Source organism: Variovorax sp. F042 (genome assembly GCF_057814215.1).
Map to the genome: position 1 here is coordinate 388,024 of NZ_JBVASX010000001.1, position 223,013 is coordinate 611,036.

General features: G+C 66.2%; 213 protein-coding genes and 1 pseudogene (2 of these 214 only partly in view). 115 read left to right on the forward strand and 99 right to left on the reverse strand.

Features of this window, described 5'->3' with window-relative positions; translation table 11 throughout:
- On the reverse strand, positions 1–5,933 hold the 5' portion of the coding sequence (locus ACZYSP_RS01865; RefSeq protein ID WP_489012864.1) for a hybrid non-ribosomal peptide synthetase/type I polyketide synthase. The gene continues 1,384 nt to the left of window position 1, outside the view; only the first 5,933 of its 7,317 coding nucleotides appear in the window; the start codon lies at positions 5,931–5,933; its stop codon lies beyond the left edge, outside the window.
- A gap of 630 nt (positions 5,934–6,563) precedes the next feature.
- Here ACZYSP_RS01865 and ACZYSP_RS01870 point away from each other — a divergent pair.
- The 24 genes from ACZYSP_RS01870 (at position 6,564) to ACZYSP_RS01985 (ending at position 27,590) form a co-directional block, all read left to right on the forward strand.
- Positions 6,564–7,361 carry a class I SAM-dependent methyltransferase gene (locus tag ACZYSP_RS01870; RefSeq protein ID WP_489012865.1) on the forward strand — a complete coding sequence of 266 codons (798 nt, stop codon included), beginning with the start codon at positions 6,564–6,566 and terminating at the stop codon, positions 7,359–7,361.
- A 96-nt stretch (positions 7,362–7,457) separates the two neighbouring features.
- Positions 7,458–8,192, forward strand: coding sequence for a peptidoglycan DD-metalloendopeptidase family protein (locus ACZYSP_RS01875; RefSeq protein ID WP_489012866.1), 735 nt, complete (start codon positions 7,458–7,460; stop codon positions 8,190–8,192).
- A gap of 105 nt (positions 8,193–8,297) precedes the next feature.
- On the forward strand, positions 8,298–8,480 hold the full coding sequence (locus ACZYSP_RS01880; RefSeq protein ID WP_093058360.1) for a hypothetical protein: 183 nt from the start codon (positions 8,298–8,300) through the stop codon (positions 8,478–8,480).
- Between the two features lie 99 nt (positions 8,481–8,579).
- Positions 8,580–9,692, forward strand: coding sequence for a metallophosphoesterase family protein (locus ACZYSP_RS01885; protein ID WP_489012867.1), 1,113 nt, complete (start codon positions 8,580–8,582; stop codon positions 9,690–9,692).
- On the forward strand, positions 9,689–12,316 hold the full coding sequence (locus ACZYSP_RS01890) for an AAA family ATPase (RefSeq protein ID WP_489012868.1): 2,628 nt from the start codon (positions 9,689–9,691) through the stop codon (positions 12,314–12,316). The genes ACZYSP_RS01885 and ACZYSP_RS01890 overlap by 4 nt, the downstream gene beginning before the upstream one ends.
- 133 nt (positions 12,317–12,449) lie before the next feature.
- Positions 12,450–12,728 carry a hypothetical protein gene (locus ACZYSP_RS01895; RefSeq protein WP_489012869.1) on the forward strand — a complete coding sequence of 93 codons (279 nt, stop codon included), beginning with the start codon at positions 12,450–12,452 and terminating at the stop codon, positions 12,726–12,728.
- Between the two features lie 77 nt (positions 12,729–12,805).
- On the forward strand, positions 12,806–13,471 hold the full coding sequence (locus ACZYSP_RS01900; RefSeq protein ID WP_256329597.1) for an aspartyl/asparaginyl beta-hydroxylase domain-containing protein: 666 nt from the start codon (positions 12,806–12,808) through the stop codon (positions 13,469–13,471).
- A 6-nt stretch (positions 13,472–13,477) separates the two neighbouring features.
- Positions 13,478–14,503 carry a hypothetical protein gene (locus tag ACZYSP_RS01905; RefSeq protein WP_489012870.1) on the forward strand — a complete coding sequence of 342 codons (1,026 nt, stop codon included), beginning with the start codon at positions 13,478–13,480 and terminating at the stop codon, positions 14,501–14,503.
- Positions 14,500–16,248, forward strand: coding sequence for an AGE family epimerase/isomerase (locus ACZYSP_RS01910; protein WP_489012871.1), 1,749 nt, complete (start codon positions 14,500–14,502; stop codon positions 16,246–16,248). The genes ACZYSP_RS01905 and ACZYSP_RS01910 overlap by 4 nt, the downstream gene beginning before the upstream one ends.
- Positions 16,249–16,457: 209 nt before the next feature.
- Positions 16,458–16,604, forward strand: a complete 147-nt coding sequence (locus ACZYSP_RS01915; RefSeq protein WP_176928961.1) for a hypothetical protein — start codon at positions 16,458–16,460, stop codon at positions 16,602–16,604.
- Between the two features lie 15 nt (positions 16,605–16,619).
- Positions 16,620–17,204 carry an A24 family peptidase gene (locus ACZYSP_RS01920; protein WP_489012872.1) on the forward strand — a complete coding sequence of 195 codons (585 nt, stop codon included), beginning with the start codon at positions 16,620–16,622 and terminating at the stop codon, positions 17,202–17,204.
- Between the two features lie 33 nt (positions 17,205–17,237).
- The gene (gene cpaB / locus ACZYSP_RS01925) at positions 17,238–18,080 is read left to right on the forward strand and encodes a Flp pilus assembly protein CpaB (protein WP_489012873.1); all 843 of its coding nucleotides are present in this window, start codon (positions 17,238–17,240) and stop codon (positions 18,078–18,080) included.
- A gap of 24 nt (positions 18,081–18,104) precedes the next feature.
- The gene (locus ACZYSP_RS01930) at positions 18,105–19,640 is read left to right on the forward strand and encodes a type II and III secretion system protein family protein (protein ID WP_426393107.1); all 1,536 of its coding nucleotides are present in this window, start codon (positions 18,105–18,107) and stop codon (positions 19,638–19,640) included.
- An 11-nt stretch (positions 19,641–19,651) separates the two neighbouring features.
- On the forward strand, positions 19,652–19,945 hold the full coding sequence (locus tag ACZYSP_RS01935) for a hypothetical protein (RefSeq protein ID WP_426393108.1): 294 nt from the start codon (positions 19,652–19,654) through the stop codon (positions 19,943–19,945).
- A gap of 145 nt (positions 19,946–20,090) precedes the next feature.
- Positions 20,091–20,300 carry a Flp family type IVb pilin gene (locus tag ACZYSP_RS01940; RefSeq protein WP_278879879.1) on the forward strand — a complete coding sequence of 70 codons (210 nt, stop codon included), beginning with the start codon at positions 20,091–20,093 and terminating at the stop codon, positions 20,298–20,300.
- Positions 20,301–20,407: 107 nt separating this feature from the next.
- Complete coding sequence (locus ACZYSP_RS01945) at positions 20,408–20,587, forward strand: Flp family type IVb pilin (protein ID WP_426393109.1); 180 nt, start codon at positions 20,408–20,410, stop codon at positions 20,585–20,587.
- A 105-nt stretch (positions 20,588–20,692) separates the two neighbouring features.
- Positions 20,693–20,869 (forward strand): Flp family type IVb pilin, encoded by a 177-nt coding sequence (locus tag ACZYSP_RS01950; RefSeq protein WP_426393110.1) that lies wholly within the window; start codon positions 20,693–20,695, stop codon positions 20,867–20,869.
- Positions 20,870–20,911: 42 nt separating this feature from the next.
- Positions 20,912–22,183, forward strand: coding sequence for a pilus assembly protein TadG-related protein (locus ACZYSP_RS01955; protein WP_426393111.1), 1,272 nt, complete (start codon positions 20,912–20,914; stop codon positions 22,181–22,183).
- Positions 22,184–22,193: 10 nt separating this feature from the next.
- Positions 22,194–22,655, forward strand: a complete 462-nt coding sequence (locus tag ACZYSP_RS01960; protein WP_489012874.1) for a TadE/TadG family type IV pilus assembly protein — start codon at positions 22,194–22,196, stop codon at positions 22,653–22,655.
- Positions 22,652–23,080 carry a TadE family protein gene (locus ACZYSP_RS01965; RefSeq protein ID WP_489012875.1) on the forward strand — a complete coding sequence of 143 codons (429 nt, stop codon included), beginning with the start codon at positions 22,652–22,654 and terminating at the stop codon, positions 23,078–23,080. The genes ACZYSP_RS01960 and ACZYSP_RS01965 overlap by 4 nt, the downstream gene beginning before the upstream one ends.
- A 19-nt stretch (positions 23,081–23,099) precedes the next feature.
- Positions 23,100–24,251 carry a CpaE/TadZ family protein gene (locus tag ACZYSP_RS01970; RefSeq protein WP_489012876.1) on the forward strand — a complete coding sequence of 384 codons (1,152 nt, stop codon included), beginning with the start codon at positions 23,100–23,102 and terminating at the stop codon, positions 24,249–24,251.
- Positions 24,252–24,293: 42 nt separating this feature from the next.
- Positions 24,294–25,664 (forward strand): TadA family conjugal transfer-associated ATPase, encoded by a 1,371-nt coding sequence (locus ACZYSP_RS01975; RefSeq protein ID WP_489012877.1) that lies wholly within the window; start codon positions 24,294–24,296, stop codon positions 25,662–25,664.
- A gap of 9 nt (positions 25,665–25,673) precedes the next feature.
- Positions 25,674–26,666 (forward strand): type II secretion system F family protein, encoded by a 993-nt coding sequence (locus ACZYSP_RS01980; RefSeq protein WP_426393116.1) that lies wholly within the window; start codon positions 25,674–25,676, stop codon positions 26,664–26,666.
- 12 nt (positions 26,667–26,678) lie between these two features.
- Entirely contained in the window at positions 26,679–27,590 is a 912-nt protein-coding gene (locus tag ACZYSP_RS01985; RefSeq protein WP_489012878.1) for a type II secretion system F family protein, read from the forward strand.
- Positions 27,591–27,636: 46 nt separating this feature from the next.
- On the opposite strand, the gene ACZYSP_RS01990 is transcribed toward ACZYSP_RS01985, so the two are convergent.
- The 11 genes from ACZYSP_RS01990 to ACZYSP_RS02040 all read right to left on the reverse strand — a co-directional run bounded on the left by ACZYSP_RS01990 (position 27,637) and on the right by ACZYSP_RS02040 (position 39,644).
- Positions 27,637–28,326, reverse strand: a complete 690-nt coding sequence (locus ACZYSP_RS01990; RefSeq protein WP_093173670.1) for a response regulator — start codon at positions 28,324–28,326, stop codon at positions 27,637–27,639.
- A 28-nt stretch (positions 28,327–28,354) separates the two neighbouring features.
- Positions 28,355–30,034 (reverse strand): sensor histidine kinase, encoded by a 1,680-nt coding sequence (locus ACZYSP_RS01995; protein ID WP_489012879.1) that lies wholly within the window; start codon positions 30,032–30,034, stop codon positions 28,355–28,357.
- Positions 30,035–30,365: 331 nt separating this feature from the next.
- Positions 30,366–30,845, reverse strand: a complete 480-nt coding sequence (locus tag ACZYSP_RS02000; RefSeq protein WP_093173666.1) for a hypothetical protein — start codon at positions 30,843–30,845, stop codon at positions 30,366–30,368.
- Positions 30,846–31,069: 224 nt separating this feature from the next.
- A complete protein-coding gene (locus tag ACZYSP_RS02005; protein WP_489012880.1) occupies positions 31,070–32,425 on the reverse strand; it encodes a DUF5666 domain-containing protein in 1,356 nt (451 codons plus the stop codon).
- A 5-nt stretch (positions 32,426–32,430) separates the two neighbouring features.
- Positions 32,431–33,264, reverse strand: a complete 834-nt coding sequence (locus tag ACZYSP_RS02010) for a DUF6502 family protein (protein ID WP_489012881.1) — start codon at positions 33,262–33,264, stop codon at positions 32,431–32,433.
- 130 nt (positions 33,265–33,394) lie between these two features.
- Entirely contained in the window at positions 33,395–33,913 is a 519-nt protein-coding gene (locus tag ACZYSP_RS02015; protein WP_426393120.1) for a GspH/FimT family pseudopilin, read from the reverse strand.
- Between the two features lie 8 nt (positions 33,914–33,921).
- The gene (locus tag ACZYSP_RS02020; RefSeq protein WP_489012882.1) at positions 33,922–36,993 is read right to left on the reverse strand and encodes a pilus assembly protein; all 3,072 of its coding nucleotides are present in this window, start codon (positions 36,991–36,993) and stop codon (positions 33,922–33,924) included.
- Positions 36,993–37,565 carry a hypothetical protein gene (locus tag ACZYSP_RS02025; RefSeq protein ID WP_093058386.1) on the reverse strand — a complete coding sequence of 191 codons (573 nt, stop codon included), beginning with the start codon at positions 37,563–37,565 and terminating at the stop codon, positions 36,993–36,995. Before ACZYSP_RS02025 ends, ACZYSP_RS02020 begins: the two co-directional genes overlap by 1 nt.
- Positions 37,562–38,689 carry a PilW family protein gene (locus tag ACZYSP_RS02030; RefSeq protein WP_489012883.1) on the reverse strand — a complete coding sequence of 376 codons (1,128 nt, stop codon included), beginning with the start codon at positions 38,687–38,689 and terminating at the stop codon, positions 37,562–37,564. The genes ACZYSP_RS02025 and ACZYSP_RS02030 overlap by 4 nt, the downstream gene beginning before the upstream one ends.
- A complete protein-coding gene (locus ACZYSP_RS02035; RefSeq protein WP_093173658.1) occupies positions 38,686–39,246 on the reverse strand; it encodes a type IV pilus modification PilV family protein in 561 nt (186 codons plus the stop codon). Before ACZYSP_RS02035 ends, ACZYSP_RS02030 begins: the two co-directional genes overlap by 4 nt.
- Positions 39,240–39,644, reverse strand: coding sequence for a type IV pilin protein (locus tag ACZYSP_RS02040; protein ID WP_489012884.1), 405 nt, complete (start codon positions 39,642–39,644; stop codon positions 39,240–39,242). Before ACZYSP_RS02040 ends, ACZYSP_RS02035 begins: the two co-directional genes overlap by 7 nt.
- 175 nt (positions 39,645–39,819) lie before the next feature.
- On the opposite strand from ACZYSP_RS02040, the gene ACZYSP_RS02045 reads away from it, so the two are divergent.
- A complete protein-coding gene (locus tag ACZYSP_RS02045) occupies positions 39,820–40,383 on the forward strand; it encodes a hypothetical protein (protein ID WP_218137497.1) in 564 nt (187 codons plus the stop codon).
- Between the two features lie 28 nt (positions 40,384–40,411).
- On the opposite strand, the gene ACZYSP_RS02050 is transcribed toward ACZYSP_RS02045, so the two are convergent.
- The 3 genes from ACZYSP_RS02050 to ACZYSP_RS02060 form a co-directional block, all read right to left on the reverse strand.
- Positions 40,412–41,128, reverse strand: a complete 717-nt coding sequence (locus tag ACZYSP_RS02050) for an alpha/beta hydrolase (protein WP_489012885.1) — start codon at positions 41,126–41,128, stop codon at positions 40,412–40,414.
- Positions 41,125–42,798, reverse strand: coding sequence for an AAA family ATPase (locus tag ACZYSP_RS02055; RefSeq protein ID WP_489012886.1), 1,674 nt, complete (start codon positions 42,796–42,798; stop codon positions 41,125–41,127). The genes ACZYSP_RS02050 and ACZYSP_RS02055 overlap by 4 nt, the downstream gene beginning before the upstream one ends.
- A gap of 81 nt (positions 42,799–42,879) precedes the next feature.
- Positions 42,880–43,776 carry a LysR substrate-binding domain-containing protein gene (locus ACZYSP_RS02060; RefSeq protein ID WP_489012887.1) on the reverse strand — a complete coding sequence of 299 codons (897 nt, stop codon included), beginning with the start codon at positions 43,774–43,776 and terminating at the stop codon, positions 42,880–42,882.
- A 163-nt stretch (positions 43,777–43,939) separates the two neighbouring features.
- Here ACZYSP_RS02060 and ACZYSP_RS02065 point away from each other — a divergent pair, with 163 nt between their 5' ends.
- The 4 genes from ACZYSP_RS02065 (at position 43,940) to ACZYSP_RS02080 (ending at position 48,053) form a co-directional block, all read left to right on the forward strand.
- Positions 43,940–44,911 carry a Bug family tripartite tricarboxylate transporter substrate binding protein gene (locus ACZYSP_RS02065; RefSeq protein ID WP_489012888.1) on the forward strand — a complete coding sequence of 324 codons (972 nt, stop codon included), beginning with the start codon at positions 43,940–43,942 and terminating at the stop codon, positions 44,909–44,911.
- A 13-nt stretch (positions 44,912–44,924) separates the two neighbouring features.
- Positions 44,925–46,040: a DSD1 family PLP-dependent enzyme gene (locus ACZYSP_RS02070; RefSeq protein WP_489012889.1), complete on the forward strand. Its 1,116-nt coding sequence runs from the start codon at positions 44,925–44,927 to the stop codon at positions 46,038–46,040.
- Between the two features lie 23 nt (positions 46,041–46,063).
- Positions 46,064–47,530, forward strand: coding sequence for an N-acyl-D-amino-acid deacylase family protein (locus ACZYSP_RS02075; protein ID WP_489012890.1), 1,467 nt, complete (start codon positions 46,064–46,066; stop codon positions 47,528–47,530).
- A gap of 88 nt (positions 47,531–47,618) precedes the next feature.
- Complete coding sequence (locus ACZYSP_RS02080; protein ID WP_489012891.1) at positions 47,619–48,053, forward strand: hypothetical protein; 435 nt, start codon at positions 47,619–47,621, stop codon at positions 48,051–48,053.
- On the opposite strand, the gene ACZYSP_RS02085 is transcribed toward ACZYSP_RS02080, so the two are convergent.
- Both ACZYSP_RS02085 and ACZYSP_RS02090 read right to left on the reverse strand, forming a co-directional pair.
- Positions 48,022–49,155, reverse strand: coding sequence for a sigma-54 interaction domain-containing protein (locus tag ACZYSP_RS02085; protein WP_489012892.1), 1,134 nt, complete (start codon positions 49,153–49,155; stop codon positions 48,022–48,024). The genes ACZYSP_RS02080 and ACZYSP_RS02085 overlap by 32 nt on opposite strands.
- Positions 49,152–50,339, reverse strand: a complete 1,188-nt coding sequence (locus tag ACZYSP_RS02090; protein WP_371127408.1) for an acyl-CoA dehydrogenase family protein — start codon at positions 50,337–50,339, stop codon at positions 49,152–49,154. Before ACZYSP_RS02090 ends, ACZYSP_RS02085 begins: the two co-directional genes overlap by 4 nt.
- Positions 50,340–50,595: 256 nt before the next feature.
- On the opposite strand from ACZYSP_RS02090, the gene ssuD reads away from it, so the two are divergent.
- The 10 genes from ssuD to ACZYSP_RS02140 all read left to right on the forward strand — a co-directional run bounded on the left by ssuD (position 50,596) and on the right by ACZYSP_RS02140 (position 61,336).
- Complete coding sequence (gene ssuD / locus ACZYSP_RS02095; RefSeq protein ID WP_093058399.1) at positions 50,596–51,780, forward strand: FMNH2-dependent alkanesulfonate monooxygenase; 1,185 nt, start codon at positions 50,596–50,598, stop codon at positions 51,778–51,780.
- Complete coding sequence (locus tag ACZYSP_RS02100) at positions 51,777–52,967, forward strand: acyl-CoA dehydrogenase family protein (protein WP_440531530.1); 1,191 nt, start codon at positions 51,777–51,779, stop codon at positions 52,965–52,967. Before ssuD ends, ACZYSP_RS02100 begins: the two co-directional genes overlap by 4 nt.
- 341 nt (positions 52,968–53,308) lie before the next feature.
- Positions 53,309–53,911, forward strand: coding sequence for an FMN reductase (msuE, locus tag ACZYSP_RS02105; RefSeq protein WP_489012893.1), 603 nt, complete (start codon positions 53,309–53,311; stop codon positions 53,909–53,911).
- A 37-nt stretch (positions 53,912–53,948) separates the two neighbouring features.
- Complete coding sequence (gene sfnG, locus ACZYSP_RS02110; protein WP_489012894.1) at positions 53,949–55,085, forward strand: dimethylsulfone monooxygenase SfnG; 1,137 nt, start codon at positions 53,949–53,951, stop codon at positions 55,083–55,085.
- Between the two features lie 59 nt (positions 55,086–55,144).
- Positions 55,145–55,984: an ABC transporter ATP-binding protein gene (locus ACZYSP_RS02115; protein WP_489013661.1), complete on the forward strand. Its 840-nt coding sequence runs from the start codon at positions 55,145–55,147 to the stop codon at positions 55,982–55,984.
- Positions 55,984–56,880, forward strand: a complete 897-nt coding sequence (locus ACZYSP_RS02120; protein WP_489012895.1) for a branched-chain amino acid ABC transporter permease — start codon at positions 55,984–55,986, stop codon at positions 56,878–56,880. Before ACZYSP_RS02115 ends, ACZYSP_RS02120 begins: the two co-directional genes overlap by 1 nt.
- A 3-nt stretch (positions 56,881–56,883) precedes the next feature.
- Positions 56,884–57,888 (forward strand): branched-chain amino acid ABC transporter permease, encoded by a 1,005-nt coding sequence (locus tag ACZYSP_RS02125; protein WP_093173633.1) that lies wholly within the window; start codon positions 56,884–56,886, stop codon positions 57,886–57,888.
- 51 nt (positions 57,889–57,939) lie between these two features.
- On the forward strand, positions 57,940–59,262 hold the full coding sequence (locus ACZYSP_RS02130) for an ABC transporter substrate-binding protein (RefSeq protein ID WP_093174150.1): 1,323 nt from the start codon (positions 57,940–57,942) through the stop codon (positions 59,260–59,262).
- Between the two features lie 51 nt (positions 59,263–59,313).
- Positions 59,314–60,573 (forward strand): SfnB family sulfur acquisition oxidoreductase, encoded by a 1,260-nt coding sequence (locus ACZYSP_RS02135; RefSeq protein WP_489012896.1) that lies wholly within the window; start codon positions 59,314–59,316, stop codon positions 60,571–60,573.
- A 1-nt stretch (position 60,574) separates the two neighbouring features.
- Positions 60,575–61,336, forward strand: coding sequence for an ABC transporter ATP-binding protein (locus tag ACZYSP_RS02140; RefSeq protein ID WP_489012897.1), 762 nt, complete (start codon positions 60,575–60,577; stop codon positions 61,334–61,336).
- Positions 61,337–61,345: 9 nt separating this feature from the next.
- On the opposite strand, the gene ACZYSP_RS02145 is transcribed toward ACZYSP_RS02140, so the two are convergent.
- The 4 genes from ACZYSP_RS02145 to ACZYSP_RS02160 form a co-directional block, all read right to left on the reverse strand.
- The gene (locus ACZYSP_RS02145) at positions 61,346–62,425 is read right to left on the reverse strand and encodes a hypothetical protein (protein WP_489012898.1); all 1,080 of its coding nucleotides are present in this window, start codon (positions 62,423–62,425) and stop codon (positions 61,346–61,348) included.
- A gap of 88 nt (positions 62,426–62,513) precedes the next feature.
- A complete protein-coding gene (gene adeC, locus ACZYSP_RS02150; RefSeq protein ID WP_489012899.1) occupies positions 62,514–63,944 on the reverse strand; it encodes an AdeC/AdeK/OprM family multidrug efflux complex outer membrane factor in 1,431 nt (476 codons plus the stop codon).
- 10 nt (positions 63,945–63,954) lie between these two features.
- Positions 63,955–67,122: an efflux RND transporter permease subunit gene (locus ACZYSP_RS02155; RefSeq protein WP_489012900.1), complete on the reverse strand. Its 3,168-nt coding sequence runs from the start codon at positions 67,120–67,122 to the stop codon at positions 63,955–63,957.
- Between the two features lie 15 nt (positions 67,123–67,137).
- Entirely contained in the window at positions 67,138–68,349 is a 1,212-nt protein-coding gene (locus ACZYSP_RS02160; protein WP_489012901.1) for an efflux RND transporter periplasmic adaptor subunit, read from the reverse strand.
- 142 nt (positions 68,350–68,491) lie between these two features.
- On the opposite strand from ACZYSP_RS02160, the gene ACZYSP_RS02165 reads away from it, so the two are divergent.
- Together ACZYSP_RS02165 and fusA are read left to right on the forward strand one after the other, a co-directional pair.
- Complete coding sequence (locus ACZYSP_RS02165) at positions 68,492–69,115, forward strand: TetR/AcrR family transcriptional regulator (RefSeq protein WP_093058410.1); 624 nt, start codon at positions 68,492–68,494, stop codon at positions 69,113–69,115.
- Positions 69,116–69,252: 137 nt separating this feature from the next.
- Entirely contained in the window at positions 69,253–71,313 is a 2,061-nt protein-coding gene (gene fusA / locus ACZYSP_RS02170; RefSeq protein ID WP_489012902.1) for an elongation factor G, read from the forward strand.
- A gap of 36 nt (positions 71,314–71,349) precedes the next feature.
- Here the strand turns inward: fusA and ACZYSP_RS02175 are convergent, their stop codons facing one another.
- Positions 71,350–71,793: a universal stress protein gene (locus ACZYSP_RS02175; RefSeq protein ID WP_093074311.1), complete on the reverse strand. Its 444-nt coding sequence runs from the start codon at positions 71,791–71,793 to the stop codon at positions 71,350–71,352.
- A 105-nt stretch (positions 71,794–71,898) separates the two neighbouring features.
- Between ACZYSP_RS02175 and ACZYSP_RS02180 the strand changes: the two genes are divergently transcribed.
- From ACZYSP_RS02180 to ACZYSP_RS02230, 11 genes are all read left to right on the forward strand, one after another.
- Positions 71,899–74,235, forward strand: coding sequence for a heavy metal translocating P-type ATPase (locus ACZYSP_RS02180; protein WP_489012903.1), 2,337 nt, complete (start codon positions 71,899–71,901; stop codon positions 74,233–74,235).
- Positions 74,235–74,372 carry a cbb3-type cytochrome oxidase assembly protein CcoS gene (gene ccoS / locus ACZYSP_RS02185; protein ID WP_093058414.1) on the forward strand — a complete coding sequence of 46 codons (138 nt, stop codon included), beginning with the start codon at positions 74,235–74,237 and terminating at the stop codon, positions 74,370–74,372. Before ACZYSP_RS02180 ends, ccoS begins: the two co-directional genes overlap by 1 nt.
- A 65-nt stretch (positions 74,373–74,437) precedes the next feature.
- Positions 74,438–75,877 carry a cytochrome-c oxidase, cbb3-type subunit I gene (gene ccoN / locus ACZYSP_RS02190; RefSeq protein WP_093058415.1) on the forward strand — a complete coding sequence of 480 codons (1,440 nt, stop codon included), beginning with the start codon at positions 74,438–74,440 and terminating at the stop codon, positions 75,875–75,877.
- A 9-nt stretch (positions 75,878–75,886) separates the two neighbouring features.
- Positions 75,887–76,516, forward strand: a complete 630-nt coding sequence (gene ccoO, locus ACZYSP_RS02195) for a cytochrome-c oxidase, cbb3-type subunit II (RefSeq protein WP_093074307.1) — start codon at positions 75,887–75,889, stop codon at positions 76,514–76,516.
- A 24-nt stretch (positions 76,517–76,540) separates the two neighbouring features.
- The gene (locus tag ACZYSP_RS02200) at positions 76,541–76,681 is read left to right on the forward strand and encodes a cbb3-type cytochrome oxidase subunit 3 (RefSeq protein ID WP_093074305.1); all 141 of its coding nucleotides are present in this window, start codon (positions 76,541–76,543) and stop codon (positions 76,679–76,681) included.
- Positions 76,682–76,694: 13 nt separating this feature from the next.
- Positions 76,695–77,618: a cytochrome-c oxidase, cbb3-type subunit III gene (gene ccoP, locus ACZYSP_RS02205; RefSeq protein ID WP_489012904.1), complete on the forward strand. Its 924-nt coding sequence runs from the start codon at positions 76,695–76,697 to the stop codon at positions 77,616–77,618.
- A 22-nt stretch (positions 77,619–77,640) separates the two neighbouring features.
- On the forward strand, positions 77,641–79,053 hold the full coding sequence (gene ccoG, locus ACZYSP_RS02210; RefSeq protein ID WP_426388609.1) for a cytochrome c oxidase accessory protein CcoG: 1,413 nt from the start codon (positions 77,641–77,643) through the stop codon (positions 79,051–79,053).
- A 9-nt stretch (positions 79,054–79,062) separates the two neighbouring features.
- Positions 79,063–79,359 carry a FixH family protein gene (locus tag ACZYSP_RS02215; RefSeq protein WP_426388611.1) on the forward strand — a complete coding sequence of 99 codons (297 nt, stop codon included), beginning with the start codon at positions 79,063–79,065 and terminating at the stop codon, positions 79,357–79,359.
- Positions 79,356–79,622 (forward strand): hypothetical protein, encoded by a 267-nt coding sequence (locus ACZYSP_RS02220; RefSeq protein WP_093058420.1) that lies wholly within the window; start codon positions 79,356–79,358, stop codon positions 79,620–79,622. The genes ACZYSP_RS02215 and ACZYSP_RS02220 overlap by 4 nt, the downstream gene beginning before the upstream one ends.
- Complete coding sequence (gene hemN, locus ACZYSP_RS02225; RefSeq protein WP_489012905.1) at positions 79,619–81,025, forward strand: oxygen-independent coproporphyrinogen III oxidase; 1,407 nt, start codon at positions 79,619–79,621, stop codon at positions 81,023–81,025. The genes ACZYSP_RS02220 and hemN overlap by 4 nt, the downstream gene beginning before the upstream one ends.
- A gap of 2 nt (positions 81,026–81,027) precedes the next feature.
- Positions 81,028–81,729: a sulfite exporter TauE/SafE family protein gene (locus ACZYSP_RS02230; protein ID WP_489012906.1), complete on the forward strand. Its 702-nt coding sequence runs from the start codon at positions 81,028–81,030 to the stop codon at positions 81,727–81,729.
- 25 nt (positions 81,730–81,754) lie between these two features.
- On the opposite strand, the gene ACZYSP_RS02235 is transcribed toward ACZYSP_RS02230, so the two are convergent.
- Together ACZYSP_RS02235 and ACZYSP_RS02240 are read right to left on the reverse strand one after the other, a co-directional pair.
- Entirely contained in the window at positions 81,755–81,982 is a 228-nt protein-coding gene (locus ACZYSP_RS02235; protein ID WP_489012907.1) for a hypothetical protein, read from the reverse strand.
- 125 nt (positions 81,983–82,107) lie between these two features.
- A complete protein-coding gene (locus ACZYSP_RS02240) occupies positions 82,108–82,725 on the reverse strand; it encodes a LexA family protein (RefSeq protein WP_256330720.1) in 618 nt (205 codons plus the stop codon).
- A gap of 215 nt (positions 82,726–82,940) precedes the next feature.
- Between ACZYSP_RS02240 and ACZYSP_RS02245 the strand changes: the two genes are divergently transcribed.
- The 3 genes from ACZYSP_RS02245 to ACZYSP_RS02255 all read left to right on the forward strand — a co-directional run bounded on the left by ACZYSP_RS02245 (position 82,941) and on the right by ACZYSP_RS02255 (position 84,063).
- Entirely contained in the window at positions 82,941–83,273 is a 333-nt protein-coding gene (locus tag ACZYSP_RS02245) for a hypothetical protein (RefSeq protein WP_143042647.1), read from the forward strand.
- Positions 83,274–83,278: 5 nt separating this feature from the next.
- The gene (locus tag ACZYSP_RS02250) at positions 83,279–83,806 is read left to right on the forward strand and encodes a hypothetical protein (RefSeq protein WP_307614225.1); all 528 of its coding nucleotides are present in this window, start codon (positions 83,279–83,281) and stop codon (positions 83,804–83,806) included.
- 83 nt (positions 83,807–83,889) lie between these two features.
- Positions 83,890–84,063, forward strand: a complete 174-nt coding sequence (locus ACZYSP_RS02255; RefSeq protein WP_256216638.1) for a hypothetical protein — start codon at positions 83,890–83,892, stop codon at positions 84,061–84,063.
- Positions 84,064–84,069: 6 nt separating this feature from the next.
- Here ACZYSP_RS02255 and ACZYSP_RS02260 read toward each other — a convergent pair whose 3' ends face one another.
- Together ACZYSP_RS02260 and ACZYSP_RS02265 are read right to left on the reverse strand one after the other, a co-directional pair.
- Positions 84,070–84,321 carry a hypothetical protein gene (locus ACZYSP_RS02260; RefSeq protein ID WP_093058428.1) on the reverse strand — a complete coding sequence of 84 codons (252 nt, stop codon included), beginning with the start codon at positions 84,319–84,321 and terminating at the stop codon, positions 84,070–84,072.
- 159 nt (positions 84,322–84,480) lie between these two features.
- The gene (locus ACZYSP_RS02265) at positions 84,481–86,061 is read right to left on the reverse strand and encodes an oleate hydratase (RefSeq protein ID WP_489012908.1); all 1,581 of its coding nucleotides are present in this window, start codon (positions 86,059–86,061) and stop codon (positions 84,481–84,483) included.
- Positions 86,062–86,247: 186 nt separating this feature from the next.
- Here ACZYSP_RS02265 and ACZYSP_RS02270 point away from each other — a divergent pair, with 186 nt between their 5' ends.
- Positions 86,248–87,072: a universal stress protein gene (locus ACZYSP_RS02270; protein ID WP_093074284.1), complete on the forward strand. Its 825-nt coding sequence runs from the start codon at positions 86,248–86,250 to the stop codon at positions 87,070–87,072.
- A 193-nt stretch (positions 87,073–87,265) separates the two neighbouring features.
- On the opposite strand, the gene ACZYSP_RS02275 is transcribed toward ACZYSP_RS02270, so the two are convergent.
- Positions 87,266–87,919 carry a BON domain-containing protein gene (locus tag ACZYSP_RS02275; RefSeq protein ID WP_093173597.1) on the reverse strand — a complete coding sequence of 218 codons (654 nt, stop codon included), beginning with the start codon at positions 87,917–87,919 and terminating at the stop codon, positions 87,266–87,268.
- A gap of 53 nt (positions 87,920–87,972) precedes the next feature.
- A complete protein-coding gene (locus tag ACZYSP_RS02280) occupies positions 87,973–88,476 on the reverse strand; it encodes a Rossmann-fold NAD(P)-binding domain-containing protein (RefSeq protein WP_489012909.1) in 504 nt (167 codons plus the stop codon).
- Between the two features lie 236 nt (positions 88,477–88,712).
- Here ACZYSP_RS02280 and ACZYSP_RS02285 point away from each other — a divergent pair, with 236 nt between their 5' ends.
- Entirely contained in the window at positions 88,713–89,465 is a 753-nt protein-coding gene (locus tag ACZYSP_RS02285) for a Crp/Fnr family transcriptional regulator (protein WP_093074280.1), read from the forward strand.
- Between the two features lie 17 nt (positions 89,466–89,482).
- Here the strand turns inward: ACZYSP_RS02285 and ACZYSP_RS02290 are convergent, their stop codons facing one another.
- Positions 89,483–91,597 carry a PAS domain S-box protein gene (locus tag ACZYSP_RS02290; protein WP_489012910.1) on the reverse strand — a complete coding sequence of 705 codons (2,115 nt, stop codon included), beginning with the start codon at positions 91,595–91,597 and terminating at the stop codon, positions 89,483–89,485.
- Entirely contained in the window at positions 91,590–92,318 is a 729-nt protein-coding gene (locus ACZYSP_RS02295) for a winged helix-turn-helix domain-containing protein (RefSeq protein ID WP_093074276.1), read from the reverse strand. Before ACZYSP_RS02295 ends, ACZYSP_RS02290 begins: the two co-directional genes overlap by 8 nt.
- Before the next feature lie 224 nt (positions 92,319–92,542).
- Here ACZYSP_RS02295 and ACZYSP_RS02300 point away from each other — a divergent pair, with 224 nt between their 5' ends.
- The gene (locus ACZYSP_RS02300; protein WP_489012911.1) at positions 92,543–92,917 is read left to right on the forward strand and encodes a hypothetical protein; all 375 of its coding nucleotides are present in this window, start codon (positions 92,543–92,545) and stop codon (positions 92,915–92,917) included.
- Positions 92,914–93,072 carry a hypothetical protein gene (locus ACZYSP_RS02305; RefSeq protein WP_489012912.1) on the forward strand — a complete coding sequence of 53 codons (159 nt, stop codon included), beginning with the start codon at positions 92,914–92,916 and terminating at the stop codon, positions 93,070–93,072. The genes ACZYSP_RS02300 and ACZYSP_RS02305 overlap by 4 nt, the downstream gene beginning before the upstream one ends.
- Before the next feature lie 9 nt (positions 93,073–93,081).
- Here the strand turns inward: ACZYSP_RS02305 and ACZYSP_RS02310 are convergent, their stop codons facing one another.
- The 5 genes from ACZYSP_RS02310 to ACZYSP_RS02330 all read right to left on the reverse strand — a co-directional run bounded on the left by ACZYSP_RS02310 (position 93,082) and on the right by ACZYSP_RS02330 (position 95,699).
- Positions 93,082–93,873, reverse strand: a complete 792-nt coding sequence (locus ACZYSP_RS02310) for a response regulator (protein ID WP_489012913.1) — start codon at positions 93,871–93,873, stop codon at positions 93,082–93,084.
- 54 nt (positions 93,874–93,927) lie between these two features.
- Positions 93,928–94,377 (reverse strand): host attachment protein, encoded by a 450-nt coding sequence (locus ACZYSP_RS02315; RefSeq protein ID WP_093074270.1) that lies wholly within the window; start codon positions 94,375–94,377, stop codon positions 93,928–93,930.
- Positions 94,378–94,515: 138 nt separating this feature from the next.
- A complete protein-coding gene (locus ACZYSP_RS02320; RefSeq protein WP_426388624.1) occupies positions 94,516–94,932 on the reverse strand; it encodes a DUF6691 family protein in 417 nt (138 codons plus the stop codon).
- 9 nt (positions 94,933–94,941) lie between these two features.
- Positions 94,942–95,376, reverse strand: a complete 435-nt coding sequence (locus tag ACZYSP_RS02325) for a YeeE/YedE family protein (RefSeq protein WP_489012914.1) — start codon at positions 95,374–95,376, stop codon at positions 94,942–94,944.
- Entirely contained in the window at positions 95,376–95,699 is a 324-nt protein-coding gene (locus ACZYSP_RS02330) for an ArsR/SmtB family transcription factor (RefSeq protein ID WP_093060072.1), read from the reverse strand. The genes ACZYSP_RS02325 and ACZYSP_RS02330 overlap by 1 nt, the downstream gene beginning before the upstream one ends.
- Before the next feature lie 88 nt (positions 95,700–95,787).
- Between ACZYSP_RS02330 and ACZYSP_RS02335 the strand changes: the two genes are divergently transcribed.
- Entirely contained in the window at positions 95,788–96,681 is an 894-nt protein-coding gene (locus ACZYSP_RS02335) for an MBL fold metallo-hydrolase (protein ID WP_489012915.1), read from the forward strand.
- Positions 96,682–96,696: 15 nt separating this feature from the next.
- Here the strand turns inward: ACZYSP_RS02335 and acs are convergent, their stop codons facing one another.
- Positions 96,697–98,673, reverse strand: a complete 1,977-nt coding sequence (acs, locus tag ACZYSP_RS02340) for an acetate--CoA ligase (RefSeq protein ID WP_489012916.1) — start codon at positions 98,671–98,673, stop codon at positions 96,697–96,699.
- Between the two features lie 126 nt (positions 98,674–98,799).
- Between acs and ACZYSP_RS02345 the strand changes: the two genes are divergently transcribed.
- Both ACZYSP_RS02345 and ACZYSP_RS02350 read left to right on the forward strand, forming a co-directional pair.
- Entirely contained in the window at positions 98,800–99,120 is a 321-nt protein-coding gene (locus tag ACZYSP_RS02345) for a DUF485 domain-containing protein (protein WP_093060066.1), read from the forward strand.
- Positions 99,117–100,844 (forward strand): cation acetate symporter, encoded by a 1,728-nt coding sequence (locus ACZYSP_RS02350; RefSeq protein WP_489012917.1) that lies wholly within the window; start codon positions 99,117–99,119, stop codon positions 100,842–100,844. The genes ACZYSP_RS02345 and ACZYSP_RS02350 overlap by 4 nt, the downstream gene beginning before the upstream one ends.
- A gap of 36 nt (positions 100,845–100,880) precedes the next feature.
- Here ACZYSP_RS02350 and ACZYSP_RS02355 read toward each other — a convergent pair whose 3' ends face one another.
- Positions 100,881–101,807, reverse strand: coding sequence for a histone deacetylase family protein (locus ACZYSP_RS02355; protein WP_489012918.1), 927 nt, complete (start codon positions 101,805–101,807; stop codon positions 100,881–100,883).
- Between the two features lie 244 nt (positions 101,808–102,051).
- Here ACZYSP_RS02355 and ACZYSP_RS02360 point away from each other — a divergent pair, with 244 nt between their 5' ends.
- The 5 genes from ACZYSP_RS02360 (at position 102,052) to ACZYSP_RS02380 (ending at position 107,860) form a co-directional block, all read left to right on the forward strand.
- Positions 102,052–103,236: a DesA family fatty acid desaturase gene (locus ACZYSP_RS02360; RefSeq protein WP_489012919.1), complete on the forward strand. Its 1,185-nt coding sequence runs from the start codon at positions 102,052–102,054 to the stop codon at positions 103,234–103,236.
- Positions 103,237–103,275: 39 nt separating this feature from the next.
- Complete coding sequence (locus tag ACZYSP_RS02365; protein ID WP_489012920.1) at positions 103,276–104,232, forward strand: hypothetical protein; 957 nt, start codon at positions 103,276–103,278, stop codon at positions 104,230–104,232.
- A gap of 81 nt (positions 104,233–104,313) precedes the next feature.
- Positions 104,314–105,351 carry a zinc-dependent alcohol dehydrogenase family protein gene (locus tag ACZYSP_RS02370; RefSeq protein WP_489012921.1) on the forward strand — a complete coding sequence of 346 codons (1,038 nt, stop codon included), beginning with the start codon at positions 104,314–104,316 and terminating at the stop codon, positions 105,349–105,351.
- A 63-nt stretch (positions 105,352–105,414) separates the two neighbouring features.
- A complete protein-coding gene (locus tag ACZYSP_RS02375; protein WP_489012922.1) occupies positions 105,415–106,257 on the forward strand; it encodes a universal stress protein in 843 nt (280 codons plus the stop codon).
- Between the two features lie 64 nt (positions 106,258–106,321).
- Positions 106,322–107,860 (forward strand): bifunctional aminoglycoside phosphotransferase/ATP-binding protein, encoded by a 1,539-nt coding sequence (locus ACZYSP_RS02380; protein ID WP_489012923.1) that lies wholly within the window; start codon positions 106,322–106,324, stop codon positions 107,858–107,860.
- A gap of 4 nt (positions 107,861–107,864) precedes the next feature.
- Here ACZYSP_RS02380 and ACZYSP_RS02385 read toward each other — a convergent pair whose 3' ends face one another.
- The gene (locus ACZYSP_RS02385) at positions 107,865–108,371 is read right to left on the reverse strand and encodes a universal stress protein (RefSeq protein WP_093060133.1); all 507 of its coding nucleotides are present in this window, start codon (positions 108,369–108,371) and stop codon (positions 107,865–107,867) included.
- Positions 108,372–108,536: 165 nt separating this feature from the next.
- On the opposite strand from ACZYSP_RS02385, the gene ACZYSP_RS02390 reads away from it, so the two are divergent.
- Positions 108,537–109,121 (forward strand): hemerythrin domain-containing protein, encoded by a 585-nt coding sequence (locus tag ACZYSP_RS02390; protein WP_093060135.1) that lies wholly within the window; start codon positions 108,537–108,539, stop codon positions 109,119–109,121.
- Positions 109,122–109,179: 58 nt separating this feature from the next.
- Here ACZYSP_RS02390 and ACZYSP_RS02395 read toward each other — a convergent pair whose 3' ends face one another.
- Together ACZYSP_RS02395 and ACZYSP_RS02400 are read right to left on the reverse strand one after the other, a co-directional pair.
- Positions 109,180–109,467, reverse strand: coding sequence for a hypothetical protein (locus tag ACZYSP_RS02395; RefSeq protein ID WP_489012924.1), 288 nt, complete (start codon positions 109,465–109,467; stop codon positions 109,180–109,182).
- A 69-nt stretch (positions 109,468–109,536) separates the two neighbouring features.
- The gene (locus ACZYSP_RS02400; protein WP_489012925.1) at positions 109,537–109,707 is read right to left on the reverse strand and encodes a hypothetical protein; all 171 of its coding nucleotides are present in this window, start codon (positions 109,705–109,707) and stop codon (positions 109,537–109,539) included.
- A gap of 136 nt (positions 109,708–109,843) precedes the next feature.
- Here ACZYSP_RS02400 and ACZYSP_RS02405 point away from each other — a divergent pair, with 136 nt between their 5' ends.
- From ACZYSP_RS02405 to ACZYSP_RS02420, 4 genes are all read left to right on the forward strand, one after another.
- Entirely contained in the window at positions 109,844–110,266 is a 423-nt protein-coding gene (locus ACZYSP_RS02405) for a universal stress protein (protein ID WP_093074244.1), read from the forward strand.
- On the forward strand, positions 110,267–111,709 hold the full coding sequence (locus ACZYSP_RS02410; RefSeq protein WP_489012926.1) for a trypsin-like peptidase domain-containing protein: 1,443 nt from the start codon (positions 110,267–110,269) through the stop codon (positions 111,707–111,709).
- 84 nt (positions 111,710–111,793) lie between these two features.
- Positions 111,794–111,952 (forward strand): hypothetical protein, encoded by a 159-nt coding sequence (locus ACZYSP_RS02415; RefSeq protein WP_489012927.1) that lies wholly within the window; start codon positions 111,794–111,796, stop codon positions 111,950–111,952.
- Positions 111,949–112,254: a high-potential iron-sulfur protein gene (locus ACZYSP_RS02420; protein ID WP_093074240.1), complete on the forward strand. Its 306-nt coding sequence runs from the start codon at positions 111,949–111,951 to the stop codon at positions 112,252–112,254. Before ACZYSP_RS02415 ends, ACZYSP_RS02420 begins: the two co-directional genes overlap by 4 nt.
- A 138-nt stretch (positions 112,255–112,392) precedes the next feature.
- On the opposite strand, the gene ACZYSP_RS02425 is transcribed toward ACZYSP_RS02420, so the two are convergent.
- Positions 112,393–113,976, reverse strand: a complete 1,584-nt coding sequence (locus ACZYSP_RS02425; protein WP_177142284.1) for a tannase/feruloyl esterase family alpha/beta hydrolase — start codon at positions 113,974–113,976, stop codon at positions 112,393–112,395.
- 101 nt (positions 113,977–114,077) lie between these two features.
- Between ACZYSP_RS02425 and ACZYSP_RS02430 the strand changes: the two genes are divergently transcribed.
- Positions 114,078–114,773, forward strand: coding sequence for a Crp/Fnr family transcriptional regulator (locus ACZYSP_RS02430; RefSeq protein WP_093074236.1), 696 nt, complete (start codon positions 114,078–114,080; stop codon positions 114,771–114,773).
- 46 nt (positions 114,774–114,819) lie between these two features.
- Here ACZYSP_RS02430 and ACZYSP_RS02435 read toward each other — a convergent pair whose 3' ends face one another.
- Positions 114,820–115,050, reverse strand: a complete 231-nt coding sequence (locus ACZYSP_RS02435; RefSeq protein ID WP_307614247.1) for a Med9 domain-containing protein — start codon at positions 115,048–115,050, stop codon at positions 114,820–114,822.
- A gap of 50 nt (positions 115,051–115,100) precedes the next feature.
- Positions 115,101–116,558, reverse strand: a complete 1,458-nt coding sequence (locus ACZYSP_RS02440; protein ID WP_489012928.1) for an efflux transporter outer membrane subunit — start codon at positions 116,556–116,558, stop codon at positions 115,101–115,103.
- A 107-nt stretch (positions 116,559–116,665) separates the two neighbouring features.
- Between ACZYSP_RS02440 and ACZYSP_RS02445 the strand changes: the two genes are divergently transcribed.
- The 6 genes from ACZYSP_RS02445 to ACZYSP_RS02470 all read left to right on the forward strand — a co-directional run bounded on the left by ACZYSP_RS02445 (position 116,666) and on the right by ACZYSP_RS02470 (position 123,881).
- Positions 116,666–117,283: a TetR/AcrR family transcriptional regulator gene (locus ACZYSP_RS02445; protein WP_093074232.1), complete on the forward strand. Its 618-nt coding sequence runs from the start codon at positions 116,666–116,668 to the stop codon at positions 117,281–117,283.
- 82 nt (positions 117,284–117,365) lie between these two features.
- Positions 117,366–118,475: an efflux RND transporter periplasmic adaptor subunit gene (locus ACZYSP_RS02450; RefSeq protein ID WP_489012929.1), complete on the forward strand. Its 1,110-nt coding sequence runs from the start codon at positions 117,366–117,368 to the stop codon at positions 118,473–118,475.
- Positions 118,472–121,549 (forward strand): efflux RND transporter permease subunit, encoded by a 3,078-nt coding sequence (locus ACZYSP_RS02455; protein ID WP_489012930.1) that lies wholly within the window; start codon positions 118,472–118,474, stop codon positions 121,547–121,549. Before ACZYSP_RS02450 ends, ACZYSP_RS02455 begins: the two co-directional genes overlap by 4 nt.
- A gap of 40 nt (positions 121,550–121,589) precedes the next feature.
- Positions 121,590–122,396, forward strand: a complete 807-nt coding sequence (locus ACZYSP_RS02460; protein WP_489012931.1) for an oxidoreductase — start codon at positions 121,590–121,592, stop codon at positions 122,394–122,396.
- 38 nt (positions 122,397–122,434) lie between these two features.
- Positions 122,435–123,340: a LysR family transcriptional regulator gene (locus ACZYSP_RS02465; protein WP_489012932.1), complete on the forward strand. Its 906-nt coding sequence runs from the start codon at positions 122,435–122,437 to the stop codon at positions 123,338–123,340.
- Positions 123,341–123,533: 193 nt separating this feature from the next.
- A complete protein-coding gene (locus tag ACZYSP_RS02470; protein ID WP_489012933.1) occupies positions 123,534–123,881 on the forward strand; it encodes a hypothetical protein in 348 nt (115 codons plus the stop codon).
- A 131-nt stretch (positions 123,882–124,012) separates the two neighbouring features.
- On the opposite strand, the gene ACZYSP_RS02475 is transcribed toward ACZYSP_RS02470, so the two are convergent.
- The 3 genes from ACZYSP_RS02475 to ACZYSP_RS02485 all read right to left on the reverse strand — a co-directional run bounded on the left by ACZYSP_RS02475 (position 124,013) and on the right by ACZYSP_RS02485 (position 126,618).
- Positions 124,013–125,152, reverse strand: coding sequence for a hypothetical protein (locus ACZYSP_RS02475; RefSeq protein ID WP_489012934.1), 1,140 nt, complete (start codon positions 125,150–125,152; stop codon positions 124,013–124,015).
- Positions 125,153–125,442: 290 nt separating this feature from the next.
- Complete coding sequence (locus ACZYSP_RS02480; RefSeq protein ID WP_489012935.1) at positions 125,443–125,862, reverse strand: DUF1330 domain-containing protein; 420 nt, start codon at positions 125,860–125,862, stop codon at positions 125,443–125,445.
- A gap of 24 nt (positions 125,863–125,886) precedes the next feature.
- Positions 125,887–126,618, reverse strand: coding sequence for a putative quinol monooxygenase (locus tag ACZYSP_RS02485; RefSeq protein ID WP_489012936.1), 732 nt, complete (start codon positions 126,616–126,618; stop codon positions 125,887–125,889).
- A gap of 113 nt (positions 126,619–126,731) precedes the next feature.
- Between ACZYSP_RS02485 and ACZYSP_RS02490 the strand changes: the two genes are divergently transcribed.
- Entirely contained in the window at positions 126,732–127,712 is a 981-nt protein-coding gene (locus ACZYSP_RS02490) for an AraC family transcriptional regulator (protein ID WP_489012937.1), read from the forward strand.
- Positions 127,666–128,004, forward strand: coding sequence for a zinc-binding dehydrogenase (locus tag ACZYSP_RS02495; RefSeq protein ID WP_489012938.1), 339 nt, complete (start codon positions 127,666–127,668; stop codon positions 128,002–128,004). The genes ACZYSP_RS02490 and ACZYSP_RS02495 overlap by 47 nt, the downstream gene beginning before the upstream one ends.
- 95 nt (positions 128,005–128,099) lie before the next feature.
- Here the strand turns inward: ACZYSP_RS02495 and ACZYSP_RS02500 are convergent.
- The 12 genes and pseudogenes from ACZYSP_RS02500 to mltG form a co-directional block, all read right to left on the reverse strand.
- Positions 128,100–128,384, reverse strand: a pseudogene (locus ACZYSP_RS02500) (LysR substrate-binding domain-containing protein); the annotation flags it as partial.
- 160 nt (positions 128,385–128,544) lie between these two features.
- Entirely contained in the window at positions 128,545–129,093 is a 549-nt protein-coding gene (locus ACZYSP_RS02505) for a hypothetical protein (protein ID WP_489012939.1), read from the reverse strand.
- Between the two features lie 412 nt (positions 129,094–129,505).
- Positions 129,506–130,489, reverse strand: a complete 984-nt coding sequence (locus ACZYSP_RS02510) for a hypothetical protein (protein ID WP_489012940.1) — start codon at positions 130,487–130,489, stop codon at positions 129,506–129,508.
- 369 nt (positions 130,490–130,858) lie between these two features.
- Entirely contained in the window at positions 130,859–131,512 is a 654-nt protein-coding gene (locus tag ACZYSP_RS02515) for a hypothetical protein (RefSeq protein WP_489012941.1), read from the reverse strand.
- Positions 131,513–132,046: 534 nt separating this feature from the next.
- Positions 132,047–133,099: a TOPRIM nucleotidyl transferase/hydrolase domain-containing protein gene (locus ACZYSP_RS02520; RefSeq protein ID WP_489012942.1), complete on the reverse strand. Its 1,053-nt coding sequence runs from the start codon at positions 133,097–133,099 to the stop codon at positions 132,047–132,049.
- Between the two features lie 1,023 nt (positions 133,100–134,122).
- Positions 134,123–134,338 (reverse strand): DUF4124 domain-containing protein, encoded by a 216-nt coding sequence (locus tag ACZYSP_RS02525; RefSeq protein WP_489012943.1) that lies wholly within the window; start codon positions 134,336–134,338, stop codon positions 134,123–134,125.
- Complete coding sequence (locus ACZYSP_RS02530; protein ID WP_093074184.1) at positions 134,332–135,012, reverse strand: ankyrin repeat domain-containing protein; 681 nt, start codon at positions 135,010–135,012, stop codon at positions 134,332–134,334. Before ACZYSP_RS02530 ends, ACZYSP_RS02525 begins: the two co-directional genes overlap by 7 nt.
- Positions 135,009–135,815 (reverse strand): TatD family hydrolase, encoded by an 807-nt coding sequence (locus ACZYSP_RS02535; protein WP_093075199.1) that lies wholly within the window; start codon positions 135,813–135,815, stop codon positions 135,009–135,011. The genes ACZYSP_RS02530 and ACZYSP_RS02535 overlap by 4 nt, the downstream gene beginning before the upstream one ends.
- 73 nt (positions 135,816–135,888) lie before the next feature.
- Positions 135,889–136,266: a PilZ domain-containing protein gene (locus ACZYSP_RS02540; protein WP_093056792.1), complete on the reverse strand. Its 378-nt coding sequence runs from the start codon at positions 136,264–136,266 to the stop codon at positions 135,889–135,891.
- Entirely contained in the window at positions 136,263–137,276 is a 1,014-nt protein-coding gene (locus tag ACZYSP_RS02545; protein ID WP_093074182.1) for a hypothetical protein, read from the reverse strand. The genes ACZYSP_RS02540 and ACZYSP_RS02545 overlap by 4 nt, the downstream gene beginning before the upstream one ends.
- Positions 137,273–137,929, reverse strand: a complete 657-nt coding sequence (gene tmk / locus ACZYSP_RS02550; RefSeq protein WP_093074180.1) for a dTMP kinase — start codon at positions 137,927–137,929, stop codon at positions 137,273–137,275. The genes ACZYSP_RS02545 and tmk overlap by 4 nt, the downstream gene beginning before the upstream one ends.
- A complete protein-coding gene (gene mltG, locus ACZYSP_RS02555; RefSeq protein ID WP_093056795.1) occupies positions 137,926–138,948 on the reverse strand; it encodes an endolytic transglycosylase MltG in 1,023 nt (340 codons plus the stop codon). The genes tmk and mltG overlap by 4 nt, the downstream gene beginning before the upstream one ends.
- Positions 138,949–139,073: 125 nt before the next feature.
- Here mltG and ygfZ point away from each other — a divergent pair, with 125 nt between their 5' ends.
- Both ygfZ and ACZYSP_RS02565 read left to right on the forward strand, forming a co-directional pair.
- Positions 139,074–140,000, forward strand: coding sequence for a CAF17-like 4Fe-4S cluster assembly/insertion protein YgfZ (ygfZ, locus tag ACZYSP_RS02560; protein ID WP_354336226.1), 927 nt, complete (start codon positions 139,074–139,076; stop codon positions 139,998–140,000).
- A 148-nt stretch (positions 140,001–140,148) separates the two neighbouring features.
- Positions 140,149–141,066, forward strand: coding sequence for a hypothetical protein (locus tag ACZYSP_RS02565; RefSeq protein WP_093056797.1), 918 nt, complete (start codon positions 140,149–140,151; stop codon positions 141,064–141,066).
- 2 nt (positions 141,067–141,068) lie between these two features.
- On the opposite strand, the gene ACZYSP_RS02570 is transcribed toward ACZYSP_RS02565, so the two are convergent.
- From ACZYSP_RS02570 to ACZYSP_RS02585, 4 genes are read right to left on the reverse strand one after another with little or no spacing between them, the layout of a single operon-like run.
- On the reverse strand, positions 141,069–141,941 hold the full coding sequence (locus ACZYSP_RS02570; protein WP_093074177.1) for a YbgC/FadM family acyl-CoA thioesterase: 873 nt from the start codon (positions 141,939–141,941) through the stop codon (positions 141,069–141,071).
- A 45-nt stretch (positions 141,942–141,986) separates the two neighbouring features.
- Positions 141,987–144,764 carry a DUF6493 family protein gene (locus ACZYSP_RS02575; protein WP_093074175.1) on the reverse strand — a complete coding sequence of 926 codons (2,778 nt, stop codon included), beginning with the start codon at positions 144,762–144,764 and terminating at the stop codon, positions 141,987–141,989.
- Positions 144,761–146,140, reverse strand: coding sequence for an SWIM zinc finger family protein (locus ACZYSP_RS02580; protein WP_093074173.1), 1,380 nt, complete (start codon positions 146,138–146,140; stop codon positions 144,761–144,763). Before ACZYSP_RS02580 ends, ACZYSP_RS02575 begins: the two co-directional genes overlap by 4 nt.
- Positions 146,137–147,051 carry an alpha/beta hydrolase gene (locus ACZYSP_RS02585; protein WP_256216634.1) on the reverse strand — a complete coding sequence of 305 codons (915 nt, stop codon included), beginning with the start codon at positions 147,049–147,051 and terminating at the stop codon, positions 146,137–146,139. The genes ACZYSP_RS02580 and ACZYSP_RS02585 overlap by 4 nt, the downstream gene beginning before the upstream one ends.
- A gap of 141 nt (positions 147,052–147,192) precedes the next feature.
- Between ACZYSP_RS02585 and ACZYSP_RS02590 the strand changes: the two genes are divergently transcribed.
- The 7 genes from ACZYSP_RS02590 (at position 147,193) to ACZYSP_RS02620 (ending at position 156,045) form a co-directional block, all read left to right on the forward strand.
- Entirely contained in the window at positions 147,193–148,329 is a 1,137-nt protein-coding gene (locus ACZYSP_RS02590) for an iron-containing alcohol dehydrogenase (protein WP_093074169.1), read from the forward strand.
- Between the two features lie 138 nt (positions 148,330–148,467).
- The gene (locus tag ACZYSP_RS02595) at positions 148,468–150,804 is read left to right on the forward strand and encodes a type VI secretion system Vgr family protein (RefSeq protein ID WP_093074167.1); all 2,337 of its coding nucleotides are present in this window, start codon (positions 148,468–148,470) and stop codon (positions 150,802–150,804) included.
- Between the two features lie 5 nt (positions 150,805–150,809).
- Positions 150,810–151,199 (forward strand): hypothetical protein, encoded by a 390-nt coding sequence (locus ACZYSP_RS02600; protein WP_093074165.1) that lies wholly within the window; start codon positions 150,810–150,812, stop codon positions 151,197–151,199.
- Positions 151,200–151,221: 22 nt separating this feature from the next.
- Positions 151,222–153,885: a DUF2169 family type VI secretion system accessory protein gene (locus tag ACZYSP_RS02605; protein ID WP_093074163.1), complete on the forward strand. Its 2,664-nt coding sequence runs from the start codon at positions 151,222–151,224 to the stop codon at positions 153,883–153,885.
- A gap of 80 nt (positions 153,886–153,965) precedes the next feature.
- Positions 153,966–154,967: a pentapeptide repeat-containing protein gene (locus ACZYSP_RS02610; RefSeq protein ID WP_177192713.1), complete on the forward strand. Its 1,002-nt coding sequence runs from the start codon at positions 153,966–153,968 to the stop codon at positions 154,965–154,967.
- Entirely contained in the window at positions 154,964–155,632 is a 669-nt protein-coding gene (locus ACZYSP_RS02615) for a DUF3540 domain-containing protein (RefSeq protein WP_093074159.1), read from the forward strand. Before ACZYSP_RS02610 ends, ACZYSP_RS02615 begins: the two co-directional genes overlap by 4 nt.
- 26 nt (positions 155,633–155,658) lie before the next feature.
- The gene (locus tag ACZYSP_RS02620; protein ID WP_093056806.1) at positions 155,659–156,045 is read left to right on the forward strand and encodes a DUF4150 domain-containing protein; all 387 of its coding nucleotides are present in this window, start codon (positions 155,659–155,661) and stop codon (positions 156,043–156,045) included.
- A gap of 9 nt (positions 156,046–156,054) precedes the next feature.
- Here ACZYSP_RS02620 and ACZYSP_RS02625 read toward each other — a convergent pair whose 3' ends face one another.
- The 3 genes from ACZYSP_RS02625 to ACZYSP_RS02635 form a co-directional block, all read right to left on the reverse strand.
- Positions 156,055–157,038, reverse strand: coding sequence for a tripartite tricarboxylate transporter substrate binding protein (locus ACZYSP_RS02625; RefSeq protein ID WP_093074157.1), 984 nt, complete (start codon positions 157,036–157,038; stop codon positions 156,055–156,057).
- Positions 157,039–157,127: 89 nt separating this feature from the next.
- Complete coding sequence (locus ACZYSP_RS02630) at positions 157,128–158,543, reverse strand: sensor histidine kinase (RefSeq protein ID WP_093074155.1); 1,416 nt, start codon at positions 158,541–158,543, stop codon at positions 157,128–157,130.
- Positions 158,536–159,231 (reverse strand): response regulator transcription factor, encoded by a 696-nt coding sequence (locus ACZYSP_RS02635; protein ID WP_093075196.1) that lies wholly within the window; start codon positions 159,229–159,231, stop codon positions 158,536–158,538. Before ACZYSP_RS02635 ends, ACZYSP_RS02630 begins: the two co-directional genes overlap by 8 nt.
- Before the next feature lie 208 nt (positions 159,232–159,439).
- Between ACZYSP_RS02635 and ACZYSP_RS02640 the strand changes: the two genes are divergently transcribed.
- From ACZYSP_RS02640 to ACZYSP_RS02660, 5 genes are read left to right on the forward strand one after another with little or no spacing between them, the layout of a single operon-like run.
- Positions 159,440–160,594, forward strand: coding sequence for an efflux RND transporter periplasmic adaptor subunit (locus ACZYSP_RS02640; protein WP_093075193.1), 1,155 nt, complete (start codon positions 159,440–159,442; stop codon positions 160,592–160,594).
- A complete protein-coding gene (locus tag ACZYSP_RS02645) occupies positions 160,587–163,682 on the forward strand; it encodes an efflux RND transporter permease subunit (protein ID WP_093074153.1) in 3,096 nt (1,031 codons plus the stop codon). The genes ACZYSP_RS02640 and ACZYSP_RS02645 overlap by 8 nt, the downstream gene beginning before the upstream one ends.
- 20 nt (positions 163,683–163,702) lie before the next feature.
- Positions 163,703–165,211 carry an efflux transporter outer membrane subunit gene (locus ACZYSP_RS02650; RefSeq protein WP_093074151.1) on the forward strand — a complete coding sequence of 503 codons (1,509 nt, stop codon included), beginning with the start codon at positions 163,703–163,705 and terminating at the stop codon, positions 165,209–165,211.
- Entirely contained in the window at positions 165,208–165,579 is a 372-nt protein-coding gene (locus tag ACZYSP_RS02655) for a RidA family protein (RefSeq protein WP_093074149.1), read from the forward strand. The genes ACZYSP_RS02650 and ACZYSP_RS02655 overlap by 4 nt, the downstream gene beginning before the upstream one ends.
- Positions 165,580–165,593: 14 nt before the next feature.
- Positions 165,594–165,944: a hypothetical protein gene (locus ACZYSP_RS02660; RefSeq protein ID WP_256216633.1), complete on the forward strand. Its 351-nt coding sequence runs from the start codon at positions 165,594–165,596 to the stop codon at positions 165,942–165,944.
- Here ACZYSP_RS02660 and ACZYSP_RS02665 read toward each other — a convergent pair.
- From ACZYSP_RS02665 to ACZYSP_RS02690, 6 genes are all read right to left on the reverse strand, one after another.
- Positions 165,908–166,981 (reverse strand): patatin-like phospholipase domain-containing protein, encoded by a 1,074-nt coding sequence (locus ACZYSP_RS02665; protein ID WP_093074145.1) that lies wholly within the window; start codon positions 166,979–166,981, stop codon positions 165,908–165,910. The two genes, ACZYSP_RS02660 and ACZYSP_RS02665, sit on opposite strands and share 37 nt — an antisense overlap.
- Positions 166,978–167,391 (reverse strand): type II toxin-antitoxin system VapC family toxin, encoded by a 414-nt coding sequence (locus ACZYSP_RS02670; protein ID WP_093074143.1) that lies wholly within the window; start codon positions 167,389–167,391, stop codon positions 166,978–166,980. Before ACZYSP_RS02670 ends, ACZYSP_RS02665 begins: the two co-directional genes overlap by 4 nt.
- A gap of 7 nt (positions 167,392–167,398) precedes the next feature.
- Positions 167,399–167,656: a type II toxin-antitoxin system Phd/YefM family antitoxin gene (locus ACZYSP_RS02675; protein ID WP_093056816.1), complete on the reverse strand. Its 258-nt coding sequence runs from the start codon at positions 167,654–167,656 to the stop codon at positions 167,399–167,401.
- Between the two features lie 54 nt (positions 167,657–167,710).
- Complete coding sequence (locus ACZYSP_RS02680) at positions 167,711–170,086, reverse strand: Tex family protein (protein ID WP_093056817.1); 2,376 nt, start codon at positions 170,084–170,086, stop codon at positions 167,711–167,713.
- Positions 170,087–170,166: 80 nt separating this feature from the next.
- Positions 170,167–171,141 (reverse strand): sensor histidine kinase, encoded by a 975-nt coding sequence (locus ACZYSP_RS02685; protein ID WP_093074141.1) that lies wholly within the window; start codon positions 171,139–171,141, stop codon positions 170,167–170,169.
- A gap of 8 nt (positions 171,142–171,149) precedes the next feature.
- Positions 171,150–171,944, reverse strand: a complete 795-nt coding sequence (locus tag ACZYSP_RS02690; RefSeq protein ID WP_093074139.1) for a LuxR C-terminal-related transcriptional regulator — start codon at positions 171,942–171,944, stop codon at positions 171,150–171,152.
- A gap of 381 nt (positions 171,945–172,325) precedes the next feature.
- Here ACZYSP_RS02690 and ACZYSP_RS02695 point away from each other — a divergent pair, with 381 nt between their 5' ends.
- The 7 genes from ACZYSP_RS02695 (at position 172,326) to ACZYSP_RS02725 (ending at position 177,365) form a co-directional block, all read left to right on the forward strand.
- Positions 172,326–173,015, forward strand: coding sequence for a hypothetical protein (locus tag ACZYSP_RS02695; RefSeq protein ID WP_093074137.1), 690 nt, complete (start codon positions 172,326–172,328; stop codon positions 173,013–173,015).
- A 77-nt stretch (positions 173,016–173,092) separates the two neighbouring features.
- Complete coding sequence (locus ACZYSP_RS02700) at positions 173,093–173,914, forward strand: hypothetical protein (RefSeq protein WP_093074135.1); 822 nt, start codon at positions 173,093–173,095, stop codon at positions 173,912–173,914.
- 16 nt (positions 173,915–173,930) lie between these two features.
- Entirely contained in the window at positions 173,931–174,260 is a 330-nt protein-coding gene (locus ACZYSP_RS02705) for a hypothetical protein (RefSeq protein ID WP_093056822.1), read from the forward strand.
- Between the two features lie 58 nt (positions 174,261–174,318).
- Entirely contained in the window at positions 174,319–174,843 is a 525-nt protein-coding gene (locus tag ACZYSP_RS02710) for a hypothetical protein (protein WP_093074133.1), read from the forward strand.
- A 61-nt stretch (positions 174,844–174,904) separates the two neighbouring features.
- Positions 174,905–175,267 carry a GIY-YIG nuclease family protein gene (locus tag ACZYSP_RS02715; protein WP_093074131.1) on the forward strand — a complete coding sequence of 121 codons (363 nt, stop codon included), beginning with the start codon at positions 174,905–174,907 and terminating at the stop codon, positions 175,265–175,267.
- Between the two features lie 104 nt (positions 175,268–175,371).
- Positions 175,372–175,941 carry a DUF2239 family protein gene (locus ACZYSP_RS02720; protein WP_093056825.1) on the forward strand — a complete coding sequence of 190 codons (570 nt, stop codon included), beginning with the start codon at positions 175,372–175,374 and terminating at the stop codon, positions 175,939–175,941.
- A complete protein-coding gene (locus ACZYSP_RS02725) occupies positions 175,938–177,365 on the forward strand; it encodes an MATE family efflux transporter (RefSeq protein WP_093056826.1) in 1,428 nt (475 codons plus the stop codon). The genes ACZYSP_RS02720 and ACZYSP_RS02725 overlap by 4 nt, the downstream gene beginning before the upstream one ends.
- A gap of 30 nt (positions 177,366–177,395) precedes the next feature.
- On the opposite strand, the gene ACZYSP_RS02730 is transcribed toward ACZYSP_RS02725, so the two are convergent.
- Together ACZYSP_RS02730 and ACZYSP_RS02735 are read right to left on the reverse strand one after the other, a co-directional pair.
- A complete protein-coding gene (locus ACZYSP_RS02730; protein ID WP_093056827.1) occupies positions 177,396–177,872 on the reverse strand; it encodes a VOC family protein in 477 nt (158 codons plus the stop codon).
- 118 nt (positions 177,873–177,990) lie between these two features.
- Positions 177,991–178,329 carry an antibiotic biosynthesis monooxygenase family protein gene (locus tag ACZYSP_RS02735; protein ID WP_093074129.1) on the reverse strand — a complete coding sequence of 113 codons (339 nt, stop codon included), beginning with the start codon at positions 178,327–178,329 and terminating at the stop codon, positions 177,991–177,993.
- A gap of 99 nt (positions 178,330–178,428) precedes the next feature.
- On the opposite strand from ACZYSP_RS02735, the gene soxR reads away from it, so the two are divergent.
- Positions 178,429–178,902, forward strand: a complete 474-nt coding sequence (gene soxR, locus ACZYSP_RS02740) for a redox-sensitive transcriptional activator SoxR (RefSeq protein ID WP_093074127.1) — start codon at positions 178,429–178,431, stop codon at positions 178,900–178,902.
- Here the strand turns inward: soxR and ACZYSP_RS02745 are convergent.
- Genes ACZYSP_RS02745 through ACZYSP_RS02765 form a run of 5 tightly spaced genes read right to left on the reverse strand, consistent with a single transcriptional unit; the run spans position 178,899 to position 184,806 of the window.
- Positions 178,899–179,720 (reverse strand): amidohydrolase family protein, encoded by an 822-nt coding sequence (locus ACZYSP_RS02745; RefSeq protein ID WP_093074125.1) that lies wholly within the window; start codon positions 179,718–179,720, stop codon positions 178,899–178,901. The genes soxR and ACZYSP_RS02745 overlap by 4 nt on opposite strands.
- 34 nt (positions 179,721–179,754) lie before the next feature.
- Entirely contained in the window at positions 179,755–180,756 is a 1,002-nt protein-coding gene (locus tag ACZYSP_RS02750; protein WP_093074123.1) for an NAD(P)-dependent oxidoreductase, read from the reverse strand.
- Between the two features lie 33 nt (positions 180,757–180,789).
- Complete coding sequence (locus tag ACZYSP_RS02755; protein ID WP_093074121.1) at positions 180,790–181,839, reverse strand: LacI family DNA-binding transcriptional regulator; 1,050 nt, start codon at positions 181,837–181,839, stop codon at positions 180,790–180,792.
- Between the two features lie 45 nt (positions 181,840–181,884).
- A complete protein-coding gene (locus ACZYSP_RS02760; RefSeq protein WP_371258769.1) occupies positions 181,885–183,756 on the reverse strand; it encodes a TRAP transporter large permease in 1,872 nt (623 codons plus the stop codon).
- Positions 183,757–183,771: 15 nt separating this feature from the next.
- The gene (locus tag ACZYSP_RS02765; RefSeq protein WP_093056834.1) at positions 183,772–184,806 is read right to left on the reverse strand and encodes a TRAP transporter substrate-binding protein; all 1,035 of its coding nucleotides are present in this window, start codon (positions 184,804–184,806) and stop codon (positions 183,772–183,774) included.
- Positions 184,807–184,971: 165 nt separating this feature from the next.
- On the opposite strand from ACZYSP_RS02765, the gene ACZYSP_RS02770 reads away from it, so the two are divergent.
- The gene (locus ACZYSP_RS02770) at positions 184,972–185,493 is read left to right on the forward strand and encodes an HD domain-containing protein (protein ID WP_093074117.1); all 522 of its coding nucleotides are present in this window, start codon (positions 184,972–184,974) and stop codon (positions 185,491–185,493) included.
- Between the two features lie 33 nt (positions 185,494–185,526).
- Here ACZYSP_RS02770 and ACZYSP_RS02775 read toward each other — a convergent pair whose 3' ends face one another.
- The 11 genes from ACZYSP_RS02775 to ACZYSP_RS02825 all read right to left on the reverse strand — a co-directional run bounded on the left by ACZYSP_RS02775 (position 185,527) and on the right by ACZYSP_RS02825 (position 197,678).
- The gene (locus ACZYSP_RS02775) at positions 185,527–186,276 is read right to left on the reverse strand and encodes a hypothetical protein (RefSeq protein WP_143062554.1); all 750 of its coding nucleotides are present in this window, start codon (positions 186,274–186,276) and stop codon (positions 185,527–185,529) included.
- Between the two features lie 91 nt (positions 186,277–186,367).
- Positions 186,368–187,852: a flavin-containing monooxygenase gene (locus tag ACZYSP_RS02780; protein WP_093074113.1), complete on the reverse strand. Its 1,485-nt coding sequence runs from the start codon at positions 187,850–187,852 to the stop codon at positions 186,368–186,370.
- A gap of 12 nt (positions 187,853–187,864) precedes the next feature.
- On the reverse strand, positions 187,865–189,469 hold the full coding sequence (locus ACZYSP_RS02785) for an MFS transporter (protein ID WP_093074111.1): 1,605 nt from the start codon (positions 189,467–189,469) through the stop codon (positions 187,865–187,867).
- 57 nt (positions 189,470–189,526) lie between these two features.
- On the reverse strand, positions 189,527–190,162 hold the full coding sequence (locus tag ACZYSP_RS02790) for a PqiC family protein (protein WP_093074109.1): 636 nt from the start codon (positions 190,160–190,162) through the stop codon (positions 189,527–189,529).
- A complete protein-coding gene (locus ACZYSP_RS02795; RefSeq protein WP_489012944.1) occupies positions 190,159–191,808 on the reverse strand; it encodes a PqiB family protein in 1,650 nt (549 codons plus the stop codon). The genes ACZYSP_RS02790 and ACZYSP_RS02795 overlap by 4 nt, the downstream gene beginning before the upstream one ends.
- Positions 191,805–192,527, reverse strand: a complete 723-nt coding sequence (locus ACZYSP_RS02800; RefSeq protein ID WP_093074105.1) for a paraquat-inducible protein A — start codon at positions 192,525–192,527, stop codon at positions 191,805–191,807. Before ACZYSP_RS02800 ends, ACZYSP_RS02795 begins: the two co-directional genes overlap by 4 nt.
- A complete protein-coding gene (locus tag ACZYSP_RS02805; protein WP_093074103.1) occupies positions 192,524–193,168 on the reverse strand; it encodes a paraquat-inducible protein A in 645 nt (214 codons plus the stop codon). The genes ACZYSP_RS02800 and ACZYSP_RS02805 overlap by 4 nt, the downstream gene beginning before the upstream one ends.
- Before the next feature lie 20 nt (positions 193,169–193,188).
- Positions 193,189–194,655, reverse strand: a complete 1,467-nt coding sequence (locus tag ACZYSP_RS02810; protein WP_093074101.1) for an MFS transporter — start codon at positions 194,653–194,655, stop codon at positions 193,189–193,191.
- Positions 194,655–195,878, reverse strand: a complete 1,224-nt coding sequence (locus ACZYSP_RS02815; protein ID WP_177192712.1) for a multidrug effflux MFS transporter — start codon at positions 195,876–195,878, stop codon at positions 194,655–194,657. Before ACZYSP_RS02815 ends, ACZYSP_RS02810 begins: the two co-directional genes overlap by 1 nt.
- A gap of 128 nt (positions 195,879–196,006) precedes the next feature.
- On the reverse strand, positions 196,007–196,867 hold the full coding sequence (locus ACZYSP_RS02820; protein WP_093074099.1) for a CmcJ/NvfI family oxidoreductase: 861 nt from the start codon (positions 196,865–196,867) through the stop codon (positions 196,007–196,009).
- A 13-nt stretch (positions 196,868–196,880) separates the two neighbouring features.
- The gene (locus tag ACZYSP_RS02825) at positions 196,881–197,678 is read right to left on the reverse strand and encodes an SDR family NAD(P)-dependent oxidoreductase (protein WP_093074097.1); all 798 of its coding nucleotides are present in this window, start codon (positions 197,676–197,678) and stop codon (positions 196,881–196,883) included.
- 197 nt (positions 197,679–197,875) lie between these two features.
- Here ACZYSP_RS02825 and ACZYSP_RS02830 point away from each other — a divergent pair, with 197 nt between their 5' ends.
- From ACZYSP_RS02830 to ACZYSP_RS02840, 3 genes are all read left to right on the forward strand, one after another.
- Positions 197,876–199,738, forward strand: a complete 1,863-nt coding sequence (locus ACZYSP_RS02830) for a M48 family metallopeptidase (protein WP_489012945.1) — start codon at positions 197,876–197,878, stop codon at positions 199,736–199,738.
- A gap of 75 nt (positions 199,739–199,813) precedes the next feature.
- Positions 199,814–201,109, forward strand: coding sequence for an MFS transporter (locus ACZYSP_RS02835; RefSeq protein WP_093074093.1), 1,296 nt, complete (start codon positions 199,814–199,816; stop codon positions 201,107–201,109).
- 159 nt (positions 201,110–201,268) lie between these two features.
- A complete protein-coding gene (locus tag ACZYSP_RS02840) occupies positions 201,269–201,430 on the forward strand; it encodes an HHHH-motif protein (RefSeq protein ID WP_165403270.1) in 162 nt (53 codons plus the stop codon).
- Positions 201,431–201,506: 76 nt separating this feature from the next.
- Here the strand turns inward: ACZYSP_RS02840 and ACZYSP_RS02845 are convergent, their stop codons facing one another.
- Positions 201,507–202,130 (reverse strand): pyridoxamine 5'-phosphate oxidase family protein, encoded by a 624-nt coding sequence (locus ACZYSP_RS02845; RefSeq protein ID WP_093074091.1) that lies wholly within the window; start codon positions 202,128–202,130, stop codon positions 201,507–201,509.
- A 32-nt stretch (positions 202,131–202,162) separates the two neighbouring features.
- Positions 202,163–203,329, reverse strand: a complete 1,167-nt coding sequence (locus ACZYSP_RS02850) for an MFS transporter (protein ID WP_093074089.1) — start codon at positions 203,327–203,329, stop codon at positions 202,163–202,165.
- 78 nt (positions 203,330–203,407) lie between these two features.
- On the opposite strand from ACZYSP_RS02850, the gene ACZYSP_RS02855 reads away from it, so the two are divergent.
- A complete protein-coding gene (locus ACZYSP_RS02855; RefSeq protein WP_093074087.1) occupies positions 203,408–204,295 on the forward strand; it encodes a LysR substrate-binding domain-containing protein in 888 nt (295 codons plus the stop codon).
- 271 nt (positions 204,296–204,566) lie between these two features.
- Here ACZYSP_RS02855 and ACZYSP_RS02860 read toward each other — a convergent pair whose 3' ends face one another.
- Positions 204,567–205,424, reverse strand: a complete 858-nt coding sequence (locus tag ACZYSP_RS02860; protein ID WP_354336238.1) for an NmrA family NAD(P)-binding protein — start codon at positions 205,422–205,424, stop codon at positions 204,567–204,569.
- Positions 205,425–205,536: 112 nt separating this feature from the next.
- On the opposite strand from ACZYSP_RS02860, the gene ACZYSP_RS02865 reads away from it, so the two are divergent.
- A complete protein-coding gene (locus ACZYSP_RS02865) occupies positions 205,537–206,475 on the forward strand; it encodes a LysR family transcriptional regulator (protein WP_093074085.1) in 939 nt (312 codons plus the stop codon).
- A gap of 57 nt (positions 206,476–206,532) precedes the next feature.
- Complete coding sequence (locus tag ACZYSP_RS02870; RefSeq protein WP_093074083.1) at positions 206,533–207,768, forward strand: MFS transporter; 1,236 nt, start codon at positions 206,533–206,535, stop codon at positions 207,766–207,768.
- 7 nt (positions 207,769–207,775) lie between these two features.
- Here ACZYSP_RS02870 and ACZYSP_RS02875 read toward each other — a convergent pair whose 3' ends face one another.
- From ACZYSP_RS02875 to ACZYSP_RS02895, 5 genes are all read right to left on the reverse strand, one after another.
- Positions 207,776–209,998: a DNA/RNA non-specific endonuclease gene (locus ACZYSP_RS02875; protein WP_093074081.1), complete on the reverse strand. Its 2,223-nt coding sequence runs from the start codon at positions 209,996–209,998 to the stop codon at positions 207,776–207,778.
- 86 nt (positions 209,999–210,084) lie between these two features.
- Complete coding sequence (locus tag ACZYSP_RS02880) at positions 210,085–210,621, reverse strand: methylated-DNA--[protein]-cysteine S-methyltransferase (RefSeq protein ID WP_093074079.1); 537 nt, start codon at positions 210,619–210,621, stop codon at positions 210,085–210,087.
- Positions 210,618–211,844 (reverse strand): YbfB/YjiJ family MFS transporter, encoded by a 1,227-nt coding sequence (locus ACZYSP_RS02885; protein ID WP_489012946.1) that lies wholly within the window; start codon positions 211,842–211,844, stop codon positions 210,618–210,620. The genes ACZYSP_RS02880 and ACZYSP_RS02885 overlap by 4 nt, the downstream gene beginning before the upstream one ends.
- Positions 211,845–211,902: 58 nt before the next feature.
- On the reverse strand, positions 211,903–214,980 hold the full coding sequence (locus ACZYSP_RS02890) for an FAD-binding and (Fe-S)-binding domain-containing protein (protein WP_093074075.1): 3,078 nt from the start codon (positions 214,978–214,980) through the stop codon (positions 211,903–211,905).
- 32 nt (positions 214,981–215,012) lie between these two features.
- Positions 215,013–215,705 carry a GntR family transcriptional regulator gene (locus ACZYSP_RS02895; RefSeq protein ID WP_093056858.1) on the reverse strand — a complete coding sequence of 231 codons (693 nt, stop codon included), beginning with the start codon at positions 215,703–215,705 and terminating at the stop codon, positions 215,013–215,015.
- Positions 215,706–215,826: 121 nt separating this feature from the next.
- Between ACZYSP_RS02895 and ACZYSP_RS02900 the strand changes: the two genes are divergently transcribed.
- The 3 genes from ACZYSP_RS02900 to ACZYSP_RS02910 all read left to right on the forward strand — a co-directional run bounded on the left by ACZYSP_RS02900 (position 215,827) and on the right by ACZYSP_RS02910 (position 219,028).
- The gene (locus ACZYSP_RS02900; RefSeq protein WP_354336239.1) at positions 215,827–217,068 is read left to right on the forward strand and encodes a pyridoxal-phosphate-dependent aminotransferase family protein; all 1,242 of its coding nucleotides are present in this window, start codon (positions 215,827–215,829) and stop codon (positions 217,066–217,068) included.
- Between the two features lie 60 nt (positions 217,069–217,128).
- Positions 217,129–218,106, forward strand: a complete 978-nt coding sequence (locus ACZYSP_RS02905; protein WP_093074071.1) for a Bug family tripartite tricarboxylate transporter substrate binding protein — start codon at positions 217,129–217,131, stop codon at positions 218,104–218,106.
- 151 nt (positions 218,107–218,257) lie between these two features.
- Positions 218,258–219,028: a fumarylacetoacetate hydrolase family protein gene (locus ACZYSP_RS02910; RefSeq protein ID WP_093074069.1), complete on the forward strand. Its 771-nt coding sequence runs from the start codon at positions 218,258–218,260 to the stop codon at positions 219,026–219,028.
- On the opposite strand, the gene ACZYSP_RS02915 is transcribed toward ACZYSP_RS02910, so the two are convergent.
- A complete protein-coding gene (locus tag ACZYSP_RS02915) occupies positions 218,977–219,939 on the reverse strand; it encodes a LysR family transcriptional regulator (protein WP_093056862.1) in 963 nt (320 codons plus the stop codon). The two genes, ACZYSP_RS02910 and ACZYSP_RS02915, sit on opposite strands and share 52 nt — an antisense overlap.
- A 94-nt stretch (positions 219,940–220,033) precedes the next feature.
- Between ACZYSP_RS02915 and ACZYSP_RS02920 the strand changes: the two genes are divergently transcribed.
- Complete coding sequence (locus tag ACZYSP_RS02920; RefSeq protein ID WP_093056863.1) at positions 220,034–221,224, forward strand: MFS transporter; 1,191 nt, start codon at positions 220,034–220,036, stop codon at positions 221,222–221,224.
- A 44-nt stretch (positions 221,225–221,268) separates the two neighbouring features.
- Entirely contained in the window at positions 221,269–221,790 is a 522-nt protein-coding gene (locus tag ACZYSP_RS02925) for a GNAT family N-acetyltransferase (RefSeq protein ID WP_256216632.1), read from the forward strand.
- 16 nt (positions 221,791–221,806) lie between these two features.
- Here the strand turns inward: ACZYSP_RS02925 and ACZYSP_RS02930 are convergent, their stop codons facing one another.
- A protein-coding gene (locus ACZYSP_RS02930; protein WP_093056864.1) for a sensor domain-containing diguanylate cyclase crosses the window boundary here: on the reverse strand, positions 221,807–223,013 show its end. Its footprint extends 1,571 nt past the window's final position; only the last 1,207 of its 2,778 coding nucleotides appear in the window; its start codon lies off the right edge, out of view — the gene reads right to left on this strand; its stop codon occupies positions 221,807–221,809.

Here is a 223,013-nt window from a genome sequence, read left to right on the forward strand (position 1 = left end):
GGGTCGGCCATGTGGGCGCGGTTGGCCTCGGTGAACTGCTTGCTCTTCTGCGTGCGTTCCACATAGCGCCGGATGAAGGCGGCGAGCCGGGCCTTCTGCCGGCCGCTTGGCTCGGCGTTGCGCTGCGTATGGATGCGGGCGATGGCGCCGAAGGCCTTGTTCACGTCGTAGCGCACGGGTTGCGCGGGGTCTTCAGCGGGGGCCGCGGCGGCAGGTGTGGCAGGCGCGGGGGCGGCCTGGGCTGGCATGGCCTGCAGCGTGACGATTGGTGCGGACGGAACGGCGCCCGACAGCAGTGCGAGCTGCTGGCGCATCAATTCCATTTGCTGCGAAATCAGCTGCGACAACTGGGCGTCGCCCACATTGCTGCCCTGCATCGGCATGTAGACCGGCATCTGTTGGCGCAGCGCGGCCTGCGGTACAGAGACTGCGTTTTCGACTGGCGCGGCCACAACGGCAGGTGCAGGTACCGATGCAGGCGCTGCCTCGGGCGGCAGGCTTTCGCGCAGGAAGGTCGAGAGCGCGTCGAAGCTGCGGTAGCTTTCCATCAGCTGGCGGAAGCTGAGGTTGACCTTGAAGTGCTTCTTGATCTGCGTGGCGGCCTGGGTCAGCGTGAGCGAGTCCAGGCCCAGTTCGCCGAAGGGCGCGTGCCCCTCCGCCTGCGCCATGTCTAGGCCGGAGATGTCCTCGAACAGGCTGCGCAGGCGCGCATCCACGTTCGAAGCGGGAGGATGAAGAGGCGAGGGCGTTGCTGCTGTCACGATCGACTCCAGAGCGGTAGGTGAAACAAGAGGGACGAAGGAAGGAGCCGGGGCGGCGGCGGGCGCGGCCACGGTGGCGATGGGCGGGACGGCGGCGATGTCGACCCAGAAGCGCTTGCGCTCGAACGGCGTGGTGGGCAGGCGCACGCGTTGCGCGCCGATGCGTGAGACGAGGCGCGACAGCTCGACATCGGCGCCGCAGGTCCAGAGGCGGCCCAGCGCCAGGTGCAGGGTGCGGGCCTCGTCGGCCGGCTCGCCCTGCAGCAGCGACACGACGCCGTTCGCGCCGTGCTGGCGCACCAGCGTGGCGAGCACGTTTCGCGGGCCTGATTCGACGAACAGCGGGTTGGTCACCTGCTCCATCGCGCAGCGCACGGCCGGCGAGAAGCGCACGGTGCCGCGCAGATGCCGGGCCCAGTAGGCGGGGCTGGTGGCTTCGGCGTCTTCGAGCGGCTGGCCGGTCAGCGTCGAGTAGATCGGCGTCTGCGGTGCGCGCAGCGTCACCTTGCCGACCAGCGCCTCGAAGGGCGCGACGGCCGCGTCCATCATGGCGGAATGGAACGCGTGCGAGGTCTGCAGCGGGCGGCTCGGAATGCCGTCTGCTTCCAGCGCCGCCTGCAGGGCCGCAATGGCGTCGAAGGGGCCGGCGGCGACGCAGGCCGTGGGGCCGTTCTCGGCGGCGAGCGAAATCTGCGGGCCGAGCCTGTCGAGCAACTCGGCCGCACCCATGCGCACCGACAGCATCGCGCCGGCCGGCTGGGCCTGCATGAGAGCGCCACGGCGGGCGACGAGCTTGGCGGCGTCTTCGAGTCGCATCACGCCTGCGAGCACGGCCGCGACGAATTCGCCGACGCTGTGGCCGATCAGTGCATGCGGCCGTGCGCCGAGCGCCAGCAGCCGCCGCGCGAGGGCGTATTCGAGCGTGAAGATCGCGGGCTGCGTGGCGGCCGTGGGCGCCAGCGATTGCGGGTCGTCCGAGAACATGCGCTCGCGCAGGTCGAAATCGGTCGAGCCTTCGAAGGCGGCCATGCAGTCGTCGAACGCTGCCGCGAACACCGGGTCGTTCGCACGGAGGTTCTTGCCCATGCCGGCGTACTGCGCGCCTTGCCCGGGGAACATCAGCACGAGCTGCGGTGCGCGCGAGGCGATGCGCCCGCTGACGCGGCGGGGCGAGTCGGCATTGCGCAGGGCGGCGATGGCCTCGGCGGTGTTGCCGGCCACGACAGCGCGGCGGAAGGCGTGGGCCTTGCGGCCGACCGCGAGGGTGTGGGCCACGTCGGCCAGCGGCAGTTCGGCGTGGGCTTCGAGATGCGCCGCGAGCTGCTCGGTGGCCAGCGCGAGCGCGGCCTCGGAGCGTGCCGACAGCGACAGCAGCTGGTCGCCCACCACCAGTGGCGAGGCCGGCCGCGGCGGCGCCTCTTCGACGATGACGTGCGCATTGGTGCCGCCGACGCCGAAGGAGCTGACGCCCGCGCGGCGCGGCAGGTCGGCGCGGGGCCAAGGCTGCAGGCTGGCGGTAACGTGGAAGGGCGTGCGCGCGAAGTCGATCGACGGGTTCGGCGCGCTGAAATGCGCGGTCGGCGGAATCTGTTCGTGGTGCAGTGCCAGCGCTGTCTTGATGAGACCGGCCGCGCCCGCCGCCGTGACCATGTGGCCCACGTTGCTCTTGAGCGAGCCGAGCGTGCAGTAGCCGAGCGCATCGGTGTGCTCGGCGTAGGCCACGGCCAGCGCCTCGACTTCGATCGGGTCGCCCATCGGCGTGGCGGTGCCGTGCGCCTCGACGTACGAGATGCTGCCCGCATCGACATCGGCCGCAGCCAGCGCGGCGCGGATCACCGCGGCCTGGCCGTCGACGCTGGGCGCCGTGAAGCTGGCCTTGGAGCCGCCGTCGTTGTTCACGCAGGCGCTGCGCAGCACGGCGTAGATGGTGTCGCCGTCGGCCTGTGCATCGGCCAGCCGCTTGAGCAGCACCACGGCCGCGCCGTCGCTGAAGACGGTGCCCTGGGCCTTTGCATCGAAGCTGCGCGTACGGCCGTCGGGCGAGAGCATCGAGCCCTCGTTGTAGAGATAGCCGCTGCGCGGCGGGCAGGTGACCGAGGCGCCGCCCGCGAGCGCCATGTAGCACTGGCCCGTACGCAGCGCATGGAAGGCCTGGACCACGGCCACCAGCGAGGTCGAGCAGGCGGTGTGCACGCTGACGGCCGGGCCGGTGAGGTTGAGCCGGTTCGCCACCCGCGTGGTGATGTAGTCCTTCTCGTTGGCCAGCATCACCTGGAACTCGCCGACCGGCTCCACCAGGTCGGGCCGGGTGCTCACGTGGCGCTGGAAGTAGGTGGCGTTGTACATGCCGGCGTACACGCCGACCGGGCCCGGCGCTTCGTCGGGCACGTAGCCGGCGCGTTCCAGGCATTCCCAGCAGATTTCGAGGAACACGCGCTGCTGCGGGTCCATGAGCTGCGCTTCTTTCGGGCCGATGCCGAAGAAGGCGGCGTCGAAGTCTTCGATGCCATCGATCACGCCGCGTGCGCGCACGTAGGCCGGGTCGCTGCGCAGGGCTTGGCTGACCCCGGCGTCGAGCGTGGCGTCGTCGAAGAAGCTGATGGTGTCGCGGCCTGCGACGAGGTTGTCCCAGAACTGCTCCACGTCGGCTGCGCCGGGGAAGCGGCCTGCGGTGCCGACCAGGGCAACGGCGTCATCGATGCCGCTGCCTGGCCGTGCCGAAAAGGTGGCCGCTGCGGTCGGTCGATCCTTGGAACCGGCCGCAGCGGCCATGGCGGGCTGATCGCCCGCCGGCTGCATCCGCTCGCCCATTGCTTTTGGCGTGGGATTGCGGAAGAAAAGATTGGTCGACAGCGGCAGTTCGGTGCCGCGCTGCAGGTCGGCGAGCACCTGCAGCACCAGCAGCGAATCGCCGCCGAGGTCGAAGAAGTTGTCGTTGCGCCCGACCTTCGAAATGCGCAGCGCGCGGGCGAAGGCGTCGCACACCTGCTGTTCGACGACGTCGTGTGCTTCTTCGAAGGGCTGAGCGAGTTCGGGACGCTCGCCGGCTGGCTCGGGCAGCGCCTTGCGGTCGAGCTTGCCGTTGGGCGTGACGGGGAGTTGTGCGAGCCACACCTGCGCGGTAGGAATCAGCGCAGCGGGCAGGCGGGCGCCGAGGTGGGCGCGCAGGGCATCCCACGAGATCTTTTCCGAGCGTGCGACCAGATAGGCCACCAGGCGCAGCTGCCCGCTTTCGTCGGGCCGCGCGACCACTGCGCAGGACTGCACGGCGGGGTGCGCGAGGATGGCCGCCTCGACCTCGCCGGTCTCGATGCGGTGGCCGTGGATCTTCACCTGCCCGTCGCGGCGGCCGATGAATTCGACGGTGCCGTCGGGCAGCCAGCGTGCGAGGTCGCCGGTGCGGTAGAGCCGGTCATCGGGGCCGCCGAAGGGATCGGGCACGAAGCGCTCGGCGCTGAGCGCGGGCTGCCGCAGATAGCCGCGGGCCAGCCCGTGGCCGCCGATGCAGAGCTCGCCCACGAAGCCGGTCGGCAGCAGTGCCATCGAGGGGCTCAGCACGCGCAGCACGGTGTCCTTGATGGGGCGCCCGAGGGGGACGGAACGCAGGTCTTCGGGCAACGGTGACTCGATGCGATGCGTGGCCGCGAAGGTCGTGCACTCGGTCGGGCCGTAGCCGTTGCTCAGCGTGAGGCCAGGCAGGGCGGCCAGCGCACGCCGCACATGCGGCACCGACAGCGCTTCGCCGCCGGTGAAGAGATGCCGCAGGCCCGAGAGGTGGGCGGGGTCGTCGTCGACCACGGCGTTGAAGAGCGCGGCGGTGAGCCATGCCGTGTGCACGTGGTGGCGCGCGATGGTGTGCGCCAGGCCGGTGCCGGTCGGCACGCGCTCTTCATGGATGACGCAGCAGCCGCCGTTGAGCAGCGGGCCCCAGATTTCGAGCGTGGCCGCGTCGAAGCCGAGCGGCGCCGCATGCAGCATGGCGAGGCCGGGAGCGAGCTCGACGTAGTCCACACCCACCACGAGCCGCAGGATCGAGCGATGGCAGATCTCTATGCCCTTTGGCGTGCCCGTCGAGCCCGAGGTGTACATGACATAGGCCACCGATTCGGCATCGAGAGCCGGAAGATTCCATGCAGTGCGATTTGTGTTGTCTTCGTATTCGTCGAGCAACAAAACGCCGTGATGGGGGGGGATGAGGTACTGGTGCTCCTGCGTCGTGAGCACGTGGTGCGCGCCGGCCTCGCCGAGCATGTAGGCGACGCGCTCGGGCGGGAAATCCGTAGGCACCGGCACATAGGCGCCGCCGGCCTTGAGGATGCCGAGTTGGGCGACGATGGCCGCCATCGAGCGGTCGAGCAGCAGGCCGACGCCGTCGCCGCTGCGAACGCCCAGGCCCTGAAGGCGCTTCGCGAGTTCGTCGGAGCGCTGGTCGAGTTCGCTGTAGCTCATCTGCGCGTCGCCTTGCGCGAGGGCGATGGCGTCGGGGGTGGCCATCGCCTGGCGGGCGAACATGGCGGGCACCGTGAGGGCAGGGTTCACCGGGGCGAGGGCGGTGTTCCATTCGGCGAGCTGAGCGGCCTGGTCGGCGCGCGGCAGCGTGTGGATGTCGTTCAGGGCCGCATCGGGGTGCTGCAGCAGGTCTTCGGCGGTGTCGACGAGGGCGGCGAGCAGCTGTTCGATCGCGGCGGCATCCATCAGGCTTGCGGCTGCATCTATATAGAGGGACGCCGAAGCAGCGTCGAAGCGCAGCCGCAGCGGAGCATCGGCGGCAACTTCTTCGCGCAGCCAGAGGGAGGTGGGCTGTGCCGTTGCTTGCGATGCCGAACGGCGACCGAGGTCCAGCTCGGCCAGCCAGGCGCCAGCGGCCTTGGTGGCGTCGAAGGCGACGGTGGTCGAGCAGCGCATCGGCGCTGCGCCTGCCTCATGCAGCACGGGCCAGAGGCCTCCGAGCCAGCGCGACTGCAGCAGCAGCCACGCGCCCGCGAAGAGGGTGTCCGGCAGCTGGCCGGTGGTGGTGAACCACCGGGTCCAACGCTGGGCGAAGCGGAGTTCGAGTGCCACCGCAGCGCTGCGACGGCCGGCCGATCCCTCCGAATTGGATCGCGGCACGAACAGGTCTTCCAGAGCGAGGTCCGGAGCACCGAGTGCTTGCGAAACAGTTTGAATTTCCATGTAAATATCCCAAAAGAAATACAATGGAAGCAATTGGGTGAATGGAAATTCCATTCACCCAATTAAGGAGGAGGAAGCTGACTTGCGTTCTTTTCGTGTCTTCATCCTAGGAGGTTTCCCTTGGCCAATGTGTGCACTTTAGGCCTCGGTTACAACTGGATAAGGTTATTTCGAAAACGTACTACCCGAATCGTCCCGTTCGAGGTAACTGATGCGTGATTTGGAGGAAAAAGCCCGCCGCGCGGGCCTTCCAAGCGCCCGAAAGGGCCTGCTGAAGCGGGGTACTCCTGGGGAGAAACAGGCGGCGCACAGGGGGAAATTCGCTGTCGACCGCTTTCTGGGCACGACCACCTCGGATCGCGCGCTACGCCGGGGAGTCATGCGGAAAACGCACTGGCATCACTGTCGAAAAGTGAAACATCCTTCCGGGCGCGACTGTTATGAATTGGATTAGTCTGTAACCGTATAAAAAATAACTGTACAAAACCTGAAAATCGCAAAGACTGAAAGAGTTATCGGCTTCAAATCTTCCGAGGGTAAAAAATGCTCCGCGACATCCTATTACCCGATGTAGTTCTCACGCGCTGTGATTACTATTTGGAATCGATTCTTCCGAACAATTCAGATGCATTGACAGCCAACGCTACATACTTCGGCAATGCGACGTGGGCCAAGGAATATCTGGACTACTGCCACCGCGATGCGCATTTCCGCAGCCGCTGGCTCGCCGCCGGGGGCGACTGGACGGACAAGGTCGTTATCGACCTGGGCTGCGGGCCGGGTAACCTCTTCGCCACGCTGGGCGGCAGGCCCAGATTGCTGATCGGCGTCGACGTGGCCGGAGGCTCGCTGGAGCTGGCGGCTGGCCTGGGCTACACGGCAGTGCTGGCGGATGCGGCGCACACGCCGTTCCGCTCGCATGTGGCGGACATCGTGGCAATCAATGCATCGCTGCACCACTGCGACGACATGAAAGCGGTGCTGCAGGAAGGCGCTCGCCTCGTTAAGCCCAATGGCTTACTTATTACCGACCACGATCCGCAACTCACAGCTTGGGACTACAAGGGCCTGGCCAGGCTGATGTGGGATGCGCGGCTGTGGGTCTACCGCGCGACGGGGCACGGTTTTCACAAGACGGACAGTCAGCAGTTGTGGGGGCTGAGAACCGAAGTGCATCACCGGCCCGGCGACGGCGTGACGAAGGAGCTCTTCGAATCCACGCTGGAGCCGCTGGGCTTCGAGGTTCGCGTGCACCCGCACAACCACCAGATAGGAGCGCAGGCGCTGGCCGGCGACGTTGGGCCGGCGCAATGGAAATACCGCATGGGCAATGTGCTCTCGGGCCGCGACCCGAAGGCACCCGCGAGCGCGCTGTCGCTGATGTGCGTTGCAAGGCGCATGACCGCAGAAAAACTGCAGGCCAACTGAACGCCAGGCGACTGCTGGTAGCCTTCCCGGATTCTTCGAGCGCGGCCCCGGGCATCCGGGAGCGCGAGATTCAGTTATCCAGGAAGGAATCCGGTAGTGGTTGTGACAGGAAGGAACTGGCGCGCGGGCATTGCGCTGACCGCGGCATTGATGGTGGCAGCGTGCTCCACCTCCCCCAAGGCGCCAGTGGCAGGGCCGGGAGAGTACGTCGTCCAGCCGGGCGACACGCTCTATCGCATCGCGTCGAAGACCGGGCGTTCGCCGGGCGACATTGCCCGCTGGAGCAATCTGCAGGACCCCGACAAGCTCGAAGCAGGGCAGGTGCTGCGCGTGGTGCCGCCCGGTGGCGGCGCATCGTCCGAGCCGCCTCCTCCCAGGAGCTCAGGTACCGAGCGTCCGGAACGCCCCGAGCGTTCGAGGCCGCCCCGGGCCGCGGCGCCCGAGCCCGTCGCACCGCCGGCCTCGCGGCGCAGCGACTGGGCCTGGCCCGCGCAGGGCCAGGTCATCGCGGGCTTCAACGGCACCAGCAACAAGGGCGTCGACATCGGCGGCAGCGTCGGTGAGCCGGTGATGTCCATCGGCGCCGGCAAGGTGGCCGTGACGGAAACGCTGCGCGGCTACGGCAGCGTGCTGATGGTCGACCACGGCGGCTCTTATATGTCGGTCTACACCAATGTGCGTACGGTGCTCGTGAAACAGGGCCAGCAGGTGAAGCAGGGCCAGAAGATCGCCGAGATCGGCGGCGCGGACGGTGGGCGCGCCAGCCTCCACTTCGAGATCCGCTACCGCGGCAATGCGGTCGACCCGCGCCAGTACCTGCCTGCGAGGTGACCGGACGGGGCGGCCTCTGGCGAAAGGCATCCCCCAAATTGGCGATATCGCGGTCCCCGTGAAATGCGCAGACTCTCGCCCTTGGTCTGAAAAAAAGGGGCGGTAATGGAACTCGTGCATTGGCTGTTCATCATTTTTGGCATCGCGTTGGCGCTCACCACGCAGTGGTGCCTTCTTGCACCGTTCAGCCTCGAGTGGAAGCCGCTGCGCGACCAGATTACTGAACAGGTCACCCAATCGGCCGCGCTGCTCGAAGAGTGCGCTTCAGGGATCGACGCCAAGGCCTAGCCTCCCGGCCGGTTCGGCCCGCCTGCAGCCCCAGGCCCTCTAAGATGCTCGCTCTTTCTGGATGACGTGAAGACGCGAGAGGCAAAGGGAGGGCCACGCATGATTTCTTTGCTCCACACCGCGGACTGGCAGATAGGCCGCGTGTTCTCGCAGTTCGAGCCCGACGACGCTGCGGCACTGTTCGAGGCGCGTTTCAAGGTGGTCGAGCGGCTGGCCGCCATTGCGGCCGAACGCAAGGTCGATGCCGTACTGGTCGCGGGCGACGTGTTCGACCTGCAGACCGTGTCGGACAAGACCATCCGGCGCATGTTCAACGCCATGCAGGGCTTTTCCGGCCCCTGGCTGATGATTCCGGGCAACCACGACTCGGCGCTGAGCGAATCGGTCTGGAGCCGCGCGCAGCGGCTGGGCGCCATTGCACCGAACATCGTCTGCTGCCTGGAGCCGAAGCCCCACACGGTGGCGGGCAAGTTCACGCTGCTGCCCGCACCGCTCACGCAGCGCCATACCTACGGCGACCTCACCGACTGGTTTGCCACAGCGCCAAGCGAAGAGGGGCTGCCCCGCATCGGACTGGCGCACGGCTGCGTGCAGGGCATCCTGTCCGAAGACATCGACTCGGCCAATCCCATCGCGACCGGGCGCGCGGCGCAAGCCGGGCTCGACTACCTTGCGCTGGGTGACTGGCACGGCACGCGGCAGATCGACGACCGCACCTGGTACGCGGGCACGCCCGAGACCGATCGTTTCAGAGCCAACGATTCGGGGCAGGCGCTGCTGGTCGGCGTCTCAGGTGCCGGGGCGGAGCCGACGGTCGAAGCGCTTCGCACAGGCCAGTTCGATTGGCAGCAATGGGAGCCGCGCCTTGCGGTGCCCTCCGACATCGACGAACTGGTCGAAAAGCTGGAGCAGGTGAGCAGCAGCGACGTGCTGCAACTTCGCGCGCAGGGCACCTGCGACCTCAACGGCCATAGCAGACTGAGCACCGCGCTCGACGCCGCCCGCGCTCGCGCCCGTGCGCTGGTGTGGGACGGCGAAGCGCTGCGGCTGGAGCCCACGGAAGACGACATCCAGGCGCTGCACGCCGACGGCTTTGTCGGCGAGGCGCTTCAGGAGTTGCGCGCGCAGCAGGGCGATGCCGATGCTGAACTCGCCCGCGACGCGCTGCTCACGCTCGCCCGCATCCTCGACGCGCAGGGAGCCGCCGCATGAAGTTGCAGCGTCTTCGCATCGAGAACTTCAAGCTGTTCCGCGCACCGCTCGAAATAGACGGCTTCACCGACGGACTGAATCTCTTCGCGGCGCCCAACGAATCGGGCAAGTCCACCGTCGCCGAGGCCATTCGCGCGGCCTTCTTCGAGCGGCATCGCTCCAGCGCGGTCGAGCACCTGCGGCCATGGGGAGAAAGCTCGGCAACGCCCACCGTCGAGGTCGACTTCGAACTCGACGGCAAGCCATGCCGGCTCACCAAGGCCTTCCTCGGCAAGAAGCGCTGCGAGCTGGTCATCGACGGCAAGTCCATGGACGGTGCGGTGGCCGAAGACCACCTGGCGGCACTGCTGGGCTTTCGCTTTCCGGGCAAGGGTGCCAGCACGCCGGAGCACATGGGCATTCCGGGGTTGCTGTGGATCAAACAGGGCACTTCGCACGACATTGCCAGCGCCGTGGGCTTTGCCAGCGATCACCTGCGCAACGCACTGGGCGAATCGCTGGGCGAGCTGGCCTCCAGCAATGGCGATGCGGTGCTGAAGGCGGTGGAGAGCGAGCGCAACGAACTGCTCACGCCCGCCGCCGGAACACCGCGTGGCGCCTTCGCGGATGCCATCAGGCTGCGCACGGAGCTCGAAGCCGACATCGAACGGCTGCGTGCCGACATCGAGTCCTATCAGTCGGGCGTGGACCGCCTCTCAGGCCTGCGCCGCGATCACCAACGAGACGAAGCCGCACGGCCCTGGACGGCATTACGGGAGCAGCTTGCTATCGCACGGCAACGGTTGGACGAAGCCAAGGGGTTGAACGACAGGAAGACCGCGCAGGACGCCGCGCTCAGGCAGGTCACCGCGCAGGTGAATTCCTGGCGCACCCAACTCCAGGCGATGGAGCGCGAGGAAGCCACGGTCGTCCTGCGAGAGAAGAATCTGCAGGCGGCACAAGAAGGCTTGGCCAAGGCGCTAGGTGAACTGCAGGCGTGGGAACCCCGCCACGCGGCTGCGGCGAAGGCCGATGCCGGCGCGCGCGACAACCTCCGCCTCGCGCGGCAGGCGGCCTCCCGCATCGCGCAGGAGAAAACCGTCGAAAGCCTGGCCGAGCAGCTTGAGGCACTCGCGCAGAGCCATGAGAAGGCAAAGGGCGAGCAGGACAAGGTCACTCGCCTGCAGGCCGAGGCACAGGCTCTCGCGGTGCCGGAAGGCGAGCTGAAGCGGCTTCAGCGCTGCGCCGACGTGCATCGCACGGCGCAAGCCCGGCTCGATGCGGTGGCGACGGCCCTGGAGTTCGAGCTGCAGCCTGCTGCGAAGGTCCGGGTCGCCGGAGCCGAGCTTTCCGGCTCGAAGCGCCAGACCGTCATCGCGCGGACCGACATCGAGATCGAAGGCATAGGCCGCATCACCGTGCTGCCGGGCGGGGCCGACCTGGAAAGCCTTGCCATCGAACGCGACCGCGCACGCGACGAACTCGCCGGGCTGTTGCAGGCCCTGCGCGCGGAGAGCGTGGCCGCCGTCGAAGAGCGCATGCGGCTGCAGGCGTTGCGCAAGGGGGAAGCCGGTGCGGCGGTGGCCGTGCTGGCTGCGCTGGCACCGAAGGGGCTGAGCGCGCTTGCCGCGGACATCGCCACGCGCGAGGCCCGGCTGGCTGAAGCAAGGCAGGTCCTGCAGGGCATGCCGCCGGCCGACGCGGCGATGCCATCGAGCGCGCAGGCCGAATCGGAGGAGGGCGCCGCGCGCGCGGCGCTGGAGACAGCGTCCGCGGCGCTCAACGACGCCAAGGTCGCCGCCGGCAATGCGCGCGAGCAGGTCAAGGCCGCCGAAGACGAACTCGCGGCGGTCAAAGCCACGCTGAACGACCCGATGCGCGCCAGCCGCAAGACGGAAGCCGGCGCCGCATTGACGGATGCGCTGGCACAGCAGTCGGCCCTGCAAGCCAAGGTGGCCGAACTGGCGCAGCAGTTGCAATCTGCCAACCTGCCTGTGCTCGCGCAGGACGTTGAACGGCTGGAGCAAAGCGTCAAGCAGGCCGAGGCCACGCACAGCCAGCGGGCCAACGAGATCACCCGGCTGGAAGCCGAACTCGAAGCAAGGGGCGCGCTGGGCCAGGAAGAAGCTGCGTCGGAAAAACAGCGCGAACTCGAGCACGCAACGCGCCGTTGCGCCGAACTCGAACGCCGGGCGAAGGCGCTCGACCACCTGCTCAAGCTGCTGCGCGAAAAGCGCTCGGCCCTGGCACGACGCCTGCGCGCACCGCTGCAGAAGCACCTCGACCACTACCTGCAGATTCTTTTCCCCGGTGCGCAGGTCGAAGTCGGCGACGATCTTTCGCCGGGCCGCATCACGCGGCAAGGCCTGCGAGGCGCCCAGAGCGGCGCGTTCGAAGAGCTCAGCGTGGGCGCGCGGGAACAGATGGGCGTCGTTGCCCGGCTGGCCTATGCGGACCTGTTGAAGGAAGCGCGCAAGCCGACCTTGCTCATCCTCGACGACGCGCTGGTGAACACCGACGAAGAGCGCCTGCGGCAGATGAAGCGGGTGCTGTACGACGCGGCAACGCGACACCAGATATTGATCTTCAGTTGCCATCCGGAGGCCTGGCGCGATCTCGGGGTCGTGGCGCGCAGCATCCCGTGACGTCTTGGGGCCGCGACGCCCATCGGCAATCACACTATCCAGAATATCCGGCCGGTCGCTAAACTGCGCCGTCATGCGTCGCTGGCTTTGTACGTCCGCAGTTATCGCTTTTCTGTGCTGTCAGGGGTTGGCCGTGCTTGCCCAGAACATGGCGGGCTTCGGGCAGCATCAGGCCAACGTCGCGCAGGTGCATCAGTCAAGCGCCTGCGAGCCTCATCAGGGCCACGCCGGCGCTTCGGTCCTGGATAACGGCATCGACTCCGACGAGGTGGACCTTGCCGCCGGAAGGCGCGAGATTTCACTGCCGGTCCTTAGACCGGAAGCCCCCTTGGAATTTGCCGTGACGGTCTTGCCGTCCGCGCCTCTCGAACGGCCCATGCGGCCGCCACAACTCCTCTCCTTCTTCGAATAGGTCGTCCAGTTTCGACCTGGGGCCTGCGGGCCCTGCTCATTGCGTGTGCTCGCGCCGTCGGCATTGACGGCCGTCCGATGCACATCGCCATCAAGAGGACGAAGAAGAGGAGAAAAGCCATGGAGCAATCGAGTGACGTGATGTTTGCCAGGCTGGCCGATTTCAGGATCGACGCCGAATTGCTGAGGCAGCATTTCCTGGCACACGTGAAGCCGCTGCCGTCGACGCCATATCGCGACAACCGCGTGGACTACATCGGTTGGGCAGTCACAAGCCGCGACGGCACGCTGGAAGACGGCATCCGGCGGATTCCCGCAAAGAATGCGCGTGGCGTCACGCCGACAGACGCCTGCAGCGGCTACCTGGCCCGGGTGATGAATGCGCTGCGCAGCCATGGCCTGACGCCCTTCAGGGCCCGGATCATGCAGCTCGAAAGCGAAGGCGAGGAGATGCCGCTGCACAACGATGCGGCCAAGGAAACCTGGCGCCTGCACATCCCCATCATCACCAACCCCAATTGCTTCTTCGAATGGCAGCGCGCCGACGGCAGCATCGAGAGCGTTCACCTGCCCGCCGACGGCTCGGCCTGGCTGGTGCGGGTGGATGTGAACCACAGGGCGGTCAATCGAAGCCAGCAGCCGTCCAACCGGGTTCATCTGCTGATGGGACTGGATGCCAATCCATCCTTCGAGATGCTGACCGAGCCCTGGTTGCCTGTGCTCCAGCAGCAGTTGGTGGCTTGAGCGCGTATGAAAAATGCCCGGTGGCTGGTGTGCCTGGTGGCAGCCGTGCTGCCCGTCGCTGCGCAGGAAGTCGAGGCCGGCCGTTGCCGGGTGGAGCGCAACGCAACGCTCTCCCAGTTCGACCGCGTCTATGTGCGTGACGAGTTCCGCATCCGCTACACGCTGGAGGGTGCCCACGCGCTGCCGGACATTCGCGACCTCGACCGCAACGGCATACCCGACAAGGTGCAGGACGTGGCAACGCAACTGGTCGTGGGGCGCAGGCTGTTCACTGATGTGATGGGGCTGACGCACCCCATGCGCCAGCCACGCTATGCACGCGCCACCTCGATCGACGTATTCCTGCTGAAGATGGAGAAGGGCAACGGGATGTCCTACGACGAGGTGATGAACTACCGCCTGGGCTCCGACAAAGCGGCCGGCGGCTGTGCTCTTCGCATCGATCTGCTCAACCGCCACGCGAACCAGAACGTGACGCCGATCCACGAGCTTTTTCACCAGTACCAGTACGGCTACACCATGTTCAAGGCGCGCTGGTTCCTGGAAGGCACCGCGCGCTGGTCGGAGTACGCGCTGCGCCCCGGAAGCGGGCCGCAGCAGCCGTTGCCGGCCACACTGCCGGCACTGCGCGAGCAGGTGTTCTCGCAGACCTACGGGGCGAGCGGCATGTGGAACCGTCTGGCAAGCATGCTCGACCCCGACGGCCGGCTCAGGCTGCCGTCCGGCCTGGCGCAGACCACTTATGTCGATGGCAGCCTGGTCATCCAGGACGATCAATTGCACGGCGCGGCCTTCATCAAGGCGCTGCTGGAGGCGCTAGGCCCGCTCGACCGGCAGGTCGCGGAGCGAAATGGCTGGCCGGTATTCGGCTGGAAGGAGGAGGATCAGCGCTCTTCCGCGTACGACACTGAGATATTCAAGGGCGTGCTCCAGGCGACGCGGAGTGAAGCGGCGCGCTCGAAGGCCCGTAGATCGGCCGAACTGGAAGAGTTTCTTGCGCTGGAGGCGCTTGTGAAAAAGGATGTGCCATGAGTCTGGGTGAACTGCTGGCGTCGGCCAGGCCCGCGATTGCAACCTTGTGGGATGAATGCACGAGCGCCAGCGCCAGCGCCGGCATCGACGTAGAGGCCGCGGGCGTGCTCTTCATGTCGGTCTGCAACGGGAAGGAGCGGGCCCATGTCGTGACCATCCGTGGAAAGAACTTCGAGCAGGCATGGGTCAGGGGTGCGCAGTTGCTGAATGCCTGGCTGCGCAAGCAGAAGGGCGCCGCGCCAATCTGGCTGCGGGTGGACGTGGTGCACACCGTGCACGCCATGTCCTGGCAGGAACTGAAGCAGGGCCTTTCGACGACCAAGCGCAACTACTTTCGCCATGGCATCGCGTTCAAGCCCGATTTTTCCGTGGCCATTCTCGAGCCTGAGATTGGTGCGCACGCCGTGCTGTACGACGGCGCACTCGAAGAGGCGACACCCAATGCGGCCAATCTCAAGCTCTACGGCAAGTACCGCTATGGGCTGGAGCTGGAGTGGCCGACCCAGGCGCAGCAGCCGATCTGGGTCTTCGACACGCGGGCAGTGTTCACCGACGGCAAGCAGCTTCACACCATCGAGCATCAGGGGCGGGGCAAGGGCCATCGCGTCATGCCGAACTGGGATGCGAGCCAGGTGCACGACATCGTCGCGACCAGCACCGCCTACCTCGCAAGGCAGGTCAAGCCGACCGGCCACTACCACTACGGCTGGTTTCCCTGCTTCGACCGCCCCATTCCCACCTACAACGCGCTGCGGCACGCCAGCTCCACCTACGCGCTGCTCGAAGGCTGGGAGCTGACGCAGCGCCCCGAGCACAAGGCCGCCATTGACCGGGCGCTGGCCTACCTCACGCAGACGTTGATCCAGCGCGCCGCGCTGCCGGGCGGGGAGCAGGGCGCTTTTCTCGTGGACGTCGACAACGGCAACGAGATCAAGCTGGGCGGCAATGCCGTGTGCCTGCTGGCGATGGTCAAGTACACCGAACTCACCGGCGACCGGCAATACCTGCCGCTGATGGAGCAGCTGGCCCTGGGCATCGTGCACATGCAGGACCCGAACTCGGGCCGCTTCGTGCATGTGCTGAACCACCCCGACCTCAGCGTGAAAGAAGAGAACCGGATCATCTACTACGACGGCGAGGCCGCCTTCGGCCTCATGCGCCTGTACGGGCTGACCAATGATCCACGCTGGCTGCAGACCGTGGAGAAAGCATTCGGGCATTTCATCGAAGCCAGACACTGGCAGGCCCACGACCATTGGCTGAGCTACTGCGTCAACGAACTCACGCTCTACAGATCGGACGAGCGCTACTACCGCTTCGGCCTGGACAACGTGCGCGACCATCTGGACTTCGTGCTCGAGCGCATCACCACCTTTCCGACGCTGCTGGAACTGATGATGGCAGCGCAGAAGATGATCGCGCGCATGCAGGCCGACCCGCAGCACGAGCACCTGCTGCGCGGCTTCGACATCGACAAGTTCTACCGGGCCCTGGAGCAGCGTGCCCGCTACCTGCTGACGGGCCACTTCTGGCCCGAGATCGCCATGTTCTTCAAGAACCCGGGGCGCATCGTGGGCAGCTTCTTCATCCGCCATCACAGCTACCGCGTGCGCATAGACGATGTGGAGCACTACCTGTCGGGCTATGTCGCGTACTGGAAGTACCTGCAGGGCGGCGGGCGGCCTTTCCTGACGCAACAGGAAGAGGCAAGGCAAGCGGCACCGACCGCCTTCGCGCAGACGTAGCGGTGTTTCCTGCCGCCCGGAAACGCTCCGGGTAGGCGGTTTGTCATGTCCCATGCCCACGCGGGCAGGGCGCTTGACTCCCCCGCAAAGGGGCGCTTCGCTCATGTGCGAAGACAGCGCGATTCCTAAAGTCATCCCCAGGCCGAACGCTTCTGCCCATGCCGGGCAAACAGGCGATTCGGGCCGGTCACGACAAACGGGGAACACGCATGGAACTGCTCGCACCACTGCCAAGAACCTTCATGAACCTGCTGCGGGAAGACGCAGGCATGTCGTTCATGGAGGTCGCGCTGATCGGCGCTCTGGTGATGGTCGTGTGCCTGCTCCTGTTGCTCGCCATCCGGCGCAGCGCCTGACCCACGGAGCCAACCATGCAAGACCTCGACGCTGTTCTCGAACTGCTGGCAATGCTGGCTACAGACGTTCGAATGCTCGCGCTCGTCGCACTGCTCGCAGTGGCTGCCGTCAGCGATTGGCGCTCCTACCGCATTCCCAACTGGCTGACCTTCGGCGGGGCGCTCTTCGCGCTCATCTACGGGACGCTTGCCGCCCGCACGCCGACTGCAGGCGCAATGAGCGCTTTCGGTGGCCTGGGCGTGGGCTTCGCCGCGATGCTGCCGTTCTATGTCTTGGGATTGATGGGAGCGGGCGACGTGAAGCTCATGGCCATGGCCGGGGCCTTCATCGGCCCGCAGCAGACGCTGATGGCGGTGCTCTTCACCTTCATTGCCGGAGGCGTGGCGGCACTGGTGTTCGCCATCCACCGCCGTCGCCTGGCGCACATGCTGGCCAACGTCAAGACGGCGGCGCAAGGCATGGCGATCTCGAGCATGGCGGGCATCCGCCCTACGGGGCACGTTCACATGAGCCAGTCCGTGGGAAAGCTGCCCTACGGCATCTGCATCGCGGCGGGCACGGTGGTCGAAGTGCTCGCGCATCAACTGGGCTATGTCTAGCCCTCCCATCTTTTACCTGCGACGGAGGTTCGTATGAAGAACATCAAGGCAATCGGGCTGATCCTTCTGGCCCTTCTGACGGGGCTGGCGGCCGCGGTCTACGCGGCCGGGTGGATCTCCCGGCAAAGCGGCATCGCGTCCAACAAGGTCGTGGTGGCTGCCGTCGACATCGAACTGGGCAGCCGCGTCAACGCGCAGATGCTGTCCACGGTCGATTGGCCCAGCGACTCCGTGCCCGCAGGCTCATTCAGCGACATCAAGCTGCTGGATGAACGCGTGGTGAAGGTCGGCGTGCTGCGCGGCGAAGCCATCATGGAAGGCAAGCTGGCGCCGGTGGGCACCCAGGGCGGGTTGTCGGCGGTGATCGCCAGTGGCAAGCGAGCCATGACGGTGCGCGTAAACGACGTGGTCGGCGTCGCCGGCTTCGCGCTGCCGGGCAACTACGTCGACGTGATGGTCAACGCCCAGCAGGACAAGGGGCGCGGCGAGGAAGCGTCGCAGATCAGCAAGACCGTGCTCGAGAAAGTGCTGGTGCTGGCGGTGGCACAGGAGGCCAACCGCGACGACACCAAGCCCAAGGTCGTGAGCGCCGTGACGCTCGAACTGTCGCTCGAGGATTCGGAAAAGCTCGACCTGGCACGCAGCGTGGGAACGCTGTCCCTGGTGCTTCGCAACCAGATGGACAAGACCACGGTTGCCACCGGCGGCATCACCAAGGGCCAGCTGTTCGGCGAGAAGGCCATCGTGCAGGTCTCCACCGCTGCTGCGCCGGCCCCAGCCCGCCCGCGTATTCATCGTGCAGGCCCCGCCGCGCAGCCGGCTTCCCAGTGCGTGGAAGTCATCCAGCACGCGGGCAGCTCGCTGACCTGTTTCTGATCCGGTCACCAGGAGGAACACCAAGTGCGCCATCTCTCAACAACACTCGCCAGTCTGCTGGCGACCCTCGCGACAGTGGCGGCTCCCGCCATGGGCGCGGAGGTCGCGGCAACCGCCTCGGCCACGGCCGCCATGCCGGCCGCAGCACTTGCAACGCCTCCGGCGGCGGCGGGCAACGCCGCCAACGCCCGACGCTGCACCGCCATCATTCCGGACGACCAGCCAACCCAGGCCGTGCTGGGCAAGTCAGTGGTCATTCCGCTGAAGGCGCGTGTGGTGCGCATCGTGGTCAGCGGCCAGCCGTCGGCAAGGGCACCCGCTGCCGCTGCCGCCGCCGTGCCGGCAGGCATGCAGCCCGCGCCGGCCATGGCCGCCAATGCGAACACCGGCGATGGCGTTGCCGATGTCGACGTGACGTTGCTGAGCCCGACCGACCTGTTCTTCCGCGGCCGCCAGGCAGGCTCGATGAACGTCGTGCTGCAGAGCGCCGACGGCACCTGCTATATCAAGGACGTGATCGTCACCATCGATCCGATGGCGCTGCAGGCCAAGCTGGCGGAGCTGATGCCCGAAGAGCGCCGCATCCGTGTGCGCAGTGCAGAAAAATCCATCGTACTCACCGGCGAGATCAGCGACGCGCTCAAGCTCGACGACGTGATGAGCCTGGCATCGGCCTACGGCGCGGACGGCAAGAAGGTGGTGAACCTGCTGCGCATCGCGACACCGCAGCAGGTGATGCTTGAGGTGAAGATCGCCGAGGTCAGCAAGACCCTGCTCGACCGGCTGGGCGCAAGTGTTGGCATCGCGCGTTCGGGCAATGGCGGGCTGAACAATTACTCGCTGATTTCCAATTTCCTGAGCACGGGCGCGGGTCTGGTCCAGGCGCTGCGCATCGGCCGCACCTCGCTGACCATCGACGGGCAGAAGGACGATGGGCTGGTGCGCATTCTTGCGGAGCCCAACATCATGGCCATCAGCGGCCAGCAAGCCAGCTTCCTGTCGGGCGGCAAGATCTTCATTCCGGTTTCACAGAGCGCTGCTGGCGGTAGCGGGACGAACATCACGCTGGAAGAAAAAGAATTCGGCATCGGTGTCAAGTTCACCCCGACGGTGCTCAACGGCGACCGGATCAACCTCAAGATGGTGTCCGAGGTGTCGGACCTGTCGCAGACGGGTTCGCCGTTCACAACGGTCGGAGGTGTCACCGCCGTGCTGCCTTCGCTGACGGTGCGGCGCGCAGACACCACCGTGCAGCTCAACGACGGGCAGAGCTTCGTCATCGCCGGGCTCATCAAGAGCAACGTGACGGAGAGCGTCAAGCGGTATCCAGGCCTGGGCGAAGTGCCGGTGATGGGTGCACTGTTTCGCAGCACTGAGTTCCAGAACGAACAGACCGAGCTGATGTTCGTCATCACGCCGCGCCTGGTTCGCCCGTTGGCCCAGTCGCCACGGGTCCCGACGGACAACCACGTCGTTCCCAGCCGCGCCGAGATCTACCTCAACGGCGCCCTCGAAAGCGCCACCCCGGCACCGGCCGCCCCGGCCAGCGAAACCCCGTGAGGAGCACCGTCATGTTCATCAGATCGACCGCCATTGCGCTCGCATGCCTTTTTGCCACCGGCTGCTCGCATGTCACGCCCAACTACGACGCGCGCTTCGGCGACGCGGTGCGCGACGCAAAGAAAAAGATGACGCTGAACCCCGACGCCGGCAAGAACGGCGACCCGGTCGCGGGCATGGACGGCCGCTCGGCACGCGAGTCGATGAATCAGTACCACGAGTCCTACAAGTCGCCCCCGCCGGCGGTCAACGTCATCAACATCGGCGGCGGCATCGGTAGCCAGGGCGGCGGCTCGGGCAAGTAACGGGCTGCATTTTTCTCCCGAATTCGTTCCTCGAAGTCTTTTCATGGAAAGGAGAGCGCCACGAACTGCAACGAACTTTTTTCCCCACCACACCATTGTTTTCAAACCTGATTTCCAACTGTTCAAACCTTGAAAGGAAAGAACCATGAAGAACTTTCTCCAGGCCATCGGCCAATCGACTCGCGGCTTCATGCTCGAGGAAGAGGGCGCACAGGTCGTCGAGTACGCGCTGATCATCGCGGTCGTCTCCATCGCGTTGGTCATTGCGTTGAGGGCGCTCACCACCGGTGCCACCTTCACGAACTTCATCAGTCGCGTCAACGTGTGCCTGAACGGGCCGGGCCCCTGCGTCTAAGTGGCGTTCGGGGGAGGGGAGCGGGTCCGGTCTTCCGGCCTGCTTCGCTCCACCCGTTCATCCACTTCCACCTGACTTTTTTTCCACAACGAATCGAGGTCATCACCATGTTCAAGAAATTCCTGAAAGACGAAAGCGGTGCTCAGGTCGTGGAGTACGCGCTGATCATCGCTGTCGTTTCCATTGCACTGGTTGTTGCGCTGCAGTTGCTTGCCAGCGGGGCGCCCTTCACAAACTTCATCAGTCGCGTAAGCGTGTGCCTGAACGGGCCGGGCCCCTGCGTCTAAGTGGCGTTCGGGGAGGGGAGCGGGTCGGGCCCTCCGGCCCGCTTCGCTCCACCCCTTCATCCGCTTCCACGTGACTGTTTCTCCACAAAAGTCGAGGTCATCACCATGCTCAAGAAATTCCTGAAAGACGAAAGCGGTGCCCAGGTCGTGGAGTACGCGCTGATCATCGCCGTCGTTTCCATTGCGCTCGTGGTTGCACTGCAGCCGCTGTCGATCGCGGCAAGCTTCGGATCCCTCGTGGCGCGGATCGCCGTTTGCCTGGGCGTGTCCGGCTGCGTGTGAAGCGGACCAAATCTTCTCCACCGCTCAGCAGGAAGGCCGATCATGAAAACCAACCACTCCCATCGCCGCCAGGGTGGTGCGATGATTGTCACTGCCGCGTTGGTCATGCTGTTCCTGTTGGGCTTCATGGGTATCGCGCTCGATTTCGGGCACCTGTTCGTCATCAGGACCGAACTGCAGACGGCGGTGGACAGTTGCGCCTTGGCCGCTGCGCGTGAGCTCGACGGGCAGGGCACGGCCCTCACGCGGGCCGCGAGCGCAGGCCAGACCGCGGGCAACGCCAACCGGGTGAACATGCAATCAGCTACCTGGGGTGGGCAGGGCCAGATCGTCGCTGCCGACATCGTGTTCCGCGACTCGGCCTACGCCATCACGACCGCGCCCTCCGTGGCTCGCTATGCGCAGTGCATGCACACCCAGCCCAACGTCAACATCTGGCTCATGAAGGCCATGGGCGCCTTCTCGGGCGATACCGCCAACAATCCCGCGACGCGCAGTGTCACGGCAAGCGCGGTCGCCACGCGCGCCAGTGCACAGACAACGTGCCCGATTCCCGTCGCCATGAAACCCAAGCCGGGCGGCACTGCACCGAACTACGGTTTTGTCGTCGGCGAATGGGTGACGCTCATCCAGGCGCAGAACGCGGCCGCTGGCGGCCAGATCGGCTGGGCCAATCTCGATGGCAGCAACAGTGCTTCGGAAACCGAAGCAGAGCTCAACGGCCGTTGCGGCACCAGGGTGGGCGACACGCTCGGCACGCCCGGCGTGCAGACCTCGGTGGCCGACGTCTGGAACCAGCGCTTCGGCATCTACAAGAACACCGGCGATCCGAGCGTGAATCGGCCCGACTACACCGGCTATGCCTACACATCATCCAACTGGCCCACGCAGTTCAATGCCTACAACGGCGCGCCGGGTGCAGGAGCCGATGCGACCGCCCAGAACTTCGTGACCAAGCGGGCCGCCTTTGCGTCCTGCGCCGACACCGGCACCAAAGTGAAGGGCGCGAACAGTTGCGAATCGATCACGGGGCTGTCGCTCAACAGCTTCCAGAAGCTGGCCAACCCGGGCAACGTTGCCGGAGGCCACATGCAGTACGGCTTCGACCGCCGCATCGTCACGGTGCCGGTCATTGACGGCAGCAACCACGTGATCGACTACGCCTGCATGCTGATGCTGCAGCCGCTGAGCATTCCGATGACCGACACGGTGCTGGAATTCCGCGGCAACGCGGGCGCCGCGGGCAGCCCTTGCACCACCAGCGGGCTGGCTGGCGGATCGGCGGGCCCGCTGGTTCCGGTCCTGGTGAGATGAGGCAAGCGCCATGAAAAGAACATCCCATCGCACGCAGCACGGTGCGGCTCTGGTCGAGCTGGCGCTGATCACGCCGCTGCTTCTGCTGCTGACTTTCATCACCACCGAGTTCGGCCGTGCGATGTACGAGTACAACGCGGTCGTCAAGTCGACCCGCGACGCGGTGCGCTACCTGTCCGTACAGACGCCCGGCACGCACGTCACCGAGGCCCGCAACCTGATCGTGTACGGCAACACGGCCGGCACCGGGACGCCGCTGGTGCGCGGGCTGAGCCTGTCGAACGTGCCGTCCGGCAGCTGCTGCACCTGGCAATCGGCCGGGGCGAACCCGATCATTACCACGGTCACGGTGCGCGTCAGCAGCTACACCTTCCATTCGTTGTTCCCGTCGGTGATCGGCGTCGTCTTCACCGATGCGAACGGCAACATCGTGTTCAGCGACATCACCGCAACCATGAGGGCGCCATCATGAGAAACCGCGTCACCGGAGCGACCACGGTCGAGTTCGCACTGGGCCTGATCGTCTTCCTCATGCTCGTTCTGGGCATCGTCGACTTCTCGCGCATGCTGTTCATGTGGAACGCGGCCCAGGAGGCAACGCGCGCAGGGGCCAGGTATGCGGTGGTGTGCGACGACACCGGCCAGCAGGCCCTCGTACTCGCCCGCATGAAGGCGCTGCTGCCGCAGATAAGCACCGTGTCGGTGGTTTGGGCGCCTTCGGGCTGCACGGCCGCAACCTGCCAGGGCGTCACCGTGAGCATTACCGGGCTCAACTACCAGTGGATTTCTCCCATAGCGGGTGGTATCGGGCCGCTGATCCAGATGCCTGGTTTTTCCACCTACCTGCCGCGCGAGGTGATGCGCAAAGACCCGAACAGCGCGGCCATCTGTTCCTAGCAACGCACCGGACACGACCATGAAGATCGCCATCATCTCCCCCAATCCGAACCATCTCCAGGACATGCGCAAGGTCCTCGAGGCGCGCTCGCATCACGTGTCGCTTTTCGAAGGCGGCAAGAGCCGGATGCAGTGGGTCGTCGAGAAGGCGGCTCCAGAACTCCTGCTGGTCGACGGCATGTGCTGCGATCTCCAGGAGCTCGTGCTGGTGGAGAAGCTCACGATGCAGCACCCGGCAATCGCGGTGGTGCTGCTGTGCGCCATGCAGACGCCGGAGTTCCTGATCCACGCGATGCGTGCTGGTGTGCGCGAGGTGCTGCCGTCGCCCTCTGACACCGTCGCGCTCGAAGCCGCCGTCGAGCGCATCGGGCTCAAGATGGCCGGCACCCAGGCGCGCGGCCCTGGCCAGGTCGTGGCGTTCATGCCCTGCAAGGGCGGCAGCGGATCGACCTTTCTCGCGACCAACATCGCGCACCAGCTCTCGCGGGAGCGCTCGGTGCTGCTGATCGACCTGAACCTGCAGTTCGGCGATGCGCTCTCGTACGTGAGCGACTTGCGGCCTACCTCCACGATGGCGGACGTAGCGCGCGACATCGGCCGCCTTGACGCGTCGCTGCTCGCGGCCAGCGTGGTGCGTGTGGCGCCGGGCTTCAGCATCCTGCCCGCACCCGACGATCTTTCGCGCGCGCTGGAGGTGAAGGCCGAACACATCGACGCGATCCTGCAGGTTGCGCTGCCGATGTACGACTTCGTGCTGTTCGACCTCGGCACGCGCATCGACACGCTCTCGATCAAGGTGCTGGACCGCGCCGACCGCATCTTTCCCGTGCTCCAGCCGAGCCTGCCGCACATCCGCAACGTGACGCGCCTGATGCAGGTGTTCAAGTCGCTCGGCTATGCCCCCGGCAAGGTCGAGCTGCTCGTGAACCGCAGCGCCGGCGGCGGGGAGATCGGGTTGTCGGACATGCGCCGCTCGCTGGTTGGCGCGACGCTCACGATCGTGCCGGACGGTGGCAAGGACGTGGATGCGTCCATCAACCGGGGCGTGCCGCTGGCGGAGATGTCGCGCGGCAGCACGCTCGCCAAGCGGCTCGCCGAGATCGCTCACTCGCTCAGTCCGCGGCAGGAGGCGACGCCCGGCTTCATCGGACGGCTCTTCCGCCGTGCCTGAGCACCACCGGATCATTCTTCTTCAACAGCAAGGCAGGTTCCCATGTCATTCAGAGAACAGCTCAATGCGATCGACGCCGATCCCACTGCGCGGCCCGAAGGGCACGCAGCCGACCTGACTGCGTCGCCCTTTGCGTCGGATGCCTACAAGTTGCTGAAGGAGCGCATGCACCTGAAGCTGCTGGAGCGCTTCGACCTGGCGGCGCTGGAAACCCTGAAGCCCGAAGTGCTGCGCCAGGAAATCTCGACCATGGTCACGCGGCTGCTGCAGGAGGAGCCCGAGGCGCTCAACGACATCGAGCGGCGCACGCTGATTCGCGACATCCAGCACGAGATGCTCGGCTTCGGGCCGATCGAGCTGTTGATGGCGGACCCGTCCGTCTCGGACATCCTGATCAATTCGCACGAGAAGATCTACGTCGAGCGCCGGGGCCGGCTGGAGCTGACCAACGTCAGCTTCACCGACGAGAAGCACCTGCTGCGCATCATCGACAAGATCGTCTCGCTGGTGGGGCGGCGCATCGACGAGTCCAGCCCCATGGTCGACGCGCGGCTGCCCGACGGCTCGCGCGTCAATGCGGTCATCGCGCCGGTGGCGCTCGACGGGCCGATGATGTCGATCCGCCGTTTCGCGAAGATCCCGCTGCGCATGGAGAACCTCGTGAACGAGCTCAAGACGCTGACGCCGCCGATGGCGCAGATGCTCGAGGGGCTGGCCCAGGCGAAGGTCAACATGCTCATCTCCGGCGGCACGGGCGCGGGGAAAACCACGCTGCTGAACATCCTGTCGGGCTTCATTCCGCCGACCGAACGCATCATCACGATCGAGGATGCGGCGGAACTCCAGCTGCAGCAGCCGCACGTGGCGCGCATGGAGACGCGGCCGATGAACATCGAGGGCAAGGGAGAGATCACGCAGCGCGCGCTGGTGCGCAATGCACTGCGCATGCGGCCCGACCGCATCGTCATTGGCGAGGTGCGCGGCGCCGAGGCGGTCGACATGCTGCAGGCGATGAACACAGGCCACGAAGGCTCGCTCACCACCATCCACGCCAACACGCCGCGCGATGCGCTGGCGCGGCTGGAAAACATGATCGGCATGGCGAACCTGAACCTGCCGCACCGCACCGTGCGCCAGCAGATTGCGTCGGCCATCACGGTGGTCGTGCAGGTGCTGCGGCTGGTCGACGGGCGGCGCAAGGTCACCAGCATCCAGGAGATCACCGGCATGGAAGGCGAGGTGGTCACCATGCAGGAGATCTTCACTTTCCACCAGACTGGCATGGGGCCCGACGGCCTGGTGCGTGGCCATTTCCACGCGACGGGTGTCAGGCCGAAATTCGCGGATCGGCTGCATGCCTACGGCGTGGATCTGCCCGACACCATGTTCGAGCCGACCAAGCACTACGAATAGGAGACCGCCATGTTCAGCAATCTTGGAGGCAATGCGCTCATCACCGTCACAGTGCTGGTTTTCGTGACCGTGCTGTTGATGATCGAGGGCCTGTATCTGCTGTGGCGTTCCTATAAGGGGCCGGAGGCGCGCAAGATCGAGAAGCGGCTGCAGGCGTTTTCTGCCGCGGTCGATCGCACGCCGCAGGCCCACTTGGTCAAGGAGCGCATGCTCAGCGAGGTGCCATGGATGCAGCGCGTGCTGCTGACACTGCCGCGGGCGCACCGGCTGGACCGCTTCATCCTGCAGGCGGGGCTGGACTGGACGGTTTCCAGCTTCGTGCTGGTGTGCGGGGCGCTCGGCGTGTTCGCGTTGTTCGTGACGGCGTGGGTGGGCCGCCAGCCGATGCTGCTGGCGCTCGCCGCCGGGATCGGCGGGGCGATGCTGCCTGTGCTCTACCTGCAGCGCCAGCGCAGCCGCCGGCTGGCCCGCATGGAGCGGCAGCTTCCGGACGCGCTGGATCTGGTGACGCGCGCCCTGCGCGCAGGGCACTCGTTCGCGAGTGGCGTGCAGATGATCGGCGAGGAAATGGCCGACCCGATCGCCACCGAGTTCCGCATGGTTGCCGACGAGGTGAATTTCGGCGTCTCGCTGCAGCAGGCCCTGACCAACCTCAGCGAGCGCGTGCCGCTCACCGACCTGCGCTACTTCGTGGTGGCGGTGCTGATCCAGCGCGACTCCGGCGGCAACCTGACGGAGGTGCTGAGCAACCTGAGCAAGCTCATTCGCGACCGGCTCAAGCTGCTCGCGCGGGTGCGGGTGCTGTCGTCAGAAGGGCGGCTGTCGGCCTGGATCCTGGGGCTCATGCCGTTCGCCCTGGCGGCGCTGATGAACATCTTCAACCCCGAATTCATGGCGCCGCTATGGACGGACCCGATCGGGCAGATGGTGATCAAGTACATGCTGGGGCTGATGCTGATAGGCATCGTGCTGCTGCGCAAGATCGCGAAGATTCGCGTCTGAAGGAGAAGAACCATGACCATGCTGTTTCCCATCCTCGTTTTCCTGGCCGTGTCGCTGGCGATCGGCGGCCTGGCGGTCTGGATGTCTCCGACCCGCACCGAGCAGCGCCTGCAGGCGGTGGCGCCGTCTGCAGGCAAGTCGGCCTGGACCGAAACCGCCGTCAGGATCGTCGGTCCCTTCGCGCAGCTGTCGTCGCCTACCGGTGAGGCGGCCCTGTCGCCTCTGCGGGTGCGGTTCCTGAATGCGGGTATTCGCTACCCGGACGCCTACCTCGTCTACTTCGGCATGAAGACGCTGCTGCCACTGGGCTTTGCCGCGCTCGCGTTCCTGGCGATGCGGGCCACTGGCGCGGCGGACGGCACTGAGATGCTGCTGTACCTTGCGGTGGCAGCGCTGGCCGGCTGCTACCTGCCCAACATCGTGCTGCGCCTGCTCATTCGTGCGCGTCGCCGCGAGATATTCGAGAACTTCCCCGATGCGGCCGACCTGATGCTCGTGTGCGTCGAAGCGGGGCTGGGGCTGGACGCCGGCCTGGCCAAGGTCACCGACGAAATCCAGGTCAAGAGCGTGGCGCTGGCGCAGGAGCTGCATTGGAGCAACCTGGAAATGCGCGCCGGCGGCACGCGCGAGAAGTCGCTGCGCAACCTGGCGCTGCGTACGGGCGTGGAAGAGATCGGCACCTTCGCAACCATGCTGACCCAGTCGGACCGGTTCGGCACCAGCATCGGCGAATCGCTGCGCGTGTTCTCGGAAGATCTGCGCCACAAGAGGCAGGTTCGCGCGGAAGAACTGGCGGCCAAGGTGCCGACCAAGATGCTGCTGCCGCTGGTGCTTTGCATCTTTCCGTGCATCTCGCTGGTCATCCTCACGCCGGCGGTGATCCGGATCATCCGGATGGTCGCGCCGATGTTGAGCGGGTCTTGAATCGATTTGCCGCCGCGCTGGGGGCAACCCGGTGCGGCGCGCTGTTTCAGTGCGCCGGCGCCGTATCGAGCTGGTGCTTCACCGCGTAGATGTACAGCTCGAGGCGGTTCGTCACGCCGAGCTTCTGGTAGATCGACGTGAGGTGGTTGCGCAGCGTGTGCTCGGTGACGAAGAGCTTCTCGGCCAGTGCCTTGTTCGAGGCGCCGCTGCCGGCCACGACGATGCGGACGATCTCCCGTTCTTTCTGCGTCAGGCTCGCCAGCCTGGTGGCTTCGGGGTCGGCCTTCGGGGGCTTCTTCACCGAAGTCAGCTGAGAGAAGACGCGGCCCATGGTTTGCGCATCGACGCAAAGCTCGCCTTTGTAGACGCGCTCGATGGCCTCGAGTACCTGCTGGGCAGGGGCGTCCTTGCGCATCACGCCGCGCGCGCCGTGCAGCACGGCGAGGTCGAGGGTGCGCTGCTCACGCTCTGCGGTGAGCACGACGACGCGCGACACCTCGTTCGACAAAAGCCTGGGCAGGATGTCGATGGCGCACCGGCCGTCGAGGTCGAGGTCGAGCACGATGACGTCGGGGGCGAGATCGTCCGAGGTTGCCACTGCGTCTTCGCAACAGCTGGCCGTGCCGACGACCCGCATGCGCGGCTGCTCGCCGTCGATCAGCCTTGACAGGCCCCACAGCATGGTCTGGTGGTCGTCCACGAGCAGGACACCGATGGAATGGGCAACTGGTTGCATGACTGATTCCTTCCTTGGCTTGTCTTTTTTAGATGGGAATTTCCACCAGCACCGCGGTGCCGCCACTCGCGCACTGGCGCACCTGCGCCCGCCCGCCGAGGGCCGCAGCGCGCTCGGTGATGGAGCGTGGGAGGAACTTCGTGAAGCTCTCTTCGCAGGCTTCGTTCTCGATGCGCAGCTGTAACTGCCCGTTCTTGCAGCCGAGGCGGATGCTGCCGTGACGCGCCTGGGTGTGCTTGCAGATGTTGTTCAATCCCTCGCCCACCAGCTGCAGGACTTCCGCGGTCATCCGGTCGTCCAGTTGGACCTGGCCGTCGACGGTGATGGCGATCTCGATGCCGTAGAGCCCCTTGATCCGCTCCGCCTGGCGATGCAGATGGGGCAGTACAAGCCCGCAGGGGCTGTTCGCGCTGTGCTTGACCGCACCAGCGTAGCGGCGCAGGTCGGCGATCACGCCGTCGGCCACGCTCGCGAGCTTGTCGAGGTCTTCGCGCAGCGGGTTGTCGGCGGTCGCCTTCTTGCGCAGCGCGCACAGGCCCATCCGCAGGCCGATGTACGGCTGCACGGCCGTGTCGTGCAGGTCCAGCGCGAATTTCAGGCGCTCTGTAGCGGCGGCCTCTGAGGCCATCCGGTCGAGCACCTCGATGGTCTCGATGACCGGGAAGATCTGTTCCATGAGGTGCGCCAGGAACAGCGCGTCGGACTTGTTGAACAGTCCGTCACGGGACGACACGAAGACCCGGCCCTCGCCCAGCCGCATCGGCAGCGGGGCGCTGATGAAGGCGCGGGCCTCCAGCATGGCGATCACTGCGGCGCAGCGCTGCGCGCCTTCGTCGTCCTCTATGCGCCAGCCGCTTGCGCCGGCTTCGAAGACGTGGCTTTGCGCGCACAGCCAGTTCATGGGCCAGGGCAGGCGGTTGCAGAGCACGGTGTGGTCCGGCGCCAGCGCCATGAGAGGCGATTCGGCGATGCGGCCGATCGTCTCGACGCTGATGTGTTCGCAGGCGTCGTTCTTGCGCAGCGTGCGCAGGATCCAGTCGCCGGTGGATGTGTCCCGCGTCAGGAGGATGCAGTGGCTTGCCCTGAAGAAGGCCAGTGTCTTTTCCATCGTGCGGGCGACGGTGCGGCCGGCCCCGAAGCGGGGGTTCGAAAGCTGGCAGACATCGCCCAGGAGAGCGAGGCGCCGCTGCAGGCCCAGCTTCGAGCCGCCCCAATGCACGATCATGTGCCCCAGCGCCAGCAGGAAAGTGGTGCGCATCAGCAGCTGCGGCGAGTCGCCGCCCGTGCTGGTGGCCAGGCCGCAGGCGGCGAACGACGCGACCGACGCGACCGTCACGCGGGCGCCTTCCTCGAAACCCCAGCGGAAGGAGGAGGTGAGGATCGCGAAGAAGTAGAAGAGGAAGAAAAGACTCTGGACGCCGTCGGTCACGAAGATGATCAGCGTGAACCACAGCACGTCGGACCAGTGGATGGCCTTGCCCTGGAAATACGGGCGGCCCATTCGCGTGCACGCATACACCAGCAGGCTGTGCAGGATGTATCCGGAGAAAGCCAGCCAGACGGGAACCTGCAGCCGGTTGTCACCGGCATCGACCGCGACAGCCAGCAGCGCGGAGACCGAGAGCACCATCCGCATGCGGGCCACCATGAGGGCATCCGCGGCGACGCTTGCGTCGACGTCGGGAGCAGCAGTGGTGCGGGCCAGCATGGCGAAGGATCCTTGGCACCAGGCGCATCACGCCAGGCAGGCCATTCCGGAGCGGGTGGCGAAGCTCGGTGGTGTCATTTTGGAATTCATTCTTCGCACCTGAAAGCGATGTATGTGAAGGTTTCACATTACTACTTTCGTAGTCGAAGACAATTGGGGGTCGATGAGCCCGGCTGATTTGTGACGTCTGTTGCATTAAGAAACATTCATCCAGATCACAGGCTTTTTCGAATGCCTGTCGAGGGGGACGGCCCCCTCGATGGCGAGAAGTACGTTATTTACAGGTACCCGTTCGATGCGTTGCGGCGAGCCGCCCGCCGCCCCTCCAAGTTCACATCCGCCGTGCAACCAGGGCCGTGCGCCCCAGGGGAGTGACCCGCAGGACTACCGCCTGCTTGAACTTCTGCTGGTTCTGCCGGGCGCGGCAGGTCGGGGGAAGCGTGGCTTCCACCATGCCCGCCGCATTCAACACGGCCACCGAGTTGATCCCTGCTGGATCGTCGATGCGCAGGGGGAAGATCGAATTGCCGATCTTGCGCAGGTAGTCGAGTGGCATGACAGGCCATTCCTGGCCCTCGGCAGTCGTTGCAACATTGCCGGTCTGCAGGCTGGCGATCTCCGCGTGTCCCGCGTCCGTGATGGCGAACACCACGGCGCTCTCGTACTGTTGATAGCCGAAGTGATCGAGATGAAATTCGGCCTCGATGAGTCCGGTCGCCAGCAGGACCGATGCGTTCCTGATGTCCGGGTCAGCCGTGAGCGTCGCCGGAAACTTCTCGTGCAGAAGTCGAAGGAGGAGGGTAAGCGGCATACATGCTCCTATCTGGACCTTCCGTGCGTATCGAGCGGTTCGTCACGAGGTCCGAGGGTCGTTCGGGTTTAAATGTGATTTTTTCACTTTAGTTATTTTGTTTTACATCAACCGCCCGGCCTTGTCGATAGGAGGCACTCCACGACCATGAGGCCGTGGATGAAATCTGCTGTGGATTGCGAAAGAAGAGGGCGCCCAGGCAATGCGGGCGCCCCCTGGCAGCCTCAAGGCGTGGTGAATGTCACCCGCTGCGCGATCAGCACGCCGTCGACCACCCGGTCTCCGACAACGGTCACGCGCTGGCCGTTGCCCAGGTTCGCGACGGTGCCGTTCTCGAAGACGACACCGCTGCCGCTGGCATCCACGGGCTGGCCGCGGACCCTGAAACTGGCAGGCGACTGGTACGCGCCGATGGCGCCGATCAGCGTGAACGAAGCCGGACCGCCGGTGCCCGGCGTGTTGCGGATGCGCAGCTTCTTCACCACCAGCACACCGCCCGACATGAAGCCGTCGACCTCGACTTTCACGCCATTGCCGAGCGATCCCACAGGGCCGCCGGTGATCTGCCCATTGGTCGCATCGACCGGCGTGCCCAACACCTTGAACGAACTGCGCGAGGCGAAGTCGGTGATGACGCCCGCCAGCTGCACAGCGATGCCGTCGCTCACTGGGATGGCATACCAGCCCTGCACTGTCGTGGCCGTGAGCACGCTCGCGATCGGCGGGGCGGTGCTCCGGGCGCGAACGATGATGCCGTTGGCGAGCGACGATGCGTTCATGCCCGTGAAGGCAGCCGAGCTGAAGTTGATCGTCAGCTGGCCGAGCGTGAATGTCTTGCCCACGGTGTCCAGGTTCTGCACGGTTCCTGTGACCAGCGGATCGGTCAGCGTGGGGGCGATCTGGATGCGCGTGGCGCGCAGGGCGCCCGGTGCGCTCGGCAGGCCCCACACCTGGACGATGCTGTTCAGGCTGATGTCCGCCAGTCCGTTCGCGTCGGCCCAGACGGTGGCCGAGTCGATGCTCACGACGGTGCCCATCACGACGAAGCTGCCGGCCGAGGTGTCGATGCCCGATGCCGCGCCGCGCAGTTCGGCAGCCGACTGGACCTGGGTGGCGACGCCGCTGGTGAAGTTGGCGTCGACCTTGCCGGCGACGCGCGCGCTCATGCCGATCTGCAGCTCGGTGGCGTCTTCAATGGTGAAGGTGGCGGTGTCGGTGTCGTAGCGCAGCCCATTGAGGATGATGCTGCCCAGGCCGTCCGCAGCACCGATGCCGGCGGCGTCGGCGGTCACGCCGGTGCCGCCCGAACCTACGCCGGAGCCGTCGGTGTTGCTGTTGCCGGCGGTTGTATCGCCGCCCGTGCCGCCTGAGCCGCCCGTGCCCGTGGAACCTGTTCCAGTTCCTGTCCCCGCTCCTGTAGAGGTATCCCCTCCGGTGCCTGTCTGCGTGGCGCCACCCGTGCCGAGGCCCAGGCCGCCCACGGAGCCACTGCCGCTACCTCCACCCCCGCCGCAGGACAGCAGCAGGGCCATGAGGCCGACGGACAAAAGGCCGAGCATGAGCCGGCGGGGTGTCTTCATCGTGTTCATGGCTTGGGCTCGCTTTCAGAGGGGCGGGGCGGCACAGGCGCGCTCTCGTCTTCGTAATAGGTGTAGATGCCGACCCTGATGCGCCCCTTTGCTCCGGCAGGGGCGCGGTCGACTGCCTGTGTCATTTCCTGCGTCAGCTCGTGGTGCAGGGTTGCCCAGCGTTCCCGGACGAGGCGCTGGATCTGCTCGCATTCCTGCAACGTGAGCCCGCGCGCGTACACCGCCCGCTCGAGCATTCTGGGCTCCTCGCCCAGGGTGTTGGAGACGGCCGCCAGCAGGTGGTCACGGCCGTTGTCGCCCAGGAAGGCGAGCATGGACTGGAGATCCTGCACCGGCACGAAGCCGTCGGCCGTGAGTTCGACCACTCCTGCGTCCTCGGTCACCATTTGCAGGCGCACCAGCTCGTCGAGGATGGTGCGATGGTGCACGTCGCCGCGGCTGCTCATTCGCGCCACGGCCTCGAAAGAAGGCGCGGCATTGCCTGCCGTGATGGGCAGGCGCCTGAAAGTGTCATCCTGAGTAAGCATCTGCAACCACAACGTGAAAGTCTTGGCTGCTGCCGACAGCTCGGTGTGGGGCAGGGGGTCGACGGTGGAGCGGACCTTGGCGGTCACCGCCTTGCGGTTCAGGCCGGTCGTGATGGACAACTGGCTCAGATTGGGCTTGGGCACGCCCTGGTTGCGCCAGCTTCGCTGGGCCTCTTCGAGCAACAGGTCGCGCAGCAATTCCTCGAGGTGGGGGTGCTTGACCCCCATCGCGAGGGCGAGCCTTACCACCGGTCGAAGAATGCGAGCGCAGGCGGCGAGGGCCCAGTCCAGCCGATGTTCCATGGAGGCGAGCGTTATTCCTGAAGGTGCGGTTCAAAAGAGAATCAGCGGCACAAGCCGCCGATCACGGCCCACTATTGTCATGTGCAATAGTCACATGTGAAAGCTTTGGACCACTGTTTGCAGTTCGCCTTTACCCGGCGCAGGTTCCATCGGCCACACGCTTGACGCTGGTCCGGCCCGTGGCGCTGATGTTGACCAGGCGGGTCTGGCCGGCGCTGGGCGAGGCCCGGCAGATCGTGATGCTGGCCGGGCTGGCGCCGACGCCGGTGGCCTGGAAGGTGAGGGCGCTCGCCCCTCCTGTGTCACGCAACTGGTAACCGCCGGCTGCGGCCGGCTGCTGCAGCAGCACTTTTGTGCCGCTCACCACGATCCAGCCGGTTTCCCATTGGCCCGAAGTGCTGCAACTGGCGCCGTCGGCCGAAACGCACAGGGTGACGGGAGCATTGCGCTTGATGGCCTCGCTGCGCGCAAGCTGGCCGCCGGCAACCAGTGCCGTGGCGTAGGAATTCAGCCGTGTCGACAGGCGCACGCCGTCGAACGAGGGCACGGCAATGGTGATCAGCACCACCAGCACCGTCAGCGTGACCATGAGCTCGATCAGCGTGAAGCCGCCATGACGGCCTCGTGTGCTCTTGCTTTTGCGATTCACGGACCCGCCTATTTCTGGATGAACCAGTAGACCCGCCCCTTGGGCTGCTTGAACGCCGACTTGGGGGTGGCGCCCTTGGGGCTCAGGAAGGAGTCGGGCCTGGCGCCGATCACCACGTCGCGAATGCTGCCGTCGTCCAGCTGGACCCGGCCCACCACGGGCGAGGGTGCCAGGCCGCCGCCCACCACGTTCTGGAACCGCCCGTTGCTGTCCTGGGGCGCAGCGTTGGCATACGACACGTTGTAGACGTTGGCGGTGCCCAGGTCGGCGCGGCACGACTGCTGCACGCTTGGGTTGGTAGGCGTGTGCGTGTTGAAGGTGGTGATGCCGTAGGCCGTCACCGAAGCGGTCACAACCTGCTCGCCCGGGGCCAGGGCCAGATACCAGCCCTTCTTGCTCGCAAGGTCGGTGGCCGTGGGGGTCGCCGTGGTGGTGATGGCCTGCAGGGAGGCATGGCACAGCACGGGGGTACTGCTGCAATGATCCGACTCGGAGCTCAGCCAGGCGGTGTCGGTGGGCTTGTCAACCAGCATGTAGAAGCGGTTGGCCACGCTGAGCGCGGAGTTGTAGTAGCGCAACGGCTTCTCGCGATCGCCGGAGCCCAGCAGGATCACGTACACGCCGTTGTCCATGACCACGTCCGGCCCGAACATGAACTTGCGGTTGGGCGTGCAGGTGCTCACCGTATCGCAGCCGAGCGAGGCGATCTTCGTCATGCTCCAGCTGCCCGGCGTCGCGTCGCCGATGGTGATCCGGTAGACGTTGCCGCCCAGGTCGGCCGCGTAGGCGATCTGTGCCAGGCCGAGGCTGTCGCTGACGATGGTGACTTCGCCCGCCACCGCGCGGTCGGTGACGAAGCTGTTGAGCTGCGCGCCGGTGGCCGCATCGAGCACGTAGATGCGGTTGCCCTTGGTGCCCGTGCCGCAAGCCTGGGCGGCCGAGTTGGTGTCGACGTCTTCGCACTTGTCGTAGCCGCCGCCGAACACCAGCATCGGACTGTTGCCGGCGCCATAGCCGGTCGACTTGACAACCTTGGGCGCCGACCAGGTCTGTCCGATGCCGTCCATGCCGGTGTCGCAGCCGGTGTCGTTGTCCTGGTTCGGGCAGCCCTTGCGCCACTTGAGAGTGGGCGCCGCGGGATCGGACACGTCGAAGGCGTAGATCAACCGGCCGCCGCGGCGCATGCTCGCGAACAGCCAGGCGGTGGTGGTGCCCTGCCGGTAGGCAGCTACCGCGCCGTCCATGCCGTAGGGCTTGGGCGCCACGCTGCCGGTGGTAACCAGCAGGCCGGGGAAATTGATGCGCGTGCTGTTGTCGTACAGCCGCTTGAGACTGCCGTAGAACTCGGGCGGCACGAAAGACCATAGCTCATCGCCCGCCGCAGCCGAGCCGATGGCCGTGCTGCGGTTGCCGTTGACGGCGCGCAGCACGCCGTCGTTGCCGCCGTAGAAAACCACCACCTGGGGCACGGCATCGGTGCCGTAGTTGATGGCCACGGGGCGCGAGTGCACCACGTCGCCGTGCACCGAGGCACGCATGCTGGTGGAGGTAAGGGGGTTGCCGCTGGCGTCGGTGCGCTCGTCGCCCTTGTTGTCGGCGCCGCGGACCCAGTTGATCAGGTTGGTGCGGTCGGTGGCGCTCGCCACACCCAAAGCCGCCTGCGTGATGCTGCCGTTGCCGTCGGCGAAGCTGGTGAGCGCAGAGCAGGCGCCGGGTGCACAGGTCTTCATGTTGCGGCTGGCCACCGCGAGGCGGCGCAGCATGTAGCCCTGCGCGCCTTTCTCGACCACGTTGCCGTCCGGGCTGTCGGCCGCCTCCTTGCCGAGGCAGTCGCCGGAGGGGCGAAAGCTCCAGTATGCGTCGGTGTCGCTCGGCAGCGGCGTCCAGTAGCTGCGCGCGCAGGGCGCAACGAAGCCGGTCTGGTTGTTCACCGCGTTGGCGCCGGCAGCGTCCTGCAGGACGAGCTGGCTGCTGCTGTCCAGGCCCAGCTTGTATTGCTTGAGGTTGCCGTTCCAGCGCGGCAGTGCGTCCTGGTCGGGGCGGAACATGCCGACGAACACCTGGTTCAGGTAGGTGCCCTGCGTATTCACGCTCACCGGCAGGCTCACCGAAGAAAACACGCTGTTGACCGACTGGATCTTGCTGAAGATGTCATCGAGCGCCGCACCCAGCGAAGCGCCCAGGTCGGGATCGGACGAAATGTCGTAGTACTCCCCCTTGCTCTGGGTGGCCATGCTCTTGAGCAGTGCGCTCCAGCCTGGGCCCTGGCCGCCGGTGGCCTTGGCAGCCTCGACCGCGTAGACCTTGACGCCCATGCTGGTCTGCAGGAACCGCGCCCATTCGTCGGCTGTGTTGTCCTGCGAGCCGCTGGGGCTCAGCACGATAGAAGTGGTGCTGCCGCCTGCGGCGAGCAGGGCGTCCGCGGAGGTCTTGCTGTCGCTGGTGTTGTCCTGCGCGGCGCCGTTGCTGATGTAGATGACGTACGTGCCAATGCAGTTTTCGGTGCTGGGGCCCACGTAGGTGGTGCTGTTCACCGCGTTCAGCGCGTTGCGCGGCAGCGCGTACACGGCCTTCGACGCGGCGGTGCCGTAGACGCTGCCGCTGTAGTCGGCCTTCAGCTTGTTGTTGCCGGCGATCGGGGTGCTACTGGCCAGGTAGCGGTAGACCTCGGCCATGGTCTTGCCGGCCTTGCCGCCATTGGACTTGTCGTCGAGCTTGTTCAGGCTGCGGATGAGCGCGCCGTACTTGACCTTGGTGCCGTCGTCCAGTGTGCGCACCGCAGCGCGCACATAGCCTCCATCGGAGTTGGAGTTGCCGCCACCGGTCTCGGTGAACATCATCAGGCCGACCTTGAATTTGTTGGACGGCAGGCTTTCGAAGGCTTTCGCCAGCGCGGTGATCTCGGCGGTGAACGGCTGGTTCCAGTTGGCCGTGTTGTCCAGCACGAACAGCACATTGGGCGCCTGGGTGGCGGCCTGGTTGTAGCCCACGAAAAGGTCGATGTCCTCGGCTCGCGCCTGGCTCAACGGCAAGGCAAGCAGGGCGGCGGCGCACAGTGGTGCGAAGAATTTCTTTGTCATCATGGTGTCGGCCCGGTCGTATTGCACAGCGCTTCGAACTGCGCCTTGTTGAGCAGCGCTCGCACCCCCTGGCGCACGGCGGTGGTGGTGCCGCTGGTGGCATCGGTCACGGTGGTGCTGATGTCCCAGACCGAGTTGTATTGATCGGGCAGAGTGGACAGCCCCGAGCCGCTGCTGGAGGCCCCGCCGGTGATGCCGCTCGGTCCGGTCACGGTGCCACCGCCCGTGTCGACGGCCTTGGTTGCACGTACGCACACCGGCGCAGCGACCACGACCGTGTAGTCGGTGGTGCCGTCGTTGTTGATGTCGACCAGGCTCACGGTGGCCTGGGGCGGCGTCAGCGACGGGGTGCCGTCGGAGTCCGGCGCCAGCAGGCTGCTGGCAACTTCCTCGATGGCGCGGTTGGCCGCGGCAACGGCTTCGTTGCGAGTCTGCAGGTTGCCTACCGATTTGAGATTGGAGCTGCTGAGATTGAACGCCGCGGTGACCGTGAGGGTGATCAGCAGCAGCATGATCATCCCGATGAGCAGCGCAGCACCCTGCTGGCGGCGCATGGCCGGTGTATGAGTCATGGCGTCTCCCTCCGCCCGGTCACGTTGGTCAGGCGCACGGTGGTGGAAAACGCGTGGCGCTTGTAGTGATCGTTGAACGGGCCCAGGGTGGCGGAGCCCAGGTTGTAGGTGCGCGTGTCGGTGTGGCCCGGCGAAACCTCGGTGCTGCGCGCGAGCACATGGAGCTTGACCGCCACCACGTTCACCAGCTGGTCGGCAGTGCAGGGCGCGGCGACGCTGCAGTGCACGAAGCTGCCGTCGGGGCTGCCGTCGCCGCGGTTGGCGGGAGTCAGCCTGACCGCCGGATCGGCCCAGTCGATGGCCGCGGCGTAGTTCACGGCGGCGCTGGTCTTGCCGATCGTGTCCAGCCCGAGCTCGACCCTGAACCCCTCGACGCCCTCGATCAGCGGTACCGGGGGCTGCTGCGCCAGGGCGCCGCCCACGAAGTCGAAGCGCGAGCGCGCCAGCGTGGGCACGCCGTCACCCACGGTGTCGGCGTAGTCGCGCACGTAGTAGATGTCGGCAACGAGCTTGCGCTTGGGCGAAGGCGTCGTGCAGTCCTTCTTCAGCATGTTGCCGAATCCGGCGGTGGACAGGTCGAAAGACGAAGGCTTCTGCGTGCCGCACAACGAAGACTGGAAGTACAGGTTGCCGGCGATGTCCGCCTCGCAGTTGGGTGCGCCGGGCAGGCAGGTCTCGGCGTGCCGCACCACGAGGACGTCGGTGTTGGCCTTCTTGTTCTTTAGCAGGTCGGTGCAGCTGGCGGGCACGGTCTCGTAGCTCTGCACCGGCAAGTCGAGCAGCTCGCGCTTGTAGTCGTCGGTCCAGTTGACCAGGGAGTAGGGCAGGCAGGGGTCGGGCGGCGTGCCGGTTGGCACGTGCTCCGGCACACCGTTGACCGTCAGGTCGTCGAACTGGGGCATGTAGTTTTCCCAGAACCCGGCGTGGGTGAGCTCGTTCTCCAGCACGAAGACACTGAGGCGCCCACTTTCGATCTGGCGGTTCACGCGTTCCATTTCGCGCTGGGTGTTGCTCACGTTCAGGAACAGCGCGAGCAGGGCCGCCACCACGATGAGCATGATGGTGACCGCCACCATCAGCTCGATCAGCGTCAGTCCGCGCTGCCGGTTGCGCGACGGGCTCATGAAAGGGCTCCGATGCGCACGAGCGTGGTGACCGCTCGGCGGCACATATCGCTCACGCAGCGCGTGCCAGCGGTGTCATACAGGTCCTTGCCGCAGGCCACGCCGGCGGGGGGAGCGCTGATCGGCACCAGGCCCTGCCAGGCGATGGTGACGAGGTATTCGTTGTTGCCCATGTCCTGCACGCAGCCGCGCCCGCCGATCACTGTGCCGAGCCTGCTGCTGCCCGAGGTTTCTGCGGCGCCCTGCAGCGCGTTGCACCACTCGGCGCTGTCCACCTGCTGGCGCGTGCCGGTGGCAGTGGGACACGTGTTGCCGCTGCCCAGCGGGGCGCTGGTGACGTAGCTCGAGGCCATCCGGCGATTGATCGCGATACGGCTGGCCATGTCGTTCAGCATGATCAGCGCCTGCGACCGCTGGTACGACTCCATCTCCGACGCCTGCAAGCGCGCCTGCAGGCCCACCAGGCCGAACAGTCCGAAGGCCACCACGACCAGGGTGACGAGCACTTCCAGCAGGCTGACGCCGCGCTGGGCGCTTCTCACCGCGCTTCTCACCATTTCTCCGCCGGCGTCTTCACGCCGTCGCTGTTGAGGGTGAGCGCGCCGTCGCCAGTCTGGCCGCCGATCGGGGTCAGGGTCAGCGTGTAACCGGGGACGCCGGTCGTCGTCAGGACGATGTCGTAGCTGTAGTTGCTGTTGACTTCCGCCGGCAGCGCATAGCCGCTGGCCGTCAGCGCGGTTTTGTCGGCGTAGCTGCGGTTTGCAAGGAGGAACTGCTGCTGCCGGTTGGCAATGTCCATCATCTGCGCCTGCGCCGCCGACCGTTTGGATCGGACGACGTACTGCTGGTAGCTGGGTAACGCGACAGCCGCCAGGATGGCCACGATGGCCACCGTGATCATCAGTTCGATCAGCGTGAAGCCACCGGTTCTGCGCTTGTGCGAGGGCTCGTTCATCCGTGATCCGTCAGAAATGTTTCACATTGTTATAAATGTGAATTTATCACATTAAGTCCTGGCACAAACCTTTTTCTAGCTTTCGCGGCATGGACGCAACGCGTCGCAGTAGGTGGTTCGAGGGGTGTTTTGTCGAGGCCAAAGCAGGCCGGAGGGCCTGCCAAGAACAGGACAAATGCCCCTTTCAGTTCCCGCGCGAGGTGCGCAAACTGAAGCAATGGACCCGAACCCGACCAGAAATTTCGAAAGCTTGCGTGCCGGCCTGCATGTCCTCAGAGCGGACATCGGCCCGGGCGCAACCTTGACCAAGTTGTGCACTCAACGGCACGGAACAGGCGTGCTGATCCCGGACCCATTGGCCGGAATCTGTCGAACGGTCAGGAAGACATGCGACGCGTATCTGGAATTCGAGCCGACTCAGCTGAAAGGCGCGGCGCGCCTAGTGCGTGCGCCCGCGGAAACCGCGACTCGCTTCTTCTGGCCGGAAGTCCCCGGCTCGAGCGTTCTTTTCCCCGTGAACGGGTTCATTGCCGGCTTCCTTTCCAGCAATGAGTTCATCGTGGACGACCAGATCACGTACTCCGTCTACTCGCTGAAGCCCGCAAATTCAGCGCCCATGGAGAAGATCGTGATCCGGTGCCACTGCTGCCAGCAGCGGATGCGAGTCCGGCCGGGCCGGAATCTGGTAGTCACGTGCCCGTCTTGCGGAGCCGACACAGATCTGGATCCGTTCTGCTGAAGCCGCCAGGCATTGACGCATCTCTAGTTCAGGCTGGCGCCGCCGCCTGAGGCCCGAGGAAGAACTCGACCGCCCGCGCGACCACCCACGGCACGATGACGTGATCGCCGTCGAAGGGCTGCAGCGTCAGGTCGTGCCCGCTCTCCAGCAGCCGTCGCGCATGCGGGTGGGCGCTGGTCTCGATCGGCAACTGGCTGTCCGAGCGCCCGTGCGCCAGGAACATGCGCGGCTTCCCCGTCTGCGTGAACGCATTCATGAAGCCCGCCGACAGCCCGATCACGTGGCTGGCCACATCGCCATTGGTCAGGCCGAGCGACAGGGCGTAGCTGCCGCCGTCGGAGAAACCGGCGAACGCCAGGCGCTCGGGGTCGATGCGGAAATGCGCGGCTACCGTCGACAACGCGCCATCGAGCCGTTCCAGATCGGGGCCATGTCCGCCGACCACGATGTCCCACGTCGGGTACATCGACTGCGGGGCCAGCAGAAGAAAGCGCCGCGCACGCGCATGGGACACGAGATGCGGCAGCACCCGGTTGGCCTCGCCGCCCGCGCCGTGGAACATCACCAGCAGCGGCAACGGTGCATTGGTGGGCAGCCCCTCGGGTACCACCAGCACCGCTTCGCGCCCTTCGGCGAACGAGAGGCCGTGGCGTCCGGGTGGCAGCGGGGCGGCCACGGGCGCGGCGCCTGGGCGGAAGCTCATGCGGCCGGTCAGCGCGCCGCCCAGCAGGCTGGCGTCGATCATTCGATCGCTCCCACCTGTGACGACACCTGTGAAGAGGCACAGGCAATGCCGCGAAACACCGCGCACTGCGCGAAAGACTGCGCCGACAGCGGCAGCTCCTTGCGGCGGCAGTACTTGCTGGTGAGCTTGAGCAGTTCCTTGATGTCGCGGCCGCTGGCGCCGGCATATTCGACCACCAGCCTGTCGATTACCGCACCCGGAAGCTCCACGCCCAGCTGGGTCGACAGCGTGGACCAGAGCCGGCGCGCGTCGTCGGGTCCTGGCGGCTGGTAGTCGATCACCGCGATGCAGCGCGACAGGATGGCCTCGTCGATATCGCCGACCCGGTTGGTGGTCATGAACAGCAGGCCGCTGAAATACTCCAGCGTGCGCAGGAACTCAGCCACGATGGCGTTGTGCTGCAGGTCGTTGTCGCGTCGTCGGATGTACACGTCGGCCTCGTCCAGCAGCAGCACGCAGTCCCAGCGCGCGGCGCGCTGAAGGATCTTCGTCAGGCTGACCTCCACCGAGTCGGCCGTCACGCCGAGCTGGCCCGAATGCACGCGGTACAGCGGCTTGCCGACCACTTCCGCATAGACCTCGGCGGTAAGGGTCTTGCCCAGGCCCGGCGCACCCTTGCACAGGATGGTGGTGCCGCCTGACTTGCCCGGCACCACGTCTTCCACGAGGAAGCAGCGGTCGGCCGTGAGGATGTCGATCAGGTCGCGGTGCGCCTGCGGCAGCACCAGCCGCTCGCGCAGGCCGGGCTGGTACTTGTATTCCTGCACGTGCTGCGCGTGGACCCAGATATTGCGATGCCAGTCGAGGTGGAACAGGTGCAAGTAGCAGTGCTGGGGAATGCGGTCGAAGCCGCTGTCGACACCACTCTCGCGCCAGTAGTGCGGATCGGCGGCCAGGTCGAAGCGGCGCTGCAGCAGTTCCTCGTCGTTCACGCAGCGAGCCACCGCGCCTTCGGGCAGCCGGTGGCACGCCATGCCTGCCCGGGGGCCTTCACCGGCCGTCCAGGCGCTGCCGTCGATGGTGAACTGGGCACCGAACTGCGGCTGCAGCTTCGTGAAGCACGCCACCTGCTTGTCGTACTCGCGCCTGAACTCGGCGCACTCCTTGTGGAAGCCGTGGTCGGCAAATAGGCCGGCCAGCGTGCGGCCGGGCAGGTCTTCCGCGTAGAAGCTCAGGCCCCAGGTCATGCCCGCGAAACGCAAGCGCGGTTCGGAGGGCGGCTCGCGGCCAGCGGCCTGCAGCGTGTTGGCCAGCAGGCCCACCAGCACGTAAGCCTCGTTGTCCGCCGGTTGCACAAGGCGCACTGCATGGACCAGCCAGGGCAGCAGTACGCCGTCCTTGCCGCGCTGGTAGAGCCAGCCATCGATCAGGTCACGCGAGAGCCACTCGGTCAACGCCGGGACCATCGACTCCAGGCTGGAGATGGGCTTAGCGGGCGGTTCGCCGTTGAGGTTGTCCAGCGCGAGCAGCTGGAACACCAGGTCGCGTGAGCCGGCAGCCAGGCCCAGCTGGAAGAGCAGGTTGAGCGAGTGGCCGTCGAAATGGCAACTGGACACGACGCGCACACCGCTGCCGGCGCCAAGCCCACCCAGTTGAAGGCCAAGCGGCGTTTGCGCGCCGACCTGACCCTGCAGCGCAGCGGCCAGCATCTCCGGTATCTCGAGTTCCACGGTGTCTCCTCGTGTCGCCTTCGATGCTAGCCACGAGGTAGGGCCTGGCGCTTGACCTGGGTCAAGACCGGCGGCAGGACGCTAGGAGTCGTTCACCTGCGCCAGCAGCCATTGCCTGAAGACCTGCAGCGACTGCATCTGCGCCGACTCTTCCGGATACACGAGGTAGTAGCCCTTGGCATAGCGCCATTTGCGGCGCGACAGCCGCCGCAGGCGCCCCGACGCCACCGACTCGTCGCTCATGTAGGGCGGCAGCAGCGCCACGCCCATGCCGGCCAGCGAGGCGTTGAGGGCCATCGACATGATGTCGTAGCGCGGCCCTTCGCGTCCTGCCTCGCCCACGATGCCTTCGCGTGCGAACCATTCGTCCCACGCGCCGGGCAGGGTCTGGTGGTGGATCAGCGCCGAGCGCGGCGTGTTCGCATCGACCGCCTTGCCGTGCTCGGCGATCCAGGCCGGCGCCGCGTAGGGCGAGAGGTCCAGCGGCAGCACGAACTCGCTGCGCAGGTCCGGCCGCTGGCCGTCGCCGAATTCCAGCGACGCATCGACCGGCGTGGCGCTGAAGTCCACCGGCCCCACGCGCGTGCCCAGGTTGAGCGTGATCTCGCCATGGTCGCGCGTGAACCCGGGCAGGCGCGGAATCAGCCAGTAGCTGCCGACCGAGGCGCCAACCGACAGCGACAGCTCGCCGCCCCGGCCCTTGAGCGCCATCACATTGGCGGTGGCGCGCTCCAGCCGCTGCAGCAGCGGCCCGATTTCGCCCAGGTAGTAGCGGCCCGCGTCCGTCAGGGCCAGGGCCTCGCGCCGGCGCGTGAAGAGCTTTACGCCGAGCCGGTCTTCCAGTGTCTGCACCTGCCGGCTCACAGCGCCTTGCGTGAGGCGGAGCTCCTGCGCGGCGGCAGTGAAGGAGCGCAGCCGCGCGCTGGCCTCCAGGCACATCAGGGACATCGTCGAGGGAGCGCGAACGTGATGGTTCATGAGAAAAGAGCAAGTCTGGTGCATGCAACCGATGGAGCTGCCTATACGCACCGGCCTCGTGCATGAGGAAAGCTCATGCTAAACCCAGGAAACATGGCTTGTCCAACCCGGTTCGCGGGCAGATCATCCGCTCACCGATCCTTCATTGCCGGAGTTCTCTGCCATGCGTCTACGTGCCTTGCTGTGTACTCTCGTCCTCGCCGCGCTGTCGGCGGTTTCGATGCCGGGCCTCGCGGCCTATCCCGACAAGCCGATCCGCCTGATCGTGCCCTCGGCCCCGGGCGGCGCACCCGACGCGTTGATGCGCGCGCTGGGCGCTCAGTTGTCGCAGCAGATGGGCGTGCCTATCGTGGTCGACAACAAGCCCGGCGGCTCCTACACGATCGGCACCATGGACCTGGTGCATTCCGCGCCCGACGGCTACACGCTGGCCTACGGCAACATCGTCTCGCTGGCCACCAACCGGTCGCTGCTGCCCAGCGTACCGTATGACGTCGAGAAAGACCTGACGCTGGTCGCCAACACGCTGCGCCTGTCCAACCTGCTGATCGTCAATAACGACCTGCCGGTCAAGACGGTGCCCGAGCTCGTTGCCTACGCGAAGAAGAACCCCGGCAAGCTGGCCTTCGCGTCCGACGGCAACGGCACCACCGCGCACCTGGGCGTCGAGCTCTTCAAGGCCATGACCGGCACCGACATGCTGCACGTGCCCTACAAGGCCGCAACGGCGGCCATTACCGACCTGATCGGCGGAGGCGTGCAGCTCATGATGGTCAACACGCCGGTGTCCGGCCCGCAGGCCCAGGCGGGCAAGGTGAGGGCGCTGGGCATCTCGTCGCGACAGCGCTCGCCCACCTATCCGGACATTCCCACCATCGCCGAGGCCGGCGTGCCGGGCTTCGAGGTGGAAGCCTGGGGCGGCATCATCGGGCCGGCCCGCATGCCCAAGGACGTGGTGGCGCGCCTCAATGCCGAGATCCGCACCGCGCTGGCCAACCCGGCATTGCGCGAGCGCTTCAGGCTGCTGGGCGCCGAGACCGATTTCGCCACGTCGGAGCAGTTCCTCGAGTTGTCGCGCCGCGAGACGCTCAAGTGGGCCAAGATCATCAAGGACTCGGGCGCGAAGATCGACTGAAGGCCAACTCACCATGACTCCCTGGAAAGCCGCAAGGCCCGGCGATCGCCTCGACGCCATCGACACACCCGCGCTCGTGCTCGACCTCGATGCCTTCGAGCGCAACCTCGCGCGCATGGCCGAGGCACTGCGCGGCAGCGGCGTGCGCCTGCGCGCCCATGCCAAGTGCCACAAGACCCCGGAAATCGCCCTGCGCCAGATCGCCCTGGGCGCGGCCGGCATCTGCTGCCAGAAAATCAGCGAGGCGGCGGTGTTCGTCGACGCCGGCATCTCCGACGTGCTGGTCACCAACCAGGTGATGGGCGAAACCAAGCTGCGCCACCTGGCCGCGCTGGCCCGCCGCGCACGCATGGGCGTGCTGGTCGATCACCCGCAACAGGTGCAGGCGCTGGTTGCCGTAGCGCAGGCTGAGGACGTGACGCTGGATGTGTATGTCGAGGTCAACGTCGGGGCCAACCGATGTGGCGTTGCCCCCGGCGAAGAGGCGGTGCGGCTTGCGCAGCAGATCGCGGCCAGTGCACCGCTGCGCTTCATGGGCCTGCACTGCTATCACGGGCCGGCCCAGCACTTGCGAGCGCCGCAAGACCGCGCCGCGGCCATTGCCGCCGCCGCGGAGGCCGCGCGCATGACCCGCGCCGCCATCGAGGCCTGCGGCATCGCCGTCGAGCGCGTAACGGGGGCGGGCACCGGCAGCTTCCTGCACGAGCGCGACTCCGGCGTCTTCAACGAAATTCAGGCCGGCTCCTACGTCTTCATGGATCGCGACTACGGCGACAACCAGCGTGGCGAGCACGACATCGCGTTCGAGCACGCCCTGTTCGTGCGCACCACCGTCATGAGCCGCGCCACGCCCGAGCGTGCCATCGTCGACGCGGGCCTCAAGGCCTCCAGCGTGGACTCGGGCATGCCCACCGTGTGGCAGCGCCCCGACCTGCGCTACGTGAAAGCCGCCGACGAGCACGGTGCGCTGGCCACGCCCGATGCCGCCGCGCTTTCTCTGGGTGACCAGCTGATGCTGGTGCCCGGCCATTGCGACCCGACCGTCAATCTCTACGACGACCTGGTCTGCGTGCGCGACGAGCGGGTGGAGGCCCTGTGGCCTATCGCCGCACGCGGCGCGCTGCTTTAACTCCTTTCAATCCAAGGCAATCGATGCAGGAAAAATTCGACCTTCTGATCCGCAACGCAAGCATCGTCGACGGCACCGGCGCGCCCCGCTTCACGGGCGACATCGGCATTCGCGGCGACCGCATCGCCCGCATCGGCGATCTGTCCGCAGCGCACGGCGAGGTGGAGATCGACCGGGCAGGGCGCGTCGCGGCGCCCGGCTTCATCGACGCCCACACCCACGACGACCGCCTCATGCTGTCCAACCCCGACATGGCGCCCAAGGTCAGCCAGGGCATCACAACGGTGATCGCGGGCAACTGCGGCATTTCGCTGGCGCCGATGCCGGGCGGCATCACGCAACCGGTCACGCCACCGCTGAACTTGCTCGACGAGCAGGGCGACTGGTTCTCCTTTCCCACCTTCGCCTCGTACATCGAGGAACTGCGCGCCAAGCCAGCCGCGACCAACTGCGCCTTGCTGGTGGGCCACACCACCTTGCGGGTTGCGACGCTGGACGACCTCGGACTGCCGGCGACGCAGGAACAGATCGCCCGCATGCGCGAACTGGTGCAGGAGGCGCTGCAGGCCGGCGCCATCGGCGTGTCCACCGGCCTGTTCTACGAACCGTCGATTGCCGCGCCCACCGAGGAGGTGATCGAAACCTGCCGTCCGCTGAAGGAATTCAACGGCGTGTATTGCACCCACATGCGCAACGAGGCTGACCAGGTGATCGACTCGCTCGAAGAAACCTTTCGCGTCGGCCGCGAGGTCGGGGTGCAGGTCGTGATCTCGCACATGAAGGTGGTGGGGCCGGCGAACCATGGCCGGTCGGAAGAGGCGCTGTCCTTCATCGAAAAGAACATGGCCAAGCAGCCGATCTGCCTGGACTGCTACCCCTACACGGCAGGCTCCACCATCCTGTCGGCAGACCGGGCGGCAAGCTCTTCGCGCGTGATCGTGAGCTGGTCGAAATCGCTGCCCGAACATGCCGGCCGCGACCTGGACGTCATCGCAAAGGAAATGGGCGTTACCGAAGAAGAGGCAATCCGGCGCCTCAGTCCCGCCGGCGGTATCTATTTCAGGCTGGACGAGGCCGACGTTCAGCGCATCCTGAAGTTCGACCAGACCATGATCGGCTCCGACGGCCTGCCGCACGATGCCGCGCCGCATCCGCGGCTGTGGGGCAGCTTTCCGCGCGTGCTGGGCCACTACGGGCGCCTGCTCGGACTGTTCCCGCTGGAAACCGCGATCTACAAGATGTCTGGACTGACCGCGAAGAACTTCGGCCTGAAGGACCGCGGCGTGCTGAAGGAAGGCGCATATGCCGACCTGGCCCTGTTCGACGCGGACACCGTGGGCGAAGCCGCCACGTACGAAGCGCCCATTGCACCGGCCCATGGCATCGAGGCGGTGATCGTCAATGGCGCGATCGTGTGGCGCGATGGCGGGTCGACGGGAGCGCGGCCGGGGCGGGTGCTGGCGCGCGAAGTGCCGCAGACGGCGGGCTGAGCAGCGCGCGCACCGAGCCTTTCTTCCGCAAGCGGGCTGGCACACCTGACAATCCGATGCCAACACATCAGAAAAGAATGGTGGCTCGATGGCAACCTCGATCAACGTTGAATTTTCGACTGAGCACGGCGGCACGGGCCTGATCGCGACCGTTTCGATCGGGCGCCTCTTCTGGCCCAAGACCACGACCCGATACATCTGCCACCACATTGACCCACAGACAGGGGGCGCCTGGATCAACGAAGCCACCGGGCGCTCGCCGTCGCAAAGCCTGACCTCGAAGATCAACGTTGCAGCACTCTCGGCCGCGCGACTTGCAGCGCCGCCACCCGGCGGGTCATTGAACCATCTGGACGCACTGGTCGCATCGGCTCCACGGTCCTTCACCTCCAGGCTGCTGCGCGGGCGACCGCCTTCAATGCACGGCCCTGAGCATCGACAACGGCAACGCGATGACCGCAATGCTGCGAAAAACCGAACCGGTCCGGGGACTACTTCAGCGCGGAAATCTCCCGACTCTTGATGAGCCTGGAGCGCAGGATGTTGCGGCTGATCCCAAGCAGCCTGGCCGCCTGCACTTGATTGCGGTGGCAGAACTCGAAGGCGGTGCGCATCACGGTGTCCTCGATCAGTTCGAACATCTGTTCGTGAGGCTCGTTGAACAGCTCGCGCAGCACCGTCTCCAGCGCTTGCTGCGGCGTGGCGTGCGCGGAGACCTCGCTCTCGGCTGGACGCCTCTGGATGTTCAACGAGGACAGATGCAGATGCTCCGCGCCCAGCACGCCGTGCGGGCAGATCAGCAGCGCGTGGTGAATCACGTTCTCCAGCTCGCGGATGTTGCCGGGCCAGGCGTGCTCGGAGAGCTTCTGTTCGGCGCTCGCATCGAGCCGCACCGCGCCGTAGCCCAGCCGCTGGCGGTACTCCTCGATGAAATGCCGCGCCAGCGGAAGAATGTCGCCGGGCCGCTCGCGCAGCGTCGGCAGCGCAAGGTGCACCACGTGCAGCCGGTAGAACAGGTCTTCGCGGAAGTTGCCGGCGGCCACCGCGTCCTGCAGCCGCACATTGGTCGCGGCCACCACGCGCACGTCGATGGGCACGCTCTTGCGCGAGCCCAGCCGCACCACCTCGCGCTCCTGCAGCACGCGCAGCAGCTTGACCTGGATCGACAGTGGCAGGTCGCCGATCTCGTCGAGGAACAGCGTGCCGCCGTTGGCCGCCTCGAACCAGCCCGACTTGGCCGAGAACGCGCCGGTGAAGGCGCCTTTCTCGTGGCCGAAGAGCTCGCTCTCGACCAGGCTCTCGGAGAAGGCACCGCAGTTCACAGCCACGAAAGGCCGGCTGCTGCGGCGGCTCAGGTCGTGTACGTGGCGCGCGATCAGCTCCTTGCCGGTGCCGGTCTCTCCGATGATGAGCACGTTGGCATCGCTGGGCGCCACCATGCGCACGCGTTCGAGCAGCGCAGCCGAGCGCGGATCCTGGAACACCTGGGCCGTGGCGCGGATCGAGGTGGTGAGCTTGCGCGGGTTGGGCAGCGTCAGCAGGGTGGGGGCATCCCAGTCCTCGTCCGATGCGGGGGAGGCGTCGGCCGGCGGCAGCACAGCGAGAGGGCGGGTGAAGGCGGTCATGAGTAGAAGGTCGGTACGGGGTATTGCTGCTTGAGGGCCCATTCGCCGAGCTCGCGCAGTTTGTAGGCCACGGGGTCATGCAGGGTCTGGGTGCGCAGGTTGCGCCAGTGGCGGTCCAGGCGCAGGCCGCCATGCGTGGCGCGCGCGCCGGCCACGTCGAACATGCGCGTACAGATGTCCAGCCCCGTGTTCGTCGCCGCGACCTTCGCGGTGGCCACGGCCACCGCGACGTCGCCGCGCTCGGCCTCGGTCAACGCAGGGCCGAGCCGCCATGCCGCGTCGAGCCGGTCGGCCGCGCGGTCGGCCAGCACGCGCACGCTCTCCAGGCCGACCCAGAAGTCGCCGTAGTGGCCGAGCACATAGGGGTCCTCGTGCATCTGCGACACATGGGCCGTATGCCACGGGCGCGACTCGTGCAGCGTGTAATGCCTTGCATCGTTGAAGGCCGCCTCCGCAATGCCGAGGTAGATGTTGGCCAGCACGAGTTGCGACACCAGCGGCCGCAGGCAGGCGAAGGGCGTCGAGAGCGGGCCCGGATCGGCCAGCACCTCGTGCTGCTCGACGCGCACCTTCTCGAAGGTCACGCTGCCGCTGTCGGTCTGGCGCTGGCCGATGTTGTTCCAGTCGGGCGCGACGAAGATGCCCGAGCGGCCGGTGGGTACCGCCGCGACGATGAAGGCGCCACTGCCTTCCTCGCGCGCCGAGGCGATCAGCATTTCGGAATCGAGCGCGCCCGAGCAGAAGCTCTTCTGCCCGGTGAACTCGCGCCAGCCCTCGTGCGCGCTGGACACCGTGCGGTCGTCCAGCGGGTTGAGGGCGTTGCCCCAGAACCACCGGCGGCGCGCGGTCTGCTCGAACCATGGCTGCCATTGCACGGGCCGCGCGAAGAGGCGCACCGTGGCGAGCATCAGATGATGAAAGCCGAACACATGCGCAAGCGAACTATCGGCCTGCGCGAGCAGGCGCACGACGTCGAGCGTCTCGCGCCAGTCAGCACCGCCGCCGCCAAATTCGGACGGGATGCTCAAGGCGAGCAGGCCGCTTTCACGCAGGGCATCGCGCTCGGCCTTCGGCGTGCCACCGCGCTCGTCGCGCTCCACCGCGGTGGCCGCGAAGCGCTGCATCAGCTCGCGGGCGATGTCGCGCGGGGATTCGGAAGCAGGAATGGAAAGAACGGAACTCACTGAACTCACACAAGGCCTCGGTATGTGCAGGCAGCACGGTTGCTGCGCCAGCAGCATGTTGGCGGCGCGCAAGCGCCCGGCCAACGATGCGATGCGTATATCGATCCTTGTTTTGCTTCCATGGCAGCAGTGCGGGCGGGCAATGTGCCGCGCGCAGCAGATGTGGTGTTCCGCTGCTGCTGGAGCAGCACAAATTGCGCGTTTCGGCGCGTTCCCACAGGCAGCTCGACTGGCACGCTAACTGCTGAACCGCCTCATGCAACTTTTCTGGTTTCTTCCCACGCACGGCGACAGCCGCTACCTCGGCACTTCCCGCGGCGCACGCACCGTGAGCCATCGATACCTGCGGCAAGTGGCACAGGCCGCCGACGAACTGGGCTACGAAGGCGTGCTGATTCCCACGGGGCGTTCCTGCGAAGACTCGTGGGTGGTCGCCTCGTCGCTCGCGGCGCAGACCGAGCGGCTCAAATTCCTGGTGGCGATCCGTCCCGGCATCATTTCGCCGACGGTCTCCGCGCGCCAGGCCGCGACGCTCGACCGCTTTTCCGATGGCCGTCTGCTCATCAACGTGGTGACCGGCGGCGACCCCGATGAACAACATGGCGACGGCAGCTTCCTGACGCATGCCGAGCGCTACGAGGTCACCGATGAATTCCTGCGCATCTGGCGCGGCGTTGCGGCCGGCGAGACCGTCAACTTCTCGGGCAAGCACCTGCGCGTGGAGAACGCCAAGACGCTCTATCCGCCTGTGCAGAAGCCCTATCCGCCCCTGTGGTTCGGCGGCTCGTCGGACGCAGCAATCGCACTCGCAGGCGAGCAGGTCGACGTGTACCTCACCTGGGGCGAGCCGCCGGCCGATGTGGCCGACAAGATCGCGAAGGCCCGCGCCGCGGCGGCAAAGCACGGCCGCACGCTGCGCTTCGGCATCCGCCTGCATGTGATCGTGCGCGAGACCAGCGAGGCGGCCTGGCGCGCTGCAGACGAACTCATTTCCTACGTGACCGACGACACCATCGCCGCCGCTCAGAAGGCTTTCTCGCGCTTCGACTCGGTGGGCCAGCAGCGCATGGCCGCATTGCACGGCGGACGGCGCGACAGGCTGGAGGTGTCGCCCAACCTGTGGGCCGGCGTGGGCCTGGTGCGCGGCGGCGCGGGCACGGCGCTGGTGGGCAGCCCCGAAGAGGTGGCGGCACGCATCAAGGAATACGCGGCACTCGGCGTGGAGACTTTCATCTTCTCGGGCTACCCGCATCTTGAGGAGGCCTATCGCGTGGCCGAGCTGCTGTTTCCGCTGCTGCCGCTCGACCATGCGCGCCCGGCGGGGCAAGCCAACATCACCGGCCCTTTCGGTGAGGTCATTGCCAACGACATCGTGCCGCCGCCTTCGCAGGCTCTGCAGGCGCCCCTGTCTGTGCCCGTGCCTGAGAAGGCCGCCGCATGAAGCATTTCTCCGCGGAGGCCGGCGACGAAGTCGTGCCGTGGCATGCGACCGCGCAGCGCGTCGCGCAGACATTGGCGCAGACCGCCGTCGAGCGCGACCAGCGCGGCGGCACGCCCAAGGCCGAACGCGACCTGCTGCGGGGCAGCGGCCTGCTGATGCTCAGCGTGCCGACCGAACTCGGCGGCCTGGGCGCGAGTTGGCAGCAGACGCTCGACGTGGTGCGCGGCTTTGCGCGTGTCGACAGCTCGGTGGCGCACCTGTTCGCCTTTCATCATCTGCTGCTCGCGACCACGCAGCTCTTCGCGCAACGCGGGCAGTGGCAGCCGTGGATCGAACAGACCCGCGCGCAGCGCTGGTTCTGGGGCAATGCGTTGAACCCGCTCGACAAGTCCACGCGCGCGCAAGCCGTCGACGGGGGCTATGTGTTCTCGGGCCGCAAGAGCTTCTGCTCCGGTGCCAGCGACTCCGACATGCTGCTCGCCTCGGCCCTCGACGCGAACGATCGCCTGCTGATTGGCGTCGTGCCCACGGGGCGCGCCGGCATTGCGGTGCAGGGCGATTGGGACAATATGGGCCAGCGCCAGACCGACAGCGGCAGCGTGGTGTTCGATGGCGTGCGCGTCGAGACGAATGAACTGCTGCTCGACCCCGGCCCGCTTTCGACGCCGTTCGCCTGCCTGCGCCCGCTGCTTGCGCAACTGATCCTCGCGAACATCTACCTCGGCCTGGGGGAGGGCGCGCTCGAAGAGGCGAGGTCGTTCACGCTGCAGCAAGGCCGGCCCTGGCTGTTCTCGACAGCTTCGGCGGCAAACGAAGATCCTTACGTGCTCACGCACTACGGCGATTTCTGGCTCGCGCTGCAAGGCGCCCGCATGCTGCTGGACCATGCGGCCGCGGCCTTCGATCAGGCGTGGCTGCGTGGCACTTCGCTCGATGAGCACGAGCGCGGGCAGGTGGCTGTTGCTGTTGCCGCAGCCAAGGTCGCGAGCACACGCGCGAGCCTCGAGGTGGCGCACCGCATGTTCGAGGTGACGGGCGCGCGCGCCACCACCGCCGCGCTGCGCCTGGACCGCTACTGGCGCAACCTGCGCGTGCACACGCTGCACGATCCGGTCGACTACAAGCTGCGCGAACTCGGCGACTGGGCGCTCAATGCGCGCGTGCCGCAACCCAGCTTCTATTCCTGAACTTCGGCATTGCCTTGCAACGGGCCTGCGGCTTCGCGTCGCAGGCCCGTTGTGCTTTCCAACGCGCACATCACCCTGCTGCAGGGGAAGCAGATTTTTCATCGGATTGCTGCCTGGCGTTCATGCGACGGCCGCATACCGATCTACCCCAAACAACTATCGCTGCGGAACTGCTGACCCATCAGCAACCTACCCGCAGCCTGCTGCCGATCCAGCATGAGCGCAGATAGCCATTTCGCCCTAACTCGTTGATTCATAAGGAAAAAGGAAGTGGCACGCCATTCGCTTATATCGAGTGCACCGCGAATCGATCGCAGCTTCCAAACAGAGGTCATATCAACATGAGTCGAAAACTGAAAGTCGTTGCCGTCTCCGGCAGCCTGCAACGTCCCTCACGCACCCTGGTGCTGGTCGATCAACTGCTGACCGCGCTCGGCAACGAGATCGCCATCGATGCGCACGTGCTCTCGCTCGGCGAGATCGGCCCGCAGTTTGCCGGCGTGCTCTACCGCAACCAGTTGCCTGCCGCCGTCGAAGAGAGCATTGCCGCCATCGAGTCCGCCGACCTGCTGCTGGTGGCGAGCCCGGTCTATCGCGGCTCGTACACCGGCCTCTTCAAGCACCTGTTCGACTTCGTTCACCACGAGGCACTGACCGACAAGCCCGTGCTGCTCGCGGCCACCGGTGGAAGCGACCGCCACGCACTGGTCATCGACCACCAGTTGCGCCCGCTCTTCAGCTTCTTCCAGGCCCGCACGCTGCCCATCGGCGTCTACGCGGTCGAGAAGGACTTCGAGGGCTACGAGATCGCCAACCCCGCGCTGCGCGAACGCATCGCGCTGGCCGTGGCGCGCGCCGTGCCGCAACTGCGCGATGCCTCGCCGGCCACCACGTCCGCCACGCCCGCCATCCGCAAGCCCGCGCCCGTTGCGCTGGCCGCCTGAAGCCCTCCCACCGACCGTTCACAGAGAGAAACCTGCCATGAGCCAACCGTCTTCCACCGCCGCCCCCGTCAAGTTCGCCTACTGGGTGCCCAACGTCAGCGGCGGCCTCGTGGTCAGCACCATCGAGCAGCGCACCGACTGGAGCCTCGAATACAACCAGCGCCTCGCACTCGCGGCCGAGAAGGCCGGCTTCGAATACGCGCTGAGCCAGATCCGCTTCACCGCTGGCTACGGTGCCGAGTACCAGCACGAGTCGGTGTCCTTCAGCCAGGCGCTGCTGCATGCGACCACCAAGCTCAAGGTGTTGGCTGCGATCCTGCCAGGGCCGTGGAACCCCGCCGTGGTCGCCAAGCAGATCGCCACCATCGACCACATCTCCAATGGCCGCATCGCCATCAACGTGGTGAGCGGCTGGTTCAAGGGTGAGTTCCAGGCCATTGGCGAGCCGTGGCTCGAGCATGACGAGCGCTATCGCCGCTCGAACGAATTCATCCGTGCGCTCAAGGGCATCTGGACGCAGGACAACTTCACTTTCAAGGGCGACTTCTATCGCTTCAGCGACTACACGCTGAGCCCGAAGCCGGTGCAAAAGCCCCACCCCGAGATCTTCCAGGGCGGCAGCTCGCGCGCCGCGCGCGACAACGCCGCCAGCGTGTCGGACTGGTACTTCACCAACGGCAACACGCCCGAGGGCCTGAAGGCGCAGATCGACGACATCCAGGCCAAGGCCGCGCAGAACGGCCACACGGTGCGCATCGGCGTCAACGCCTTCGTCATCGCCCGCGACACCGAGGAAGAAGCCAAGGCGGTGCTGGCCGACATCATCAAGCACGCGCACGTCGAGGCGGTGCATGCCTTCGGCGATGCGGTGAAGCAGGCCGGCAAGGCATCGCCCGAGGGGGAGGGCAACTGGGCCAAGTCGACCTTCGAAGACCTCGTGCAGTACAACGACGGCTTCCGCACCAACCTTATCGGCACGCCGCAACAGATTGCCGAGCGCATCGTGGCGCTCAAGGCCATCGGCGTCAACCTCGTCCTGACGGGCTTCCTGCACTTCATCGAAGAGGTGGAGTACTTCGGTCAGAAGGTGCTGCCGCTGGTGCGCAAGCTCGAAGCGGAGCAGGCCGCTCGCGGAGAAAAGCCGAGCAAGGCAGCGCTGGAAGCCGTGGCGTGAGCCTGGTGACGCCCGATCTGTTCTTCGAGGCGGGGCCCGTCTCGCTGGGTGTCGATCCGGTGGCCTTCGTGCCGGCGGGGCGTGCGGCTGCGGCAGGGGACGACGCCACGATCTCGGCCGTGCTGCGGCTGGAGGGCATCGACCTGTCCTTCGGCGGCGTCACCGCGCTGTCGGGCGTGGACCTGTCGATAGCGAAGGGGGAGATCCGCGCCGTCATCGGCCCCAACGGCGCCGGCAAGAGTTCGCTGGTCAACGTCATCAGCGGGCTGTACCGGCCCGATCGTGGGCGCGTGTGGATCGGCGGACGCGGCTTCGCCCATGTGCCGACGGCGCGGCTGGCACGGCTGGGCGTTGCGCGCACTTTCCAGAATCTCGCGCTGTTCAAGGGCCTGAGCGTGCGCGACAACATCGTGCTCGGTCGCGTCGATGCGGCGCGCTCCACTTTCATCGAACAACTGGTCGGGCTGGGCCGCGCACGTCGTGAGCGCGAGGATGCGCGCGCACGGGCCGAAGCGATCATCGGCTTTCTCGGGCTGGGCACCGTGAGCGAGCGGCTGGCCGGCACGCTGGCCTATGGCCTGCAGAAGCGCGTGGAGCTGGCGCGTGCGCTGGTTGCATTGCCTCGACTGTTGCTGCTCGACGAGCCGATGGCCGGCATGACCGTCACCGAGAAAAGCGAGATGGCGCATTTCGTGCGCGCCGCGCGCGACGAATTCGGCACCACCATCCTGCTGATCGAGCACGACATCGGCGTGGTGCTGGGCCTGTCGGACCGCGTGGCCGTGCTCGACTACGGCCGCAAGATCGCGGACGGCACGCCGGCCGAGGTGCGCAGCGACCCGGCCGTGATCGATGCCTACCTGGGCGTGGCGCATGACGACGCGGAGGGGCAGGCCTGATGGACGGCGCTGACTTCAGCTTCTTCGCCGAGGTGCTCATCGGCGGCCTGCTTTCGGGCGTGATGTATTCACTGGTGGCCATCGGCTTCGTGCTGATCTACAAGACTTCAGGCGTGCTCAACTTCGCACAGGGCGCGCAGCTGCTGTTTGCTGCGCTCACCTTCGTGAGCCTGGTCGAGCGCGGCGTGCCCTTTGCGCTTGCGCTCGCGCTGACCTTCGCCCTCATGGTGCTGCTGGGCCTGACCATCGAGCGCACCGTGCTTCGCCCGCTGGTGAACCAGCCGCCGATCACGCTGTTCATGGCAACGCTGGGCCTGTCGTACGTGATCGAGGGCGTGGCCCAACTGGTGTGGGGCACGCAGGTGCATGCGCTGGAGCTTGGCATCGCAGACGAGCCGCTGCAGTTCTTCGGCATCATGGTCTCGACCTTCGACCTGTTCGCCGCCGCGACGGCCGGCGTGATGGTGGCGGCGCTTTCGGCCTTCTTCCGCTACACCCGCGTGGGCCTGGCGTTCCGCGCGGTGGCGGACGACACCTATGCGGCCATCGCGGTGGGCCTGCGCCTGCCGCGCATCTGGGCCACGGTGTGGGCGACGGCCGGCGTCATCGCGCTGGTGGCCGGGCTGTTGTGGGGCGCGCGGCTGGGTGTGCAGTTCTCGCTCTCGCTCGTGGTGCTGAAGGCACTTCCTGTGCTGGTGCTGGGTGGATTCGACTCCATTCCTGGCGCGATCGTCGGCGGGCTGGTGATCGGCGCACTGGAGAAGCTGGCCGAGGTGTACATCGGGCCTTTCGTAGGCGGTGGCATCGAGAGCTGGTTCGCTTACGTCGCAGCGCTGGCCTTCCTGCTGATCCGGCCAAGCGGGCTGTTCGGACAGAAACTGGTGGAGCGCGCCTGAGCCATGCGTACCACTTCTGTGCATCCATTGACCTGGCCGCTGGCCGTGCTGGCCGTCGCCTTCGGCGTCGTGCCTTTCGTCGCGTCCGGCTATGTGTTCGACGCGCTGCTGATCCCGTTCCTTGCGCTGTCGCTCGCGGCTGTCGGGCTGAACCTGCTGACCGGCTACGCAGGCCAGCTGTCGCTGGGTACCGCGGCCTTCATGGCGGTCGGCGCCTTCGCGGCCTACAACTTCAACCTGCGCGTGGAAGGACTGCCGCTGCTCGTGAGCATCGGCCTCGCTGGCCTTGCCGCCACGGCCGTCGGCCTGGTGTTCGGGCTGCCGAGCCTGCGGCTGCGCGGCTTCTACCTTGCGGTGTCGACGCTGGCCGCGCAGTTCTTCGTGCAATGGGCGCTGACCAAGTTCGGCTGGTTCAGCAACGACAACGCCTCTGGCGTGATCGACGCGCCAGCGCTCGAAGTGGCGGGCATCGTGTTCGACACGCCGGTGGGACGCTACATCTTCTCGCTGACCGTCGTCACGGTGTTGACGCTGCTGGCATGGCGCCTCGTGCGCACGCAGACGGGCCACCACTTCATCGCCGTGCGCGACAACGAACTGGCGGCGCGCGTCATCGGCGTGCCGGTGCTGCGCACCAAGCTGCTGGCGTTCGCGGTGTCGTCGTTCATCGTCGGCGTGGCGGGCGTGCTGTGGGGTTTCGTGTACCTGCGCACCGTGGAGCCGGCGGGCTTCAACCTCGACCGCTCGTTCCAGATCCTGTTCATCGTGATCATCGGCGGGCTCGCGACGATCCGCGGAGCCTTCTTCGGCGCGGCGCTCATCGTGGTGTTTCCGCTGCTGCTGTCGCGCGTGGGCAGCTTCTTCTTCGGCGGCTGGTTCGATTCGGGCGTGCTCGACATGAGCCAGCGCATCGTGCTGGGCGCGCTGATCATTTTCTTTCTTGCCGTGGAGCCACGAGGGTTGGTCGCCCTCTGGGATCGCGCGCGCAAGCGGCTCTCACCGGCCTGAGTGCAGATTTCTCTGGTTTTTTTCTTCGCATCCCAGGATGCCTTCATCACCATGTCCTTCATCAAGCACCTGAAAACCGCGGCCGTGGCCGTCACCCTGGCCGCGAGCGGCCTGCAGCTCGCGCATGCCGACGGCAACGAACAGTTCTTCCCGCTGCAGAGCTATCGCGTCGGTCCTTATGCGGCTGGCGGCACGGGCTTCTTCGGCGGCTTCATCGACTACCTCAACCTGGTGAACACGCGCGACGGCGGCGTGGGCGGCGTCAAGCTGACCTGGGAGGAGGGCGAGACGCAGTACGAAGTGGAGCGCGGCGTGGAGGTGTACGAGCGCCTCAAGCAGCGCCCCGGCATCGCGACCTGGAACCCGCTGTCGGTCGGCATCGCCTATGCGCTGATCGACCGCGTGACGGCCGACAAGGTGCCGCTGCTCACCATCAACCACGGCCGCACCGACACCACCGACGGCCGCGTGTTCAAGTACATCTTTCCGCTGTTGCTCAACCCGTACAGCGAAACCTCCGGCATCGTGAACTACATCGCGGGCAAGGAGGGCGGCACCGACAAGCTCAAGGGCAAGAAGATCGTGGTGCTGTACCACGGCTCGCCCTACGGCAAGGAGACCATCCCGATCTATGAGCTGCTCGCGAAGAAGTACGGCTTCACGCTGCAGCAGATCGAGGTACCGCACCCGGGCAACGAACAGCAATCGCAGTGGCTCACCATCCGCCGCGTGAAGCCCGACTACGTGGTGCTGCGCGGCTGGGGCGTGATGAATCCGGTGGCGCTCAAGACAGCGCAGAAGACGGGCTTTCCGGTCGACCACATCGTGGGCAACGTCTGGTCCAACTCCGAGGAAGACGTGATCCCCGCCGGCGATGCGGCCAAGGGCTACGTGGCCATTACCACCGTGGCCGCGGGCGCGCAGTACCCGGTGCTGCAGGAGATCACCAAGACCGTCTACGGCGCGGGCAAGGGCAACCTGCAGGACCCCAAGCGCATCGGCAGCGTCTATCACAACCTCGGCGTGCTCAACGGCATCCTGAACGTGGAGGCCATCCGCATCGCGCAGGCGAAGTTCGGCAAGCGCACGCTCACCGGCGACGAGATCCGCTGGGGTCTGGAGAACCTGAAGATCGACGAGGCACGCGCCGCGGCGCTCGGCGCCAAGGGCCTGTTCCATTCGATCAACGTGACCTGGGACAACCACGAAGGCGATGGCCGCGTGGCCTTCCAGCAGTGGGACGGCAGCAAGTGGAACGTGGTGTCCGACTGGATCGCGCCCGACTGGAAGCTGCTGCGGCCGATCATCGAGAAGTCTTCGCTGGCTTACGCCAAGGAAAAGAACGTCAAGGTGCGCAAGAGCATCGACGACTGAGCCCCACGCACGTCCTCATTCGAAATCACTCGCAAGTCGAAAGGCCATCAGATGTCCGCTGTTCTCCAACCCTCCGCATCCGCACCGGCCGCAGCCAACGATGCAGTGCCCGGCCTGCCGCTGCCTGACACGTCGGCGCACGTGATCCGCGACGACGCCGAGGCAATCGCCGTGGCGCATGCCCTGGCCGCGAAGCTGATCGTCGGCGCCTCCGAGCGCGACCGCCTGCGCCGCTGGCCTGTCGAAGAGATCGACGCCTACTCGCAAAGCGGCCTCTGGGCCATCAACGTGCCCAAGGCCTTCGGCGGTGCAGAGGTGTCGTATGCCACGCTGGCCGAGGTGATCTCGATCATCTCGGCGGCCGATCCCTCGCTCGGGCAGATCACGCAGAACCACCTGGGCTTCGTCGCCGCGGTGCGCACGGTGTCCGACGCGGCGCAGCAGAAGCTGTTCTTCGCTGACTTCCTGCGCGGCGTGCGCTGGGGCAATGCGTTCTCGGAATCGGGCTCCAAGCGCGCGGCCGATTTCGAGACGCGCTTCACCGATGCCGGCGACCACGTGGTGGTGACCGGCAAGAAGTTCTATTCGACTGGCGCGCTGCTCGCGCACTACGTGCCCATCGTGGCCAACGACGAGCAGGGCAACACCTGGTACGTGGTGGCCGAGCGCAATGCGCCGGGCCTCACGGTGATCGACGACTGGTCGGCCTTCGGCCAGCGCACCACGCTTAGCGGCACGGTGGTCATCGACCACGTGAAGGTGCCGAAGACGCACCTGATCCCGGCCTTCAAGGGCTACGACACGCCCTCGGCCGACGGCGCCATCTTCCAGCTCATCCAGGCGGCGGTCGACGTGGGCATTGCGCGCGGCACCATCGCGGAGACGGTCGATTTCATCCGCACCAAGACGCGCCCGTGGATCGACAGCCAGCGCGACCATGCATGGGAAGACCCGTACTCGATCCAGGCGGTGGGCGACCTGCAGATCCGGCTGCATGCGAGCGAGGCCCTGCTGGAGCGTGCGGGCCGTGCGATCGACCGCGCGGTGGCCGCGCCAGATGCCGACAGCGTGGCTGCGGCGCAGATCGCGACGGCGGAGGCCAAGGTGCTGTCTACGGAGATCGCGATTCTTGCGACCAACAAGCTGTTCGAACTGGCGGGCACGCGCTCGACGCTGGGGCAGTACAACCTCGACCGCCATTGGCGCAATGCACGCACGCACACGCTGCATGACCCGGTGCGCTGGAAGTACGCCATCGTGGGCAACTATTTCCTCAATGGCGTGAAGCCGCCATTCCATGCATGGAGCTGAGGTGACGGCCCCCTTGTTGCGCATCGAAGCCATCGAGGCCGCGTACCAGCGCTCCATCGTCGCGCTGCACGGTGTGAGCCTGGACGTGCGCGCCGGCGAAATCCACGCGCTGCTCGGCGCCAACGGTGCAGGCAAGTCGACCACGCTCAAGGCGGTGTCAAACCTGTTGCCGGCCGAGCGCGGGCAGGTGACGGCCGGACGCATCGTCTTCGACGGGCACGACACGGGCCGCACCAGCCCGGCAGATCTCGTCAGGCTTGGCCTGGTTCAGGTGCTGGAGGGCCGCCACTGCTTTCGCACGCTGACAGTGGAAGAAAACCTGCTGACCGGCGGGCTCGGCCGCAGCGCGCGGCGCTCGGAAGTCGCCGAAGACCTCGCGCGGGTCTACGCGATATTTCCCAAGCTGAAGGAAAGGCGACGCACGCTCGCCGGCCTCAGCTCAGGCGGCGAACAGCAGATGACGGCTATCGGCCGCGGGCTGATGTCGCGGCCCCGGCTGCTGGTGCTCGACGAGCCGTCGATGGGGCTGGCGCCGCTGGTGGTGCGCGACATCTTCGAGCAGCTGAGGCGGCTCAACCGCGAGCAGGGCCTGTCGATCCTCGTTGCCGAGCAGAACTCCACCGTCGCGCTTCAGTACGCCGACCGCGCAACGGTGCTCGATGCGGGAGTCGCGGTACTTGGCGGCGATGCACAGGCCCTACGCCAGCGTGCCGACATCCAGTCTTTCTATTTCGGCGAAGGCGTTGCCGAAGCCGTGGCCTGAAGACCGAACCTAGCGCCCGGCAACGTCGGCCAGCAGTGCCTGGCTGCTCATTTTCGGCGACGGGGGAAGGGCCTCCGGCGCGCCGGTCGTGCGGATCACTCGGTTGCTGCTCAATACCCGGTTGCGGACCTGCTGCGCCCCTGCCGTGAGGTTGTAGTCGATGCGGTAGTCCCATGCCGCGACCGGCACCTTGCGATCACCTAGGCGCTCGATGCGCACTTCCGCCGCGCTGCGCCCGCCCGACCTGATCTCGCTGGCCTGCGAGAAGCCCCGCCCGAAGCCGATGACCGTTCCGGCACTGTCGTACAGCGTGACCAGCACCTCGATGCCGACCAGTGCCATTTCGTCCTTGCGCGCATTGACGAGGCGGCCGAACAGCCATGTCTCGCCATCCTGCTGCACCAGTCGCACGCGCGTGAACTGCAGCGGCGGACCCTCGATCTTCCAGTAAGGTGCCGATAGCGCATCCACCTGCAATTCCTGCCGCGTGAGGGTTCCGTCGCCCGGCAGCTTGACCAGCACCGGCACCATTTCGCCGGGCATCAGCGTGCCGATGGGGACCGATTCGCTGTTCTCGCCGATGCGGCTGTCGCGGTCGAAGAAGATCGCCTTGACGTTCGGCCGCTCGAGGGCTGTGCCGGTTTCGTTGCGCGCAATCACCAGCAGTTGGGGTTTGGCCGAGCTTCCGTTGCCCACCAGCACCTGGCGCGCCTCGAGCTTGAGGCCTTCGCTCGGAATGGTGCGCTGCGCCGTCGAGGCCCCACCGGGCCTGTACGTTCCTGGCGGCTGGTTGCGGTCGATGACGTGGGCCATGACACCGAAAAAGCCCGTGACCAGCACCACCACCGCCGCCGCGCCCAGGGCGATCATCCGGGCCATGCTCTTGCTGCGTGCCGACTGCTCGATCGCCAACCGTCGGCCGGCTTCGTTCTTGACCTGCTCGAGCACCCGCTCCAGCCGGTCGGAGACGTCGTCCTCGACGACCGACATCGACCCGCAATGCGCGCAGGTGTACTGGTTGAGGCCGGCGCGTTGAAGCACGCTGCTGCCGCATTCACCGCACTTCAGCGTCTGCAGGTCGATGGTCAAAGGTGCTCCCTCGTGGCGATTGCGCCGCGGCGGCAATGCCGGGCGTTACCGTGCGCATCTTAGCGAGGAGCCTGATTGCCAACGGCGCTCAGATCGGCGTGCCGGTGTTCTCCGTCCATCCACCGCCCAGCGTCTTGTAGAAGGTCACGAGGTTCGTCAGGCGCGACAGGCGCGTGGTGATGAGGTTCTGCTGCGCCGTGTAAAGCGAGCGCTGCGAATCGAGCACGCTGAGGTAGCTGTCGACGCCACGGCGGAATCGCGCGTCCGAAAGGCGGTAGCTCTCCGCCGTTGCGTTCACCAGCGACTGTTGTGCATCGAGCTGGCGGCCCAGCGTGTTGCGTTGCGCCAGCGCATCCGAAACCTCGCGGAACGCCGTCTGGATTGCCTTCTCGTACTGCGCCACCGAGATGTCGCGGCTCACTGTCGCTATCTTGAGGTTGGCGCGGTTGGCGCCACCGTCGAAGATCGGCAGCGAGATCTGCGGTGCGAAGCTCCAGCTGCCCGAGCCGCCCTTGAACAGGCCCGAGAGCTGGCTGCTCGACGTGCCGGCCGACGCGGTGAGGCTGATGCTCGGATAGAAAGCCGCACGCGCCGCGCCGATGTAGGCATTGGCGGCTTTCAGGTCGCGCTCGGCCTGCAGGATGTCGGGTCGCCGTTGCAACAGCTCCGAGGGCAGCCCGGGCGGAATGGTGGCCAGCGGGCTCGCTGCGGCTGCCGTGCCATCGGGCAGCGACAGCGGCAGCAGTTCGTCCGGCACGTCTGCGCCCACGAGCAGCACCAGCGCATTGCGGTCTTGCGCTACCTGGGAGGTGTAGCGCTCGACGTCGACGCGCGCGGTGTCGACGCTGGTCTGCGCCTGGCTCAGCGTGAGCGCCGACGCCACGCCCAGTTCGAAGCTTCGCTGGTTGAGGCTGTAGGAGTCGCTCTGGCTGCGCAGGGTGTCGCGCGCGAGCTTCAGCTGGTCCTGGTCGGCCGCGAGCGTGAGGTAGCTCGTCGCCACCTCGGCCACCAGCGTGATCTGCGTGCTGCGGCGTGCCTCGGCCGTGGAGAAGAACTGCTCCAGCGCCTGCGCGCTCAGGCTTCGCACGCGACCGAACAGGTCGATTTCGTAGGAGCTGAACCCGACCGAAGCGCTGTACTGCCGCGCCGTGAGGGCTTCGCCGGTCGACGACAGGTCGGCCGGCGTGCGGCTGCCGCTGCCGCCGGCACTGGCGTTGACGGTGGGGAAGAGCGCTGCATCCTGCACCCGGTACTGGGCGCGGGCCTTCTCGATGTTCAGCACCGCGACGCGCAGGTCGCGGTTGTTGGCGAGGCTCATCTCGATCACGCGCTGCAGCGACGGATCGGTGAAGACATCGCGCCAGCCGAGGTCGGCGACCGGCGTGGAGGCCGGGGCGTTGCCTGTGTCGCCGGCGAACTTGCCGGCCACTGGCGCCGCGGGTTGCTGGTAGGTGGGAATCAGGCTGCAGCCGGCCATCAGGGCGGCGAGCGCGAGCGGAGCAAGGCGGAATGGTTTCATGGCAGACACCTCAGGAAGCGGCCGCGGCCGGTTGTGCATGCGAGTCCGGCAAGGCGGGCAAAGCAGGCGAGGGCGACCGTCCCTTGAAGAGACCGCGCACCAGCACGAAGAAAAGAGGCACGAAGAAGATCGCGAGCAGCGTGCCCGACAGCATGCCGCCGATGACGGCCGTGCCCAGCGCATGCTGCGCGCCGGCCCCCGCACCGGTGCCCAGCACCATCGGCAACACGCCGAGCACGAAGGCCAGCGAGGTCATGAGAATGGGCCGCAGCCGCATGCGAGCAGCCTCCATCGCCGACTCGACCAGGCTCTTGCCGTGCGCGTGCAGGTCCTTCGCGAACTCGACGATCAGGATGGCATTCTTCGACGCCAGCCCGATGGTCGTGAGCAGGCCGACCTGGAAGTACACGTCGTTCATCTTCCACGTCAGGATCGCGCCGATCAGCGCGCCCAGCACGCCGAGTGGCACCACCAGGATCACCGAGAACGGAATCGCCCAGCTCTCGTACAGCGCCGCAAGGCACAGGAACACGATCAGGATCGACAGCCCATAGAGCAGCCCGGTCTGCCCGCTCGATGCCTTCTCCTGGCGCGACAGGCCGGTCCATTCGTAGCCGATGCCCGGCGGCAGTTTGGCGACTGCGGCTTCGACGATGGCGAGCGCGTCGCCGCTCGATGCGGCTCCCGGCATCGCCATGCCCAGGATTTCCACCGAGGGCACCCCGTTGTAGCGCTCCAGGCGGGGCGAGCCCGAACTCCAGCCAGCCTTGGCGAACGAGGTGAAGGGCACCATCGTTCCGGCGCTGTTGCGCACGTACCAGCGGTCGATGTCCTCCGGCAGCATCCGGTACTGAGCATCGGCCTGCAGCATCACCTTCTTCACGCGCCCCTTGTCGATGAAGTCGTTGACGTAGCTGCTGCCCCAGGCGGTGGAGAAGGTGTCGTTGATGTCGGACATCGAAAGGCCCTGGGCCTGTGCCTTGTGCGGATCGATCTCGAGCCTGAATTCGGGTGTGTCTTCCATCCCGTTGGGGCGCACGGCCACCAGGCGCTTGTCCTTGGCCAGCGTGCCGAGCAGCTGGTTGCGCGCCTGCATCAGGGCCTCGTGCCCGAGGTTGGCGCGATCCTGCAGCATCAGGTCGAAGCCGGTCGCGTTGCCGAGCTCTGCCACGGCGGGCGGTGCGAAGGCAAACACCTTTGCGTCCCTGATTGTGTTGAAGAAGGCGCCGGCCTTTGCGGCCACTCCCGTCACGCTCAGTGCCTCGCCCTCGCGTTCATTCCAGGGCTTGAGCTTGATGAAGGCAAAGCCCGTGTTCTGCCCGCTGCCCGCGAAGCTGAAACCCGCCACCGTGAAGATGCCCGAGACCGCGTCTTTCTGATCGACCAGGAAGTGATGTTCCACCTGGCGGATGACTTCTTCCGTGCGCGTGTTCGTCGCGCCTGGCGGCAGCTGCACCAGCGCAAACATCGTGCCCTGGTCTTCGTCGGGCAGAAACCCGATGGGCAGCTTCATGAAGCCGAACACCACCACGGCAAACAAGACCGCGTACAGGGCCATGTAGCGCCAGCCCTTGCCCACCATGTGCCGCACGATGCCCTGGTAGCGGCGGTTGCCGCGATCGAAGCTGCGGTTGAACCAGCCGAAGAAGCCGGTGGTGGCCATTGCATGATCCTTGTCGACCGGCTTGAGCAGCGTCGCGCAAAGGGCCGGCGTGAGCACCAGCGCCACGAGCACCGACAGCGTCATGGCCGAGACGATGGTGATGGAGAACTGCCGGTAGATCACGCCCGTGGAACCGCCGAAGAAAGCCATCGGCACGAACACCGCCGCCAGCACCAGGGCCACGCCGACCAGCGCGCCGGTGATCTGGCCCATGGACTTGCGCGTGGCCTCCTTGGGCGGGAGGCCTTCATCGGCCATCACGCGCTCGACGTTCTCGACCACCACGATTGCATCGTCCACCAGCAGCCCGATGGCGAGCACCATCGCGAACATCGTCAGTGTGTTGATGGTGAAGCCGAAGGCCGCGAGCACGCCGAAGGTGCCCAGCAGCACCACGGGAACCGCAATGGTCGGAATCAGCGTGGCGCGGAAGTTCTGCAGAAAGAGATACATCACCAGGAACACCAGCACCACGGCCTCGACGAGCGTCTTGATGACCTCCTCGATGGAGATCCGCACGAAGGGCGTGGTGTCGTAGGGCTTCTGCACCTTCATGCCCTGCGGAAAGAACTTCTCGAGCTCGGCGACGCGCGCATCGACGGCCTTGACCGTGTCGAGCGCATTGGCGCCGGTGGCCAGCTTGATGGCCAGGCCCGCGGCCGGCTTGCCGTTGTAGCGACCGACCGTGTTGTACGACTCGCTGCCGAGCTCGATGCGGGCTACGTCGCGCAGGCGGACCTGCGAGCCGTCGGTCTGCGTGCGCAGCAGGATGTCCTCGAACTCCTGCGCGGTCTTCAGGCGCGTCTGCGAGGTGATGGTGGCGTTGAGCTGCTGGTTGCTTGCCGCAGGCATGCCGCCGAGCTGGCCGGCCGAAACCTGCGCGTTCTGCGCCGTGATCGCGTTCTTCACATCCAGCGGCGTGAGGCTGAAGCTGGAGAGCTTGTTCGGGTCGAGCCATACGCGCATGGCGTACTGCGAGCCGAAGAGCGTGGTGTCGCCCACGCCCTCGACGCGGCTGATTGCGTCCTGGACGTTGGCCGCGACGTAGTCGGACAGGTCCGACCCGTTCATGCTGCCGTCTTCGGAGGTGAAGGCCAACACGTTCAGAAAGTTGGTGGCCGACTTCGTGACGGTGACACCCTGTTGCTGCACCTCTTGCGGCAGCAGCGGCGTGGCAAGCGAGAGCTTGTTCTGCACCTGCACCTGAGCGGTGTCGGGGTCGGTTCCGTTCTCGAAGGTGAGCGTGATGGTGACCGAGCCCGACGACTCGCTGGTCGAGGCCATGTAGCTCAGCCGGTCCAGCCCCTTCATCTTCTGCTCGATGACCTGGGTGACGGTGTCTTCGAGCGTCTTGGCGGAAGCACCGGGGTAGTTGGCGGTGATTGCGACGGCGGGCGGCGCGATGCTCGGGTACTGCGCGATCGGCAGCGTGGCGATGGACATGACGCCGCCCAGCATCACGATGATGGCGAGGACCCACGCGAAGATGGGGCGGTCGATGAAGAAGCGTGCCATGGTGGTCTTCCTGGATCAGTCCGCCGTGGCGCCGGGCGAGGGGAGGGCCGCCTTGGCAGTCGTTTCAGTGCCGGGCTTGGACTTGGGGTTCCACTGCACCGTCTTCACCTCGACGCCCGGCGCCGCGCGCTGCAGGCCGTCCACCACGAGCTGGTCGCCGGCCTGCAGGCCGCTGCGCACCAGCCATTGGTCGCCGATGGCGCGTTCCGTTTCGAGCACGCGCCGCTGCAGCTTGTGCTGGGCATCCACCACGTAGGCCGTCGGCTTGCCGGTGCTGTCGCGCGACACAGCCTGCTGCGGCACCATGAGCGCCTGTTCCTTCACGCCTTCCTGCAGCACGGCGCGCACGTACATGCCGGGCAGCAGGTCCGCCTTGGGGTTGGGGAACACCGCGCGCAGCGTGATGGCGCCGGTGTTCTGGTCTACGGTGACGTCAGAGAACTCGAGCTTGCCTTCGAGCGGATAGGCGCTCCCGTCTTCGAGCAGCAGCCGCACCTTCGCGGCGTTGGCGCCGCTCTTTTGCAGATCGCCGCGGGCCATGGCCTGCTTCAACTGAAGCATCGCGGCGCTGGATTGCGTCACGTCGACATAGATCGGATCGAGCTGCTGGATGGTGGCCAGCGCGGTCGACTGGCTCGCCGTGACCAGTGCGCCGGGCGTGACCGTCGACTTGCCGATGCGGCCGGAGATCGGTGCGTCGATGCGTGCATAGGCAAGGTTGATGCGGCTCGTCTCAACATTGGCCCGTGCCGAGGCAACGTCGGCCTCGCCTTGGCCCAGCGAGGCGGCGGCGTCGTCGTAGTCCTGCTGGCTCACGGCCTTGATGGCGACCAGTTCCTTGTAGCGCTCGGCCTTCAGCCGCGTGGTCGTGAGGCTGGCCTGCGCCTTGGCGAGCGCGGCGACGTTGCTGTCGTAGGTCGCCTTGTAGGTGGCGGGATCGATCTGGTAGAGCGTTTCGCCAGCCTTCACGTCGCTGCCTTCGCGGAACTGGCGGGCCTTCACGATGCCGCCGACCTGGGGCCGTACGTCGGCGATGAGAAAGGGCGTCGTGCGCCCGGGCAGCTCGGCCGTGATGGCCACGCGCTGCGGCTGCACAGACACTACCCCCACCTCGGGCATGCCCTGCGCTGCGGGCGGTCCGCCCGGTGGCTTGCCGCAGGCGACAAGCATGAAGGTAGAAGCGAGGGCTGCCGTGAAGGTCAGGCCATAGGTGAAAGGTGGACGCATGGCGAATCTCCTGAAGAGCGACGGATCGGTGATGGGGTCGGCCTGCTGTTAAACAGACAGTAGTGTCCAGTAATGTATTTTGACTTCCAGGGGCTGTCAATTAATAATGGACACTATTGTCCAGAAATGAGGAGACATTTAGATGCGAGTCAAAACAGAGGCCAAGCGCGACGCCATCGTTCAGGTGGCCGCCGAGGTCTTCCGGGAGCTGGGGTTCGAAGGGGCCTCCATGGTGGAGATCGCTGCGCGCGTGGGCGGCTCGAGGGCCACGCTGTATGGCTACTTCAGCTCCAAGGAGGAGTTGTTCGTTGCCGTGACCCACGGCACGGCCAAGGTCCATTTCGCGCCAATTTTTGAGGCGCTCGGGCAGGAGAGCGACGACGACCTCGAACAGGTGCTGCAACGCTTCGGCGAAAAAATCCTGGCAGTGGTGTGTTCGCAGGAGGCCATCCAGGCGCGCAGGGCCGTGATCGCGGAGTCCGGCCGCAGCGACATCGGGCGGTTGTTCTACGAAGGTGGGCCCAAGAAGGGGCTGACCGAGCTGGCGGGGTTCCTGGAACTGCAGATGCAAAAGGGCCGGCTGCGCAAGGCCGATCCGCAGGTAGCGGCACGCCACCTGACGGCATTGCTGGATTCGGAGACCGTCATGCCGGCTCTTATCGGTATCGATGGACCGTTGTCCCGAAAGGATTTGCGGGAAGCGACGCGACGGGCTCTGCAGACCTTTCTCGGAGGCTATGCGCCCGAAGGAAAGAAGGCCAAGTGAGCTTGCGGCATGCGCGACACGCGCACCCAGCTTGCGTTGGCACGGTCAATCCCGTACGCTGACCCGGCGTCTTTGCGCACCGCCCGAGCCCTTGCGGGCCGCCGGGCCAGCTTTGCGGACGCCAAGGAGTCCATGCCATGCCAAGCCGATCGAACGGCCTCGCGGCCGAAGTGGAAGCAGTGCGAACGCTGGCGCTCGTCGGCGCCGCGGCCGCCGGCAAGACCTCTCTTGCCGAGGCTTTGTTGTACAAGGCGGGTGCTATCGGGGCCTGCGGGAGCATCGAACGCGGCAGCACCGTCAGCGACCACGACCCGCTCGAGCGCCGCATGCAGCACTCGCTCAATGCATCGGTGATGCACCTCACGCATGCCGGCACGCGCATCCACTTCATCGACACGCCCGGCGGCCCCGACTTCCTTGGCCAGAGCCTGCCGGCGCTGGAGGCGGTCGAAACGGCGGCGGTGGTCATCAATGCCGCGACCGGCATCGAGCCGATGGCGGTGCGCATGATGGAGTACGCGGCCTCGCGCCACCTCGCCCGCATGATCATCGTCACCAAGATCGACTCGCAGGGCGTCTCGCTCGCGGGCCTGCTGGCCGACATCCAGGCCACCTTCGGCCGCGAATGCCTGCCGCTGAACCTGCCCGACGGGGTCGGCAGGCAGGTGGTGGACTGTTTTTTCAACCGCTTCGGGAGGTCCGACTTCGGCCCTGTAGAAGCGGCGCACCGCGCGCTGGTGGAGCAGGTGGTCGAGGTCGACGCGGCCTTCGTCGACCGCTACCTCGAGGAAGGCGACGTGGATCCGGCCGAGCTGCATGCGCCGCTCGAGCAGGCGCTGCGCGAGGGCCACCTGATCCCGGTGTGCTTCGTCTCGTCGCGCAGCGGCGCCGGCGTGGCCGAGCTGTTGGACGTGATCGTCAAGCTCCTGCCAGACCCGACCGAGGCCAACCCGCCGGACTTCATCGTCGGCGAGGGCGCGCAGGCCAAGCCCATGGAGGCCAGGCCCGACCCGTCGCTGCACGTGCTGGCGCACGTGTTCAAGGTCACGATCGACCCCTATGTCGGCAAGATGGGCATCTTCCGTGTGCACCAGGGCACGCTCACGCGCGACAGCCAGCTCTACATCGGCGACGGCCGCAAGCCCTTCAAGGTGGGGCACCTGTTCATGCTCCAGGGCAAGGACCATGTCGAGGTGTCGCACGCGGTGCCTGGCGACATCGTGGCGGTGGCCAAGGTCGAGGAGATCCATTTCGACGCCGTGCTGCACGATGTGGCCGAAGACAGCCACGTGCATCTCGCGCCTCTGGCGTTCCCGGTGCCGGTGTACGGCCTGGCCGTGGAGCCCAAGCGCCATGGCGACGAGCAGCGCGCCTGGGAGATCCTCGGCAAGCTCACGGCCGAGGATCCGTGCCTGCGCATCGAGCATGTGGCCGCGACCAACGAGACGGTCCTCTACGGGCTCGGCGAACTGCACCTGCGCATCGTGCTCGAACGCCTGCGCGAGGTGTATCGCTTCGAGGTCCAGACGCGGCCGCCCCGCATTGCCTACCGCGAGAGCGTGACCGTGCCGGCCGAGGGCCACCACCGGCACAAGAAACAGACCGGCGGCGCTGGCCAGTTCGGCGAAGTCTTCCTGCGCATCGAGCCGCTGGCGCGCGGTGCTGGCTTCCAGTTCGCCGACGAGGTCAGGGGCGGGGCGATTCCGGGCCAGTTCATCCCCGCAGTCGAGAAGGGCGTGCGCGAGGTGCTGGTGTGCGGCGCGATCGCCGGCTACCCGGTGGTCGATGTGCGCGTTGTTGTGCACGATGGCAAGCACCACAGCGTCGACAGCAAGGACATCGCCTTTGCGACTGCCGGTCGCAAGGCCTTCATGGCTGCCATCCGCGAGGCCCGGCCGGTCGTGCTCGAGCCGATCGTCCAGATCGAGATCGACGTGCCGGAGCATTCCGTCGGCGATGTCACGAGCGACCTGTCGTCGCGGCGCGGCCTGGTCACCGGAACGTCGGCCCTGGGGGGCGGCATTGTGGCCGTCGGCGGGCAAGTGCCCATGGCCGAACTGGCCAACTACCAGTCGCGGCTCAATGCAATGACCAGCGGCCAAGGCCGATACACCATCGCGTTGTCACACTACGAAGCCGTGCCGCCGGCCGTCCAGCAGACGCTGACGGACCAGTACCGGGTGCATGAAGAGGACTAGGGGAATTGTGTTTGCGAGATATCGCAATGAGCCCGGCTACCGAAGCACCAGCACAGGCAGCGCCGAATGCGCCAGCACGTGCTGCGTCTCGCTGCCAAGCAGCAGCCGCTTGATGCCCTTGCGGCCGTGCGAGGCCATCACGATCAGGTCGCTCTTGTGCTTTTTCGCCGCGGCGATGATCGACTCCGCCACCAGGTCCGAGTTGGCCGTTGCTGTCTTGACACGCACGCCGCTTTCCTTGGCGCGTGCGCTCACGGTGTCGAGCATTGCCTGTGCCTTCTCGGCCCATTGCTTCTCGACGCGGCCGATGTCCTCTGGCGAAAAGGTCATGGAGCCCTCGAAGTAGCTTCGGGGGTAGCGCGGAACCACGTTGATCGCCACCAGGTCGGCATCGTTCTGTGCGGCGAGAGCGATCGCGCTCGCGACAGCCTTCTTCGAGAGTGTGGAGCCGTCGGTGGCGACGAGGATGCGCTTGAACATGTGGGGTCTCCAGGGAAAGGTATGCCGCGAGCTTAGGCAGGCCGGGGCCCCGAGCGTTGATACAGATCAAAGAGCGTGGTGCGGCCCGCCATTAGCCTCGCTCCGATGCAAGCTGCGCTCGCCCCGTTCTCTACGCATCCGTCGGCCGCTGCGGCCACCGCCGACACCTGGCAGGTGCTCGACGACCTGGCCGAATGGCCGGCGTTCGGCCAGCTGGAGGAGGGCGATGCAGCCACCGGCCAGTGGGCATCGCAGGTCGCGGTCGAGGGCATGCACTGCACCGCTTGCGCTTTCACCGTCGAGGCTGCGCTGCTGAAGGTGCCCGGAGTGCGCGAGGCACAGGTCAATGGGGCCAGCCGGCGGGCGCGCGTGGTGTGGTCGGCCGCGGTCACCCGGCCTTCACGCTGGTTCGAGGCTTCGGCCGCTGCCGGATACCCGCTGGTTCCCGCCGGCAGCCAGTTGGCAAGCGCGGGGCGCGCGCGCGAACTGCGCATGGCGCTGTGGCGCTGGCTGGTCTCGGGCTTCTGCATGATGCAGGTGATGATGTATGCCTACCCGGCTTACATCGCCAGGCCGGGCGACATGACGGACGACGCCGCGCAGTTGCTGCGCTGGGCCTCCTGGGTGCTCACGCTGCCCGTCGTGTTGTTCTCCTGCGGTCCCTTCTTCCGCAGCGCCTGGCGCGACCTGCGCGCGGGCCGTATCGGCATGGATCTTCCGGTGGCGTTCGGCGTGCTCGCGACCTTCGCGGTCAGCAGCGCCGCCACCTTCGACGCCGGCGGGCCGCTGGGCCACGAGGTCTACTTCGACTCGCTGACGATGTTCGTCTTCTTCCTGCTGACCGGCCGCTGGCTCGAGGCACGCCTGCGAGACCGTACCGCCGGCTCGCTCGAGGCCCTGATGAACCGCCTGCCCGACAGCATCGATCGACTCGCTCCAGATGGCAGCTGGACCCGCGTGGCCGTGCGCAGGCTCGCAGCCGCAGACGTGGTGCGCGTGCGCCCCGGCGAGGCGTTTCCGGCCGACGGCGTGGTGATCGAAGGCGACACCAGCGCCGACGAGGCCCTGCTGACAGGCGAATCCCGCCCCGTGCCGCGCCCCCGCGGCGACCGCGTGCTGGCCGGCAGCCACAACCTCTCTGCGGTGGTCAGTGTGCGGATCGAATCAGTGGGCGAGGGCACGCGCTTCGCCCAGATCGTGCGGCTGATGGAAAGCGCCGCCTCGCGCAAGCCGCGCCTGGCGCTGCTGGCGGACCGGGTGGCGCGGCCTTTCCTCGTCGCGGTGCTCGCATCGGCGGCGATGGCGGCAGTGTTCTGGTGGCACACGGACCCGGGCAAGGCGCTGATGGTGGCGGTCGCGGTGCTCATCGTGACTTGCCCCTGTGCGCTCTCGCTCGCGACCCCGGCTGCCATGCTCGCGAGCGCCGGCGCCCTGGCGCGCGGCGGCGCCCTGGCGCGCGGCGGCGTGCTGACTTCCAACCTGCAGGCGCTGGAGGCACTGGCATCGGTCGATACGGTCGTGTTCGACAAGACGGGCACGTTGACTGGCGACATCCCGCGGCTGGAGCGCATCTATTGCCGGCAGGGCCTGCGGCCCGGCGACGCACTTGAAATGGCGGCGGCGCTCGCTGCGCAGTCGCTGCATCCCGTTGCGCAGGCGCTGGTGAATGCGTGGAATGCTCAGTTCCGCTCGCCACCGGGCTGGACCGTGGAACAGGCCACCGAAGCGGCAGGGCTCGGGCTCGAAGGCCTGCTGCGCAGAGCGCATGCGCGCACCGGAACAGGCCAGCGTGCGCGTCTTGGCTCGTCGAGCTTCTGCAGCGTGAATGCGCTGGAGGTTGACGCTGCGCAGGTCCACCTGGCCGACGAGCAGGGGTGGGTCGCCAGCTTCGTGCTGGCCGAAGAGCTTCGCGCCGATGCCGCCGTTGCGGTGGCTGCGCTGCGCGCGCAGGGCCTGACGGTGCGGCTGCTCTCGGGCGATCGCGACAGCGCCGCGAAGGAGATCGCCGCGCGCTGCGGCATCGACTTCGCGCAGGGTGGCTGCACGCCGGAGGACAAGCTCGACGTGCTCTGGCGGCTGCAGGCCGAGGGACGGCAGATTGCGATGGTGGGCGACGGCCTGAACGACGGTCCCTCGCTGGCGCGTGCGAACGCCTCGTTCGCCTTCGGCCGCAGCGTGCCGCTGTCGCGCGCGCACGCCGATTTCGTCGTGCTGGGCGACAGGCTCGCCACCATTCCAGATGCCATCGCACAAGCCCGCAAGACGCTGCACGTGGTGCGCCAGAACCTCTGGTGGGCCGCAGGCTACAACGCGCTGTGCGTGCCGCTCGCCGTGGCGGGCTGGTTGCCGGCGTGGCTCGCGGGCCTGGGCATGGCCGCGAGCTCCCTCGCGGTGGTCCTCAATGCGGCACGGCTCGCGGCCGCCGGCAAGGCAAGCCGCTGATGGACATCCTCTTCCTGCTCATCCCGCTGTCCGTGGTGCTGGTTCTCGCGATCCTCGGTGGGCTCTGGTGGGCGATCGAGCGCGGCCAGTTCGACGACGTCGAGACCGAAGGCGACCGCATCCTGCACGGCGATTGATTTGCATCAAGCCCGCGAGGCAGACGCCCACGGAAACTGCCCACAACTCATTCAAGGGCACGACGATGCAACAACCGAACCCACCCGCCGCGGTATACGACGACACCGTCGTGCGGCAGTTCGCGCTCATGTCCGTGGTCTGGGGCGTGGTCGGCATGCTGGTCGGCGTGATCATCGCCTCCCAGCTGACCTGGCCCGAGCTCAACCTCGGCATTCCATGGCTCAGCTACGGGCGACTGCGGCCGCTGCACACCAACGCGGTCATCTTCGCGTTCGGCGGCTGCGCGCTGATGGCCACGAGCTTCCACGTGGTTCAGCGCACCTGCCAGGTGGGCCTTTTCGCGCCGAAGCTCGCGTCCTTCGTGTTCTGGGGCTGGCAGGCCGTGATCGTCGCGGCCGCCATCAGCCTGCCGATGGGCTACACCAGCGGCAAGGAATACGCCGAGCTGGAGTGGCCCATCGACCTGCTGATCGCGGTGGTCTGGGTGGCCTACGCCATCGTGTTCTTCGGCACCATCGGCATGCGCCGCGTGCGCCACATCTACGTGGCGAACTGGTTCTTCGGAGCCTTCATCATCGCGGTGGCGCTGCTGCACATCGTCAACAGCGCAGAGGTTCCGGCGGGCTGGATGAAAAGCTACTCGGCCTATGCCGGCGTGCAGGACGCGATGGTGCAGTGGTGGTACGGCCACAACGCCGTGGGCTTCTTCCTCACCGCGGGCTTCCTCGGGATGATGTATTACTACATCCCCAAGCAGGCCGGCCGGCCGGTGTATTCGTATCGGCTGTCCATCGTCCACTTCTGGGCGCTGATCTTCACCTACATGTGGGCCGGCCCGCACCACCTGCACTACACGGCGCTGCCGGACTGGACGCAATCGCTGGGCATGGTGTTCTCGCTGATCCTGCTGGCGCCGAGCTGGGGCGGCATGATCAACGGCGTGATGACGCTCTCGGGCGCCTGGCACAAGCTGCGCACCGACCCGATCCTGCGCTTCCTGATCGTCGCACTGTCGTTCTACGGCATGTCGACCTTCGAGGGTCCGATGATGTCCATCAAGACCGTCAACGCCCTGAGCCACTACACCGACTGGACCATCGGCCACGTGCACTCCGGCGCGCTCGGCTGGGTGGGGTTCATCACCATGGGCTCGCTCTACTACCTGATCCCGCGCATGTATGGCCGCACCACCATGTACAGCGTGAAGGCCATCGAGGCGCACTTCTGGATCGCCACCATCGGCATCGTCCTGTACATCGCCGCCATGTGGATCGCCGGCGTGATGCAAGGGCTGATGTGGCGCGCCATCAACCCCGACGGCACGCTCACCTACACCTTCGTGGAGAGCGTGAAGGCCACTTTCCCGTTCTACGTGGTGCGCCTGATCGGCGGACTGCTCTATCTGTCCGGGATGCTGGTGATGGCCTGGAACGTCTGGATGACCGTCATCTCGGGCCGCTCGGTGCGCGTCGAGATCCCGCCCCCCGTCATGGCCCACGCCTGAGGACGCACGATGAACCCGAACACTCCCAAGTCCAGCGGCTTTACCCACGAGAAGATCGAGACCAACAACCTGCTGATGATCGTGCTGATCCTCGTGGTCGTGGCCGTCGGCGGCCTTGTCGAGATCGTGCCGCTCTTCTTCCAGAAGTCGACCACCGAGGCGGTGCAGGGCGTCAAGCCGCTCACGCCGCTGCAGCTCGCAGGCCGCGACGTCTACCTGCGCGAGGGTTGCTACAACTGCCACTCGCAGATGATCCGGCCCTTCCGCTCGGAGACGCTGCGCTACGGCCACTACTCGGTGGCTGGGGAGTTTGTCTACGACCACCCGTTCCAGTGGGGCAGCAAGCGCACCGGCCCCGACCTGCACCGCGTGGGCGGCAAGTACAGCGACGAGTGGCACCGCATCCACCTGAACAATCCGCGCGACCTGGTTCCCGAATCGAACATGCCGGCCTATTCATGGCTGGAAAAGGCCCTCGTCGACGCCGAAGCCTTGCCAACCCACATGCGCGCGCTGCGCCGTGTCGGCGTGCCCTACACCGACGAGGAAATCGCCAAGGCCACGGAAGAGGTCACAGGCAAGACCGAGATGGAGGCCACGGTGGCCTATCTGCAATCGCTGGGCCTGGCTCTCAAGTAAGCACAGCGGCAAAGGACCGAAACCATGATCGACGTCACCACCTTGCGCGTTGCAGCCACCGTCGTGTGCTTCGCGCTTTTCATCGGCATCGTGATCTGGGCGTATTCGCGTCGCAACGCGCGCGACTTCCAGGAAGCGGCCCGCTTGCCGTTCGAGCAGGACTGAAGGGAGAACCACGATGAGCGATTTCATCAGCCATTTCTGGTCGAACTACGTGGCCGCGGCCTCGCTGCTGAGCATCCTCGGCTGCGTGCTGCTGCTGTGGTTCACAGCCCGCAAGCGGGTTGCGCCGAACGCCGACAACACCACGGGCCACGTCTGGGACGAGGACCTGCGCGAAGCCAACAACCCGTTGCCCATGTGGTGGATCGGCCTGTTCGTGCTGACCATCGTCTTCGGGCTGGGCTACCTGGCGATCTTTCCGGGCCTGGGGAGTTTTCGCGGCCAGTCCGACTGGAGTTCGCGCGGCGAATACGAGGCGGACGTCGCCAAGGCCACACAAGAGCTGGCACCCGTCTACGCGAAATACGCCGCCATGCCGGTCGAGGAGGTTGCAAGGGACCCGCAGGCCAGGGCCATCGGGGAGCGTCTTTTCATGAACAACTGCGCCCAGTGCCATGGTTCCGACGCGCGCGGCAGCAAGGGCTTTCCCAACCTGACCGACAAGGACTGGCTGCACGGCGGCACGCCCGAGAAGATCGTCGAGAGCATCACCAAGGGCCGTGTCGGCGTGATGCCGCCGATGGCTGCGGCCGTCGGCACACCGGATGACGTGAAGAACGTTGCCAACTACGTGCTGAGCCTGGCGGGCGAGCCGCACGATTCGTTGCGTGCCGGCCTCGGAAAGTCGAAGTTCACGGTCTGCGCGGCCTGCCACGGCATCGGGGGCGTGGGCAACCAGGCCATCGGTGCGCCCAACCTGAGCGACAGGATCTGGCTCCACGGCTACGGCGAGGCCGCCATCGTCCAGATGATCAACGCGGGCAAGCACAACGAGATGCCCGCGCAGGAAGGCCGTCTTACCGAGGCGCAGATCCGGATGCTCGCGTCGTATGTCTGGGGGTTCTCCAACAACACCAACACGGCTGCGGCCACGCCGTGAAACCCGAGATCGGCGCAACGCCATGACCCGGAAGATCATTCCCATCGTCAGCGCGGGCAGCGAGGAGGTCGGCCTTTACGAAGCCACGAAGAAGATCTATCCCCGCACGGTGCGCGGCATGTTCGCGCGCTGGCGCTGGGCCATGGTCTTTCTTACGCAGCTGGTGTTCTACGGCCTGCCGTGGGTGGAGTGGGGCGAGCGGCAGATGGTGCTGTTCGACCTGGCCGCGCGCCGCTTCTACATCTTCGGGCTGGTGCTGTATCCGCAGGACCTGATCTATCTCTCGGGCCTGCTGGTCATCAGTGCGCTGTCGCTCTTTCTCTTCACCGCGGTGGCGGGGCGGCTGTGGTGCGGCTACGCCTGCCCGCAGACGGTCTACACCGAGATCTTCATGTGGGTGGAGCACAAGATCGAAGGCAACCGCACCGCGCGCATGCGGCTGGACGCCGAGCCGATGTCGCTCGAGAAGCTGGTGAAGAAATGGTTCAAGCACATCGTCTGGATCGGCATCGCGCTGTGGACCGGCTTCACCTTCGTGGGCTACTTCACGCCCATCCGCGAACTGGGCATGGCCTTCCTGCAAACCCAGATGGGCTCGTGGGAGGTGTTCTGGGTTTTCTTCTACGGCTTTGCCACCTACGGCAATGCCGGCTTCATGCGCGAGCAGGTCTGCAAGTACATGTGCCCCTACGCGCGCTTCCAGAGCGCCATGTTCGACCGCGACACGCTCATCGTCACCTACGACCCGCAGCGCGGCGAACCTCGCGCGCCGCGCCGCAAGGGCCCCGACCCGCGCACGCTGGCGCTGGGCGACTGCATCGACTGCGGCCTGTGCGTGCAGGTGTGCCCGACGGGCATCGACATTCGCCAGGGCCTTCAGTACGAGTGCATCGGCTGCGGCCTTTGCGTGGATGCCTGCGACACCGTCATGCAGAAGATGGCCTACCCGCCGCGGCTGATCCGCTACGACACGCAAAACGGCATGGAAGCCGGCTGGTCGCGCCGCGAACTGCTGCGGCGCGTGCTGCGGCCGCGCGTGCTGCTCTACACGACGATCCTGGCGCTGCTGGTGACCGGACTGCTGGCCAGCCTGATCGTGCGCACGCCGTTCAAGGTCGATGTGGTGCGCGACCGCGCCTCGCTGGCCCGCATTGCCGAGGGCGGGCGGCTGGAGAACGTCTATCGACTCCAGATCATGAACGCCACTGAAAAACCGCAGCAGTACCGCATCGTCGCCGACGGACTGGAAGGCCTCAGCGTCTCGCCCGACGAGCCGGTGACGGTCGACGCCGCCCAGTCACGCTGGGTCGCGGTGCGTCTGCAGGTGCCTTATGGGGTCGTGCCTGCCGGATCGCACACGGTGCACTTCGGCATCCGCGAGGAGGGCGGCGGCGCCCAGGTTTCGGAAAAAGCGGCCTTCCTTGTGCCGCGCTGAAAGGTCGAGATGAGCGCAACAACAATGGCGACAACGAACGAACCGGCGGCCCAGGCCTGGTGGCGCTATCCGCTGCTCTGGATGGTGATCGGCGGTCCGGCGGTCGTGGTGGTCGCGAGCTTCGTGACCTTCTGGCTGGCCTGGCGCAGCCCCGATGCGCTGGTGTCCGAGGACTACTACCGCGAAGGCGTCGAGATCAACAAGACCCTGGCCGCGAAGAAGCTGCTGCCCGCGCTGACCGGTCGCAACCACGCGACCACGCCCGCGAGCGACATGCCGCCGCCGGCCCGGAAGGCCGCGCCATGAACGGAGTGCGCCAGCTCGCGGGCATCCTGTGGCCGTCCTTCCTGGTGGCCTGCGGCATGGAGGTGCTGGTGTTCGCGCTCGTCGATCCCGTCAATGCGTTCTGCGGGGCCGACGCGTTGCGGATGTCGCGCCAGGGTATCTACACCGCCGCCTTCTTCGTCTTCTGGCTGATGGCGGCGTCGTCGAGCGCATGCACGGCATTGCTCGCCAGGCCATCGGCTTCGGAACCTTCTGGAGCACCTCTGCGGACACCCTCGCAATGATTCCTGCCGCCGTTGCTCCTGTGCCCGTGCAGGCACCGCTACCCATCGATCTGCTGAGGGAGTTCGACGTTCCCGGGCCGCGCTACACCTCCTATCCCACAGCCGACCGTTTCGTCGAGGCCTTCGGCGCCGACGACTACGCCAGGGCGCTGAGCCGTCGGCGCGCGGCGAGCGCGGAGGCGCCGCCGCTGTCGCTGTACGTCCATATTCCGTTCTGCGAGTCGCTGTGCTACTACTGCGCCTGCAACAAGGTCGTCACTCGCCACCGCGAGCGGGGCCGGCAGTACCTGGCCTACCTCGCGCGCGAGGTGGAGCTGCAAGTCGCGCAACTGGGCCGCAGCGCCACCGCAGGCCAGTTGCACCTAGGGGGTGGCTCGCCGACCTTCCTCGACGACTCGGAGTTGGGCGAGCTCATGGCGCTGCTGCACCGGTCTTTCGCCTTCGTGCCCGGAGGCGAGCGCTCCATCGAGATCGATCCGCGCACGGTCGACGCGCAGCGGCTGGCGAATCTGGCCGCGCTGGGCTTCAATCGCCTGAGCTTCGGCGTGCAGGACTTCGACCCCGAGGTGCAGCAGGCGGTGCATCGCATCCAGCCGGCGTCGCAGGTCTTCTCGCTGATGGATGCGGCGCGCACGCTGGGTTTCGAATCGATCAACGTCGACCTGATCTACGGCCTGCCGCGGCAGAACGACGCCTCCTTCGAGCGCACGCTCGCGCAGATCAACGAGCTGCGGCCCGACCGCATTGCGCTCTACGCCTATGCGCATCTGCCCGAGCGCTTCAAGCCGCAGCGGCGCATTGCGGCCGAAGAATTGCCTGATGCCGCCACGCGGGTGCGCATGCTCGCAAGCGCGATCACGCGGCTGACCGAAGCGGGTTACGTCTACATCGGCATGGACCACTTCGCGCTGCCCGACGATCCTCTCGCGGTTGCCAGGAGCCAAGGGCGCTTGCAGCGCGACTTCCAGGGCTATGGCACCAGGCCCGGGGGCGACCTGATCGCACTCGGCGTCTCCGGCATCGGCCGCGTGGGCGCCACTTACAGCCAGAACGCAAAGAGCCTCGACGAGTACTACGACCTCCTCGACCAGGGGCGCCTGCCCGTGGTTCGCGGCCTTGCGCTGTCGCGCGACGATCTGTTGCGGCGGGACGTGATCATGGCGCTGATGTGCCGCGGTCGGGTCGACTTCAACGTCATGGGGGATGCGTTTGCAGTCGACTTCCAGCGCTACTTCGCCACCGAGTTCGCGGCGCTCGGGCCGATGGTCGCTCACGGCCTGGTTCGGCTGAGCGACCACGATCTGGTGGTCACCGAGCAGGGCTGGTTCCTGGTGCGCGCGGTCGCCATGGTGTTCGACCGGTACTGCCGCGCGACCCGTACGCGCTTTTCCCGCGTGGTCTGACCATGCAACTCGCGCTCGCCAGTGCCGCGTTTCTCATGGGCCTGGCCGGTGGGCCGCATTGCGTGGCGATGTGCGGCGCCGCTTCATCGGCGGTGATACGGATCGTGCCGCTCGTGCCGGCGGGGCAGGGCGCCGCGTCGGCGCGAGCGGCGCCGGCCGCCTTCCATCTCGGCCGCATCGCGAGCTACGCGACGGCAGGCGCCATTGCCGCGGCCAGCGTCGACAGCCTGGCGCAGGCCAGCACGCAGGTTGCCGCGCTGCGGCCGCTGTGGGTGCTGCTGCACGTCTTCGTGTTCGCCTGGGGTGCGATGCTGGCCGCCACGGGGCGGCAGCCGCTGTGGGCGCAGCGCGTCGGACGCTCGCTCGAGTCGCGTCTTCGCCCCCATGCCGGCGGCACGTGGCTGGGCGTGCTTGCAGCCGGGCTGCTTTGGGTCGCGCTGCCTTGCGGGCTGCTCTATTCGGCCCTGATGCTGGCCAGCCTGGGCAACGGCCCATTGCAGGGCGCCGGACTGATGGCGTTGTTTGCGCTCGGGAGCAGTCTTTCGCTACTGATCGGGCCGTGGCTCTGGCAGCGCTTGCGGTGGGGCGGCGGCGGGGCACGCCAGACCTGGGGTGCGCGGGTGGCCGGCCTGCTGCTGGCGGCCGTGGCGGTACAGGCCCTGTGGTCGGACCTCATCCGCCAGATCGACGTCTGGTGCCGCTGAGGCAACGCTGCGATCTGGATGCAGATCAGAAAGCATCGCCGCTGGCAATCCGGAGGTCCGCCCATCGGATGCAGCGACCCAGGACCACATCGACGACTTCCAGGCGCGTGAGCTGCGTGTCCACGATCTGCAACACAGCCTTCAGGACCGAATACTCGAAGATTTCCGCTCTGCACACGACTGTCTGGCCATCGGTGCTTTGCTCGACATGGAACACGAATTCAAACCGATCCCGGTACTGCGGCGGACCCATGTTTTCAATCCTTTCGCCGCAGCCCCGTGCCTTGTTCGGGCAATTCAGGCCGTTGCTGCGTCAGGATGAAAAATGTATCTCTGCGTAGAAAATCTATCTACGCCATCGTGCGTTTTTCGCGACGGCTATCGAAAACGCTTGGTGAACTCGCGCACCACGCCGATGACCTGGGCATCGCCCAGTGGCTTGATGGGGTAACGGCTGTTCAACGGCTTGAGATACAGGTCCCCGCCGTCTTTCACGAGTTGCTTGAACGTGGTCTCGCTGGCCTCGTTCAGCGCGATGACATAGTCGCCGGGCACCGCCTCCATCTCCGGCTCCACGATCAGGATGGACCCGGCGGGGAACGAGTCGCCGGCCTCGCTGACCATGCTGTCGCCATGCACCCGCAGTGCGTAGGTGTGCTTCTTGACCGGCACGCTCACCGGGATGGTGTCGAATTGCGTTGTCGGCTTGAAGTTGTCGATGACGGTGTAGTTGCCTGCCTCGACCTCGGACACCAGGGGAACCTCAGCGCGCACGTCGGCTCCCCGCGCACCCGCCGACACACCCGAGACCAGTTCCGCAACGGAAATTCCAAGCAGCTTGGCCACACGCGCCTGGTTGGCGCGCTTGGGAGCTGTGCCGCCTTGTTTTTCCCATTGCTGTACTGCGCCACGGCTCACCCCCAGCGCATCAGCAAATTGCTGCTCGCTCATCTGGAGGCGCTTGCGTCCTTCGCGAATTAGTTGACGGCTATTCACAGCCCTAGGGTAGGCGCTGTTTCAGATAGAAAGAAAATCGATGATAGCTCTTCCATCGTCAAGCCAGAGGGCATTCCGGCAGCTTGATAGTTTTGTACCTGTTCGACGAAATTTCTATCCTGGTTTTAAAGCTTTCGCAGTCTTAGGATGATCTAACTGTCAGCCCGCGTAACAATCAGTCCATCGCTGGCGGTTTTGGGGGGAGTCCCATGCCCATGCTGTTGCTGCATCGCCTGGTCGAAGGGGCATTGCCAGCGAGAACCTTCTCGCTCGATGAAATCGAGGAGATCAAGGTTCTGGTTCTTGGTGGTCTCGTGCGCGCGGATCTGCGTGTGGACTCGACGCCTTCCACCGGGGGCAAAGTGATCATGGCGACGATGTTCCAGATCACGGAGAACGGCCGTCGAATGGCTGCTGCATTCCCTTCCTGCGAGAGCAAGCCAACGCACATCCACTTGCACGCCGCTCTTTCCGCTGCATCGGCCAGTGCTTCATACGTGCTTGCGAAGATCGGCCCGCCATCGGCTGCCGCTGCGCGCAGGCCATGACGGCAATGTTCCACGATCTGCGTGTGACTCCGCCCAGTGAAGTCGCCGTGGGCACAACGCTCGGTGCGCGTATAAGGGCCGCCTGCCAGGCGCCGTTTGCGCCGAAACCGATCGAGTACACGATCGGCCGGGTTCAGGAGCGTATCGACCGTCAGTTCCAGTACTTCGAGGCGCTCGGAAAATTCAGCATGTTCGCCGATGGTGCGGTCTTCGTTGGAGCTCGCGTGACCTCCATCGATGACACGGGTGCGAGCATTCGCTGGAAGTCCGCTTTCTTCCCCGGGCCGCGTTATCGGCAAGCCGTCCTGCGGGAGCATGGTGAATTGCTCCCTCTCGGCTTTCATGGGCGCTTCGATCTGTACCTGCAGCAAGTGGTGGAGACGCCGGGTAGCGCGCAGGCAGCCGTCGTCGCGAGATCGGGTGCAGGCGAGGCAACCACCTTCGATTCAAGGAACGGCATGTCCGCCGATGTTGCCCGTGCCTTGCGCGAAGGCATGGTGCGCGCAAGGCTCCTGGCTGCCGGTCCTGCGTAGGGGAATGGTTCGGCCGGATCTCCAGGAATACGCAAGGGAAGCGAATGACGAAAAGGCGGACCATCCACAGCGCGACCATCACCTTGAAACTGCCGCTCGGCATGAACGCGCGCGATGAAATCGAGGCTCTGCGAACCGCAGGCATTCCAGTCGACTGGCTGGGCAACGCGAAAACCGGCTTCCTCTTCGTGCGGACTGGAGGTAGCTCGGAGAGCCGGCAGAACATCTTTCGATGGTTCGCCTCCAGCATCCGATAGCTTCATCTACCCGCGACGCAACGGTGCTTCCTCTTCGGGCGCATCGGCGGCAAGAGTCTTCCATCCCCGGAGCGTGATCTCGAATACCGTGGCCGCGTCCTGGCGCAGGCAGTCGTCGCAGTCCACGTGGGCAGGAGGAATCCGCACCTTGACGTGCCCGGCGGCTTCGAGCACGCGCAGCCTGTCGATCGTCGCCAGGGCGGCCTCGGTGCAAGGCAGCTTCGCTGTGGCGAGTTTCCTGAGCAGGGTCATGCACATCGCAGCGCCTCCATGCAGTCATGTCCGTAGCTCAGCGCCCGGTCGAGGATTCCGACATTCTTCGACAGGAAAGACACGTGACTGTCTCCTTGGGTGGCTGAAGAGGAATCTTGCGCGCCCGACCAGTGGTGGGTGTTGAGATGGATCAAGCTTCGCACGTCAACCCATCAATGTGCGCAGGCTCGCGAGCGCCACCTTCGGATCGGCGATGCCGTGGTAGATGGGCGGCACCTCGAGGCCCAGGCCCGTGAGTCCGTACACCCCGTGCATCGCGCCGCGCACCGAGTACTCGACCGTGAAGACCACATCCTCCGGAATCTCCACGTACTGGCCCAGCAGGGCGAAGTTCTTCGCGCCGGCCGGTATGACGGGCGGGCGGTCCGATGCGCTGCGGCATGCGAACTCGCTGGTGATGTAGGGCATCATCACCGGCACCACGGTCGTGGTGCGCCGCACTTCCTCGAGGATGTCCTCGAAGCCCAGGTGATGCATCAGTTCCGTGAGAATTTCCTGGCCACCAGCCTGTGCCATCGTCTTGTCGACGTGGTTGCCCTGGGTGTCGATCAGCAACCCGTAGCCCCACAGCGTGTAGACCCCCTCGGGCTGGCCCTCGAAGTGCGGCGCGTGCGGCACCACGATCGACATCAGCCAGCTCGAATCCTTGAAGGTCATGAGCCCGCCGGTGCCAGGCGGATTGCCTGAGAGTGCCTGGATGCGCTGGATCAGCAAGGGGCTGCGCATCGTGAGCGTGAAAGACTCCCACTTGCTCTCGTCCACGTTGCCGCAGAAGTTTTCCGGCCTGCCGAGGCCCGGTGCCTTGCGAGCCATGTTGCGCCACAGGGTCCAGGCCCCGTCGCTCTGGTCACGCACCAGTTCCGGCGCCTGGTGGTCGTTGCCGTTGCGCGAGTCGGCGGTCATGGAACCGATGGTGATGAAGGCACATTCCTCTGCGCCGAGGCGGTATGCCAGAGGCCGGCCTTCCCTGACGCAATGCAGCGTCTCGAGCCGCAGGCCGTCTGCACCGGCGGCAAAGTCCGCGTCGACCACGCGCATGCCGTAGTCGAACCGGACCCCGCGATCCAGCAGCCACCTCACCATGGGGCGCACGATGGTGTCGTACTGGTTGAACTCGGTGCGCCGCACGCCGCCCAGCGTGTGGATGCGCGGCAGCTCCTGCAGGAAGCGCAGCATGTAGCGCTTCAGCTCGACGGCGCTGTGCCAATTCTGGAATGCGAAGGTCGTGCGCCACATGGCCCAGAAATGAGTGTCGAGAAAGTGGGTGGAAAAGCATTCCTCGATGCGCTGCCTGCCCAGCACCCGCTCGGGCGTGGCCAGCAGGCGCATCAGCTCCACGCGGTCCTGGAAGTTGAAACCCAGGTCGCTGGCGTTCAGGATGCGGCGATGGCGGTCGATCAGCCGGGCGTGCGCATCGGAGCGCCACAGTGCATTGAAGGCCTGAATCTCGTCGCGCACCGTGCGGTTCGGCGCGCCGGGCGAGGGAATGCTCTGCAGCACGTTCCACAGGCAGGTATAGGTTTCGTCAGTGAACATGCGCCCGCCGCGCGTCACGTATCCCTGGATGGCATTGCCGCTGCCATCGAGAGCGCCACCGGGTGTCGGACCCTCCTCGAGGATGCGGATGTGCGATCCGGGCATGCCGGCGTCGCGGATCAGCAGCACGGCCGCGGAAAGCGCGCCGATGCCGCTGCCGACGATGCAGGCCTGTTGGAAAGAGTTCATGGAGTGGTGCCGTGATGCGAAGACGAGGTCCGAGGCTAGGCCTGCGCGCCCGGCCCGGCCTTGCGCTCGATCAAGCATCGGCGCTGTCGCATGGAAGTTCGCAGGCGATTGATTCAGCGCAAGGCTGTGCGATTCGAGCAGGCCTAAGGTCGCCCCGTCCAAAGCCCGTCAGTCCAAGGAGCCCTCATGCAGACCCCCAAATCCATCCTGCTTCACCTCGACGGCTCGGCCCGTACGGTGGAGCGCATCAAGCTGGCGCGCCAGCTCGCAGAGACTTTCGATGCCGAGGTGACCGGCCAGCCGTGCACCCTGTCCGCGCTCATGCGCTACCCGTTCGCCATCGAGGCTGCCGCGGAGGCCGTCGCGATCATGCAGGAGATCGACAAGGACGCGCGCGGCGCGATGCACGCCACCTTCATGGAGCACAGCGCAGGCTCCCAGCGCCTGCACTGGGCCGAGCCGGAGAGCGACGGTCCGTGGGGATTCGCGCGGCGTGCGCTCTACACCGACCTGATGGTCCTCGGCCAACGCGACCGGAACGACCCGATGGACGGCGAGCTCCCCGGCGATTTCCTGCCCAGCGTGCTGGTGCAGAGCGGTCGGCCGGCGCTGGTGCTGCCGTATGCGGGACCGGTCGGTTCCGTCGGCCGCAACGTGCTGGTGGCGTGGAAGGAAACCCCCGAGTCCGCGCGCGCCGTGACCGCCGCGCTGCCATGGCTGCGAAAGGCAGCCCGGGTGCATGTCGTGGCCTACGGCGAGGACGCAGAGGCGTCGCTGCAGCGCCTGCAGAACTACCTGCGGATGCAGGACGTCCAGAACATCACGCTGCATCCCGGCGGCGACAAGGAAGACGATATCGGCAACAAGCTGCTGTCCTTCGCTGCCGACCTGGGCTCGGACCTGCTGGTGATGGGCTGCTACGGCCACAGCCGGGCGCGCGAATGGGTGATGGGCGGCGCCACGCTGTCCATGCTCCAGTGGATGACTCTGCCCGTGCTGATGTCGCACTGAGGCCACCGGGGCGTCAGTGCGCAGGGGAGGCTGTAATGCGCTTGACTGCCCGCAGCTACGCGAATTGCGCGCCTGCGCGATAGCCTGTTCCCCCGGAGCCGGGCCCGGGGATGTTGCGTTGCTCCAGTTCGAGTGGCGGCAGTGCGGCATTCACGGCAGGACTCGCTCAAAAGACAGCCCGGGCGTTGCCGCCTCAGGCGTCCACCAGCAGGTCGTTCACCACCACTGTGACGCCTGGCGTGGCCCATGCGGCACCCTGCACCGCATCGCGGTCGGTCCAGGAATGGACCGTGCCGCGCAGCGTGACCTGCGAGCCGTTGACCGTGATGGCAAGCTTGCGGGCTTCGCGGTCGGCCTGGCGCGAAAGCGCGTCGTGAATCTTCTTCTCGACGTCGGCAGGGCTCACCTTCGGCTTGACTTTCACGAGGTTCGACACGCCGGTCACCCCCATCAGGTCGCGCACTGCGCTTTCGGCGGCGCTGCGCTGATATCCCCACTCGACTTCGCCAGCCAGCGTGATCCAGCCGTTTTCCACCAGGGGCTGGATCTTGTCGTCGGGAACGAGCGCATTCCAGTCGAGTGCGCATTCGACCGCCATGGCTATGTCGGCATCGGTGCGCTGGTTGTCGAAGGGCAGCTTGACGGTCAATTCGACGGCCAGCGCCTTGACGCCATGCACGCGTTGCACGGCGCGCTCGACAGCGTACTTCTCGGCGTGGCTGGCGAGGTGGCCTGTGAGGGTGACCACGCCGTCCTTGACGATCACGCCGACGTCGGAGGTCTTGACCTCGGGCGCCCAGGTCAGCTCGGCCTGGATGTCGTTGCGCAATTGGGTATCGGTCTTCATGAGGATTCCTTGCGGTGAATGAATGGAAGGGCAGTTGCCTCGGGCCCGGCAGCTCAGGCGATGGCGTCCAGCAGCAGGGCCTGGAGCACGAAGCACCGGTTGTCGGCCAGCGGGATCTTGTCTCCGAGAAGCCCGGCCAGTTGCTCGGCCGGATGGCCTCGCATGGCAGCGCCATCGAAGACCGGAATCCCGGCATGCTGGCCGATCTGTTGAACGAGCACGGGCTCCAGGCCCTGGCACTCCACGGCCTCGTAGAGGCGGCCGAGCATGCGGGCGGTGTGCTGCACTTCCTGCGGCGTACTCGCGGACGACAGGCTCGAGCGCATGACGGCTACGTGGGCGCCCAACGCCTCCGCGGCGCGACGGAACAGCGCCTGAGCCTCGTCGGGCTGCGTTTCGCACAGCAGCCCCAGGTTCTTGCCGCGCAGCAGCTGGCGGGTGGTCCCGTCCAGCGAGGCGCGCTGGAGGATGCGCGCGTGGCACAGCAGGCTCGCCACGTTCAGTGGAGAGAGCTGCGGCTCGGCCTCGGGACTGCGGGCGTTGTTGGAAAGGGGCATGGCAATGGTCAATGTGTGACTCGCCAAGGTTAGGGACGCCAACGGTCCCGGACTTGATGCAGGTCAAAGCACGGAGCGGGCCTCGTGCGACTTGCAGCACGCCGAATGCCGTTGATACACGCCGGACACACTTCATTCACCGAGCGTTACCCACCGATTCCGACCGTTGTCATTGCGTTGCCGAGGGCTTCCTAGCATCCATCCATCGACACGCGACAGATCACCAAGGAGTCCAGATGCTCAATACCGCCACTTCCTCGAAGACCACACCGGTCCTGCCGACCATCGGCCGGGAGTGCGCGGACCGGAGCACCGGCGATACGCTGAAGCTGCTTGCCGAGCAACTCAAGCCGCAGCGCCGTGTGGTGCACACGGGTGACACGATCTACCAGGCGGGCGAGCGCTTCGGCAATCTCTACATCCTGAACTCGGGCTTCTTCAAGATCGTGAATCTCTCGGCCGACGGGCGCGAGCAGGTGGTGGGTCTCAAGTTCCGCGGTGACTGGCTCGGCTTCGACGGCATCGCGGGCAGCCGCTATTCATGCGATGCGGTGGCCATGGATACCGGCGAGATCTGGGTTGTGTCGTACGAGGCCCTGCTGGCCGCCTGCGTCACGCATCCCGGCTTGCTGCAAGTTCTGCACACCGCCATGAGCCGGGAGATCTCGCACGACCGGGACTCGCTGATGTCCGTCTGCACACTGCCGGCCGACGCCCGCGTGGCCGACTTCCTGCGCTACTGGGCGGAGACGCTGGCCGAGCGCGGCATGCGCACCGACGAGATCACGCTGCGCATGACGCGCGCCGAGATCGGCAACTACCTGGGCATGACGCTCGAGAGCGTGAGCCGCGCGCTGTCGCGGCTGGCGCGCGACAACGTCATCGGGTTTGCCACCAAGGGGCGCCGCGATGTGCAGATTCCCGACGTCGGCGCGCTGTCGGCCTTCGTGCAGCGCTGCCTGGCACCTGCACCCGCAATGCTCCAGTAAAGGTCGCAGCCGCGCGTTCAGGCGTGGCCGGCAAGCACCTTTGCCATGGCCCGCGCAAGTTCGGAGCGCGAGTAGGGTTTGCGCAGCAGTTCCCAGCTCTGCGGCACTTCTCGGTCGGCATCCAGCAACTCGGACGAGAAGCCCGACATCAGCAACACCGCCAGCCGGGGAAAGCGCTGCTGCACCTCGATGGCCAGCCGCGTGCCTCGCATGCCGGCGCCCAGGGCGATGTCGCTCAGCAGCAGGTCGAAAGGCCCGGCGCCTGCGTCCAGCGCCGACAACGCCTGCTCGGCCGTGGCGGCCGTGACTACATCGCAGCCCAGCGTGGCAAGGAAGGTGTGCACCACTTTGCGCACCTCCGCGTCGTCCTCGACCAGCATCACACGCAGTCCGGGCGGAATCGTTTCGTCGGCACGTTCGTCCTCGGTGGCCGGCGGTCCGGCTTCTTCCTGTTGCGGCAGGTAGAGCGTCACGGTAGTGCCCCGGCCCGCCTTGCTGTCGATCGCGACCGCGCCCCGGGACTGGTTGACGAAGCCGTGCACCGTGCTCAGGCCAAGCCCGGTGCCGCGGCCGGCGTCCTTGGTGGTGAAGAAGGGCTCGAAGGCGCGCTCCTTCACCTCCTCGGACATGCCCGTGCCGCTGTCAGCGATGGAGATTGCGACGAAGCGCGCGGCTGCGTTGCTGTTCGGGTCGTTGCGTTCGCTGCGCAGGGCCTCCGGCAACGCACCGCACAGCTCGGTGCGAAAACGCAGCGTGCCGCCTTCGGGCATGGCGTCACGCGCATTGATCGCAATGTTGAGCAGCGCCGATTCCAGCTGCCCCGCGTCTGCCACCACAGGCGGACAACCAGGCGCGGTGTCGATTTCGATGCGAATGCGCTGGTCCAGCGTGCGCCGCAGCATGTCGGCCAGGGAGTGCAGCAGCGCATGTGTGTCGACGGCGATCGGCTGCAGCATCTGCCGGCGGGAAAACGCCAGCAGCTTGCCGGTGAGTTCGGCTCCCCGTCGCGTGGCGCGTGTGGCGGCACCCAGCAACTGCTGGGCGTAACTGTCCTGCGCAAGTGCGGGCAGTTCTTCCAGAACCTGGAGGTTGCCCTGGATGACGGTCAGCAGGTTGTTGAAATCGTGCGCGATGCCGCCCGTGAGCTGGCCGACGCTCTCGAGCCGCTGAGCATGGTTGAGCGCCTCCTCGGTCTGCACGCGCTGCAGGCTGGTGGCAAGCAGGCTGGACAGCGACTCGAGAAAGCGCACTTCTTCGTCGCCGAAGCGCTTGGACTCCTTCGAGCGCACCGACAGCATGCCGATTACCCGCCCCCGGTCGGACAGCGGCACCGCGAGTGCGCTGACCAGTCCGGCGTCGAGGTAGGCCTGGGGCACGACGAAGCGATGTTCCTTGCCATAGTCCGGCACCACGACCGGCCGGCCTTGGGAGAGCACGAAACCCGGCGGGGTGTCGGGGCGATTGGCAAGGCGCGAACCTATCTCTTCACCGGCGATCAGGCCGATGCCGCTGACTACGCGAAACTCGAGGCCGTTGCTGTCGAGCAGCCACACCATCGCGACCTCGACTTGCAAGGCCGTTGTGATGATTTCCGGCACATGCTCGAGCACCACCTGCAGATCGCGCGTGTCGACTGCCAGGCGCCCCAACTGGGCCAGGTGCTCGCTGTAGCGGGCGCGTTGCAGTGCCTGCTTCACGCGCGGGTAGGCGCCGATGTCGCGGATGGCGGCCACGACGAAGGGCAGGCCATGGTTCTGCAGCGGGCTGAGCGCGATCTCGACCATGACCTCGCTGCCATCCTTTCGCTTGGCCACCAGCTCCATCTGCGTGCCCATGGGGCGAGGGCGGGGGGAGCGGCCATAGGCCTCGCGGTAGGAGGCATGGCGCGGGCGGATGCTGTCGGGCACCAGCACGTCGACGTTCAGGCCCACCAGTTCTTCCACCGCATAGCCCAGCAGCGCGGCTGCCGAGGGGTTGGCCAGCATGATGCTGCCGGACTGGTCCACCAGCAGCAGCGAATCGGGGTAGGCGATGAAGAGCGAGCGGAACACGCTGCTTTCCTCGATGCCCGACGGCAAGCCCTGGATGGGCACGTCGAGCAGGAAAGGCGGGTTGCGTGCAGCGTCAGCCATGGGAAACCGGCGGCACCAGGATGTAGCCTGCGCCTCGCACCGACTTGATGAGCTGCGGGTCGTCCGCATCCGCCTCGATCTTCTTGCGCAGCCGGCCGACCTGCACGTCGATCGTGCGGTCGAAGGGGGCGGCTTCGCGTCCGCGTGTCTGCTCGAGCAGGAAGTCGCGCGACAGCACGCGGCCGGGATGGCGGGCAAAGGCTTGCAGCAGGTCGAACTCGCCGCCGGTCAGCGGCACTTGCTCGCCTTGCGGGTTCCTGAGGCTGCGCGCGGCGGTGTCGAGCTGCCAGCCGGCGAAGCTCAGCTTGTCGGGAGAGGCTGCAACGGGCGCCGGGGACGCGGGTGTCTCGGGCGTGAGCCGGCGCAGCACCGCCTTCACGCGCGCCACCAGCTCGCGCAGGTCGAAGGGCTTGGTCACGTAGTCGTCGGCCCCAACCTCAAGGCCCACGACCTTGTCCACAGCATCGCCCCGGCCGGTGACGATGACGAGGCCGCAGCGCCAACTCTCGCGCACGTGGCGCGCAATGGTGAAGCCGTCTTCGCCGGGCAGGCCGAGATCGAGCAGTACGAGGTCTGCGGGATCGGTGTCCATCAGCGCCATGAGGGCCCGGCCGTTGTGGACCTGGGTGACACGGAAACCGTGGCCCTGCAGGTAGTTGGCCAGCAGCAGCGTGATGTCAACCTCGTCGTCGAGCACCGCGATGTGGGAGGCAGGTTTCATACAAGGGCAAGGAAATAGAGCACGAATGTTGTAAACATCCTGAATCGAAGGGGAGCGTAGCACGCAAGCCTCGTTTGCGGCTCTCTTTGCAGCCGTGCCGTCGGCCGTAGCGTCCAGCGATAAAGGATGTGCGATCTTGTGCAGCCTTTGATCCCGCGCAAGCCTGGCAGGGCGGCGCGGCGTCAGCATTCGTGTGAACGCCCCATCGGGGCAAGAGGACACACATGAACTCCGACTTCACTTTTCCGCTGGCGCTGTGCAAGGCGCAGTACGGCATCTGGCTGCACTCGCTCGAAATGTTCGAGACGATCGGATCGCGCATCCTGCAGGACGGCATCGCACTGACCCGCGCCGAGACGGATGCCGTCACGCGGGCCGAGGACTGGCGGGCGTTGGCCATGGCGCCGATGCATGCGTTCCGGCGCTCGGACACGAGCGATGTTTCCCACACGCCACCGGTAGCCATCGAGGCCACACCATCCCGGCGGGCCGTGGTGAACGACGCCTTGCGCACCCTGCACGGGGCATTGGCCGCGGCACCGTCCGCACGCCGGCAGCATGCTGGTCGCAAGGCAGCCGCGACGCGGAGGAAAGCGTGACGCTCTCGACCATCTCCGTGCACCTCGACTACACCGAGCGGTGCGAGGTCCGCACCCGTCTGGCGGTGCGGATCGCCAGGCTGATGCAACCTGGCGCCGCCACCTGCTTGCGCGGAAGAAGCGGCCGATGGGCCGATGTGCTCGTGGAGCACTGACGCGCACGGCTACAGCAGCCCCTGGTTGGCGGCCGCGATCACCGCATGCGCACGCGTGCGCACCTGCAGCTTGTGGCAGATGTTCTTCATGTGGGCGCAGACCGTCCGCCCGCTGATCGAAAGATGGCGGGCGATGTCTTGCGTGACGTGGCCTTCGGCAACGAGCCGGAGCACCTCGCGTTCCCGCGCCGAGAGCACTCCGCGGGGGCCGCCTTCGGCTTCCCGCAGTGCAAGGGGAGCATTTCCAAGTCGCATCAGCAGGTGCCGGATCACGCTCGGCGACACCGCCGCGCCGCCATTGACGACCTGCAGCACCGCTTGCGCGAAATCCTGGAACCAGGAGTTCTTGACGAGATAACCCCATGCACCCGCGGTGAACGCCCGGCGCACATGAACCTCGTCTTCCAGAGCCGAGTGCACGATGACTTCGACCGAACTGCAATGGCGTCGGGCGCTCTCGATAAGTTCGAATCCCTTGCCGCCGCCGAGCCGGACATCGATGATGAGCACGTCGAATTCATGCTGTGTCAGAAGGCGCTTGCCTTCCTGCAGGCTGCCCGCTTCGCCGACGATACGCACGCGCGCGTCTGTGGCCAGTTCGCGGGCGATTGCACGCCGCGCATCGGCGTCTTCGTCGATCACCAGCACCCGCACCGGCTTCTCGGGCTGGCCGGTCAGGAAGCCCGGCCATGAATTCGCCGGTACCCGATTCGTCTCCTGCGCAGGGGCGCTTTCGATCTTCGCGAGCCAGTGCGGGGCGCCACGCGTCAGCGGTGACGGCTCGGGTGGGACTGCATCCAAGGATGGCTCCATGCTGTTGCTGAAGTTCAGTTCAGGCTGAAGGAGTCCATGGCGTCAGAGCACTGCGGACCACGAGCCCGAGATGCGGCTTTCGAGTTCCGCGATGCCCACGTGGCACAGGTCGTTGTTCAGCGTGGCCTTGAGCCGCTGGGTGACCGCTTCGCTCAGCTGCGCCTTCAATTCGCCCATGAAAGGGTTCGAGGCGAAAAGCGTGAGGGAGGCGTACTCGCCGACCTTCAGGCCCGCCTCCAGCCGCTGGGCGATTTCCTTCGCGAAGCGCTGGTGCTCCTTGCGCCGTGCGTCGCTGCGCGGCTCGAAATGGTTGAGGCCCCGGCTGTTGTCGGCGGCCTGGCTGCCGGGACGGTCCGGCTCGAGTTCCCTGGCGTGCAGCCGGCTTGCATCGTGTGCGAGGGTTTCGACTGGCACGAGCGGCGACTTGGCGGTGTCTCGGCGAAAGATGCGTGCCGATGCGGCATTGGCGATAACGATCAATTGGGTCTTCATGACGCTTCCCGGAGTAAGGGCGATGCCCAAGACTAGGACGCGGATTCGCGGCAGACTTTGCGCTGGATCAACTCCCGCCCCCTTGCCCGGGCTGCTTGCACGGCGCGCGAGGCGGGTCTTTGACCGCCCTGGACTCTGTCAGCGACCGAGCCGCTCGAAGAATTCGAAAATGCCCATGCCTGCCAGCATCGCGGCCACGAAGACAAGGGCCTTGACTTCGCCCATTCCGAGGGCGACGAGGCCCGGGCCGGGGCAGAAGCCTGCGATGCCCCAGCCGATGCCGAAGAGCAGGCTGCCCGCGATCAGGCGACGGTCGATTTGGCGCGCCGAGGGCAGGCGCATCTCGGCCCCGAGGATGGATACCGTGCGACGCCTTGCCAGCATGAATGCGACCATGCCGACGGCGATGGCGCCGGCCATGACGAAGGCCAGGGACGGGTCCCAGGCGCCGGAGAGGTCGAGGAAGCCGAGCACCTTGGCCGGATTGGCCATGCCGGAGACGATGAGGCCGAGCCCGAAGACCAGGCCGGCGAGCAGCGAAGCGAGAACGAGCATGAAATCCCCTCAGGCACCGAGCAGATGACGTGTCACGAACACCGTGGCAAAGCCGGCGCCCATGAATGCGGCCGTGGCCACGAGCGAGCGCGGCGACAGGCGGGAAAGGCCGCAGACCCCGTGGCCGCTGGTGCAGCCAGACCCGTAGCGGGTGCCCAGGCCGACGAGCAACCCCGCCAGGATCAGCGTGCCGTAGTTCGCGTCGATCTGCGGCCTGGGCAGCGCCGCGAAGAGCAGGTAGACCAGCGGTGCGCCGACAAGCCCTAGCGTGAAGGCGGCGCGCCAGGCTATGTCGCCCCTGATCGGCCCGAGGAGCCCGCCGATTACGCCGCTGATGCCTGCGATGCGCCCGTTGAGCAACACGAACATCGCTGTGGCGATGCCGACGAGCACGCCGCCGGCCAGCGCTGCGAACGGGGTGAAGTGGTTCCAGTCGATGGCCATCATTCCTCCTTCGGGCAGTAGAGGCGGTAGAGAACCGCGAGGATTTCCAGCATCGCCGGGTCGGCCACGCTGTAGAAGATGTTCTTGCCGTCGCGACGGGTGTTGACCACGCCCTCGTTGCGCAGCACGCCCAGTTGCTGCGACAACGTGGGCTGGTGAATGCCCAGCTTCTGCTCCAGATCGCTCACGCACATCTCGCCTTGCGACAGTTGGCACAGGAGGAGGAGGCGGTCTTCGTTAGCCAGGAGCTTCAGCGCCACGACCGCCTTGCCGGCGGCTCCGCGCAGGAGTTCAGGGTCAATGGCCAGGGATGAGTGCTTCATGAGTTCCGGGCTTCGCTTTCGATTGACATATTATATTCAAATATATATTGTTATGACGGGCAACGGAACATCCATGGATGGAGCACTCATGACAGCACGCACGACGACCCAAGGCTTTTTCGATCCCGCGACATGGACGATTTCCTACGTCGTGTGGGAGCACGCCACCAGGCATGCCGCGGTCATCGACCCCGTGCTGGACTACGACTTCAAGTCAGGGCACACCGGCACCGCGTCGGCAGACAAGCTGCTTGCCTATGTCCGCGACCACGGCCTGAGCGTCGACTGGATCCTGGAGACCCATGCGCACGCCGATCATCTGTCCGGCGCCCGCCACGTCCAGGAGCAGGTCGGCGGAAAGATCGCCATCGGCGAGAACATCCGCGTCGTCCAGTCGACCTTCAAGAAGCTCTTCAATCTCGAACGCGGCTTCCTGCCGGACGGAAGCCAGTTCGATCACCTGTTCAAGGATGGCGAAGTCTTCAGGATCGGCGACGTCGAAGCCACCGCCTTGCTGGTGCCGGGCCACACCCCCGCAGACATGGCCTACCTGGTGGACGGCGCCGTCTTCGTCGGCGACACGCTCTTCATGCCCGACCTCGGCAGCGCACGCGCCGACTTTCCCGGCGGCGATGCGCGCCAGCTCTACGGGTCGATGCGCAGGCTGCTGGATCTGCCGCCCGACACCGCCGTGTACGTCTGCCACGACTACCCGCCGGCGTCGCGGCAGGCACGCTGGCAGAGCACCGTGGCGGAACAGCGCGCACACAACATCCATGTGCGCGACGGCATCGGCGCCGACGAGTTCGTCGCGATGCGCACGGCCCGCGACGCGACGCTGGACGTGCCGACGCTCATCCTCCCGTCGATCCAGGTGAACGTGCGGGCGGGGCGACTTCCTCAGGCCGACGACAACGGCGTTGCGTACCTGCGCATTCCGTTGAATGCGCTCCCGGTGCACCGCTCCCCGGCCCGGAGCTAGCCGGGCAGGGTGGGTTCAGTGCGCCTCGGTCAGCTGATCGAGGATCGCCGGGTTCTCCAGCGTCGACACATCCTGCGTGATCGCCTCGCCCTTGGCCACCGAGCGCAGCAGGCGGCGCATGATCTTTCCGCTGCGCGTCTTGGGCAGGTTGTCGGCGAAGCGGATCTCCTTGGGCTTGGCGATGGGGCCGATCTCCTTGCCGATCCAGGCGCGCAGCTCGGCCGCCAGGCGGTCGGCTTCCTTGCCCTCGGGGCGGGGCTGCTTGAGCACCACGAACGCGCAGATCGCCTCGCCGGTGGTGTCGTCTGGCCGGCCGACCACCGCGGCCTCGGCCACCAGCGCCGTGCAGGCCACGAGCGCCGATTCGATTTCCATGGTGCCCATGCGGTGGCCGCTGACGTTCAGCACGTCGTCGATGCGCCCGCCGATGGTGAAGTAGCCCGTGAGCGCATCGCGAGCGGCGCCGTCGCCCGCCAGGTAGTAGCCGCGCAGCTCCGTCGGGTAGTAGCTCGAACGGTAGCGCGCGTCGTCGCCCCACACCGCGCGGATCATGCTCGGCCAGGGCTTCTTGATGACCAGCAGGCCGCTCTCGCCGTTGGGCACGTCGTTGCCCATCTCGTCGACGATGGCCGCGGCGATGCCCGGAAAGGGCAGGGTGCAGGAGCCCGGCACGAGGTCGGTGGCACCCGGCAGCGGCGTGATCATGTGGCCGCCGGTCTCGGTCTGCCACCAGGTGTCGAGCACCGGGCAGCGGCCGCCGCCCACGTGCTTGCGATACCACTCCCACGCGGCCGGGTTGATCGGCTCGCCGACCGAGCCCAGCACGCGCAGGCTGCGCAGGTCGTAGCGGTCGGGGTGAACGGCGGAGTTGCCTTCGGCTGCCTTGATGAGCGAGCGGATGGCGGTGGGTGCCGTGTAGAAGACCGTGACGCCGTGCCGCTCGATCATCTGCCAGAAGCGCCCCGCGTCGGGGAAGGTGGGCACGCCCTCGAACACCACCTCCGTCGCGCCGATGGCCAGTGGGCCGTACGCGATGTAGGTGTGGCCGGTGACCCAGCCGATGTCGGCCGTGCACCAGAACACGTCGTCGTCGTGCATGTCGAAGGTCCACTTCGTGGTGAGTGCCGCATGCAGCAGGTAGCCGCCGCTGCAGTGCTGCACGCCCTTCGGCTTGCCGGTGGAGCCCGATGTGTAGAGCAGGAAAAGCGGATGCTCGGCGCCCACCCATTCGGGTTCGCAGTGGTCGCCCTGTGCTTCAGTGATCTCGTGCATCCACAGATCGCGCGGCGTCCATGCAATGGGCCCGCCGGTGCGGCGGTAGACGATGACCGACTCCACCGCCTCGCAGCCGCCCAGTGCGAGCGCCTCGTCGACCATTGCCTTGAGCGGCAGTTGCTTGCCCGCGCGCACCTGCTGGTCGGCTGTGATGACCACGGCGGCGCCGGTGTCCGCGATGCGGTCGCGCAGCGCGTGCGCCGAGAAGCCGCCGAACACCACCGAGTGCACCGCGCCCAGCCGCGCGCAGGCCTGCATCGCGACCACGCCTTCGACCGACATCGGCATGTAGATGACGACACGGTCGCCTTTCTTCACGCCGCGCGCCTTCAGCGCGTTGGCCATGCGGCAGGTCTGCGCGAGCAGTTGCGAATAGGTTGTGCGGGTGACCTTGCCGTCGTCCGACTCGAAGATGATCGCCACCTTGTTGCCCTTGCCGGCCTCCACCTGGCGGTCGAGGCAGTTCCACGAGACGTTGAGGGTGCCGTCCTCGAACCAGCGGTAGTAGGGCGCATCGCTGCTGTCGAGCGTCTTGGTGAACGGCGTTTTCCAGCCGATGAATTCGCGCGCAAGGCGAGCCCAGTAGCCCTCGTGGTCGGCATCGGCCTCGGCCACAAGGGCGTCGTATGCGGCGCGACCGGCGATATGCGCGGTGCGGGAGAGTGCTTCCGGGGGCGCATAGACCGGAAGACGGGACGGGAGATCGGGAGCGTTCATGTCTCGTGTCTTTCGTGGGGGTGGTGGCGCGATCTTGCCGACGGTGAAGGAGAAAACCTTGCGCCAGCGCAAGCTTCGATGCGGCGCGTGCACTCCTAATGGGGCCATCGCACACAAGGAGACTCCATGGAAGACGATCTGGTCGCGCGCATTGCCGCGAATCCGCAGTACAAGCAACTCAAGCGCCGGCGCGACCGCTTCGGCTGGACGCTGGCGGTGCTGATGCTCGCCGCCTACTACGGCTTCGTGCTGCTGGTGGCCTTCGACAAGGAGTTCCTGGCGCGACGCATGGGCGAAGGCGTCATGACCCTTGGCATGCCGATCGGCTTCGGCGTGATCGTCTTCACCGTGGCCATCACCGGCTACTACGTGCGCCGTGCGAACGCGGAGTTCGACACCCTGTCCGACGCCGTGGTCAAGGCCGTGCAGAAGGTGGCCAAGCCATGAACGCACATCTCCTGCGCATGCGGTCCGCCGCCGTCCTTCTTGCCTTGGGAGCGGTTTCGGCGGGCGCTCTTGCGGCTGGCGCCGACCTGGGCCAGCTCCAGCGGCAGCCCACCAACTGGACCGCCATCGGCATGTTCGCGCTGTTCGTGGTGGGAACGCTCTTCATCACCAAGTGGGCCGCGGCGCGCACCCGCTCGGCATCCGACTTCTATACGGCCGGCGGCGGCATCACGGGCTTCCAGAACGGGCTTGCCATTGCCGGCGACTACATGTCGGCAGCGTCGTTCCTCGGCATTTCGGCCGCAGTGATGGCCACCGGCTATGACGGGTTGATCTATTCCATCGGCTTCCTGGTGGGCTGGCCGGTCATCACCTTCCTGATGGCCGAGCGGCTGCGCAATCTCGGCAAGTTCACCTTCGCCGACGTGGCGGCCTTCCGCTTCAAGCAGACCCCGGTGCGCATCTTCGCGGCCTCGGGCACGCTGGTGGTGGTGGCGTTCTACCTGATCGCGCAGATGGTGGGGGCAGGGCAACTCATCAAGCTGCTGTTCGGCCTGGAGTACTGGATCGCGGTGGTCATCGTGGGCTCGCTCATGATGGTCTACGTGCTCTTCGGTGGCATGACGGCCACCACCTGGGTGCAGATCATCAAGGCCGGCCTGCTGCTGGGCGGCGCGAGCTTCATGGCGGTGTCGGTGCTGTGGCACTTCGGCTTCAGCCCAGAGGCGATGTTCGCCGGTGCGGTGAAGGTCAAGACCGACCTGGCGCTCAAGGACGGCAAGACCGCCCAGGTGGCGGCGAGCATCGGACAGTCGATCATGGGCCCGGGCAACTTCGTGAAGGACCCGATCTCGGCCATCTCCTTCGGTATGGCGCTCATGTTCGGCACGGCCGGCCTGCCGCACATCCTGATGCGCTTCTTCACGGTGCCCAGCGCCAAGGAGGCGCGCAAGTCGGTCATGTGGGCCACAGGCTGGATCGGCTACTTCTACCTGCTGACCTTCATCATCGGCTTCGGCGCCATCACCTTCGTGCTGACCAACCCCGACTTCCTCGACGCCAAGGGCGTGCTCAAGGGCGGCGGCAACATGGCGGCGATCCACCTGGCCAATGCGGTGGGCGGCAACGTGTTCCTGGGCTTCATCTCGGCGGTGGCCTTCGCGACCATCCTCGCGGTGGTGGCGGGCCTCACGCTGTCGGGCGCGTCGGCGGTGTCGCACGACCTGTATGCCACCGTCATCAAGAAGGGCGACGCCGGCAGTGCGGCCGAGCTGCGCGTGTCCAAGATCACCACGCTGGCGCTCGGTGCGCTGGCGGTGCTGCTGGGCATCGTGTTCGAGAAGCAGAACATTGCCTTCATGGTGTCGCTGGCCTTCGCCATCGCGGCCTCGGCCAACTTCCCGGTGCTCTTCATGTCGGTGCTCTGGAAGGGCTGCACCACGCGCGGCGCGGTGATCGGCGGCTTCCTCGGGCTGGTCTCTTCGGTGGCGCTGACGGTGGTGTCGCCTTCGGTCTGGGAGGCCACCTTCGGCTACCCGGCGGGGTCGGCGCCGTTCCCGTACACCTCGCCGTGCCTGTTCTCGATGAGCATCGCGTTCGCGAGCATCTGGCTGTTCTCGGTGCTGGACCGCAGCGCGCGCTCCCAGGTGGACCGCGGCGGCTTCCTCGCCCAGCAGGTGCGTTCCGAGACCGGCATTGGCGCGCATGGCGCGAGCGGGCACTGAACGAGCCTGCACGCTGGCCACGGCCCGGCACCGTGGTCAGTCAGCGCCTATCAGCACCTTGACATGCGCTGCGGCGCTGCGGGCGAGGGCGCTGAGCGCGTAGCCGCCTTCCAGGCAAGAGATGACGCGCCCGTGGCAATGGCGCTGCGCCACATCCATGATCTGCCGTGTGACCCAGGCGTAGTCGCGCTCCACCAGGCCGAGGTTGCCCATGTCGTCCTCCCGATGCCCGTCGAAGCCCGCCGAGATGTAGACGAGCTGCGGCGCGAAGGCTTCGAGCGCCGGCAGCCAGCGCCCGGTGACAGCCGCGCGGAACGCATCGCTGCCCGAACGCGCGGGCAAGCCAATATTCACCATGTGCGAGCCGTTGTCGTCTTCGCCCGAGAAGGGGTAGATGCCCTTCTCGAAGATGGAGCACATGAGCACGCGATCGTCGCAGCGGAAGATGTCGGCGCTGCCGTTGCCGTGGTGCACGTCGAAGTCGATCAGGGCCACGCGCTGCAGGCCGTGCACGTCCAGCGCATGCCGGATGCCCACTGCCACATTGTTGAAGAAGCAAAACCCCATGGCCGCTTCGCGCACCGCATGGTGGCCGGGCGGGCGCACGTTGCAGAAAGCCGTGGACGCCTTGCCCGCCAGCACCAGGTCGGTTGCCAGCACCGCAGCACCGGCGGCGCGCAGCGCGGCCTGCACGGTGTGCGGGTTCATGAGGGTGTCGGGGTCGACGAAGCGGTGGCCTTCGGTGGGAGCGGCGGCAATGAGTTCGCGCACGTACGACATCGTGTGTGCGCGCGCCAGCTGGGTGCGCGTGGCAAGGGGCGCATCGTACGGCGCCATGTAGTCGAGCAGGCCCGCGATCAGCAGCCGGTCATGGATGGAGGAAGACCGCTCGGGGCATTCCGGGTGGCCCGCGCCCATGTCGTGGTGCGCGCAGTCGGGATGGGTGATGTAGGCGCTGAGCATGCGAGTTCCTTCGGAGTCCCGGGGGCGGTACGCGCGGAAGGCTCGCTGCCAGACGCGACCCCGAAGTGGGTTGGGGAAGTTTCACTCTAGGCAAACAGGCGCATGTCGCTGTTGCGCTGTATCAAGCAAGCGGACGACAAGCGCCGCATTCGCTACGGCTGGAATGCCGGCACGGTGTTGACGTGCATCAAAGGCCGTGGGAGGTGCGGTCCGCAGAATCGCCCGCACTGTTCACGAGGTACGAATGCAATCCCTTCTTTATTCCGGTCTTCTCGATCTTCCATGGTGGGGCGCGGTGCTGTCCGCGCTGGCGCTCACGCACGTCACCATCGCTTCGGTCACCATCTTCCTGCACCGCCACCAGGCGCATCGCGCGCTCGAACTGCACCCGGCGGTAAGCCATTTCTTCCGCTTCTGGCTGTGGCTGACCACCGGCATGGTGACGAAGGAGTGGGCCGCGGTGCACCGCAAGCACCACGCCAAGTGCGAAACACCCGAAGACCCGCACAGCCCGCAGGTGTACGGGCTCAACAGGGTGCTGTGGGGCGGCGTATTCCTCTACGTGCGCGAAGCGGGGCATGCGGAAACCCTCGAGCGCTACGGCCACGGCACGCCTGACGACTGGCTGGAGCGCAATCTCTATTCGAAGCACAAGATCCTCGGCATCGTGCTGATGGGCATCGTGAACATGACACTCTTCGGCGTAGCGCCGGGCGGCCTGGTCCTGCTCACGCAGATCGCGTGGATCCCGTTCTGGGCAGCCGGCGTGGTCAACGGCATCGGCCACTACTGGGGCTACCGCAACTGGCCCGCCCGTGACGCCAGCACGAACATCTCGCCGATCGGCATCCTGATCGGCGGGGAAGAGCTGCACAACAACCACCACGCCTTTCCCAGCTCGGCCAAGCTTTCGAGCAAGTGGTTCGAGTTCGACATCGGCTGGCTCTACATCCGCACGCTGCAGGCCCTGGGGCTGGCGACGGTGAAGCACGTGGCGCCCACGCCGCGCCTCGTCGCGCCCAAGGCGAATGTCGATCTCGCCACGGTGCAGGCAGTCATCCGCTGCCACTACGACGTGCTGTCGAACTACTCGCGCTCGCTGAAGAAGGCCTGCGCAGTGGAGCTCGGTCGCCTGCGCCGCATGTCGCCTGAAGCCGCGCGTGCCCTCAAGGCCGTGAAGCCATTGCTGGGCAAGGACCAGGGCCTGCTCGGCCCGTCGCGATACCAGCAGGTGATACAGGCGTTGAATGCATCGCAGGCACTGACTACTATGTATTCCATGCGCGGGGAGTTGACCGCCTTGTGGAGCCGTTCCGCCGCCACTGGCGAGCAGCTTGCCAGGCAGTTGCAGGACTGGTGCCAGCGCGCCGAGGCGAGCGGCATCGCACCGCTGGCGGACTTTTCCCGCCGCCTGCGTTCCTACGCCTGAACGGCCCTGCGCCGAAAGGATGCGATTGAGGCTTGCGTAATGGTTTGGCGATTCGATGTCTGCAACGGCGATGCCGACGGCCTCTGCGCCGTCGTGCAATGGCGGCTGCACGAGCCCGGGCCGGCAGAGCTCGTGACGGGGCTCAAGCGCGACATCGCGCTGCTCGGCCGCGTCCAGGGACAAGCCGGCGACGAAGTCAACGTGTTCGACATCTCGATGCAGCGCAACCGCGGCGAACTGCAGCGCCTGCTCGACGACGGCCTGCGCGTGCGCTACTTCGACCATCACGCCGCCGGCGAGGTGCCGGTGCACCCGAACCTGGAGGCGCACATCGACGAGGCGAGCGATGTCTGCACCAGCCTGCTGGTCGACCGCCACCTGGGCGGAGCGCATCGCGCCTGGGCGCTGGTCGGCATCTATGGCGACAACCTGGGCGCAGTGGCCGACCGGCTGGCGCTCGAAGGCGGCTTCGAGCCCGGCGACTGCGCCGGGCTGCGCCGGCTGGGCGTGCTGATCAACTACAACGCCTATGGCGAGTTCGAGCACGACGTGCGCATCGCACCCCGCCTGCTGTTTCCGCTGATGGCGCGCTACCCGGACCCGCGCGACATGCTGGCGCACGAGAGCGTCGTCGACGAGATCGATGCAATGCGCCACAGCGACCTGCGGCTGGGTGCGGACGCCGCCGTGCTCTGGCAGGGGCCTCAGGGCAGCGTGCGCGTGCTGCCCGATGCGCAGTGGAGCCGGCGCGTGCAGGGCTGTCTTGCCAACGAGCTGGCAAACGGCGAGCCCGGCTGTGCGCATGCGGTGCTGAAGGTGCAGGGCGACGGCTATGTCGTCAGCGTGCGCGCGCCGCTGGCACTTCCGCGCGGCGCCCATGCGCTGTGCAGCCGCTTCGGCGGTGCCGGCCGCTCGCGCGCGGCGGGCATCGACCGGCTGCCGCGTGGTGACTTGTCGCGCTTTGTCGAGGCTTTCGCCGAGGCGTCCTGGAGTTAGCGCGCCAGACGACGTTGCAGAGGCGAGGATTCCTTGCGCTATCGCAAGGGGAGGACGGGCAGGGACGCATAACGTTGCGGCATGAAAGCACTCGTATACCGGGGCCCCGGCCTCAAATCGCTCGAAGACCATCCCAAGCCGGAGATCCAGGCGCCGGGCGACGCCATCGTCAAGATACTCAAGACGACCATCTGCGGCACCGACTTGCACATCCTCAAGGGCGATGTGCCGACCTGCACGCCGGGCCGCATCCTCGGGCACGAGGGTGTGGGCGTGATCGAGAGCGTCGGCGCCGGCGTCACGGCTTTCCGCCCGGGTGACCATGTGCTGATCTCGTGCATCTCTTCGTGCGGCAAGTGCGAGAACTGCCGCCGCGGCATGTATTCGCACTGCGCTACCGGCGGCTGGATTCTCGGCAACACCATCGACGGCACGCAGGCCGAGTACGTGCGCATTCCGCATGCGGACACCAGCCTGTATCCCGTTCCGCCCGGCGCGGACGAAGAGGCGCTGGTGATGCTCAGCGACATCCTGCCGACCGGCTTCGAATGCGGCGTGCTCAACGGCAAGGTCGCGCCCGGCAGCACGGTGGCCATCGTGGGCGCCGGGCCGATCGGCCTGGCCACGCTGCTCACGGCCCAGTTCTATTCGCCGTCGCAGATCATCCTGATCGACCTGGACGACGGCCGGCTCGAGGTTGCGCGCCGCTTCGGCGCGACGCACACGATCAACAGCACCGACGGCAAGGCAGCCGAGGTGGTGCTCGCGCTGACAGGCGGGCGCGGCGTCGACGTGTCGATCGAGGCGGTCGGCATACCGGCCACCTTCGTGCTGTGCCAGGACATCGTGGCGCCAGGCGGCACCATCGCGAACATCGGCGTTCACGGGCACCCGGCCGAGCTTCACCTGGAGCGGCTGTGGTCGCAGAACATCGCGATCACCACGCGGCTGGTCGACACCGTGTCCACGCCGATGCTGCTGAAGACGGTGCAGTCTCACAAGGTGGACCCGGCCCTGCTGATCACGCACCGCTTCACGCTGGACCAGGTGCTGGATGCCTACGACACCTTCGGGCGCGCCGCCGAGACGCATGCGCTCAAGGTGATCATCGAAGCGTAGGCAGTGGATTTTCCGGTCCATTTCCTGCGCCAGGACGCGGCGCACCACCTTGCGGGAGCATCCATGAACTTCAAGACCATATTCGTTCACCTGGACCACTCGGTCCGCAGCCCCGTGCGGGCCGCGATGGCGGCCCAGTGGTCTCGAGTGCACGAGAGCCACCTGGTCGGGCTGGTGCCCACGGGCCTGTACGACGGCGTGATTCCCGCCGACGCCATCGCCACCGGCATGACCGACTACATCGCCGAGTCCGCCGACTACCTGCATCGGCGAGCCGAAGCCATCGCGCGCGAGTTCAGGGAAGGCATCGCCGGATCAGGGCCCTTGTCGTACGAGGTGCGACTGGTCGATGGCGCCACGGTGGACGCCGTTGTGCGGTACGGGCGCGCGAGCGATCTCGTGGTGCTCGGACAGGAAGACGACTCGAACAGGAAAGACACCACGGTGCGCGGGCTCGCCGAGCAGGTGCTGATGGAAGTGGGGCGACCGGTGCTGGTCGTGCCTTCGGCCGGTATGTTCGGGGGGATCCCGAAGAACATCGTTGCGGCCTGGGACGGCTCGCGTGAAGCCGCCATGGCCCTTCAGGCGGCATTGCCGGCGCTGCGGCGCGGGGCACGCGTCACGCTCCTGTCGCTGCGCCACCCGCGCGACGAAGACAACACGCAGCAGCTGCTGGTATCGGACATGATCCTGTTCCTGCTGAGGCACGGCGTGCAGGCGCGCGCCGAGTCCGAGGTGACCGAAATCGACGTCGCGGACGCGTTGCTGTCGCGGGTTTCGGACCTGAGCGCCGACCTGCTGGTGATGGGCGGCTACAGCCACTCGCGCCTGCGCGAGCGGATCCTGGGGGGCGTGACGCGGCAGATCCTTGCGCAGATGACGGTGCCGGTCCTGATGGCGCACTGAGGCGGCAGGGCGCCTTGGCGCCTTTTCGCTATTCTTTGACGTCATTGAATCGCAAACACGCCACATGGACACCACACTGGTCAACGCACTGCGAGAGCAACTCCAGCGGGAGACCGGGCAACCCGTGGCCTTGGTCGAGACGCACATCTCCTGGGTGCTGCTGACGCAGACGCAGGCCTTCAAGCTCAAGAAGCCGGTACGCCTGCCGTTCCTGGACTTCGGCAGCGTCGAGGCCCGAAAGCACTTCTGCGAGGAGGAGCTGCGCCTCAACCGACGCTTTGCTCCTTCGCTCTACATCGACGTGGCACCGGTCTGCGGCACGCGCGAGTCGCCGCGCATCGGTGGCGCCGGCACGGTGATCGACCACGTGGTGCGCATGCTGCGTTTCCCCGATTCGTCGCTGCTACGCAATCTGCTGGTGGAAGACCGGCTGCAGCTCGCGTTGCTCGACGGCTTCGCGCAGCGGTTGGCGGCTTTGCACGTGGCCGCGGAGCGAGCGACGCCGGTGTCAGGCTTCGGCAGCCCCGACTCGATTATTCGAGCGGCTACGGATGTGCTGGCCGCGTTGCGGGCACAGGGCGACGACAGCCGCCTCGCCACCCTTGCAGCACTGGACACGTGGGTTCGGGAGCAGGGCAAGTTGCTGCGCATGGCATGGATCGCCCGCCAACAGGGCGGCTCAATACGTGAATGCCACGGCGACCTGCACACGGCCAACGTGGTCCTGGTCGACGGTGCGCTCATGCCCTTCGACTGCATCGAGTTCGACCCGGCGCTGCGCTGGATCGACGTGATGAGCGACCTTGCATTCCTCACCGTGGACCTGAAGGCCCATGGCCACGACGATCTTGCGTTCCGCTTCCTGGATGCCTCGATGCAGCACAGCGGTGACTACCCGGGCCTGCAGGTGTGGCGCTTCTACGAGGTTTATCGGGCGCTGGTGCGGGCGATGGCCACGGGGCTGGGTCCAAGGCCCCCGGATGGCGAGGCCCGCCCCGACTACCTTGCCTGCGCGACGCGGCTGACGACGCAGCCGGAGGAGGGCACCCGCCTGATGATCACGCACGGCTTGTCGGGCTCGGGAAAATCCAGCGTTGCCTTGCAACTGTTGTGTGCCGCGGGCGCTGTCCGCGTGCGGTCGGACGTGGAGCGCAAGCGCCTGTATGGCCTCGATCCGCTGGCGCGATCCGTCGCCCTTGGGCTCGACATCTACGGCGCGCAGGCAACCCTGCGGACTTTCGAGAGACTGCGCGCCTGCGCCCGCGATGCGCTGCTGGCGGGCTATCCGGTGATCGTGGACGCGGCCTTCCTGCGCGGCGCCGAGCGACGCAGCTTCGAAGCCCTGGCAACCGAGCTCCGCGTGCCTTTCACGATCCTGAATTGCCGCGCAGCCCCGGCCACGTTGCGCCGCCGCGTGGCCGAGCGCAACGCGGCAGGCACGGATGCCTCGGAAGCCGGCCTCGCAGTGCTGGAGCGTCAGTTTGAATGGCAAGACCCGCTGGAGGCCGACGAGCGCGCGCTGGCCATCGAGGTCTCCACGGAAGACCCCGTAGACATCGCGCTGGTCGCAGCGCGCTGGCGCGCTGCGACCGCGAACCGCTGAACCCTCACTGGCTGGCGAGCGTCCCGCTCGGCAGTGTGAAACGCTCGTGTTCGGTCTTCGCGCTTTCGGGAGCACGCACCAGCAACACCGGTACGGGCGACAGGCGCAGGATGTGCTCCGCGCTGCTGCCCATGACCCAGCGGCCGATTCCTCGACGGCCGTGAGTGCCGATCACGATCAGTTCGGCCTTCGATGCTTCCGCCTCGGCGATGACCTGGTCGTGCACGGTGCCCTTGAAGCTGTCGAGCAGCACTGTGTCGGCTTCGACGCCTGCTCCCGCAGCCGTGGCCCGCGCGGCTTGGAGCAGCTTCGTGGCGTTGCCGCGCAGCTCTTCGAGCCAGTTGCCGGCATGGCCCGCGTAGGCATCCATGGCCAGCGCGAAGGACAGCTCGTCGATGACGTGCGCCAGGCGCAGGCGTCCGCCCGTGAGCTTTGCCAGCTTGATGGCTTCGGCCAGGCCATGGCTGGATGTGGAACTGCCGTCAATGGGAACAAGAATTCGCTGGTACATGGCACGACTCCGGTTTGTTGAATGGATCGGTTCAGTATCCGCACGGGCGCTCCGCGCGGCTTGACATTGATCAAGTGCGAAGCTGCGACTGGACGGGATTTGATCTGGAACAAACCCGCGCGTGAATGAAAGCGCGACCCTTGAGGCATGCACAGGACAACCCTCATGACCCACGCCACCGTTCGCATCATTCGCCAGGAGCACGCCGCGCTCGCCGCCGTGCTCCGTTCCATCGTCATGCTGCTCGAGCAACACCGAAAGAAGGGCACCTTGCCCGATTTCGCGACGCTGCGAGCCATGCTTTTCTACGTGGACGAGTTTCCGGAGAAGCGCCACCACCGCAAGGAAACCGAACTGCTGTTTCCCAAGCTGCGCGCCAGGACGCCGATCTCGCGGGATCTGCTCGACAAGCTCGACGGCGACCATGCCAAGGGCGAACGCAGGATCCGCAACGTCGAGCACGCCTTGCTCGCGTTCGAGATGCTGGGCGAGTCGCGGCGCGAAGAATTCGAGAAAACGGTCGGCGAGTATGTCGACTTCTACCTGAGCCACATGGCGCTGGAGGAGCGCGAGATCCTGCCGCTGGCCGAGCGGGTGCTGACCGAGAACGACTGGCGCGACCTGGACGAGGCCTTCGCGCAGAACCGCGACCCCATGACCGGGCACGTGCCCGACCTCGAATACAACGCGCTCTTCACGCGCATCGTGAATATCGTTCCCGCGCCCATCGGCCTGGGCCCGGCCCTCTAGGCCGGTAGCCGCAGGCCGACCGGAAAGAGCAGGGCGGTCATCAATTGGATGCCGCCCCTCAGATCGATTGCGGCGACAGCGTGACCGGGCGCACCACGTCTCGCGAATCTTCCGCGCTTCTGACGGCGGTGCCGAAGGCCTGAAGACGCGCTGCACAGCCGCCGTCATCGACCTCGCGCATCGTGACCGAAGAGCTCAGGATCGGCGCGCGACCCATGAAGTCGCTGATTTCTGCTGCCGCGTTCGGTGCCCCCTGGCCACCCATGACCGAGAGCACGGCGACGTCGGGCAGCCGATAGCGTTGGCGCGCGACGAAGCTGCGCATGGGGCCGGCGAGCTGCAGCATCCATATCGGCGACACCAGCACGACGGCATCGAAGTCGCCGGGCGGCGGACCGTCGTAGTGAATGGCGGGCTATCGCCGGAAGAACGAATCGAGCACACAACGCAAGCTGCCGAGAGCGCCGCTGCGAGGGCGCACCTCGGTGACGCTCGCGAGTTGCCAGCTCTGCTGGCTGCACAGGAGCTCCGCGACCTGGCGGGAAGTGCCCGTGTAGGAATAGACGATCACCAGGACGTTGTTCATGCTTGCCTCTGCTGCGTTCATGGACAGTCAATGTAGGCAGCGTCGGAAGCCGCGGCCTTGCGCTGCATCAAGGCGAGGCGCCGGGTGCGCGAGGACCATCCTTGCACCGGAGAACGTCTCCGCCGAAGGAACCATCATGAAAATCCTGCTTGCCGTCGATGGCAGCGACTACACGAATCGCATGCTGTCCTACCTGACCACGCACAAGGAATGGGCGAATGCGGGCCACGCCTTCACCGTCTTCCATGCGGTGCTGCCTGTGCCGCACCGAGCCGCAGCTTTCGCAGGGCCGGACATCGTGCACGGGTACTACGAAGACGATGCGCGGGTGGTGCTCGAGCCCGTGCGCGCTTTACTGGCCAGGAACGGCATTGAAGCCCGCTTCGAGCACCGCATCGGTCATCCCGCCGAAGAGATAGCTTCGTTCGCGCAGAAGGGGCAGTTCGACCTCGTGATGATGGGTTCGCGGGGCCATGGCACCTTGACCAACCTGGTACTGGGGTCGGTTGCCACCAAAGTGCTGGCTGCGTGCACGGTGCCGGTCTTGCTGGTGCGTTGAATGAGTGCCGCAACCCTGGCACGGGGCGTGATCGTGGCCGCCTTCGGTGCATTCGCACTGGCAGGCGGAACGAGCGCCTGGTCGCAGACGCGATCGTCGTGCCTTGAGCGCACGTCGTCGGGACTGCAAGGGTCTGATTTCGTGGCGGCCGCGGCGCGTCAGTCGCCTGCGGTGGTGAGCGTGACAGTCACGGGCACGGGCAACGACTGGGTTGCCAACAGCGATCAGCGCGCGCCGGCGCAATGGGGCCGCGGCGTTGAGCGCGGTTTCGCGTCAGGGTTCATCTTCCGCCGCGACGGCTACATCCTGACCAGTGCGCACGCGGTGACCGGTGCCCAGGCGATCTCCATCGTCACCGAGGACCAGCGCCGCTTCGATGCCGAAGTGATTGGCATCGACCGCCGCACCGACGTGGCGCTGCTGCGGGTCGCGGCGTCCGATTTGCCGGTCGTCACCGTGGGCCGCAGCAGCGAGCTCTGCCCGGGCGAATGGGTCGCCGCGATGGGTGCCCCATTCGGCTTCGAGCGCAGCGTGACCGCCGGCGTGGTGAGCGCCAATCCGCGTTACGTGCCTGGTGGGAGCGGGGTGCCGCTGATCCAGACCGACGTCGTGCTCAACCCGGGCAACTCGGGCGGGCCGTTGTTCGACGAACGGGGCAGGGTGGTCGGCATGAACTCGATGGCCTACTCGCCCGGCGGTGGGTACTCCGGCATGTCGTTCAGCCTGCCGATCGACACGGCGATGCACATTGCGGACGAGCTTCGTATCACCGGGCGGGTGATGCGGGGGCATATCGGTGCCCGCATCCAGCCCCTGACCGTCGAACTCGCGCCGGCCTTCGGGCTCGATACCGCATTGGGAGCGCTGGTGGTGCGCGTCGACCCGGACAGCCCCGCCGAGCAGGCTGGGCTTCGCAGCGGCGACGTCGTGCTGGCCGTCGATGGCGCTGCCGCAATGCCCTATGCCGACATACAGGATCGTGTAGCTGGAGCCCGCAAGGGCAGCCTGCTCGCACTGAAAGTCTGGCGCCACAGGACGCCGTTGACGATGCAGGTAGGCGTGGCCGAGATCCCACCGGACCTCGCGCCTCGGCTGGCCGCGCGTGCCTTGCCGCAAGAGACGCGCTTCGGGCTCGAACTCTCGGAGCGAAAGGGTGTGCTGGGCATCAGCCTTCTGGATCCCGGCCTCTTTGTGCAATCGGCCTCGGGTTCGGCCCAGCGGGCGGGGTTGCGCTACGGCGACATGCTGATCGCGGTCAACGACGTGCAAGTGGCCGGCCTGGCAGATTTCGATGCAGCGATCCAGTCCATCAAAGAGAGTGACACGGTCGCTTTGCTGGTCATGCGCGGCTCGACCCGCAGCTATGTGCCGATTCTTCCGCGCGGTCCGCAACGTGCCCCTGTGGCGCGAGGCGCGGGCGATGCCACCGCACGGACGCCGTGAGATTGATCCTGCGCAAGGTCGCGCGTGGCCGCCCGCCCAAGAATGACCGCAGGCAATGCCAATCACCCATAACGAGGTCGTCCCATGAACAACATCACATTGAGTGGAGCCCTGCAAACCCTGGGGTTCTGCATCGCCACGCTCCTGGCCACGGGTGTTCTCGTGCTTGCGGGTCTGAGCGAGCGCAACTCTGCGTCGGGCAACCTGATTTCCGTCTCCCACACAACGAAAGACTCACGATGAACTCCAGCCGCCGCACCTTCATGCTCACGCTTGCCGCGACGGGCGCTGCCATTTCCGCCCCCAGCTCGTTCGCACAGGCCCGGCTTGAAGAAAAGGATCCGCAGGCCGCGGCTCTGGGCTACGTCGCCGATTCGTCGAAGGCCGACGCGAAGAAATTTCCCAAGCACGACAACGCCCAGTTATGCAGCGGTTGCGCGCTCTGGCAATCCAAGCCGACGGACGCGCAAGGTAACTGCGCGTTGTTTGCTGGAAAACAGGTCAGTGCCAAAGGCTGGTGCAGCGCTTGGGCCAAGAAGGCCTAGCAGCGCAACTTGAGTGTTGCTGTCGAAGGGTACCTTCGCTTCCGTGTCGAGCGCGTCCGCGCACACGTCATGGACCGGCCGCGCGAGGCGACGGCCGGACACACGGGAAAGTAGGGCTACCTCAGCAAATGAAGACGCTCAAGAACTTTGGCAGCTGTAGCTGTCCGCCGAATTCACGTCGCCGCTGCCCTTGTATTTCGGAAAGGTCGGGTACTTGCACAAGGGGCGCGCAAGTACCGGAGCTTTGGTCGTCGAATCCAGCTTCGTCGCCACGATGTTTTGCGTGGAGGGCTTTGTGCCGCCCTCTCGCCACTTCGCGACTGCGTCCACAAGGTCGACGGTGTCAGGACCGACACCGCCGGCGCAATGCTGAACGCCCGGCTGGAGGAAAAACTCCATCGAGGCATCCCGCGTGGATGCGCCGCCGACCGTGGTCGCTACATCGTTGAAGTACTTGATCGAGCCCTTGTAGCTGATCGCCCAGTCGTTCGTTCCATGGGCAAGGATCATCTTGCCGCCCTGCCCGAAGAAGGAGCGAAGGTCCGGCGTCGCATCGAGCGTGGTGGCCGCGAGCCGCAGTCCCGCGGAGTAGAACTCCGGATCGAAGCCAAGCACGTTGAAGGCCGGATCGCCCGTGACCCAGTACTTCACGAGGCCGCTGCCGAACTGGAACTGGAGGCCGGTTCCGCCGATGGCGGAGCCTGTCACCCACAGGGGCCAGCCCTGGTCTTCGCCGCCAGGTCCCCAGCCGGGGTAGACGGTTGTCCCGTCCTTACGCTTGAGCTCGGAGTAGATCGTGTTGGCAGTCGCGATCTGTGGATCGGTCAGGCATGTGTCGGCATCGCCTGCCGTGCAGCGCAACACCGCCGGGTTGAACGTGCAGGCTTCCTGGTTGCTCACGATGCCATCGGCAATACCATCCAGTGCGTCGCACTGAGCGGTGATGGTCTTCCCGATAAGCGAGACCTTCGCATCGCTGAGTTGCCCGCCCGGCGCAGCGAGCGCCTTTCCGTTCGCAACGAAGGCCTGGAACAGTTCGGTAAAAGAGTAGGCCGGCGCTCGCACGACGATGCCGTCGAAGTCGTTCGGGAAGCGCGTGGCCTGGATCAATGCCTCCCTGCCGCCATTGGAGCAGCCCTCGAAATAGCTGAACGCGGCATCCGAGCCATAGCGCTTGCGAACGATCTCCTTGGTGACCTCATTGACCGAATGGATCGAGAGATAGCCGAAGTCCGCCTGAGCCGTGGGATTGTTCAGGAAGGCCGAAGCGTCCAAGGCGTCTCCCTGACGCCCGCCATCCGAGGCCACGAGTACGTAGCCGGCAGTTGCACCGCTTGGCGAGACGGGCGTGATGTTGATGCTGCCGTCCCAACCGCCGCCGCCGGCATACAGGAGCTTGTTGTTCCACACAGTGGGGAGATGCACTTCGAAGTTGAGCGTGCCGTGCAGGATGCCCGTGACCTTGCAGTACTCCGCAGCTCCTGCTGCCGCCGGGACGAGCGTCGCCTCTTTGAGCGCTGCACCGGCAAGCGAAGCGCCGGCGAAGATCGAGCACTTCTCCTGCGCTGTCGCAACCGGTGTCGGCGGCGGTGTTTGCGTTGGCGCCGGTGTCGGGAACAGCACCGGCCAGTTGCCTGCGCCGTCACCTCCGCCGCCGCAGGCGGTCAGCAGGATGGGAATGCTCAGCAGCGCGTAGCCTGCCATCGAGAGAGGGTTTCTCATGATTTGTCTCCTGTTCGTACTGCCACATAAACTCAGACGACTCAGGCCGTCGCCTGCGCAGCGCATGCTAGGCACTAAGGCCGAGGAAGAAAGTCTTTCCGATGACAAATCACGCGCAGACCATTTCGATGTTGCGAGCGGCTGCTTGGGCTGGCGGACTGACGCGCGACCAACTTCAGCGCGTCGAACTGGAAACGCAGGACCGCTTCTATTCGGCTGGTGAGATCGTCTGCCACAAATCAAGCGCGGCGACGCACTGGATCGGAATCGTCGAAGGGATGGTCAAAGTGGACGTCCTTTCGGCGGACGGCCGAAGCACCACATTGACCGGGGTCACCAATGGCGGTTGGCTCGGGGAAGGTTCCGTTCTCAAGGGGGAGTTGCGTCCCTATGGCGTTGTCGCGCTGCGCGACACCCGCATTGCGTTGATGCCGAGCCAGACCTTTCACTACTTGGTCGCCAACAGCTTGAGCTTTTGCCATTTCATGATCGATCAGCTCAACGCAAGGCTCGGCCAGTTCATTGCGCTGGCCGAGAGCTATCGGATGCACGACATCAGTTCGCGTGTGGCGGGCTGCCTAGCTGAACTCTTCAATCCTCAACTCAACCCCCAGACCCATCCAGTCCTGCATATTTCGCAGGAGGAGATTGGCCGGCTGGCCGGAATTTCCCGCCAGGTCGCCCATCGTGCCCTGCACGAGTTGGAGGAAGCGGGCCTGCTTCACATCCGCTACGGAAGCATCGACGTCCTGAACGTCGATGGCTTGCGGGTGTACGCGCGCGAGCACTCGGAGTAAGGGCCTCGTGCCATTCGACGGCAGCGTAAGACCTCGTGCCTTCGGGTCAGGATGTCATCGAGCCGGAGGCTTCAGAAGCATTCCAGGTAGCGCCGTGCGGCGAGGAGTTGCCACGCTTTCTTTCGAGTTCACCAAGTCGAGCTACCTCGACTTCGAGCATGCGAATGCGCGATTCCAAGTCCGCTACATAGGACTCGTCCATACCTTCAAGCGCCAGTATCAATTTCCGCCAGAAGCCTGGCGCAGGTTTTTCCGTAGCACCGCGGTCATCACTCATTTTGATTTCCCCAGTTCAAGTGCTTGCAAAGGGTCGTACACGGACGGCACCTATCGGGTTGCAACCGCGTCGGTTCCGCTTGGTTGCCAGCCACCCCCCAATGCCTTGAAGGCGGTGACCGCGGCGCGTGCCGATTCGGTTTGCGCTTGTGCTCGCGCGTCGGAAGCGCGCAGCAGGTTCTCGTCTGCCTGAAGCACTTCGATCAGGCTGACAACGCCTTTCTGGTAGGCCGCGAATGAAGCGCCTCGCGCACGGCCGAGCGAGTCGACGCCCTGAGCAAGCACGCTGGCTTGTTCCTCGCGCTTGACCAGGGCCGAGAAGGCGTTTTCCACATCCTCGGTGGCACGCAGCACGGCCAGCCGGTAAGCCGCGAGCAGTTCGGCATCCTGGCCCTTGGCCAGATCGATCTGCGCGTTGATGCGGCCAAAGTCGAACAGGCGCCAGCGCAGGCCCAGCACGCCAGCGGCCTGGCTTGCGCCGCTGGTGAACAGGTTGCCGCCGGATACCGATGTCGCGCTGCCGATCAGGCCGCTCAGGGAAAGCTTGGGGTAGTACTCGGCAATGGCGACGCCGATGCGTGCGTTCGATGCGGCGAGGCGGCGCTCGGCCGCGATCAGATCGGGCCGCCGCCTGAGCAAGTCGCCCGGCGTTCCCGCGTCCGTGATCTGCGGGGCGACCGGGATGGCGCCCAAGTTGGCCAATTCCGCCCGGTGCGTGCCCGGGGGCGAGCCCAGCATCACATCCAGCGCATTCATGGCCGCGTCCAGCCCCGCCTCGAGCGCCGGGACGGATGCCCGAACCTGTGCCAGCGCGCCTTCGGCCTGCCGCACCTGAAGTTCGGCCGTCAACCCCTTGCCGTACAGAAGATTGACCTTGGACAGCAACTCTTGCTGCGTGAGCACCTGCCGGCGCGCCACGTCGAGCCGAGTCTGCAGTCCGCGGATGCTGATGTAGATGTCGGCGGTCTGCGCCGCCACGGTCAACCTTGTTGCGGCCGCGCCTGCTTCCGAAGCCTGGTACTCGGCAAGTGCCGCTTCGCGTCCACGGCGCAGGCCGCCGAAAACATCCACTTCCCAGCTTGCACCGAGATTCGCTTCGTAGGCATTGCCGTAGCGGTCGAATCCCGGCCTCGAGTTCAAGACTTGTCCCAGCGGCGTTTCAACGGACTGATAAGCCCGGGCGGCTTGTCCACTGATGCTTCCCGAAGGCAGCAGAGCAGCATTCGCCGCCCCCAGTCCCGCACGCGCTTGAGCGACGCGCGCGGACGCCTGCACAAGATCGAGGTTCTGCGCCAGTGCAAGCGTGACGAACCGAGCCAGTTGCGGGTCATCGAAACCTGTCCACCATGCGAGTCGGTCGACGCTGGTTGAGGCGGGTCGTGCATCGACGGCCGCCTGGCCGAGGTACTGCTGCGGCAGCGGCGTATCGGGCCGGACATAGTTGGGGCCGACCGCGCAACCTGCGACGAGGCTGGCAGCGAAGAGCGGGAAAAAAACGCGCTGGAGCATGGAGTTCTTCCGGAAAGAGGGCGGGAAAGAGGCGTCGAATTGATGTGACTATAATTCAATATGGTCACTCGTTGTTGATTTCCCCTGCTCGCTGTAAGCTGTCGGCCATGAGCAATGCAACTCTTTCTCCGGCTGTGGCGCGCGGCCCTGCCGACCACGATGTGCGGGACCAGATCGTTGCCGCGGCGACCGAGCACTTCAGCCGGTATGGCTACGAGAAGACGACCGTCTCCGACCTCGCCAAGGCCATCGGGTTTTCCAAGGCCTACATCTACAAGTTCTTCGAATCCAAGCAGGCGATCGGCGAAATGATCTGCGCGAACTGCCTGCGCGAGATCGAAGCCGAGGTCCGGGCGGCCGTCGACGGCGCCGATCGCCCTCCCGAGAAGTTGCGTCGGATGTTCAAGTCGGTGGTCGAAGCAAGCCTTCGGCTGTTCTCCGAGGATCGCAAGCTCTACGAAATTGCGATCTCGGCGGCCACCGAGCGGTGGCAGGCGGTAGTCGTCTATGAAGAGCGCATTCGGCAACTGCTCCAGGACATCCTGCGCGAAGGGCGGGAAATGGGCGAGTTCGAGCGCAAGACGCCGCTGGACGAGGCGGTGGGGGCCATCCACCTTGTCATGCGCCCCTACATCAATCCGCTTCTCCTGCAGCACAGCTTCGACCACACGGCTGAAGCGCCGGCGCAACTGTCTGGGCTGGTGCTGCGCAGCCTTTCGCCATGAGGCAGGGATTGATGTGACTATTGACTGAATTGGTCACTGGTATCAAAATGCGGGTCCTGATCACTTCGTCTCTGGGACTCTCATGCTTTGGCGCCGCCTTGCTACCTCTGCAGTCATCTGCGCATTGCCGTTCGCGCTGGTCGCTTGCGGCGAAAAATCGCCGTCCGATCCGCGCACACAGGCGCCGCAGGTGCGCACCGCCACCGTCCAGGGGGCCGGTGCCACATCGCGCGCCTTCACCGGCACCGTAGCCGCCCGGGTCCAGAGTGACCTGGGATTCCGGATTTCCGGCAAGGTGCTGGAGCGGCTTGTGGACGCGGGGCAGGCCGTCAAGCGCGGTCAGTTGCTCATGCGCATCGACCCTGCCGACCTGAAGCTCGCGGCCCATGCGCAGCTGGAGGCGGTCGCCGCCGCGCGGGCGCGCTCGCAGCAGACGGCGGAGGATGAAGCCCGCTACCGCGATCTGCGCGGCACCGGTGCGATCTCGGCATCGGCCTACGACCAGATCAAGGCGGCCGCGGACGCCGCCAAAGCCCAGCTCAGCGCGGCCGAGGCCCAGGCCGACGTGGCCCGCAACGCGAGCCGCTATGCCGAGCTTGTGGCGGACGGCGATGGCGTCGTCATGGAAACGCTGGCCGAACCCGGCCAGGTCGTGAGCGCTGGGCAGGCCGTGGTGCGCTTGGCCCGCGCCGGTCCGCGCGAAGCCGTTGTCCAGCTGCCGGAGACCCTGCGCCCGGCGGTCGGATCCGTCGGACAGGCCACGCTTTTCGGCAAAGAGGGTGTGACGGTGCCGACCACGCTGCGGCAGCTCTCGGAGGCCGCGGATCGGCAGACCCGCACCTTCGAGGCGCGCTATGTGCTCAAGGGCGACCTTGCCAACGCGCCGCTGGGCGCCACGGTCACCATCCGGATTCCGGACGGGCTTTCCTCTGCGCAAGGTGGCTTGCAGGTGCCGATCGGCGCCCTGTTCGATGCTGGCAAGGGGCCAGGCGTGTGGGTCATCGGCGGCGAGCCGGCCAAGGTCAACTGGCGGCCGGTCGTGGTCGAGCACCTGGAAGACGACGGCGCACGCATCGTCGCCGGCCAACTCAAGCAAGGCGACCGCATCGTCGCGCTCGGCGCCCACCTGTTGCACGAGGGCGAGCAGGTGCGGGTGGCGGGCCAGGCTGCTGCTGACGGAGTCCGCCCGTGAGCGAAGGCCGATTCAACCTGTCGGCGCTCGCGGTCCGCGAGCGCTCCATCACCCTGTTCCTGATTTTCCTGATATCGCTGGCGGGTCTTGTTTCGTTCTTCAAGCTGGGCCGGGCGGAAGACCCCGCCTTCACCGTCAAGGTGATGACCATCATCACCGCCTGGCCTGGCGCCACCGCGCAAGAGATGCAGGACCAGGTCACCGAGAAGATCGAGAAGCGCCTGCAGGAGCTGCGCTACTACGACCGTTCCGAAACCTACACCAGGCCCGGCCTGGCCTTCACGACCCTGACCCTGCTCGACAGCACGCCACCCTCGCAGGTCCAGGAACAGTTCTACCAGGCCCGCAAGAAAGTCGGCGACGAGGCGGGCAACCTACCGGCCGGTGTGATCGGGCCGATGATCAACGACGAATACGCGGACGTCACTTTTGCGCTGTACGCGCTCAAGGCCAAGGGCGAGGCGCAGCGGCTGCTGGTGCGCGACGCGGAGACGCTGCGCCAGCGCCTCCTGCATGTGGCGGGCGTGAAGAAGGTCAACATCGCCGGCGAGCAATCCGAACGCATCTATGTCGAGTTCTCGCACGAGCGCCTGGCCACCTTGGGTATCGGTCCGCAGGACGTGTTCGGCGCGCTCAATGGCCAGAATGCCCTGACGCCGGCGGGCTCTGTCGAAACCAAGGGGCCCCAGGTGTTCATCCGCCTGGACGGTTCTTTCGACGAGCTGCAGAAGATCCGCGATACGCCGGTCGTGGCACAGGGCCGCATCCTGAAGCTGTCCGACATCGCCACCGTCAAGCGTGGCTATGAAGATCCGGCGACCTTCATGATCCGCAACGGCGGCGAGCCAGCCCTGCTGCTGGGCGTCGTCATGCGCGAAGGCTGGAACGGGCTCGACTTGGGCAAGGCGCTGGATCACGAAGTCAGCGCCATCAACGCCGAGCAGCCGCTGGGCATGAGCCTGAGCAAGGTCACGGACCAGGCCGTCAACATCAGCGCCTCGGTCGACGAATTCATGGTCAAGTTCTTCGCCGCGCTGCTGGTGGTCATGCTCGTGAGCTTCCTGAGCATGGGCTGGCGTGCGGGCCTCGTGGTCGCTGCCGCCGTGCCGCTGACATTGGCGATCGTCTTCGTGGTGATGGCCGCGACCGGCAAGAACTTTGACCGCATCACGCTCGGGTCGCTGATCCTGGGATTGGGCCTCCTGGTGGACGACGCGATCATCGCGATCGAGATGATGGTGGTGAAGATGGAGGAGGGCTACAGCCGCGTCGCCGCCTCCGCCTATGCCTGGAGCCACACCGCGGCGCCGATGCTCTCGGGCACGCTGGTCACGGCTGTGGGCTTCATGCCCAACGGCTTCGCGCCATCGACCGCGGGCGAATACACCAGCAACATGTTCTGGATCGTCGGCATTGCGCTGATCGCGTCCTGGGTCGTCGCTGTGGTCTTCACCCCCTACCTCGGCGTCAAGCTGCTGCCCGACTTCAAGAAGGTCGAGGGCGGCCATGCCGCGATCTACGACACGCCGCGCTACAACCGTCTGCGTCAGGTGTTGGCGCGTGTGATCGCGCGCAAGTGGCTGGTCGCCGGTGCGGTGGTCGGCCTTTTCGTGGCGGCCATTCTTGGCATGAGTCTGGTCAAGAAACAGTTCTTCCCGATCTCCGATCGCCCCGAGGTGCTGGTCGAGGTGCAGATGCCCTATGGCACGTCGATCACGCAGACGAGCGACGCCGCGGCGAAGGTGGAGGCGTGGCTGGCCAAGCAGAAGGAAGCCCATATCGTCACGGCCTACATCGGGCAGGGCGCGCCGCGCTTCTACTTTGCGATGGGGCCGGAGCTGCCCGATCCGTCGTTCGCCAAGATCGTGGTCCGCACCGCCAGCCAGGAAGAGCGTGATGCCTTGAAGCACCGGCTGCGCCAGGCGATCGCCGACGGTCTTGCCTCCGAGGCGCGCGTGCGCGTCACCCAGCTCGTGTTCGGCCCGTATTCGCCGTTCCCCGTTGCCTACCGGGTCACGGGCCCGGACCCCGACAAGCTGCGCAATATTGCGGCCGAGGTGCAGCGGGTCATGGATGCGAGTCCGATGATGCGCACGGTCAACACCGACTGGGGCACGCGCACGCCCACGCTGCACTTCACCTTGCACCAGGACCGGTTGCAGGCCGTGGGGCTGACCTCCGCCGCGGTGGCGCAGCAGCTGCAGTTCTTCCTGAGTGGCGTGCCTGTCACCGCTGTGCGCGAGGACATTCGAACGGTGCAGGTCGTGGCCCGTTCGGCCGGCGCCATCCGCCTCGACCCGGCGCGAATTGCGGACTTCACGCTGTCCGGCGCCAACGGGCAACGCATCCCGCTGTCGCAGGTGGGCGAGGTCGACGTACGCATGGAAGAACCGGTCATGCGCCGGCGCGACCGCATGCCGACGATCACCGTGCATGGCGACATCGCCGATGGCCTGCAGCCGCCGGACGTATCGACGGCCATCACCCATCAGCTTCAGCCCCTCGTGGACAAGCTGCCGGCCGGCTATCGCATCGATCAGGCCGGCTCCATCGAGGAGTCGGAAAAGGCAACCAAGGCCATGCTGCCGTTGTTCCCGATCATGCTGGCGATCACGCTGCTCATCATCATCTTCCAGGTGCGCTCCATCTCGGCGATGGTCATGGTCTTCCTGACGAGTCCGCTGGGCCTGATCGGCGTGGTGCCGATGCTGATTCTTTTCCGGGCGCCGTTCGGCATCAATGCGCTGGTCGGCCTTGTCGCGTTGTCGGGCATCCTGATGCGCAACACGCTGATCCTGATCGGGCAGATTCACCACAATGAGCAGGAGGGGCTGGACCCGTTCCATGCGGTGGTCGAAGCCACCGTGCAGCGTGCGCGACCGGTGATCCTGACGGCGCTGGCGGCGATCCTGGCCTTCATTCCGTTGACCCACTCGGTGTTCTGGGGAGCGCTCGCCTACACGCTGATCGGCGGCACCTTGGCGGGGACGGTTCTGACCTTGGTGTTCTTGCCGGCCATGTACTCTATTTGGTTCAGGATCAGGCCGGGCAGCGGCAACGCGGCGACGCACTGACGGCGCGTTTCATCACTCATTCCGATCGAAGGAAAACACCATGTCGGTTTCATCGGTTGTTGTTGTGACCGGCGCGTCATCGGGCATCGGACGAGTCGCTGCGGAGATCTTTGCCGCGCGAGGTTGCCGGGTCTTCGGCACAACGCGCGACCTGCGCAAGGTGCCCGCGCTGCCCGATGTCGAGTTCGTCGAGATGGATGTCCGGGAAGAGGAATCGGTGCAGGCCGGCATCGAATCCATCATTACCAGGGCCCTGCGCATCGATGTGCTGGTCAATAACGCGGGGATGATGATGATCGGCGCGGTCGAGGAGACCGCGACGGCCGAGGCCGCGGCGCTGTTCGACACCAACGTCTTGGGCATGCTTCGCACCACGCGCGCCGTACTCCCGTACATGCGCAAGCAGCGTCGCGGGCGAATCGTCAATGTCAGTTCGGTGTTCGGTGTATTGCCGGCACCGTACATGGGAATGTATGCGGCCACCAAGCATGCAGTCGAAGGGCTGTCGGAGTCGCTGGACCACGAGGTGCGACAGTTCGGCATTCGCGCGACGCTGGTGCAGCCGACGTTCACCCGGACCAACCTTGACGCCAACGCCCCCCGTGCGAACGCGCCGATCGCGGACTACGACCGCGAACGCAACCTGGTCGAGCGTTCTGTGACCGACAGCGTCGGCAGCGCGCCCGGGCCGCAGAGCGTGGCAAATACCATCGTTGAGGCGGCACTCGGTCCCTGGCGCATGCGTTGCACGCCACCGGGGCAGGCGTCCATCCTGACGAAACTGCGCCGCTTCATGCCCGCAGGGATCGTCGATGCGAGCCTCAGAAAAAAGCTCGGCCTCACCTGAAGAGTTCGTCTTGCGGTTCGTACAGCCGGGAGAAGCCCTTGGATAGCCTGGATCTCTTGAGAACCTTCAGCGAAGTTGCAGGCTCCGGCAGCTTCTCCCGCGCCGCGAGTCAACTGAAGCTGTCCAGAGGAACCGTCAGCAAGTACATCGCGACGCTGGAAAGCCGCTTCGGTGTTCGTTTGCTGAACCGCACCAGCCACGCTGTCAGTCTGACGGACGCCGGGGTATTGCTGCTCGAAAGAAGCAAACCCATGCTGGAACTGGTGGAAGAAACTCAAGCAGAACTCCAGGATCGGGCGTTGACTCCCCGCGGACGCCTGCGCATTTCCGCGCCGCATGGCATAGACCAGACGCAGCTTCCAGCGCTTATCAATACCTTTCTGGGCCACTATCCGGAAGTCAGCATCAACCTGGTCCTCACCAACCGGATCGTAGATCTGGCGGAGGACGGCATTGACATCGCACTGCGGTTTGCGCCGACGGCCAACGAGAATCTCATTGTTCGAAAATTGATTGCGATGGACCTGAGCGTTTGTGCTGCGCCGATGTATTGGGCAGCGCACGGCATGCCGGCTCACCCCAATGATCTCGCCAACCACAACGCGCTGGTCAGCACACATCTGAACCCTCAACCGAAGTGGCGTTTCGAGGTTGACGGTGCTCCATTGGAAGTCCCCGTGAGCGGACGCCTGAATGCAACCGAGGCGGCGCCGCTGATCCAGGCCGCGTTATTGGGAGCAGGGGTTCTCTACTTGCCTACGGCAATGCTGGCGCCTTACATCGAAAGCGGACGGCTGGTGCCGGCGTTGTCGAAGTTCGTTCGCAGCGACATGTGGCTGTCGGCTGTTTACTTGCAGAGGCGACACAGTACGGCTGTACAGCGTGCGTTCCTGAACTTTCTTGAGGACCGGATCAAACCTCTCAAGCCTGCACGCGGTGCTTGAGCCAGAACGGTCGACTTGCTCGACCTACGAGGCGAAGAGGGATGAGGTTTCCGCTTTGAAGACGCGGCGTTGCTACGTACCCGTACTTCGACGGTAATAACGCACCAGAAAATTGCGTTCTCTGGCCGATAACTTTCAGATCGATGAAAGTTTGAGCCGAGAAAGTACCAGCCGACAATTTTCAAGGACCGATATGAAGAAGATTCAAATTGCTCAGGGCGCTTTTCTTGCGCTTCTTTTCGCTTCGAACGCCCAGGCAGAAATCTACGATGGCGTACTCCAAAGCTCCAGCGTTCGCTCTCGGGCGGACGTCGACGCAGAGGCCGCAGCCGTGGCGAAAAAGGAAGACCCCTATCGGGATTACGCATCGAGTGGAGTCGCTGCTCCACTCGGGTACTCGAAGTCCCGGGATGCCGTCCATGCCGAAGCAGTCAAGGAGGCGCATTCGGCAAATCAGAACCTCACTGGAAAGGCCTACTACAGAGACGCTATTCCGTCCCAGTACCTAAATCAGCCGCAGCAGGTTAACGCTGCGAAGTAGAAGCCCCGGACCTGTTGATGCCAGAAGTCGATGCGCAGGGCGTTCATCTTGAGTGGTACAGGGAGCAGAGTTGACGCGCCAAGCCGAGACGCTTGTGCAAGTCTGTAGAGTCGCAACTCACGCCGCAACAGCTAGCTGCCCATCAGGCGATCGTTCTCCGCGAATATCCGGCATGACTGCCCCGTCTTCTGGCGACAGTAGGAAAGGGCGGAGTTTCGTGCCTTGTCCGGGGAGTGGGCGTCCTGAGCCCAGTAGACACGCCCGCCTTCTGCCGACATCGCCATGGCCTTTTCATTGGGGACACCGTGGAAATAGAGCATCGCCTGTTGGCGCGATTCCGGCGGCAAGCCATCGAGAAACGCCGTCAGGTCCACGCGATCTCCCGCGGGGAGACGGTTGCTTCGAAGAAACCTGTCTATTTCCGGCCGCGTCAGCGCGCTGGCTTGCCAGCGAAAGAGCGTATGCCCGTCCTTCTCAAACGGCGGGAGCAGAACAGAGTCGGCAATGCCGCCGCCTGAGCGATAGGCGACAAGCATGCGTTCCATAAGCTTCGGGCCGAAGAACGGATCGTTTTCCGCGTATAGCCACAGCGTTGGTACCCGCGACGTTTTCCCGAACCCGTTCATGGTGCGGACGAGGTCCGCATCGAAGAGATCGCAGCCCGAGGCGCGCACACCGGGAGTGGCGTTGTGGTGGTAGACGCCGCCCGATATGTTCACCACGGCCGTCAACGGATGATCCGCGCGGGCCGCCAGGTCCAGCATGGAGGCGCCGCCGATCGAAAAGCCGACACCCAGCGTCGTCGCCGGGTCGACGTCCGGTCGGCTGTGCAGTGCATTCAGCACCTGGCCCAGGTCGTCGGCATGCGCATCGAAGTAATGCGCAACGTCAGGCGCCTTGCAAGTGCCGGCCTCGTCCTGAACGGCGCCGGTCGAGTTGCCATAGCCGCGCCAGACGACCGACGCGGCCAACCAGCCGCGATGCGCAAAATCATGGGCAAGATGGGACAGCCAATCGGCATGCATGTCCGAAGGTTCGAGTTTTCCGTTAGAGCCGTTCACGATGAGCGCAACCGGAAATTTTCCGTCGCCGACAGGTCGAACCACGAACGCCTCGAGCAGCTCGACCTTGTCGGGCGCAACACGGACAGGCAGCATGAGCCGCTCTTCACGCACTTCGGTTTCAGCAAGGCATTGGGAAGCGAAGAGGGCGATCCCGCAGCCGATCGTCAGCAGACGCGCAGTTCTGTGCAGCAATTCAAGTAGTTTCATGAGAAGCGCGTGGCTTTTATCAAAACGAAGACATGGTCGTGTGGCCGCCAACCTTTGCAGGCCTGCAACTCTCGCACGATGCCGCGTTTATGGCAGCGCTCCATGACCTTCGCCTGACCACACGTGCCTGCCAGCACATACGCGTGCGGAGGATGCGCAAGCGAAGTCTCGGGGCGCTATCTGAACCTTCTGCCCACTGCCTTGAAGAACATGCGGCGTTCCGCAGGCTGCGCAGGCTGATTCGATGGTTTCATGGAGGATGCTTTCGTCTTCTTCTCTTGCTTGACCCGTTACCGAAGGACGTGTTCTGGCACAGGCGGAGCACCCTCGACGATGTACACGCGCGACTTCGCCGATTTGAAGCGAATGGGCCGGATCGCCCGATACGCTGGCGAGTCGTACCAGGCCTGTGCCTGCTCGAGGCTGGGGAAGGCAATCATGACGATGCGTTTGCCAGGCTCGCCTTCGAGTGAGTTGACCTGCCCGCCCCGCGCGAAGTAGTAGCCGCCGAAGGGCTTGAAGGTCGAGTCCACTTGCGCGCTGTAGGGCTTGATGCCCTCCGGATCCGTGACCTCGAATTCCGAGACGTAGTAGGCCGGTGCCTTGGTGGCAGAAGCCTGCGTGTGCACGGCATCCGCTGCGCACCCGCTCAGGACGACGGCGGAAAGGGCGGCAATCTGCAGGCTCTTGATGTGGGTGAACGAGATCATGGATGCAAGCGTGGTGTGGTGAATTCAGCGTGAGGGAAGGCCGAGGGCGATGGGCTGCGCCTCCACGAGCTTGCGCGAAACGATCATGGACTTGGTGGTCTCGACGTACTTCTTGAAATGCGGCGAGTCGATATGCAATCGATACGCCGCGTCATCCGCGTAGATCTCGAAGAAGCGCAATTGAGCGGGCTGCGCCTTCAGTGCAACGGCATAGATTGCCAGCACGCCCGGCTCGATGCGGATCGACGTGTCGATTTCTTCCGTCACGGCATCCTTGTAGGCCTGGAGCTGGGCTGGATCGATCGTGAGTTCCGCCACGCGCACAAGCGGCTGGCCGCTCAGGCTTGCCTTGGCTCCAAGACGCACGGGTACGACTTCATGCAGCTCACGGCGCAGCATCATGGCGTCGGTCACCGCGCGAAATTTCTGGAAGTGGGGCGTCTGCACGTGATCCCTGTAGGCCTGCGCGTCGACATACATCTCCAACACGCGGACGCGAGCTGGATTGTCTTTCTCCGCCACGGCGTGGAAGGCGAGGACTCCCGGCTCCAGCATGCTGGCCTCGGCGTTTTCGCGCGCGGCCTTGCGAAAGTCGTCGAGTCGGGTCTTGTCGACATCGAGTTCTGCAAATCGCACGAGCGGTGTCGAGGCCGGTTGGGCGAGCGCTGTCTCGCTCAGCGCCAGCGGCAACAGCGACGTGCCGAAGAGTGCGAGCTTCCAGAAATGCCTGGGCGCGCGAATGGTCGGAAATGGCATGCCTCATTCTTGGCGCAAACACGACAGCCTCGATAGACAGATCCGCGCGAGTTCTTGCCTGATCCGACCGTCGCCGCAGGTAATGGACAAGCGACCGGCAAGTACGCCCTACCATGCGCCGTTTCAGCCGTGGAGAAAGAGAAGTGAAGCAAGAGCGGCCCAGTTCCGGCGTGCAGCCGGATACGTTCGAAGCCCTGCGAGCCGCGCTGGCACACCGCATCGCGCGCTGGACGGACGGCGTCGAGCAAGTCGCCACCGCCGTTCCGGGATTGACGCTCTATCGTCACGACGAACCGACAGAGCCGATGAACTGCATGGTGGGCCCCAGCATTGCGCTGACCGTGCAGGGCGCCAAGCGCGCGCTGCTGGGCGAGCATGCCTACAGCTATCACAGTGGCCGCTTCCTCCTCGCCGCGCTCAACTTGCCGGTGGTGTTGCAGGCAGTGGAGGCACACCCAGACCGGCCATACCTGAGCCTGGTGCTGACGCTGGATGCACGCAGCATCGCGGAGCTCGTCCTGCAGGCCGAACCGCCGGCGCTGGAGGGACAGGCGAGCTTGCTGCCGGGCCTGGTTCTGGGCGAAACGACGGAGAAATTCCTCGAACTCTTCTTGCGGCTCGTCGACCTGCTGGACGATCCGGCGGCCGTTCCGGTGCTTGCGCCAATGATGTGCAAGGAGATCTTCTATCGCTTGTTGATGAGCGAGCAGGGCGCGCGGCTGTGGCAGATGGCGTCAGCAGGAAGCCACAACCAGCGCATCGCGCGTGCCATCGAATGGTTGAAGCTGAATTTCGCGCAGCCGCTGCGCGTAGAGACGCTTGCGGCCGACGTGCAGATGAGTCCGTCGCGTTTCCGTCGGCATTTCCGTGCCCTGACGGCCATGAGCCCGCTGCAGTTCCAGAAGTGGCTGCGCCTGAACGAAGCGCGCAGGCTGATGCTGTCCGAAGGCATCGATGCTTCGAGCGCATCGTTCCAGGTGGGGTATCAGAGCCCGTCGCAGTTCAGCCGCGAATACGGTCGTCTGTTCGGCGCGCCGCCGCGGCGCGATGTCCAGGATCTGCGGCAGAAAACCAGTGCCGACGCGGCTCGCTAGCTGCGCCCGGCCCATTGCCGGTTCTGGCGTCATTCCGGAACTGGTGGCGATCACCGGCGACCCCTCGCGGGTCTTGCCGATCGCAGACCTGTCTGCCTCTCAATACGGCGCAAAGTCATCGTTCGAGCCGACGGAATCGACAAAGGCCCTGGCAGGCGCCGCAGCACTGTTCACCGCTGGATCGTTCACCTTGCCAGTAGAGAAGGCCTTTCCGTTGGACCGCATTGCCGCCGCGCATGAACTGAGCGCGCAAGGTCGTGTCACCGGGCGGCTCATCGTCACGATGGGTTGATTGCGAAACAAGCAGGAGTGGGGGAGCGCTCCTGCTTGCGCCTCGCTACCCGACCTCGCCCTGCACACACCCAATACCTTGGGCAGCTGTTCCACCAGCGCATCCACCGCCAGCCGCAGGCGCAGCGGCATGTGCGGCGCAGCGGGCCAGAGGGCATAGCAATCCATCGCGGCGCCGGGCTGGTCGTCCAGCACGCTGACCAGCGCTCCTGTGCGCAGGCGTTCCCTCACCAGCCACTCGGGCAACCACGCGAGGCCGAGGCCGGCCGTCGCTGCGTCTGCGATGGCCTCCAGATCGTCGAGCTGCAGGCGTGAGCTGAGCGGCATCTCCGTGATGTTGTCGTCCCACACGCACCGGCGGCCTAGCCGTTTCCTCTGCATCCTGATGGCCGGTCAACGCGGTATCGACGCGATGATCGGGTGGTGGATAGTTGTGGCGGCTCAGACCCCTGAGGAACGCGACCGGGCAATCGACAGCAAGCTGGCGGTGCTGGCGAATTGGGAAGTTGGGCCAGGCGGAATCGATTGGCTGTCCCAACTCTCAGATCCATCCAAAATAGCGCGCGGCAAGCGTGAGAGGCGCGCCCAGAAACACCACAAGGCCGACGATTTTCGTCAGGAAGAAGAGGGGCTCGCCGCGCTTGACGCGGTTCCATTCGCTCTTCAATACCGCCTGAGCCGTCGCAACAAGGGCCGTTTCCTCCTTCTGGCACGCAGCGAGGTCGATCGGACTCGTGTCCATGAGCTTTTCAAGCGCATTGACGTGCGTGATCACCTTCGCGTTGTTCTCTTCTAACGGATTGAGCCGCAGCAGGATGCTGGTCTTGGCGACAGTGATTCCCACAAAATGATCCTTCGCAGCGTCGTAAAGATCACTGGCGTCCGGATAGCCAACTGCCGCCGCTCCTCGAATCGCATTGGCGTGGGCGATCAGTTGCGAGATTTCGGAGCGCAGCCCATCAATCCATGACTGACGGAATTCCGAGGTCTTCTGGTCCTTGCTAAACACGGACCCTAGAAAACTCATACCCCCTGCAATGGTCGCTGCAATGACAGCGCCGATGGCTTGCGGAGAAAGTTCGAATGTCATGCAGCGAGTATGCCGCCCGAAAAAGCCTTCCGCTTAGGCGTCGACGGGTTCGTGCGACGATCTCGGCCGGAGGCGTCCCGTTTGGCGCTATTTGAGGAGACTTCATGCCGATGTTTCACTTCAAGTTTCCGATTGGTGACGTCATGCCGAGGTTCGGTGGTCCAGTTGATGTCGAGGCTACGATTCGCAGGGTCGCGAACGAGGCGGGATGCAAGCTCGATATCGACCGTGTAGTTGGAACTGAGCGTGTCATGTCTCTTCGCTGTGAAGAGGGGCCGTCTGAGTCGCACGTCATATTGGTGCTCGGCGACTTCCCTTCGCGCCAGCTATAGCCCGCATTGCCCTCGATGGTCGCATTGGCTCACGGCATTTCGCCCCAGTCCTCATCGCGACGGATCCTCACTCCAAGAGTTCACTCGGACTTCAGTGCCGAGTTGGCCACCGGCGAGAAATCCACCTTCGTACTGACGATTTCGTCACCGCGCTGAAGTATCTGGATGGTTTGCTTGGACAAAAATTTGCTTTCTGCCGCCATCCACTTCATGACCCGGATTTTTTCCTCACCGCCAGCGACGTTTTTTCCTGTTTCGTGTCCGGCCAAGAGGTCCTGAACTACTCCGGCTGCGAAATCCGGCACGCTCAAGAGATCGTCAAGAAACGACTTCTCATCGAGCGACTTCCCAGACATCAGCTGCGCCGACCTTTCCTTCGAGTACATCCGAAGCGCGCTCGCGAACAACCGTTGAGTGTTTTCAAACGTGCGCTCCCGCCCGTCTTCGTTGATCGCGTCCTTGTCGCAGTACCAGATGATCGGTTGATCGGGCCTTACGAGCAGAGAGGCGAAAATCGCGAACGTGTGGCCTACGCGAAGGACTTTCTCTCCGGCGCCCTTTTTCCATCGGCCGAAGCCCATCTCGGAGAGCGTTTCTTCGATTCGAGCCGCGCCGCCGAACAAAGAGTCGATCTGTTTCTCAACGGCCACCGTGATGACGGCACCATGGATCAAGCCGTCGACCGCGTGAAGAAATTCAGGAAGAGCTCGACTGCGTCCTCCGGATGTGAGCCGCTTGTACCTGAATTCGCTGTATGGCTCGAGGATGCCGTGTCTTTCTCGGAGGTCGCTCACTGCCTCCGCGAAAGGACCGTTGCGGTCGGACGCAAGGAAGAGAAACGAATAAGTGTTGAACCGCGCGCCAGGATGCTCCCCACCAAAGTCCGTCATCACAGCGACGCTCTTGGCTTCCGAGAAATCTGGAAGCTCCGTGAGCTGCTCGATCGCATTCGCTAAGACGTGCGCGAAGCCGGGTGTCTCCCCGCGCAGCGCAGATAGGTCGAAAGGGGCACTCTTCCGAATGATTTGTCGAGGGGGAGGGGAATGCTTCGGTGGCGGCATCATTTTGGCGGATCCTGGCGAACGCGGATCGTGCCTGAACGAAGGGCAGCGGGAAAGCCATGCGGGCCTAGCCAGCCGCAAGTCACGCCGGCATGGCCCTCCGCGTAAATGCCTAGGCAGCCGCAAATTCGACGCTACGGTCGACGACCAAGATCGAAAGACACCTCCAAGACGTTGATTTCAAAGGAATCACAGTTCCATTCCCAGTGAAAAAAATTCCGTCCCCAACGAAAACCGACAGCTTCGTCAGGGCTTTACTTCGCGTTTGTCCAATGAATTGCTTCACCCATCTTCCAGTCATGATCAGCGCCGGTCAGATGGCCTTCCAAGCCCTTGGACTGCGCCTGTCGGCCTCGCTCATGCCGTTGGAAACTAAGCAGCCAATGGCCACTTGATCTCTTGCAATTCTTTCCAGGTGCTCGCAGTCCGTATGGATTTCGATTGCGGGCTTAAATACACCATTGTCTGCAAGCGATCGGTGAGCGCATAAGCGCCTAGTTCGGAGATCGGGGTGCCAATTCTCATAGGAAGGCGCTCGTCCCAGCCGTCCTCACATGTCGGCCACGGCGCCATAAACATCCGACCATCCTTGTGAGGAAAAAGCACCCAAGCCGAACCATCTTTCATGCCGTAGAAAATGAATGCATGACTAGGCTTACGCCATAAGACCCACGGTGAACCATCGAACTCCTCTCGCGGTGGTGCTGGGGTATACGGCGCGGTAGGTTGTTCCGCATCGGGGGGCAATGATCCGCTCATGCGCCGCAAGGCGAGAGTTTCGTCGCGCACCCGACGGGCCTTCTCCTCCAAACGCGTCAGCGTCTCGGCGACCCTTGCGTTCGCGTCTGGGAGGTTGATCCAGGCGAAGTGACCAAAACTGTCGATATGCCGAAGCGCGGCAATTCGATCCTTGAGCTCGCTGACGACAGCGGGCAATGGAACCCAGTAGACAATGCCCCCGTCGTTCGCGAGCTCGAGCCTTGGCCTTGGAGACGAGGCCTCCTCAATCTCGACGAACAGGCGCACTGCGGTTCCGCTATCAAGCCGGAGCAACGCCACGGATCCATGTCGCGGAAAACTTGTCTCCCATCGCTCAAGCCGGACTGCGCCAGGTGGCCATTCAACGCACTCCACGAATCGGGGTAGGGGAGTGCGTGTCACAACCTCCGTCGAAAAAATCGGTAAGTCGAACAGCGGTGCGTCTTGCAGTCGCTGGATTGCAAGTCGCCTGAGCAAGTTGACCGCACCCACGAAACAATCGGGCCGCTCTTGACTCGCCTCATGTGCGAAGTGCCACGTACGAATATCGCCTCGTCGGGCAACCAACGCAGCTCCGCAAGCCTCGCAACGGCAGCCACAAGCCGCGCCGCGGGGCACATCGCCTACGAATCGAATAGCGTCGTTGGCGTCTAACCCTGCAAAGATGGAGAGCGTGCTGTACATCGCTGTGCATTTTGCTTGAGCTGGTCGCAGAGCCATGCTTGGTCGGTCTTCTGGCGGACAAGGCATCAGCGTATCTGCTTGCTGCGACGGGGCATTCTCCGTCCGGCGCGGGAGCGACTAGGTTCCTAGAACCGCATTGTGGAACCGACTGAACTCTTCGTCCTGTAGCCTTAGCGCCGCGATATCCAATTCATGAGCAGCCCGCTGGGACTGCTCAATGCGAAACCTTCCGCCCTTGCGCCGAAGATGCTCCGGGTCGAGGCCAAGCCAGGTTTCAATTGATGGATTGGGGATGGAGGCGACCCAGTCCTTAAATTCCATGCCAATCGAAAGCATGGTGTATGTTCCGACCGGGTCGCCATCGCCGTCCGTCACGATCAGCACCTTAGATTCGGTGTGGAAGGTGCCCCACAATGCATTCGCTACGCGAGGGATGGTGAACTTGCCCATCGCCGCCACAATCTTGATCGAGCGGCCTGAGCCTGCTGTCGCGAGGATTCGTTCGGCGAGCGTAGCGATGATCGCGCGATCTGAATCTCCTTCGCAAACGATTAACAGGTCGGCGGCCGCAGGTTGGGCAGGCTGAGTAGCCACAACTTGGTCCGTCAGATGGTCGAAGCGCAGGTGATCGATTTCGATAGTGCGCGTCTTCTTGGCCGTGACGAGTTCGCCCTCAACCGGAAAGTAGACCGCGCCTTCCTCGGAGGCTTTACGGAGCTTCAGCTTCAGGACCTTCTTGAAGCCGATGCCTCGAAGAATGGCCGCGTCCATGTCACGTCGGTCGACCAAGATCACGTTGAGGCCTTTGCCGAGGATCAGTGCATCGACTGCGTCTTCCGCATATCCCGACATCGATATGAAGATGCCGATCGTACCGGCGAGCTTGCCATCGACCTTGCCCTTGAATTGATAGAGCGTGGAGGCCGGCAGTGGATCAGCGTGCCATTTGGCCTCGAGCAAATAGATACGGCCGTCGAGATAAATCGAGCCATCGATCTGCTCCCCCGCGGGCCGATAGCCGGCGCGTGGTTCAAGCTCGTCGAGCATGAAGAGATTGGTGAGTAGGCGCTCGAACGCAAAGCCGCGTCGGCGCTTCGCGGCGCCATCAGAATCGAGGGGTAGGCTCGAAAGCTCTTCGTATTCCCTTTTGATTTCGTCGAAACTGTTCATCTGATTACTAGGAAACATGCAAAGGGCTGGTTGTCACACAAGGCATTTCGCGTAGGTTCGGCGCGTGGAGTGGAGGGCGTTCCGCTGTAGGCCGCTGCTGGAGCAGGACGAACTCCAGCCGCAACCCTAAGACAGTCGAGCCGCTTACTCGCCGGCTCCATCGCATTGCAGGCCTCCAAGAGAATCGCCGGAGTTTGAGCAAGCGCTGGCACGGAGCCACCAATAGAAGAACAGATCTCATTTCTTTCCCCCACGTTCAGCAGGCCCCAATACCTGTCTGTTGAGCCGCCCGCTGGCGATTGTCAGAGCGAGCGCCGCCGCCGCGGGAAAAAAAGGGGGTGGATTCGATGAGGAGAAACCCTGGAGACGCAACCGTATTTCAGGTCAAGGCTTTTGCGTCAACCGTTCAAGGAGCAAAAGCAACAGGGCCGTAGCGAAAGAGGGCGCCTTGAAGCTGGAGGCTTAGCGGGTTTCGCTGCGCGTTGCCGAGAAGGTGGCCGAACAGCTTCGCGGCGAGTTTGCTGCCTCCCTCGCCGGTCAGGCGCATAACGCGATCGCTCCAATGCTTTGGACCAAGAGAAAAGGGCCCGAAGGCCCTTTCCTTGATGACCGTTGTCGGTCGTCGCTGCGAGGCTCTGTTACCCCTGCTGTGCAGGACCTGGATTTCTCCAGGCAGCTGGTCCGTATACGCACTCGCTCTCGAACTGTCTTTTCCAATTCTAAGCCGGCGCGCCGGACCGGCGCACGATGGACGCAAGATCTACCGTCCACGCCCCAATGATTCGCGATGCCCGTCGGTAGCGTCGCAATAACGCAGCTAATGGCGACAAGGACTTATCGCGACAACTACAGGAAGCAGCGGAGCGAGGATGAAGTCGCGAACACATGTCTGCAAAAACGGCGAACACATTTCTGCGTATGGACGCTCACCCTAGCCACGAAGGACTCGACGCGTGCAGAATTTAACATAATGCACATTGTGTGCAGAATGAATAACTCAACAAGCGACCACCAACCGCTGTCTTAGCGCTTCGGCGCCCCCCCAGCGCCTCTGCCTTCGTAATTCACACCCTTCGTCTGCTTGATTTCGATCTTCTTTGCATCCGGACAAGGCTCATTCGAATAAACGACCTTGCCACCCTGAACGCACTTGTAGATCGCGTGCTGTGCCATCGCGCCGGATGCAAGGCCCATCATCGTCAAGCCGACCGCCAACTTGGCGCCTGCCCGTCTCACCATTTGCCGTCCTTGGGTATTGCCTTGGGCGCATTGGCCCGTGCCGCCGCAGCCGCGGTGATCATCGCCGCGGTGTCCGATCGGTTCACCTTGTTCGCGAAGTCGACGGCTGTCATGCCCAGCTGGTTCTTCATCGTCGTATCGGCGCCCTCGGCCAGCAGCAGCTTCACCGCTTCGCTCGAACCGTACATCGCCGCCATCATCAGCGGCGTGGTGCCATTGGGCGATTGCGCGTCTATGAAAGCGTAGTTGTCGAGCAGCACCTTCATGATGGTCAACTGGCCGCTGGTGGCTGCGTAATGCAGCGGCGTCCAGCCCGTCTTGTTGACCGCGGCATCGCGCTTCAGCAGTTGCGTGACCAGGTCCTGCTGGCCCTTGATCGCGGCCAGCATCAACGGGGTTTCATCCTTGGCGTTGGCCAGATCCACGTTGGTCTGCGGCGACTCGATCAGCACCTGGATGACCTTCGGCGACGGCTCGCGCAGTGCGATCAGCAAGCCAGTCTGGCCGTGTTCGTCACGCGTGTTCGGGTCGAACCCGCGCTGCAGCAGGCTGCGCACGCTGCTGGCGTTGTCGCCGCGCACGGCCCGGAAGAAATCCTCGAACGAGCCTGCCTGCGCTGCAAAAGATGTAGCAATGACAATGAGATAAATCGACTTCTTAATGTAGTTTTTCATGATTTGACGTCCCTGAACAATGTTTCGAAGTTGTCGCTCGTCGCCTTGGCGATGGCCTCTACGGGCATTTTTCGCAGCTCGGCGATCTGTTGCGCCACGAATGGCACATACGACGGATTGTTGGTCTTGCCGCGGTACGGCACGGGCGCGAGATAAGGGCTGTCCGTCTCGATCAGCATGCGATCCAGCGGTACGAAAGCGGCCACGTCGCGCAAGTCCTGGGCCTTCTTGAAGGTCAGGATGCCGGAGAACGAGATGTAGAAACCGAGGTCGAGCGCCGCGCGTGCCACCTCAGCGGTTTCGGTGAAGCAATGGAACACGCCGCCGGCCGCGTTGCCGCCGCCGTCCTCGCCCTCCTCCTTCAGGATCGCCACCGTGTCGGCCGAGGCCTCGCGGGTGTGGATCACCAAGGGCTTGCGGGTCTGCTGCGCGGCGCGGATGTGCACACGAAAACGGTCGCGCTGCCATTCCATGTCGGCAATGCTGCGGCCGCCCTTGCGTTCTTCCATCTGGTAGTAGTCGAGGCCGGTCTCGCCGATGGCAACCACGCGCGGCCGGGCTGAAAGCCGTACCAGGTCTTCGACGCTGGGTTCGGCGATGTCCTCGTTGTCGGGGTGCACGCCCACGCTGGCCCAGAAGTTGTCGTAGCTGGCAGCAAGGGCCTGCACTTCATCGAACTCTTCGAGCTTGGTGCAGATGCAAAGCGCCCGGTCAACCTGCGCAGCGGCCATGGCGGCGCGGATCTGCGGCATCTGGCCCGCGAATTCGGGAAACGTGAGGTGGCAGTGAGAGTCTGTAAACATGGCGCTGATTGTCGGGCCCATGCCAGAAATACCGCGAACACCGGCTTTGCCGGGTCGCAATGGGGGAAGCCGATCAGATAGTTTGCGTGGGGCGGTCGGACGCCATCGAGCCACCCAATGCTGCCTCGATGCGCGCCTTCAGTTGGCGCGACTTTTCGTCGGACGGAAAACGAATGCCCACGCCAGGCGCCCGGTTGCCAGCCGCACGCGACGGCGTGATCCAGGCGACCTTGCCGGCCACCGGATAGCGCTGCGGGTCTTCCGGCAGTGTCAAAAGCACGTAGACGTCGTCGCCGAGCCGATATTCGCGGGTGGTCGGAATGAAGATGCCGCCCTCCGCGAACAGCGGAATGTAGGCCGCGTACAGCGCACCCTTTTCCTTGATGGCGAGCTGGATGACGCTCGGCCGGGCGGGCGTGGCGTTGGCGGCGGGGGCTGTGGGTTGATTCATGGGCGACGAGCGGCAGAGTTTAGGGTGGTTCGCGCTTCGCTCACAAGCGCTTCCAGCATGAGGCCCGCATTGAACGGGTGTTCCGCGGTTCTCGCGGCGCTTGCAAGCGACTTCGACCAGCGCGCCAGCGCCAGCCGGGACGGGGCCGCAGGCAAATCGGCAGCATCGAAAAACCGGGGTTCGGCACCGTTGCCGATAGCCATCAGGTCGTGGCAAAGCTTCTGCAGCGCACCGACGGCCTGCGCTGGCGCGTGATCGGCCAGAGCACCCACGTCGCCGCGCGTCATCGCCTTGGGAAGCAAGGCCCATGCCTTGGGTGACTGGCCCGAGCGCGCAAGCCGCAAGGCGTCGCTCGGCCGGCCGCCGGCAGCGCGCAGCAGGGCGGCCGCATCGGCGGCGGGCACGTCCTGCGCGGCCAGCCAGGCTTCGGCCTCGGCAGTCTCGGGCCATGGCAGCGTGAAGCCCAGGCAGCGGCTGCGGATAGTCGGCAGCAGTTGCCACGCAGCCTCGCTGGCGAGCACGAAGCGCACATCGCCGACCGGCTCCTCGAGCGTCTTCAGCAGCGCATTCGCGGTGATCGTATTCATGCGCTCGGCCGGATACACCAGCACCACCTTGCCTCGGCCGCGCGCGCTGGTGCGCTGGGCGAAGCCGACCGCATCGCGCATCGCCTCGACGCGGATTTCGCGGCTGGCCTTGCGCTTCTTGTCGTCGATGTCGGCCTGAGCCTTCTCGTCGAGCGGCCAGTTCAGCTCCTGCATGGCGACTTCGGGCATCAGCACGCACAGGTCGGCGTGGGTGCGGACCTCGATGGCATGGCAGCTGGCACAGTGGCCGCAGGCGGTGCCCTCCTCGGTCGGCTGCTCGCACAGCCACGCGGACGCGAGCGCCAGCGCCAGTTCGTACTGGCCGATGCCGGAGGGGCCTTGCAGCAGCCAGGCATGGCCGCGCTGGCGCAGCAGTTCCGCGAGCGGCCAGCGCAGCCAGGGAGTCAGTGCCGGAGCGCTCATCGAGTGACACCACCGCTCAGCACACCACGCGCCACCAACGCCGTTTCAACCTGCTGCCAGACCTGGTCGCGAGACTGGCTGGCGTCGATGCGCACGAAGCGCTTCGTATCGGCGGCCGCACGGGCCGCGTAGCCCTGGGCGACGCGGCTGAAAAACTCGACAGGCTGAGCTTCGAACTTGTCGGGCACGCGGGCCCCGGCCAATCGTTGTGCAGCAATCTCGGGCGCAAGGTCGAACCACAGCGTGATGTGCGGCTGCAGCAGCGTCGCCCTGCCCGCCTCCGCCTGCACCCACCGCTCGAGCGTCGACAGCACGGCTTCATCGAAGCCACGTCCCGCGCCCTGATAGGCGAAGGTCGCATCGGTGAACCGGTCGCACAGCACCACATCGCCACGCACCAGTGCCGGCTCGATGACCTGCACGATGTGATCGCGCCGCGCCGCGAACACCAGCAGCGATTCGGTCAGCGGGTCCATCGGCTTTTCGAGGATCAGCCCACGCAGCGTCTCGGCCAGGGGCGTGCCGCCGGGCTCGCGCGTACGCACGACTTCACGGCCCTGCGCCCTGAACAGCGCTTCCAGCGCATCGAGATGGCTCGACTTGCCGGCGCCATCGATGCCTTCCAGCGTCAGAAACAGACCGTTGTCACTCATTGGGTCGCCTTCGGTTTGTTGGGACTGCCGCCGCGCTGATATTGATTGACTGCGCGGTTGTGGTCGTCGAGCGAACTGCTGAACTGGCTGGTGCCGTCGCCGCGCGACACGAAGTACAGCGACTTGCTCTGCGCCGGCTGCACCGCCGCCAGCAGCGCGGCCTTGCCAGGCATGGCAATCGGCGTGGGCGGCAGCCCACCGCGGGTGTAGGTGTTCCAGGGCGTATCGGTCTGCAGGTCTTTCTTGCGCAGGTTGCCTTCAAAGGCCGTGCCCATGCCGTAGATCACCGTCGGGTCGGTCTGCAGCGGCATGCCGATGCGCAAACGGTTGGTGAAGACGGCCGCGATTTCCGCGCGGTCATTGGCCTTGCCTGTCTCCTTTTCGACAATACTGGCCAGAATAAGCGCCTCATCGGCCGATTTCAGCGGCAGATCGGAGGCGCGGGCGGCCCAGGCGGCTTCGAGCTTCTTGTCCATGGCCCGCATTGCGCGCTGCAGCAGGGCGATGTCAGTCGAGCCTTTCGAGTAGGTGTACGTGTCCGGGAAGAAGCGCCCTTCCGGGTGCATGCCCGGCTTGCCGAGCTTGGCCATCAGCGCCTCGTCGGTCAGGCCCACGCTGTCGGGCTTGAGCTGGTCGGCCTTGGCGAGCGCGGCGCGCACCTGGCGGATGTTCCAGCCCTCGACCAGCACCAGGCTACGAGTGGCCTCCTCGCCGCGCACCAGGATATTGAGCAGCAGCTTAGGCGTAATGCCGCGCTCCAGCTCGTAGCTGCCGGCGCGCATCTGGCGGTCTTGCCCCGAAACGCGGAACCACAGGTAGAGCAGTTGCGGCTGCACGTCGACGCCCGTGTCGGCAACGGCCTGCGCAATGCCGCGCGGCGTGGTGCCGGGCTCGACCGACAGATCGACGGTGGGCGCGGGCAGCTTGAGCGGCTGGTGCACCCACCAGAGGCCAGCGCCGCCGAGCGCAAGCGCAATCAGGGCGGCGAGCAGGAAAAGCGTGAGGAAGAAGCTGCGCACGGATCCGATGTGGGGGTGACGGGAAAAAGCCGGAGGAGGAGATGAAAAAACCGGTGGCCTTGCAGGTTGCAGGGCGGGAGCCCCTGCCGACCCGAAGGAACAGGCACGGCCATGATAATTCAGCGATGACCACTGTCGTTCTCAATGGCGTGACCGCCCTCTCCCACCTTGGTGTGATCCGTGCAGAGGGCCCCGATGCCGCCAGCTTCCTGCACGGCCAGCTGACACAAGACTTCTCGCTGCAAGGCGCCTCCGACGCCCGCCTGGCCGCGCTGTGCACTGCCAAGGGCCGTGTGATCGCAAGTTTCATCGGCATCAAGCCGCAACCCGAACTGATCTTGCTGGTGTGCAGCCGCGACATCCTGGCCGCCACGCTCAAGCGCCTGTCGATGTTCGTGCTGCGCGCCAAGGTCAAGCTGACCGACGCCACCGAACAATTTGCGCTGTACGGCCTGGCCGGCACGGCATTGACTGGCAACGGCCTCGACGCCACCGCGCTGCCCGGCAAGCGCACGGCAGTCGGCGACGAGGTCAGCGCCGTGTCGCTGTACCCCGCCGACGGCGTTCCGCGCGCGCTCTGGATCGCGCCGGCCGGCCATGCCGCCCCCGTGGGTCCGGCGGTCGACGCCAGCCTGTGGCAATGGAGCGAAGTCCGCAGCGGCATCGTGACGTTGACCACGCCGGTCATCGAAGCCTTCGTGCCGCAGATGATCAACTACGAATCGGTCGGCGGCGTGAACTTCAAGAAGGGCTGCTACCCCGGCCAGGAAGTGGTCGCGCGCAGCCAGTTCCGCGGCACGCTGAAGCGCCGCACCTACCTCGTGCAGGCCGATGCCCCCGTGTCCGCCGGGCAGGAAGTGTTCGCCGCCGGCGACGCCGATCAGCCCGTGGGTACCGTGGCGCAAGCTGCGCCGGCTCCCGATGGCGGCTGGTCCGCGCTGATCTCCATGCAGATCGCCGCGCTCGAAGCCGGTGGCTTGCATGTGGGCGCAGCCGATGGTCCGGCGCTCACGGTCGAGCCGCTGCCCTACCCCTTGCTCGAAGACATCTGAGCCAACTTACCCCCAACGCCCTTGAAGAATGGGGGCGTTTGGCGCTATCGAACAGATAGCGCCATTTTTTTGCGCGTCGTTTAACCCTGCCGCCGATGCTGCGCCGTAGAAGCCTGCACCGATCAACTCCTGGCAAGGAAGACACACCATGAAGCGCAGATTCTTCTCCACCGCCCTGGCCCTGAGCGCCGTGGCCTCGTTCTCGGCCTGCGCGCAGAGCCCCGAGCGGTCTTACGCTCCGCCAACGCCATCCAGCCGCATCGGCTCACTGATGCAGATCAGCGTGGTCGACCGCGGTACCGGCGCGGAACTGCCGATCTACCGCCACCGCGGCGAATACTGGGTGGCCGGCCGTCCCGGCGCGCGCTATGCCATCCGGGCGCGCAACGCGATGGGCGAACGCATCATGGCCGTGATGTCGGTGGACGGCGTCAACGTCGTCACCGGCGAAACCGCGGGCGTCGGGCAGAACGGCTATGTGTTCAGCGCAAGCGAGCGCAGCGACATCACAGGCTGGCGCAAGAGCGACTCGCAGATCGCGGCCTTCGAATTCGCCGCGGCCGGCAACTCCTACGCAAGCCGCACCGGCCGGCCCGACGACGTGGGCGTGATCGGCGTCGCAATGTTCCGCGAGCGCATGCCCGAGCCGCTTCCGCCTCCCATCACGCCATACCCGCGCCGCGACGAATACGGCGAACGCGAGCGCCGCAGCGAGTCATCGTCGTCGTACCAAGGCGATGCGCGTGCGAAGGCCGGCTCGGCAGACAGCGCACCCGCTGCGGAGGCATCCGCCTCGGGCAGCATGGCTCGCCAGGCAGCCCCAAGCCCGAGCCTGGGCACCGCCCACGGCCGCCGCGAGACCTCGTACGTAGGCAAGACCACCTTCGAGCGTGCGCAGTCCTCTCCCGACGAGGTAGTCCGCATCCGCTACGACAGCCGCGAGAACCTCGTCGCCGCAGGCGTGATTCCGGTGCCGCCTCCGCCGCGCTGGCCGCGTCCGGCCGGCCCGTCGCCGTTCCCGGGTTCGGACCCGGGCTACGTGCCGGACCCGCCCAGCCGCTATTGACGCTATTGAGAAGATGAAAGAAGAGACCGACGCATCTCGATATGCGGGATGCCGGCCTCCTCGAAGCCATCGCCATGCGGCACATAGCCCAGCCGCGCATAGAAGCGCTCGGCGTTGCGCTGCGCGTTCAGCGCCACCACGCCGTCGCCGCGGGCCCTGGCGGCCTCTTCGAGCACCTGCATCACGGCAGCGCCATGCCCGCCGCTGCGCAGGTTGCGATGCACCGCCATGCGCCCGATGTGCGAGACGCCGTTCTCGGCCGGCAGCAACCGGCCCGTAGCAATGACCTGCCCGATGCGGTTGCGCGCCACCGCGTGCAGCACCACGGCATCGTGCTCGTCCCACTCCATCGCTTCGGGAATGTTCTGCTCCTCGATGAACACCGCGCGCCGCAAAGCGCTCGCGCCTTCGCCCAGCGTGGCCCAGTCGCCCGTCTCGACGGTGCTCATGCGCTCGCCGGCCTCATAACCGGTCAGCACCTCGCGCAGCAGCGCCGGCACCGGCTTCGAGGTCTGCGTGGCCGGGTCGGCAAACACGTAGACCAGTTCGCAGCCCACCAGGAACTGGTCCTGCCGGAACAGCCCGCCCTCGAACACCATCGACGAATTGCCGATGCGCGTGCAGCGCATGCCCACGTCGAGCACGTCGTCCATGCGGGCCGAGGCCCGAAAGTCGATCGTGGCCTTGCGCACGTAGAGGTCCCCTCCCAGCGCGTGCATCGCCTCTTCGTACGGCAGCGCCAGCGCGCGCCAATAGTCCGCGATGGCGGTGTCGAAGTACATCAGGTAGTGCGCGTTGAAGACGATCTTCTGCATGTCGACTTCGGCCCAGCGCACGCGCAGGCGGTGGAAGAAACGGAAATCGCTACGCTGCATTCATGTCTCCGGAAAGGGTTGAAATTGTAGGAATGGGGCGAGGCTTCAGGCTGGCGCGCCCGCGCGCAAGCCCAACAGGCTCTTCTGTACTGCGCGCCCCTTGCCGCCCAGAGACAGGCGGGCCAGAACCTCCAGCGTCGGCGCGGGCAGCGTGCGTTGCGAACTCAGTGCAATCTCGAGCAGAAGCTCCATCAACGCGGTCAGGTTCTTGGGCGGGTTTTCGACATCGGCTGCCAGCATCTCGCAGAGCATGTCGAAGACTGGTGCGGCCAACCGTCCATCGGCGCGCACCGCGGCCTGCAGGCTCTTGGCGTAGCGCTTGGCCATGACGATCGGCGTCGACAGCAGCGCGCGCAACTGCGCTCCGAGCGCAGGGACCTCCAGCCTCCCGTCGATAAATGACTGCACCAGCGCGTCGACCGCGAGCGCGGTCTGGCCGGGCTCCTTGCCGGCCAGCGCCAACGCCAGTAGCAGCACGGCCATTGGCTGCACGGCGGTCAGGGGTACCGTGGGGTCGAGCAGCAGCGTCAGGTAGGCGTGGTCTTGCCATCGCGCCTCCCACCAGTCGAGGTTGTTGCCGACCTGCCGGCAGCCGTCGACAAAGAAAGATTCAAGAGATGACGGCACCACCGCGGCCATGTAGCGCAGCAGGGCCTCGTCATGGGTGTCATCGACACCGGCACGGCGCACCGCCATCAGCACATGCGGTGTGCTCGCGGGCACCTCCGCCGCGCTCAGCGTTAGGTGGTGATGCACGTAGGTCTTGCCTGCATAGGTCGAGCTCCTGGCATCCACCGACCACGCGTAGCGGGCGGCGTTCGCGCCGTCTGGCCCGAAATCACCGAGGGCGTCCAGCACGAGAGGATCGTCACCGCCTGGGTGGCGAATGCGAGCAGCCGCAGCGAAAAGCGCCTGCTCTTCATCGCCTTTGGCAGTGATCGGAACGCCGTCTTCACCAAGCGCGTGGCGCAGTGCACGCGCCAGCGGCGCATCGGCCAGTTGCCGTGCCTGGTTGCGCAATGCCGCCGAGCGATCGCCCGCGGGGGCGAGCCGCAAAAGGCCGCGCACCTGTTCGCCCGAAGGCGCCTGGACGCCACGTGCCTGGTACACCGCGATGCGTTCGATGAAGACGGCCGCGTCGATGAAGCCGCGTGCATGCGTGGCCGATGCCAGCGGTGCCAGGCCCCAGCCCTGTGCGGCCTGATCGATCAGGTCTTCCACTCGCGACGCCAGGAACTCCTCGGCCTTCGGCTTCTGTGACTTTTCGCTATGGCCTTGCGGGCGCTTGCCGCCGCCGACGAAGGCCAGCAGGCGAGCGAGCCGGTTCTGCACCTCTCGGTCTATCAGCTTGAGTGCACGCTTCATCACCGGCGCGAACTGCTTCAGAAGCGGCTGCGGCAACGGCGCCATACGCACTAGCGCCTCGAGCACGCGCTCCAGCGCGTCGATGTCCTTAGGGTTCTCCAGCACAAAGGCGATGCAATCGACCAGTTCGGTCACATCGCCGATCGGCACGAGCATCCGACTCGTATCAAGCGGATCGAGCGGTCCGTGCCCCACCGGTGGTTGTTCTGCGACCGGAATTTCCACAGACGCTGCGGGCCCAACGTTTCCGATCAGGGACAGCAGCGCTGGCCTGTTGACGGTGGCCACGCTTTGCACATGCGCCTCCAGTTCCGCACGTGCCGCATCGTTCATGCCCCAGGCCTTGAGCCGCTCGATGAGCTTCTTCTGCAAGTCGGCCGCTTCGTGCGCCAACCCGTGCAGCGCCACCGCCGACGCGTCCTGCGCCAGCGCGGGCTCGCGCTTGACTGCAGCTTCCGCCAGCTTCAGCGCCGCATCGACCTGCGATTTGGCGCTGGCATAGAACACCGGCTGCACCGCGCCCAACAGCGATGCCCCGTCGACATGCCCCGCCACGTGAAGCGTCTTCAGCGCACCGAGCGCCATCGTGACGGTCGGCGGAATGCGACTCTGGCACAGGCCGAGATAGCGCGGAGCAAAGGGCGCCATCTCGTCCGCGGTGGGCGCCAGCGTCTCGTGGAAGCGCGAGAACCAGCCCGCGCGAAACTGCGGCCAGTCGCGCTCCAGCGTGCCGAGAGTCTTGTCGAGCAACTGGGGGCGAGTGAATTCGCCTCTGGCGACCCCCTCCATGAAGATGTACGACCAGTAGTTCTTGGGCGAATAGTTGTATTTATCGACCGCCGACAGGTTGTGCTCGCTCGTTCCCTCCACGTCGAACAGGCGAAGCACAGCTTGGTACAGGCCGGGATCACGGTCGAACTTCTCGTCCATGGTCGAGCGATTCAAGGCACGCGGCAAGGCAATCAGTCCAATGGCGTAGTCATCGTTTTGTGGCCGATCGATCAACCCCGCAGCCACCAGGTTCTGCACCGGAAGGATGCGCCAGGCGAAGGCGCGGAGTTCCGCTTCAGCCACTTGCTGTAGTGCGGCGCGCCAGCCGGCCGCATCGATGCCGAACTGCTTGCACAGCGCAGCGACGGTCTCCGGGTCGAGTACTACCTGCGGATTGGCGTGGTCGAGCAAGGCTTTTGGCGCCATGCACACGACGATGGCAGCTTGCAGGGCGCGGTATTGCGCCGTCTGCGCCTCGCCGCTCCACTGCCGCGCATAGGGGCTGGCCGGCCAGTGGCTGCAGGTCGCCATTTGCCCCATCTTCTCGAGCGATTCGGCGCAGGCCTTGCGTTCAGCCGTCGACATAGCCTGCAAGCTGGCGAGCGTCGCGTCGAAGTCGCCCTGGTGCACTGCATGCTCCAACGCGTCGGCCGGCACGAACACCGGCAGCTCCTCTTCATTTCTCATCTAGCGCCTTCTGTCGGGAAGATGGTTGCGACTGTGGCTTCCACCGCCAACACATGTTTGCAGGGGCCGCGTTCGCCCTGGTGCTTGGCGTACCAGGGGCAAGTGCACCGCAATTCACCGTCGATCTCCAGCACGCTGTGCACCGTGCCGCCGCTGGCCACCTGCGCCTCTAGGGGGCTGGACTTGGCGATGCTCACGGCGCCACGGGCCAGCAGCTCGCGCGCATCGGCCAGGCGCGGGTGCATGTCTTCGACCGATGACAGGTCGAAGGGCAGTACGCGGTGAAAGTATCGACCCTCGGCTACATCGAAGCCGACCAGGCCAGAAGCGCCGAGGATGCGCAGGCTATCGTCCACGCTCGATACGGCCGCACCCAGCATTTGGGCCAGCGCCGGCGTGTCGATCAATGGTTGCCAGTTCAGCTGCGCACGCACCTGCGCCACCGCACGCTCGTCGTTCATGCGCATCAGCGCGCGCAGCGCCTGCCCTTCACCCGAGAAGCCACGCCAGGGTTCGGCACTGAGCGCCAGCGTGAGCCGTGCGCCCGGAAAACCGAGCACCCAGGCGCTGGCCTGTTGTGCTTCGTCGGCGTGCACTACGAGGCCCTGGGCCTTGGGCAGCAATGCTTCGAGCACGCGCAGCCGGCTTGTGTCTGTCACGCGTACGCCTTGCGGATGCGGTCGCGTCGTGGTGAAAGGCCCCTTGGGCGACGGCACCATCCACAATGGCGTGCGGCTGGTCGAGGCCTTGGGCAGCGTTCGAAAGAAGCGCAGCGCCTCCAGCCCCTTGAGCTCGAAGCGACGCCGCATGCCAGCCAGGTAAGACTGCACCTCGACCATGCCGCGCAGCCATCGAAGGGGCAATGCCACCTTGCGCTCAACCACCTCGCTGCCGCCCGATTCCAGCGTCAACGCATCTCGGCCGACCGACAGCGACAGCCCGTCGGCGTCGCGCAAACGGGCCAGTGCAGCGCGCATCGGGGCATTGAAGTCGACATTGGTCGTGCCCTTGCCCACGACCTGCCCGTCATAGGACTCCGGCAGCAGGTCGACGCGCACATAGCAACTGCAGCAGGCCGAAAATCCTTCGAAGCGCAGCAGCTCGCCGCCCGCCGTGACCACCGGATCGGCCAGCGCAATCGCACGCGCCACGCTGTTGGCAGGCGTGAAGAAGCGCGAGCCGACGACCAGATGCACGGCGCTGAGCAGTTCGGCGCACAGCCGGGGCTGCAGCAAACGTCCTTCGAAGAAATGCGGATGCGCCGCGCTGCCGTCGGTCTGCGGGCTTGATGTGGCAAGGCTGAGCCGGGGCCCCGCCGGTTCGGCCACCGTGGCCGAAGCGTGCGCGTAGCGGTAGGCGTGCGCGACGGCGCTCAAGGCTGCAAGGCCTCGCGCAGCGCCCGGGCCGCATCGTCCTGCGCCTGCAGCGCCTCCGGTATCGCCCGGCCCATCTTGATGAATTCGTGGATCACGCCCCGATAGATTTCCAGGTCGACCGCCACGCCCGCAGCGCGCAGCTTGTCGGCATAGGCAATGCCGTCATCAACCACCGGGTCGCATTCGGCCAGACCGATCCAGGCCGGCGCCACGCCATCGACGTCGTCGGCCAGCAGCGGTGCAAAGCGCCAGTCGTCGCGGTCGGCCGGCGTGCGCACGTATTGCGCAAAGAAGAAATCGATCATCGCCTTGGTCAGCAGCGGGCCGTTGACGTGGCGAAGGTGCGAGGCCGTGTCCTGATGGGCTGTCATGCCGGGGTAGATCAGCATCTGCAGCGCGAGCGGCAGGCCGGCATCTCGCGCAAGGATCGCGCAGACGGCCGCGAGCGTGCCGCCGGCGCTGTCACCGCCTACCGCCAGGCGCCGCGTGTCGACACCGACGCGTCTACCCTCGTGGGCCAGGAAGGCGAAGGCGTCCCATGCATCGTTCGACGCCGTCGGAAACTTGTGCACGGGCGCGAGGCGGTAGTCCACCGACACCACCGCGCAGCCGCTCTTGGCGCTCAGCACGCGGCACAGCGTGTCATGCGTGCGGATATTGCCGACGGTGAAGCCACCGCCATGAAAGTACATCAGCGCGGGCAGCACATCGGTGGACGGCGCATACAACCGTGCCGGGATCGCGAAGTCGTCGCGTGCGGGAATGGTGAAGTCTTCCACCCGCGCCAGTTCGGGCTTGGGCACTTCGAGCACGCCCGCGCCCTTTTCGTAGGAGGCCTTGGCCTCCTCGGGCGTGAGCTGGTCGAGCGTGGGGTGGCCGGCGCGCGCCATGCGCTCGACAACGCTGGCCATCTTCGGGGTAAGTCGTATGGCGGGAGGTGTTCCCGGCGCGACAGCGGCAAGGGTTTCTTTCGTGTGCAAGACTGATCGCTCTTGTTAGATTTGGCTGGTCGGCAATCGTACTGCCCCGGACTCCCGGAGGCCTTCATCCCCATGGCACTCATCCAATACCTCACCCAGATCCAGTTCGAGTTCGGCGCGATCAAGCTGTTGTCCAGCGAATGCGCGCGCATCGGCATCAACCGCCCGCTGATCGTGACCGATGCAGGCGTACGCGCAGCCGGCGTGCTGCAGAAGGCGCTCGACGCCATCGCTGATCTCGAGGTTTCGGTTTTCGACCAGACGCCTTCCAACCCCACCGAAGCCGCAGTGCGCGCGGCCGTCGAGCTGTACCGAAGCGGCCGTTGCGACGGCCTGATCGCCGTGGGCGGCGGCTCCGCCATCGACTGTGCCAAGGGCGTCGCCATTGCGGCCACGCATGAGGGCCCGCTCAAGACCTACGCGACCATCGAGGGCGGCTCACCGAAGATCACCGATCGCGCGGTGCCGCTGATTGCGGTGCCCACCACCAGCGGCACCGGCAGCGAGGTGGCTCGCGGTGCCATCGTCATCGTCGACGACCATCGCAAGCTCGGCTTTCACAGCTGGTTCCTGATGCCCAAGGCCGCGATCTGCGACCCCGAGCTCACGCTGGGCCTGCCGCCCAGGCTCACGGCCGCCACCGGCATGGATGCCATTGCGCACTGCATGGAGACCTTCATGTCGGCCGCATTCAATCCGCCGGCCGACGGCATCGGCCTCGACGGGCTCGAGCGCGCCTGGGGCCACATCGAGCGCGCAACAAAAGACGGCAGCGACCGCGAGGCGCGCCTGAATCTCATGAGCGCCTCGATGCAGGGCGCCATGGCCTTCCAGAAGGGCCTGGGCTGCGTGCATTCGCTGAGCCACAGCCTGGGCGGCGTCGATCCGCGCCTGCACCATGGCACGCTCAACGCCCTCTTCCTGCCTGCCGTGATCCACTTCAATTCGGGCGCGGAATCGGTGCAGAAAGAGCAGCGCCTGCAGCGCATGGCACAGGCCATGCACCTCGATTCGGCCGGTGATCTCGGCGACGCGATCCGCGACATGAACGCACGCCTCGGCCTGCCCAAGGGCCTGGCTGAGGTGGGCGTAACGCCCGCGCTGTTCGAGAAGATCATCGACGGCGCAATGGCCGACCACTGCCACAAGACCAACCCGCGCCTGGCCACGCGCGACGACTACAAGGCCATGCTCGAAGCCTCGATGTAAGGGCTTCTTCTACGCGTTGTTTCAGAGGAGAAAGGCGCCCTTCTGCGCCCCTCGCGTCATTTATGTGACATAAGGAATTTCTAGACTGTCACCGAAGGTTTCTCAGCCGCAGAAGCCCAAGGGTCAGGGAAGTTCCGAATGCCGCGTACCGTCCAAGTCCACACCGTCCTGAGCGCCGAGCAGCTCAAGTTCCGCTCCATGCGGGGACAGGAAGGCCTCTCGCAACTCTTCGAGTTCGAAGTGGACATGGTCAGCACCAGCTTCAGCCTCGACCTGAAGCAACTGCTCGGCACTTCGCTCACGCTGGAACTCGCCGACGAAGGCGCGCCGCGTTTTCTCAACGGCACCGTGGTGCGCTTCGAGCTGGTGGGCCGCGCCAACGAAACCGGCCGCCACTACATCTACCGCGCGCTCGTGCAGCCCTGGCTGTGGTACCTCACGCGCACTACCGACTGCCGCATCTTCCAGAACAAGAGCGTGCCCGAGGTGCTCGACGAGGTGCTGGGCAAGTACGGCTTCCAGTTCGAGAAGCGCCTCACAGGCAGCTACTCCGCCCAGGAGTACTGCGTGCAGTACCAGGAAAGCGACTTCGCCTTCGTGAGCCGCCTCATGGAGCACGAAGGCATCGCCTACCACTTCGAGCACAGCAACGGATCGCACCTGCTGGTGCTGGCCGACGATGCAGGCAGCTACAAGCCGCTGCCCGGCCACGCCAGCATTACCTACCGCCCGCGCGACCGCGTGCTCAATGCGATGGAGCCCTGCATCGACCAGTGGCGCGTGTCCGAGCAGATCACCTCCGGCCGCGTAATGCTCGACGACTTCGACTTCCAGAAGTCACGCGCCTCGCTGCAAAGCGTGCAGCAGGACCCGAAGGCCCACGAGCATTCGACCTACGAGGTCTATGAATGGCTCGGCGGCTACAGCGAGCATCAGCAGGGCGATGCCTACGCAAAGATCCGCCTGCAGGAGCTGCAGTGCGCGCACGAGCTGGCATCGGGTCACACCAACGTGGTCGGCATGGCGCCGGGCTACCTGTTCGAGATGACGCACTGCCCGCGCGAATCGGACAACCGCGAATACCTCGTCACCGAAACCCGCTACGACCTGCAAGAGCCCGAATACTCCACGGGCGGCAGCACCGAATCGGTGTGCGAATTCGACTTCACCGTGCTGCCCTCGACCGTGGCCTATCGCCCCGCGCGCAACACGCCGCGCCCACGCACCAACGGCCCGCAGACCGCCACCGTGGTCGGCCCCGAAGAAATCTGGACCGACCGCTTCGGCCGCGTGAAGCTGCAGTTCCGCTGGGACCGCTATGGCCAGTCCGACGAAAACAGCTCCTGCTGGGTGCGGGTGTCGAGCAACTGGGCCGGCGCCAACTACGGCACCATGCACATGCCGCGCGTGGGCCAGGAAGTGATCGTCGATTTCATCGGTGGCGAGCCCGACCGCCCCATCATCACCGGCCGCGTCTACAACAGCGACCAGATGCCGCCATGGGAGTTGCCCGCCAACGCCACCGCCAGCGGCATCCTCACGCGCTCCAGCACCGGCGGCGCGGCCAACCAGGCCAACATGCTGCGCTTCGAAGACCGCACGGGCGCCGAGCAGATCCTGCTGCATGCCGAGCGCAATCTCGATGTGGAAGTGGAAGCCGACGAAACGCGCGACGTGGGCGGCAACCGCACCTCCGTCATTCACGTCAACGAAAAGCTCGACGTCATCGGCACACGCACCACCACCATCACCGACAAGGAAACCGCCACCTACAACGGCGGCGAAGAACGGCTCGTGAACCGTGGCGGCGTCGAGACCATCAACGGCGGGCAGACCCGCACGGTCAACGGCGGCGAAACCGAGACCATTCACAGCGGCGAAACGCGCACTGTGACGGGTGGCCGCACCGAGACGATTTCCGGCGGAGAAACCCGCAGCATCACCGGCGGCCAGAGCGAAACCATTGCGGGCGGCGAAACCCGCACCACCACCGGCGGCGCAACGTGGACCATCACCGGCGGCCTCACGGCCACGGTGGACGGCGCGGAGATGCTCACCACCAAGGGGCCACGCACGGAGAACATCACAGCAGGCGAGACCCGCAACATCACCGGCACGGTGACCGAGAACGTCAGCGTCGAGATCATCGTGAACGCGCCGAAGGTCACCTTCAACGTGCCCCAACACACCATCAGCTCCTCCCAGGAGAACAACTGGCGGATCGCGCGCGCAAGCGGCTGCGTCTTCCGCTTCGGCGCGGTGGCGACCTCCTTCGACGTCTGGGGCGCAAGAGCGCAGATCTACGCTGCCCTCAACCTGCAGCTGGCAACCGTGAAGATCGACATCTCGGCCTTCAAGAACAAGGACAACGGGCTCAGCCTCGAAGCCTCGGGCGCCAACGTGAAGGCCGCGGGCGCCAAGATCCGCAGCGGTGGGCTCGCGATCCAGGCCAAGGTCATGAGCATCTTCAGCTAGCGCACATGCAATTCTGGTTGCCCCTGATTTCTGGTGTTCTGATCGTTGTCTTCCTGGTGTTCGTGGTCGTGCACACCGTGCGCAACAACAGGCCGTACCGCGAGGAAGCGCGGCGCTATGAGCGCCTGGTGAAACAAGGCCAGCCCGCCAGCGCCCAGGTGCTTGCCCTGCGGGAGCTCGCACAGGGCACCTACGACAACGACGTCGAACTGCGCGTGCGCACCGCCGAGCTGGCTGGGCGCCCACCGCTCGAGCAGATGTTCAAGACCCGCATCGCGCGCGAGCTGGTGGTCAATTTCATGCCCGGCCAGACGATTCATGTGCTGATCGATCCGGCCGATTCGACGGCCGTGGCCATCGACCGCCGCAAGTCGACCACGACCATTTCCCGCTGATCCCGCGCGCATTCCCTGTTTCATGAAAGTCATCAAGCCTCTCCGGCTCAGCGTATTGAGCCGCCCGTTTCCATGGCAGCGACGCCAGCGCCTGGGGCTGACAGTGGTCGCCATGACAGGCATGGATGGCGTGCCCATGCTCTACCCGGACGCCGAGCTCTGGCCCTTGGTGGCCGAAGAAATCGGCGAACAGGGTGTGCTCGATCTCGGCATGCCCAAGCGCAGCGCAGAGTTTTTGGCTACCGGCCATGCCTATACCGCGCACCAGCAGATCCGCAACCAGTGCCTGGTGAAGATGCGCGTCGGCACGCTCGAAAAAACCCTGCGCGTCTCGGGCGCCCGCTACTGGCTCGACAAGCGCGCCACGCCGCCGCAAGACTTCGAGCGCATGCCGCTCGACTGGCAGCACGCCTACGGCGGCGCCTCGTTTGCGGACAACCCGCTCGGCATCGGCGCCGCGGAAGAGATGGTCAACGGCGTGCGCACGCGCCGGCTGCCGAACGTCGAGTCTGCAGATGCACCTATCCAGCGTGTCGACCAGCAGCCCTCCCCCGCCGGCTTCGGCGCCATCGACGTGATGTGGCCCCGGCGCTTTGCCCGCATCGGCAAGGAATACGACGCCCAATGGGCCAAGGAAGACTTTCCGGCCTTCTCCGGCGACATGGACTGGCACCTCTTCAACGCGGCGCCCGAAGACCAGTGGTGGCGCGATGCCGATCGCATTCCCGATGCCGCGCCTTACGAAATCTGGAACATGCACCCGCACAAGCCCTATCAGGCAGGCCGCCTGCCGGACTGGCGCGCACGCTGCTTCCTGACGCTGGCTTCCGAGGCCGGCGAGACCACCTTCACCGACGTGCCGATGCGGATGACGACCGCCTGGTTCTTCCCGCACCGCGAGCGCATCGTGCTGATCTACCACGGTGTGGCGGACATCCGCGAAGACGACGCAGCCGACGTCGTCCACCTGATGCCAGCGCTTGAAGAGGCCGGCGCCGAAGCCCTTCCGGCCAGCTATTACCAGGGCATCCTGCATCGACGACTGGATCCGGAAAGCGGCGCGCTCTACAGCTTTCGCGATCGGGAACTGGTTCCCGCAGCGGCCATTGCCCCCTGGCTCGACACCGTATCGCTGAAAGACCGGCCACTCGGCCCATTGGCCCGTAATGCGCACAAGCACGGCGAGTGGATGCGCGAGCAAATGCGCCAGCAGATGATCGGCGACGGCCAGGACCCCGCGCGCTACTTTCCGCCCCAAGACCCGGCCGACGACCTGCCCACGCTGGACGCCCTGCCCGAGTTCGTCGCGCGCACCAAGCGCATGCAGGAAGAAGCCAAGCAGAAGCTGCATACGCAGCAGCAGGAGCTGAGCGAGACACTTCGCACGCGCGCCGCCGAAGCCGGCCCGACGGAGCCGGACCTGAGTCCATTGCTGGCGCTGACCGAAGGCCGCGAGCGCTCCGGGCTCAAGGGGCCTCCCGCCGCGGCGATGGCGCCGCATCTCCAGAGCATGGCCGCGGCCATGTCGGAAATGCCGGGCTCGCGTGCAGCGGACATGGCCCCCGTCGCCGACCTCCTGGGCCGCGGCGAATTGATTGCCGCGGCGCAACGCAAGATGTACCTGAGCAGCGCCCACCACCAAGACGCCGCCGACCCGATGACGCCGGCACGCGCCGCCGAAGTGCGCGAGCAGGTAACGGCGCTGCTCGCCGGCAGCCGCGATTTTTCGGACATGGACCTGACCGGCGCCGACCTCTCGGGCATGGACCTGCGTGGCGCCCGCTTCTGCGGGGCACAGCTGGAAAGCGCCAACCTGCGCGGCGCGCAACTCGACAACGCCGACTTCTCCCGCGCCGTGCTCGCCCGTGCCTGCCTCGACGGTGCTTCGCTGCGCGGCACGCGGCTGGACAACGCCAACCTGGGTTTCGCTCAATGCAGGCAGACCGTGTTCACGGGCGCCCATCTGCACAACACGGTGCTGGAAAACATCCTCTGCGAAGACTGCGACTTCAGCGCTTCGCAATGGGAAGACAACACGGTCATCGAGGCCGCGTTCGTGCGCTGCCGCTTTCACGGAGCCAGCCTCAAGGTGGTCATGTTTCTCGAGAAGGTGCGGCTGGAACAGCTCGACTTCGAAGAGGCCATGTTGTTCAAGCTGCATCTCGTGAGCTGCAAGCCCGGCGCAATCGGCTTCGTGGGCGCCCGACTCGAGAGCAGCGTGTTCGTCGACGTGCAGGCCGATGGGCAGATGGATTTCACGCGTGCGAGCCTGCGCACCACCTGCGTCGTCGGTACCAGCAGTTTTCGCGAGGCGAAGTTCCAGGGCGCGCACCTGCGCGAATGCAGCCTGCGCGAGGTCGCCTTGTCGCAAGCCGATTTCAGCGACGCGCGGCTCGAGAACAGCGACTTCTCCGCATGCGACCTGTCCCGAGCCGATCTCTCGCGCGCCAACGCACGCGATTCACGCTTCGTGCGCACCGACCTGCGGCATGCCAGCCTGCTGAACGCCGACCTGATCGACGCGAGCTTCCAGAAGGCCGACCTGCGCGGCAGCGACCTGCGCGGCGCCAACCTCTTTCGCGCCGACGTGTCCCAGAGCCTCATGGACGACACCACGCTGCTCGACGGCGCCTACACGCACCTGGCCAAGGTCTACCCTGTGCGCCAGGAAGCCGCGGCCGCATGACGCCGCACCGAATGCAATCCATGGTGCAGCGCGGCGAACCGATCAGGGAGCGAAGCTGCAGAGGCTGGCGCCTTGACGGAATGGATTTCTCCGGAGGCGTGTTCCTGGAAGTCGACTTCGACGGCGTGAGCTGCATCGGCACGCACTTCGAAGAAGCCCAATTCGACCGCTGCACGCTCAACGGCGTGCAGCTGAATGATGCACAGCTCAAGAAAGCCGCCTTCTCGCTATGCACGCTTCCGTCGGCGAACCTGACGGGCGCCGTGCTGGACGATGCGGTGTTCCATCGTTGCCAGTTGCCAGGCAGCGACTTTTCGCAGGCCAGCGTGGCAGACACCAAGTTCATGGAAAGCGCCCTCTCGCGCAGCCGCTTTGCGGCGGGCCTGCTGGACCGGACCTTGTTCTTCAAGTCGCCGCTGGATGGTGCCGACCTGTCGCAGGCACAGCTCGACCGGGCCGTGTTCTATCAGGTCGACCTGCGCGAGACCGCGCTGGCGGGGGCACGCTTCGAGCGCGTCGTCTTCGTCGAGTCGCGCCTTGCCGGGCACGACTTTTCGAACCACCACTTCCAGCTGTGCCAGTTCACCGACGCTGATCTCGAAGGCTGCAACTTCGAGGGCGCCCACATGGCGCAGTGCAACTTCAAGGGCGCCGTGCTGCGCGATGCGGTGCTGCGCAACGTTCATGCACCGCAGGCGTTGTTTCCCGAAGCCGACCTGAGCCGGGTCGTTGCACGCGGCGCGCATTTCGACCAGAGCCTGTGGATTGACGCGAAGCTCGCGGCTGCCGATTTCGGCGAGGCCAGCATGCAGCAGTGCATCTTCCATCGGGCCGATTGCACCGGCACCAGCTTTGCCGGCGCGGACCTCACCTACGCGGATTTTTCCGGGGCTGCACTGGAAGGCGCGAACTTCGATGCCCGGCTCTTCCGCACCCAGTTGCATGGCGCACGCGACGTTCCCTCTGCCCTGCGCGGCCATGCCGGCGTGCTGCCCAACGACCCCGACCTGTTCGAGGCGGAACGCTGGTCCGCGCAGCGGAATGCATCTTCCATCCCATCCACGAAAGGCGAAACCCCATGAACATCGCAGCATTGCGCAGTCCCCAGGCCGGCACGGACGACGCGCCCGTGCAGCGCCTGGGCAAGGTGGTCGAGCACCTGCCCGAAGGATCGCTGTACCGCGTGGAATGCGACGACGGTGCCTGGCAATGCCGCCGCGCTGCCAGCTGCCTCCTGCGCCCCGAACTCGGCGACACGGTGCTGATTGCCGGGCCCGACCGCTACCACGTGTACCTGATCGCCGTGATCGACCAGGCCGACGACACCACCGCGCACATCGAGACGAAGGGCCGCCTCACGCTGGCCACGCCCGCGGGCGGCGTGCACATCGAGAGCAGCGAAGCCATAAGGCTGCAATCCGCCAAGGCGGTGGAAGTCAGCAGCGAGCGTTTCGCCCTGACCGCGACCGAAGCCGACTGCAAGGTAGACCGGCTGAACTACGTCGGCAACGCCGTCAAGGCCATGGCCGCAAGTATTCATGTCGTCGGCCGGCTGTGCGAGACCGTGATGGACCGCCTGGTGCACATCAGCCGCACGGCCTTCCGCATGACCGAGCAGACGGAGCAGGTGCGTTGCGGCCAGCTCGACTACGAAGCCACCGACCTCGCCCGCATTCACGCAACGCAGACGGTGCTCACGGCGCAGGCGGTCGTGAAGGTCGACGCCAATCAGATCCACATGGGCTGAGCCCGGAAACACAAGGAGTCGACAGCATGTTTGCAAACTGCCAGATGATGGGCATGGACCTGGCCTTTCCCGACGTGTGCAAGACGCCGCCGGCCATTCCCATCCCCTACCCCAACTTCGCGCTCGGCCCGACCGCAATTCCCAATGCGTGGAACATCCTCTTCATGTTCGCGCCGGCGCACAACCTGGCGACCGTCACGCCGCTCACCAACGGCGACAACCCCGGCGTGACGCTGGGAGTGATCTCGCCTTCGGTGATGGGGCCTTCGCGCCACATTACCGGCTCGTTCACCGTGCTGCTGAAGGGCAGTCCGGCCACGCGCATGACGAGCCTCTCGGTACAGAACCGCAGCAACGCGCTGGGCATGCGCATCGTGCCGAGCCAGTGCAAGGTGCTGATGCTCGCGGCCTGAGGCCGTTCGTTATTCCGCCTTCACCCCCGCAGTGCGGATGACCTTGCCCCACTTGGCGGTTTCCGCGGTGATGAAGGCGTCGAATTCCTCGGGCGTGCTGCCCGCCGGAATGGTGCCCATCGCGTCGAGCTTCGCGCGCGTCTCGTCGCTCCTGATGATGCGCGCCACCTCCTCCGACATGCGTTTGACGACATCGCGGGGCGTAGCCGCTGGCGCCAACATGCCGGCCCAGGTGCTGCCGGTGAAGCCCGCGAAGCCCTGCTCGATGAAGGTGGGCACCTCGGGCGCCGCCGCCAGTCGCTTGTCGCCCGCCACACCAATCAGACGCACCTTGCCTGCCTTGGCCTGGTTGATGAGCCCCGTGGGCGCATCGAAGAAAAGCTGGATCTGCCCGCCCATCAGGTCGGTCAGCGCCGGCACCGCGCCCCGGTACGGGATGTGGATCATGAAAGTCTGCGTCAGCGACTTCCACAGCTCGGTGGTGAGGTGCGCGGCCGAGCCGTTGCCCGATGAGCCGAAGCTCACCTTGCCCGGGTTGGCGCGCGCATAGTCGATGAGCTCGCGCGCGGTCTTGAAAGGCGCATCGACATTCACCGCGGCCAGCAGCGGCGACACCCCCATCAGCGACACGCCCGTCAGATCCTTTCGCGGGTCGTAGGGCAGCTTGGGGTACAGCGTGGTGTTGGCCGCGTAGGCGGCGATGACGACGCCGAAGGTCGTGCCGTCGGGCGCCGCCTTGGCGATGGCATCGACGCCGATCAGGCTGTTGGCGCCGGGCTTGTTGTCGATCAGCACCGGCTGACCGAGCTTCGTCTGCAGCCCTATCTGCACCAGCCGCGCCATCTGGTCGGTGAATCCGCCGGGCGTATAGGGCACGATGATGCGGATCGGCTTGGTCGGCCATGCGCTCTGCGCGAACGATGGCAAGGCTAGGCTTGCGGCGGCGGCGGTAGCGAGCGTGAACTGGCGGCGAGACAGCGTGGCGTGGGGCATGGTGGCGGCGTTGCTTTGGAATGAATGGACCGGGCCATTCTCGAAGCGCCGCACGCTGCCACGGTCAGGGTTTGCCCGGCGGGTCAGCCTCACCGCGCCAACGGCAACCGCATATCGAAGCGCGCCCCGCCGCCCGCTTCGTTCGCCGCCTCGATCCGCCCGCCATGCGCATGCACCACGGCCTGCGACAAGGCCAGCCCCAGCCCAAGCCCAGGCGTCTTCTCGTCCGACCGCGCCGTGGCACCGCGATAGAAGCGCTCGAACAGATGCGGCAGTTCGTCTCCGCGAATGCCCGGCCCACTGTCCGCCACACTCAGGACGGCTTCATTCGCCTCCACGTCCGCACGCAGGCTCACGCGCACCGTCGTGCCGGCCGGCGAAAACTTGAGCGCGTTGTCGAGCAGATTGGCCAGAGCCAGGCTCGCCGCGCCGCGCGCCACCCGCGCAGCCACGGGCAGTGCGGGTACCAATGAAATCTCCAGCCGCCTTTCGCGCGCCATCGGCTCCAACCGGCGCACGGCCTCTTCCGCCAGCACGTTCAGCGACACCGTCTCGGCCGCGTCGCGTTCCTGCCCTGCGTCGAGCCGGGCCAGCACCAGCAGCTCTTCGACCAGCAGCGTGAGTGATTCGACTTCTTCGAGCGAGGAATGCAGCGTCTCCACATAGGCCGCCGGTTCGCGCGGCCTGCGCAAAGCGAGTTCAAGCTCGGTGCGCAGCCGCGACAGCGGCGAGCGCAGCTCGTGCGACGCATCCGCCGTGAATCGCCGCTGCGCCTCCATGCCCTGCTCAATGCGCGCCAGCATGGCGTTGAGCGTGTCGACCAGCCGGCCGATCTCGTCGTTCGTTCCGGGGTGCGGCAGGCGCTCGCCCAGGTTCGCGTCACCGATGCGATGCGCCTGCTGCACCACGTCGTCGATGGCACCGAAGGCGCGCCGGGTGATCAATGCGCCCGCCGCCCCCAGCGCCAGCAGCAGCGCGCCGCCGAGGATCAGGAACAGCACGCTGGCCATCGCCACCGTGCGGTTCACGTCGTCCAGCGAGCCGGCCACCTGCACCGCCAGCAGCGATGAGGCACCGCGCCCCGGCACGGGCACCGAGACCATGCGCGTCGGCTCCTCGCCGAAGCCGTCGAGCGTTTCGAACACGGTCTCGCCCGCCGCGAGCCGCTCGCGCAGTGCGGGCGGAATGGGCAGTTGCGCCTCGCCGAGGTTGCTGCTGCGCGCCAGCACGCGGCCCTCGGCGTCGACGATCTGCACCAGCCGGTCGAGCCGCACGAACGAAGGCGCACCAGGGCCAGGCGGGGCCTCGTGCACGATCACGGTGTCCCCCTCGCCCGCGGACAGCAGCATGCCCATTTCGGTCTCGGCCAGCGCGAGCAGCGCGGCATCGAGCTCGCGGTGCACGTTGCGCGCGAACACGAGATACGAGCCGAAGGCGGCGATCGCCATCACCACCACGATCACGCTGACGTGTGCCAGCGCCAGCCGCTTGCGGAAACTAAGCATGTCCAACCACGCCGTCGTCGGCCAGTGCCAGCCTGAAGCCGCGCCCGCGCACGGTCTGTATCAACGGTGCGGCCGGCGGCGCGTCGACCTTGCGGCGCAGGTTGCTGATGTGCACGTCGATCAGGTTGTCGATGGCGATCAGGTCGTCCTTCCACACCTGCTCGGCCAGGCGCGACCGGCTCACCACCTCGCCGGCATGGCGCAGCAATATCTGCAGGATCGCGAATTCCTTGTGCGTCAGGTCCAGCACCATGCCGCCGCGCAGCACGCGCTGGCTCTGCGGGTCGAGGCTCAGGTCGGCCAGCGCGAGCACCACGGGCCGCATGATCTCGGAGCGGCGCAGCAAGGCGCGCACGCGGGCCAGCAACTCGTCGAAGGCAAAGGGCTTGGTCAGGTAGTCGTCGGCGCCGGTGTTGAGGCCGGCCACGCGGTCGCTCAGCGCGTCGCGGGCGGTGAGCATGAGCACGGGCGTCTTGCAGCCGCGCTGGCGCAGATCGCGGCACAGCGTGAGGCCGTCCTTACCGGGCAGCATCCAGTCGAGCACGATCAGGTCGTAGGCGACGACGAAGGCTTCCTCGTCACCCTCCTCCGCCGTGTGCACGACGTCGACGACAAAGCCCTCTTCCTGCAGGCCGCGGGCCAACAGCCGGGCGGCCTTGCGGTCGTCTTCGATCAACAGAATTCTCATGGCGCGAATCATGCCCCGGCTTCCTGACTGCAGGCCGCAGGGGTGCGCAAGGGCCAATCCTTAAGACATCTTCAGGATTTCTTGAGAACTTCTTAAGTCGCCCTTTCGTACCCTCGCCGAGAGGAGACGGGAGCGGATCGAGGGCATGGGGAAAGCACCCCGTGCGCAGCGCGCCCGTCCTCGCAACGGACGCATTGCGACGATGAAGATGAAAAAGAAATCCCTGTACCAGATGACGCCGGCACGCATCGTGTTCGGCGTACTGACCTGCGCGGCGCTGTGCGTCGACTCCTTCGACAACACCGCCCATGCCGCCACCGCCGTGGCCGCCGCACCCGCGCCGATGCTCGTGCGCCAGGGCAACCGCCTGAGCGTGCCCGCCGGCTCGCCGCTGCGCGAGCGCCTGCTGGTCGCCACGGTCGGCCAGGATGCCCTGCCGCACGAAGTGAGCCTGCCCGCCACGGTGGAGGCCAACCCGGCCGGCACCGTCAATATTCTTCCCCCGCTGACCGGCAAGCTGCTCGAACTGAAGGTGCGCCTGGGCGACACGGTCAAGCGCGGCCAGGTGCTCGCCACGATGGCCTCGCCCGATCTCGCGCAGGCCGTGGCCGACGCGCAGAAGGCCCGCGACGCGCTCGACCTGGCGCAGCGCGCGCTGGTGCGGGCGCGCGGCGTGAACGAGGCCGGTTCCAACGCCGCGAAAGACGTGGAGGCGGCCCAGAGCAGCGTCGCGCAGCAGACAGCGGAGCTGCACCGCAGCGAAACGCGCCTGCGCAGCCTGGGCGCTGAAGGCAGCGGCGGGCAAGCCGGCCAGGTGCTGAAGATCGTCGCGCCCATGGCCGGCACGGTCACGGCGCTGAACGCGGCCGCGGGCGCCAACCTGAACGACGCCAATGCGGCGCTGATGACGGTGTCGAACCTCGACTCGGTCTGGGTCACGGTCAACGTGCCCGAGAACGTCGTGGGTGCGGTCACCCCGGGGCAGAACGCGGTCATCACGCTGGCGGCCTATCCGGGCCGCAGCTTCAGCGGCAAGGTCGGTTTCGTGAGCGCGGTGCTCGACGCGGACACGCGCCGCGCCCGCGCGCGCATCGTGTTCGCCAACCCCGAGGGCATCTTCAAGCCCAACATGTACGCAACGGCCGTGCTGGGCGTGCCGCAGGGCGCACAGCCGCAGGTGCCGGCCTCTGCCCTGCTGATGAACAACGACAGCGTGAGCGTGTTCGTCGAGGCCGAGCCCTGGACCTTCGTGCGGCGCATGGTCGAGCTGGGCCGCGAGGACGGCGACAAGGTCCGCATCCGCAGCGGCCTGTCCGCGGGCGAGCGCGTTGTGGTGCGTGGCGGTGTGTTGCTGAATGATTAATCTCATCATCACCCAGTTCTTTCGCCGCAGGCACCTGGCCTGGGCGATGTCGGTGGCGCTGGTGCTGTTCGGCGCCTGGTCGTGGACGCAGATGACGGTCGAGGCCTACCCCGACCTCGGCGACGTGACCGTGCAGGTAACAACGCAGGTCAACGGCCTGGCCGCCGAGGAAATCGAGCAGCAGATCACCACGCCGCTGGAACGCGCGTTGAGCAACACGCCGGGGCTGGCCTCGATCCGCTCGAGCAGCACCTTCGGGCTGTCGCTCATCAACCTGAGCTTCAAGGACGGCACCGACGACTACTTCGCTCGCCAGCGCGTCACCGAGCGCATCGGGCAGGTCAGCTTGCCTTCCGGGGCGCAGCCAGGCCTGGGGCCCGTTGCAGGGCCGGCCGGTGAGATCTACCGCTACACGCTCGAATCGGACACGAAGAACCTGATGGAGCTGTCGGAGCTGCAGCGCTGGAAGGTGATTCCCGCACTCAAGCAGGTGGCGGGCGTGGTGGACATCAACAACTTCGGCGGTTTCACGCGCGAATTTCAGCTCGAACTCGACCCGGCGCGCATGCAGAAGTACGGGCTGGTGCTGAATGACGTGGTCACGGCCATCAACAACAACAGCGCCAACGCGGGCGGCGGGCGCATCGCGCGCGGTGACCAGAGCTATGTGGTGCGCGGCATCGGCCAGATCCACACGCTGGACGACCTGGGCACCGTGGTTGTGGCGCAGAACGGTGGCTCGCCGGTGCTGGTGCGCGACCTGGGGCGGCTGCAGTTCGGCCACCAGGAGCGCGGCGGCATCCTCGGCAAGGACACCAACCCCGACACCATCGAGGGCATCGTGCTGATGCTCAAGTACGAGAACCCGTCTCGCGTGCTCGAAGGCGTGCACGCCAAGATCGACGAACTGCAGGCCGAACTCGCGCCCATGGGCGTGAAGATCGTGCCCTACATCGACCGCGACGACCTGGTGAAGCTCACCGTCGACAAGGTGACGCACACGGTGCTCGAAGGCATGGCGCTGGTGTGCTTCGTGCTCATTCTTTTCCTGGGCAGCCCGCGCAGCGCGGTGGTTGCTGCGGTGGCCATTCCGATGTCGCTGGTCACGGTGTTCATCGTGATGCACTTCACCCGCATGCCGGCCAACCTGTTCTCGCTGGGCGCGATCGACTTCGGCATCATCGTGGACGGGGCCATCGTGGTGATGGAAGCGATATTGCGGCGGCGCGAGGAAGAACCCGAAGCCACGCTCACCGAGGGAAACATCCTCGAAACCGTAAGTCACGTGTCGGGGCCGATCTTCTTCGCCACGCTGATCATCATCACCGCGTACTTTCCGCTGTTCGCCTTCGAGCGGGCCGAGGGCAAGCTGTTCAAGCCAATGGCGTTCACGGTCGGCTACGCGCTGGTGGGCGCCCTGCTCTGCGCGCTCACGCTCATTCCCAGCCTGGCCTACGTGGCGCTGCGCAAGCCGAGCAAGCCCTTCGTCAACAAGCCGCTGGAGTGGCTCACGCGCGCATACCGCCGCGTGCTGGCGAAGCTGCTGGACGTGCCCGCCATCGCCTACGGCCTGAGCGCGCTGGCGCTGGCCGCGGTGATGGTGCTGGGCACCACGGCCGGACGCGAGTTTTTGCCAGACATCGACGAAGGCGCGCTGTGGCTGCAGGTGCAGCTGCCATCGGGCCTGTCGCTCGACAAGGCCAGCGAGATGGCCACCGAACTGCGGCATGTGCTGCTCGAATACCCGGAAGTGTCGTACGTGGTGACGCAGCTGGGCCGCAACGACGACGGCACCGATCCGTGGACGCCTTCGCACATGGAGGTGCCCGTGGGCCTCAAGCCCTACAGCGAGTGGCCGGCCGGGGTGAACAAGGCCGCCTTCGTGCGCACGCTGACCGAGCGCTTCGCGCGCATGCCGGGCTTCGACGTGGGCATCAGCCAGCCGATCATCGACGGCGTGAACGATTCGGTGGGCGGCGCGCACAGCCCGCTGGTGCTGCGCATCTACGGCGACGACCTGAAGGAAAGCCGGCGCATCGGCAACCAGATCGTCGATCTGCTCGAGACGGTGCGCGGCACGGCCTCGGCCTCGCTGTTCCAGGAGCCACCGATTCCGCAGGTGGTGATCGAGCTGAACCGCGAGGCGGCGGCGCGCTTCGGCGTCAACGCGAACGACGTGGCCAGCCTGATCCAGACCGGCATCGGCGGCGCGCCCGTTATCACGGTGTATGCGGAGAACCGCACCTACAACGTGGCAGTGAAGATGCCCAAGAGCGCCAAGGGCAACACCGAGGCCATCGGTGCGCTGCTGCTCAACAGCTCCAGCGGCGCGAAGGTGCCGCTGTCGCAGGTGGCCGACATCCGGCTGCAGACCGGCGAAAGCACTATCTCGCACGAGATGAACGAGCGGCAGATCACCGTGCGCGTGGACAACCGCGACCGCGACCTGGCTTCGTATCTCGATGAGGCACGGGCCCGCATCGCGAAGGAAGTGAAGTTCGACCCGGCCAAATTCAGGCTGCAATGGGCCGGCCAGTTCGAGAACCAGCAGCGTGCGCAGGCCCGCCTGGGCGTGTCGCTGGCCATCGTGGTCTGCATCATGGCGGTGCTGCTGTTCTTCCAGTTCGGCAAGATCCGGCAGGTGGCGCTGATTCTCGGTGTGGTGCCCATGGCCACGCTGGGCGGGTTGATCGCGGTGCACGTGGCGGGCGAAACGCTCAACGTGGCCACTGCCGTGGGCTTCATCGCGCTGTTCGGCGTGTCCATACAGAACGGGATCATCATGGTCGCGAACTTCCGGCGCGTGCGCGGCGAAGGGCTTGCCCTGCAAGCCTCGGTGCTCGAAGGCGCGGCCGAGCGGCTGCGCCCGGTGCTGATGACGGCCACGGTGGCATCGGTCGGCATGCTGCCGGCAGCGCTGGCCACCGGCGTGGGCACCGACGTGCAGCGCGGGCTGGCAACGGTGGTGGTCGGCGGGCTGGTGGTGTCGACGCTGCTCACGCTGTTCATCCTGCCGACGCTGTATTTCGCGATGGAGCGCGTTTTCGAGCGCAAGGGCTGGGGCACGCGCTCGCGCCGCGACCGTTAGGAAGGCTGGAGACACAACACATGAAGAAGACAACAAGCCTTGCGGCGCCCTTGGCGGCTGGCATCGTGCTGCTGCTGGGTGGCTGCGCGGTCGGGCCAGACTATGTGCGACCGCCGCTGAACCTGCCCACGCAGTACACAGCCTCGCCACCCACCAGCAAGGAGGCCGAAGGCGTGCCACTGGCGCACCTGTCGCCCGAGCTCGACGTGCCGGCGCAGTGGTGGCAAGCCTTTCGCTCCGAGCCGCTGAACGCGCTGGTAACGCAGAGCCTGGCGGGCAACCCGACCATCGAGGCCGCAGATGCCGCCCTGCGCGCGGCGCAGGAGAACGAAGCCGCCGATCGCGCCGCGTTCTGGCCCAGCGTGGCGCTGGGCTACTCGCCCACTCGGCAGCGCGTGGCCAGCGCGGTCGCGAGTCCGGTTTCTTCCAACGCGAACCTGTACACGCTGCACACCGCACAGGTAACGGTGTCGTACACGCCCGACGCGTTCGGCGCCACGCGCCGGCAGGTCGAGGGCGCGCAGGCGCAGACCGAGCTGCAGCGCTTCCAGAGCCTGGCCGCGAAGCTCACGCTGAGCAGCAACGTGGTGGCCGCCGCGATCACCGAAGCCTCTCTGCACGCGCAGCAACGCGCCACGCTGGAAATCGTCGCGGGGCAGAAAGAAGTGCTGCAGGCCTATCGCAAGCAGCAGGCGCTGGGGCAGGTGGCGCTGGCCGATGTCGATGCGCAAGAAGCATCGCTGGCCGCCACCGAGGCCACGCTGCCGCCGCTCGACAAGCAGCTTGCGCAGCAGCGCAACCTGCTGGCCACGCTGGCAGGCCGCTACCCGAGCGAGGGCGTGGCGGCGCATTTCGATCTCGATGCCTTGCAACTGCCTGCGGAGTTGCCGCTGACCCTGCCGTCCAGCCTGGTCGAGCACCGGCCTGACGTGCGTGCGGCCGAGGCGCAGCTGCAGGCGGCCAGCGCCGCCATCGGTGTGGCAGTCGCCGCGCGGCTGCCGAACGTGACGCTGGGTGTGAATTCGTATGGTTCGTCGGCCTACACGCTGTCGGAGCTGTTCAAGTCGTCATCGCTGTTCTGGACCGTCGCGGCCAGCGTGACTCAGCCCATCTTCGACGGCGGCGCTCTCAAGCACCGCGAAGCCGCCGCGCGGGCCTCGTTCGACCAGGCAGCCGCGCAGTACCGAGCGACGGTGCTCGCCGCCTTCCAGGACGTAGCCAACACGCTCGAGGCCATCGACGCCGACACCCGCACGCTGCAGGCGGCCCTGAAGGCCGAGCGCACGGCCTCGCAGAGCCTAGCGCGCACGCGGGCGCAGGTGCGGCTTGGTGACGCCAGCGCGTTGTCTCTGCGCATTGCGCAGCAGGCTCAGCAGCAGGCGCTGCTCAATCTCGTGCAGGCCCGCGCGCTGCGGCTGACCGATGCGGCCGCCCTCTTCCAGGCGCTCGGCGGCGGCTGGTGGAATACTGCTGCTCCACCGGCGCAGCTAGCCGCCTCGTCTTCTTCCCATTCCCCCGCATCGCCATGAACATCATCCGCCACGAGATGGGCCCCCGCTTCAGCGAGATGGTGACCGTCGACCTGGGCGCCGCGCGCCTGCTCTACCTCTCCGGCCAGGTGGCCGAGAACCCGTCGCTCGACATCACCGGGCAGATGCGCGAGATCCTGTACCACATCGACGACATGCTCGCCACGCAGGGCGCAACGAAGAAAGACCTGGTCAGCGTGACGATCTACCTGCGCACCGTGGGCGACTACGCCGCGATGAACTCTGTGTGGGACGAATGGGTGCCTGCCGGCCACACGCCGGCGCGCGCCACGGTGGGGGCGAAGCTGATCGACTCGGAATACCGCGTCGAGATCCAGGCCACGGCGGCCATCGGGCCAGTACCATGAAAGGTATGCGTCGCATGGTCGCTCTGTGGGCATTGACGCTCGGTGGCTGCACCGCCTTCGATGCGCACTCGTTCGATCACTCGGCCGGCTGGCGGACCGCGCAGGTCGTCAGCGTGGGCCGCGCGGGCGATCTGGCCAAAACGGCCGACCATGATTGCGGCGTCGAGGGCGGCGCCGCAGCGCCCTACGCCATCGTGCGCTACCGCAACGGCGGCGTGCACACGCGTTCGATCGGCACAGGGCATTGGCCCGCGGGCGCCTCGCTCAAGGTCGGCGATGAGGTGGAAGTGAACATCCTCGACTGCGCCGCGCCGCTGGCGCTTCTCGGTCAGAGCGGCAGCGTCTCGGGCACGCCGTCGCGCTGAAGCCAGCCTTCGAACTCATCCGACAGCCGCCGTGCCTCCCGCGTGGCCCGGCCCCAGGCGGAGATGCGTGCCTGCGCGTCGTTGGCGAAGTGGATGAAGTCCTTGCGGTCGGGCAGCTTGCCGTTGGGCAGCGACCGCACCCATTCGGGGTCGGGCGCGAGCACCACCATGCGGTCGAGGAAGCCGCTGGCCTTGTGGCGCCAGCGCAGGCCCTTGTCGAGCCAGCCCGGCACCACCGCCTGCTGGAAGTGCGGGTACAGCACGATGCCCTCATCGGCCGGCTGGTAGTCGAGGTGCAGGTGGTAGTCGGTGATGCCGCCGTCCCAGTAGGCGCCGCGCGGTGCGCCCGGAATGTCATGCACCGCCGCCAGCAGGAACGGGATGGAGCACGAGGCCTGCAGCACCATGTTGAAGTTGGCCTCGCTCAACGCATGCTGGCGCGTGCGGAAGTCGCGCGTGCCGAAAGGCAAGGCCGCGCCGGGCGTGGAAAACACGCAGCGCTCCAGCCATGCACCCAGGCTCTTGCGGTGCAGGCTGTTGGTGGCAAAGGCGCCCAGGTAGCCGACCGGCGTGCGCGCCCTGCCCTCGCGCCCAAGGATGTGGCGCCCGCGCGATGTCACCACGTGCAAGCGATAGCGCGGGTGGCTCAGCACCTCGCCGATGCGCCCGCCGTAGAAAGATTCAAGGCTTTCGGCGAAACGCTCGCTGAGCTGACTCGGGCTGAGCCGCTTCTGCCCCGGCGGCACTTCGAACTGCTGGTGCACGTAGTCGTGCTCGAAGCGTTCGAAAGCGGCGTCAGGGTCGGCCAGGCAGGCCGTCGACAGCCGCCATGCGCCGATGGAGGCGCCCACCAGATGCACCTGCTGGCTCGACTGCGTGAGCCAGCGGCCGAAGATGAAGCGGTCGAGCGCACCGAGGATCAACCCCTTGGGGCCGCCGGCCGCGCCGGGGATGGTGCGCACGTCCTGCGGACGCAGGCCGTGCTGTTCGATGTGCTTGCGGGCCGCGGGGCCGGCGTAGATGCGCAGGGCTTTCATGCCTGTGTGTGCTCGAAGGGGTTGAGCACCTCGACGCCAAACCCTGCGAAATCGCTCACGTTGCGGGTCACTACGGTCAGCGCATGCTGCTTTGCAGTGGCGGCAATCATCGCGTCTTCATACAGCGTGTTCGAACTGCGATGCATCAGCTTCGCCCAGAGCCTGAAGGTTTCTGCATCCATGGGGAGAACGTTGTAGGAAGCTGCAACCAATGCGGCCCATTGCTCGATCTCGCCGGCCTTGGCGGCGTCTTGCTCGCGTGTGAGTTCGATGCCGGCCTGGATCTCTCCTAGCGTCACCGCCGAGAGATGAAGATCGCTGTCCACAATGGGCGTGAGCCACGCGACGACCGCGCCGTGCGGACGAGGCCTGCGAAGTTCGGAAATGACGTTCGTGTCCAGCAGATACATACCGGCCTCAGCGCATTGGCGTGATGCGGCGCCTGCGTGCGGCACCCCGCTGCGGAACCAGGAATTCGGTGCGTGCTTCCGTCGAGAGCAGCAGGTCCTTGAGCGATGGCTTTGCCGTGGCGTGCAAGCGCCGCCATTCAGCTGCAGGAACAAGCACGGCCACCTCGGCTCCACGCTTCGTCACCATTTGCGGCCCTTCGACGAGAGAGGCCTCGAGAAACTCACTGAAACGCGCCTTGGCGTCCTGCACAGGCCAGGTTTTCATTGCAACCACCCATCAAACTAGTTATCTGACTAGTTTAACAGGTGAGGAATCCGCTTACTTGCGCAGCCCCTGCAGCTTGGCAAAAGCACTCGCCATCTGCCCCGCCGGCTGCGGCGAGTTGTCGCGCCGGCCTTGTTGCTGCTGGCCGCGCCCCGCTCCTTCGAAGCGGTTGTCGCGCGGGCCGTCGCGGCGCGCGGGCGCCGCATCGAGCTTCATCGACAGGCCGATGCGCTTGCGCGCCACATCCACTTCCATCACCTTGACCTTGACGATGTCGCCGGTCTTGACGACTTCGCGTGCGTCGTTGACGAACTTGTGGCTCAGCTGGCTCACGTGAACCAGGCCGTCCTGGTGCACGCCGAGGTCGACGAAGGCGCCGAACTGGGCCACGTTGCTCACGGTGCCTTCGAGGATCATGCCCTCGACCAGGTCCTTGATGTCGTCCACGCCGTCGTTGAAGCGAGCCACCTTGAAGTCGGGGCGCGGGTCGCGGCCCGGCTTTTCAAGTTCGCCCAGGATGTCCTTGACCGTGATGACGCCGAACTTCTCGTTGGCGAACAGTTCGGGCTTCAGCGTCTTGAGCATGTCGGCGCGGCCCATGAGTTCGGCGATGGGCTTGCCGGTCTTCACGATGATCTGCTCGACCAGCGGATAGGTTTCGGGGTGCACGCCGGTGATGTCCAGCGGGTCGGCGCCGTCGCGGATGCGCAGGAAGCCTGCGCTCTGCTCGAAGGCCTTGGGGCCGAAGCCGGTCACGTCTAGCAGCTGCTTGCGGGTGGAAAACGCGCCGTTGGCTTCACGCCAGCGCACCACCGCCTTGGCCACGCTGGCCGACAGGCCCGAGACGCGGCTGAGCAGCGGCACGCTGGCGGTATTCAGGTCGACGCCCACCGAGTTCACGCAGTCTTCGACCACAGCCTGCAGCGTGCGCGCAAGTTCGCTCTGGTTCACGTCGTGCTGGTACTGGCCCACGCCGATGCTCTTGGGGTCGATCTTCACGAGTTCGGCCAGTGGATCTTGCAGTCGGCGTGCAATGGAGGCGGCGCCGCGCAGGCTCACGTCGACATCGGGCATTTCCTGCGAGGCGAATTCGCTGGCCGAGTACACGGAAGCGCCGGCTTCGCTGACGACGACCTTGTCGACCTTCATTTCGGGCGCGCCGGCTTGGGCGGCCATCTTGGCCAGCAGCTTGATGAGGTCGGCAGCCAGCTTGTCGGTTTCGCGGCTTGCTGTGCCGTTGCCGATGGCGATGAGGTTCACGCCGTGCTTGGCGCACAGCTTGCCCAGCGTGTGCAGCGAGCCTTCCCAGTCCTTGCGCGGCTCGTGGGGGAACACAGTGGCGGTTTCGACCAGCTTGCCGGTGGAGTCGACCACGGCCACCTTCACGCCGGTGCGGATGCCCGGGTCCAGGCCCATCACGACGCGCGGGCCGGCGGGCGCGGCCAGCAGCAGGTCGCGCAGGTTGTCGGCGAACACCTTGATCGCGACCTTCTCGGCGTCTTCGCGCAGGCGGGTGAACAGGTCGCGCTCGGTCGACAGCGCCAGCTTGACGCGCCAGGTCCAGGCCACGCACTTGCGGATCAGGTCGTCCGACGGACGAGCCGCATGGCTCCAGCCCAGGTGCAGCGCGATGCGGCCTTCGGCGATGCTGGGCTTGCCCGGTTCGGGCTCCACGGGCAGCACCAGCTTGGCATCGAGGATGTCGAGCGCGCGGCCGCGGAACACAGCCAGGGCACGGTGCGAGGGCACGCGGCCGATGGGCTCGTCGTACTCGAAGTAGTCGCGGAACTTGGCGATGTCGGCGTTGTTCTCGTCCTTGCCGGCCATCAGGCTGGACTTGAGCAGACCCTCGGCCCAGAGCCATTCGCGCAGCCCCTGCACCAGTGCAGCGTCTTCGGCCCAGCGCTCGGAAAGAATGTCGCGCACACCGTCGAGAACGAGCGGTACGGTGGAGAAATCGGGGCCCGGCTTGCCGTCGTCCAGCGTGGTGGCGGGCTGCAGGAAGGCCTTGGCTTCGACGGCCGGGTCGAGCGTCGGGTCGGCCAGCAGCTTGTCGGCCAGCGGCTCGATGCCGAATTCGCGAGCGATCTGGCCCTTGGTGCGGCGCTTTTGCTTGAACGGCAGGTACAGGTCTTCGAGTTCCTGCTTGGTCGGCGCGAATTCGATCGCGGCGCGCAGCTCGGGGGTCAGCTTGCCCTGCTCGTCGATGGCCTTGAGCACCGCCACGCGGCGGTCTTCGAGTTCGCGCAGGTAGGAAAGACGCGCTTCCAGTTCACGCAGCTGGGTGTCGTCGAGGCCGTCGGTGGCTTCCTTGCGGTAGCGGGCGATGAATGGAACCGTGGCGCCTCCGTCGAGCAGTTCGACGGCGGCCTTCACCTGGTTCTCGCCGACCTTGATTTCGGCGGCGAGCTGGCGAATGATTTTCTGCATGTCTTGAGCGCGTCCCTGGCAAAGCGCGGGAGTTTGCCATAGGCGCGGATGGCGTCCGTCCGGGCGGCCCGGCGGGCGTGTTACAGCATGCTTTCCGCTTCGGCCCGGGTGCCGGCTGGCGCCTGCGCCTGGCTTGGAACCACCAGCAGCACGCTCAGCCCGCGCGGCGCGGCATTTTCGATTGTCAGCTCGCCGCCGATGGCGTCGGCCCGGGAGCGCATGCTGCGCAGGCCCTTGCCCGCATCGGTGAAAGACGCGCTTCGCGAACCCAGCCCGCGGCCGTCGTCGCGCACCTCCAGCATCAGCAATCCCCGGTCGCGAAGGCCCAAGCGCAGTTCGACGCGGGTCGCCTGCGCATGCCGCAGCGCATTGGACATGGCTTCCTGCGCCACCCGGCAGATCTGCATCGCGGTTTCCGGCGGCACCCAGCGGGTGTGGGCCTCGCTGGCGATGTGCCATTCGAGCCCGATGCCGAGCCGGTCGAACGCGGGCTGCAGCCGGTAGCGCACGTGGGCCAGTCGCTCGACGACGGTGGCGGAAGTCTGGTCGTCGAGGTCGTCGACCGTCATCTGGAGTTCGAGCAGGCAGTCCTGCAGGGCCATCGACAGGCTACCGGGCCCGGCGGACCGGGGGTCCTGGCTGGCCAGCAGCGCCACCAGCCGGGAGCCCACGCCGTCATGCAGATCGTTGGCGATGCGCCGTCGCTCGGCGACCACCGCCTGCGACGGCCGATGGTCTGCGGCACGGCGCCGGAAGGCAAGAAAACAGACGCTCGCGATGAGCGCGGCAAGCACCGCCACGTTCAGCGCCTGCAGCGCCCAGAAGGCGAACGGCATGCCATCCGCCGTCACGCCGATGGCCGAAGTGGCCCGAATGACCTGCGCGGTCACGGGCGTCAGGTGCAGCGCACCCGCCAGGCCGGCCCACATCAGCAGCCTCCGGCGCGAGACGCGCGTGCGCAGCCACGTCAACAGCACGCACCACGAGCCGATCGACAGCCACACGAACTGGTCTTCCAGGAAGTGCGGTAAAGAAAGGGCCTGCGGCGCCAGCATGGCATGGGCTACAGAAGCCCCCGGTGGGAGGCAAAGCTCACGGCCTGCGCGCGGGTGTGGGCGTGCAGCTTGCGGTAGATGTTCTTGACGTGCGCGTTAACCGTCTGGGCGCTGATGGTGAGCTGCAGCGCGATTTCCTCGGTAACGTAGCCCGTCGCTACAAGTCGTAACACTTCGCGCTCCCGCGCGGATAACGTCGCCTTGGTGTCCGGCGGACGCACCGGATTGACGTTGGAGCGCTTGTGATCGAGGTGCACGAGCAGCCGGCGCGCCAGCCGCGGGGTGATGGCGGCCCCACCGTTCACCACCTGCAGCACGGCCTGGGCATAGCTCTGGAACCAGGCGTTCTTGACCAGGTAGCCGGAAGCGCCGAGTTCGAAGGCATGCAGCACCTGGGGTTCGTCCTCGAGCGCCGAGATGACGATGATTTCCGCCGCGCTGCGATGCCGCTTGGCCTCTTCGATGAGCTCGAATCCGCTGCCGTCGCCCAGGCGGATGTCGACCATGAGCACGTCGAACTCATGCTGCAGCAGCAATCGTCGGCCTTCGCGCAGCGTGCCGGCTTGCCCTTCGAGTTGAATGCGCAGGTCTCCCAGCAATTCCTGGGCTATGACGCGACGCACGAAGGGGTCGTCGTCCACCAGCAGGACGCGCACGGGTTTGGTCTGTTGCCCGGTTAGGAAATCAGGCCACGGGAGAGTGTCGGCGGACGGCGAGAGAAGCCCGCCGAACTGGCCGGGATTGGCGTATTGCTTACCCCCGCTGCCCACATCTGTCAATGAAATGTCGAGATCGCTTTCCATTCCAGCCCCTTTGTGACACATAGCACATCTTGTTCGTGACCAAAAGTTAATTCATTTCTACTCAAATTTTTGGTTTCAGTTTTTTTGATTACTTTGGTTGCATTTTGTTTCCATTAGTCAACAATGTCCATCGAAAGTTGTAGTTTTTCTCTCGGACATTGCATCGGGGGGCCCTCCACCCGCGGCCCCCGAAACGGTGCAAAACACACCTTTCGCCATAGCCTTGCTCTACCCAGCACAGGGCATTTTTCGCTGGTTCCTCGACGCAGAAACTGCACCTCGGTCGTGACGGAAGCATTTCAAGCAGTGCCACTGACCGTTAGCTGATGGCCGGATCGATCCGGCAATCGGGTTCGTTTCAACAACTTTCGAGGAAGCATCATGAAGAAGACACTCATCGCGATCGCAGTGGTTCTGGTTGGAAGCGTTGCCTCGGCAACCAGCACCACGGCCCTCGCCGCCACCAGTACGACGACCGGCTCTTCCAGTTCCGCCGGATCCGTTGCAGCCAGCTCGGGCACGGGCAGTGCACTGAGCTACAACGCGGCCAATTCCAGCTCGTCGGCCAGCGCCAACGCTGCCGGCGGCGCAGTCAGCTTTCCGGGTCTGCGCATCGGTGGCGCAACGGCAGGCGGCTCGGCGACCACGCAAGGCCGCGTGACCAGCGTGGCTGCAACGACAGGCAATGGCGCCGCAGCGGGCGCTGCCAATGCCTCGGCCAATGCAGGCGCGACCGCCAATGCCAACTACAGCGCGGGCGGCCCCAACTCCGTGAGCGGCAGCGCAGGCGGAACCGCTGGCTCCACGACCAACAACACGGCCGCAACGGCCGCGGGTCCTGGCGGCGGTCTGGCCGTGGTAACGCGCACCTCCGGCACGACGTCGAGCTTCAATGCCTCGTCGGGCGCCGTCAACGGCTTCGTCAACGGCACGACCACCTCGGCGACGGCGGGCTCGACCGGCGGCTCCTTCGGCGTGACCAACCTCAGCTTCGGCAATGCCGCCGGCTTCAGCAATGGTGGCGGTACCGGCGGCCTGGCTGGCTCCGGCGCAACTGCATCGGCTCCCTGAGCCGTTCTCGCACCGGTTGTTGCACTCAGAAATGGGGAGGGGCTAGCCCCTCCCCGGCTTCCAAAGGAGTTGAGAACATGAAAAAACTTATTGTCCTGACCTTGCTGGGCTTGTCCGCGGGCGCCATGGCGCAGACCACGGCGGGCGGTGCCAACAACCAGTCATCGAGCTCAGCCACCACCTCGGCCCAGGGCAACACCCAGGCCGTGAACTTCAACACCAACACCCCTGCAGACACCCGGGCGACGCTGAACCAGAACGTCAACAACACGGGCGCCACGACGAGCACCGTCGACTACCGGGGCAGCTACACGATCAAGAACGTGCCGTCGGTCAACGGCCCGAACCTGACGACGAGCAACGACACCTGCATGGGCAGCACGAGCGCAAGCGCGAACGGACCGGGCGTCGGACTCAGCTTCGGCACCACCTGGACGGACGAGCACTGCAAGCGCCTGAAGATGAGCCGCGAACTCTGGAACAAGGGCATGAAGGCAGCCTCGCTCGCCATGGACTGCATGGACCCCGCGGCCCTGGCTGCGCTGGAGATGACGGGCACGAAATGCCCGCAGTCGATGACAGCGGACGAGCGCGTGACCGCCTACGGTCCGCAGGCGTCGGCAAGCGGCGCGCTCCCGGCACCGGCGCGCCCGGTGGCTGCGGCTGCGCCAGTGGCGCCCGTCGCAGTGGTACCGGCGGCGACGCCACCAGTGCCCATCGCCGAAGTCACGCCCCCCGCGCAGCCGGTGGCCACGGCCCAGGACGAGCCTCCGGCGGCGGTGTCGATGCCCGTTGCCAGCGCTACGGTGACGGCAATGGATCCGGGCGAAGTGGCTGCCATCCGCGCGGCACGGCCGACCGGCGACGTTGCATCCGCATCGATGGCAGTCCGGCAATGACCGCGCGGAGCCTGACATGACCAGGACCGTAATCCTCTGGCTGGCGGCCTGCTGCACGGCGACAGTCGCGGCTGCAGCGGCCGCGCCCTCGCCGCCGGTGCTGCGCATCGAGCGGATGAACATGGGCAGCGGCTTGCAGAACGCACGGGGCACCGAGAACGCCGAGCCGGTCGGCACTCTGGGCGTGTGGCACGTGCCGCAATACCTGCCGGGCTTTCCGACAGCCGCGACGATCTGGCCGCGCGTGATCATCCTGCAGTGCGCGAGCGACCTGTGCTCCGGCTACGAGATCACTCCCGAAATGGGACGCGGCGAATACCTCTTCTTCGTACCGGAGAAGAAATAAACAGCGCAGGCCCGCGCGGCCGGGCGGCCGCGGGCTTGCGCTGCCTTACCCTTCGCGGATGACATTCCTCGCGCGCGTCCTGCGCGTCCTGCGCGTCTTGCGTGCCCTGCTCCGCGCCGTTGGCACCGCGCTCATCGTTCCCCTGCTGCTCTTCGAGGAGTGGGGCTGGGAGCCACTGGCTGCGCTGGCGGCACGGCTGTCCCGCCTTCCCTTCTGGGCCGCGCTTGAAGACCGGCTGCGCCGGCTGCCGCCCTGGGGCGCGGTGCTGGCCTTCTTCGTGCCCGTATTGCTGCTGCTTCCGGTGAAGGTGCTGGCTCTCTTTCTCTTCAGCCGCGGCCATGCAGCCACGGGCCTCACCGTGCTCGTGCTGGCCAAGCTGGCGGGCACGGCCGTCGTCGCGCGGATCTTCCAGCTGGTCGAAGGGCCGCTGATGCGCATTCCGTGGTTCGCCCGCTGGTATCCCAGGTGGAAGGCCTGGAAGGACCATGTGCTCACCATCGTTCGCCAGAGCCGCCCGTGGCGCCTGGTGCGGGCGCTGAACCGGCGCATTTCGCGGGGCTGGCGGCGGTTCAGGGAAGGTTGAGTTGGTTCATTTTTACCCGGGTATATTGTCATTTCAATTTAACCCGGGTAATATTTGATGCATGAACCTCTCTGAAGAAACCCGGCGCGCCCTCACCCGCCATTACAAGGAAACCCCGCGCCCGGCCGGCGTCTTCGTCATCCGAAACAAGCTGAGCGGCCGCGTCTATGTGGCCGGCAGCCTCGACGTCGAAGGCGCGATGAACCGCGCGCGCTTCGAGCTGAACATGCCCGCTCACCGCAACAAGGCGCTCCAGCAAGACTGGAACGCGCACGGCGCCGGTCATTTCACCTTCGAAGTGATCGACCGGATCAAGGAACGCGAAGACCCCGATTTCGATCGCAAGGCCGAACTCGGCAGGCTCCTGCCGCTCTGGCAAGAAGAGCTTCAATGCTTCGGCCCGAACGGCTACAACACGGCATGAGCGCCCACGCAACGTACGGCGGCGAGATGCCGCACGCCGAAGCGCTTCAGCGAGTAGATTACGCACCTCGTTTCGCTTGGCACCCCCAGGAACAAAACACCCGAATGTCATCTGACACCCCACCCACCACCCTGACCGTGTTCTTCGGCTTCCAGCGCATCGCACAGGGCAGCAAGGCCGAAGTGCTCGACCAGCTGCGCCGCCGCGACGACCCCGGGCCGTACCTTGTTTTCGACGACCAGACCGGCACGCAACTCGACCTCGACCTGCGCGAGTTGCTGCCTGAATTGCGCGATCACGAAGCCGAGCACCGCGACGATGCCCCGCGCGGCGTTGGCCGGCCCAAGCTCGGCGTGGTCGCACGCGAAGTCACGCTGCTGCCGCGCCACTGGGACTGGCTCGGACGCCAGCCCGGCGGCGCCTCGGTCGCGCTGCGCAAGCTGGTCGACGACGCCCGCCGCGTGAACGCCGAGCGCGACACCGTGCGCGCCGCGCACGAAGCCACCTACCGCTTCATGACCGCCATCGCGGGCAACCTGCCCGGCTTCGAGGAAGCCACCCGCGCACTGTTCGCCGGCGAGGAGCAACGCTTCGGCAACCTGATCGAGCCCTGGCCCGCCGACGTGCGCGCCCATTTGCAGAAACTGTCGGCCGCAGGCTGGCCTCCCCAATGAGAACAACCCCCGAGACAACCGGCGCCGGCAGCGGCGCCGACGCTAGCGGCCTGCAAGGCGTGCCCGTGGCGCCAGTCAATGCGCCGCGTCCGCTGTGGAAGGTCTTTCTCTTCTTCCTCGCGCCGATGTTGCTCAGCAACATCCTCCAATCGCTCTCGGGCACGCTCAACAACGTGTACGTGGGGCAGATGCTTGGCGTGGGCGCGCTGGCCGCCGTGTCGAGCTTCTTTCCGGTGATGTTCTTCTTCATCGCCTTCATCATCGGCCTGGGCGCCGGCGCTTCGGTGTTGATCGGCCAAGCCTGGGGCGCGCGCGACGTTGCCAAGGCCAAGGCCGTGGCCGGCACCACGCTCACCGTCGGCGTGCTGATGGGCCTGGTGATCGCGGTGTTCGGCGGCGCGTTCACCACGCCGATGCTGGCCGCGCTGGGCACGCCGCCCGACGTGCTGGCCGACTCCACGCGCTACGCCCGCATCATGCTGATCGCAATGCCTGGCGTGTTCGTGTTCCTGCTGGCCACCGCAATGCTGCGCGGCGTAGGCGACACCGTCACGCCGCTTCTCACGTTGGTGATCTCGACGCTCATCGGGCTGGTGGTTACCCCCGCGCTCATTCGCGGCTGGGGCGGTCTTCCGCAGCTTGGCGTGGCGAGCGGCGCGTGGGCGTCGGTGCTGTCCTTCATCGTGGCGACCACGTGGCTCGGCTTCCGGCTGCGCCAGAAAAAGAGCCCGCTCGCGCCTGACGCGGCGTTCATGCGCAACCTGCGTATCCAGCCGCAATTGCTGAAGGCCGTACTGCGCATCGGCGTGCCCACGGGCGTGCAGATGATCGTCGTGGCGCTGGCCGAGGTGGTGCTGCTTTCTATGGTCAACGGCTACGGCTCGAATGCCACGGCCGCCTACGGCGCGGTGAACCAGGTGGTGGCGTACGTGCAGTTCCCGGCAATCTCCATTGCCATCACCGCGTCGATCCTCGGCGCGCAGGCCATCGGTGCGGGCCGCGCCAACCGGCTCGGCGCGATCGCGAAGACGGCGCTGCTGATGAACCTGGTGCTGACCGGCGGGCTCGTGCTGCTGGGCTACCTGTTCTCGCGGCCGCTCATGGGCTTTTTCATTACCAGCGCGCCGGTGATCGAAATCGCCCAGACGCTGCTGCACATCATGCTGTGGAGCCTGGTGATCTTCGGCATGGCCGCTGCGCTGTCGGGGATCATGCGCGCCAGCGGCTCGGTGCTGGTGCCCACGCTGATTTCCATCGTCTGCATCCTCGGCGTGGAAGTGCCGGTGGCCTGGGTCATGAGCCACCGCATCGGGCTCGACGGGATCTGGATCGCCTACCCCGTGACCTTCGGCGCGATGCTGCTGCTGCAGACCGCGTACTACCAGCTGGTGTGGCGCAAGAAGGCAATCCACCGGCTGGTGTAGCCGCTACACCTTGGCCGGGGCGACGGCAGATCACTCCCCGTCGAAGGCTTTCTGCGCCGCGGCGAGATCGAGCTTGACCATCTTCATCATCGCCTCCATCGCGCGGGCGGCCTTGGCCGGGTCCTTGTCCTGGAACATGCGGATCATGGCCGTGGGCGCAATTTGCCACGACACGCCGTAGCGGTCGGTGAGCCAGCCGCACTGCACCGGCTCGCCGCCGCCTTCGAGCAGCTTGTCCCAGTAGTTGTCGACCTCGGCCTGCGTCTCGCACTTCACGAACATCGAGATGGCCGGGTTGAACTTGTACTGAGGCCCGCCGTTGAGCACCATGAACTCCTGCCCTTCGAGCTCGAAGGTCGCGGTGAGCAGCGAGCCCTTCTTGGCTGGGTTGACGTCGCCCCAGAGCAGCTTGTCGGTCACGCGCGAGTTCGGAAAGATGGAGGTGTAGAACTTCAGCGCGTCTTCGCCGTTGCCGTCGAACCAGAGGCAGGGAACGATCTTCTGCATGGGATCTCCTTTGCTTTGATGATGAACCTTGAGGTTCAGTATCAAAGCGGCAGGAGGCTCTTGTCAACCCGTGCAACGCCTGTCAGTGAGAAGTTGACAGGCTCGTCCTTCCCGGCCGTCAGGCGATGCGGTAGAAGCCCTGGTCGCTGCGCACGCCCGCATTCTTCGTGAACGCAACCGGATCGAAGCCTTCCTCGGCGAACTTCTTCTTCACGAACTCGGCGGCCGAGGCCACGGCCTGCTCGCTCGCCCACTCGACGAGCGTCACCACGTTGAATTCGCCGCTGCCGCCGGTCTGGTCCAGCACGTAGGTGCGCTGGCAGCCCGGCCAGGTGCGCAGCGTCTGCTGGATGCGGTGCATCTGGGCGATGAACTCGGGGCGAGCTTCGGCGGGCACGACAAACTTGTCGATGCGGAAGACGGGACCGGATTGGAGGGGGATGGCATCGTTCGACATGAAGCGGGTTCCTTGATGAGAAAAATGCGCACAGGACCTGCGCGCTGAAAGTTATTCTCAAACCTCAAGCAAAGTTGAGGTCAAGAGTTTTTTCTCCACATGAACGACGCACTGCAAAAGGCCGGCATCTCACCCACGCTCACCGTCGGCGAAGTCGCGCGCCGCAGCGGCGTCACGGTGTCCACCCTGCATTTCTACGAGGCACAGGGCCTGATCGACAGCACCCGCACTGCAGGCAACCAGCGGCGCTATCCGCGCACGGTGCTGCGGCGCGTGGCCTTCGTGCGGGTAGCGCAAAGGGTAGGCATTTCGCTTGCCGACATCGGCACGGCGCTGGCTACCCTCCCCGCATCCGCTGCGCCCAGCCGCGAAGACTGGGCCCGTCTGTCGGCCGCGTGGCGCACCGAGCTGGACGAGCGCATGGCGCAGCTGCAAAAACTGCGCGACACGCTCGACGACTGCATCGGCTGTGGCTGCCTGTCGATCGACCGGTGCAAGCTGCGCAATCCGCTGGACCGGCTGGGCGCCGAGGGCCAGGGGCCGCAACGCCTGCTGGTGAGGCGCGGCGCCTAGAAGCCGTAGAGCGCCGCCGGGTTGTCCACGAGGATGCGCCGCCGCGTGTCATCGCTGGTCGCCCAGGAAAACAGCAGGTCGTACAGCGGCGCGCTTTCGGGCCTGGGGTTGCGCCCCGGGTGCGGCCAGTTGCTGGCCCAGAGGCAGCGCTCGGGAAACTTTTCGGCCAGCGTGCGGGCCAGCAGGCTCACGTCGTCATAGCCGGGTGCGCCGGTCTTCGAGGTTTCGTAGGGCGCCGAAAGCTTGATCCACACGCGCCCCGAATCGAGCACGCGCAGCAGCGACTGGAACGACGGGTGGTCCGGCGCCACCGGCTCCAGGAACTTGCCGTTGTGGTCCAGCACCAGCCGGCACGGCAGGCGCTTGAGCACCGCCTCGTGCTCGGGCATCGTGCGGCCGTCGAGCTGCAGGTTGACCATCCAGTCGGCATTGGCCAGCCGCGCGGCCATTGGTTCGAGCGATGCCCAGCTCAGCACGCCGCCGATCATCATGTAGCGCACGCCGCGCATGCCGCCGGCGTGCAGGCGCGCGATCTCGGCATCGGCCACGTCGGGCGCTACCAGCGCGATGCCGCGCGCTGTATTGCCGAACTGGGCCAGCGCATCGAGCGTGCAGCTGTTGTCGAAGCCATAGCCCGTGGGCTGCACGACCACGGCGCGGTCGATGCCCAGCGGCTGCTGCACCTGCTCGCGGTAAGCCGACACCGGCGAATGCGGCGGCACCCATGCGACGTTCGGAATCAACGGGAAGCGGTCTTCGTAAATGTGGACGTGGCAGTCGCAGGCGCCGGCATAGCGCGCATTCCGGGTTGGTTCCATGGGGCTCTCTTTGCGGGATGTGTGAGTCGGACGTTCAGGCGCGCGCGCCAAAGGCCTGCGCCCAGCGATAGGCCTCGGCCGCGTTCACCGCGCCCTTCGGTGCCCTGCCCTGGAAGATTTCGGCCAGCTGCGACACGGTCTCCATCGCCTGATGCTCGACAGCCGCCGGCGTGAGTCCGCCGATGTGCGGCGTGGCGATCACGCGCGGATGCGCTGCCACGCGCGGCGACGGCATCTGGTCAGGCGCGCGGCCCACGTCCACAGCGCACCCTGCGATCGTGCCGGCATCGAGCGCGGCGAGCAGTGCGTCTTCATCCACCAGATTGCCGCGCGAGGCATTGATGAAGTAGGCATGCGGCCGCATCGCGGCGAAGGTGGTGGCATTCATCATGTCTTCGGTCGCCTCGGTGGCCGCCGCAAGGCAGACAACGAAGTCCGACTGGGCCAGCAACGCGTCGAGCTCCACCTGCGCGAACTCGGCCCGGCCTGTCGCGGTGTACGGATCGTGCACAACGATGCGCATGCCGAGCGCCAGCGCCACGTCGCAGAGGTAGCGGCTGATCTGCCCATAGCCGATGACGCCCAGCGTGCTCCCGCGCAACTCGCGCCCCATCGCCGGCACCACGGGCCGGCCCGCGTGGTAGCCCTCAGCCGAGGCGCTGATGTGCCGACCCAGGTCGATCATCACGCCCACGATCCACTCCGACACCGAGGGAATGAACCCCGCGCTCGCCTGCGTCACCAGCACGCCATGCCGGCTGGCGGACGCCACGTCGATGTTGCGGATGTCGATGGCGCAGCGCACGAAGGCCGTGAGCTGCGGCAACGCGGCGAACAGCGCCTCGTCGCCCACCGTCTGGCGGTAGGAAATGATGGCGTCGCAGTCCCGTGCCAGTTCGGCCAGTTCGCGCGACGAGAGATCGGTGTCCGTAGGGTTGAAGCGCACCTGCGCAATGGCCCGCAAGGCGGCCGTGGCGCGGTCGCCGAAGTAGTGGGCGAGCTTGCTTTGCGGGTGGCTGACGAAAACCGTGGTCATGAAAAAAGACTTCTGCTCAGGGGAAGAAAAAGACTAGCCGCGCGGCGGCGCTACCGATTCGCGCGCCACCAGCGTGGGCGCAAAAACGAACTCCTGCGTCGAGATCGACGGATCCGACAGCCGGCTCATCACCCGCTCGACCATCACCTGTGCCATCTCGGGCACCGGCACGCGCACCGAGGTCATCGCGGGGTGCATCAGCGTCGAGAGAAACACGTTGTCGATGCCGATGACCGACACGTCCTGCGGCACCGCCAGGCCCGCATCGCGAAAGCCCGCCATCAGGCCGAAGGCCAGCAGGTCGTTCACGCCGATCACGCCGGTCGGGCGATTCTTCGACTTCGCGATGAGTCCGGCCTGCATGCGGCCGAGTTCGCTCATCATCGAATCGCCGTATTCGTCGACCGGCATGCCTTCGACGACCTGCGCGCTGCCCTCGAGGCCCGCGCTCTTCGCGGCAGCCAGGAAGCCGTTGATCTTCTCACTGCGGCTCATGGTGCGGCCCGACGGGGTGACGAAAGCCAGCCGGCGATGCCCCTGGTCGATCAGGTGCTGCGTGGCGATACGCGACGACTCGAAGCTGTCGACCGTCACGTGGTCGATCACCGAGGCCCCACCCGATGCGGCGGGCGTGGCGCGCCGGTCGTAGCTCACCACTACCAGCCCACGCTCGGCGGCAGCCTCCACGTGCTGCTCGTCGACCAGCGACGAGATGATGATCACGCCACGCACGCCATGCGCCATCAGGTCTTCGAAGAAATGCGCTTCCTTGGCGGCGTCGCGGTAGGTGTTGCCGATCATGATGCGAAAGCCGTAGCGCTCCTGCGCCAGCGTCTCGATCTCTCGGGCAATGAAGCCGTACATCGGGTTGGCCATCGACGGCACCAGCAGGCCGATCAGCGGCGTGTACCCCGTCTTGAGCTGCCGCGCCGAGGTGTTGGGCCGGTACTTGAGCTCGCGGATGGCGGTCTCGACGCGCGCCAGCGTCTCCTTGGCCATGCGGTCGCTGCGCCCGTTCAACACGTTCGACACGGTGCTGGTCGACACCCCCGCCCGCTGGGCGACATCGCTGATTCTGCTCACGGCATCCTTCCTGTTGTCTCTGGTCTTCGTCTTGTTGCGGTCCGCTCACATCCCCATGCGCAGCGGCAGCCACGTGGAGAAGGCCGGCACCAACACCAGCACCACGAGGGTAACGAACAAGACGGCCAGGTATTTCATCATCGGCCGCGCCACGTCCTTCACCTGCGTGCCGGTGATCGCGCAGGTGGCGAACAGGCCCAGCCCGACCGGCGGCGCGAACAGCCCGAAGCCCATGGCAATGACCATCACCGTGCCGAAGTGCAATGGGTTCACACCCAGCTGCGAAGCAATGGGCGTGAGCAGCGGCCCGAAGATGATGAGCGCCGGCGCGCCCTCGAGGATGGCGCCGAACACGATCATGATGAGCACCGACAGCATCACGAACATCGTGCTGCCGTACGAGTGCGCAAAGCCGATCATGTACTCCGACAGGTACTGCGGAATCTGCTGGATCGTGAGCGCGAACGACAAGCTCGACGCCGCCGCCACGATGAACAAAATGCCACCCGCCATCGACGCCGAGCGCACGAACAGCCGCGCCACCGACTTCACCGTGAGCTCGCGAAAAGCCAGCCACCCCACCACCAGCGCATAGACCACCGCGAACGAGGACACCTCGGTCGAGGTGGCAATGCCCGAGGTCACGCCCTTGCCGATCATCGCCACCATGACCAGCGCCACCAGCGCGCCGCCCAGCAGGCGGAACATGGGCGTGCGCACGTCGAAGGCCTCGTCGGGGTTGATCTTCGTGCCCACGTAGATGGTCACCGCCGCCAGCGACACCGCCAGCACCACGGCCGGAATCAGCCCCGCCATGAACAGCCCGGCAATCGAGATGTTGGCCACGAAGCCCATGATGATCATGTTGATGCACGGCGGAATGGTCTCGGCCATCACCGCTGTGCACGCCAGCAGGCCGGCGGTTTCGTTCGGGTCCTGCTTCGTCCTGCGTACGGCCGGCATGATGATGCCGCCCACTGCCGCGATGTCGGCCAGCTTGGAGCCCGATACGCCCGAGAAGAACGCAGTGGCCGTGATGGTGATGAGCCCCAGCCCGCCGCGCAGCCGCCCGAACATGCGCAGCAGCAGCTCGATGAGCCGCGACGACATGCCGTTGGCCTCCATCAGCAGGCCTGCCAACACGAAGAACGGAATGGCCAGCAGCACATAGTGGTCGGTGCCCGCCATCACCTGCTGCGAATACACCAGCATGGGCAGCGACGGATCGGCCATGAAGAACACCAGCGACGACAGCGCGAGCACGAAGGCAATCGGCATGCCCAGCGCCATGCCGCCGAGAAAGCCCGCCACGAGCAGCGCCCAGGGCGGAATGGCGTGCTCGCTCATCAGCGTGTTCCAGCCCACCACCGCCGCCGTCAGCGCCAGCCCCACGCCCAGCGTGGACCACACCATGCGCGAAGGCCCGTTCACCGCATTGGCAAGCCCGAACAGCGTCATGAAAAGGCTGCCGATGGCCACCGGGTACACGTAGATCCACTGCGGCAGGCCGATGGAGGTCGTCATGTTGTACGAATCGAGCAGCAGCTCGCACGACGAGGCGAAGAGGCTCGCCGACACGCCCACGATGATCCAGCTGCCGAACTGGATCAGCGCCGGCTGCCAGCGCGCCGGCAGCATGCCGCGAAACAGGTCCACGCCCACGTGCTGGCTGCGCGCCAGCACCGTGGCCGCGCCGAAGAACACCTGGATCACCATCAGCGCGCGCGCCACCTCCTCCGCCCAGTCGAAGGGGTCGTGCAGGAAGTAGCGGAAGACGACCGAGACGAAGACGACCACCACGTCGATGGCCAGCACCGCGCCGGCCACGTACTCGGTCATGCGCATCAGCCAGGCCAGCCAGCTGCCCGCGGCGTGGCTGGCATCGAAGCCAAGCGCGGGTTGCAACGGAAGCGACATGCTCGACATGGCGCTTCAGGCCCGGGCGCCGTTGATGGCGGCAAACAGCGGCCCGGTCTCCGGGTACTGCTTGGCGAAGCCGGCCCAGAGCTTCGTTTCCATTTCCTTGCGGACCTGGTCGCGCTCGTTCTTTGCCATGGGCGTGAAGGTGATGCCGAGCTTCTTCAGCTCTTCCATCACCTGCTGCGTGCGCTCGTTGCCGATCTGGCGCTGCTGCAGCGTGGAGTCGGCCGCGGCCTTCAGGAAGGCCGGGCGCAGCGTCGCGGGTACGCGGTCCATCGCGCGCTTGCCGGCCACGCAGACCATCGGGCTGAACAGGTGCTCGGTCATCCAGCAGTGCTTGACCACCTCGTTGAGCTTGTTTGCCAGCACCGTGCCCGCGTCGTGCTCGAAGCCGTCGACCACGCCGGTCTGCGCCGCCATGTAGAGCTCGCCAAAGGAAATGGGCGTGGGGATCGCGCCCATGATCTTGAAAGTCTCGATGAAGGCCGGCGTGGGCAGCACCCGCAGCTTCACGTTCTTGATGTCGGCCAGCCCCTTCACCGGCTGCTTGGTGTAGACGTTGCGCGCGCCGTAGTGCGCACCCCAGGTGATGATCTGGCAGCCCGTACTCTTGACCAGCATGTCGTTGAGCTTCGGCCCCACGCCCGCCTCCACGGCGCGCGCCACGTGCTCGTAGCTGTCGAACAGGTAGCCCAGGTCGAGCATGCCCAGCTGCGGCGTTACCGTGGCCCAGATCGAAGAGCCCGTGAGCATCATGTCGATGGAGCCCACCTTCACCTGCTGCACCACGTCGCTTTCCTTGCCGAGCTGGTTGTTCGGAAAGTAGTCGATGCGGATCTGCTCGCCCACCGCCTTCTTCAGGTTGGCCTGCATCAGCTGCACCCACGCGAAGTGCGACGAATTGAGGTCAGCCACGTGGGACGACGACAGCCGCAGCGCCACGGTTTTTTCCTGCGCGAAGGCGTGCTGCGAGAAACCCGCCGTCGCCGCGGCAAGCGACAAGGCGGACGATGACTGGACGAACCGGCGGCGTGAAAGCGAGGTCATTTTCTTGTCTCCTGGAGGGTTGTCGGGTCGTGCGCCCGTTTTGGTGGAACGATTTACTGTATCGATACACAAGAATGCCGGCAACGCTCTCCCGATAGGTGTTTTCCTCCGTAAACGAGGTAAAGACCGCCACAAAGGCAGAATGGAAAAACCACAGGACGCCGCATGACCACCATCACTTCATCGACACCCGACGCCGCCCGCGCCTATGCCGTCGAAATGCATGGCGACCAGAAGTACGGCCCGCATCCGTACGTGCACCACCTGGACGCCGTGGTCGCCCTGCTCCGGCCTTACGGCGACAAAGCGCGCGTCATCGGCTACCTGCACGACGTGGTCGAGGACACAGAGGCCACGGTGGCCGATGTGCGATCACGCTTCGGCGAACTGGTGGCGGCCTGCGTCGCGCTGCTGACCGACGCGCCCGGCGCCAACCGCAAGGAGCGCAAGGCCAAGACCTATGCGGCACTGGCGAAGGTAACGGGCGACGAAGAACTGGCGCTGGTGGTGAAGGCAGCCGACAGGCTGGCCAATGTGCGGGCATGCGTGGCGGACGGCCATCGCACGCTCTGGGACACGTACCACGGCGAGCATCCGACCTTCAGGGCCGCCGCGTTCAGGGCGGGGCAATGCGATCCGCTGTGGACGGAGCTCGACAGCCTGCTCTCCCCTGCGCACGCGCCCTAGCCAGGTTCGCACCAGACTCGCGCGGCATACTCATCAGGCGCCGCAATCGCTGCCCAGGTCCGTCTTGCTGCGCGACAGCGGCCGGATGGCATTGCTCCCAGTGGTCAAGGGCTCGACCACCTCTCGGCGGAACGCTTTCAGCGCCTTCGGCGTGTCGGGGCCCGTGCGCGAGGCCTCGATGGCAACGCGCCCTCCCGGCAGGCGCCATTCCTCGACCCTGAGATTCCCCCGCCGCTTGAGCCCGAGTCGTCTCGTTGTGCTTTCGCAAGCCGCGAAGCGGGCTTGCAGTGCCTCGGGAACCGGCGGCGGCGCGCTCGTCGATTGCACGGTGCAACTGCGCGAAAACGCGCGCACCGGATCTGCCGCGCCGGTGAACGACACGTCGATTTCGTCTTTCGTCTCGTCCTTCGGCCCGACCAGCGGACCCGCCGGGCACTGGGCGCCTGCAAAGCTGGGCACCGAAGGCAGCGGCGAGTTGCTGCGCAGCTTGTAGGTCAGCTCGTGGCGCGCCTTGCTCGTGCGCTCCCGCTCGCGAAGGATGGCCCTTGCGCCGACAACGTCCGTGGGCGCCTTCACCTCGCTGGCGTAGCGCACCCTGAAGAGGTCCGTTTCGATGTCGTTGTCGCCCGGCGCCAACCGAGCGAGTGCCTCTGCCGCGGTCTTGGGGCCGCCCTGAGACGGTTCCCAGCGAATCGCATACTCCGCCTGCGCTGCTGCCGCGCCCGATGCAAAGACTCCGATGCCGCACGCCAGGACCATGACCCATCCGGTTCGTTGCTTCATGACGGTTCCCTCTCCTTGGTGTGTTTCATTCTAGAAAGCAGGTTTTTTCGCCGCATTCCCTGGAAAGAGGATTGCTTGCGCACGCAATCCTCTAGGCGCGGCGAGGGTTCGAGAACTCCATCACCCCATCGTCCACCGCCCCAAAGCGCAGGCTGACAAGGTCGCGCGCGTAGTTCTGATACACCCGCCACGGCGCGCGCGAACCCTGCTTCGGAAACCTGCCCACCGCGCGCTGCACGTAGCCCGACGAGAAATCGAGCCAGGGCTCGGGTGCCAGCGTGGGGTCAGCGTTGCGCGGCGTGCATTGGGTGCAGCCCTGCTTCTCCATGTGATTGAGCAGCCGGCAAACATACGCGCAGGTCAGGTCGCTCTTGAGCGTCCATGATGCATTCGTGTAGCCGAACGACGAGGCCAGGTTGGGCACGTCGCTGAACATCATTCCCTTGTAGTTGAAGGTCGCGGCCGGGTCCACGCGATGGCCGTCCACGTCGAGCTGCACGCCGCCGAGCACCTGCAGTTCGAGGCCGGTGGCTGTGACGACCACATCGGCCTCCAGTTCAGCGCCCGACTTCAGCCGGATGCCGCGCGGCGTGAAGGTGTCGATCTGGTCCGTGACCATCGAGGCACGCCCTACGTTGAGGGCCGCGAACAGGTCGCCGTCGGGCACGAGGCAGATGCGCTGGTCCCACGGGTTGTAGCGCGGCGTGAAGTGCGTGGCAATGTCGTAGTCCGTGCCGAGAGCCTGCCGCACGCCGCCGAGGATCATCCGCTTCGCGCGCTCCGGCTTGCGCCGCGCGAGGCTGAAGAAGTACATGGCCAGCAGCACGTTCTTCCAGCGCGTGAGGCCATAGGCCAGCCTGTCCGGCAGAAAGCGCCGCAGCCCGTGCGCGATGGGGTCCTGTGCCGGTCGCGCTACAACATAGGTAGGCGAGCGCTGCAGCAGCACGACATGCGCAGCCGTCTTTGCCAAGGCCGGCACCAGCGTCATCGCGGTTGCGCCGCTGCCGATCACGACCACCCGCTTGCCGCTGCAGTCGAGGTCTTCGGGCCAGTGCTGCGGATGGACGACGCGGCCCGTGTAGTCGCCGATGCCCGCGAATTCGGGCGTGTAGCCGGCTTCGTACCTGTAGTAGCCGCTGCACAGGAACAAGAAGTTGCAGCGCACCCGTAGCGGAAGGCGCTCGGGGCCATGCTCGACATCGACACTCCAGCACGCATCGGCCGTCGACCAGGAGGCGCGCACCACGCGATGGTTGAAGCGGACCTTTCGGTCGATGCCATGCTGCGCCGCCGTCTCACGCAGGTAGTTCAGGATCGTGGGCCCATCGGCAATGGACTTCGCGTTCGTCCACGGCCGGAACGAATAGCCCAGCGTGTACATGTCGGAATCCGAACGCACGCCCGGATAGCGGAACAGGTCCCACGTGCCGCCGCTGCGCTCCCGCCCTTCGAGGATGGCGTAGCTTCGACTCGGGCAGTTCGCCTGCAGGTGGTAGCCGGCGCCAATGCCCGAGAGGCCGGCGCCGACGATCAGGACATCGACGTGCTGCACCTGCTGTCGCTCTTCTTCCTGCATCGACTTGTCTCCTTAGCTCTTGCTGTCCGAACCTCCTGCGGCGGGAGTGCCCCGGATCATCAGCCACGCGCTCACCGCACTCAGCACGGCCAGCCCGGCGCTCAACAGCATCACCCAGCGAAAGCCCGCCACGAAAGATTCGGCCACGGCCCGCTTGACGGCTGCCGCCGTGGCGGCATCCACGCCCGGCGGCAGCGCCGCGCCGGCCAGCTTGCTGCGCTCGCCTTCCAGAAAAGCCGACACCTGCGCCGAGGCGCCCATCTCGCGCAGGTTGTTCGCCAGCGCCGCGTCGAAGGCCCAGGCCATGATCGCGCCGAACACGGCAATCGCCAACACCGCCGCCGCGCGCGACACGGCGTTGTTCACGCCAGAGGCCACGCCCGCCAGGTCGGGCCCGACCGCATTCATGACCGTGGTCGTCAGCGGCGCCACCGTCACCGTCATGCCGAAGCCCAGCACCACCACGGCCGGCAGAAAGCCGCTCCAGTAACTCGCCCCCACGCCCGGTAGCGCGAACAACGCAAAGCCCACCGCCGCAATCGAGGGCCCGATGACGAGCGGCATGCGCGGCCCGAAGCGGTCGACCAGTTGCCCGGCCCAGCCGGAAAGCGCGAACATGATGAAGATGAACGGCAGCAGCGCCGCGCCTGCCACGGTGGCCGAGTAGCCCTGCACCTGGATCAGGTTGAGCGGAAAGAAATAGAGCCCGCCGCCCAGTGCCGCATAGAGCAGCAGCGTCAGCAGATTGGCTCCGCTGAAGTTGCCGATGCGCAGCAGCCCCAGCGGCAGCATCGGCGTTCGCACCTTGCGCTCGACTGCGATGAAACCCACGCTGCCCAGCACGCCGATGACCAGCGCCGCGATCACGGCCCGCGAACCCCAGCCCTGCGTCGGCGCCTCGATGAAGGCGTAGACGATGCCGCCGAGACCGGCCGTTGCCAGCAGCGCGCCCCACACGTCGAGCCCGCCGCTGGCCGATGCGCCTCGGCTCTCGGGCACGTGGCGCCAGACGATCCACAGCACCAGCAGTGCCATCGGCACGTTGATGAGAAAAGCCCAGGTCCACGAGAAGTGATCGACCAGGAAACCGCCCAGCACCGGCCCCACGGCCGCGGTGATGCCGCTGAAGCCCGACCACGTGCCGATGGCCTTGCCACGCTCTTTCTCGGGAAAGGCCGCGCTGATGAGCGCGAGGCTGCCCGGCACCAGCAGCGCACCGCCGATGCCCTGCACCGCGCGCGCGGCAATGAGCTGCTGCACGTTGGCCGCAAGCCCGCAGGCCACCGACGACAAGGCGAAGATGCCGACGCCGATCGCGAAGATGCGCCGCCGGCCATAGTGATCGCCGAGCGCGCCGCCTACGAGCAACAGCGCCGCCAGCAGCAAGGCATAAGACTCGACCACCCATTGCGCCTGGAAGGCCGTGGCGAGCAGGTCGGCCTGGATGGCCGGCAGTGCCACGTTGACCACCGTGCCGTCGATGAAGGCCATGCTCGAACCCACGACGGCCGCGGCCAGCACCCATGGCTTGGAGGCCTCGGGACAGGCCCCCTCTTCCGCACGGGCGCCATGCAGGATCAGCGTGTGGTCGCTGGGCGCCTTGCCGATCTGTGCCATGGGGGTCTCCTTCTTATGGGATTCCGTCTTGCTCCTTCCCCACCGGGGGAAGATTGATCAGGTCGTCGTGCAGGCGGTCGCGGCGGGATTCGCGCGCGCCGCACTCACGCTGCGCGCCATCGCCGCGGCGGCCGCCGAGGTCACGCGCTGCGCCCCTTGCGCCACCGCGTCCATCCCGCTGCCCACGGCCTCGCCGAGGTTCAGCTGGCACACCACCGTGCGCGCCTCGTCCGAGCGCCGCAGCGTCCAGTTGAAGCTCGCATCGACACGCCCGCCATCGACCGCGTCGAACTGCTGCAGCTGCACCGCGATGCGCCACACCGGCTGCGAGCTCTGCCGGCCGCCCTTGGTCACGTCGAGCGCACCCAGCCGCCCGGCGATGCCGCTGGCCAGCGCATCGCGCAACTCGTTCTCGAACGACGCCGCCCAGCGGTGCTGCTCCAGCACCTCGACCTGCACGCTGCCGTTGGGCTGGCGCACCACCATCTGCGGCCGCGCGAAGCGCTCGGGCACGGCCACGGGCGCGAGCTCGATGTACAGCGGCGCGGCACTGCCGAGCGTCGAGGGCGCGGCTTCGGCGGCCGCCACCGGACTCGCCAGCGTGTAGTAGTTGTCGGGCTTGCTCGCGCAGCCTGCTGCAAGCACGGACAGCGCTGCCGCCGCCACGAATGCGAGGTGGTGGTTCTTCTTCATTTCTTGTCGTCCGGTTTGCCGCGCAGCAGCGACTCGGGGTGGCGTTCGAGGTAGTCGGTCAGCACGCGCACCGAACCCGCGGCGCGCGTCAGCTCCCGCAGCGTCTGGCGCATGTCCTGCTGCAGCGGCGAATCGTCGGCCAGCGTTCGCTCGGCACTGTTCACGGTCTTGCGCACGTCCTTCATGGCCGCGGCCAGCTCGGGGGTGACGTCGCTGTTGATGCGGGTCACCGTCTGCTCGGTGGCCGTCAGCGTCTTGTTGAGCGTGGCGAGCGTGGTGCGCAGGTCGCCTGCAATCTGCTCGTACGGCACCTTGTTGAGCTTGGTCGCGATTTCCTGCACCTGCGACTGGATCTCGTCGAGGCTGTTGGCCACTGTGGGCAGCTCGATCGGGCTCTTGTTCAGGTCGATCTTTGCCGGCGGCGCCTTCGGGAAGAAGTCGAGCGCCACATACACCTGGCCGGTCAGCAGGTTGCCGTTGCGCAACTGGGCGCGCAGGCCCTTCTCGGCCAGGAAGCGCAGCCGCTCCTGCTGCGTAGCACGAGATTCAACGCCGCTTTCACCGGCGCGGCGGCGCAGGCGATCGGGGTAGACCTGCACCAGCACCGGCATGCGGAACTCGCGCTCGGCGCGGTCGAACTCGACGCCGATCGACTTGACCTCGCCGATCACCACGCCGCGGAAGTCCACCGGCGCGCCCGGTGTGAGGCCGCGCAGCGACTGGTTGAAGTACATCAGTAGGGTTTGCGAAGGCCCGTCGGGCTCCTTCATGGCGGCGGCTTCGTCCTGTGCCAGCGTGAAGGCAGCGTTCTCCTTGGCGACCGGGCCCATCGCATCGTCGGGCGCCTGGAAGGCGATGCCGCCGAGCAGGATGGTTGCCAGCGACTGCGTGCGCAGCGTGAAGCCGCTGGCGCTCAACTGCGCGTCGATGCCGCTGGCCTGCCAGAAGCGCGTGTTCATGCCCACGAACTTGTCGTAGGGCGAATTGACGAAGACGCGCATGGTCACGCCGCGCCCGTCGCCGTCGAGTTCGTAGGCGGCCACCTGCCCGACCTTGACGCGCCGGAAGTACACCGGCGAGCCAACGTCGAGCGAGCCCACGTCGTTGGCGCGCAGCAGAAACTGCTTGCCGGAGTCGTCGCGCGTGACGATGGGCGGGGTTTCGAGCCCGGTGAACTCGCCCGCGGTGTCCTTCGACACGCCCGCGTCGGCGCCGATGTAGGCGCCCGACAGCAAGGTGTTGAGGCCCGAGATGCCCGATGTGTCGAGCCGTGGCCGAACCACCCAGAAGCGCGAGTCCGAGGCAGTGAAGCTCTCGGCCTCCTTGTTGAACTGCACCAGCACGCGCACGTGCGAGCGGTCGCGCGCCAGCCGAAGATGGGTGACGAGGCCGATCTGCACGTCCTTGTACTTGACGGCGGTCTTGCCTGCCTCCAGGCCTTCGGCGGTCTTGAAGGTCAGCACCACTTCGGGGCCGCGCTCCAGCAGGATGCGGGCCACGAGCGTAATGCCGACCAGCGCTGCCACGATGGGAATCAGCCAGATCAGCGAGGGCAGCCATTCGCGCCGGCGCACCACGCGCGGCTTCGGCAGCGGGGGCTGTGCGGACGGCGCCGGTTTGTCCTGGAGTTGGTCTTCTTCACTCATGCTGGTTTCTCGCCCCTGTTTTCATGTCCCTGCGCAACTTCGTTCTCCTGCAGGGTGGCCTGCGCCTCCCTGCTGTCCCACGTGAGCTTCGGGTCGAAGCTCAGCGAAGCCAGCATGGTCAGCACCACCACCGACCCGAAGGCCGCGATGCCCACGCCCGCGGTGATGACCGCGAAGCCCTGGATCTGCACCAGCCCGGTCAGCAGCGACACCACGAACACGTCGAGCATCGACCAGCGGCCGATCACTTCGATGATGTGATACAGCTTGGCCCGCTCCCGCCGGCGCCAGGTGCTGCCGCGCTGCGCCAGCACCACGAGCAAGAAAAGCACCGCCAGCTTGAACAGCGGCACCAGAAAGCTCGCAATGAAGACGATGGCCGCCAGCCCGTAGGCGCCCGACACCCAGAAATAGATCACCCCGCTCAGGATGGTGTCGTACTGCGCGCCGAACAGCGTGCGCGTGATCATCACCGGCAGCAGGTTGGCCGGTATATACATCATGCAGGCCGCTATGAGGAAGGCCCATGTGCGGTTCAGGCTCTGCCGCTTGCGGGTGTGCAGGTGCGTGCCACAGCGGCCGCAGGCGTCGCCTTCCCCGGCGTCTTTCCAGACGGCGGCGCAATGCGGGCAGGCCATGAGGCCAAGCGAGGCGGCGGTGGGAACCGGCGCGTCTTCGTCGTGATGTTCGTGCCGCTCGAGGAAGGCAGGCAGCTTCATGCCGACGCCCCGTCTTCTTCAGTCTTGGGTTCGTCCTTCGGGCGGAAGGTCATTTCCCAGAACGCGCCCGGGTTGAACGACAGCACAGCCGTCAGCATGACCGTCAGCGCCATGAAGGCCCACAGCGCCGGCCCCGGCACCACACTTGCCATGCTGGACAGCTTGACGATGGCCACCAGCACCCCGAGCAGGAACACTTCGATCATTCCCCAGGGCCGCAGCGACTGCATGGCCCGCACCAGCAGCGCGAAGCCCACGGGCCGGTGCTCGCGGCTCAGCGGAATCAGCAGGTACGCGAGGATGCACAGCTGCAGAAAGGGAAAAAGAATGGTCGTGGCCAGCACCAGCAGCGCCACCACCGACATGCCCTCGGCGCTGAGCGCTATCACCGCGCCGGCCAGCGTGGTCTGGCTGCGCAGGCCCTGGAGCTCGATCTCGACGATGGGAAACAGGTTCGCAATGGCGAACATGATCAGGCAGGCCACCGTCAGCGGAAGGATGCGGCGCTCCTGCTGGCCGGGGTGCCGGCCGAGCTCTGTGCCGCAGCGCGGACAGTGCGCCACGTCGCGGGGATGCAGGGGCGCACGGCTGTAGACCGCATCGCAACCCGGGCAGACCACGGTGTCAGGTACTTCCTTCATAGGTGAGTACCCTAACTCATTCAGCCGCCAGGACTTGTCGTCTTGAGCCGCAGCGTGCTGAAAACCGCTGCCACCGCGGCACAGCTGGCCGCCAGCACCAGCGCCACCACGGGGCCGTGGCCTCCGTGCGGGCTCCAGACACTGAAAACGCCCGCCAGCACCACGGCGCCCAGCGTCTGGCCGGTCAGCCGCGCCGTGCCGAGCATGCCGCTGGCCGCACCGCTGCGGTGCGCCGGCGGCGAAGTCACGATGGTGTGGTTGTTGGGCGACTGGAACAGCCCGAAGCCCAGCCCGCACAGCGCCATGCGCCACGCGATGTCGGCATTGCCCGGATTTGCCGGCAGCGCCGCCAGCAGCGCCAGGCCCGTGGCCAGCAGGCCCAGCCCGATGCCGCCCAGCAGCCCGTCGGGGTAGCGGCCGATCAGCCGGCCGGCGATGGGCGCCATCACCACGATGGCCAGCGGCCACGCCGTGATCAGCAACCCGGCCTCGATGTGGCTGCGGCCGTACACGTCGAGCAGCAGGAACGGCAGCGCGATGTAGGCCAGCATCTGCGCGCAGAACGCGGCGACCGAAGTACCCATCGACAGTGCGAACACCGGAATGCGCAGCAGGTCGATGGGGAACAACGGCACCGCCTGCTTGCGCTGGCGCTGCAGGTAGATAAAGCCGACGACCAAGCCCGCCAGCAGGATGCCCCACGCCGAAGCGTGTGAACCAGTGGCGCCCTGCACCGCTCCTTCGCGCACGCCGAGCCGGTCGACGCCCAGGAACACCAGCGAGAACATCAGCACGTTGAGCGCCACGTCGATCGGCGAGAAGCGCAGTCCGGCCGCCGGTGCCACGCGATTGAACGGCAGCGCCTTCATGCCCAGCGCGAAGGTGACAAGGCCCAGCGGCACGTTGATGGCGAAGAGCCAGGGCCACGATGCCACCGACAAAATGGCCGCCGCCACCGAAGGCCCGGCCACCGACGATGTGGCCACCACCAGCGAGTTGATGGCCATGCCCTTGCCCAGCTGAGCCGACGGATACGTCAGCCGCACCAGCGCCGCGTTCACGCTCATGATGCCGGCCGCGCCCAGCCCCTGGAAGGCGCGCGCCGCGATCAGCGTGCCGAGCGAATTCGCAAAGGTGGCGGCCAGCGACGACAACGTGAACACCGCCATCCCGACCAAGTACACGCGCCGGTAGCCCACGAGATCGCCCAGCGAAGCCAGCGGCAGCAGCATCACCAGCGTGGCGATCTGGTACGCATTGACCACCCAGATCGCCTGCGACGGGCTGGCCTGCAGCTCACGGGCGATGCCCGGCAGCGCCAGGTTGACGATGGTGCCGTCGAGCACCGCCACGATCAGCCCGAGGATGATGACCAGCATCGCCCAGCCGCGCTCCGGCTGGGCCAGCCCGTCGATGGGCTTGCGGGCTGCGTTGTTGCTGTCTTCTTCGGCCACCGGGAGCCCGGTGCCTGCGTGTACCGTGTTCATCAGGCTTGCTGCGCCCTTCCTGTTTTTTCAGTGGGCCCGGAACGCACGCCGCCCAGCGTGAGCCAGGTCAGCACCAGCGCAATGAGTGCGCCGCCGGCCATGCCGGCCACCATTGGCAGCGGCCGGCCGTCGGTGAAGAGACCCACCACCGCCATTGCCAGTGCGCCCGTCAGCATCTGCAGCGTGCCCAGCAGCGCCGAGGCCGTACCCGCGATGGCGCCGTGCATTTCGAGCGCCAGCACGCCGGTGGTCGGAATCACCAGTCCCATGAAGCCCGAGGCGATGAAGTACAGGACGATGAGCACCCAGATGTTGTCGCCGCCCATCGCGAAGTAGACGAACATCGCGACCATTGCCACGCCGCAGCACACCACGCCGAACTTGACGAGGGTGACCAGCCCGTAACGTTCGCCCAGCGAGCCGGTGAACTGCGAGGCCGCGATGAAGGCCGCCGCGTTCACTCCGAAGGCCACGCTGTAGAGCGCGGGCGACAGGCCATAGTGGTCGATCATCACGAACGACGAATTCGCCAGGTAGGTGAAAAAGCCCGCCATTGCGAAGCTGCCGATGAACACCAGCCCGAGGTAATGCTTGTCGCGCAACAGCAGCCAGTAGGCCGACAGCGCGCTGCCGAGGCTGCTTTCGACGCGTTCCGAGGCTGGACGCGTTTCATCGAGCAGCTTGACCATCATCGCCAGGCCCGCCACGGCCGCGATGGTCACCGCCCAGAACACGCCGCGCCATCCGGCAACCGCGATTACCGCACTGCCCGCAAGCGGCGCAAGGATCGGCGACACGCTGAACACCAACATCAGCAGCGACATCAGCCGCGCGGCATCGGTGCCGGTGTGCAGGTCGCGCACCACGGCGCGCGGAATCGCCATGCCGGCCGCTGCGCCCAGGCCCTGGACGAAGCGCAGCACGATCAGCGTCTGGATGTCGGTAGCCATCGCGCAGCCCACGCTGGCGAGCGCGAACAGCAGCAGTCCCGCATACAGCGGCGGCTTGCGGCCCACCATGTCGGAGATCGGCCCATAGAGCAGCTGACCCGCACCGAGCGACAGGAAGAACGCCGTGAGGCTCATCTGCACCGCGCCAATGTCGGCGTGCAGGCTCTGTCCGATGGCCGGCAGCGCCGGCAGGTACATGTCGATGGCGAAAGGCCCGATGGCCGAAAGCAGGCCCAGCAGCAGGGCCATCTTGAAGAAGGGGGAAGAACGCATTGAACCGATTGTCGCCAAGGGCGGTGATCGGTGCAGGCGTGGGGTCAGCGCCCGGCTGGTGCTAATTCAGGGCAAAGAATCGCGCGGGCGAGAGGTTGTAGAACTTTGTTCGGAAGAACAGTTTCAACTTATTTGCCGGCGGGCCAGAACACCAGCGCGCGCAGTTCGATGCTGCGCCGTGGCGGCGCCTCGCGCGAACCTGTCGGGTCTTCGAACGCGGTATGCGCGGTGTAGCGCGCCACACCGTCTTCGCGCGAGTCGTAGATCTTCAGCAGCAGGGCCTCGTCGGGCCGCATCCGCGGGAACCAGTACCAGCGGTGCTCCGGGTTCCAGGTGAACGAATAGGTCTCGCCCACCTTGTCGGGGTAGACCAGGTCGCTGGGCACGAGGTCCTTGGGCGAGATGGAACGCGCATCGCACAGTGCGAGCGGCAGGCGCTCCACGGTGGCCAGCGGGCGCCACAGGTTGATGATCGCGAAGCGGTGCTTCAAGCGTTCCTCGGCTTCTTCGGGCGGCAGGTGGGCGTGCACCCGGCGCGGCGCGGAGACGAAAGTCTGGTCGTTGTGCACGCGGCGCACCGGCTCGCGCAGCTCGGCCGTGCGGCGCGAACCCTGCGCGCTGTCGCGCAGCGTGTGGTCGAACACCACGATCTTCTCGGCGCCCGTGACGTCGCGCAGCAGGGCTTCGGCTTCACGGTAGTAGATGTCGCGGATCGTGGCGTCCTGCGAAAAATCGGCGAGCACGCTGCGATGCGAAATCTGCGTGAAGCCGCTGCGGTCGAGCGTCAGTTCGTTCAGCGCCACCAGCGGGCGGCCGTCGCGGATCGTCACGCGGCGCGACTCCAGTTCGCCGGTTACCCACGGCGTGCCGGGCGGCGGCTCGAAGGTGTAGCTCACGGGCCGGCCCTGGCCCGCCTTCAGGTAGTTGAGTTCTGCTTCCACCGAGGGCAGCGTGGCGGCAAGCATCTGTCCATTCGATCCGACGCTCATGTGGCGTGACTCCTCAAAACGGTTCCTTGAACGGCCGCAGGTCGAGTTCCTGCGTCCATGCGCTGCGGTGCTGCACATGCAGCTGCCAGTAACTTTCGGCGATGGCTTCGAGCTGCAACAGGCCGTCGTCGCCGGCTTGTTCCACGCGCTGCGGCGCGTTGTTGCGCAGGCGCTCGCCGTCGATGCCGCCATCGATCACCACATGCGCCACATGAATGCCCTGCGGGCCGAATTCGCGCGCCAGGCTCTGGCTCAGAGAACGCAACGCAGCCTTGGCCGCAGCGAAGGCCGCGAACGGCGGCTTGCCGCGCAGCGCCGCGGTGGCGCCGGTGAACAGCAAGGTGCCGCGTGCGTGCGCCCCGGCTGCCTCGAAGGAATTGGCCAGCAGGCCGCGCAGCGCCTCATGCCCGAAGATGAAGCCGCCCAGCGCGCTGGTGCGCCAGGCCTGCGTGAACTGGTCGACCGACAGCTCCAGCGTTGGCGCGCGCACCCCGCTCGCGGCATTGAAGACGGCCACGGTGAGCGGGCCCAGCGCCCTCGCCTTCTGCGCAATACCGTGCATCTCGGCCTCGCTCGCCACGTCGCCCGCAAAGGCATGAGCCCGACCGCCGGCCGCAACGATTTCGCCGGCCACCGCATCGAGCTGGGCCTGCGTGCGGCCGGTCAGCGCAACGATGAAGCCTTCGGCCGCGAAACGCCGCGCAAGTGCCGCACCCAGGCCCGCGCTGGCGCCGACACCGGCGATCCATGCAACGGGCGATGGCCCTGAACCAGACGACGACGGAGATGGAGTGACGGAGGTGACAGTCATGAATGAGCACGAAGGCTATACCTGCACCCCGGGCCTCGGAACGATGCAAAAGGGATAACCTTATTCGGCAGCAGGTCGGTGCGCGGCTCTGCTTGACGTTGCACCGGGCTTCACTGCACGCGCCGCGCCCGCTACCCTATCGCCTTCCCGGACCGTCTACAACAACTCACAGCAATCGCTATCCAGGAGCAGCACCCATGGCCCTCGCACGCACGATCCATGCCGACCTCTTGCGCGTGTTTCTTCTCACGCTCGTGTCGCTGTTCGCCATTCCGGCGGCGACACTGGTCTTCACCGAATACGCACTGCGTTCGCAGGATGCGGAATTCCTGCAGGCCATAGAAAAGCGCATCGCCGGCGACGCCCGCCTGTCGTCCGCGGACAAGACCGAGGCCACCGAGTTCTACCGCAGCCATCCGCTCTCCAAGGCCTGCGACGCCACTGCGCCGGAAGACAAGAACTTCCACGACAAGGTGTGCAGCCCCTACTCCATGCAGTGGCAGTTCCACTGGGCCGACCGCGCCGCCATCTGGACCATCGTGCTCGGCGCCGCTCTGCTCGCGGCGGCACTGGTGCTGGGCGCGCTGGCCTTTGCCAACCGCGGCATGCGCTATGCCAGCTTCGTCGCCGGCTGGCGGCTCATGACGGTGTCGAGCGCGGTCGAGGTCGTGCTGCAAAGCGCGATGCTGGTGTGGCTGTCGTTCTGGCTCACGGCGTACTTCTGGCAGAGCTACTACGTCAAGCTGATCGCGCTGGCGGGCATCGCGGCCGGGGCCGCGGTGTTCTATGCGATCTACACGCTGTTCAAGAAGCTGCCCTGGGGCAACGAGATCGAGGGCGAGCTGATCTCGCAGGCCGACGCGCCGCGCCTGTGGGAGCGCATCCGGCAGTTGGCTGGCCGCGTGAAGACCACGCCGCCAGACCAGATCGTGGCCGGCATCGACACCAACTTCTTCGTGACCGAAGCACCGTGCGAGGTCAAGGGCCGTACCTTTCAAGGTCGCACGCTGTTCGTCAGCCTTCCGCTGCTGCGCGTGCTCGACCAGACCGAAGCTGATGCAGTGCTCGCGCACGAACTGGCCCACCTGGGCGGCGGCGACACCCGCAGCAGCGCGGCGCTCGGCCCCAAGCTGCTGCAGTTCGACCAGTACACCTGGAAGATGCGCAGTGGCGGCCTCACCATCGTTGCGCACTACCTGCTACGGCTGTACCGCATGATCTTCTCGTTCGCCCTGGCGCGCGACAGCCGCGAGCGCGAATACAAGGCCGACCGCGTGGCCGCCGGCCTCACTGCGCCGCACGCCATCGTGCAATCGCTCATCAAGATCTCGGCCTACGCGAGCTACCGCAACGACGTCGAGCGCAAGCTGTTCGCGCAGAACCGCGAGCATGACGGCGCGCTGGGCATCGCCCGCTTCGTCGCGGATGGCCTGCCGCCCTATGCAAGCTCAGACGTGTTCATCGAGGCGATGAAAACGGCCGACGTGCCGCATCCCTACGATAGTCATCCGCCGCTGCTGGAGCGCATGCGCAACGTCGGCCATCACGTGCCCGAGAGCGCCTACGGCGCCATCGTCGCGACCGCACCTGAGGCTTCATGGGCCGACGACATCGAAACCGCCTCCGCCATCGAGCAGCGCCTGTGGAGCGAGTACGAGCAGCGCTTCGTGCAGAACCACGAGCTGAGCCTGGCCTACCGCTACGAGCCGGCCACCGAGGAAGAGCGCGCAGTGGTGCTGCGGCACTTTCCGCCGGTGAGCTTCGCGCTGAAGAGCGGCGAGCGCATCGACATCACTTACGCCGGCTTGCACCCCGGTGCCGATGGAGGCTCGACGATCGGGTGGGACGAAGTCAAGGGCCTGACCTACAAGGACAGCAGCTTCGGCGACACCCTCATCGTCACCCACCACGACAAGGGCATGCTGGGCGCGCGCACCACCAAGGTGAAGCTCGCGGGCCTTGGCAAGCAGAAAGAAAACTTCAAGGCCGCCGTCGGGCACTACTGGCAACGGCACCAGATCATGAGGGCACAACAACAACGGCAACAACAACAGTCATGACACCCGGCGGCACCGCCGCCCCTCCCCTTTCCCGACAAGCTCCATAAAACCATCCAACACCGGAGACAACCAACCGTGAACCCCATCGAACAAAGAACCATCTCCAAGATCAGCTGGCGGCTCCTGCCGCTGCTCATGGTCAGCTACTTCATCGCCTACCTCGACCGCGTGAACCTCGGCTTTGCCGGCGCGGCCATGTCCAAGGACCTGGGCTTCACCGCCGCCGTGTTCGGCAGCGCCGCCGGCATCTTCTTTCTTGCCTACTTCCTGTTCGAGGTGCCGAGCAACATGGCGCTGGAGCGCTTCGGTGCGCGCCGCTGGATCGCCCGCATCATGTTCAGCTGGGGCATCCTCTCGGCGGCCCAGGCCTGGGTGGGCGGCTCGACCAGCTTCAACATAGTGCGGTTCCTCTTGGGCATTGCCGAGGCGGGGTTCTTCCCGGGCGTGATCTTCTACATCACGCTGTGGTTTCCGGCGGCGTACCGCGCGCGCATCGTGGGCTGGTTCATGTTCGCCATTCCCATCTCGACCGTCATCGGCTCGCCTATCTCGGGCTACATCCTCAACATGGACGGCGTCGGCGGCATGCACGGCTGGCAGTGGCTGTTCATCCTCGAGGCGATTCCCTCGCTGATCCTTACCTTCTTCGTGCTGATGTACCTGCCCGACGGCCCGAAGGACGCCAAGTGGCTCACCACCGAAGAGCGCAGCTGGCTGGAGCAGACGCTCGACTCGGAGCGCCGCAACCGCGAGTCGATCAACAAGATCTCGTGGAAGCAGTCGCTGCTGAACCCGCGCGTGATCGGGCTGGGCTTTGTCTACATGGGCATCACCGTGCCGCTGTACGGCCTGAGCTTCTTCCTGCCGCAGATCATCAAGGGCTTCGGCGGGCTGAGCAACGTGGAGATCGGCTTCATCAACGCCTTTCCTTACCTGGTGGGCGCCATCGCGATGCTGTTCTGGACGCGAGCGTCGGACGCGCGCAAGGAGCGCAAGTGGTTCCTGCTGATTCCGCTGGCTTGCATCTTCATCGGCCTGGTGCTGGCCGCCCAGACCAGCGCGCCCATCCCGAAGATGGCCGCCGTGACGCTGGCCGCCTTCGGTATCTTCAGCGCACTGCCCACCTTCTGGACGCTGCCCACCGCCATCCTGAGCGGCACCGCGGCCGCGGCGGGCATTGCGTGGATCAACTCCATCGGCAACCTGGGCGGCTACATCGGCCCGACGATCTTCGGCGCGCTGAAGGACCGGATGGGCAACGACATCTACGCCGTGATCTTCCTGGCGCTGCTGTCGGCGGTGGCGTTCGGGCTGGTGCTGATCATCGGGCACGACTCGCGCACCGAGCAGGCGGCGCCTGGGCGGGCCTGATTCGGGTTAGCCCCAACGCCCCCGGCCCTGCTCCCCGTGCAATTTTTCACGCCACAACCGCTACCAAATGTCATCTAAATGTGGCGCCAGGGCGTTCTGCAAGGGCGCCCGTTGAACGACGCATTCCTTTGATCGATGTCTTTGCTTAGAAAGAACCCCATGAAGACCAAGCAGCTCATCCTCTCCAGCATCCTCGCGTTCGCCGGCCTTGCCATGCTGGCACCGAGCATCGCCTCGGCCGCGCCGTACCACCCCAAGAAGCACAAGGTGTGCAAGTGGGACGCGCGTCATCACCACCGTGTTTGCCACTGGGTGCGTTGATTCCCCCGGTGCAAACCGCTTGAAAAAGCCCGCTGATGCGGGCTTTTTTCATGGGCGACTGAAACAGGCTTTCAAGTCAATACAGCGTCGCCCGCTGCCGCGCCGGCAGCTCCCGGTCATACGCCTCCCCATCGAACTCCGACGCGGTCAGCGCCGAAAGAATCGCCCCCGGCGTCGGCACCTCGCGCTTCGCATCCGGCGGCACCGGCGCCCACAGCTTCGAGCGCTGGATAGCCCGGGCGCACTGGAAGAACACCGTGTCGACGGTGATCCGGATCACGCATTGCGGCGGCTTGCCGTCCATTGCGAGGCGTTCGAGCAGCGCTGGCTCGACCGTGATGTGCGCCCTGCCGTTCACCCTCAGCGTCTCGCCCACCCCGGGAATGAGGAACAGCAGCGCCACGCGCGGGTCGGCCACGATGTTGCGCAGGCTGTCGATGCGGTTGTTGCCGCGGCGCTCGGGCATGAGCAGCGTCTTCTCGTCCTGCACAACGACAAAGCCCGGCGGATCGCCGCGCGGCGAGGCGTCGAGGCCGCCGGGGCCGGTGGTGGCGAGCACGGCAAAGGGCGACGCGGCAATCAGCGCCTGGTAGGCCGGGTGCAGGTACGGAACCTCTTTCTTGAGCGAGGCCTCGCCGGCTTCGCCGAACAGGGCTTCGAGCTTCGTCACGGTGTCGATGGCGTGCGGTGTCGTGGTCATGGCGATGATTCCTGAGTAAAGAGTGTGACGGTTCAGCCGGCCGTGCGCGCAGCATCGGCCGCGGGCGATGACGCGCTCCAGCCGCAGGCCAGCGCCGCCAGCGCAAGAAGCGCTGCAGCCACGCCGTAGATCCAAGGCGGTGACGCAACCGGCAGCAGCAGGCCCGCGATCAGCGGCCCGGTGCCGGCGCCGATGTCGCGCCACACCGAGCGCGCGGCCAGCGCCTGCACGCGCTCCGGACCGGGCGTGCGCCGGGCCACGATGGGCGGCAGCAAGGGCAGTTGCAAGGCGCGCAGCACCACGATCAGCGCCGCGCAGCTCCACAGCCAGCCAAGGCCGAAGCCCACGAGCGCAATGGCCGTGACGAGCGACAGGCCCACCAGCAAACGCTCGGCGCCGAAGCGCTCGGCCATGTGGCCGCCGACCGGGCTCAGCAAAATCTCCGCCAGGTAGCGCAGCGCCATCAGCACGCCGGCCACGATCACCGCGCCACCCGGCAGCAGGTCCTTGCCGAGGTACGAGAGGCCGACGATGAAGAGCCCGTCGAGCGTCAGCCCTTCCATGAACGACCAGCTGTCCAGGCTGTTGGGCCGGCTGAAGCGCCGCTTCGGCTTGGCCACGGGGTGCGGCGCCGCCGGCAGCCGCCGAGTAACGAACCACGCAAGCAGCGAAAACACCGCGAGGATGCCGAAGATCGTGCGCGGTCCGCTCCAGTGCGCCAGCAGCGCACCCAGCGGCAGCGCCAGCACCGGCCCCACCGCGATGAAGGCCCGCGAGCGCCCGTTGCGCCGAGCCGCACCCACCGGGTCGACCGTGGCCAGCGCCTGTGTCGACAGGTTCAGCGCCGCGAAGCACAGGCCCCACATCAGCCGCAGCGGCAGCAGCGCCCAGAAGCCCGAGAGCGTGGCGTAGCCGAGTCCGCACACTGCCGCTGCCAGGACGGCGATGGTGCAGGTCAGCCGGTCGCCGTTGCGGGCGTAGAAGCGTGCAACGAATCCATAGCCGGCAATGCGCACCAGCCGGTTGGCCGCGAGCAGCATGCCGGCCTCGGCCAGCGTCACGCCGAACTCGCTGGCATACATCGGCAGCAGCAGGTAGAGCACGACGTCGGCCGGCAGCGAAAGACCGAGCGCCATCGCCGCGTGGCGGGAATTCAGGTCAGTGGGGATGGGGTTGGAAGCGAGGGGTATGCGTGACATCGAGCCCTGATGGTGCGCCGCCACATGCCACCCCGACAAACGACATTAACGCCCGCCATGCGTGAGAAAATCGCACGCATGCCGCTTCGAGAGCCTCCCCTCAACGCCGTGCGGGCCTTTGCCGCCGCGGCGCGCCACCTCAGCTTCACTCGCGCAGCGCTCGAACTGCATGTCACGCACAGCGCGGTGAGCCGGCAGATCAAGAGCCTGGAAGAGTTCCTTGGCGTCGCGCTGTTCGAACGGCGCATCCGCCAGGTCGTGCTGACTGCCGAGGGACAGCAGTTCTTCGCGGAGGTGGAGCCGGCGCTTGCGCAGATCGGCGCGGCGGCGCGCTCGCTGCAATTGCAGGGGCCCGCCCGGGCGGTGCGGATCAACGTGCGCCCTTCTTTCGCGGTGCGCTGGCTCATTCCGCGCCTGCCTTCCTTCGTCGAGCGCTATCCCGACATCGAGCCGCAGGTTGTCACCAGTACCGTCATGCCTGAACAGGCCATCGACAGCTTCGACATCGCGGTGCGCCGCGGGCTAGACGGCTGGCCGCCTTCGATCGAAGTGCAGCCCTTTCTCGAAGACGAGGTGCTGGTGGTCGGCGCGCCCGCGTTGTTCGAGACGCATCCGTTGCCCGACCTGCGCGCCCTCGCCTCGCACGTGCTGCTGTCGGCCAAGACGCGCAAGGACGACTGGGACGCCTGGAAGAAGCAGGTCGGCGCCCCGCGCACCCGTCCGGCGGGCCGGCTGCAGTTCGACCACCTGCATTTCGTACTCCAGGCCGCGGTCGACGGACTGGGCGTTGCGCTGGCGCCGACCTCGCTGGTGTCGCACGACCTGGCCTCGGGCCGCCTGCAATCGCCGCTGCCTGCGCTACGCATGACGCTGGAGCGCTATTACTACGGCCTGGCGCCCGACGCCGCACCGGAGGCGGCGTACGTGGCCGAGTGGTTCGAGGAAATGCAGGCCGGGAGCGCCTAGGGCCTGTTCACACTATTTCCGGGGTCGCGAAGGTCAGCCAGCGAGGGCCAATCAAGGCGCGTGACGCCGCGCGTGCATGCGCACGCGCAAGGAACGCAACGCCGAGTGGCCCTCGCTGGCTGACCTTCCCGCAGGGTTGGCGGGCCAAGGAGCTGTCTGCGGCGTTGCCCGCGCTTGCAAGGCTTCAGCCTTGCTGCGCCCGTGCGCCTTGCATCCAGCCCCTTGGCCCACCAACGCGACCCCGGAAATAGTGTGAACAGGCCCTAGCCAATCAGCCGACGAGCGAGCGAATCACCTCCGACACGCCCACCTTGCCCCTGCGCACGCTCGCATCGCTTCCCTCGAAGCGAATCCATCCTTCGTTGAAGCCGTCGAGCATCTGGATGCGCGGTACCGGGTCGCGCATGCCCTGTGCGCGGAAGATCGCGCCCCAGGTCTCACGCGGCACCACCTCCGCATGCACCGGACGTCCCAGCACCTGCGAGAGCGCAGCTGCAATCGCGTGCTGCGTCAGCCGCTCGGGGCCTTCGAGTTCGACGATGCGCGGCGCCTCGCCTTCTTGCACAAGGAGTTCGGCGGCAACGCTGCCCACATCGGCCGTGGCCACCATCGGCACGGCCCGCTCCAGCGGCTGCAGGTAGCTCGACAGCACACCCTGCTCGCGGGCCTGAGTAATGTCCCAGCGCAGGTTCTCAAGGAACCACGCCGGCCGCAGGAACGTGACCGGAAACGGCAGCGTGCGAAGCGCTTCTTCCATCAACGTGCGCTGGCTCAGCAGATTGGGTTGCGCGGCCTGTGCGCCGACGGTCGACAGGCACACCACGCGCGGCGGCCGGGCGGTGTCGAGCGCCTGGCGCACCGCGGCGTTCTCGGCCCTAGCCTCAGGAAAACCCGGCTCGGGGTCGAAGTTCGGCGGCGGCAGCACGAAGACGCCGGCCGTACCCGCGAAGGCCCGCGCCAATGCCGCGGCATCGTCCATCGCTGCGATGGCGACCTCGCAGCCGAGCTCCGCCCAGGCACGGCCCTTGGCTTCGTCGCGGACGACCGCGCGAACGGGCTTGCCCTCGGCCAGCAAAGCGCGCGCGACGGCGCCGCCCACTTGACCCGTGATTCCGGTAATTGCGTACATGAGACTTTCTTTCTTCACTTGATTGCGATGGAGCGAATCGTAGAAACGCTCCATCTTTGAGTAAAGCGACCTCAAGGCATATCATTCATGACAACTGATCACGAATAAGAAAATGACTCTCGACGGACGCCTTCTCTCCAACGTCAGCGTGCTGGCCGCCGTGGTCGAAGGCGGCAGCTTCGCCAGCGCCGCCAACGCACTCGGCCTCACGCCCTCCGGTGTGAGCCGCGCCATTGCCCGGCTCGAGGGCCGCATCGGCGTGCGGCTGTTCGACCGCACGACCCGCTCGCTGAACCTCACCGACGAGGGCCGGCTGCTCTACGCCAACATCAATCCGCTGGTGCTCGGCATCGAGGACGCGGTGACGATCGCTTCGGGCGCATCCGGCGCGGTGCGCGGGCGCCTGCGCGTCAACACCGACGCATTCACCTCTCGCCTGCTGCTGGCGCGGCACCTGCCGCGCTTTCTTGCGCTGTACCCCGAGCTCACGCTGGAGCTGATCGCCCGCGACCAGCTCGGCGACCTGGTGGCCGAGGGCTTCGACATCGCCGTGCGCTTCGGCGAGCCGCCGTCGTCGTCACTGGTGGCCCGCAAGCTGATGGACTCGCGCGTGGTCACCGTGGCCACGCCGGCCTACCTGGCGCGGCACGGCCACCCTGCCAAGCCGGCAGACCTCGTCGGCCATGCCTGCCTGCAGGTGCGCAACCCGGCCACGGGGCAGCCCTATACGTGGGAGTTCCAGCGCGGCCGCAAACTCGTGAAGGTGCCAGCCACCGGACGACTGCTGCTCACCGACCCGGGCACCGTGCTGGAGACGGTGCTCGCCGGCATCTGTGTGGCGCAGATCAAGGCCGTGGGCATTCAGCCGCAGCTCGACGGCGGCGAGCTGGTCGATCTGTTTCCTGATTGGCCCGATGAGCGGCTTCCGCTCTATGCGCTCTATCCGTCGCGCCACCTGCCGGCCGCGAAGGTACGTGCGTTCATCGATTTCGTGATGGAGGTCGTCGCGCCCGCGCCTTCGCCTGCATCGAAGCCGAAGCCGCGGCGCTGATGCTCGCGCGTCCGGAAACGGCCAGCGACATGAGCCCTCCGATCGCACGATGAGGGCATGACCCATACAACACTCACAACACCGCTCCCCCGTTCCTTCCTGAACCTCGCGTGGTCCAACCTCGCCGCGCAGTCCGCCGAGCAACTGAGCCTTGCGGCCGTGCCGCTGGTCGCCGTGCTGGCACTCGGCGCAGGGCCTGGCGAAATCGGTTTTCTCGCGGCGGTGCAGACGCTGCCCTTCCTGCTGGTCTCGATGCCCATGGGCCTGCTCGCGGACCGCATGTCGCGGCGACAGCTGATGGTTTGGGCCGAGGGGCTGCGAGCGGTCTCGCTGCTGGTGCTGCTGGCGATGGTGTTCGCGTCGAAGCTCAGCGTCGGCTGGTTGGCGGTACTCGGTTTCCTGGGTGCTGTCGGCACCGTGGGCTTCAGCGTCGCGGCGCCCGCGCTGGTGCCGGCGCTCGTGCCTCGCGAAGCGCTGGCAACGGCCAACGGGCGACTCGAACTGGCGCGCAGTGCCGCGTTCACCGCCGGTCCCGCACTCGCGGGTGCACTGGTGGCGTGGGCCGGCGCTCCTGCTGCGTTCGTGCTGGCAGCAGTGCTGTCGGTGGCGGCCGTGGGCCTGCTGCTGCGATTGACCGAAGCACCGCGCGCCCCCGCTTCCGGACGGCATCCACTGCTCGAAGTGCGCGACGGCGCGCGCTTTGTCTGGCAGCACGACATGCTGCGCCCGATGCTGATGACCGGCGCGGTGTTCAACATCTCATGGTTCGTGCTGCAGGCCGGGTATGTGCCCTATGCAGTGCGGGTGCTCGGCCTCGGCGCGCAGGCGGTCGGCTTCACGCTGGCGATGTACGGCGCGGGCATGGTCGTTGGCGCGCTGCTCACGCCGCGCGTTGTGGCGCGCCTGCCCTTCGGCCGCGCGATCCAGGTCGGTCCCGCGGTCGCAGTTGTTGCAGCAGCGACGATGGCAGCCACGCTCCTGGTGCCGACCGCCGCGCTGGCCGCGCTCTCGTTCTTCCTGTTCGGCGCAGGGCCGATGGTCTGGGTCATCACCTCGACCACGCTACGCCAGAGCGTGACGGCTTCGACCATGCTGGGCCGGGTGTCGGCCGTGTTCCTCACGATCAATGCGGGAGCGCGGCCCATCGGCGCGGCGCTCGGCGGCCTGGTTGGTGGGGCCTGGGGCGAGCCGGCGTGCCTGCTGCTGGCGCTGGCCGGGTTCGTTCTGCAGGCCGCGATCATCTTCGCGTCGCGCATCGCGGGGCTGCACCGGTTGCCTGTGCCGGCCACCTGAGCTTCGTTTATTCCAGGTCGGGAAGCACCATCGACTCCAGAGAATCGAGCGGCAGCCAGCCATCCGGTACGTCAACCAGAGCGGACTCCTGCGCACGAACTCTGGTGGGCTTTCTTACAGGCTTCTTGGCGAGCGGATCGACAGTGGAAAGCGAGAACACCCTCCTGACCGGACCGCCCGTGAAGCTGAGCCCGGTGAGCCGCTCGACTTCATTGATCTGGACCTGGAAGGTCTTGTAGGCGTCGAAAGGAATCTCGCGTGCAGCCTCGATGCCAAATTCCTCGATCACACCGGACTGATCGAGGATGTAGGCCGTGGCAAACAGCTTGCCGCTAGCCGTGATCGCCGCGACGACTTTCCAGAAGCGAACCGGATACTGGATCTTCGGGTACTTGTCCCAGACCGGGTCGCTTTCTTCGAGGATGGGGCCCGTGATGACCTGCGCCCTGAACTTGTCGAGCTTGATCGCGTCCTCGAAGATGTGGCGTTCGATGCCCTGCCAGAGCTCCTTGTTCTGATTGAACTTGGAATGCTGTGGCGTGCAGTTGCTCCAATGGCAGGTATCTGCCGCAGTGGTGAGCGCGGCCAGCCGGGTTGCTCCGTATTCCATGTCCTCGCGGCGCGTCAGATGGCCACGGTCGAACTGGTTGTTCTCGTAGTAGAAGTTGGTCAGCTGTGCGCTTGCGGGAATCCGCGGGTCCTGCCTCCACACGTCCGCCGGCCGGGCCAGTTCGAACCGGCCGCTGAAGTCGACGTTGGCTGCCGAGTAGAGAGCCAGCCGCCTCGCCTTGTGCATCACGAGGCTGTAGCCGTGATAGTTCAGCACGTTCTCGCCCGGGGGGCCGTCGACCAGTTCTACCGTCTCCTTCGCAAGAGCCTTGCCAAGCAGCGGCAGATGCACCGACATCTCGGGCTTGCCCGGCGCGAGGAACCCGGCTTCGAAGCCTTTGCGATCATCGTACTTCGCATTGAAGGGCACGTCGATGGCGGGGGCTGGTTTCTTCGCCTTGGCACGTGCGGCTTCTTCGAAAACGCTCTGCGACTCGCGGGCGGCGGGACCGGATCGGAGGACGGAGACGCTTCCATCCGATTCGATGCCGAGCGTCACCGTGAGGGTCCTTCTTCCACCAGATTGCATGTCGTTCATGGTCGTCTTCCGGGTTGGGGTTTGTTGAATGAGTGGACCGGGAAGCGGCAAGCTCCCGGCAGCATGGGTCGCCGTTGACTGCAGCAGGTCGACGGAAGGAAGCATCAGCCGCGAGTTTTCCGGCGTGGCACCGAAGACCGGCTGGAGCAACGGATGCGCGGGAAGGGCTGCATGAAGCGTCTCGACGATGCGGGAAACGCGGATGCCCTCGTTGGCAATCCACTTGATGTCCTGCTCGCCGTCTTTTGCGGGGTCGTAGTCGCGGCCTGAGATGGTTTGCGTACGGCCATCTCTTTCATCCGGTACGCCGCTGTGGTGGAGCGCTACGACATACCAGTCGTTGCTGAAAACCGGGGAGCCTGAAGATCCCCCGAGCGTGTCGGTCGAATACCAGAGCACGTCGTCCGTGCGCTTGAGAAGCTTGTTCTCGCGCACGCACACCTGTTTGCGGTCGCCGTTGGGGTGCTGGATGATGGTGAGCCACTCACCGTCCGATGCCTTGCCGGTGGCACCTACGAGCGGCAGGAACCCATAGTGTTCGAGCTGGCCATCTCCCACTGTCGAACTGGAGGTGACGGCCACGACGGTGAAGTCGAGGTCTTTCGAAGTGAAGAAGAGTTCCTGCGCCTGAAGGCTGTAGGTAGTGGGGTTGAGTACGGCGCCGTCGATGTCGAGTTCGAATTCGAACTGGGCTTCCGAGCGGCGACAGGACTCGATGGATGGCAGAACGTGGTTGTTCGTGATGAGCACGTTCGGCGCTATCAGGAATCCGGTGCCGTAAGCCACAAGCCGCCCTGCCGTGTCCCTGATCAGGATGCGACTGACCGCCTTTGCGGCTCGCGCGCCACGAGCCAGGTAGTTGACGTCCTGTATCTCGCTGCCGGAGATGATTCGCTCATACGCGACGGCAGATTTTTCATCGTCGCCCAGGCTTTCACGCAAGAAGCTCCTGCGGTCATCGAGCTGCTTCGGCGTGCTCAGTTCGCGCGGGGTCTTGTCTCTCGCATAGTCGGCAAGAGATCGCAGGTCGATGCCTTCGCTTCGCTCCCGCGCCTTCTCGATTTGCTCAAGCCAGAGTTGCACGCCGCGCCTCCCTCGTCCCGTGAGGGTTGCAACTGTGCGTGTTTGCCGACGCTTCTACATCCCCCATTCGAGGGATGCCGTACGTACTAGAAAAGCGACGCCATCCCGTTGGGCCGCGCGTCCTCGATGTCGAGCATGCGCAGCTTGGTCAACGCCCCGCCGCCGGCCGAGAAGCCGCCGGGCTTGTTGCCCGCGGCCAGCACGCGGTGGCAAGGCACTACGGGCGCGAACGGGTTGTGGCCCATGGCCTGACCCACGGCGCGCGACAGGCCCTTGTCGCCCAGCTCTTCGGCGATCTCGCCGTAGGTGCGCGTCTGCCCCGGCGGAATGCGGCGCGCGATCGCGTAGATGCGCTGGTGAAATTCCGACACGCCACGCATGTCGAGCTCGATGTGGCTCAGGTCGTCGTGCACGCCTTGCAGCAGGCCCTGGATGGCGGTGATGGCGCGTTGCGCTGCTTCGCTCGGCGGGCTTTCATTCAGGTCCGGAAAGCGTTGCTTCATGCGCGCACGCGTGGCTGCCTCGCCGTTGTCGGCGGGCAGTTGCACGCCGACCAATCCGCGCGGTCCCCATGCCAGGGCGCACATGCCAATGGAAGTTTCGAACAAGGCAAAGCCCGTCATGGCGTCTCCTGTGACAGCGAATGCTGGCGCGACGCAAGCACAGCGCCGAGCCAAAGGGCCATTGCCGAAGCCACCAGGCCCCGCGCCAGCCCACCAGGGCCGTCGGAAATCCATCCAGTGACAGTCGGCCCGACGATCTGCCCCAGCGCAAAAATGATGGTGAACATGCTGATGCCCTGCGCCCAGCGCGACGGCGGCAGGTTGTGGCGCACCAGCGCAGTGGTCGAAGCCACCACCGACAGGAACACCCCACCGAACAGCACGCCCGAAACCAGCGCCACCGGCGCCGACGCACTCAGCACCAGCAGCAGCGTCGCCACGCCGAGCAGCCCGTTCAGCAGTGCCTGCGGCTGCCCGCCGCGGTAGCGGTCGAGCAGCCCGGCCCACAGCCGCGACGACGCCACGCAGGCAATGCCCAGCAAGGAATAGAACAGCGTGACGAAAGAAGCGCTCGCCCCCTGCTCGCGCAGCAGCGCGATCACGAAAGTCATGTAGCCGATGTAGCCCATGCCGAACACGGCATACCCGGCGAGCGCCCAGCCGAAGCGATGCAGTGCGACCGGCGGCGCAGCGTCCGTCGAAGCGGCGGCTGCCGTTGGCGCTGGCCTGTCAGGCATCGCGCGGCCAGCCCAGGCCAACAGGCAGGTGGCCGCTGCACTTGCCAACGCCAGCGCCCACCACGCCCAGGCCCATCCGTGCGGCACGCCTGATGCCGCCCGCAGCACCTGCGGCACGAGCAGCGCCGACAACAAGATGCCGAAGCCGGTGCCGCCGTAATAGATGCCAAGCAGCAGTCCGCCACGTGATGAGCCTGCCTCGCCAAGCCGCGCTGCAAGCAACCCGCCCGCCACGAACACCCATGCGCTGGCCACCCCGGCCAGCAGGCGCTGAAGCAGCAAGGCCGGCGCGTCGGTCACGAAACCGCTGCCCGCCATGAACACGCTGGCCAGCACAGCCCCGACCACCAGCAGCCGCGTCGTGCCGAAGCGCCGCATCAGCATCGGCGTGATCAGCGCACCGACCAGGTAGCCGACCGCATTCGCCGTGTTCATGCCGCCGGCCAGCGCATAGCTCCAGCCAAGGTCCGCGCGCATGGGCGGCAGCAGCAATGCGTATGCGAAGCGGGTGATGCCGAGCGAAACCGCCGCGCCCATCGACAGCGCGAATGCAAGACGCAGCGTGGGCTGCGCAGGGGCGGCAGAAGAAGTGAGCGTTATCGACATGGGAGCGGGCGGCTGGCCATTTTGCGGCAGGCGCCGCCGCCCTGCCCGCGCCGCCCGGTCAACCCGCGTCAGGCATTGGGTCGGCGTGCAGCAGATGCCGCTCCAGCAGCACCGCCACATGCACCGCTTCGCGCTGCGCGCCGTCCTCGATCTGATGGCGGCAGCTGGTGCCGTCGGCCACCACGATGGCGCCGGGCTTCGCGCGGATGGCCGGCAGCAGGCTGGCTTCGGCCATCTTCATCGACACCTCGAAATGGCTGGCCTCGTAGCCGAAGCTGCCGGCCATGCCGCAGCACGAGCTTTCGATGAGTTCGGGCTGTGCGCCGGGAATGAGCTTCAGCACCTCCATCACCGGGCTCACCGCGCCGAAGGCTTTCTGGTGGCAGTGTCCGTGCAGCAGGATAGGCGCCTCGGCCGGCTTCAGTGCCAGCTCGAAGCGGCCCAGCTTGATCTCGCGCGCAATGAACTCCTCGAACAGCAACGCGTGCTTCGCCACCATCTCGGCCTTTTCGCCGAAACCCATCACCAGCGTTTCGTCGCGCAGCGTGAGCAGGCACGATGGCTCCAGCCCGACGATGGGCACGCCGGCGCGCGCCAACGGCACGAGCGCATCGACCAATGCCTCGGCCTTTTCCTTGGCCTGTGCGACCATGCCGCTCGCCAGGAAGGTGCGTCCGCAGCAATGATGCCCTCCGCGCTTCTCGACCGTGTGCAGCACATAGCCCGCAGCCTGCAGCACGCGCGCTGCCGCAAAGGCGTTCTCGCTCTCGAAGGTGCCGTTGAAGGTGTCGACGAACAGCACCGCCGCCTTGCCACCGCGCCGCGCAATCGACAGCGCCACGTCGCGTTCGACGAACAGGCCGGGTTCGTTGGCCTTGCCGCGCCAGAAGGTGTCGCTGCGCCATTCGGGCAGCGAGCGCTTGGCTGAGAAGCCCAGCAGCTTTTCTCCCAGCCATGCAGCGCCGGGCACGCTGTTGCGCAGATTCAGCAGCCACGGCATGCGGCTGGCCTTGTGCGCGTAGTCGGGCAGGTTTGCTACCAGCCTGTCTTTCAGCGTGTGGCCGTGGCGCTTCTTGTAGTGGTCCAGAAACTCGACCTTCATCTTCGCCATGTCCACGCCCGTGGGGCAATCGCGCTTGCAGCCCTTGCAGCCGACGCACAGGTCCATGGTGTCGTGCATGGCCTCGCTGGTGAAGGCATCGGGGCCGAGTTGGCCCGAGAGCGCCAGTCGCAGCGTATTGGCGCGGCCGCGCGTCAGGTGCTGCTCGTCACGGGTCACGCGATAGCTGGGGCACATGGTGCCGGCGTCGAACTTTCTGCAGTGGCCGTTGTTGTTGCACATCTCCACGGCCTTGGCGAGGCCGCCGGTGCTGTCGCCGCCGGTGCCGGGCGCGGTCGTCACCTCGGTCACCGGGTCGGCGTTGACGTTCCAGCCCGACCAGTCGAGCACGGGCTTCAGTTCGATGCGGCGGTAGGGCTTGGGCGCGGTCGGCGGCGCGAAACGGAACAGCGCGCCATCGTCCATGCGCGGTGGGTCGATGATCTTGCCGGGGTTGAACAGGCCGATCGGGTCGAGCTTGCGCTTGATGGCACGGAAGGCCTCGTTGATGGCCGGGCCGAACTGCCATTCGATCCACTCGCCGCGGCACAGGCCGTCGCCGTGCTCGCCGCTGAACGCACCCTTGTACTTGCGCACCAGCGCGCTCGCCTCTTCGGCAATGGAGCGCATCTTGGCGGCGCCGTCCGCACGCATGTCGAGAATCGGCCGCACATGCAGCGTGCCGACCGAGGCATGCGCGTACCAGGTGCCACGGCTGCCGTGCCGGGCGAACACCTCGGTCAGCGCGTCGGTGTATTCGGCCAGGTGTTCGAGCGGCACGGCGCAGTCTTCGATGAAGCTCACGGGTTTGCCGTCGCCCTTGAGGCTCATCATGATGTTGAGGCCGGCCTTGCGCACTTCCCACAGGTTCTTCTGCCGCGCGTCGTCGGGCATCTCGACCACGCTGCCGGGCAGGCCGAGGTCGCCCATCAGCTCGACGAGCTGCTTGAGTTGCGGCAGCAACGCGGCCTTGTCCGAACCGGAAAACTCCACCAGCAGGATGGCCGCCGGCTTGCCGATCAACGCAGTCTCGACCGTCGGCTTGAAGGCCGGGTTGGCAAGGCTCAGCTCGATCATCGTGCGGTCGACCAACTCCACCGCCGTCGGCCCCAGCTTCACGATGTGCTGCGCCGCGTCCATCGCCGCGTGGAAGGTGGGGAAGTTGACGATGCCCAGCACCTTGGCGCGCGGCAGCGGCGCGAGCTTGAGCTTCAGGTTCTTCGTGTAGGCCAGCGTGCCTTCGGAGCCGATCAGCAGGTGCGCGAGGTTCACGCTGCCGTCTGCCGTGTAGGGCCGCTCGCTCTGGTTGTCGAAGATGTCGAGGTTGTAGCCCGCCACGCGACGCATCACCTTGGGCCAGTGCTCGGCGATCTGCTCGCGGTGCTGGCGTGCCAGCCCGCGCAAGAACTGCGCGATGCCGGCCGCGCGCACGCCCATCGTGCCGACCGTTCCGAACTCCACCAGTTCGCCACTCGACAACCATGCACTCGCACCCAGCACATTGTGCACCATGTTGCCGTAGGCGATGGAGCGCGAGCCGCAGGAGTTGTTGCCCGCCATGCCACCCAGCGTGGCCTGCGCGCTGGTCGACACATCCACCGGATACCACAGGCCGTGCGGCTTGAGCTGTGCGTTCAGGTGGTCGAGCACGAGGCCGGGCTCGACCGTGGCCGTGCCCTCTTCCACGTTCACGTCGAGCACGCGGCGAAAGTGCTTGCTGTTGTCGATCACCAGCGCCGCGCCGGTCGTCTGCCCGCACTGGCTGGTGCCGCCTCCGCGCGCGAGCACCGGCACCTTCAGGTCGCGGGCGATGTCGATGGCGGTGGCAATGTCGCTCTCGTTCGTCGGCACGAAGGCGCCGACGGGCGTGATCTGGTAGATCGACGCGTCGGTGGCGTAGCGCCCGCGCGAACCGTCGTCGAACAGCACTTCGCCCTGCGTGTCGGAGCGCAGGCGGCGCGCGAGCAGTTCGCAGGTGTCGTTAGGCGGAAGAACGGTTCCGGCTGGCTGCATGTGGCTGGCGGGATCGATGCGCATGGTGGGTCGTTTTTCTTTGGCAGGTCAGAAGCTCAGCTCGACTTGGCCGAGGGATAGATTTCGCCGGCGCGCAGCAGCTCCAGCACGGTGTCGCGCTTGCGCAGCACGTGCGCCACGAGCACCTTGCGCATGGCCGCTGAGTCGCGTTTGGCCAGCGCATCGATCATCTGTTCGTGCTCTTCGACGGCGTGCTTCCACTTCGTCTCGTTCTGGTTGGTGCGAAAGCGCAGCGACTGCACGCGGGCGTTGATGGAGCGGTAGGTGTTCGACAGCACCGGGTTCGCGGCCGCCTCGTTGATGGCGGTGTGGATGCGTGCATTCAGGCGGTAGTAGCCCGAGAGATCGCGCCGCGAGAAGCAGGCCAGCATTTCGTAGTGCAGCGCGCGCACTTCGGCCAGCTCTTCGTCAGTGATGCGCTTGGCGGCCAGTTCGCCCGACATGCCTTCGAGCATCGCCAGCACCTCGAAGGTGTCGAGCACGTCGGCCTCGGTGAGCTTCACCGCCACCGCGCCTCGGTTGGGCAACAGGTCGACCAGCCCTTCGGCCGCGAGCAGCTTGATGGCCTCGCGCAGCGGCGTGCGCGACACGCGCAATTGCAGGCACAGCTCGCGCTCGTTGAGCTTGGCGCCAGGTGCGATGAGCCCTTCGACCAGCATGGTGCGCAGGCGCGCGGCCACCTGGTCGTGCAGGGAGAGTCTGGAGATTTCGATGATGTCGGCTGTCATGGCTTTGCCTCTTGATTGCATTTTGAATGCAAAAAAGAAGGCTCACAACCCAAGTGAATAAGGGTAAACCATCAAACAAAAAAGCATTTTGAATGCAAAACTGAATGCGAAAGGACAGTCCATGCTGCAACTCGACATCCATCCCACCGGCCGCCACTTCCTCCAGATTCCCGGCCCCAGCCCGGTGCCCGACCGCATCCTGCGGGCCATGAGCCTGCCCACCATCGACCACCGCGGGCCCGAATTCGGCACGCTGGGCCTGAAGGTGCTCGGCGGCATCAAGCAGATCTTCAAGACGAAGCACCCGGTCGCTATCTACCCCGCCTCGGGCACTGGCGCCTGGGAGGCCGCGCTCGCCAACACGCTCAGCCCCGGCGACCACGTGCTCATGTACGAGACCGGCCATTTCGCCTCGCTGTGGCAGAAGATGGCCACGCGCCTCGGCCTCTCGACCGAGTTCCTCTCGTGGTCGGGCACCGATGCGCAATTGCCCAACGCCCCCAGCTGGCGCCGCGGCGTGCAGGCCGAACTCATCGAAGCCCGCCTGCGCAAGGACACCGAAAAGAAGATCAAGGCCGTGTGCGTGGTGCACAACGAGACTTCCACCGGCGTCACCTCCGACATCGCCTCGGTGCGCAAGGCCATCGACGCTGCGGGCCACCCCGCCCTGCTGATGGTCGACAGCATCTCGGGCCTGGCCAGCGCCGATTTCCGTCATGACGAATGGGGCGTGGACGTGACCATCAGCGGCTCGCAGAAGGGCCTGATGCTGCCGCCGGGCATCAGCTTCAACGCGCTCTCGCCGCGTGCTCTCGAAGCCGCGAAGAGCGCGAAGCTGCCGCGCGCCTTCTGGGCCTGGGACGAGATCGTCGAGATGAACAGGGACGGCTATTGGCCCTATACGCCCAACACCAACCTGCTTTATGGCCTCTCGGAATCGCTGGACATGCTGCTCGGCGAAGGGCTCGACAACGTGTTCGCGCGCCACCAGCGCTGGGCCGCCGGCGTGCGTGCAGCGGTCAATGCGTGGGGCCTGCCGATCCAGTGCGCAGACCCGGCCGTGTATTCGCCCGTGCTCACCGGCGTGATCACGCCCGAGGGCATCGATGCCGACGCGCTGCGCCGCCTGATCCACCAGCGCTTCGATCTTTCGCTGGGCACCGGCCTGGGCAAGCTCAAGGGCCGCATGTTCCGCATGGGCCATCTGGGCGACAGCAATGACCTGACGCTGGTAGCGATGGTCGCGGGCGTCGAGATGGGCATGAAGCTCTCGGGCATCAAGCTGGCCGGCAGCGGCGTGCATGCGGCGATGGACCATTTCGCGAACCACACGGCACCGGCCGCGCTGCAAAAAGCCTCATAGGCACGCGGGGCCGCCCCGGCGCGCATCGGACCATTCCCACCCACGACGGAGACCAAGAAGATGCAGAGACGTTCGTTGATCCAGGCCGCGGGCGCCGCGGCCGCCACACTGGGCGTGCCCCGGCTCTTCGCGCAGGAATGGCCATCGGGGCCGGTGCGCATCGTGGTCGGCTTTCCGCCGGGCGGCGGCACCGATGCGCTGGCCCGCGTGGTCGCGCAGAAGCTCACCATCATGTGGGGCCAGCAGGTCATCGTCGAGAACAAGGGCGGCGTGGCCGGCGTGCTCGCGGCCGACTACGTGGCGCAGCAGCCGAGCGACGGCAGCACGCTGCTGATGGCCCACATCAACAGCCATGCGCTCGCGCCCAGCCTGCAGCCCAAGCTGCGCTACAACGTGGAGCGCGACTTCGTGCCGATCGTGCTGGTGGGCGTCACGCCCAACCTGCTGATCGCCAACCCGGGCCAGAAGGCGCTCACGGTGAAAGACATCGTGTCCGCCTGCAAGGCCGCTCCCGGCACCATCAGCTTCGGCTCGGCCGGCGCGGGCTCGGCGCAGCACCTGGCGCTGGAGATGTTCAAGTTGCAGGGCGGCGTCGATGCGCTGCACGTGCCCTACAAGGGCAGCGGCCCGCTGCTGGCCGACCTCATGGGCGGGCAGATCCAGTACAGCTTCGAGACCATGACGGCCGCCACGCCGCACGTGAAGAACGGCCGCGTCATCGCCGTGGCGCAGACGCGCACCAAGCGCGCCAAGGGCCATCCCAGCGTGCCAACGATGCAGGAGCAAGGCTTTGCCGGCTTCGAGGCAACCACGTGGTACGGGCTCGCCGGGCCGGGCAAGCTGCCGGCGTCGATTGCGCAGAAGGTGAATCGCGACGTGAATACGGTGCTGGCAATGCCTGATGTGCAGGAGCGGATGGACACCTATGGCGCGGAAGACGGCGGTGGTTCGCAGGACAAGTTCAGGCAGTTCATCAGCACCGAGATTGCGAAGTGGGCGAAGGTGGTGAAGGACGGCAACGTTCACGTCGAAAGCTGAAGAACCAGTCTCACCCCCAGGCTTCGCGCACTTCGTGTCGCTGCGCCAACCCCCTTCCGGGGGCAACACCGGAGGCCCGGCAAAGCCGGTTCCTCGGTGTTCCACGAAAGGACGCCGACACCAGCCAGGTTTTGCTGAGAAGATCCGAAAAATGACCCCATCCCAAACCGCCCTCACCGATGCACTCGTAGCCGCACGCCGCGGCAATCGCACCCTCGACGCCACGCCCTGGCTCGGCACGCTCGAAACCGACACGCAAGCCTATGAGGTGCAAGACGCCGTCGCGGCTGCACTCGGCTGGTTCGACGGTCGCCCAGTACCGGGCGCGTGGAAGTCCGGTGGCGGCTCCCGCAGCGCGACGCTCACGCATGCGCCGCTGCCGCCTTCCGGCGTGCGCCAGAGCCCCGCGAACTTCAGCGACCTCGTGTTCAACACGCCCGGCATCGAGGCCGAAATCGCCTTGCGTCTCGGCCAGGACGTCACGCCCGCGCAGGCAGCGAAGCTCGATCACGCAAGCGCCGTCTCACTCGTCGATGCCATGACCGTCTCCGTCGAGGTAGTCGACACGCGCTGGCAAGACCTCGCCTTGACACCTGCCCTGCTCCGCCTGGCCGATTCGCAAGTGCACGGCGCGCTGGTGCTCGGCGAGTGGAAGCCCTACGCCGCCATCGACTGGGCCTCGCAGCACTGCGAAGCGAAGATCGGCGACGCTGAGACGGTGGTGCGCGAAGGCACGCATCCGCTGGCCGACCCCACCTGGCTGCTGCCGATCTGGCTGCGCCACCTCACGCGCCACGGGCAGACCGTGCCCGCCGGCACGGTGGTCACCACCGGTTCGTGGGTCGGCATCCTGCCCTGCCGGCGCGGAGATCAGGTGACGGCGGAATTCCCCGGCATCGGCGCTGTCCGCTTGAGCGTGTAGCGCCCGCCGCCCACGCCCGAGCAAGCCACCAGAAAGTCGAGCACCGCCCGCACCCGCGCGGGCAGCGTGCCGGCCTTGCCGATGTACACCGCGTGAATCGGCTCGATCTCACCGGCGTTGAATTCATCGAGCAGCGGCACCAGCCGGCCAGCGTCGATGTCATGCTGTATGTGATACAGCGACAGCCGCGCCACCCCCGCCCCCGCGATGGCCAACTGCCGCAGCGTTTCGCCATCGCCCGCGCGCACCGGGCCGGCCACGGGCAGCCACACCATGCGGCCGTCCACACGCAGCGGCCAGTCGGGCGAATTGCGCCGGTAACTCCAGCCAAGGCGGTTGTGCGCCTCCAGTTCCTGCGGCGTGCGCGGCGTACCGTACTTCGCAAGGTAGTCCGGCGCGGCGACGATGGCCTGGCTGGTTTCGCCCAGCCGCCGCGCCACGAGGTCGGACGATGGCAGCTGGCCCCAGCGGATCGCGATGTCGGCGCGTTCGTCCATCAGGTCGACGATCCGGTCGGTCAGTGCAATGTCGAGCGTGATCTGCGGATGCAGTTCGAGCAGGCGCGGCACCAGAGGCACCAGCTTGTGGTGGCCGAACGAGACGCTGGCGTTGATGCTCACCCGCCCACGTGGCGCCGCGCCGGCTGCGGCGCAACGCTCGGCCTCGTCCATGTCGGCCAGCACGCGCAGGCTGCGTTCGTAGAACTCCGTGCCTTCGGGCGTGAGCTGCAGCTTGCGCGTGGAGCGGTGCACCAGCTGGATGCCCAGGCGCAATTCGAGCCGCGCCACCAGCTTGCTCACAGCCGAGGGCGTCATGCCCAGCAGACGCGCGGCCGCCGAGAAGCCGCCTGACTCGACCACCTGCACGAAGGCCTCCATTTCGCCGGAGCGGTTGACGTCGATGCGCGGCATGGCTCTTCTTCCAATCTGTGAGTTCAACTCACAAGTATGTGTACCGGCGGCATTCTAGTCATCGAAGGCTTTCGTCCGCACAGTACAGGGCATCATGCCAATCGCTCTACTCGCCCTCACCGCCGGTGCCTTCGGTATAGGCACCACCGAGTTCGTCATCATGGGCCTGCTGCTGCAGGTATCGACGGATCTTCATGTCTCCATCACGGCCGCCGGCCTGCTGATCTCGGGCTATGCGCTCGGGGTCGCGGTCGGCGCGCCGGTGCTCACCATCGCCACCCGCAAGCTGCCGCGCAAGACCGTGCTGCTGGCGCTCATGGCGATCTTCACGCTCGGCAACCTCGCCTGTGCCGTGGCGCCCAACTACGAAATGCTGATGGCCGCGCGCGTCATCACCTCGCTGGCGCACGGCACTTTCTTCGGCGTCGGCTCGGTGGTGGCCACCGGCCTGGTGGCGCCCGAACGCCGCGCCTCGGCCATCGCGATCATGTTCACCGGCCTGACCGCCGCAACGCTGCTCGGCGTGCCGGCCGGCGCGTGGCTGGGCCTGCAGTTCGGCTGGCGCTCGGCCTTCTGGGCCGTAACGCTGATCGGCGTGCTGGCCTTCACGGTGCTCGCGGTGTTCGTGCCGCGCGTCAAGGGCGAGGCAAAACCTGCGCCGCTGCGCGAAGAACTGGCTGTGCTGGCGCGCCCGCAGGTGCTGCTCGGCCTGGCGATGACGGTGCTCGGCTTTGCCGGCGTGTTCGTGGTGTTCACCTACATCCAGCCGCTGCTCACGCAGGTCACCGGTCTTTCGGAGTCGGCTGTGTCGCCGATCCTGCTGGTGTTCGGCGGCGGCCTTGCGGTCGGCAACATCCTCGGCGGCAAGCTGGCCGACCGTGCGCCGATGGCAGCCGTGCTCGGCACGCTGGTGGCTCTGGCGGTGGTGCTCGGCGCGATGCAGTTCACCATCGGCACGCCGTTCACCGCGGTGGTCTTCGTCGGCCTGCTCGGCGTGGCCTCGTTCGCCACGGTGGCGCCCATGCAGTTGCGGGTGCTGGAGAAGGCCTCGGGCGCGGGCCAGAACCTCGCGTCGAGCCTGAACATCGCAGCCTTCAACCTTGGCAACGCGCTCGGCGCCTGGGTTGGCGGTGTGGTGATCGACCATGGCCCGGGGCTGCGCGCACTGGGTTGGGTGGCGGCGCTGCTCACGCTGGTGGGGCTGGCCATCGCGCTGTGGAGCCGCTCGCTCGACCGGCGCGAACCGCGCAATGCGCTGGGGGATTGCGCTTCGGCGCGGGTCTGATCCTCTTCCAGGGAGTGAAGGGATTGGGGATTGCAGAATCCCGCATGCGCAACGCTCCCCTCATCACCCGCCCCGCCAACGCCGCCGACGCTCCTGCGCTGGCGGCGTTGTCGATCCAGGTCTGGCTCGCCACCTACGCGACCGCGGGCGTGAACGACCTGCTCGCGCGCTACGTGCTCGACCAGTTCACGCCGGCCGCGTTCATCGCGTGGACGAACGACGCAGACACCGCCTTGATCGTCGCCGAGGCCGATGCCCATCTCGTCGGCTACGCGCGCCTGCGCTTCGGTGCGCGGCAGGCCCTCGTTCCCTCAGCCAGCACCGAGCTCTGCACGCTCTACGTGCAGGAGCCGTTCACCCGATCGGGCGTGGGCTCCGCGCTACTCGACAAGGCTCGCGCCACGGTCCGCGACCGGACAGGCAACGATGCGCTGTGGCTGACGGTCAACGTCCAGAACCAGCGGGCGTGCCGCTTCTACGAGAAGCACGGGTTCGCCAGAAAAGGCACGACCTGGTTCGCACTGGGCGAAGGCCGCCACGAGAACCACGTGCTGGGCCGGCCATGAGCGGCCGCCGGAATGATCAGTGCTGCCGCGTAGGCGAATCGCTGCGCGCCTCTTCCATCGGCATGAAGAACTCGAACCGGTTGCGCCCCGCCGCCTTGGCGTTGTAGAGCGCGACGTCGGCCCGCGCCAGCAGTTCTTCGGCGGTAACGGAGGAATCGGCTGCGCGGTGATACGCGATGCCGATGCTGGTCGTCACCTCGATGCGCTGGCCGTCCACCACGAAGGGCGGCGTGCGGATGCTTTCCACAACCTTGGCCGCTACCGTGGCCGCAGTGCCCGGCGCGTTCAGGCCTTCGAGCACCAGCACGAACTCGTCGCCGGCCAGCCGGGCCACCATGTCGGTGCCGCGCACGCAACCCAGCAGCCGCCGCGCGTATTCGGCCAGCACCGCATCGCCCACCGCGTGGCCCATGGTGTCGTTGATGGCCTTGAAGTGGTCGATGTCCAGGAACATCAGCGCCATTGCATGGCCGGTGAGCCGCCCGCGCAACACGGCTTCGGGCAGGTACTCGTTGAAAGCCAGCCGGTTGGGCAGGCCGGTGAGCGTGTCGAGCCGCGCCAGCTCGATGAGCTTGTGCTCCACCACCTTCAGCGCCGTGATGTCGAGCGCCAGCGAGAAGATGCCGTGCGTCGCCCCGTCGGCGCGCACGTCGGGCACGTAGATCACCTGCGTGACGCGGTCGAACCCCGCGCGCTGCGTGCTGGTCTCGAACTCCACACGCTCGCCGGACAGCGCCCGGGCGAGCATCGGCTGGCGCGACAGGTACACATCGCGGCCCGACACCTCCTGCACGTGGCGCCCCAGCACCTGGACCGGATCGAGCCCGAGCCACTCGCGGCTGGTGGCGTTGGCGAAGGTGATCTTCTCCTCGCGGTCGATGTAGGTGATCAGCGCCGGCATGTTGTCGGTGATGGCGCGCAGGCGCAGTTCGCTCTCGGCCTGGCGCAGCTCCGCCTCTTTCAGCGCCGTGATGTTGAAGGACATCAGGTAGAAGCCCACGACCTCGCCGCGCAGGTTCTTGTCCGGTATCAGGTTGACCTGGAAGTACCCCTCCCTGCCGTGGATGGGTGCACGTACCGGAAAGCGCACTTTCTTGCCGGAGAACAGCACGGGAAGGTAGGGCTTGTGCTGCGCGTACACCGCCCTGCCGAGGGCAGAGCGCATGGTCGTGCCCTGCAGCGGTGCACCTTCGCTCAGGCCCGCCATCTGCCGCGCCCGGATG

Bases quoted from the DNA above. Each gene is read 5' to 3' on its own strand.
- ACZYSP_RS01880 (WP_093058360.1), top strand. From the start codon at position 8,298: ATGGAACTCGTGCATTGGCTGTTCATCATTTTTGGCATCGCGTTGGCG.
- ACZYSP_RS01885 (WP_489012867.1), top strand. From the start codon at position 8,580: ATGATTTCTTTGCTCCACACCGCGGACTGGCAGATAGGCCGCGTGTTC.
- ACZYSP_RS01890 (WP_489012868.1), top strand. From the start codon at position 9,689: ATGAAGTTGCAGCGTCTTCGCATCGAGAACTTCAAGCTGTTCCGCGCA.
- ACZYSP_RS01900 (WP_256329597.1), top strand. From the start codon at position 12,806: ATGCACATCGCCATCAAGAGGACGAAGAAGAGGAGAAAAGCCATGGAG.
- ACZYSP_RS01905 (WP_489012870.1), top strand. From the start codon at position 13,478: ATGAAAAATGCCCGGTGGCTGGTGTGCCTGGTGGCAGCCGTGCTGCCC.
- ACZYSP_RS01910 (WP_489012871.1), top strand. From the start codon at position 14,500: ATGAGTCTGGGTGAACTGCTGGCGTCGGCCAGGCCCGCGATTGCAACC.
- ACZYSP_RS01915 (WP_176928961.1), top strand. From the start codon at position 16,458: ATGGAACTGCTCGCACCACTGCCAAGAACCTTCATGAACCTGCTGCGG.
- ACZYSP_RS01920 (WP_489012872.1), top strand. From the start codon at position 16,620: ATGCAAGACCTCGACGCTGTTCTCGAACTGCTGGCAATGCTGGCTACA.
- cpaB (WP_489012873.1), top strand. From the start codon at position 17,238: ATGAAGAACATCAAGGCAATCGGGCTGATCCTTCTGGCCCTTCTGACG.
- ACZYSP_RS01935 (WP_426393108.1), top strand. From the start codon at position 19,652: ATGTTCATCAGATCGACCGCCATTGCGCTCGCATGCCTTTTTGCCACC.
- ACZYSP_RS01940 (WP_278879879.1), top strand. From the start codon at position 20,091: ATGAAGAACTTTCTCCAGGCCATCGGCCAATCGACTCGCGGCTTCATG.
- ACZYSP_RS01945 (WP_426393109.1), top strand. From the start codon at position 20,408: ATGTTCAAGAAATTCCTGAAAGACGAAAGCGGTGCTCAGGTCGTGGAG.
- ACZYSP_RS01950 (WP_426393110.1), top strand. From the start codon at position 20,693: ATGCTCAAGAAATTCCTGAAAGACGAAAGCGGTGCCCAGGTCGTGGAG.
- ACZYSP_RS01955 (WP_426393111.1), top strand. From the start codon at position 20,912: ATGAAAACCAACCACTCCCATCGCCGCCAGGGTGGTGCGATGATTGTC.
- ACZYSP_RS01960 (WP_489012874.1), top strand. From the start codon at position 22,194: ATGAAAAGAACATCCCATCGCACGCAGCACGGTGCGGCTCTGGTCGAG.
- ACZYSP_RS01965 (WP_489012875.1), top strand. From the start codon at position 22,652: ATGAGAAACCGCGTCACCGGAGCGACCACGGTCGAGTTCGCACTGGGC.
- ACZYSP_RS01970 (WP_489012876.1), top strand. From the start codon at position 23,100: ATGAAGATCGCCATCATCTCCCCCAATCCGAACCATCTCCAGGACATG.
- ACZYSP_RS01975 (WP_489012877.1), top strand. From the start codon at position 24,294: ATGTCATTCAGAGAACAGCTCAATGCGATCGACGCCGATCCCACTGCG.
- ACZYSP_RS01980 (WP_426393116.1), top strand. From the start codon at position 25,674: ATGTTCAGCAATCTTGGAGGCAATGCGCTCATCACCGTCACAGTGCTG.
- ACZYSP_RS01985 (WP_489012878.1), top strand. From the start codon at position 26,679: ATGACCATGCTGTTTCCCATCCTCGTTTTCCTGGCCGTGTCGCTGGCG.
- ACZYSP_RS01990 (WP_093173670.1), bottom strand. From the start codon at position 28,326: ATGCAACCAGTTGCCCATTCCATCGGTGTCCTGCTCGTGGACGACCAC.
- ACZYSP_RS01995 (WP_489012879.1), bottom strand. From the start codon at position 30,034: ATGCTGGCCCGCACCACTGCTGCTCCCGACGTCGACGCAAGCGTCGCC.
- ACZYSP_RS02000 (WP_093173666.1), bottom strand. From the start codon at position 30,845: ATGCCGCTTACCCTCCTCCTTCGACTTCTGCACGAGAAGTTTCCGGCG.
- ACZYSP_RS02005 (WP_489012880.1), bottom strand. From the start codon at position 32,425: ATGAAGACACCCCGCCGGCTCATGCTCGGCCTTTTGTCCGTCGGCCTC.
- ACZYSP_RS02010 (WP_489012881.1), bottom strand. From the start codon at position 33,264: ATGGAACATCGGCTGGACTGGGCCCTCGCCGCCTGCGCTCGCATTCTT.
- ACZYSP_RS02020 (WP_489012882.1), bottom strand. From the start codon at position 36,993: ATGACAAAGAAATTCTTCGCACCACTGTGCGCCGCCGCCCTGCTTGCC.
- ACZYSP_RS02025 (WP_093058386.1), bottom strand. From the start codon at position 37,565: ATGACTCATACACCGGCCATGCGCCGCCAGCAGGGTGCTGCGCTGCTC.
- ACZYSP_RS02030 (WP_489012883.1), bottom strand. From the start codon at position 38,689: ATGAGCCCGTCGCGCAACCGGCAGCGCGGACTGACGCTGATCGAGCTG.
- ACZYSP_RS02035 (WP_093173658.1), bottom strand. From the start codon at position 39,246: ATGGTGAGAAGCGCGGTGAGAAGCGCCCAGCGCGGCGTCAGCCTGCTG.
- ACZYSP_RS02040 (WP_489012884.1), bottom strand. From the start codon at position 39,644: ATGAACGAGCCCTCGCACAAGCGCAGAACCGGTGGCTTCACGCTGATC.
- ACZYSP_RS02045 (WP_218137497.1), top strand. From the start codon at position 39,820: ATGCCCCTTTCAGTTCCCGCGCGAGGTGCGCAAACTGAAGCAATGGAC.
- ACZYSP_RS02050 (WP_489012885.1), bottom strand. From the start codon at position 41,128: ATGATCGACGCCAGCCTGCTGGGCGGCGCGCTGACCGGCCGCATGAGC.
- ACZYSP_RS02060 (WP_489012887.1), bottom strand. From the start codon at position 43,776: ATGAACCATCACGTTCGCGCTCCCTCGACGATGTCCCTGATGTGCCTG.
- ACZYSP_RS02065 (WP_489012888.1), top strand. From the start codon at position 43,940: ATGCGTCTACGTGCCTTGCTGTGTACTCTCGTCCTCGCCGCGCTGTCG.
- ACZYSP_RS02070 (WP_489012889.1), top strand. From the start codon at position 44,925: ATGACTCCCTGGAAAGCCGCAAGGCCCGGCGATCGCCTCGACGCCATC.
- ACZYSP_RS02075 (WP_489012890.1), top strand. From the start codon at position 46,064: ATGCAGGAAAAATTCGACCTTCTGATCCGCAACGCAAGCATCGTCGAC.
- ACZYSP_RS02080 (WP_489012891.1), top strand. From the start codon at position 47,619: ATGGCAACCTCGATCAACGTTGAATTTTCGACTGAGCACGGCGGCACG.
- ACZYSP_RS02085 (WP_489012892.1), bottom strand. From the start codon at position 49,155: ATGACCGCCTTCACCCGCCCTCTCGCTGTGCTGCCGCCGGCCGACGCC.
- ssuD (WP_093058399.1), top strand. From the start codon at position 50,596: ATGCAACTTTTCTGGTTTCTTCCCACGCACGGCGACAGCCGCTACCTC.
- ACZYSP_RS02100 (WP_440531530.1), top strand. From the start codon at position 51,777: ATGAAGCATTTCTCCGCGGAGGCCGGCGACGAAGTCGTGCCGTGGCAT.
- msuE (WP_489012893.1), top strand. From the start codon at position 53,309: ATGAGTCGAAAACTGAAAGTCGTTGCCGTCTCCGGCAGCCTGCAACGT.
- sfnG (WP_489012894.1), top strand. From the start codon at position 53,949: ATGAGCCAACCGTCTTCCACCGCCGCCCCCGTCAAGTTCGCCTACTGG.
- ACZYSP_RS02120 (WP_489012895.1), top strand. From the start codon at position 55,984: ATGGACGGCGCTGACTTCAGCTTCTTCGCCGAGGTGCTCATCGGCGGC.
- ACZYSP_RS02125 (WP_093173633.1), top strand. From the start codon at position 56,884: ATGCGTACCACTTCTGTGCATCCATTGACCTGGCCGCTGGCCGTGCTG.
- ACZYSP_RS02130 (WP_093174150.1), top strand. From the start codon at position 57,940: ATGTCCTTCATCAAGCACCTGAAAACCGCGGCCGTGGCCGTCACCCTG.
- ACZYSP_RS02135 (WP_489012896.1), top strand. From the start codon at position 59,314: ATGTCCGCTGTTCTCCAACCCTCCGCATCCGCACCGGCCGCAGCCAAC.
- adeC (WP_489012899.1), bottom strand. From the start codon at position 63,944: ATGAAACCATTCCGCCTTGCTCCGCTCGCGCTCGCCGCCCTGATGGCC.
- ACZYSP_RS02155 (WP_489012900.1), bottom strand. From the start codon at position 67,122: ATGGCACGCTTCTTCATCGACCGCCCCATCTTCGCGTGGGTCCTCGCC.
- ACZYSP_RS02160 (WP_489012901.1), bottom strand. From the start codon at position 68,349: ATGCGTCCACCTTTCACCTATGGCCTGACCTTCACGGCAGCCCTCGCT.
- ACZYSP_RS02165 (WP_093058410.1), top strand. From the start codon at position 68,492: ATGCGAGTCAAAACAGAGGCCAAGCGCGACGCCATCGTTCAGGTGGCC.
- fusA (WP_489012902.1), top strand. From the start codon at position 69,253: ATGCCAAGCCGATCGAACGGCCTCGCGGCCGAAGTGGAAGCAGTGCGA.
- ACZYSP_RS02175 (WP_093074311.1), bottom strand. From the start codon at position 71,793: ATGTTCAAGCGCATCCTCGTCGCCACCGACGGCTCCACACTCTCGAAG.
- ACZYSP_RS02180 (WP_489012903.1), top strand. From the start codon at position 71,899: ATGCAAGCTGCGCTCGCCCCGTTCTCTACGCATCCGTCGGCCGCTGCG.
- ccoS (WP_093058414.1), top strand. From the start codon at position 74,235: ATGGACATCCTCTTCCTGCTCATCCCGCTGTCCGTGGTGCTGGTTCTC.
- ccoN (WP_093058415.1), top strand. From the start codon at position 74,438: ATGCAACAACCGAACCCACCCGCCGCGGTATACGACGACACCGTCGTG.
- ccoO (WP_093074307.1), top strand. From the start codon at position 75,887: ATGAACCCGAACACTCCCAAGTCCAGCGGCTTTACCCACGAGAAGATC.
- ACZYSP_RS02200 (WP_093074305.1), top strand. From the start codon at position 76,541: ATGATCGACGTCACCACCTTGCGCGTTGCAGCCACCGTCGTGTGCTTC.
- ccoP (WP_489012904.1), top strand. From the start codon at position 76,695: ATGAGCGATTTCATCAGCCATTTCTGGTCGAACTACGTGGCCGCGGCC.
- ccoG (WP_426388609.1), top strand. From the start codon at position 77,641: ATGACCCGGAAGATCATTCCCATCGTCAGCGCGGGCAGCGAGGAGGTC.
- ACZYSP_RS02215 (WP_426388611.1), top strand. From the start codon at position 79,063: ATGAGCGCAACAACAATGGCGACAACGAACGAACCGGCGGCCCAGGCC.
- ACZYSP_RS02220 (WP_093058420.1), top strand. From the start codon at position 79,356: ATGAACGGAGTGCGCCAGCTCGCGGGCATCCTGTGGCCGTCCTTCCTG.
- hemN (WP_489012905.1), top strand. From the start codon at position 79,619: ATGATTCCTGCCGCCGTTGCTCCTGTGCCCGTGCAGGCACCGCTACCC.
- ACZYSP_RS02230 (WP_489012906.1), top strand. From the start codon at position 81,028: ATGCAACTCGCGCTCGCCAGTGCCGCGTTTCTCATGGGCCTGGCCGGT.
- ACZYSP_RS02235 (WP_489012907.1), bottom strand. From the start codon at position 81,982: ATGGGTCCGCCGCAGTACCGGGATCGGTTTGAATTCGTGTTCCATGTC.
- ACZYSP_RS02245 (WP_143042647.1), top strand. From the start codon at position 82,941: ATGCTGTTGCTGCATCGCCTGGTCGAAGGGGCATTGCCAGCGAGAACC.
- ACZYSP_RS02250 (WP_307614225.1), top strand. From the start codon at position 83,279: ATGTTCCACGATCTGCGTGTGACTCCGCCCAGTGAAGTCGCCGTGGGC.
- ACZYSP_RS02260 (WP_093058428.1), bottom strand. From the start codon at position 84,321: ATGTGCATGACCCTGCTCAGGAAACTCGCCACAGCGAAGCTGCCTTGC.
- ACZYSP_RS02265 (WP_489012908.1), bottom strand. From the start codon at position 86,061: ATGAACTCTTTCCAACAGGCCTGCATCGTCGGCAGCGGCATCGGCGCG.
- ACZYSP_RS02270 (WP_093074284.1), top strand. From the start codon at position 86,248: ATGCAGACCCCCAAATCCATCCTGCTTCACCTCGACGGCTCGGCCCGT.
- ACZYSP_RS02275 (WP_093173597.1), bottom strand. From the start codon at position 87,919: ATGAAGACCGATACCCAATTGCGCAACGACATCCAGGCCGAGCTGACC.
- ACZYSP_RS02280 (WP_489012909.1), bottom strand. From the start codon at position 88,476: ATGCCCCTTTCCAACAACGCCCGCAGTCCCGAGGCCGAGCCGCAGCTC.
- ACZYSP_RS02285 (WP_093074280.1), top strand. From the start codon at position 88,713: ATGCTCAATACCGCCACTTCCTCGAAGACCACACCGGTCCTGCCGACC.
- ACZYSP_RS02290 (WP_489012910.1), bottom strand. From the start codon at position 91,597: ATGGCTGACGCTGCACGCAACCCGCCTTTCCTGCTCGACGTGCCCATC.
- ACZYSP_RS02295 (WP_093074276.1), bottom strand. From the start codon at position 92,318: ATGAAACCTGCCTCCCACATCGCGGTGCTCGACGACGAGGTTGACATC.
- ACZYSP_RS02300 (WP_489012911.1), top strand. From the start codon at position 92,543: ATGAACTCCGACTTCACTTTTCCGCTGGCGCTGTGCAAGGCGCAGTAC.
- ACZYSP_RS02315 (WP_093074270.1), bottom strand. From the start codon at position 94,377: ATGAAGACCCAATTGATCGTTATCGCCAATGCCGCATCGGCACGCATC.
- ACZYSP_RS02320 (WP_426388624.1), bottom strand. From the start codon at position 94,932: ATGCTCGTTCTCGCTTCGCTGCTCGCCGGCCTGGTCTTCGGGCTCGGC.
- ACZYSP_RS02325 (WP_489012914.1), bottom strand. From the start codon at position 95,376: ATGGCCATCGACTGGAACCACTTCACCCCGTTCGCAGCGCTGGCCGGC.
- ACZYSP_RS02330 (WP_093060072.1), bottom strand. From the start codon at position 95,699: ATGAAGCACTCATCCCTGGCCATTGACCCTGAACTCCTGCGCGGAGCC.
- ACZYSP_RS02335 (WP_489012915.1), top strand. From the start codon at position 95,788: ATGACAGCACGCACGACGACCCAAGGCTTTTTCGATCCCGCGACATGG.
- acs (WP_489012916.1), bottom strand. From the start codon at position 98,673: ATGAACGCTCCCGATCTCCCGTCCCGTCTTCCGGTCTATGCGCCCCCG.
- ACZYSP_RS02345 (WP_093060066.1), top strand. From the start codon at position 98,800: ATGGAAGACGATCTGGTCGCGCGCATTGCCGCGAATCCGCAGTACAAG.
- ACZYSP_RS02350 (WP_489012917.1), top strand. From the start codon at position 99,117: ATGAACGCACATCTCCTGCGCATGCGGTCCGCCGCCGTCCTTCTTGCC.
- ACZYSP_RS02355 (WP_489012918.1), bottom strand. From the start codon at position 101,807: ATGCTCAGCGCCTACATCACCCATCCCGACTGCGCGCACCACGACATG.
- ACZYSP_RS02360 (WP_489012919.1), top strand. From the start codon at position 102,052: ATGCAATCCCTTCTTTATTCCGGTCTTCTCGATCTTCCATGGTGGGGC.
- ACZYSP_RS02365 (WP_489012920.1), top strand. From the start codon at position 103,276: ATGGTTTGGCGATTCGATGTCTGCAACGGCGATGCCGACGGCCTCTGC.
- ACZYSP_RS02370 (WP_489012921.1), top strand. From the start codon at position 104,314: ATGAAAGCACTCGTATACCGGGGCCCCGGCCTCAAATCGCTCGAAGAC.
- ACZYSP_RS02375 (WP_489012922.1), top strand. From the start codon at position 105,415: ATGAACTTCAAGACCATATTCGTTCACCTGGACCACTCGGTCCGCAGC.
- ACZYSP_RS02380 (WP_489012923.1), top strand. From the start codon at position 106,322: ATGGACACCACACTGGTCAACGCACTGCGAGAGCAACTCCAGCGGGAG.
- ACZYSP_RS02385 (WP_093060133.1), bottom strand. From the start codon at position 108,371: ATGTACCAGCGAATTCTTGTTCCCATTGACGGCAGTTCCACATCCAGC.
- ACZYSP_RS02390 (WP_093060135.1), top strand. From the start codon at position 108,537: ATGACCCACGCCACCGTTCGCATCATTCGCCAGGAGCACGCCGCGCTC.
- ACZYSP_RS02395 (WP_489012924.1), bottom strand. From the start codon at position 109,467: ATGCTGCAGCTCGCCGGCCCCATGCGCAGCTTCGTCGCGCGCCAACGC.
- ACZYSP_RS02400 (WP_489012925.1), bottom strand. From the start codon at position 109,707: ATGAACAACGTCCTGGTGATCGTCTATTCCTACACGGGCACTTCCCGC.
- ACZYSP_RS02405 (WP_093074244.1), top strand. From the start codon at position 109,844: ATGAAAATCCTGCTTGCCGTCGATGGCAGCGACTACACGAATCGCATG.
- ACZYSP_RS02410 (WP_489012926.1), top strand. From the start codon at position 110,267: ATGAGTGCCGCAACCCTGGCACGGGGCGTGATCGTGGCCGCCTTCGGT.
- ACZYSP_RS02415 (WP_489012927.1), top strand. From the start codon at position 111,794: ATGAACAACATCACATTGAGTGGAGCCCTGCAAACCCTGGGGTTCTGC.
- ACZYSP_RS02420 (WP_093074240.1), top strand. From the start codon at position 111,949: ATGAACTCCAGCCGCCGCACCTTCATGCTCACGCTTGCCGCGACGGGC.
- ACZYSP_RS02425 (WP_177142284.1), bottom strand. From the start codon at position 113,976: ATGAGAAACCCTCTCTCGATGGCAGGCTACGCGCTGCTGAGCATTCCC.
- ACZYSP_RS02430 (WP_093074236.1), top strand. From the start codon at position 114,078: ATGACAAATCACGCGCAGACCATTTCGATGTTGCGAGCGGCTGCTTGG.
- ACZYSP_RS02435 (WP_307614247.1), bottom strand. From the start codon at position 115,050: ATGAGTGATGACCGCGGTGCTACGGAAAAACCTGCGCCAGGCTTCTGG.
- ACZYSP_RS02440 (WP_489012928.1), bottom strand. From the start codon at position 116,558: ATGCTCCAGCGCGTTTTTTTCCCGCTCTTCGCTGCCAGCCTCGTCGCA.
- ACZYSP_RS02445 (WP_093074232.1), top strand. From the start codon at position 116,666: ATGAGCAATGCAACTCTTTCTCCGGCTGTGGCGCGCGGCCCTGCCGAC.
- ACZYSP_RS02450 (WP_489012929.1), top strand. From the start codon at position 117,366: ATGCTTTGGCGCCGCCTTGCTACCTCTGCAGTCATCTGCGCATTGCCG.
- ACZYSP_RS02460 (WP_489012931.1), top strand. From the start codon at position 121,590: ATGTCGGTTTCATCGGTTGTTGTTGTGACCGGCGCGTCATCGGGCATC.
- ACZYSP_RS02470 (WP_489012933.1), top strand. From the start codon at position 123,534: ATGAAGAAGATTCAAATTGCTCAGGGCGCTTTTCTTGCGCTTCTTTTC.
- ACZYSP_RS02475 (WP_489012934.1), bottom strand. From the start codon at position 125,152: ATGAAACTACTTGAATTGCTGCACAGAACTGCGCGTCTGCTGACGATC.
- ACZYSP_RS02480 (WP_489012935.1), bottom strand. From the start codon at position 125,862: ATGATCTCGTTCACCCACATCAAGAGCCTGCAGATTGCCGCCCTTTCC.
- ACZYSP_RS02485 (WP_489012936.1), bottom strand. From the start codon at position 126,618: ATGCCATTTCCGACCATTCGCGCGCCCAGGCATTTCTGGAAGCTCGCA.
- ACZYSP_RS02490 (WP_489012937.1), top strand. From the start codon at position 126,732: ATGCGCCGTTTCAGCCGTGGAGAAAGAGAAGTGAAGCAAGAGCGGCCC.
- ACZYSP_RS02495 (WP_489012938.1), top strand. From the start codon at position 127,666: ATGTCCAGGATCTGCGGCAGAAAACCAGTGCCGACGCGGCTCGCTAGC.
- ACZYSP_RS02505 (WP_489012939.1), bottom strand. From the start codon at position 129,093: ATGACATTCGAACTTTCTCCGCAAGCCATCGGCGCTGTCATTGCAGCG.
- ACZYSP_RS02510 (WP_489012940.1), bottom strand. From the start codon at position 130,489: ATGATGCCGCCACCGAAGCATTCCCCTCCCCCTCGACAAATCATTCGG.
- ACZYSP_RS02520 (WP_489012942.1), bottom strand. From the start codon at position 133,099: ATGAACAGTTTCGACGAAATCAAAAGGGAATACGAAGAGCTTTCGAGC.
- ACZYSP_RS02525 (WP_489012943.1), bottom strand. From the start codon at position 134,338: ATGGTGAGACGGGCAGGCGCCAAGTTGGCGGTCGGCTTGACGATGATG.
- ACZYSP_RS02530 (WP_093074184.1), bottom strand. From the start codon at position 135,012: ATGAAAAACTACATTAAGAAGTCGATTTATCTCATTGTCATTGCTACA.
- ACZYSP_RS02535 (WP_093075199.1), bottom strand. From the start codon at position 135,815: ATGTTTACAGACTCTCACTGCCACCTCACGTTTCCCGAATTCGCGGGC.
- ACZYSP_RS02540 (WP_093056792.1), bottom strand. From the start codon at position 136,266: ATGAATCAACCCACAGCCCCCGCCGCCAACGCCACGCCCGCCCGGCCG.
- ACZYSP_RS02545 (WP_093074182.1), bottom strand. From the start codon at position 137,276: ATGAGCGCTCCGGCACTGACTCCCTGGCTGCGCTGGCCGCTCGCGGAA.
- tmk (WP_093074180.1), bottom strand. From the start codon at position 137,929: ATGAGTGACAACGGTCTGTTTCTGACGCTGGAAGGCATCGATGGCGCC.
- ygfZ (WP_354336226.1), top strand. From the start codon at position 139,074: ATGACCACTGTCGTTCTCAATGGCGTGACCGCCCTCTCCCACCTTGGT.
- ACZYSP_RS02565 (WP_093056797.1), top strand. From the start codon at position 140,149: ATGAAGCGCAGATTCTTCTCCACCGCCCTGGCCCTGAGCGCCGTGGCC.
- ACZYSP_RS02570 (WP_093074177.1), bottom strand. From the start codon at position 141,941: ATGCAGCGTAGCGATTTCCGTTTCTTCCACCGCCTGCGCGTGCGCTGG.
- ACZYSP_RS02575 (WP_093074175.1), bottom strand. From the start codon at position 144,764: ATGAGAAATGAAGAGGAGCTGCCGGTGTTCGTGCCGGCCGACGCGTTG.
- ACZYSP_RS02585 (WP_256216634.1), bottom strand. From the start codon at position 147,051: ATGGCCAGCGTTGTCGAGCGCATGGCGCGCGCCGGCCACCCCACGCTC.
- ACZYSP_RS02590 (WP_093074169.1), top strand. From the start codon at position 147,193: ATGGCACTCATCCAATACCTCACCCAGATCCAGTTCGAGTTCGGCGCG.
- ACZYSP_RS02595 (WP_093074167.1), top strand. From the start codon at position 148,468: ATGCCGCGTACCGTCCAAGTCCACACCGTCCTGAGCGCCGAGCAGCTC.
- ACZYSP_RS02600 (WP_093074165.1), top strand. From the start codon at position 150,810: ATGCAATTCTGGTTGCCCCTGATTTCTGGTGTTCTGATCGTTGTCTTC.
- ACZYSP_RS02605 (WP_093074163.1), top strand. From the start codon at position 151,222: ATGAAAGTCATCAAGCCTCTCCGGCTCAGCGTATTGAGCCGCCCGTTT.
- ACZYSP_RS02610 (WP_177192713.1), top strand. From the start codon at position 153,966: ATGGATTTCTCCGGAGGCGTGTTCCTGGAAGTCGACTTCGACGGCGTG.
- ACZYSP_RS02615 (WP_093074159.1), top strand. From the start codon at position 154,964: ATGAACATCGCAGCATTGCGCAGTCCCCAGGCCGGCACGGACGACGCG.
- ACZYSP_RS02620 (WP_093056806.1), top strand. From the start codon at position 155,659: ATGTTTGCAAACTGCCAGATGATGGGCATGGACCTGGCCTTTCCCGAC.
- ACZYSP_RS02625 (WP_093074157.1), bottom strand. From the start codon at position 157,038: ATGCCCCACGCCACGCTGTCTCGCCGCCAGTTCACGCTCGCTACCGCC.
- ACZYSP_RS02630 (WP_093074155.1), bottom strand. From the start codon at position 158,543: ATGCTTAGTTTCCGCAAGCGGCTGGCGCTGGCACACGTCAGCGTGATC.
- ACZYSP_RS02635 (WP_093075196.1), bottom strand. From the start codon at position 159,231: ATGAGAATTCTGTTGATCGAAGACGACCGCAAGGCCGCCCGGCTGTTG.
- ACZYSP_RS02640 (WP_093075193.1), top strand. From the start codon at position 159,440: ATGAAAAAGAAATCCCTGTACCAGATGACGCCGGCACGCATCGTGTTC.
- ACZYSP_RS02645 (WP_093074153.1), top strand. From the start codon at position 160,587: ATGATTAATCTCATCATCACCCAGTTCTTTCGCCGCAGGCACCTGGCC.
- ACZYSP_RS02650 (WP_093074151.1), top strand. From the start codon at position 163,703: ATGAAGAAGACAACAAGCCTTGCGGCGCCCTTGGCGGCTGGCATCGTG.
- ACZYSP_RS02655 (WP_093074149.1), top strand. From the start codon at position 165,208: ATGAACATCATCCGCCACGAGATGGGCCCCCGCTTCAGCGAGATGGTG.
- ACZYSP_RS02660 (WP_256216633.1), top strand. From the start codon at position 165,594: ATGGTCGCTCTGTGGGCATTGACGCTCGGTGGCTGCACCGCCTTCGAT.
- ACZYSP_RS02665 (WP_093074145.1), bottom strand. From the start codon at position 166,981: ATGAAAGCCCTGCGCATCTACGCCGGCCCCGCGGCCCGCAAGCACATC.
- ACZYSP_RS02670 (WP_093074143.1), bottom strand. From the start codon at position 167,391: ATGTATCTGCTGGACACGAACGTCATTTCCGAACTTCGCAGGCCTCGT.
- ACZYSP_RS02675 (WP_093056816.1), bottom strand. From the start codon at position 167,656: ATGAAAACCTGGCCTGTGCAGGACGCCAAGGCGCGTTTCAGTGAGTTT.
- ACZYSP_RS02680 (WP_093056817.1), bottom strand. From the start codon at position 170,086: ATGCAGAAAATCATTCGCCAGCTCGCCGCCGAAATCAAGGTCGGCGAG.
- ACZYSP_RS02685 (WP_093074141.1), bottom strand. From the start codon at position 171,141: ATGCTGGCGCCGCAGGCCCTTTCTTTACCGCACTTCCTGGAAGACCAG.
- ACZYSP_RS02690 (WP_093074139.1), bottom strand. From the start codon at position 171,944: ATGGAAAGCGATCTCGACATTTCATTGACAGATGTGGGCAGCGGGGGT.
- ACZYSP_RS02695 (WP_093074137.1), top strand. From the start codon at position 172,326: ATGAAGAAGACACTCATCGCGATCGCAGTGGTTCTGGTTGGAAGCGTT.
- ACZYSP_RS02700 (WP_093074135.1), top strand. From the start codon at position 173,093: ATGAAAAAACTTATTGTCCTGACCTTGCTGGGCTTGTCCGCGGGCGCC.
- ACZYSP_RS02705 (WP_093056822.1), top strand. From the start codon at position 173,931: ATGACCAGGACCGTAATCCTCTGGCTGGCGGCCTGCTGCACGGCGACA.
- ACZYSP_RS02710 (WP_093074133.1), top strand. From the start codon at position 174,319: ATGACATTCCTCGCGCGCGTCCTGCGCGTCCTGCGCGTCTTGCGTGCC.
- ACZYSP_RS02715 (WP_093074131.1), top strand. From the start codon at position 174,905: ATGAACCTCTCTGAAGAAACCCGGCGCGCCCTCACCCGCCATTACAAG.
- ACZYSP_RS02720 (WP_093056825.1), top strand. From the start codon at position 175,372: ATGTCATCTGACACCCCACCCACCACCCTGACCGTGTTCTTCGGCTTC.
- ACZYSP_RS02725 (WP_093056826.1), top strand. From the start codon at position 175,938: ATGAGAACAACCCCCGAGACAACCGGCGCCGGCAGCGGCGCCGACGCT.
- ACZYSP_RS02730 (WP_093056827.1), bottom strand. From the start codon at position 177,872: ATGCAGAAGATCGTTCCCTGCCTCTGGTTCGACGGCAACGGCGAAGAC.
- ACZYSP_RS02735 (WP_093074129.1), bottom strand. From the start codon at position 178,329: ATGTCGAACGATGCCATCCCCCTCCAATCCGGTCCCGTCTTCCGCATC.
- soxR (WP_093074127.1), top strand. From the start codon at position 178,429: ATGAACGACGCACTGCAAAAGGCCGGCATCTCACCCACGCTCACCGTC.
- ACZYSP_RS02745 (WP_093074125.1), bottom strand. From the start codon at position 179,720: ATGGAACCAACCCGGAATGCGCGCTATGCCGGCGCCTGCGACTGCCAC.
- ACZYSP_RS02750 (WP_093074123.1), bottom strand. From the start codon at position 180,756: ATGACCACGGTTTTCGTCAGCCACCCGCAAAGCAAGCTCGCCCACTAC.
- ACZYSP_RS02760 (WP_371258769.1), bottom strand. From the start codon at position 183,756: ATGTCGCTTCCGTTGCAACCCGCGCTTGGCTTCGATGCCAGCCACGCC.
- ACZYSP_RS02765 (WP_093056834.1), bottom strand. From the start codon at position 184,806: ATGACCTCGCTTTCACGCCGCCGGTTCGTCCAGTCATCGTCCGCCTTG.
- ACZYSP_RS02770 (WP_093074117.1), top strand. From the start codon at position 184,972: ATGACCACCATCACTTCATCGACACCCGACGCCGCCCGCGCCTATGCC.
- ACZYSP_RS02775 (WP_143062554.1), bottom strand. From the start codon at position 186,276: ATGAAGCAACGAACCGGATGGGTCATGGTCCTGGCGTGCGGCATCGGA.
- ACZYSP_RS02780 (WP_093074113.1), bottom strand. From the start codon at position 187,852: ATGCAGGAAGAAGAGCGACAGCAGGTGCAGCACGTCGATGTCCTGATC.
- ACZYSP_RS02785 (WP_093074111.1), bottom strand. From the start codon at position 189,469: ATGGCACAGATCGGCAAGGCGCCCAGCGACCACACGCTGATCCTGCAT.
- ACZYSP_RS02790 (WP_093074109.1), bottom strand. From the start codon at position 190,162: ATGAAGAAGAACCACCACCTCGCATTCGTGGCGGCGGCAGCGCTGTCC.
- ACZYSP_RS02795 (WP_489012944.1), bottom strand. From the start codon at position 191,808: ATGAGTGAAGAAGACCAACTCCAGGACAAACCGGCGCCGTCCGCACAG.
- ACZYSP_RS02800 (WP_093074105.1), bottom strand. From the start codon at position 192,527: ATGAAGCTGCCTGCCTTCCTCGAGCGGCACGAACATCACGACGAAGAC.
- ACZYSP_RS02805 (WP_093074103.1), bottom strand. From the start codon at position 193,168: ATGAAGGAAGTACCTGACACCGTGGTCTGCCCGGGTTGCGATGCGGTC.
- ACZYSP_RS02810 (WP_093074101.1), bottom strand. From the start codon at position 194,655: ATGAACACGGTACACGCAGGCACCGGGCTCCCGGTGGCCGAAGAAGAC.
- ACZYSP_RS02815 (WP_177192712.1), bottom strand. From the start codon at position 195,878: ATGCGTTCTTCCCCCTTCTTCAAGATGGCCCTGCTGCTGGGCCTGCTT.
- ACZYSP_RS02820 (WP_093074099.1), bottom strand. From the start codon at position 196,867: ATGAGCGTCGGATCGAATGGACAGATGCTTGCCGCCACGCTGCCCTCG.
- ACZYSP_RS02825 (WP_093074097.1), bottom strand. From the start codon at position 197,678: ATGACTGTCACCTCCGTCACTCCATCTCCGTCGTCGTCTGGTTCAGGG.
- ACZYSP_RS02830 (WP_489012945.1), top strand. From the start codon at position 197,876: ATGGCCCTCGCACGCACGATCCATGCCGACCTCTTGCGCGTGTTTCTT.
- ACZYSP_RS02840 (WP_165403270.1), top strand. From the start codon at position 201,269: ATGAAGACCAAGCAGCTCATCCTCTCCAGCATCCTCGCGTTCGCCGGC.
- ACZYSP_RS02845 (WP_093074091.1), bottom strand. From the start codon at position 202,130: ATGACCACGACACCGCACGCCATCGACACCGTGACGAAGCTCGAAGCC.
- ACZYSP_RS02850 (WP_093074089.1), bottom strand. From the start codon at position 203,329: ATGTCACGCATACCCCTCGCTTCCAACCCCATCCCCACTGACCTGAAT.
- ACZYSP_RS02855 (WP_093074087.1), top strand. From the start codon at position 203,408: ATGCCGCTTCGAGAGCCTCCCCTCAACGCCGTGCGGGCCTTTGCCGCC.
- ACZYSP_RS02860 (WP_354336238.1), bottom strand. From the start codon at position 205,424: ATGTACGCAATTACCGGAATCACGGGTCAAGTGGGCGGCGCCGTCGCG.
- ACZYSP_RS02865 (WP_093074085.1), top strand. From the start codon at position 205,537: ATGACTCTCGACGGACGCCTTCTCTCCAACGTCAGCGTGCTGGCCGCC.
- ACZYSP_RS02870 (WP_093074083.1), top strand. From the start codon at position 206,533: ATGACCCATACAACACTCACAACACCGCTCCCCCGTTCCTTCCTGAAC.
- ACZYSP_RS02880 (WP_093074079.1), bottom strand. From the start codon at position 210,621: ATGACGGGCTTTGCCTTGTTCGAAACTTCCATTGGCATGTGCGCCCTG.
- ACZYSP_RS02885 (WP_489012946.1), bottom strand. From the start codon at position 211,844: ATGTCGATAACGCTCACTTCTTCTGCCGCCCCTGCGCAGCCCACGCTG.
- ACZYSP_RS02890 (WP_093074075.1), bottom strand. From the start codon at position 214,980: ATGCGCATCGATCCCGCCAGCCACATGCAGCCAGCCGGAACCGTTCTT.
- ACZYSP_RS02895 (WP_093056858.1), bottom strand. From the start codon at position 215,705: ATGACAGCCGACATCATCGAAATCTCCAGACTCTCCCTGCACGACCAG.
- ACZYSP_RS02900 (WP_354336239.1), top strand. From the start codon at position 215,827: ATGCTGCAACTCGACATCCATCCCACCGGCCGCCACTTCCTCCAGATT.
- ACZYSP_RS02905 (WP_093074071.1), top strand. From the start codon at position 217,129: ATGCAGAGACGTTCGTTGATCCAGGCCGCGGGCGCCGCGGCCGCCACA.
- ACZYSP_RS02910 (WP_093074069.1), top strand. From the start codon at position 218,258: ATGACCCCATCCCAAACCGCCCTCACCGATGCACTCGTAGCCGCACGC.
- ACZYSP_RS02915 (WP_093056862.1), bottom strand. From the start codon at position 219,939: ATGCCGCGCATCGACGTCAACCGCTCCGGCGAAATGGAGGCCTTCGTG.
- ACZYSP_RS02920 (WP_093056863.1), top strand. From the start codon at position 220,034: ATGCCAATCGCTCTACTCGCCCTCACCGCCGGTGCCTTCGGTATAGGC.
- ACZYSP_RS02925 (WP_256216632.1), top strand. From the start codon at position 221,269: ATGCGCAACGCTCCCCTCATCACCCGCCCCGCCAACGCCGCCGACGCT.